Annotated in this window: 214 protein-coding genes and 2 tRNA genes (2 of these 216 cut by a window edge); 106 read left to right on the top strand and 110 right to left on the bottom strand. The window is 65.4% G+C overall.

Translation table 11 applies throughout. From position 1 onward, the window contains the following. Positions 1-19: the start of a lytic transglycosylase domain-containing protein gene (locus L1080_RS03075; RefSeq protein WP_374435469.1), read on the bottom strand. It extends 752 nt beyond the left edge of the window; 19 of the gene's 771 nt are visible here — the first part of the coding sequence; it begins with the start codon at positions 17-19; the stop codon falls past the left edge of the window. Positions 20-215: 196 nt separating this feature from the next. On the opposite strand from L1080_RS03075, the gene L1080_RS03070 reads away from it, so the two are divergent. After that, positions 216-1,190, top strand: coding sequence for a hypothetical protein (locus L1080_RS03070; RefSeq protein ID WP_250776415.1), 975 nt, complete (start codon positions 216-218; stop codon positions 1,188-1,190). A gap of 17 nt (positions 1,191-1,207) precedes the next feature. On the opposite strand, the gene L1080_RS03065 is transcribed toward L1080_RS03070, so the two are convergent. From L1080_RS03065 to L1080_RS03025, 9 genes are all read right to left on the bottom strand, one after another. Then, positions 1,208-2,074, bottom strand: a complete 867-nt coding sequence (locus tag L1080_RS03065; protein ID WP_250776416.1) for a nucleoside triphosphate pyrophosphohydrolase — start codon at positions 2,072-2,074, stop codon at positions 1,208-1,210. A gap of 4 nt (positions 2,075-2,078) precedes the next feature. Beyond that, positions 2,079-5,729 carry a transcription-repair coupling factor gene (mfd, locus tag L1080_RS03060; protein WP_250776417.1) on the bottom strand — a complete coding sequence of 1,217 codons (3,651 nt, stop codon included), beginning with the start codon at positions 5,727-5,729 and terminating at the stop codon, positions 2,079-2,081. 145 nt (positions 5,730-5,874) lie between these two features. After that, positions 5,875-7,719, bottom strand: a complete 1,845-nt coding sequence (locus L1080_RS03055) for a putative bifunctional diguanylate cyclase/phosphodiesterase (RefSeq protein ID WP_250776418.1) — start codon at positions 7,717-7,719, stop codon at positions 5,875-5,877. A gap of 11 nt (positions 7,720-7,730) precedes the next feature. Further along, entirely contained in the window at positions 7,731-9,884 is a 2,154-nt protein-coding gene (locus L1080_RS03050; protein ID WP_250776419.1) for an Rv1355c family protein, read from the bottom strand. Then, the gene (locus L1080_RS03045; RefSeq protein WP_250776420.1) at positions 9,881-10,651 is read right to left on the bottom strand and encodes a hypothetical protein; all 771 of its coding nucleotides are present in this window, start codon (positions 10,649-10,651) and stop codon (positions 9,881-9,883) included. The genes L1080_RS03050 and L1080_RS03045 overlap by 4 nt, the downstream gene beginning before the upstream one ends. 206 nt (positions 10,652-10,857) lie before the next feature. Next, a complete protein-coding gene (locus tag L1080_RS03040; protein ID WP_159925172.1) occupies positions 10,858-11,283 on the bottom strand; it encodes a hypothetical protein in 426 nt (141 codons plus the stop codon). A gap of 7 nt (positions 11,284-11,290) precedes the next feature. Further along, positions 11,291-11,743: a GyrI-like domain-containing protein gene (locus L1080_RS03035; protein ID WP_109332285.1), complete on the bottom strand. Its 453-nt coding sequence runs from the start codon at positions 11,741-11,743 to the stop codon at positions 11,291-11,293. Between the two features lie 276 nt (positions 11,744-12,019). Next, complete coding sequence (locus L1080_RS03030) at positions 12,020-12,661, bottom strand: ScbR family autoregulator-binding transcription factor (protein WP_159925170.1); 642 nt, start codon at positions 12,659-12,661, stop codon at positions 12,020-12,022. A 114-nt stretch (positions 12,662-12,775) separates the two neighbouring features. Beyond that, positions 12,776-13,390 (bottom strand): TetR/AcrR family transcriptional regulator, encoded by a 615-nt coding sequence (locus L1080_RS03025; protein ID WP_230990262.1) that lies wholly within the window; start codon positions 13,388-13,390, stop codon positions 12,776-12,778. A gap of 238 nt (positions 13,391-13,628) precedes the next feature. On the opposite strand from L1080_RS03025, the gene L1080_RS03020 reads away from it, so the two are divergent. From L1080_RS03020 to L1080_RS03000, 5 genes are all read left to right on the top strand, one after another. Then, positions 13,629-13,699, top strand: a tRNA-Gln gene (locus L1080_RS03020). Positions 13,700-13,776: 77 nt separating this feature from the next. Continuing rightward, entirely contained in the window at positions 13,777-15,276 is a 1,500-nt protein-coding gene (gene glmU, locus L1080_RS03015) for a bifunctional UDP-N-acetylglucosamine diphosphorylase/glucosamine-1-phosphate N-acetyltransferase GlmU (protein ID WP_250776421.1), read from the top strand. Between the two features lie 32 nt (positions 15,277-15,308). Next, positions 15,309-16,253 carry a ribose-phosphate diphosphokinase gene (locus L1080_RS03010; protein WP_374435471.1) on the top strand — a complete coding sequence of 315 codons (945 nt, stop codon included), beginning with the start codon at positions 15,309-15,311 and terminating at the stop codon, positions 16,251-16,253. A gap of 70 nt (positions 16,254-16,323) precedes the next feature. Continuing rightward, positions 16,324-16,959, top strand: a complete 636-nt coding sequence (locus tag L1080_RS03005) for a DUF2461 domain-containing protein (protein WP_250776422.1) — start codon at positions 16,324-16,326, stop codon at positions 16,957-16,959. A gap of 153 nt (positions 16,960-17,112) precedes the next feature. After that, positions 17,113-17,787, top strand: a complete 675-nt coding sequence (locus tag L1080_RS03000) for a hypothetical protein (RefSeq protein ID WP_204164797.1) — start codon at positions 17,113-17,115, stop codon at positions 17,785-17,787. A gap of 133 nt (positions 17,788-17,920) precedes the next feature. On the opposite strand, the gene L1080_RS02995 is transcribed toward L1080_RS03000, so the two are convergent. Continuing rightward, positions 17,921-19,408, bottom strand: a complete 1,488-nt coding sequence (locus L1080_RS02995) for an MFS transporter (RefSeq protein ID WP_250776423.1) — start codon at positions 19,406-19,408, stop codon at positions 17,921-17,923. A gap of 110 nt (positions 19,409-19,518) precedes the next feature. Between L1080_RS02995 and L1080_RS02990 the strand changes: the two genes are divergently transcribed. Then, positions 19,519-20,127: a TetR/AcrR family transcriptional regulator gene (locus tag L1080_RS02990; protein WP_250776424.1), complete on the top strand. Its 609-nt coding sequence runs from the start codon at positions 19,519-19,521 to the stop codon at positions 20,125-20,127. A gap of 580 nt (positions 20,128-20,707) precedes the next feature. Here the strand turns inward: L1080_RS02990 and L1080_RS02985 are convergent. Genes L1080_RS02985 through L1080_RS02975 form a run of 3 tightly spaced genes read right to left on the bottom strand, consistent with a single transcriptional unit; the run spans position 20,708 to position 24,132 of the window. Beyond that, positions 20,708-21,568 (bottom strand): MBL fold metallo-hydrolase, encoded by an 861-nt coding sequence (locus L1080_RS02985; protein WP_250776425.1) that lies wholly within the window; start codon positions 21,566-21,568, stop codon positions 20,708-20,710. Between the two features lie 46 nt (positions 21,569-21,614). Then, complete coding sequence (locus tag L1080_RS02980) at positions 21,615-23,336, bottom strand: acyl-CoA dehydrogenase (protein ID WP_250776426.1); 1,722 nt, start codon at positions 23,334-23,336, stop codon at positions 21,615-21,617. A 13-nt stretch (positions 23,337-23,349) separates the two neighbouring features. Further along, positions 23,350-24,132, bottom strand: a complete 783-nt coding sequence (locus L1080_RS02975; RefSeq protein WP_250776431.1) for an SDR family oxidoreductase — start codon at positions 24,130-24,132, stop codon at positions 23,350-23,352. Positions 24,133-24,298: 166 nt separating this feature from the next. Here L1080_RS02975 and L1080_RS02970 point away from each other — a divergent pair, with 166 nt between their 5' ends. Next, positions 24,299-24,907, top strand: coding sequence for an enoyl-CoA hydratase/isomerase family protein (locus L1080_RS02970; RefSeq protein ID WP_459030288.1), 609 nt, complete (start codon positions 24,299-24,301; stop codon positions 24,905-24,907). Then, entirely contained in the window at positions 24,823-25,224 is a 402-nt protein-coding gene (locus L1080_RS02965) for an enoyl-CoA hydratase/isomerase family protein (protein ID WP_250776427.1), read from the top strand. Before L1080_RS02970 ends, L1080_RS02965 begins: the two co-directional genes overlap by 85 nt. Positions 25,225-25,287: 63 nt before the next feature. Here the strand turns inward: L1080_RS02965 and L1080_RS02960 are convergent, their stop codons facing one another. Beyond that, positions 25,288-26,271, bottom strand: coding sequence for a zinc-dependent alcohol dehydrogenase family protein (locus tag L1080_RS02960; RefSeq protein WP_250776428.1), 984 nt, complete (start codon positions 26,269-26,271; stop codon positions 25,288-25,290). A 401-nt stretch (positions 26,272-26,672) separates the two neighbouring features. On the opposite strand from L1080_RS02960, the gene L1080_RS02955 reads away from it, so the two are divergent. The 5 genes from L1080_RS02955 (at position 26,673) to L1080_RS02935 (ending at position 32,058) form a co-directional block, all read left to right on the top strand. Next, entirely contained in the window at positions 26,673-27,458 is a 786-nt protein-coding gene (locus L1080_RS02955; protein WP_250776429.1) for a crotonase/enoyl-CoA hydratase family protein, read from the top strand. A gap of 297 nt (positions 27,459-27,755) precedes the next feature. Continuing rightward, positions 27,756-28,547: an alpha/beta hydrolase gene (locus tag L1080_RS02950; protein ID WP_459030285.1), complete on the top strand. Its 792-nt coding sequence runs from the start codon at positions 27,756-27,758 to the stop codon at positions 28,545-28,547. 46 nt (positions 28,548-28,593) lie between these two features. Further along, entirely contained in the window at positions 28,594-29,493 is a 900-nt protein-coding gene (locus L1080_RS02945; RefSeq protein WP_459030283.1) for an MBL fold metallo-hydrolase, read from the top strand. 65 nt (positions 29,494-29,558) lie between these two features. Beyond that, on the top strand, positions 29,559-31,031 hold the full coding sequence (locus tag L1080_RS02940; protein WP_250778045.1) for a class I adenylate-forming enzyme family protein: 1,473 nt from the start codon (positions 29,559-29,561) through the stop codon (positions 31,029-31,031). A gap of 37 nt (positions 31,032-31,068) precedes the next feature. Next, positions 31,069-32,058 (top strand): LLM class flavin-dependent oxidoreductase, encoded by a 990-nt coding sequence (locus tag L1080_RS02935; protein WP_250778047.1) that lies wholly within the window; start codon positions 31,069-31,071, stop codon positions 32,056-32,058. Between the two features lie 118 nt (positions 32,059-32,176). On the opposite strand, the gene L1080_RS02930 is transcribed toward L1080_RS02935, so the two are convergent. Then, a complete protein-coding gene (locus tag L1080_RS02930; protein WP_250778049.1) occupies positions 32,177-34,198 on the bottom strand; it encodes an NADPH-dependent 2,4-dienoyl-CoA reductase in 2,022 nt (673 codons plus the stop codon). A 144-nt stretch (positions 34,199-34,342) separates the two neighbouring features. Here L1080_RS02930 and L1080_RS02925 point away from each other — a divergent pair, with 144 nt between their 5' ends. The 10 genes from L1080_RS02925 to L1080_RS02880 all read left to right on the top strand — a co-directional run bounded on the left by L1080_RS02925 (position 34,343) and on the right by L1080_RS02880 (position 44,728). Next, complete coding sequence (locus L1080_RS02925) at positions 34,343-34,888, top strand: PadR family transcriptional regulator (protein ID WP_159925145.1); 546 nt, start codon at positions 34,343-34,345, stop codon at positions 34,886-34,888. 161 nt (positions 34,889-35,049) lie between these two features. Then, entirely contained in the window at positions 35,050-35,955 is a 906-nt protein-coding gene (locus L1080_RS02920; RefSeq protein WP_159925144.1) for an alpha/beta hydrolase, read from the top strand. 192 nt (positions 35,956-36,147) lie between these two features. After that, the gene (locus L1080_RS02915) at positions 36,148-37,047 is read left to right on the top strand and encodes an MBL fold metallo-hydrolase (RefSeq protein ID WP_459030279.1); all 900 of its coding nucleotides are present in this window, start codon (positions 36,148-36,150) and stop codon (positions 37,045-37,047) included. 155 nt (positions 37,048-37,202) lie between these two features. After that, complete coding sequence (locus L1080_RS02910) at positions 37,203-37,844, top strand: hypothetical protein (protein WP_250771584.1); 642 nt, start codon at positions 37,203-37,205, stop codon at positions 37,842-37,844. 7 nt (positions 37,845-37,851) lie between these two features. Continuing rightward, positions 37,852-38,385 (top strand): hypothetical protein, encoded by a 534-nt coding sequence (locus L1080_RS02905; RefSeq protein ID WP_250771587.1) that lies wholly within the window; start codon positions 37,852-37,854, stop codon positions 38,383-38,385. Positions 38,386-38,594: 209 nt separating this feature from the next. Then, positions 38,595-39,101, top strand: coding sequence for a hypothetical protein (locus L1080_RS02900; RefSeq protein ID WP_250771590.1), 507 nt, complete (start codon positions 38,595-38,597; stop codon positions 39,099-39,101). Continuing rightward, positions 39,101-39,763, top strand: a complete 663-nt coding sequence (locus L1080_RS02895; RefSeq protein ID WP_250771592.1) for a hypothetical protein — start codon at positions 39,101-39,103, stop codon at positions 39,761-39,763. The genes L1080_RS02900 and L1080_RS02895 overlap by 1 nt, the downstream gene beginning before the upstream one ends. Positions 39,764-39,800: 37 nt before the next feature. Next, complete coding sequence (locus tag L1080_RS02890) at positions 39,801-40,346, top strand: hypothetical protein (RefSeq protein ID WP_250771595.1); 546 nt, start codon at positions 39,801-39,803, stop codon at positions 40,344-40,346. A gap of 230 nt (positions 40,347-40,576) precedes the next feature. Continuing rightward, positions 40,577-43,891, top strand: a complete 3,315-nt coding sequence (locus L1080_RS02885) for a protein kinase domain-containing protein (protein ID WP_250771598.1) — start codon at positions 40,577-40,579, stop codon at positions 43,889-43,891. A 105-nt stretch (positions 43,892-43,996) separates the two neighbouring features. Further along, the gene (locus L1080_RS02880) at positions 43,997-44,728 is read left to right on the top strand and encodes a TetR/AcrR family transcriptional regulator (protein WP_250771601.1); all 732 of its coding nucleotides are present in this window, start codon (positions 43,997-43,999) and stop codon (positions 44,726-44,728) included. Between the two features lie 59 nt (positions 44,729-44,787). On the opposite strand, the gene L1080_RS02875 is transcribed toward L1080_RS02880, so the two are convergent. Continuing rightward, positions 44,788-45,822, bottom strand: a complete 1,035-nt coding sequence (locus L1080_RS02875; RefSeq protein WP_250771604.1) for an AraC family transcriptional regulator — start codon at positions 45,820-45,822, stop codon at positions 44,788-44,790. A gap of 60 nt (positions 45,823-45,882) precedes the next feature. Between L1080_RS02875 and L1080_RS02870 the strand changes: the two genes are divergently transcribed. Further along, complete coding sequence (locus L1080_RS02870) at positions 45,883-46,653, top strand: Sir2 family NAD-dependent protein deacetylase (RefSeq protein ID WP_459030274.1); 771 nt, start codon at positions 45,883-45,885, stop codon at positions 46,651-46,653. Here L1080_RS02870 and ppnP read toward each other — a convergent pair. The 8 genes from ppnP to L1080_RS02830 all read right to left on the bottom strand — a co-directional run bounded on the left by ppnP (position 46,580) and on the right by L1080_RS02830 (position 52,430). Continuing rightward, complete coding sequence (gene ppnP, locus L1080_RS02865; RefSeq protein ID WP_159925133.1) at positions 46,580-46,891, bottom strand: pyrimidine/purine nucleoside phosphorylase; 312 nt, start codon at positions 46,889-46,891, stop codon at positions 46,580-46,582. The genes L1080_RS02870 and ppnP overlap by 74 nt on opposite strands. 127 nt (positions 46,892-47,018) lie before the next feature. Then, complete coding sequence (locus tag L1080_RS02860) at positions 47,019-47,426, bottom strand: SCP2 sterol-binding domain-containing protein (protein WP_250771607.1); 408 nt, start codon at positions 47,424-47,426, stop codon at positions 47,019-47,021. Between the two features lie 203 nt (positions 47,427-47,629). Beyond that, positions 47,630-48,082 carry a hypothetical protein gene (locus tag L1080_RS02855; protein WP_250771610.1) on the bottom strand — a complete coding sequence of 151 codons (453 nt, stop codon included), beginning with the start codon at positions 48,080-48,082 and terminating at the stop codon, positions 47,630-47,632. Between the two features lie 23 nt (positions 48,083-48,105). Continuing rightward, a complete protein-coding gene (locus tag L1080_RS02850) occupies positions 48,106-49,140 on the bottom strand; it encodes a helix-turn-helix transcriptional regulator (RefSeq protein ID WP_250771614.1) in 1,035 nt (344 codons plus the stop codon). 31 nt (positions 49,141-49,171) lie between these two features. After that, positions 49,172-49,576 (bottom strand): SCP2 sterol-binding domain-containing protein, encoded by a 405-nt coding sequence (locus tag L1080_RS02845; protein ID WP_159925127.1) that lies wholly within the window; start codon positions 49,574-49,576, stop codon positions 49,172-49,174. A gap of 157 nt (positions 49,577-49,733) precedes the next feature. Next, positions 49,734-50,210, bottom strand: a complete 477-nt coding sequence (locus L1080_RS02840; protein WP_236603268.1) for a tautomerase family protein — start codon at positions 50,208-50,210, stop codon at positions 49,734-49,736. A gap of 330 nt (positions 50,211-50,540) precedes the next feature. Beyond that, the gene (locus L1080_RS02835) at positions 50,541-51,668 is read right to left on the bottom strand and encodes an NADH:flavin oxidoreductase (protein ID WP_250771617.1); all 1,128 of its coding nucleotides are present in this window, start codon (positions 51,666-51,668) and stop codon (positions 50,541-50,543) included. 135 nt (positions 51,669-51,803) lie between these two features. Then, positions 51,804-52,430 (bottom strand): CGNR zinc finger domain-containing protein, encoded by a 627-nt coding sequence (locus L1080_RS02830; RefSeq protein ID WP_250771620.1) that lies wholly within the window; start codon positions 52,428-52,430, stop codon positions 51,804-51,806. Between the two features lie 289 nt (positions 52,431-52,719). Between L1080_RS02830 and L1080_RS02825 the strand changes: the two genes are divergently transcribed. From L1080_RS02825 to L1080_RS02795, 7 genes are all read left to right on the top strand, one after another. Further along, positions 52,720-53,445 carry an enoyl-CoA hydratase/isomerase family protein gene (locus L1080_RS02825; RefSeq protein WP_250771623.1) on the top strand — a complete coding sequence of 242 codons (726 nt, stop codon included), beginning with the start codon at positions 52,720-52,722 and terminating at the stop codon, positions 53,443-53,445. Positions 53,446-53,537: 92 nt separating this feature from the next. Further along, positions 53,538-54,347, top strand: a complete 810-nt coding sequence (locus tag L1080_RS02820) for a crotonase/enoyl-CoA hydratase family protein (protein ID WP_159925121.1) — start codon at positions 53,538-53,540, stop codon at positions 54,345-54,347. Between the two features lie 48 nt (positions 54,348-54,395). Beyond that, a complete protein-coding gene (locus L1080_RS02815; RefSeq protein WP_250771626.1) occupies positions 54,396-55,580 on the top strand; it encodes an acetyl-CoA C-acyltransferase in 1,185 nt (394 codons plus the stop codon). A gap of 301 nt (positions 55,581-55,881) precedes the next feature. Next, on the top strand, positions 55,882-56,433 hold the full coding sequence (locus L1080_RS02810; RefSeq protein WP_374434080.1) for a TetR/AcrR family transcriptional regulator: 552 nt from the start codon (positions 55,882-55,884) through the stop codon (positions 56,431-56,433). A gap of 148 nt (positions 56,434-56,581) precedes the next feature. Next, positions 56,582-57,805: a cytochrome P450 gene (locus tag L1080_RS02805; protein WP_250771629.1), complete on the top strand. Its 1,224-nt coding sequence runs from the start codon at positions 56,582-56,584 to the stop codon at positions 57,803-57,805. After that, on the top strand, positions 57,802-58,389 hold the full coding sequence (locus L1080_RS02800; protein WP_250771633.1) for a TetR/AcrR family transcriptional regulator: 588 nt from the start codon (positions 57,802-57,804) through the stop codon (positions 58,387-58,389). The genes L1080_RS02805 and L1080_RS02800 overlap by 4 nt, the downstream gene beginning before the upstream one ends. Positions 58,390-58,550: 161 nt before the next feature. Next, positions 58,551-59,438, top strand: coding sequence for a cyclase family protein (locus L1080_RS02795; protein WP_250771636.1), 888 nt, complete (start codon positions 58,551-58,553; stop codon positions 59,436-59,438). A gap of 9 nt (positions 59,439-59,447) precedes the next feature. Here L1080_RS02795 and L1080_RS02790 read toward each other — a convergent pair whose 3' ends face one another. The 5 genes from L1080_RS02790 to egtA all read right to left on the bottom strand — a co-directional run bounded on the left by L1080_RS02790 (position 59,448) and on the right by egtA (position 64,954). Further along, entirely contained in the window at positions 59,448-60,641 is a 1,194-nt protein-coding gene (locus L1080_RS02790) for a PQQ-dependent sugar dehydrogenase (protein WP_250771639.1), read from the bottom strand. A 72-nt stretch (positions 60,642-60,713) separates the two neighbouring features. Then, positions 60,714-61,688, bottom strand: coding sequence for an L-histidine N(alpha)-methyltransferase (gene egtD / locus L1080_RS02785; protein ID WP_250771642.1), 975 nt, complete (start codon positions 61,686-61,688; stop codon positions 60,714-60,716). Further along, positions 61,688-62,431 carry an ergothioneine biosynthesis protein EgtC gene (gene egtC, locus L1080_RS02780; RefSeq protein ID WP_250771647.1) on the bottom strand — a complete coding sequence of 248 codons (744 nt, stop codon included), beginning with the start codon at positions 62,429-62,431 and terminating at the stop codon, positions 61,688-61,690. Before egtC ends, egtD begins: the two co-directional genes overlap by 1 nt. Before the next feature lies 1 nt (position 62,432). After that, positions 62,433-63,737: an ergothioneine biosynthesis protein EgtB gene (gene egtB, locus L1080_RS02775; protein ID WP_250771650.1), complete on the bottom strand. Its 1,305-nt coding sequence runs from the start codon at positions 63,735-63,737 to the stop codon at positions 62,433-62,435. Continuing rightward, complete coding sequence (gene egtA, locus L1080_RS02770; RefSeq protein ID WP_250771654.1) at positions 63,737-64,954, bottom strand: ergothioneine biosynthesis glutamate--cysteine ligase EgtA; 1,218 nt, start codon at positions 64,952-64,954, stop codon at positions 63,737-63,739. The genes egtB and egtA overlap by 1 nt, the downstream gene beginning before the upstream one ends. 145 nt (positions 64,955-65,099) lie before the next feature. On the opposite strand from egtA, the gene L1080_RS02765 reads away from it, so the two are divergent. The 3 genes from L1080_RS02765 to L1080_RS02755 all read left to right on the top strand — a co-directional run bounded on the left by L1080_RS02765 (position 65,100) and on the right by L1080_RS02755 (position 68,329). Beyond that, entirely contained in the window at positions 65,100-66,275 is a 1,176-nt protein-coding gene (locus L1080_RS02765; RefSeq protein ID WP_250771658.1) for an aminotransferase class V-fold PLP-dependent enzyme, read from the top strand. 60 nt (positions 66,276-66,335) lie between these two features. Next, positions 66,336-66,740 (top strand): PPOX class F420-dependent oxidoreductase, encoded by a 405-nt coding sequence (locus L1080_RS02760; RefSeq protein ID WP_250771661.1) that lies wholly within the window; start codon positions 66,336-66,338, stop codon positions 66,738-66,740. A 116-nt stretch (positions 66,741-66,856) separates the two neighbouring features. Beyond that, entirely contained in the window at positions 66,857-68,329 is a 1,473-nt protein-coding gene (locus L1080_RS02755; protein ID WP_250771664.1) for an FAD-dependent oxidoreductase, read from the top strand. Here the strand turns inward: L1080_RS02755 and L1080_RS02750 are convergent. Further along, entirely contained in the window at positions 68,326-69,552 is a 1,227-nt protein-coding gene (locus L1080_RS02750; protein WP_159925093.1) for a GAF domain-containing protein, read from the bottom strand. The two genes, L1080_RS02755 and L1080_RS02750, sit on opposite strands and share 4 nt — an antisense overlap. A 289-nt stretch (positions 69,553-69,841) precedes the next feature. Here L1080_RS02750 and L1080_RS02745 point away from each other — a divergent pair, with 289 nt between their 5' ends. Further along, a complete protein-coding gene (locus tag L1080_RS02745; protein ID WP_109332428.1) occupies positions 69,842-70,456 on the top strand; it encodes a 50S ribosomal protein L25/general stress protein Ctc in 615 nt (204 codons plus the stop codon). A gap of 105 nt (positions 70,457-70,561) precedes the next feature. Beyond that, positions 70,562-71,134: an aminoacyl-tRNA hydrolase gene (pth, locus tag L1080_RS02740; protein WP_250771667.1), complete on the top strand. Its 573-nt coding sequence runs from the start codon at positions 70,562-70,564 to the stop codon at positions 71,132-71,134. Between the two features lie 69 nt (positions 71,135-71,203). On the opposite strand, the gene L1080_RS02735 is transcribed toward pth, so the two are convergent. Next, entirely contained in the window at positions 71,204-72,838 is a 1,635-nt protein-coding gene (locus tag L1080_RS02735; protein ID WP_250771670.1) for a fatty acyl-AMP ligase, read from the bottom strand. 219 nt (positions 72,839-73,057) lie between these two features. Between L1080_RS02735 and L1080_RS02730 the strand changes: the two genes are divergently transcribed. Together L1080_RS02730 and L1080_RS02725 are read left to right on the top strand one after the other, a co-directional pair. Further along, entirely contained in the window at positions 73,058-74,761 is a 1,704-nt protein-coding gene (locus L1080_RS02730; RefSeq protein ID WP_250771673.1) for a peptide chain release factor 3, read from the top strand. 119 nt (positions 74,762-74,880) lie between these two features. Beyond that, positions 74,881-75,393 carry a hypothetical protein gene (locus tag L1080_RS02725; RefSeq protein ID WP_250771676.1) on the top strand — a complete coding sequence of 171 codons (513 nt, stop codon included), beginning with the start codon at positions 74,881-74,883 and terminating at the stop codon, positions 75,391-75,393. A 22-nt stretch (positions 75,394-75,415) separates the two neighbouring features. Here the strand turns inward: L1080_RS02725 and L1080_RS02720 are convergent, their stop codons facing one another. Genes L1080_RS02720 through L1080_RS02710 form a run of 3 tightly spaced genes read right to left on the bottom strand, consistent with a single transcriptional unit; the run spans position 75,416 to position 77,051 of the window. After that, positions 75,416-76,114: a pyridoxine/pyridoxamine 5'-phosphate oxidase gene (locus L1080_RS02720; RefSeq protein WP_250771679.1), complete on the bottom strand. Its 699-nt coding sequence runs from the start codon at positions 76,112-76,114 to the stop codon at positions 75,416-75,418. Positions 76,115-76,141: 27 nt separating this feature from the next. Then, complete coding sequence (locus L1080_RS02715; protein ID WP_159925083.1) at positions 76,142-76,534, bottom strand: VOC family protein; 393 nt, start codon at positions 76,532-76,534, stop codon at positions 76,142-76,144. A 40-nt stretch (positions 76,535-76,574) separates the two neighbouring features. Beyond that, a complete protein-coding gene (locus tag L1080_RS02710) occupies positions 76,575-77,051 on the bottom strand; it encodes a nuclear transport factor 2 family protein (protein ID WP_109332434.1) in 477 nt (158 codons plus the stop codon). 304 nt (positions 77,052-77,355) lie between these two features. On the opposite strand from L1080_RS02710, the gene L1080_RS02705 reads away from it, so the two are divergent. Next, a complete protein-coding gene (locus L1080_RS02705) occupies positions 77,356-78,867 on the top strand; it encodes an acetyl-CoA acetyltransferase (protein ID WP_159925081.1) in 1,512 nt (503 codons plus the stop codon). On the opposite strand, the gene L1080_RS02700 is transcribed toward L1080_RS02705, so the two are convergent. The 9 genes from L1080_RS02700 to L1080_RS02660 all read right to left on the bottom strand — a co-directional run bounded on the left by L1080_RS02700 (position 78,864) and on the right by L1080_RS02660 (position 87,038). After that, on the bottom strand, positions 78,864-80,648 hold the full coding sequence (locus L1080_RS02700) for an ABC-F family ATP-binding cassette domain-containing protein (protein ID WP_159925079.1): 1,785 nt from the start codon (positions 80,646-80,648) through the stop codon (positions 78,864-78,866). The two genes, L1080_RS02705 and L1080_RS02700, sit on opposite strands and share 4 nt — an antisense overlap. Next, positions 80,648-81,583 carry a 4-(cytidine 5'-diphospho)-2-C-methyl-D-erythritol kinase gene (locus L1080_RS02695; RefSeq protein ID WP_250771682.1) on the bottom strand — a complete coding sequence of 312 codons (936 nt, stop codon included), beginning with the start codon at positions 81,581-81,583 and terminating at the stop codon, positions 80,648-80,650. Before L1080_RS02695 ends, L1080_RS02700 begins: the two co-directional genes overlap by 1 nt. Before the next feature lie 62 nt (positions 81,584-81,645). Beyond that, positions 81,646-82,299: an urease accessory protein UreD gene (locus L1080_RS02690; RefSeq protein WP_250771686.1), complete on the bottom strand. Its 654-nt coding sequence runs from the start codon at positions 82,297-82,299 to the stop codon at positions 81,646-81,648. Beyond that, positions 82,299-82,988, bottom strand: a complete 690-nt coding sequence (gene ureG, locus L1080_RS02685) for an urease accessory protein UreG (protein WP_159925073.1) — start codon at positions 82,986-82,988, stop codon at positions 82,299-82,301. Before ureG ends, L1080_RS02690 begins: the two co-directional genes overlap by 1 nt. Before the next feature lie 39 nt (positions 82,989-83,027). Beyond that, the gene (locus L1080_RS02680; protein WP_250771689.1) at positions 83,028-83,660 is read right to left on the bottom strand and encodes an urease accessory protein UreF; all 633 of its coding nucleotides are present in this window, start codon (positions 83,658-83,660) and stop codon (positions 83,028-83,030) included. Continuing rightward, complete coding sequence (locus L1080_RS02675) at positions 83,660-85,381, bottom strand: urease subunit alpha (protein WP_159925069.1); 1,722 nt, start codon at positions 85,379-85,381, stop codon at positions 83,660-83,662. The genes L1080_RS02680 and L1080_RS02675 overlap by 1 nt, the downstream gene beginning before the upstream one ends. Next, the gene (locus L1080_RS02670; protein WP_109332442.1) at positions 85,378-85,692 is read right to left on the bottom strand and encodes an urease subunit beta; all 315 of its coding nucleotides are present in this window, start codon (positions 85,690-85,692) and stop codon (positions 85,378-85,380) included. Before L1080_RS02670 ends, L1080_RS02675 begins: the two co-directional genes overlap by 4 nt. Positions 85,693-85,700: 8 nt before the next feature. Further along, a complete protein-coding gene (locus L1080_RS02665; protein WP_159925067.1) occupies positions 85,701-86,003 on the bottom strand; it encodes an urease subunit gamma in 303 nt (100 codons plus the stop codon). Positions 86,004-86,144: 141 nt separating this feature from the next. Continuing rightward, the gene (locus tag L1080_RS02660) at positions 86,145-87,038 is read right to left on the bottom strand and encodes a YdcF family protein (protein WP_250771692.1); all 894 of its coding nucleotides are present in this window, start codon (positions 87,036-87,038) and stop codon (positions 86,145-86,147) included. 174 nt (positions 87,039-87,212) lie between these two features. Between L1080_RS02660 and L1080_RS02655 the strand changes: the two genes are divergently transcribed. Further along, entirely contained in the window at positions 87,213-88,181 is a 969-nt protein-coding gene (locus L1080_RS02655) for a helix-turn-helix transcriptional regulator (protein ID WP_250771696.1), read from the top strand. Between the two features lie 105 nt (positions 88,182-88,286). Further along, on the top strand, positions 88,287-88,715 hold the full coding sequence (locus tag L1080_RS02650) for a hypothetical protein (protein WP_250771699.1): 429 nt from the start codon (positions 88,287-88,289) through the stop codon (positions 88,713-88,715). A gap of 87 nt (positions 88,716-88,802) precedes the next feature. On the opposite strand, the gene L1080_RS02645 is transcribed toward L1080_RS02650, so the two are convergent. The 4 genes from L1080_RS02645 to L1080_RS02630 all read right to left on the bottom strand — a co-directional run bounded on the left by L1080_RS02645 (position 88,803) and on the right by L1080_RS02630 (position 92,510). Beyond that, positions 88,803-89,006 carry a cold-shock protein gene (locus tag L1080_RS02645; RefSeq protein ID WP_109332503.1) on the bottom strand — a complete coding sequence of 68 codons (204 nt, stop codon included), beginning with the start codon at positions 89,004-89,006 and terminating at the stop codon, positions 88,803-88,805. Between the two features lie 317 nt (positions 89,007-89,323). Further along, entirely contained in the window at positions 89,324-90,229 is a 906-nt protein-coding gene (gene rsmA / locus L1080_RS02640; RefSeq protein WP_159925059.1) for a 16S rRNA (adenine(1518)-N(6)/adenine(1519)-N(6))-dimethyltransferase RsmA, read from the bottom strand. Positions 90,230-90,239: 10 nt separating this feature from the next. Next, the gene (locus tag L1080_RS02635; protein WP_250771702.1) at positions 90,240-91,367 is read right to left on the bottom strand and encodes a resuscitation-promoting factor; all 1,128 of its coding nucleotides are present in this window, start codon (positions 91,365-91,367) and stop codon (positions 90,240-90,242) included. A 27-nt stretch (positions 91,368-91,394) separates the two neighbouring features. After that, positions 91,395-92,510: a resuscitation-promoting factor gene (locus L1080_RS02630; RefSeq protein WP_159925055.1), complete on the bottom strand. Its 1,116-nt coding sequence runs from the start codon at positions 92,508-92,510 to the stop codon at positions 91,395-91,397. A gap of 238 nt (positions 92,511-92,748) precedes the next feature. Here L1080_RS02630 and L1080_RS02625 point away from each other — a divergent pair, with 238 nt between their 5' ends. Further along, positions 92,749-94,242 (top strand): amino acid ABC transporter substrate-binding protein/permease, encoded by a 1,494-nt coding sequence (locus L1080_RS02625; protein WP_374433965.1) that lies wholly within the window; start codon positions 92,749-92,751, stop codon positions 94,240-94,242. After that, complete coding sequence (locus L1080_RS02620; RefSeq protein ID WP_250771709.1) at positions 94,239-95,003, top strand: amino acid ABC transporter ATP-binding protein; 765 nt, start codon at positions 94,239-94,241, stop codon at positions 95,001-95,003. The genes L1080_RS02625 and L1080_RS02620 overlap by 4 nt, the downstream gene beginning before the upstream one ends. A 51-nt stretch (positions 95,004-95,054) precedes the next feature. On the opposite strand, the gene L1080_RS02615 is transcribed toward L1080_RS02620, so the two are convergent. Further along, positions 95,055-95,495 (bottom strand): DoxX family protein, encoded by a 441-nt coding sequence (locus tag L1080_RS02615; RefSeq protein ID WP_159925049.1) that lies wholly within the window; start codon positions 95,493-95,495, stop codon positions 95,055-95,057. 135 nt (positions 95,496-95,630) lie between these two features. Then, positions 95,631-96,473 (bottom strand): TatD family hydrolase, encoded by an 843-nt coding sequence (locus L1080_RS02610; RefSeq protein WP_250771712.1) that lies wholly within the window; start codon positions 96,471-96,473, stop codon positions 95,631-95,633. A gap of 123 nt (positions 96,474-96,596) precedes the next feature. Between L1080_RS02610 and metG the strand changes: the two genes are divergently transcribed. Further along, positions 96,597-98,156, top strand: coding sequence for a methionine--tRNA ligase (metG, locus tag L1080_RS02605; protein ID WP_159925044.1), 1,560 nt, complete (start codon positions 96,597-96,599; stop codon positions 98,154-98,156). Positions 98,157-98,278: 122 nt separating this feature from the next. Further along, the gene (locus L1080_RS02600) at positions 98,279-99,484 is read left to right on the top strand and encodes a DUF2786 domain-containing protein (protein WP_250771716.1); all 1,206 of its coding nucleotides are present in this window, start codon (positions 98,279-98,281) and stop codon (positions 99,482-99,484) included. A 19-nt stretch (positions 99,485-99,503) separates the two neighbouring features. On the opposite strand, the gene rsmI is transcribed toward L1080_RS02600, so the two are convergent. After that, positions 99,504-100,334, bottom strand: a complete 831-nt coding sequence (rsmI, locus tag L1080_RS02595) for a 16S rRNA (cytidine(1402)-2'-O)-methyltransferase (protein ID WP_250771719.1) — start codon at positions 100,332-100,334, stop codon at positions 99,504-99,506. Between the two features lie 29 nt (positions 100,335-100,363). Between rsmI and L1080_RS02590 the strand changes: the two genes are divergently transcribed. Then, positions 100,364-101,917, top strand: a complete 1,554-nt coding sequence (locus L1080_RS02590) for a dolichyl-phosphate-mannose--protein mannosyltransferase (RefSeq protein ID WP_250772060.1) — start codon at positions 100,364-100,366, stop codon at positions 101,915-101,917. Here the strand turns inward: L1080_RS02590 and L1080_RS02585 are convergent. The 4 genes from L1080_RS02585 to L1080_RS02570 form a co-directional block, all read right to left on the bottom strand. Continuing rightward, entirely contained in the window at positions 101,900-103,573 is a 1,674-nt protein-coding gene (locus L1080_RS02585; RefSeq protein WP_250771722.1) for a BCCT family transporter, read from the bottom strand. The genes L1080_RS02590 and L1080_RS02585 overlap by 18 nt on opposite strands. An 85-nt stretch (positions 103,574-103,658) precedes the next feature. After that, positions 103,659-104,090 (bottom strand): DoxX family protein, encoded by a 432-nt coding sequence (locus tag L1080_RS02580; RefSeq protein ID WP_159925036.1) that lies wholly within the window; start codon positions 104,088-104,090, stop codon positions 103,659-103,661. A gap of 47 nt (positions 104,091-104,137) precedes the next feature. Then, a complete protein-coding gene (locus tag L1080_RS02575) occupies positions 104,138-104,512 on the bottom strand; it encodes a GntR family transcriptional regulator (RefSeq protein ID WP_159925034.1) in 375 nt (124 codons plus the stop codon). 78 nt (positions 104,513-104,590) lie between these two features. Next, on the bottom strand, positions 104,591-105,274 hold the full coding sequence (locus L1080_RS02570) for an NAD(P)H-binding protein (protein ID WP_213576866.1): 684 nt from the start codon (positions 105,272-105,274) through the stop codon (positions 104,591-104,593). A 142-nt stretch (positions 105,275-105,416) separates the two neighbouring features. On the opposite strand from L1080_RS02570, the gene arsC reads away from it, so the two are divergent. Further along, entirely contained in the window at positions 105,417-105,764 is a 348-nt protein-coding gene (gene arsC, locus L1080_RS02565; RefSeq protein WP_374433972.1) for an arsenate reductase (glutaredoxin), read from the top strand. 66 nt (positions 105,765-105,830) lie between these two features. Here the strand turns inward: arsC and arcA are convergent, their stop codons facing one another. After that, positions 105,831-107,048, bottom strand: coding sequence for an arginine deiminase (gene arcA, locus L1080_RS02560; RefSeq protein WP_159925031.1), 1,218 nt, complete (start codon positions 107,046-107,048; stop codon positions 105,831-105,833). Positions 107,049-107,152: 104 nt separating this feature from the next. Here arcA and L1080_RS02555 point away from each other — a divergent pair, with 104 nt between their 5' ends. Beyond that, a complete protein-coding gene (locus L1080_RS02555; protein ID WP_159925030.1) occupies positions 107,153-107,674 on the top strand; it encodes a heme-binding beta-barrel domain-containing protein in 522 nt (173 codons plus the stop codon). 42 nt (positions 107,675-107,716) lie between these two features. Next, positions 107,717-108,187, top strand: coding sequence for a redox-sensitive transcriptional activator SoxR (soxR, locus tag L1080_RS02550; RefSeq protein WP_109332532.1), 471 nt, complete (start codon positions 107,717-107,719; stop codon positions 108,185-108,187). Positions 108,188-108,195: 8 nt separating this feature from the next. On the opposite strand, the gene L1080_RS02545 is transcribed toward soxR, so the two are convergent. Beyond that, the gene (locus L1080_RS02545) at positions 108,196-108,690 is read right to left on the bottom strand and encodes a DUF2505 domain-containing protein (protein ID WP_250771724.1); all 495 of its coding nucleotides are present in this window, start codon (positions 108,688-108,690) and stop codon (positions 108,196-108,198) included. 159 nt (positions 108,691-108,849) lie between these two features. On the opposite strand from L1080_RS02545, the gene L1080_RS02540 reads away from it, so the two are divergent. The 6 genes from L1080_RS02540 (at position 108,850) to L1080_RS02515 (ending at position 117,870) form a co-directional block, all read left to right on the top strand. Next, on the top strand, positions 108,850-110,304 hold the full coding sequence (locus L1080_RS02540) for a wax ester/triacylglycerol synthase domain-containing protein (protein WP_250771728.1): 1,455 nt from the start codon (positions 108,850-108,852) through the stop codon (positions 110,302-110,304). 17 nt (positions 110,305-110,321) lie between these two features. Then, positions 110,322-112,577, top strand: coding sequence for a glycerol-3-phosphate 1-O-acyltransferase (locus tag L1080_RS02535; RefSeq protein WP_250771732.1), 2,256 nt, complete (start codon positions 110,322-110,324; stop codon positions 112,575-112,577). Continuing rightward, positions 112,578-114,011: an HAD-IB family hydrolase gene (locus L1080_RS02530; RefSeq protein WP_250771736.1), complete on the top strand. Its 1,434-nt coding sequence runs from the start codon at positions 112,578-112,580 to the stop codon at positions 114,009-114,011. Positions 114,012-114,116: 105 nt separating this feature from the next. After that, the gene (locus L1080_RS02525; RefSeq protein WP_159925025.1) at positions 114,117-114,521 is read left to right on the top strand and encodes a YciI family protein; all 405 of its coding nucleotides are present in this window, start codon (positions 114,117-114,119) and stop codon (positions 114,519-114,521) included. A gap of 12 nt (positions 114,522-114,533) precedes the next feature. Further along, positions 114,534-115,757 (top strand): RNA polymerase sigma factor, encoded by a 1,224-nt coding sequence (locus L1080_RS02520; RefSeq protein ID WP_250771741.1) that lies wholly within the window; start codon positions 114,534-114,536, stop codon positions 115,755-115,757. A 79-nt stretch (positions 115,758-115,836) separates the two neighbouring features. Next, positions 115,837-117,870, top strand: coding sequence for an ABC transporter ATP-binding protein (locus tag L1080_RS02515; RefSeq protein WP_250771745.1), 2,034 nt, complete (start codon positions 115,837-115,839; stop codon positions 117,868-117,870). Positions 117,871-117,873: 3 nt separating this feature from the next. Here the strand turns inward: L1080_RS02515 and L1080_RS02510 are convergent, their stop codons facing one another. Further along, positions 117,874-118,713 (bottom strand): SDR family oxidoreductase, encoded by an 840-nt coding sequence (locus L1080_RS02510; protein ID WP_250771749.1) that lies wholly within the window; start codon positions 118,711-118,713, stop codon positions 117,874-117,876. Between the two features lie 149 nt (positions 118,714-118,862). Then, positions 118,863-119,006 (bottom strand): hypothetical protein, encoded by a 144-nt coding sequence (locus tag L1080_RS02505; RefSeq protein ID WP_201453670.1) that lies wholly within the window; start codon positions 119,004-119,006, stop codon positions 118,863-118,865. A 647-nt stretch (positions 119,007-119,653) separates the two neighbouring features. Here L1080_RS02505 and L1080_RS02500 point away from each other — a divergent pair. The 3 genes from L1080_RS02500 (at position 119,654) to L1080_RS02490 (ending at position 121,956) form a co-directional block, all read left to right on the top strand. Beyond that, positions 119,654-120,070 (top strand): helix-turn-helix domain-containing protein, encoded by a 417-nt coding sequence (locus L1080_RS02500; protein WP_109332570.1) that lies wholly within the window; start codon positions 119,654-119,656, stop codon positions 120,068-120,070. Between the two features lie 177 nt (positions 120,071-120,247). Then, positions 120,248-121,666 (top strand): glucose-6-phosphate dehydrogenase, encoded by a 1,419-nt coding sequence (locus L1080_RS02495; protein ID WP_250771752.1) that lies wholly within the window; start codon positions 120,248-120,250, stop codon positions 121,664-121,666. A 44-nt stretch (positions 121,667-121,710) separates the two neighbouring features. Beyond that, a complete protein-coding gene (locus L1080_RS02490) occupies positions 121,711-121,956 on the top strand; it encodes a DUF2630 family protein (protein WP_250771755.1) in 246 nt (81 codons plus the stop codon). Between the two features lie 7 nt (positions 121,957-121,963). Here L1080_RS02490 and L1080_RS02485 read toward each other — a convergent pair whose 3' ends face one another. The 9 genes from L1080_RS02485 to L1080_RS02445 all read right to left on the bottom strand — a co-directional run bounded on the left by L1080_RS02485 (position 121,964) and on the right by L1080_RS02445 (position 129,117). Then, positions 121,964-122,980, bottom strand: a complete 1,017-nt coding sequence (locus L1080_RS02485; RefSeq protein ID WP_250771759.1) for a hypothetical protein — start codon at positions 122,978-122,980, stop codon at positions 121,964-121,966. After that, the gene (locus L1080_RS02480; RefSeq protein WP_250771761.1) at positions 122,980-123,480 is read right to left on the bottom strand and encodes an ImmA/IrrE family metallo-endopeptidase; all 501 of its coding nucleotides are present in this window, start codon (positions 123,478-123,480) and stop codon (positions 122,980-122,982) included. Before L1080_RS02480 ends, L1080_RS02485 begins: the two co-directional genes overlap by 1 nt. Before the next feature lie 2 nt (positions 123,481-123,482). Continuing rightward, entirely contained in the window at positions 123,483-124,289 is an 807-nt protein-coding gene (locus tag L1080_RS02475; protein WP_250771764.1) for a cell surface protein, read from the bottom strand. Positions 124,290-124,534: 245 nt separating this feature from the next. Beyond that, positions 124,535-124,759, bottom strand: a complete 225-nt coding sequence (locus tag L1080_RS02470) for a hypothetical protein (RefSeq protein WP_250771767.1) — start codon at positions 124,757-124,759, stop codon at positions 124,535-124,537. Between the two features lie 332 nt (positions 124,760-125,091). Continuing rightward, positions 125,092-125,167, bottom strand: a tRNA-Ala gene (locus L1080_RS02465). A 99-nt stretch (positions 125,168-125,266) separates the two neighbouring features. After that, positions 125,267-126,007, bottom strand: coding sequence for a divisome protein SepX/GlpR (sepX, locus tag L1080_RS02460; protein WP_109332583.1), 741 nt, complete (start codon positions 126,005-126,007; stop codon positions 125,267-125,269). Positions 126,008-126,282: 275 nt separating this feature from the next. Continuing rightward, positions 126,283-126,918 (bottom strand): GNAT family N-acetyltransferase, encoded by a 636-nt coding sequence (locus L1080_RS02455; protein WP_109332585.1) that lies wholly within the window; start codon positions 126,916-126,918, stop codon positions 126,283-126,285. Then, positions 126,915-128,174: a molybdotransferase-like divisome protein Glp gene (glp, locus tag L1080_RS02450; RefSeq protein ID WP_109332586.1), complete on the bottom strand. Its 1,260-nt coding sequence runs from the start codon at positions 128,172-128,174 to the stop codon at positions 126,915-126,917. Before glp ends, L1080_RS02455 begins: the two co-directional genes overlap by 4 nt. A gap of 22 nt (positions 128,175-128,196) precedes the next feature. Then, positions 128,197-129,117, bottom strand: coding sequence for a UTP--glucose-1-phosphate uridylyltransferase (locus L1080_RS02445; protein WP_250771769.1), 921 nt, complete (start codon positions 129,115-129,117; stop codon positions 128,197-128,199). Positions 129,118-129,224: 107 nt separating this feature from the next. Here L1080_RS02445 and L1080_RS02440 point away from each other — a divergent pair, with 107 nt between their 5' ends. The 4 genes from L1080_RS02440 to mscL all read left to right on the top strand — a co-directional run bounded on the left by L1080_RS02440 (position 129,225) and on the right by mscL (position 131,579). Next, entirely contained in the window at positions 129,225-129,836 is a 612-nt protein-coding gene (locus tag L1080_RS02440) for a 5-formyltetrahydrofolate cyclo-ligase (RefSeq protein WP_250771772.1), read from the top strand. Between the two features lie 81 nt (positions 129,837-129,917). Continuing rightward, complete coding sequence (locus L1080_RS02435) at positions 129,918-130,226, top strand: FmdB family zinc ribbon protein (protein WP_109332591.1); 309 nt, start codon at positions 129,918-129,920, stop codon at positions 130,224-130,226. A gap of 98 nt (positions 130,227-130,324) precedes the next feature. After that, complete coding sequence (locus tag L1080_RS02430) at positions 130,325-131,029, top strand: SAF domain-containing protein (protein ID WP_250771775.1); 705 nt, start codon at positions 130,325-130,327, stop codon at positions 131,027-131,029. An 82-nt stretch (positions 131,030-131,111) separates the two neighbouring features. Next, the gene (gene mscL / locus L1080_RS02425; protein ID WP_159925006.1) at positions 131,112-131,579 is read left to right on the top strand and encodes a large conductance mechanosensitive channel protein MscL; all 468 of its coding nucleotides are present in this window, start codon (positions 131,112-131,114) and stop codon (positions 131,577-131,579) included. A gap of 75 nt (positions 131,580-131,654) precedes the next feature. Here the strand turns inward: mscL and L1080_RS02420 are convergent, their stop codons facing one another. From L1080_RS02420 to mrf, 12 genes are all read right to left on the bottom strand, one after another. Further along, complete coding sequence (locus L1080_RS02420) at positions 131,655-132,356, bottom strand: MspA family porin (RefSeq protein WP_250771780.1); 702 nt, start codon at positions 132,354-132,356, stop codon at positions 131,655-131,657. Positions 132,357-132,422: 66 nt separating this feature from the next. Beyond that, positions 132,423-133,043, bottom strand: coding sequence for an MspA family porin (locus L1080_RS02415; protein WP_459030242.1), 621 nt, complete (start codon positions 133,041-133,043; stop codon positions 132,423-132,425). Between the two features lie 251 nt (positions 133,044-133,294). Next, positions 133,295-133,996, bottom strand: a complete 702-nt coding sequence (locus tag L1080_RS02410) for an MspA family porin (RefSeq protein ID WP_250771780.1) — start codon at positions 133,994-133,996, stop codon at positions 133,295-133,297. Between the two features lie 66 nt (positions 133,997-134,062). Beyond that, entirely contained in the window at positions 134,063-134,683 is a 621-nt protein-coding gene (locus tag L1080_RS02405) for an MspA family porin (RefSeq protein WP_459030240.1), read from the bottom strand. An 804-nt stretch (positions 134,684-135,487) separates the two neighbouring features. Then, the gene (locus L1080_RS02400) at positions 135,488-136,048 is read right to left on the bottom strand and encodes a MogA/MoaB family molybdenum cofactor biosynthesis protein (protein ID WP_109335291.1); all 561 of its coding nucleotides are present in this window, start codon (positions 136,046-136,048) and stop codon (positions 135,488-135,490) included. Further along, complete coding sequence (locus L1080_RS02395; protein ID WP_250771791.1) at positions 136,048-137,478, bottom strand: trypsin-like peptidase domain-containing protein; 1,431 nt, start codon at positions 137,476-137,478, stop codon at positions 136,048-136,050. Before L1080_RS02395 ends, L1080_RS02400 begins: the two co-directional genes overlap by 1 nt. 125 nt (positions 137,479-137,603) lie before the next feature. Beyond that, the gene (locus tag L1080_RS02390; protein WP_250771795.1) at positions 137,604-139,082 is read right to left on the bottom strand and encodes a sensor histidine kinase; all 1,479 of its coding nucleotides are present in this window, start codon (positions 139,080-139,082) and stop codon (positions 137,604-137,606) included. After that, positions 139,082-139,768, bottom strand: coding sequence for a response regulator transcription factor (locus L1080_RS02385; RefSeq protein ID WP_109335292.1), 687 nt, complete (start codon positions 139,766-139,768; stop codon positions 139,082-139,084). Before L1080_RS02385 ends, L1080_RS02390 begins: the two co-directional genes overlap by 1 nt. A 65-nt stretch (positions 139,769-139,833) precedes the next feature. Then, the gene (locus L1080_RS02380; protein WP_159924993.1) at positions 139,834-140,442 is read right to left on the bottom strand and encodes a trimeric intracellular cation channel family protein; all 609 of its coding nucleotides are present in this window, start codon (positions 140,440-140,442) and stop codon (positions 139,834-139,836) included. Positions 140,443-140,495: 53 nt separating this feature from the next. Next, on the bottom strand, positions 140,496-140,669 hold the full coding sequence (gene rpmF / locus L1080_RS02375) for a 50S ribosomal protein L32 (RefSeq protein ID WP_159924991.1): 174 nt from the start codon (positions 140,667-140,669) through the stop codon (positions 140,496-140,498). A gap of 61 nt (positions 140,670-140,730) precedes the next feature. Beyond that, on the bottom strand, positions 140,731-140,985 hold the full coding sequence (locus L1080_RS02370; protein ID WP_109332605.1) for a type B 50S ribosomal protein L31: 255 nt from the start codon (positions 140,983-140,985) through the stop codon (positions 140,731-140,733). Beyond that, entirely contained in the window at positions 140,982-142,244 is a 1,263-nt protein-coding gene (mrf, locus tag L1080_RS02365; protein WP_250771799.1) for a ribosome hibernation factor-recruiting GTPase MRF, read from the bottom strand. Before mrf ends, L1080_RS02370 begins: the two co-directional genes overlap by 4 nt. Positions 142,245-142,353: 109 nt before the next feature. On the opposite strand from mrf, the gene rpmB reads away from it, so the two are divergent. Genes rpmB through rpsR form a run of 4 tightly spaced genes read left to right on the top strand, consistent with a single transcriptional unit; the run spans position 142,354 to position 143,335 of the window. Continuing rightward, entirely contained in the window at positions 142,354-142,590 is a 237-nt protein-coding gene (gene rpmB, locus L1080_RS02360; RefSeq protein ID WP_109332618.1) for a 50S ribosomal protein L28, read from the top strand. Next, a complete protein-coding gene (gene rpmG, locus L1080_RS02355) occupies positions 142,590-142,754 on the top strand; it encodes a 50S ribosomal protein L33 (protein WP_109332619.1) in 165 nt (54 codons plus the stop codon). The genes rpmB and rpmG overlap by 1 nt, the downstream gene beginning before the upstream one ends. An 11-nt stretch (positions 142,755-142,765) precedes the next feature. Next, positions 142,766-143,071: a 30S ribosomal protein S14 gene (gene rpsN / locus L1080_RS02350; RefSeq protein ID WP_250771802.1), complete on the top strand. Its 306-nt coding sequence runs from the start codon at positions 142,766-142,768 to the stop codon at positions 143,069-143,071. Between the two features lie 9 nt (positions 143,072-143,080). Further along, positions 143,081-143,335, top strand: coding sequence for a 30S ribosomal protein S18 (gene rpsR, locus L1080_RS02345; protein ID WP_005238639.1), 255 nt, complete (start codon positions 143,081-143,083; stop codon positions 143,333-143,335). Between the two features lie 72 nt (positions 143,336-143,407). Here rpsR and L1080_RS02340 read toward each other — a convergent pair whose 3' ends face one another. The 3 genes from L1080_RS02340 to L1080_RS02330 all read right to left on the bottom strand — a co-directional run bounded on the left by L1080_RS02340 (position 143,408) and on the right by L1080_RS02330 (position 145,623). Continuing rightward, complete coding sequence (locus L1080_RS02340) at positions 143,408-144,028, bottom strand: DUF305 domain-containing protein (RefSeq protein ID WP_250771805.1); 621 nt, start codon at positions 144,026-144,028, stop codon at positions 143,408-143,410. Between the two features lie 74 nt (positions 144,029-144,102). Next, positions 144,103-144,501 (bottom strand): DUF6153 family protein, encoded by a 399-nt coding sequence (locus tag L1080_RS02335; protein ID WP_250771808.1) that lies wholly within the window; start codon positions 144,499-144,501, stop codon positions 144,103-144,105. Positions 144,502-144,576: 75 nt separating this feature from the next. After that, positions 144,577-145,623 carry a serine hydrolase domain-containing protein gene (locus L1080_RS02330; protein WP_250771812.1) on the bottom strand — a complete coding sequence of 349 codons (1,047 nt, stop codon included), beginning with the start codon at positions 145,621-145,623 and terminating at the stop codon, positions 144,577-144,579. A gap of 141 nt (positions 145,624-145,764) precedes the next feature. Here L1080_RS02330 and L1080_RS02325 point away from each other — a divergent pair, with 141 nt between their 5' ends. The 5 genes from L1080_RS02325 (at position 145,765) to L1080_RS02305 (ending at position 153,079) form a co-directional block, all read left to right on the top strand. After that, positions 145,765-146,691, top strand: a complete 927-nt coding sequence (locus L1080_RS02325) for an AEC family transporter (protein ID WP_159924979.1) — start codon at positions 145,765-145,767, stop codon at positions 146,689-146,691. A 17-nt stretch (positions 146,692-146,708) separates the two neighbouring features. Next, on the top strand, positions 146,709-147,173 hold the full coding sequence (locus L1080_RS02320; protein ID WP_109332631.1) for a hypothetical protein: 465 nt from the start codon (positions 146,709-146,711) through the stop codon (positions 147,171-147,173). A 4-nt stretch (positions 147,174-147,177) separates the two neighbouring features. Next, positions 147,178-148,338: an MFS transporter gene (locus tag L1080_RS02315; RefSeq protein ID WP_250771815.1), complete on the top strand. Its 1,161-nt coding sequence runs from the start codon at positions 147,178-147,180 to the stop codon at positions 148,336-148,338. A 149-nt stretch (positions 148,339-148,487) separates the two neighbouring features. Beyond that, the gene (locus tag L1080_RS02310) at positions 148,488-151,667 is read left to right on the top strand and encodes an NAD-glutamate dehydrogenase domain-containing protein (RefSeq protein WP_250771821.1); all 3,180 of its coding nucleotides are present in this window, start codon (positions 148,488-148,490) and stop codon (positions 151,665-151,667) included. A gap of 50 nt (positions 151,668-151,717) precedes the next feature. Then, positions 151,718-153,079 carry a flavin monoamine oxidase family protein gene (locus L1080_RS02305; RefSeq protein ID WP_250771824.1) on the top strand — a complete coding sequence of 454 codons (1,362 nt, stop codon included), beginning with the start codon at positions 151,718-151,720 and terminating at the stop codon, positions 153,077-153,079. 24 nt (positions 153,080-153,103) lie between these two features. On the opposite strand, the gene L1080_RS02300 is transcribed toward L1080_RS02305, so the two are convergent. Further along, positions 153,104-154,630: a PucR family transcriptional regulator gene (locus L1080_RS02300; protein WP_250771828.1), complete on the bottom strand. Its 1,527-nt coding sequence runs from the start codon at positions 154,628-154,630 to the stop codon at positions 153,104-153,106. Positions 154,631-154,931: 301 nt separating this feature from the next. Between L1080_RS02300 and L1080_RS02295 the strand changes: the two genes are divergently transcribed. From L1080_RS02295 to L1080_RS02265, 7 genes are all read left to right on the top strand, one after another. Further along, the gene (locus L1080_RS02295; RefSeq protein ID WP_308202154.1) at positions 154,932-156,182 is read left to right on the top strand and encodes an MFS transporter; all 1,251 of its coding nucleotides are present in this window, start codon (positions 154,932-154,934) and stop codon (positions 156,180-156,182) included. A gap of 26 nt (positions 156,183-156,208) precedes the next feature. Beyond that, a complete protein-coding gene (locus L1080_RS02290; RefSeq protein WP_250771836.1) occupies positions 156,209-157,846 on the top strand; it encodes an amidohydrolase in 1,638 nt (545 codons plus the stop codon). A gap of 156 nt (positions 157,847-158,002) precedes the next feature. Continuing rightward, positions 158,003-159,433, top strand: a complete 1,431-nt coding sequence (locus tag L1080_RS02285; protein ID WP_250771840.1) for a gamma-aminobutyraldehyde dehydrogenase — start codon at positions 158,003-158,005, stop codon at positions 159,431-159,433. A gap of 52 nt (positions 159,434-159,485) precedes the next feature. Beyond that, complete coding sequence (gene gabT, locus L1080_RS02280; protein ID WP_250771843.1) at positions 159,486-160,826, top strand: 4-aminobutyrate--2-oxoglutarate transaminase; 1,341 nt, start codon at positions 159,486-159,488, stop codon at positions 160,824-160,826. Positions 160,827-160,908: 82 nt separating this feature from the next. Continuing rightward, entirely contained in the window at positions 160,909-162,363 is a 1,455-nt protein-coding gene (locus L1080_RS02275) for an NAD-dependent succinate-semialdehyde dehydrogenase (protein ID WP_250771846.1), read from the top strand. A gap of 35 nt (positions 162,364-162,398) precedes the next feature. After that, positions 162,399-163,289 carry a universal stress protein gene (locus L1080_RS02270; RefSeq protein ID WP_250772066.1) on the top strand — a complete coding sequence of 297 codons (891 nt, stop codon included), beginning with the start codon at positions 162,399-162,401 and terminating at the stop codon, positions 163,287-163,289. A 55-nt stretch (positions 163,290-163,344) separates the two neighbouring features. After that, positions 163,345-164,919, top strand: coding sequence for an APC family permease (locus tag L1080_RS02265; protein ID WP_159924959.1), 1,575 nt, complete (start codon positions 163,345-163,347; stop codon positions 164,917-164,919). On the opposite strand, the gene L1080_RS02260 is transcribed toward L1080_RS02265, so the two are convergent. Then, entirely contained in the window at positions 164,846-165,490 is a 645-nt protein-coding gene (locus tag L1080_RS02260) for a TetR/AcrR family transcriptional regulator (protein ID WP_159924958.1), read from the bottom strand. The two genes, L1080_RS02265 and L1080_RS02260, sit on opposite strands and share 74 nt — an antisense overlap. Before the next feature lie 163 nt (positions 165,491-165,653). Here L1080_RS02260 and L1080_RS02255 point away from each other — a divergent pair, with 163 nt between their 5' ends. Then, positions 165,654-166,643: a nitrilase-related carbon-nitrogen hydrolase gene (locus L1080_RS02255; RefSeq protein WP_250771848.1), complete on the top strand. Its 990-nt coding sequence runs from the start codon at positions 165,654-165,656 to the stop codon at positions 166,641-166,643. Continuing rightward, positions 166,643-167,665, top strand: coding sequence for an agmatine deiminase family protein (locus L1080_RS02250; RefSeq protein WP_250771852.1), 1,023 nt, complete (start codon positions 166,643-166,645; stop codon positions 167,663-167,665). The genes L1080_RS02255 and L1080_RS02250 overlap by 1 nt, the downstream gene beginning before the upstream one ends. A gap of 66 nt (positions 167,666-167,731) precedes the next feature. Here L1080_RS02250 and katG read toward each other — a convergent pair whose 3' ends face one another. The 5 genes from katG to L1080_RS02225 form a co-directional block, all read right to left on the bottom strand. Next, positions 167,732-169,990, bottom strand: coding sequence for a catalase/peroxidase HPI (katG, locus tag L1080_RS02245; protein ID WP_250771856.1), 2,259 nt, complete (start codon positions 169,988-169,990; stop codon positions 167,732-167,734). Between the two features lie 47 nt (positions 169,991-170,037). Beyond that, positions 170,038-170,457: a Fur family transcriptional regulator gene (locus L1080_RS02240; RefSeq protein ID WP_250772068.1), complete on the bottom strand. Its 420-nt coding sequence runs from the start codon at positions 170,455-170,457 to the stop codon at positions 170,038-170,040. Positions 170,458-170,711: 254 nt separating this feature from the next. Then, positions 170,712-171,833 (bottom strand): aromatic ring-hydroxylating oxygenase subunit alpha, encoded by a 1,122-nt coding sequence (locus L1080_RS02235; RefSeq protein ID WP_159924954.1) that lies wholly within the window; start codon positions 171,831-171,833, stop codon positions 170,712-170,714. 65 nt (positions 171,834-171,898) lie between these two features. Beyond that, positions 171,899-173,062 (bottom strand): NAD(P)/FAD-dependent oxidoreductase, encoded by a 1,164-nt coding sequence (locus L1080_RS02230; protein ID WP_159924953.1) that lies wholly within the window; start codon positions 173,060-173,062, stop codon positions 171,899-171,901. After that, positions 173,059-173,421, bottom strand: coding sequence for a bifunctional 3-phenylpropionate/cinnamic acid dioxygenase ferredoxin subunit (locus L1080_RS02225; protein WP_109332655.1), 363 nt, complete (start codon positions 173,419-173,421; stop codon positions 173,059-173,061). The genes L1080_RS02230 and L1080_RS02225 overlap by 4 nt, the downstream gene beginning before the upstream one ends. 561 nt (positions 173,422-173,982) lie before the next feature. On the opposite strand from L1080_RS02225, the gene L1080_RS02220 reads away from it, so the two are divergent. Next, positions 173,983-174,840, top strand: coding sequence for a bifunctional methylenetetrahydrofolate dehydrogenase/methenyltetrahydrofolate cyclohydrolase (locus tag L1080_RS02220; protein WP_109335297.1), 858 nt, complete (start codon positions 173,983-173,985; stop codon positions 174,838-174,840). A 45-nt stretch (positions 174,841-174,885) separates the two neighbouring features. Here L1080_RS02220 and L1080_RS02215 read toward each other — a convergent pair whose 3' ends face one another. Continuing rightward, positions 174,886-175,689: an IclR family transcriptional regulator gene (locus L1080_RS02215; RefSeq protein ID WP_159924950.1), complete on the bottom strand. Its 804-nt coding sequence runs from the start codon at positions 175,687-175,689 to the stop codon at positions 174,886-174,888. Positions 175,690-176,481: 792 nt separating this feature from the next. On the opposite strand from L1080_RS02215, the gene L1080_RS02210 reads away from it, so the two are divergent. The 4 genes from L1080_RS02210 (at position 176,482) to L1080_RS02195 (ending at position 182,068) form a co-directional block, all read left to right on the top strand. Next, a complete protein-coding gene (locus tag L1080_RS02210; RefSeq protein WP_159927480.1) occupies positions 176,482-177,990 on the top strand; it encodes a BCCT family transporter in 1,509 nt (502 codons plus the stop codon). A 128-nt stretch (positions 177,991-178,118) separates the two neighbouring features. Further along, complete coding sequence (locus L1080_RS02205) at positions 178,119-178,607, top strand: WhiB family transcriptional regulator (RefSeq protein ID WP_397516960.1); 489 nt, start codon at positions 178,119-178,121, stop codon at positions 178,605-178,607. A 253-nt stretch (positions 178,608-178,860) separates the two neighbouring features. Beyond that, the gene (locus L1080_RS02200) at positions 178,861-181,323 is read left to right on the top strand and encodes a GcvT family protein (RefSeq protein WP_250771859.1); all 2,463 of its coding nucleotides are present in this window, start codon (positions 178,861-178,863) and stop codon (positions 181,321-181,323) included. Between the two features lie 103 nt (positions 181,324-181,426). Next, positions 181,427-182,068: a cyclodeaminase/cyclohydrolase family protein gene (locus L1080_RS02195; RefSeq protein WP_250771862.1), complete on the top strand. Its 642-nt coding sequence runs from the start codon at positions 181,427-181,429 to the stop codon at positions 182,066-182,068. A 62-nt stretch (positions 182,069-182,130) separates the two neighbouring features. Here L1080_RS02195 and L1080_RS02190 read toward each other — a convergent pair whose 3' ends face one another. Continuing rightward, positions 182,131-182,796: a GntR family transcriptional regulator gene (locus L1080_RS02190; RefSeq protein ID WP_374434013.1), complete on the bottom strand. Its 666-nt coding sequence runs from the start codon at positions 182,794-182,796 to the stop codon at positions 182,131-182,133. A 212-nt stretch (positions 182,797-183,008) separates the two neighbouring features. Here L1080_RS02190 and purU point away from each other — a divergent pair, with 212 nt between their 5' ends. Together purU and L1080_RS02180 are read left to right on the top strand one after the other, a co-directional pair. Beyond that, positions 183,009-183,857: a formyltetrahydrofolate deformylase gene (gene purU, locus L1080_RS02185; protein ID WP_109332680.1), complete on the top strand. Its 849-nt coding sequence runs from the start codon at positions 183,009-183,011 to the stop codon at positions 183,855-183,857. Between the two features lie 102 nt (positions 183,858-183,959). Next, complete coding sequence (locus tag L1080_RS02180) at positions 183,960-184,133, top strand: hypothetical protein (protein WP_159924940.1); 174 nt, start codon at positions 183,960-183,962, stop codon at positions 184,131-184,133. A 193-nt stretch (positions 184,134-184,326) separates the two neighbouring features. Here L1080_RS02180 and L1080_RS02175 read toward each other — a convergent pair whose 3' ends face one another. Next, positions 184,327-184,998, bottom strand: coding sequence for a GntR family transcriptional regulator (locus L1080_RS02175; RefSeq protein ID WP_159924939.1), 672 nt, complete (start codon positions 184,996-184,998; stop codon positions 184,327-184,329). A 128-nt stretch (positions 184,999-185,126) separates the two neighbouring features. Between L1080_RS02175 and glyA the strand changes: the two genes are divergently transcribed. The 6 genes from glyA (at position 185,127) to folP (ending at position 192,376) form a co-directional block, all read left to right on the top strand. Beyond that, positions 185,127-186,443, top strand: coding sequence for a serine hydroxymethyltransferase (gene glyA, locus L1080_RS02170; RefSeq protein WP_374434084.1), 1,317 nt, complete (start codon positions 185,127-185,129; stop codon positions 186,441-186,443). Then, a complete protein-coding gene (locus tag L1080_RS02165) occupies positions 186,443-187,678 on the top strand; it encodes a sarcosine oxidase subunit beta family protein (RefSeq protein ID WP_159924938.1) in 1,236 nt (411 codons plus the stop codon). The genes glyA and L1080_RS02165 overlap by 1 nt, the downstream gene beginning before the upstream one ends. A 32-nt stretch (positions 187,679-187,710) precedes the next feature. Further along, positions 187,711-187,989, top strand: a complete 279-nt coding sequence (locus L1080_RS02160) for a sarcosine oxidase subunit delta (RefSeq protein WP_109332682.1) — start codon at positions 187,711-187,713, stop codon at positions 187,987-187,989. Then, positions 187,986-190,850 carry a 2Fe-2S iron-sulfur cluster-binding protein gene (locus L1080_RS02155; protein WP_159924937.1) on the top strand — a complete coding sequence of 955 codons (2,865 nt, stop codon included), beginning with the start codon at positions 187,986-187,988 and terminating at the stop codon, positions 190,848-190,850. The genes L1080_RS02160 and L1080_RS02155 overlap by 4 nt, the downstream gene beginning before the upstream one ends. Beyond that, entirely contained in the window at positions 190,843-191,436 is a 594-nt protein-coding gene (locus tag L1080_RS02150) for a sarcosine oxidase subunit gamma (protein ID WP_159924936.1), read from the top strand. The genes L1080_RS02155 and L1080_RS02150 overlap by 8 nt, the downstream gene beginning before the upstream one ends. A 73-nt stretch (positions 191,437-191,509) precedes the next feature. Next, positions 191,510-192,376 (top strand): dihydropteroate synthase, encoded by an 867-nt coding sequence (gene folP, locus L1080_RS02145; protein ID WP_159924935.1) that lies wholly within the window; start codon positions 191,510-191,512, stop codon positions 192,374-192,376. Positions 192,377-192,466: 90 nt separating this feature from the next. On the opposite strand, the gene pabB is transcribed toward folP, so the two are convergent. Further along, positions 192,467-194,557 carry an aminodeoxychorismate synthase component I gene (gene pabB, locus L1080_RS02140; protein ID WP_250771865.1) on the bottom strand — a complete coding sequence of 697 codons (2,091 nt, stop codon included), beginning with the start codon at positions 194,555-194,557 and terminating at the stop codon, positions 192,467-192,469. A gap of 419 nt (positions 194,558-194,976) precedes the next feature. Here pabB and L1080_RS02135 point away from each other — a divergent pair, with 419 nt between their 5' ends. The 4 genes from L1080_RS02135 (at position 194,977) to L1080_RS02120 (ending at position 201,363) form a co-directional block, all read left to right on the top strand. Next, on the top strand, positions 194,977-195,390 hold the full coding sequence (locus L1080_RS02135; protein ID WP_159924932.1) for a glycine cleavage system protein H: 414 nt from the start codon (positions 194,977-194,979) through the stop codon (positions 195,388-195,390). A gap of 72 nt (positions 195,391-195,462) precedes the next feature. Next, positions 195,463-196,845, top strand: a complete 1,383-nt coding sequence (locus tag L1080_RS02130; RefSeq protein ID WP_250771868.1) for an L-serine ammonia-lyase — start codon at positions 195,463-195,465, stop codon at positions 196,843-196,845. A gap of 110 nt (positions 196,846-196,955) precedes the next feature. Next, complete coding sequence (locus L1080_RS02125) at positions 196,956-197,741, top strand: hypothetical protein (RefSeq protein WP_250771871.1); 786 nt, start codon at positions 196,956-196,958, stop codon at positions 197,739-197,741. Between the two features lie 142 nt (positions 197,742-197,883). Continuing rightward, entirely contained in the window at positions 197,884-201,363 is a 3,480-nt protein-coding gene (locus L1080_RS02120; RefSeq protein WP_374434086.1) for a protein kinase domain-containing protein, read from the top strand. Positions 201,364-201,416: 53 nt separating this feature from the next. Here the strand turns inward: L1080_RS02120 and L1080_RS02115 are convergent, their stop codons facing one another. From L1080_RS02115 to L1080_RS02105, 3 genes are all read right to left on the bottom strand, one after another. Beyond that, positions 201,417-203,390: a vWA domain-containing protein gene (locus L1080_RS02115; RefSeq protein ID WP_109332690.1), complete on the bottom strand. Its 1,974-nt coding sequence runs from the start codon at positions 203,388-203,390 to the stop codon at positions 201,417-201,419. Beyond that, positions 203,390-204,775, bottom strand: coding sequence for an ATP-binding protein (locus L1080_RS02110; protein ID WP_109335301.1), 1,386 nt, complete (start codon positions 204,773-204,775; stop codon positions 203,390-203,392). The genes L1080_RS02115 and L1080_RS02110 overlap by 1 nt, the downstream gene beginning before the upstream one ends. Before the next feature lie 77 nt (positions 204,776-204,852). Next, positions 204,853-205,170, bottom strand: coding sequence for a hypothetical protein (locus L1080_RS02105; RefSeq protein ID WP_159924927.1), 318 nt, complete (start codon positions 205,168-205,170; stop codon positions 204,853-204,855). Positions 205,171-205,434: 264 nt separating this feature from the next. On the opposite strand from L1080_RS02105, the gene L1080_RS02100 reads away from it, so the two are divergent. Further along, positions 205,435-206,403: an alpha/beta hydrolase family protein gene (locus L1080_RS02100; protein WP_250771876.1), complete on the top strand. Its 969-nt coding sequence runs from the start codon at positions 205,435-205,437 to the stop codon at positions 206,401-206,403. Here L1080_RS02100 and L1080_RS02095 read toward each other — a convergent pair whose 3' ends face one another. After that, on the bottom strand, positions 206,404-207,627 hold the full coding sequence (locus L1080_RS02095; RefSeq protein WP_250771879.1) for an N-acetylmuramoyl-L-alanine amidase: 1,224 nt from the start codon (positions 207,625-207,627) through the stop codon (positions 206,404-206,406). A gap of 485 nt (positions 207,628-208,112) precedes the next feature. On the opposite strand from L1080_RS02095, the gene L1080_RS02090 reads away from it, so the two are divergent. Then, complete coding sequence (locus L1080_RS02090) at positions 208,113-208,346, top strand: hypothetical protein (protein WP_159924921.1); 234 nt, start codon at positions 208,113-208,115, stop codon at positions 208,344-208,346. 55 nt (positions 208,347-208,401) lie between these two features. On the opposite strand, the gene purH is transcribed toward L1080_RS02090, so the two are convergent. From purH to L1080_RS02070, 4 genes are all read right to left on the bottom strand, one after another. Next, a complete protein-coding gene (gene purH / locus L1080_RS02085; protein WP_159924919.1) occupies positions 208,402-209,958 on the bottom strand; it encodes a bifunctional phosphoribosylaminoimidazolecarboxamide formyltransferase/IMP cyclohydrolase in 1,557 nt (518 codons plus the stop codon). Next, the gene (purN, locus tag L1080_RS02080; RefSeq protein WP_250771881.1) at positions 209,951-210,634 is read right to left on the bottom strand and encodes a phosphoribosylglycinamide formyltransferase; all 684 of its coding nucleotides are present in this window, start codon (positions 210,632-210,634) and stop codon (positions 209,951-209,953) included. The genes purH and purN overlap by 8 nt, the downstream gene beginning before the upstream one ends. A gap of 53 nt (positions 210,635-210,687) precedes the next feature. Further along, on the bottom strand, positions 210,688-212,208 hold the full coding sequence (locus tag L1080_RS02075) for a cell division protein PerM (protein WP_250772070.1): 1,521 nt from the start codon (positions 212,206-212,208) through the stop codon (positions 210,688-210,690). A 114-nt stretch (positions 212,209-212,322) separates the two neighbouring features. Further along, positions 212,323-213,414 carry a DUF5336 domain-containing protein gene (locus L1080_RS02070; protein WP_250771883.1) on the bottom strand — a complete coding sequence of 364 codons (1,092 nt, stop codon included), beginning with the start codon at positions 213,412-213,414 and terminating at the stop codon, positions 212,323-212,325. Positions 213,415-213,540: 126 nt separating this feature from the next. On the opposite strand from L1080_RS02070, the gene L1080_RS02065 reads away from it, so the two are divergent. Beyond that, on the top strand, positions 213,541-214,167 hold the full coding sequence (locus L1080_RS02065; RefSeq protein ID WP_109332699.1) for an IMPACT family protein: 627 nt from the start codon (positions 213,541-213,543) through the stop codon (positions 214,165-214,167). 59 nt (positions 214,168-214,226) lie between these two features. Here the strand turns inward: L1080_RS02065 and sucD are convergent, their stop codons facing one another. From sucD to L1080_RS02050, 3 genes are all read right to left on the bottom strand, one after another. Beyond that, positions 214,227-215,129 carry a succinate--CoA ligase subunit alpha gene (sucD, locus tag L1080_RS02060; protein ID WP_015889388.1) on the bottom strand — a complete coding sequence of 301 codons (903 nt, stop codon included), beginning with the start codon at positions 215,127-215,129 and terminating at the stop codon, positions 214,227-214,229. A 16-nt stretch (positions 215,130-215,145) separates the two neighbouring features. Then, a complete protein-coding gene (sucC, locus tag L1080_RS02055) occupies positions 215,146-216,315 on the bottom strand; it encodes an ADP-forming succinate--CoA ligase subunit beta (protein ID WP_109332700.1) in 1,170 nt (389 codons plus the stop codon). Between the two features lie 168 nt (positions 216,316-216,483). Next, positions 216,484-218,463, bottom strand: coding sequence for a hypothetical protein (locus tag L1080_RS02050; protein ID WP_250771886.1), 1,980 nt, complete (start codon positions 218,461-218,463; stop codon positions 216,484-216,486). Between the two features lie 232 nt (positions 218,464-218,695). On the opposite strand from L1080_RS02050, the gene L1080_RS02045 reads away from it, so the two are divergent. Further along, on the top strand, positions 218,696-219,814 hold the full coding sequence (locus L1080_RS02045; RefSeq protein WP_159924909.1) for a M23 family metallopeptidase: 1,119 nt from the start codon (positions 218,696-218,698) through the stop codon (positions 219,812-219,814). Between the two features lie 80 nt (positions 219,815-219,894). Here L1080_RS02045 and pcrA read toward each other — a convergent pair whose 3' ends face one another. Next, positions 219,895-222,378 (bottom strand): DNA helicase PcrA, encoded by a 2,484-nt coding sequence (pcrA, locus tag L1080_RS02040; RefSeq protein WP_250771891.1) that lies wholly within the window; start codon positions 222,376-222,378, stop codon positions 219,895-219,897. 273 nt (positions 222,379-222,651) lie between these two features. Between pcrA and L1080_RS02035 the strand changes: the two genes are divergently transcribed. Further along, positions 222,652-222,948: a chorismate mutase gene (locus L1080_RS02035; protein WP_109332711.1), complete on the top strand. Its 297-nt coding sequence runs from the start codon at positions 222,652-222,654 to the stop codon at positions 222,946-222,948. Between the two features lie 94 nt (positions 222,949-223,042). Here the strand turns inward: L1080_RS02035 and L1080_RS02030 are convergent, their stop codons facing one another. Next, positions 223,043-224,497 (bottom strand): NAD-dependent succinate-semialdehyde dehydrogenase, encoded by a 1,455-nt coding sequence (locus L1080_RS02030; protein WP_250771894.1) that lies wholly within the window; start codon positions 224,495-224,497, stop codon positions 223,043-223,045. Between the two features lie 69 nt (positions 224,498-224,566). Between L1080_RS02030 and pgi the strand changes: the two genes are divergently transcribed. Beyond that, positions 224,567-226,219, top strand: a complete 1,653-nt coding sequence (gene pgi, locus L1080_RS02025; RefSeq protein WP_250771897.1) for a glucose-6-phosphate isomerase — start codon at positions 224,567-224,569, stop codon at positions 226,217-226,219. 20 nt (positions 226,220-226,239) lie between these two features. On the opposite strand, the gene L1080_RS02020 is transcribed toward pgi, so the two are convergent. Continuing rightward, a complete protein-coding gene (locus L1080_RS02020) occupies positions 226,240-227,019 on the bottom strand; it encodes an FAD:protein FMN transferase (protein ID WP_159924901.1) in 780 nt (259 codons plus the stop codon). A gap of 104 nt (positions 227,020-227,123) precedes the next feature. Here L1080_RS02020 and L1080_RS02015 point away from each other — a divergent pair, with 104 nt between their 5' ends. After that, positions 227,124-228,383 carry a hypothetical protein gene (locus L1080_RS02015; RefSeq protein ID WP_250771901.1) on the top strand — a complete coding sequence of 420 codons (1,260 nt, stop codon included), beginning with the start codon at positions 227,124-227,126 and terminating at the stop codon, positions 228,381-228,383. A 19-nt stretch (positions 228,384-228,402) separates the two neighbouring features. Here L1080_RS02015 and L1080_RS02010 read toward each other — a convergent pair whose 3' ends face one another. Both L1080_RS02010 and L1080_RS02005 read right to left on the bottom strand, forming a co-directional pair. Beyond that, positions 228,403-229,752 (bottom strand): NAD(P)/FAD-dependent oxidoreductase, encoded by a 1,350-nt coding sequence (locus L1080_RS02010; RefSeq protein WP_250771904.1) that lies wholly within the window; start codon positions 229,750-229,752, stop codon positions 228,403-228,405. A gap of 45 nt (positions 229,753-229,797) precedes the next feature. Continuing rightward, positions 229,798-230,550, bottom strand: coding sequence for an SDR family oxidoreductase (locus L1080_RS02005; RefSeq protein WP_250771907.1), 753 nt, complete (start codon positions 230,548-230,550; stop codon positions 229,798-229,800). A gap of 85 nt (positions 230,551-230,635) precedes the next feature. Here L1080_RS02005 and L1080_RS02000 point away from each other — a divergent pair, with 85 nt between their 5' ends. Then, positions 230,636-230,686 carry the 5' portion of a dihydrolipoyl dehydrogenase family protein gene (locus tag L1080_RS02000; protein ID WP_250771910.1) on the top strand. 1,383 nt of this gene lie beyond the right edge of the window, so 51 of the gene's 1,434 nt are visible here — the first part of the coding sequence; its start codon is at positions 230,636-230,638; the stop codon falls past the right edge of the window.

The raw sequence follows: 230,686 nt of genomic DNA, 5'->3' as shown, positions 1-230,686 counted from the left end.
CAGCGGGATAACGGGTCACCATTCCATCATCCATATGGCGAAGCGGTAGTCCGAGAAGTCCGCGCGTGCCGGGAGCACAATCCGCGCCGCTTGTGTACGCGTCGCACCACGCCGCGCGGGCGCGACGCGCACACCGGGTCCGCGGATGTCGGGAGTTATCCACAACCCGCGACCCGCACCTTCCGCCCTCCCCTGAATACGAGCACGCTGACTGCATGGATTCGGAACCGGCGGGACTCGTCCGACGCTGCACGGCACTCGATCACGGCTATACCGACGGTGAGCTCCACCGATCCCGCAGGCGCGGTGACCTACTCACCGTGCGCCGAGGCGCGTACCTGCGCCGCGACGACGACGCCCGACTCGACACCGTCGGTCGACATCGCGTTCTCGCGCACGCCACAGCGTTGGCATCGCATTCCGACGCCGCGGTGAGTCATGTGTCTGCCCTCGCACTCCACGGAATCGACTTGTGGAACGTTCCCCTCGCGCTGGTTCACATGACCGCCAACCGCACACAGGGTGGCAAGAAGAGTCGCCGACGCCACCTGCACGCCACGCCGTTCTTGCCCGACGAGGTCATCATGATCGACGGCATACTCGTCACGACGGTGCCGCGTTCCCTCGTCGATTTCGCTCGCACCGTTCCGTTCGAGCAAGCAGTCGTGGCAGGTGATCATGCACTGCGTCTCGGCCTGACGGACCACGACGAACTCGCCGACGCCGTCGCCCGCGCACACCATCGCACCGGCGCGAAGCGTGCCGAGCGGGCAGTCGCGTTCATGAATGGCCTCAGCGACAGTGTCGGTGAATCACGCAGCCGCGTGCTCTTTCATCGCGAAGAGTTGCCGGCACCCGAACTGCAACAGGTGGTGCCGGGCCTCGACGGCCGTCCGGTCGGCCGGGTGGACTTCTTGTGGCGGGAGTACGGAGTCGTCGGTGAATTCGACGGAATGGAGAAGTACTCGCTGCACCCGACACGCTCGGAGTCGGAGTCGGTGCGGCTGGAGAAGCTTCGCGAGGACGACCTCCGGGCGACCGGGGTCGCCGTCGCGCGCTGGACGTGGAAACACCTGGACGACCCGGCGACCGTGGTGGCCCGGATCCGCCGGGCGTGCGAACTCGGCTGCCGATCCGCGCCGCTGTCGTTCGCATCGCAGACCGGCTCGCCGGTGCGGCGCAGGCACTAGGTCCGCGGATCCGGGAATCAGGCCGGCCAGTGGGCGGACCAGTCCCCCGGCTGGAGTACCTGGGTGCCTTCGGCGCGGGCAGCTTTTTCGGCGGCGCGGATACGCGCGATGAACTCGTCCGTCACCGCGCGCAGCGTCGTCTCCGCTTCCGCCTGGGCGTGGAGTGCGGCCTCGAGTTCGGTGGGTATCAACTTCGTCGGCAACCCCGCCTTCGCTGCTTTGGCTATCACTTTTGCCGCAAGGGACGCGGCGGGCTGGCTGAGCGCGATGCCGTCGAGGCACGATTCGCGGGCTTTTTCTGCCGCCTTCCGGATCTCCCATGCACGTTCCTGCTCTGCGATGTCGACGGGGCCGACGACGTCTTCGCTGAGATGGGGACTGCGGTGCACGAGTTTGGCGACGAGAGTGGCTGCCACGTCGTCGACGTCGAAGTTCCCCGACGCCGACGCGATCCGCGCATGGAACAGCACCTGCAGCAGTAGGTCGCCCAGTTCTTCGCGCAGCTCACCGGTATCGGAAGACTCGATCGCGTCGAGCACCTCGTAGGTCTCCTCCACGAGATAGTGCGCGAGGCTGCGGTGGGTTTGCGTCACTTCCCAGCCCCCGTAACTCCAGAGCCGGTCCATCACCTCGGCGGCCTCGACCAGGTTGTCTCCCAATAGTTTCGGCGCCGAGATGACGCGGTCTCCCCCTGTCACGCGGGCGCGGACGGCGGGGTGCTCGCGATCGGTGGTGACCAGGACATCCGATTTCGGCACGACAGTGAGGAACTGCCGGACGCCGTCGGGGACCTCGTCGGTGACCTGCACGCCGTCGCCGATCACCCCGAGGGCTTCCATCGGGATCGTTGACGGCCGAAGGGGGTCGAGCAGGATCACCGTCATAGGGTCAGGCCTCCATCACCACGGAACCGGCAGCCTTGCCGTCGAGCGCGACGATGAAGTCGGCGATGTACTGCAGCAGCTCCACGTCGCGTACGCGGTCGGCGCCGATACCTCCCGAGCCGGCCCGCGGCAGCGGCAGCTGGACCATTCCGGTGGTGGCCCGGTACTGGGCGCTCGGGTAAATGCGCTTGAGGCGCAACTGCTTCGAGTCGGGCAGCGGCATCGGTGCGATCTTCAGCTGACTGCCGGCCACCGCGACCTCCTCGAGACCGTATTCGCGGCACAGCAGGCGCAGCTTGGCCACGGAGACCAGCCGGCGAACCTCTTCGGGCATGGGACCGTACCGGTCGACGAGCTCGTCCACGACAGCGGCAATGCCGGCATGATCCGTCGCCGCGGCGAGTTTGCGATACCCCTCGAGCCGCAGACGGTCGCTGGTGACGTAGTCGGGAGGGATGTGCGCGTCGACGGGGAGGTCGATCCGGACCTCCTTGGGCGCGTCCTCCGTGGTGACGGGTCTTCCGTCCGCAGCTGCACGGAAGGCCTCGACAGCTTCACCGACCAAGCGCACGTACAGGTCGAAACCGACACCCGCGACGTGGCCCGATTGTTCGGCGCCCAGCACATTTCCGGCGCCACGGATCTCGAGGTCCTTCATCGCCACTGCCATGCCGGCGCCGAGGTCCGAGTTCTGCGAGATGGTGGCGAGCCGGTCGTACGCCGTTTCGGTGAGCGGTTTCTCGGGCGGATACAGGAAGTACGCGTACCCACGTTCGCGGCTACGCCCGACCCGCCCGCGCAGCTGGTGCAGCTGGGAAAGACCCAGGGAGTCGGCGCGTTCCACGATGAGCGTGTTGGCATTGGAGATGTCGAGGCCCGTCTCGATGATCGTGGTACACACCAGGACGTCGAAGTCACGTTCCCAGAAGCCCTGCACCGTCCGCTCGAGCGTGTCCTCGTTCATCTGACCGTGCGCCACCGCGACCCGTGCTTCCGGCACCAGCTCGCGGATGCGTTGCGCTGCCTTGTCGATGGAGCTCACCCGGTTGTGGACGTAGAAGACCTGACCGTCGCGCAGCAGTTCCCGTCGGATTGCCGCGGCGACCTGCTTGTCGGCGTACGCACCGACGTAGGTGAGGATCGGGTGCCGTTCCTCCGGTGGCGTCAGAATCGTCGACATCTCGCGGATGCCGGCCATACTCATTTCGAGGGTTCGCGGAATCGGTGTGGCAGACATGGTGAGCACGTCGACGTGCGTACGCAGCGCCTTGATGTGCTCCTTGTGTTCGACACCGAAGCGCTGCTCCTCGTCGACGATCACGAGGCCGAGGTCCTTCCACCGGACTCCGGTCTGCAGCAGCCGGTGTGTTCCGACCACCACGTCGATTTCGCCGTCCGCCATCCCAGCGATGATCTCCTTGGAGTCGCCGGCGTCGGTGAATCGGGACAGTCCGCGCACCTTCACCGGGAATGCTGCCATCCGCTCGGTGAACGTCTGCAAATGTTGTTGCGCGAGAAGCGTGGTGGGCACCAGTACTGCCACCTGCTTGCCGTCCTGCACCGCCTTGAAGGCCGCACGTACCGCGATCTCGGTCTTGCCGTATCCGACGTCACCGATGACGACGCGGTCCATCGGGACCGCCTTCTCCATGTCGGCCTTGACCTCGCTGATCACCGTCAGCTGATCGACCGTCTCGGTGAACGCGAACGCGTCCTCCATCTCCTTCTGCCACGGTGTGTCCGGCCCGAAAGCGTGGCCGGGCGCCGCCTGGCGCGCCGCATAGAGCTGGACGAGTTCGCCGGCGATCTCGCGAACTGCCTTGCGCGCCTTGCGTTTGGTGTTTGCCCAGTCGGAGCCGCCGAGCTTGCTCAGGGCGGGAAGCTCACCGCCGACGTAACGGGAGAGCTGATCGAGGGATTCCATGGGGACGAACAGGCGGTCACCGGGATGACCACGCTTGCTCGCGGCGTACTCGATCACGAGGTACTCACGTCGCGCGCCGCCGATGGTGCGCTCGACCATCTCGACGAATCGTCCGATGCCGTGCTGGTCGTGCACCACCATGTCGCCCGCTGTCAGTGCGAGCGGATCCACCTGATTGCGACGCTTGGCGGGCAGTCGCTTGCCGTCGCCGACGGCGGCAACCCGGTTACCGGTGAGATCGGACTCCGTGACGATGACCAGTCCGGGTGTCGAGTCGTCACCCGGCAGCACCAGCCCCTCGTGCAGCGCCCCACGGAGCACCGCCACCTGCCCGCGCGGCGGCTCCCCACCCGCCGTGAGTTCGGCAGCCGGGACTTCCGCCTCGTGCAGCCGCTCGAGAACCCTGTGTGCGGTGCCTGCACCGGGTACGACGACGACAGCGCGACCGCCAGTGCTCACGTGGGCACGCAGGGACACGAACAACTCGGCCAGCAGATCGTCGGATCCGCGCACCTGGGGCGCCGCGGTGACCGCCAGTTCGAGTTCTTCACCGTTTCCCGACGCGAGGGGGCTCAGACTCCACCACGGGCGGCCACTGGCCTCCGTCGAGTCCCGGACCTGGCGCAGCGAACGATAGGCGGAGGCACCGAGGTCGATACCGCCCCCTTTCAACGCCGACGCGTCGAGCGGTGCGTCAGCGCCGATCGAGGCAGCCGTCCACGAGGCCTCCAGGAACTCCTGACCGGTGCGCACGAGATCGGTGGCACGGGTCCTCACCTTCTCGGGGTCGCACAGCAGGATGTGGGCGTCGTCCGGCAGCACATCCGTGAGGAGCTGTAGTTGGCCCGGCCGCAGCACCGGCAGCAGCGCCTCCATGCCTTCCACCGGAATGCCCGCCGACATCTTGTCGAGCATCTCCACCAGAGCGGCGTCGGCTTGATTGTCGGCCGCGAGTTGCGCCGCGCGATCGCGCACGTCCTGGGTGAGGATGAGCTCCCGACACGGCGGGGCGATCACCGCGTCGAGTTCGACTTCGGGTAGTGACCGCTGGTCCGCCACCGAGAAGGCCCGGAGTTCGGTGACCTCGTCGCCCCAGAACTCGATGCGGACGGGGTGGTCCGCGGTGGGCGAAAACAGGTCGAGGATGCCGCCGCGGACGGCGAACTCCCCGCGCTTGCCGACCATGTCGACGCGGGTGTACGCCATTTCGACGAGCCGCTGGACGAGTCCGTCGAAGTCGTGCTCGACGCCCACCCGCAGGGTGATCGGTTCGATCTCGCCGAGGCCGGGTGCCATGGGCTGCACGAGGGAGCGCACCGTGGTGACGATCACCCGCAACGGCGCACCGTACGAGACGTCGTCCGGGCGGGCCAGCCGGCGGAGAACCTCGATGCGCTTGCCGACGGTGTCGGCACTCGGTGACAGCCGCTCGTGCGGCAGGGTCTCCCACGACGGGAACTGGGCGACGGCGTCGCCGATCATCTCCTGAAGCTCGGCAGTGAGGTCGTCGGCCTCGCGGCCGGTGGCGGTGACCAGCAACAAGTGGGTGCGCTCGGCGAGCGCCGCGGCCACGAACGGGCGGACGGGCCCGGGAGCGACGATGTCGAGATGACTGCGTCCGAGTACCTCGGCCACTTGCGCGATGACGCCGTCGGCCAGAGCGATCCGTGCCAGGCCGGCGAGCGGAGTTCTAGAGGACGAGGGCTCGGCGGCGATGAGCGGGGAAGACAACGACAACTCCTGAGCAGTGATGACGAACTGCCGGCGAACAGCTCGGGCCGAGGCGCTCGGCCAGTTGCGGACTGAGCCAGCCTAGTCGATCCGGGCGACATGCGGATTCTTGTCTGCCCGCTGGCCGGGCAAACAGGAACGGCCGTCAGATCGCGACGTCGATACTGCCCTTGACCAGCAGTGCACCGATCGCCGCCCCGGACACCGGGCGGCTGAACAAGAACCCCTGACCTCGGTGGCAGCCCAGGTCGATGAGCGCTCGGGCCGCCTCGGCGTTCTCGACCCCCTCCGCCACCAGCTCGAGACCGAACGACTCGGCAAGCCCGACGATCGACTTCACAATTGCCCTGTCTTCCGGGTTCTTGTCCAGATTCATGACGAAACCCCGGTCTATTTTGAGCGTCCCGACGGGGAGCGCCTTGAGGTGACTCAGCGAACTGAAGCCCGTACCGAAGTCGTCGATCGCCACCTCGACGTGCAGCTCGTGCAGACCGTCGAGGGCCTCCCGAGTTCGGGTGAGGTCACTCAGCACCGCATTCTCGGTAATCTCCAGACACAAGGCACCCTGTCGCAGATCGAACTCCTTCAGCGCACTCGCGACCACGTCGAGAAAGTCCAGCCCGGCCAGCTGCCCGGGCGAGACATTGACGCGAAGGGTGAGATCCAGGCCTGGTGCCTGGCTACTCCACCGTGACCACTGCGCACACGCGGTTCTGATGACCCAGCGACCGAGTTCCCCGGCCAGGTTGGTCGCCTCGGCGACGTCGATGAATGACACCGGCTGCAGCAAGCCCAGGAACGGATGATGCCAGCGCACCAACGCCTCGACCCCGATGATGCGACCGGTGCGCAGGTCGACCTCCGGCTGATACTCGAGGAACAGCGACCCGTCGGCGATGGCGCCGCGCAGGCTCAACTCGATCATGTTGCGCTTTTCGCTCTCCGCCTGCATCTCCTCGGTGAACACGCTGATAGCGTTGCCGCCCTTGGTTTTCGCGGCCATGACGGCCTGGTCGCCCCGGCTGAGCAATGCGCCCGTCGTCACCTTGCCCGGATGCCCCACCGCGACACCGATACTGACGCTGCGACTGACCACCTCGCGCCCGAGTCGCACCCGCTCGGTCACCACGTCGCGGATGTGCTGTGCCTGCAGTTCCGCTTCCGCGAGATCGACGGACCCGCCGAGGACGAGGACGAATTCATCACCTCCGAGGCGTGCGACGAGGTCGTCGGGTGCGCAGCTCGCCCGAAGCCGATCCGCGATCGTGGAGATGAATCCGTCACCGGCCCCGTGGCCGAAGAAGTCGTTGAGCGGCTTCAACCGGTCGAGGTCGAGGAACAGGATGGCCACCGGGCCCGGATCCGCAGAACTCAACCGCGCGTCGAGATGGCTGTAGAGGGCGCGCCTGTTACTGAGCCCGGTGAGGGAGTCGTGATCGGCCGAGTACCGCAGCTGTTCCTCGACGGCGACACGCGCCTGCACCTGTGCGAGCAGAGCGGCGATCGCCTTGAGGACATCGACCTCCGCGGGCGTCCAGTCGCGATCGCCGAACTTGATGAACCCGAGGGTGCCCGTCGTCGTCTCCCCCGACAGCAACGGAACGGCCGCGAGCGACACCTCGGGTACTCCGGACGCCTCCCGAACACGGTCGTTGTAGTCGGGCCCGGACACCTCCGGACGGGTGATGACCACTTCCTTCTGATGCTCGGTCAGCGCGAACATCGGATCCGCATCGTTGAAATACACCACCCCGATCGGGTCCGGTTCGGGGATGTGCGGGCGCGGGGGATATTCGGCCACCAGTACGGTCGCCCCGAGTTCGTGGTCGTTGAAGCGAAGGAAACAGGTATCCACCTCGAAGTGCTCGACCAGGTCCTGGAGGACCAGCTTGGCGACGGGCACGAAGGACGCCGCATCCACGGGTGTGAGCCGTGACGCGACGGTCGTCACGAGGGTGTCGAGCTTCTCGGCGTGCTTCTCGGTAGGCACTGCGCCTCCTGTCACGACGTCGTCCGCCGTCCTGTCCGGTCCCGTCGACGCGCACTGCGCACCGAAGGCGCTGGGGCATGACTCAATCTCAGCACCATGATCAGCGACTCCTTTTCTCCCACTCCGACCAGGTCGACTAGTTCGCGTCGAAGACCCTCCAGCGACCCGGCATAGCGCGGCGACAATTGCTCGAACTCCGCCCGCTCCACACCATAGAGAAACACCGGTGAGATGGGTTGCACCGCGAGCCCCTGCTGCTGCGCCGTGATCCACACACTCTCAGTGGCCTGTCCCCCGCGCACGTAGTCCGCCGCGTCTCGGCCGCACACCGAGAGCACCGCGATCGCCGAACTGGAGGACACCCGGTCGCGAGTGGAATTGCCGAGCGCCCGGCCCCCGTCCTGCCCGCCCACGTGTTCCATCACGTCGGGTCGACGGAGCAACTCCAGCGTCGACAGTTCCGCGGAGTCGAGCTCGAGAGCGCGGACATCGATTCCCACGTCGACCGGATCGGCGGGTGGCCAGCGCAATTCGTCGATCATTTCCCGGTGCAAGGTCGGAGTCAGGAACCGGATGCGGTCGGACTCCGCCAGGATTTCACCGATCGACGCCACGGTTGCTCGCTCGGTGACCAGGCGCAGCCGTCCCTCTTCCTTCTCGGCGTCCTCCACCAGGCGAGCGGCGAGTGCACTGTCGAGGCCGGCGGGCACGCCCATATTCCGGTTGGTCGTGCGCTCACGCATGTGCACGTATCGACGGGCAAGGTCGGGGTCGTGGCCGCCGGCGAACGTCATCGTGGCAACCGGTCGACCCGGGTCGGTACCGCTGTGGAGCCGCACGTCGCCGAGGATCCCGGACGCCGCCGCAGCGATTCGGGCGTTGTGCAGTGCTGCTCCGATAGCCACCAGACTCCCGCGGTAGCCGACGTCCATCTCGGTAGTGTGCTCTCGGGCCAGGAAGAAGCTGAGCGCTTCGTCGTCCGCGACGATCTTCCACGGTTGAACGTTGCCCCCGGACGGCGCGAGGGCCGCGGACTCGAGCACTGCGTCTACTGCATCCACTGCGTCTACCGCGTCGAGGGGCGCGGTACCCCCGGCTTCCGCAGATGCCGCCGCCGCGAACACCGGCTCGGAGGTCGCCGGCTCGGACAGGGTGTCGAGGTGCTCGTCGAGGTCCATGCGGCACCGCCCCGACGCGAGGGGCTGTCCGAGCCCGATCCGCCGTACCGCCGCGGCCACCTGGGCGCCACCGAGCAGCACGTCACCGCCCAGCTGAGGCCAGGTGGAGATGGTTTCGTCCACCTCCACCAACGAGGCCGCCATCCCCGTCGACAGCTGACCGGCATCGAGAATGCGCAATACCAGGGGGATCTTCTCCCGGGCCCCCAGACCGGACAGCGAATCGACGTCGACGTCCCCGAGCACCCCGTGGAAGAGCGGACGCTCCGGTTCGAGGTCGAAACGTTCGACATCGACCAGCCCTCTGTCACTGGTGGCCATCAGAACGGGGAGCTGCCTGCGACGCGCCTCCTGCCGCAGCGACAGCTTGACGTCGAGGGAATCGCACTCGTCGATCACGACGTCGGTGCCGTCCAGGAACGCCGCCACCGTGTCGGTGCTCACGCCGTCTTCCCACAGCGACACATCCATGTACGGGTCGATCTCGGCGAGCCGACGGGCGGCCACCACCGCCTTGTTCACGCCGAGGTCGAGCACCGTTCCGGGCACCCTGTTCAAGTTCGACAGTTCCATGGTGTCGAAGTCCGCGAGCCGCAGAGCGCCACATGCGCCTTCCAGGGTGAGAGCGAGCGCCACCGCGTGCCCGACACTGAGGCCGACGATCCCCACGGTCACGCCCCGTAACCGGTCCTGCTGCTCCGCCGTGATCTTGTTCCGATTCCTGTCCAGTCGCAGCAACCGAAACGACGCCGGACCGAGGACACGTACCACCGTTCTGCGCCACGAGTAGTAGGCCCAGACGGGACGCTCCTCCGTGACTTCCGGCCCGGGGGCCGGTACGAGGCTGCGAAGATTCGCCCGCTGAAGTTCCAGCCGATCGACGAACAGCACGGCCGGATCCTGCCGGAGAAGTTCCAGCAGTTCCGCATCGTCGGGAACCGCCTCGTCGAGGACCAGTGCGGCATAGTCACCGCGAAAATCGTTCACGACACGCTCCGCATCGGCCGGACGACGCTTCCGATGGTCTCCGGCGCCATCGAAGGCGCCGGTCGGGACGTCGTGAGGAGTAGTTGGGCCAATTGCAAGGATTCGGCGTGGCCCCGGCGCCTCCTCCGATCCCACCACATCAGCCGCGTCTCGTAGCGGTCATCCGGATACGGCACCGGCGCAATATGGTCGGCCACCACACCGCCGGACGAAGCCCACGTCGCCAGCACGTGGGTGCCAGCCGTGGCGAGCATGAACTGCACGTCGAGAAGGTCCATCGAATAAGTCGCGAAACGGCCGAGCGCCGCTCCCAGTTCTCCCCGGTGAGACGCATTCTCCGACACCCAGGCGCCCTTCGCCTCGACGACCCCGAACGGTAACCGATCCTCGATCATCCGGCGAACCTCCGGGGCACCGGGATGGCCCGCCCATTCCGTTATTGCGTGCGCCTCACCTGCGGCGACGTAGGGTCCTTGTGCCCGCACCCCCGCGGCCACCGAACCGTCCGCATCCAGCGCGACGAAGAACACCGCGGTGGTGTCACCGTGTCGAATCCGGCTGTACTCGAGTGCTTTCTCGGCACCGTACCTCCGATAGCCATCCTTCGCTCCCTCGAGATATGCTTCCCAGAGTTGCGGCTCCGCCGACGGCCGGGCTGCAACGAAACGGCACTGAGATCGTGCATCCCAGACGCTCAGAGTTCGGTTTAGCGGTGTGTCGGTCGAGCGAAGTTCGTAGGGCGATTTCGACAATTGCTTCACAGGCATTGGTGTGTCCCATCGTGAGTCGGTGCAGCAGTTCCGAGGGACTCACGGGTTACGAGAGACCCCAAGAACTGGACACACGATCACCGGTCACAGTCCCGCAGTGAGCTATTTTCCGCGCTCACCAGCCATTTGTCACCTGCGATGCCACAAAGCGGACCTGAAACAAACTGCAGGTCCGTCTTTTCCGGCAATAACCGACTCTGGGATTACGCCAGCGAAATGAACAGCTCCACGCTGCTCGGAGAACGGAGAGACTCAACCTCTTCCGTGAAGGCGCGTTCGATGCGCCCTTCCTTCTCGGCTATTTCAGCCTGAAGCCACACATCCTCGATCGGATCGGACGACCGGCCGTCCGGTAGGAACTTGGCAAAGTATCCGGCCGGCACACGGACCAGCACGTCACCGATCGCGAGGTCATCCAGTCCGCCACACCGGTATCCGACGACCGCGCTCCACCCGAGGTCGGGAACGGCCACATAGACGGTGGTCAGATCGTCGATTCCGCGCTGATGGATGCGCTCGCGGGTGAACTTCATCAGGTCGGTGGCATGCACCGTCGAGCCCAATTCCATACGCGGAAGCACCAACCCACCGAAGTCGGCTGCCTCACGCTTGACGATCTCGAAAGTCATTGCGGCCCTACCTCGTAGCGGGTGGCACTATGGCCACATACAGATCGATTCCGAAGGCGTGCGGGTAGAACTCGAAATCGCCCGTGAAGGACCGTTCGATCTGTTTCAACTCTTCCGCTTCACGAATCTGCCCCCACAGCGCGTCGAACAAGTCGGGAAAGGTTCCCACCGACGAGAACTTGGCATACGTGCCCGCGGGCAGCCGGGACACGATGTGTCCCCGCTTCACCTCGTCGAGCGAGGAGCATTGGTACCCGACGATCTGGGTGTAATACGAATTGATGTCGGCTGCGTGGTCGACGTAGGCGGAGGCAAGCGGGCGGTCCACATTCTGCGCGAGCAGCGTGGACCACGTCTTCTCGAGAGCTGGATCACGCGCCTCACCGAGTGCACGTTTCGGACTACGCACGGCCAATCCGGCAACTAGCGTTTCTTCACGTTCGACGATGACGAACGGCATCGGGCACCCTCCGGCATCATCGGCGCACTGGGCTTACAACGACACTATCGCTTTTCGCTCCACCTGCACTCAGGCGAACGGACTTCAACCATACATTGCCGGGCCGGGAGCGGTGATTCATTGGTTCCGAAATCACCCGAGCCCCCGACCGCGGGTCCACTGCACTGTAGTGGTGCCTTTTCCTACCAGTGGAGGATGTGACACACATAACACTCTTGGGATACTTCGGCATTGGCGGAACCACTCCCCTGTCCCGGTCAACTCCCCCTGCCCCTGTCAACGAAGTAGTCGACGCGACGCGAACTGGCGGAAGTACACGAGCTTGGACGGCTCTACGAGACCGGGAAGAATGAAGTACCAGACGCGCTCCATGCGACGCGGGAGTTCGTCGAACGCGTTGGTCGCAGTGGCAACCACATGGGTGCCCAACAGCGAGCCGAGCAAAAACGTCGCGAGCGTCTCGGGAGCGACGTCCTCTTCCGTGCGAATGTCGCCTTCGTCGACGGCCCTCCCGACGAGCCGCTCGAAAGCCTGCTGCCACGCGGTCACCACATTGCCGTCGGTGCCCTGGTAGTCGCCGATTTCGTGCTGAAGTCGCAGCATCGCCGCCACGATCGGATCAGAACTGGCTGCCTCGATCGCGACGTAGGAGAGTGCGACGAGCGCCTCCAGCGCGGGCGTGGGCCCGTCGCTCACGGAAGTGACTCCTGCAGTGAGCCGGACCTGACCTTCGTCGATCACGCCCCGAGCGAGGTCTTCCTTGGAACTGAAGTGAAAATACAGGGCACCTTTGGTGACACCGGACTGCTCGATGATCTCGTTGAGACCCGCATTCGCATACCCGAGGCGCACGAACACGTCGGCCGCGGCCATCAGGACTGATGCCCGAGTGACCTCTGCACGAACCTGTCTCGCCATCGATTGCCTCCCCGACCAACCCCTCCGAGGGGGCACACAACTGCTGCGAACCCTAACACCCGCCACGCTCGAGGCTGACGGTGTTGGACCGCGCGTCGGGAAATGAGAACCCGTTCATCCGACTGGAGGCTGTGGCCTGTCCGATCCGAGCTGCGGGTCTGCTTCCAGGTTGGTCAACCCGTTCCAGCAGAGGTTGACCAGATGTGCGGCCACCACCTCCTTGGACGGCGTGCGCTCGTCGAGCCACCAGGTCGCCGTGGTCGACACCATGCCGACCAACGCCTGTGCGTAGAGCAGGGCGAGGTCCGGATCGAATCCCCGCCGCGAGAAGTCACCGGCGAGAATGTGCCCCACCTGACCGATGGCCTCGTTCAGAAGACTCGAGTATGTGCCGTCCGGCGCAGCCATCGGCGAGTCACGAACCAGAATCCGGAAGCCGTCGGTGTGCTCCTCGACGTAGGTGAGCAGGGCGAGCGCCACCCGCTCGACCCGCACGCGGGAGCGGTTCTGCTTCAGCGAGGACGTGATCATGTCGAGCAACCGCGACATCTCCCGGTCCACAACCACCGCATAGAGGCCTTCCTTGCCACCGAAATGTTCGTACACGACCGGCTTGGAGACGTGCGCGCGCTGCGCGATCTCCTCGATCGAGGTGGCCTCGTAACCCCGCTCGGCAAAGAGGGCGCGCGCAATCTCGATCAGTTGCTCGCGGCGCTGAGTGCCGGTCATCCGGGTGCGCGCCACCCGCGCCGGGGTCGCATCCACTTCGGTGGGTCGGGGCACCGAGGCACCATCCTTTCCTCACACGCGCGACGGAACAAGTGCCGCGGGCAGCGCAGAACGCTGCAGGTAGCACCCACTCTATCGGGACGCCCGAAACAAATTTCCGGAGCGGTTCGACCTACGGCGGGTCGGCATGCGAGGATTCTCTCGCGCAAACGGGCGTGACACCCCGCGAGTGCGGCAATCCGCCGTAGTGTAATGGCAGCACCTCTGATTTTGGTTCAGATAGTTCAGGTTCGAGTCCTGGCGGCGGAGCGAAGCCTGAAGCGCAATGCGCTGTCCGGGCCGGCCGCCCAGAGAGCAGCAAGAGTAGAACGACCAGAGGGAGCTTCATGCCAGTGCAGACCGCCGTGGTCGTCCTCGCCGCCGGTGCAGGAACCCGGATGCGGTCGAAGATCCCCAAGGTGCTGCACACCCTGGGGGGACGCACGATGCTGGCGCACTCCCTCCACGCGGCCGCCGAAGTCGATCCCACGCATCTCGTCACCGTGGTCGGTCACGATCGCGAGCGTGTCGGCGCCGCAGTCACCACCCTGGAAGCCTCGCTCGGCCGCGCGATCGCCATCGCCGTCCAGGAAGAGCAAAACGGGACCGGGCACGCCGTCGACTGCGGCCTGTCTGCGCTACCCGCCGACTTCCAGGGGACCGTGCTGGTCACCGCCGCCGACGTACCACTGCTGGACGGCGACACCTTGCGGGCCCTTCTCGAGCGCCATCGCGGCGGGACGGCACCTACGGCCGTCACCGTGCTGACCTTCACCGCTCCCGAACCCACCGGATACGGGCGAATCGTCCGGCGGTCCGACGGCGAGATCACCCACATCGTCGAGCAGGCGGACGCTACCGCGGAACAGGCAGCGATCACCGAGGTCAACTCCGGCGTGTACGCCTTCGACGCCGAATTCCTACGCACAGCCCTCGGTCGGCTGAACGCGGACAACGCGCAGGGCGAGCTGTACCTGACCGATGTCGTGAAGATTGCCCGCGAGGCCGGTAAGCCAGTGGTCGCCGCCCATCTGACGGATGCCGCGAAAGTAGGCGGCGCCAACGACCGCGTGCAACTGTCGCGGCTCGCCGCCGAACTGAATCGGCGCACCGTGGAGAGGTGGATGCGCGACGGAGTCAGCGTCATCGATCCGGCCAGCACCTGGATCGACGTAGACGTCACACTCGGGCGCGATGTCACACTTCACCCCGGAGTCCAGCTGCACGGCACCACCACGGTGGGCGAAGATGCGGTGATCGGCCCCGACACCACGCTCACCGACGTGTCCGTCGGCGAGGGAGCGAGCGTCATTCGCACCCATGGCACCGAGGCACACATCGGTGCCCGCGCCACCGTCGGCCCTTTCTCCTACCTGCGCCCGGGCACCGTACTCGGCGAGTCCGGCAAACTCGGCGCCTTCGTCGAGACGAAGAACGCCGAGATCGGAGCGCATTCCAAAGTTCCTCACCTGACGTACGTCGGGGATGCCACGATCGGCGAGCACAGCAACATCGGAGCGTCCAGTGTGTTCGTCAATTACGACGGCGTCGCCAAGAGCCGTACCGTGGTGGGGTCGCATGTCCGGACGGGATCGGACACCATGTTCGTCGCTCCGGTACAGGTCGGTGACGGTGCCTACACCGGAGCCGGCACCGTGCTGCGGTACGACGTACCCCCGGGGGCGCTCGCCGTCTCCGGTGGGAAGCAGCGCAATATTGACGGCTGGGTGCAACGCAACCGGCCAGGTACCGCCGCCGCCGAGGCGGCGTCTGCCGCGGAACATCCTCACAGTTCCGACCTGCACGAAACCGACAAGCAAGATTTAAAGGATGGCATAGAGCAGTGACCGCGAATTGGATCGACAACCAGAAGAACCTCATGCTTTTTTCTGGTCGCGCGCATCCGGAGCTGGCCGAGCAGGTGGCGAAGGAGCTCGATGTGCGGGTCACTCCGCAGACTGCTCGTGACTTCGCGAACGGTGAGATCTTCGTCCGCTTCGAAGAGTCGGTGCGCGGCTCCGACGCCTTCGTGCTGCAGAGCCACCCGGCCCCGCTGAACACCTGGGTGATGGAACAACTGATCATGATCGATGCGCTCAAGCGTGGATCGGCCAAGCGCATCACCGCGGTGCTGCCCTTCTACCCGTACGCCCGCCAGGACAAGAAGCACCGCGGACGTGAGCCCATCTCCGCTCGCCTCGTCGCAGACCTGCTCAAGACGGCCGGCGCCGACCGCATCATCACGGTCGACCTCCACACCGATCAGATCCAGGGCTTCTTCGACGGACCTGTCGATCACATGCACGCCCAGGGACAGCTGGCCGAGTACATCCGCGGCAACTACGGCACCGAGAACATCGCCGTCGTCTCCCCCGACTCCGGTCGCGTCCGTGTCGCCGAGAAGTGGGCCGACACCCTCGGCGGTGCCCCGCTGGCGTTCATCCACAAGACCCGCGACCCGCTGGTGCCCAACCAGGTGAAGTCGAACCGTGTGGTCGGTGAGGTCGAAGGCCACACCTGCATCCTCATCGACGACATGATCGACACCGGTGGAACCATCGCCGGCGCCGTGAAGATCCTGAAGGAGGCCGGTGCCGGAGATGTGATCATCGCCGCCACCCACGGTGTGCTCTCCGACCCCGCCGCCGAGCGTCTCGCAGCGTGTGGTGCCAAGGAAGTCATCGTCACCAACACCCTCCCGATCGACGAGTCGAAGAAGTTCGCGCAGCTGACGGTGCTGTCGATCGCTCCGCTCCTCGCGCGCACCATCAAGGAAGTATTCGAGAACGGCTCGGTGACCTCGCTGTTCAACGGCAACGCCTAGGCGCTCCGCGCCTGTGCGCCTTTTTGGTAGTGGGAACGACCAAAAAGGCGCACAGGCGTAGCCTTCTGTCGTGTTCACCGGGATACCTATCGCTGCACTCGACTTCTACGAGGATCTCGAGGCAGACAACAGCAAGAGCTTCTGGACCGCGCACAAAGCGGTGTACGACGACGTAGTGCGGGCACCCATGACGGCGTTGCTGGCCGAACTCGAGGACGAGTTCGGCGCGGGCAAGGTGTTCCGCCCCTACCGCGACGTCCGCTTCTCGAAGGACAAGACCCCGTACAAGACCCATCAGGGCGGCTTCGTCGAAACGCGCCCGGGAGTCGGCTTCTACGTGCAGATCGATGCATCGGGCTTGTTCGTCGCGGGAGGCTTCTACTCGCACACGCCGGTTCAAGTCACCCGGTTCCGCGACGCCGTCGACGACGACCGCCGGGGACGCCAGTTGGTGCGGCTCGTGAAGAAGCTGCAGTCGTCGGGATTCGAGATCGGCGGCGACACACTGAAAACGCGGCCTCGTGGCGTTGCCGAGGATCACCCGCGCCTCGAACTGATGCGTCACAAATCGCTGACCGCGAGCAAGAAATACCTCTCCCCCGACTGGATCGACAGTCCGCGTTCCGCGCAGGAAGTGCGGGCAGCGTGGCGCGAGATGCGGCCACTTGTCGAGTGGCTGACCACGGTGATCGGCGCGGGCGAATGAAACTTACTGGTCGGGAAAAGTAGTGCAGCACACAGCGATTGCACCCCCTCACCCGAGGGTGAACATGATCTTCGTCACGCCCGCTCGCAGAAGCGCAGGTCGCCCGAGGGGCAGTGTGTCGCCCGGGCTCGCAGTGCCCTACTGTGGCTCGTCGTGATCGACGCGCAAACTCTCTCGGGCCCTATCGATATCGGTGCAATTCGAAACGTCCGGCGTTGGTCGCCGGGGGCTTGCGTCTGGTGCGGAGATGACCATGCTGTCGAGATGTTCCGCAACGAACCTCGCTGTGGCGCTTGCCGCGAGAAGGAGACCGTGATCGACGAAGCCCGGCGCTTCCTCGGCATGTACGGTCTGCGCCCCCTCGGTGGCACGCTGCAGTCGGACGACGACGAAGAGCGCGAACACCGTGTCAAGGCCCGCGATGCACGTCGTGAACTGAACGAGGTGAAGCTGTCCGAGCTTCCCGACCCCGCGGCCGTGCGTAAGGCGCTGCGCCCCCGGGCCGCCAGCGTCGTCTCGGAGACTCGCACTTCGGCCCACTCCGGAACGTCCTCGCCGTCCACGTCGAGTCGCCCGAGCTCGCCCCGCAGCTCGACCACCCCGCCCGTGGCACCCGTGCGCACCGACTCCGTGGACGTCGCCGCGCTCGAAACCCGGGTGACCGGACTTCTCGAGCAGCTCACGTCGATCGACGCCCAGATGAGCCAGATCGGCGAACCCGTCGGGTTGGCGGCACGCGCCCGCCTCAGCGACCTCGAGAAGCAGCGCGCCACCGTGCTCCGTACTCTCGCCGCGCTCGAGAAGGCCCGGATCGCCGCCGGACGGTAGAACTCACGCCAAGTCGGTAAGCCCACTACCGACGCCTAGCGCGTGGCCCGAACTTCCCTCGCGCGGCCGAACACAGACAGCACCACGTCCGCGTCATCGCGACGCGGACGTGGTGCTGTTCGAGCGGAACAGCTCAGTGCGCCATCACCAATTCGCCCTGTGAAGGTGCCAGAGCTGCATTCGGCACCAGGAATGCCGCGATCACCGCACCGGCCACGAATATTCCGGCACCCCATGTGAACGTGGCCGTATAGCTGGCAACGTGGGCCTGCGCCACGGTCAGCGGGCCGGGCTGGTGCGAGGTCAGGTAGTCGGTCATCGCCGATGCGGCGACGGTAGTCAGTAGCGCCGTACTGATCGAGCCACCCACCTGTTGGCTGGTGTTGATCAGCGCCGAGGCGACACCGGCATCGTCGTGGTGCACACCTGCGGTCGCGCCCTGGAACGCGGTGGTCATCGCACCACCGAGGCCGATACCCAGCAAGACGAGGCCAGGCAGGACTTCGGCAACGAAGCTGCTGCCCAATTCGAGCTGCGTCAGCCACACCATGCCGACTGCGGAAACCAGGAAGCTACTGCTGATCACAATTTTCGGACCGACCCTGGGCAACAGCAGCGACGGCACCGTGGTCGACGAGAGAACGATGCCCGCGACCATCGGCAGGAACGCCAGACCTCCCTCGATCGGCGAGTAGCCCAAACTGACAATCAGATAGAAGGTCAGGAACAGGAAAATCGAAAACATTCCCATGCCCATGACGAACACCGCCAAGAACGAACCACCGCGCGTGCGGTCCAGCACCAGTCGCAGGGGCAGCAGCGGATGTGCGACCCTCGCCTCCAGCCAGACGAACACCGCGAGCAGTACGACTCCGCCGATCAGGCACCCGAGCGTGACCGGGTCGGTCCAGCCGGATGATTCGGCGTGCGCGAATCCGTAGACGATGGCGAACAATGCGGCGCTCACCACGAGGGTGCCCGGAATGTCGAGCTTGGGCCGCTCGGTGGTGACATGCTTGGCCAGCAGCAGCACCGCACCAACCAGAGCGACGGCGGCGAATCCGACGTTCACGAACATCACCCAGCGCCAGGACGCCCATTCGGTCAGCATCCCACCGAGCAGCAGACCGATCGCGGCGCCTGCACCGGACAACGCACTGAAAATGCCGAAGGCCTTCGCTCTTTCGGACTTTTCAGTGAAAGTCACAGTGAGCAGGGAGAGCGCGGCGGGGGCCAGCAGAGCACCGAAGACACCCTGGCCGACACGTGCCGCGACGAGGATCTCGAAGTTGCCCGCCGCGCCACCCACGACAGACGCGGCCGCAAATCCGATCAGACCGACTACGAAGGTGTTTCGCCGGCCGAACAGGTCACCCAGTCGACCGCCGAGCAACAGCAGGCTGCCGAATGCCAGCGCGTAACCGGTGATGACCCACTGCCGGTCACCGTCGCTGAAGCCGAGGTCCTGTTGGGCCGCGGGCAGCGCGATGTTCACGACAGTCGCATCGAGCGTCACCATGAGCTGAGCCACGCCCAGCACGACAAGCACCCACCAACGCAAGGCGTGCGAGCCGCGACGGCCTGCTCTATCTGAGGCAGGTGCCCCAATCGTGGTAGTCATGTGTCCCCTTTGTTGCTAGTCATGTGCCAGTCAGTTCGAAAACCGATCTGTTTCCAATGAGGAAAACAGATCGGTTTTCAAAGCGCAACTCGAGGGGTAGCCTGTTGCCTATGACCAACACAGCAACGTCCTCGTCTGCAGCGGGTGCCGGTGCCGTCTCTTCGCGCGACCGGTTGCTCGACGCCGCAGCGAAGCTGTTCTACGAGCAGGGCGTCCACATCGGCGTCGACGCTGTGTGCCGAGCGGCCGGTGTATCCAAGCGGTCGATGTACCAGCTGTTCGACAGCAAAGATGACCTGGTCGCCGCCAGCCTGCTCGAGCGCACGGCACCGGACTATCAAGGCTCGCTGTTGCCGGCAGACGACGACCGTGCGCCCCGGGCACGGATACTGCACGTTTTCGAACGATTCGAAGACCTGGAGCGGACACACGAATTTCGTGGATGCCCGTTCGTTGCGGCGGCCGTCCAAGTCAAGGCGCCCGAGCATCCGGCGAGTGTGGTGGCCCGTCGGCAGAAGGACAAGCTGACCTCGTTCTTCCAGCGGGAAGCCGAGCGCGGCGGTGCGAACGACCCCGCCCGGCTGGCCCGACAGCTCACTCTCGTACTGGACGGAGCCAGCGCCCGCTCCGTCGTTCAGGCAGAGCGCCTCGACTGCCTCGCTGTCGAGACGGCCGGCACACTGCTCGACGCCGCCGGCATCGTCGATTCCTCGGTCTGATCAACGCTTTCGGCAGAACTCTCGGGCACCTCCCGGTAACCCCAACGGGGGTACCCGAAGGAGGATTATCGTGAGCCTGGGACGCCCGGTCCGCGGCGCGCGTGTAGTCGAGCCCCTACCGCAGCTTCAGACTGGGCAATCAGCGGAATCGTCCGCGCCAACCGATGTACACCGTTCACGAACATACACACTTGGGAAATCGCGTAGTGGAGCGCACCAACCACCTCGGTCAATTTGTCTCTGGTCGGCGCAGTTTCGCTTGGTCGCGGGCCGTCACCTCGCCTGCGACCTTCCTCGAACTGCCAATCGACCAGCGCGTCGATCTCGTCGATGCCCCATTGTTCGCGGTTGCGGGCGGGAGTGTGTTCGGTCATGCGGGAGATGGCCTTTGATAGAGAGCGAATCAGATCCGCCGGTGTCGATGAATGTCCCGACGAGCGGGTCCGATCCGCAGGTGGTGCAGCAGCATTCGGCGGACGCGAGGGTGGTTACGCGTCCGCCGAGGCGATCTCAGCGCGCTAGGCGTAAGAGGCACCGAGTCGGTCGAGTCTTCAGCTGGCATGCACAGGTGATGACGGCGTCACGCGTCTTTCTTCTTCTGTTTGAATGCCGTCACCGCCGACACCACCAGCGTCGAGGGATTGGCATGGTCCGGGAAACGCGACTGCATGTGGGCGACGAGTTCGCGTGCGTTCTCGAGGTCATCGACGTTGGCCACGAATTCCTGCAGGTATTCACGCGTTTCGTCGATGCACGCGGCCGGGTCGTCGAGTTCGGGGCGCTTGTGTCCGGCGACCACCGTGGTGGGGTTCAGCGACGCGAGGTAATCGACGCTGGCGATCCAGCTGGGCCAGTCGTTCCGGTTGGTCATTGCCAGCATAGGATTGACACCGTTGTAGACGACGTCTCCGGCGATCACCGTCTGCAGGGTAGGGATATGGACGATCGCGGTGGGCGAGGTGTCGGCTTGCTCGATCTCGATGGCCAGCATTTCCGTGCCATCGACGGTGAGGACCAAGTTGTCGAGCGGTTCGGGTACCGCGGCGTTGTCGAGGGCCTGCCCGCCGAAGAAATCGCGGACGTAGGCGCGATCACTCTCGAGGTTGGTGGCGATGGATTTCGCCACGGCCGGTACTGCGACCGCGCGGGCTTCCGGAAATCGGTTCAGCAGCCGCTCGAGACCGAAGTAGTGGTCGAAGTGGCCGTGGGTGATGAAGACCGTGGTCAGCCGCTTGCCGGAATCCTCGATCTGATCGATCACCTCGTCGACGTCGGTGGCCAGGAACTGGGTGTCGACGAGGATCGCTTCGGTCGGCCCGGTGATCAGCGTGGAGGTGGTGGGCGAGAACGAACCGCCACCGGGCAGTTCGAACGCTTGGCAGGTATAGACATCGATCGCGAGGTCGCTCATAAATATTCGTGCTTTCTGTGAGTTCTTCATTCTGAGGCTTTTCCGTGCTGCCGGGGATCTGTTCAAGTGCGGCCGCTCATCCGATTTCCCCTGCGCGTATCGCCTCGGCCAGCGAATGAACGCGGCTCAGATGATGGGCGCCGTAGAAGTCGGCCTCGGTCAGGCGCTGCTGGTCGGCGGTGGACAATTCGGGGTGCGCGAGCGCAGCCGCGACGATGCGGCCGTGCATCCACGCCCCGACGAGAAGGCTCAGCATCGTCAGATAATCAACCGAGGCGGCGTAGGCGTCACGAGGATTCCTCGCCGCGTGAGACAGAAGTGTTTCGGTCGCGTCACGCACGGTCTGCAGGGCGCGACCGAGCCGTTCCGCCGTACGCGCCGCCACCGGGTGCTCGATCACCCGAAGCGATCCGACGCTGGAGTCGATCTGATCGAACAAGCGTCGCGCAGTCACTCCCCCATCGCGAATCAGCTTGCGGCCGAGCAGATCATTGGACTGGATTGCGGTAGTGCCCTCGTAGATCGGCATGATCCGAGCATCGCGATAGTGCTGCGCCGCACCCGCTTCTTCGATGAAACCCAAGCCGCCGTATACCTGGACCCCGTCGGAGGCGATGCGGACGGCTTCCTCGGTGAACCAGGCCTTGAGGATCGGCACACAGAATTCGGCGAGCTCCGCGGCGTCGGGCGAGTCGGTGCGCTGCCAGCGGTCGAACCACTCGGCGACCTGCATCGAGAAGGCGCGCATCGCCGAGATAGAACTCGACATCGATGTCAGCAGGCGAGCAACGTCGGGATGCTCGGCGATAGGGGTACCCGACGGTCGTCCGACCACCGTGCCCTGCACTCGCTGCTGGGCATAGTCGCGAGCCTGCTGGTAGGCGAGGTCCGCCAGCCCCAGGCCCTGCAGTCCGATGCCGATGCGGGCGGTGTTCATCATGACGAACATCGCCGAGAGGCCACGGTGCAGGTCTCCGACGAGATAGCCTGTCGCGTCGGCATAATCCAGCACACAGGTAGGACTGGAATGAAGACCGAGCTTGTGTTCCAGGGAAAGAGTGGTGACGCGGTTGGGTTCACCAATACCGCCTCGGCCATCGGGGAGGAACTTCGGAACCACGAACAGCGACAACCCGGCCAGTCCCACGGGAGCATCCGGAGTACGGGCGAGCACGAGATGCACGATGTTCTCGGTGAGGTCGTGATCTCCCCACGTGATGAAGATCTTCTGCCCGGTGACCGCCCACGTACCGTCCACATTGGGGCGGGCGATGGTGCGGATCGCAGATAAATCCGTACCGGCATCCGACTCGGTGAGGTTCATCGTGCCGGTCCACTGCCCGGACACCACCTTTGACAGGTACACGTCCTTCAGTTCAGGGCTAGCGGCCGAGTGCAACGCCGCGGCTGCACCGGTCGACAACAGCCAGCACACCGAGAACGCCGGATTGGCTGCGGACCACAACTCCGAGACCGCGTTATAGAGCAGGAACGGCGCACCTCCGCCGTCAATTGCGGGATCGAGGCCGAACCCCACCCAACCAGCCTCGGCAAAGGAACGGTAGGCCTGCTTGTACCCGACCGGGGTCGTGACAGCACCATCGGAGAGCACGCTGCCAGCACGATCACCGACAGTATTGAGCGGACGCAGCTTTTCGGCGGCGAAATCCGCTGCCGAAGTCAGGACTGCAGCAGCGTCAGCGGCCTTGATCTCACCGTTCGTCACGGTCTCGAGAATGTCTGTGCCGAGGACCTCGGTGTAGAGGAAGTCGTATTGGGCAAGTGGTGCTGTGTACACGGTAATGGTCCTTCTAGAATGTGAGGCCGATGGTGGTGCTCAAACCGCCGTCCAGCGGGATGACCGCACCGACCACGTAGTTCGAGGCACGAGAACTCAGGAAGATTGCCGTCGCAGCAATGTCGGAGGGCTCGCCGATCCGGCCTACCGGGGAGGCGTCTCTCAGCTGATCGCCGACCTCCGTCAACATCGCAGCCGTCATCTTCGACGGGAACGGCCCGGGTGCAATGGCATTGACCAGAATCGATGGCGCGAGCTCCGCGGCCATGTGGCGAGTGAGGTGGTGGATGGCGGCCTTGGACGCCGAGTAGGAGAAATTGCTGACGCCCGGCACTGCCAGCCCGTCGATCGAGCCGATGTTGATCACGCGGGCAGGGTCGTCTTGGTTGGACGCCTTCTCCAGAAGCGGGCGCGCCAACTTGGTCAATGTGAAAGGAGCTTTGACGTTGGCGGCGAGCACCCTGTCCCACGCGGAGTCGGGGAACTCGTCGAACGGTGCACCCCAGGTTGCACCGGCGTTGTTGACCAGCACGTCAAGGCTCGGCTCCCGTGCACCGAGGGCGTCGATCAGCGCCGCACACTGCTCCTCGCTGGTGACGTCGCACGGGATGGCATGTACCTCACCGAATTCCGAGAGGCGCTCCGCTGCCTCGACACACGCGGCTTCTTTACGGGAAGAGATGTACACGCGGGCGCCGGCCCGGAGATAACCCTCGGCGATCATGTAGCCGATGCCACGAGTACCGCCGGTGACCAGAACCGTCTTACCTGAGACCGCGAACAGTTCGGGGAACATGACGTCCTTTCCGAGACGTGAGGTGGGGCGACGCACACACCCATCCGGCAGAAGAAGAGACCGCTCGCGATCGGGGGCCAAGTGTGAGCCTGATAGCGGATCGAGCAGAAAGTACCACCACCGACAACTTTAATGCAACTTGTTGCATAATGGGAATCCGAGGTCGATGATCGTTGGGTCCGCTCACTCCGCCCGGACTGCAAGCCGAGCACCCACAGTGCGTACCGAACAGGGAGAAGCGAAGATGACTGGAGTGAAACATCTTTCGATGGCAGGCCCGACCGAGGCCGAGTTGCAGTCGGCAGGCCTCCGATTCACACAGAGCGGACCGATAGCCGAAATCACGCTGTGCAGACCTGAACGACGCAATACACAGAGCCCGGCAATGTGGCGAGCACTCGCCGCATTGGGGCAGACAATGCCGACTGACATCCGCGTTGTCATCGTTCGCGCTGAAGGGCGTAGTTTTTCGGCCGGTTTGGATCGATCGATGCTGAAAGACCCTGCCTCGCCGCACGAGGCTGCCGACGGCGAGACCATTTCCGGCCTACTCGACGGTACCGACATGACCGTCGCGCGCACCATACGTGAATATCAAGACGGCTTCCTGTTCCTGCGTAACTCGAACTTCATCTCGATCGCCGCCGTCCAGGGACACGCAGTCGGTGCCGGCTTCCAACTCGCACTCGCGTGCGATCTCCGGGTGGTGGCCGACGACGCAACATTCTGCATGAAGGAGGTCGCACTCGGCCTGGTGCCCGACCTGACGGGCTGACACCCCTGGTCCGGCAAGTTGGATACGGCCGCGCGCTCGAAATTTGTGTCACTGCACGCAATATTGTTGCCGCGGAGGCGCTCTCACTAGGCCTCGCACACAGCGTGGTGCCTGTCAACGATCTCGAAAGCGAAACTCGGGCCATGGCTCACACTCTCCTGCAGGCAGACACCGCCGCCGCGCGAGAGGTCAAGCAGCTGGTGCAGTCGGCCGAGGTCGTCCATGTCGAGCATCAGCGGCAGCTCGAAGCTGCGGCCCAGACGCGTTTGCTGCGCGCGCGCAGCGCTACGGCGGACGGCTCCGACCGAGGGTTCTGAACCGATATCCCGACACATCTGTCGTGTTCGAACAGTGGATCACCATAATTCGCCGCATTACCGTCACCACGCGAAGAGCACCTTGCCGACGCGGTCGGCCTGGGTGGCATGGATCAGGGCGTCCTGATACTTCTCGAGCGGGTAGGTGGCCGCGATGGGGACCCGCAAGGTGCCGTCGGTGACGAGGGCGGCGAGCCTGGCATAGGCGGCGGTGAACTCCTCGAGAGGCGCTGTGTCGAGCCAGCCCTTCTGCCAGAAGCCCCGGACGTGAAGATCGCGGAAGATGAGGTCGCCCGGTCGGACGACGACCGGGGCGCCGCTCATTCCTCCGTAGCTGACGAGGGTGCCCCCATGGACGAGCCAAGGAGCGAGTTCCGCGACCACGTCCCCGGCTGTCGCGTCCAGCAGAAGTGAGATCCGCTCGTCCCCGAGCGCCTTCTTCAATTGCACACCGAGATCCGGTCCACTGACGACGATTGCGTCGGCACCCAACTCCAGCAGCTCCGCGGCGACTTCGGGGCGGCGCACTACATTGAGAGTGCGGTAACCGGCGTGCTTGGCCAGGGTGATGACGTAGCGGCCCACAGCAGAATTACCGCCGGTCTGTCCGACCCATCCACCCGACGGGACATCGACGAAGCGACGGAGCAGGAGGTCGGCCGTCACAGGGTTGACGCCGAGCATCGCCAGCTGCAGGACATCGGCCGCCGGATCGACCACGATGGCGTCATCCTCGTCGATCGCGATCTGGTCCTGCCACGTGGCGTGCTTCAGGGTAGGAATGATCAGGACCCGCTCGCCGATGCGGGCAGGATCGACGGCAGGGCCAACGGCGACGATTCGACCGACGCCTTCGGTTCCCAGGGCTGCGGGCAGGGTCGGGCGATGCCCATAGAGTCCCCTGATGAGAAGCACGTCGGATGGGTTGATCGGGGCGGCTTCCATCGCGACGAGCACCTGTCCTGCTCCGGGTTCGGGAGTCTTCGACTCGATCAGCTCCGAAGCCGTGCTCGGCTTCCCGAATGCCCGCATGTGCAACTTCTTCATCGTGACCTCCGGTTGATGGTCAGCTCGATTCGAGAGATCCTGTCTCCCATTCCCTCCCCTGAAAGCAGGAGACGGAACGGGTCCCGGCACAGTTCGGGCGTCGCCGGTTTCATGACCGATTTCCCGATCTTTGGATGTCCGGCGCGGGTCGCGAGGTGTGGGACGAGCACAAACCTACGAATGCGCGACCGGCGGCTCATAGGACGAGTGCGCCGCGCCCTGGTATGGATGCGCCACCGCCAGTATGCAATGACGAACGGTCACGCCGGGAAGCCCGCGAAGCGGGCGCCATCGCGTCGACGTGTGCGCTGTTGACATTTGACGCCAACGACTAGACGATCCAGTCTAGTCGCCGCCTCCACGTGGCCGGCGCGAACTCACCATGGACAAGGAGCCATTTCATGAGCCAAGAGCACACGCCCGGCGAGGTCACCCTCGAGAGGGACGGCAACATCGCGATCATCACGGTCGAGAACGAGTCCAAGTTGAACTCCTACACGCCGGACATGATGCGCCAGCTCGCCGACCATCTGACCACATTCGACGAGGACGAATCCTTGTGGGTTGCGGTGTTCCGCTCCGCCGGTAAGAACACCACCGCAGGCTTGGACATGCCCAAGTTCTTCGGCCCGGAAGCAGACGCGGACATCGACCCGACTCTGGTCGATCCGTTCGCTCTGGGGCGGCGCGCAACCAAGCCGATCGTGGCCGTGGTTCAGGGCCTCACCTTGACTGTCGGCATCGAGATGATGCTCGCCGCCGACATTGTCGTTGCCGCCGATACCGCGCAGTTCCAGCAGCTCGAGGTCGCCCGCGGCCTCGCACCCCTTGGCGGTGCCCATTTCCGTTACCTGACCCGGACCGGCTGGGGTAATGCGATGTACCACCTGCTCCGGGCTGACAAGTTCGACGCCCAGCGCGCCCTCGAGCTCGGCTTCGTCCAAGAAGTCGTGCCTTTCGGCCAGCATATCGAGCGCGGAATCGAACTGGCGCGTGAGATCTGCGCCAATGCCCCGCTCGGCGTTCGAGCCACCAAGGCGTCCGCCCTGAAATACATCGAACAGGGCGAGACCGCCGCCATCGCCGCGATCGACGACGTGAAGGGCGCCGTCTTCGACAGTCACGACTTCCAAGAGGGAATCCAGTCGTTCATCGAGCGCCGCCAGGCCAACTTTCAGGGCAAGTAGTCGCAGCGCGAATTAACCGAAATCCATTGGACCTCGACATAAGGAAATCGGCGCACTGTTCGCCGGCGCCTGCGGGTTGGCGCACCGGTACCAGTGAAGGGCGCGCTCGTTCTATCGGTGCCCGCTCGCCGGTTCCTAGGTTGGCAGTGTCCGACACACAACCCGGCGTGAAGAGGAAAAGCACATGAATCGCGAAGACATCGAATCAAGGGTGAAGGCGACGTCACCCTCCGCGGCTGGTTCTACCCGGCACAGAACACCACCACCCCGGCACCGGTCATCATCCTCGTGCACGGCATGTCCGGCGTGAAAGAAATGCACCTCGACGACTACGCCAACGTCTTCGCCGAAGCCGGCCTCAACGCAATCGCCTACGACCACCAGAACTTCGGCGACAGCGACGGAACCCCTCGCCAAGAACTCGACCCCGTCCTGCAGTACCGCGACATCCGCAACGCGATCAGCTACGCCATCGCCCGCCCCGAGGTCGACGGAAACCGGGTCGGAGTCTGGGGCACCAGCTTCGCCGGCGGACACGCGCTGATGGTCGCCGCGATCGACAAACGAGTCAAGGCAGTCGTCGCCCAGGTACCCTTCGTCTCGGGACCGGAAACCCTGGTCCGACTGCTACGCGGAGACTTCCTCCTCCACGTCCGCGACAACCTCGCCGCCGACCGCGCCAACCGATTCCACGACGGCGCACCCGCGATGCTCCCCGCCGTCTCCCCCGACCCGATGGGGCAGGCCGCGATGCCCCAAACCGACGCCTACGAATGGTTCACCAAAACGGCGGCGCTCCGCGCCCCGAACTGGAAAAACGAAATGACCGCCCGCAGCCTGGAACTGGCCTCCGAATACGACCCCGACAGCTTCATCACCCAGATCTCCCCCACCCCACTGCTGATGATCGTCGCCAACGAAGACACCTCCACCCCCTACGCACTCGCACTCGACGCCTACGAACGCGCCCGCGAACCCAAACAACTCCTCGTCACACAGGGCGGACACTTCGACTTCTACACCGGCCCCGGCTTCGACCAGGTCTCCACCGCCGCACGCGACCACTTCGTCACCCACCTACGCGCCTGAACGACCCGCAGCTTCCAACCGCCCACCGCAACCGGAGGTACCCCTCATGACTACCGACACCACCACTTCCACGGCCCCCACCCACGCCCCCACGGTCCCCATCCGCGCCACCGTCTTCGTCAGCCGCTGGCCCAACGTCCCCGCCGCGGAATTCCCCGGCATCCCGGACGGCACCTTCTCCCCCACCACCGCCATCCTGATCAGCGGCGCAACCGAAATCGTCCTCATCGACGCCCTCTACCTCAAAGACGACGTCCAGGACCTCGGCGACCTGATCGAGCGGACCGGCAAGAAACTCACCACCATCTACATCACCCACGACCACCAAGACCACTACCTCGGCATCGGACCCCTCAAGGAACGATTCCCCGACGTCAAATGCGTGGCATTGCCCCACGTGATCGAGTCCATGAAAGAAACCATGGACATTCAGACCATGCAGTGGAATTTACTGTTCGGCGACGCCTGCATCCCAGCCGGACCGCTTCCGGAACCCCTCGAAGGTCACACCCTGTATGTCGACGGCTCCCCACTGAACATCATCGAGGTGAAGCAGGCCGACGTCCACCCCACGACCATCGTGCACATCCCCGAGATCGACACCGTCATCGCCGGTGACTCCATCTACAACGAGATCTACCCGATGCTCGGCCTGTCCACCCCCGCCGAATGGCAGGACTGGCTCGACACCGTCGATGTCGTGGAAAAGCTTCAGCCGAAGATGATCGTCTGCGGACACCGCAGGCCCGACGGCGACGACTACGCCGTCGACACCATGATCGCCCAAACCCGTTCCTACATCCAAGACTTCATCACCGCCTTCCCCACCGCGAAAGACGCCGACGACCTCGTCGCCACCATGTCCGCGAAATACCCCAACCACGCCAACCTCTGGACCCTGCAATTCTCCGCCATCAACGCGATCGCCGCCCGCGACGGCGCGTAATAACACAAACACCACACCCCCACGCCCATCGACTTCCCACCGCGCCCCGACCCGATAGGTACGCCATGCATTTCGCTTCCCTGCCCGACCACCGCGCCGATCTGGACCCGCACGGGCCGGCGATCTCCGACGGGCGGCAGTCGCTCACCAACGCCGAGCTGCTCATTCGCGTACGGGCGGCTGCACATCACCTGCACGACCTCGGGATCGGTGCCGGCGATGTCGTCGCCGTGAAACTGACCAACCGCCTCGAGTTCGTAGTGCTCCTCTTCGCGGCCTGGCGGATCGGCGCCACCGTCACACCGGTCAATCCCAGCATGACCGACATCGAAGTCGAACGCCAACTACGCGATTCCCACGCGCGCCTGCTGGTCATCGAGGACGGCTCGACCACACCGGACACCCCGACTCTCTCCGCCGAAGCCCTCTACACCGACCCTGCGGGGTTCGATCCAGCACCGATCCTGGACCCGACCGCCCTGTCGCTACTCGTCTACACCAGCGGCACGACCGGCACACCCAAGGGCGTCATGCTCGACCACAGCAACATCGAGGCCATGGCCGAAATGATGGGCGTGGCACTGGCGCTGGAGCCAACGGACCGTTCCCTGCTGATCCTGCCGCTCTTTCACGTCAACGGCATCATTGTCAGCATCCTCTCCCCATTGCTCGCTGGCGGCAGCGCCGTCATCGTCGGCCGGTTCGACCCCAAAACCTTCTTCGACCTCGTCGAACGTGAACGCCCCACCTACTTCAGCGCGGTACCCACGATCTACAACATGCTCGCCGCGCTCCCCCCGGAACTCGTCCCCGACACCTCGTCGTTGCGATTCGGGGCCTGCGGAGCCGCACCCGCCTCAGACGTATTGCTGACCCGGTTCGAAACCCGCTACGGATTCCCGCTCATCGAGGGCTACGGACTCTCCGAAGGTACCTGTGTCTCCACCTGCAATCCTGTCCACGGTCCCCGCCGCGCCGGCAGCGTAGGACTCCCCCTCATAGGCCAGGAAATTCGCATCGTCGACGACAACGGCACCGAACTCGCCACCGGCCAGGACGGTGAGGTCATCGTCCGCGGCCCCAACATCATGCGCGGCTACCTCGGCCGCCCCGAAGAAACAGCACGCACCCTCGTCGACGGCTGGCTCCACACCGGCGACGTCGGCCACTTCGACCCCGACGGCTACCTCGTTCTCGTCGGCCGGTCGAAGGACATGATCATCCGCGGCGGAGAGAACATCTACCCCAAAGAAATCGAAGATGTCCTGACCACAGATCCCTCGGTCCTCGAAGCCGCCGTTATCGGTGTCCCCGACGAGAAATGGGGCGAGATCGTCGTCGCCTACGTCCAACCGCGACCAGGTGCCACCATCGACACCACAGCACTGACCACACTCTGCGAACAACATCTCACCGGCTACAAACGACCCACTGCCTACATCATCAAAGCCATCCCCAAAAACGCCGTCGGCAAAATCGACAAACCCACCCTACGAAACACGCACGCCGAAGTCAGCACAGCCCACAGTGGTAGTTGACGGAGCGTCGCCACCAACATTGTGAGGAGCCCGATCGATGAAGCTAGCTCTCTACCTTCCGAACTTCCGCGACCACGTGACGCTGCAAGAGCTCGAAGACCTCACCGCCCTCGCCGAGGACCTCGACTTCGATTCGGTGTGGACGCTCGACCGAATTGTCGTCCCCGAAACCTCCGACCGGGCGGAGCTTCAATACCCGTTCGGCATGATGACCGACCTGCCCAATAGCGTGCCGGTCATCTCGCGAGGCAAGTGGTTTCAAGGAATGACTCTGATCCCATGGCTGGCCGCGAAGACCCGGAAGGTGCGGATCGGCATGAGCATCATCGACACCCCGTACCGTTCCCCCGGTGTCCTCGCCGCAGAACTCGCCACCCAGGACCACCTGTCGAATGGCAGGCTCAACGTCGGGGTCGGGGCGGGCTGGATGCCCGAGGAGTTCGCGGCCGCCAGCGTCCCGCACCTGTTTCCCCGCCGACACGGGCACGTGCGCGAGACGATCGAAATCATGCAGGGCATCTGGTCCAACGAGTTGTTCGAGTACCACGGCGAATTCGCCGACTTCCCGCTATCAGGATTCGGTCACAAGCCGATCCAGAAACCTGGCCCGCCGATCTACTTCTCAGGTCTCAAGGATCCGAAGCGCTCGGCAAAGCGGATCGCGAAGTACGGTCTACAGGGATGGATCGGTATCCAGGACTCACCCGAAGACATCAAGCGTTGGAAGGGTGAGATGAAGCGCGAGTTGGACTTACTCGGCCGGGACTTCCCTGACGGCTTCGACATGTGCAGCATGATCTGGTTCGTCATCACCGATGAGCCGGTCGATCAAAGCCCGGCGGGCAAGGCCACGAACTTGCTTGCGGGTACGGCTCAACAAATCGAGGATCGGCTCAAGAGCTACAAGGAGGCCGGCCTCACAATGCCGCTTCTGTGGCCACCGTTCAGGGACGTGCCGACCTCGAAGACCATGGACGACCTCAAACGTCTGACCGAGGAGATCATGCCCAAGGTGAAAGCGAGCTGAGCTGTGGATCGTTGAGTGGTGCACCGCTGAACCGGAGACCCTGCAACGACCAACCGGAGGAGCGGTTCGCCGACCAGACGGACCGCTCCTCCCTCATTCGGTGAGGAGCCGCCGGCGATCAGATGCTGGCGGCCAATTCCGCGCCCTCCCGAATGGCGCGTTTGGCGTCCAGTTCCGCAGCGACCGACGCTCCCCCGATGAGGTGTGTCGGTATCCCGCGGATCAGCAACTCGTCGTAGATGTCACGCTCGGGCAATTGTCCGGCACACACGATGACCGTGTCCACCTCCAGCGTGGTGGCGCGACCATTCACGGTGATGTGCAGACCGGCGTCGTCGACGGCCTCGTAAGTAACCCCCGACATCATCTCGACTCCGCGAGACGCAACGTGTGCCCGGTGGATCCAGCCAGTGGTCAACCCGAGGCCCGCACCCACCTTGTCGGTCTTCCGCTGAAGCAAATAGACCCTGCGTGCGGCTCCCCGTTTCACCGGTGCCCGCACTCCGCCCGGAACATCCGGATCGACGTCCACTCCCCAGTGCTGGAAGAAGTCGTCGCGTGCGTCGGTATCGGACGATTCCTCGTTGGTAACGAACGCGGCGATATCGAAACCGATGCCGCCGGCACCGACGATGGCGACTCGGTCACCGACCGGTGCCCTTCCGCGAAGAACATCGACATAGCTGACCACCGACGGATGCGACGATCCGGCGATCGAGATGTCGCGTGGCTTTACTCCCGTCGCGAGGACGATTTCGTCGAAATTCTCGGACACTAACAGTTCGGCATCAGCCTGTGTCTTCAGCCGGACCGAGACACCCGCTTCCTCGAGTTCACCCTCGTAATATCTGATCGTCTCCCGGTACTCCGACTTACCCGGGATACGCCAGGCCAGATCGAACTGCCCGCCGAGCGTGGGACGACTTTCGAACAGGGTCACCTCGTGGCCCCGCCGGGCAGCGAAAGCGCTGAATGCCATCCCCGCAGGCCCGGCCCCCACCACGCCGACGCGTTTGCCAACCTTCGGCGGGGTGACCAGCAGCGTGAGCTCGTGACCTGCACGGGGATTTACCAGGCAGGTCGTCGTCTTTTCGGCCAACGTATGATCGATGCACGCCTGATTGCAGGCGATGCAGGTGTTGATGCGGTGTGCCCTCCCGGTGCGCGCCTTGTTCACGAAGTCCGGGTCAGCCAGCAGCGGACGCGCCATCGATACCAGGTCCGCAGAACCGCTGGCCAAGATGGCCTCCGCGAGTTCGGGAGTGTTGATCCGGTTGCTCGCGACGACCGGAACAGTCACAGCCGCGCGAATCTTCGCCGAGTAGTCTCGGAACGCTCCCGCAGGCACCGGTGACGCGATCGTCGGGATACTCGATTCGTGCCAACCGACGCCGGTGCTCAGAATCGACACCCCGGCCTGCTCGAGTCGCCGCGCCAGTTCGATCGTTTCGGTGAAGGTGGAACCGTCCGGAACCAAATCGGTGACGGAAATCCGGAATGAGATCAGAAAGTCTTCGCCGACCGATCGGCGGGTGCGGCGCACGATCTCGAGGGCGAACCTTGCCCTGTTGTCGAAGTCCCCGCCCCATTCGTCGAGGCGGTGATTGGTACGGGGCGCGAGGAATTCGTTGATCAGATAGCCCTCGGATCCCATGATCTCGACACCGTCGTAACCCGCGTTCTGCGCCAGCACAGCCGCCGCTGCGAAGTCGTCGATGGTCTCTTCGATCTCGACCGGGTCCATCTCGCGCGGAACGAAACGATTGATCGGCGCTCGCACGGAACTCGGCGCCACGAGATCGGGATGCTTGGCATAGCGACCGAAATGCAGTAGCTGCAATATGATTCGACTGCCCGCGTCGTGCACCGACCGTGTCACCAGCTGGTGCCGCCGTACGTCGTCGGTGGTGGACATGGTCGCGCCCACCTCGAACGGCCTGCCGGCATGGTTCGGAGACACGCCGCCGGTGACGATGAGCCCGACACCGCCCCGTGCACGCTCGGCGTAGAACTCCGCCATCGTCTCGAATCCGCCTTCGACTTCTTCCAAGCCCAGGTGCATCGAACCCATCACTACCCGATTCGGCAGGGTCGACGGCCCCACCTGCAGCGGTTCGAACAGTCTGCGGAAGGCGGTCATCTATCTCGTCCTTTGCTAGCGGCTATGTGCTGTCTCGCTGCGAAGACTAGCTTTTGTGCAACTTGTTGCACAAGTGGTGTGAGGCCGCATGAGTAAAGTTGGCAGCGCCATACGTCACACGAAAATCAACGGAGGTCGCAATCGATGTCGCTGAGGTGCGCGATCCTGACGGCGCTCGTGGAGCGCCCTGCCACGGGCAAGGAGCTGACGCGACGCTTCGACTCGTCCATCGGCTACTTCTGGCATGCGACCCACCAGCAGATTTATCGTGAACTCGGCAACATGACCGGTGACGGTCTCATCCAGCCGCATGCGAGCCAGGTCAAAGGCAGGGGCGCACCTCGCACATACGAGATCACCGAAACAGGCGTGCGATATCTACGAGAATGGGTGGACACCAGGCAAGAGCCGGTGCCCCTCAGAGATCCGCTCCTCGTGCGCATGCGCGCCGCCGCCGTTCTGGGCGACGTCGACCTGACGGACGACATCCACCAGCATTTGGACTATCACCGGTCCCTTCTCCAGACGTACCGCGATATAGAGGATCGGGACTTCAAAGGTCCCTTGACGTCTCGCCGACAACGACTCCAGCACCTGATCCTGCAGGCAGGCATCGACAGTGAACTGTCCTGGACCGAATGGTGCACGAAGGCGGCGAAGCAATGTGCGGCCGATCGGGCCGAGGGGTAGCAGCGTACGTCCTGATCGACGCCGCGGATCGGTTGCCCGCTTCTGCACTGATGTTGGCGCACCGGTACCACTAGAGGGCGCGCTCGTTCTATCGGTGCCCGCTCGCCGGTTCCTAGGTTGGCAGTGTCCGACACACAACCCGGCGTGAAGAGGAAAAGCACATGAATCGCGAAGACATCGAATTCAAGGGTGAAGGCGACGTCACCCTCCGCGGCTGGTTCTACCCGGCACAGAACACCACCACCCCGGCACCGGTCATCATCCTCGTGCACGGCATGTCCGGCGTGAAAGAAATGCACCTCGACGACTACGCCAACGTCTTCGCCGAAGCCGGCCTCAACGCAATCGCCTACGACCACCAGAACTTCGGCGACAGCGACGGAACCCCCCGCCAAGAACTCGACCCCGTCCTGCAGTACCGCGACATCCGCAACGCGATCAGCTACGCCATCGCCCGCCCCGAGGTCGACGGAAACCGGGTCGGAGTCTGGGGCACCAGCTTCGCCGGCGGACACGCGCTGATGGTCGCCGCGATCGACAAACGAGTCAAGGCAGTCGTCGCCCAGGTACCCTTCGTCTCGGGACCGGAAACCCTGGTCCGACTGCTACGCGGAGACTTCCTCCTCCACGTCCGCGACAACCTCGCCGCCGACCGCGCCAACCGATTCCACGACGGCGCACCCGCGATGCTCCCCGCCGTCTCCCCCGACCCGATGGGGCAGGCCGCGATGCCCCAAACCGACGCCTACGAATGGTTCACCAAAACGGCGGCGCTCCGCGCCCCGAACTGGAAAAACGAAATGACCGCCCGCAGCCTGGAACTGGCCTCCGAATACGACCCCGGCAGCTTCATCACCCAGATCTCCCCCACCCCACTGCTGATGATCGTCGCCAACGAAGACACCTCCACCCCCTACGCACTCGCACTCGACGCCTACGAACGCGCCCGCGAACCCAAACAACTCCTCGTCACACAGGGCGGACACTTCGACTTCTACACCGGCCCCGGCTTCGACCAGGTCTCCACCGCCGCACGCGACCACTTCGTCACCCACCTACGCGCCTGAACGACCCGTGGCTTCCAGGCGCCAGTCTGGAAGCTACGGCTGCGTCCGGGGATCGGTAACGACGTGTCGCTTCGGTACCACCACCGGGCGCGTTGGTTCTATCCACCGGCAACCGCACCTTTCTACCGTGAAGTGTCGACGCTGCCCACCACCGTGGCCACTGATCGCCCATTGCAACCGGAGGTACCCCTCATGACCACCGACACCACCACTTCCACGGCCCCCACCCACGCCCCCACGGTCCCCATCCGCGCCACCGTCTTCGTCAGCCGCTGGCCCAACGTCCCCGCCGCGGAATTCCCCGGCATCCCGGACGGCACCTTCTCCCCCACCACCGCCATCCTGATCAGCGGCGCAACCGAAATCGTCCTCATCGACGCCCTCTACCTCAAAGACGACGTCCAGGACCTCGGCGACCTGATCGAGCGGACCGGCAAGAAACTCACCACCATCTACATCACCCACGACCACCAAGACCACTACCTCGGCATCGGACCCCTCAAGGAACGATTCCCCGACGTCAAATGCGTGGCATTGCCCCACGTGATCGAGTCCATGAAAGAAACCATGGACATTCAGACCATGCAGTGGAATTTACTGTTCGGCGACGCCTGCATCCCAGCCGGACCGCTTCCGGAACCCCTCGAAGGTCACACCCTGTATGTCGACGGCTCCCCACTGAACATCATCGAGGTGAAGCAGGCCGACGTCCACCCCACGACCATCGTGCACATCCCCGAGATCGACACCGTCATCGCCGGTGACTCCATCTACAACGAGATCTACCCGATGCTCGGCCTGTCCACCCCCGCCGAATGGCAGGACTGGCTCGACACCGTCGATGTCGTGGAAAAGCTTCAGCCGAAGATGATCGTCTGCGGACACCGCAGGCCCGACGGCGACGACTACGCCGTCGAGACCATGATCGCCCAAACCCGTTCCTACATCCAAGACTTCATCACCGCCTTCCCCACCGCGAAAGACGCCGACGACCTCGTCGCCACCATGTCCGCGAAATACCCCAACCACGCCAACCTCTGGACCCTGCAATTCTCCGCCATCAACGCGATCGCCGCCCGCGACGGCGCGTAATAACACAAACACCACACCCCGACCCGGGGTCAGAGTGCCCTTCTTCAGGATCCACACGACCCAGGAGGACCAATGTCACCCGCCATCACCCCCAACCATTCCGTCACGCTCAACGACAGCGACAACCTGGCCGCGCCTGTGCCGGTGGTGTCATGATGGCGGCCCTCTCGCACAGGCTCGGCGCCCTCGTGCACCATGGCGCGGAGCCCGAAGTGGGGGTCGACACCTCCGTGCTTCGATCGGTGTCGTCCGGACCTGAAGTTTCCCGCAGTACCCGGATCGGGCGTGCTGTAGCGGTATTGGTATTGATCCCACTCGGCGTTTTCTATCTCGGTCCGAGAATCTACGATCTCACCGCAACGCCTGGGCGCCTGCAACAATCTGTCGAAGCGGCAGACCGCTACAACCCGTCCCTGACTCGGCTCGTCGAGCACGAGCGCGTGACAGTGAGTGCCTTCGCGGCACTGGACAGGGTGCGTGAGTGCCTGACCGATGTTCTCGGCATGGGCGAAGCGGTGTCGGTTGAGCTCAGCACCCTCGTCGGAACAATTTCGGTAGATCTACAGGAAATTCTCGACCATACCGGCGTCGACGTCGCCGATCTGGTCGGTTCACTCGAATCCCTCAGCACTCGCGTCGGCGCATTGCAGGCACCGGCGAACGGTGCAGCCACGGCCTTGTCGGATAATCGCGCGACGATGTCGGCCATCCTGGACGACGTGCGTGTGACGGCCGACCAGGTGCACGACACCCGTCTTTCCGTGGAGTCCGCAGCCGCCGATCTGTCCGGAAGGTAAGTAACTGATGGTGTTCTTCGGACGACCTGGTGGACCGGCCAGAACGGTTCTCGCACTGGTAGCAGTCGCCGTACTCGGCCTGTTTTCCATCGTGATCTTCAACCTGAACAGGAGCCTGGAGAGCCAGCAACGAGTCAACGCGACCAGTGTCGGCATTTCCGAGAGCTTCCTCGATGTCAACGATCAGCTCACCACGGAGCTCGGAGAACTGACTCAGCTGACCGGGACTGCGGAGTCGGCGCTCGAATCCATCAGGGCGTTAGGGCCACTCCTGGCGGAACTGCATCACGCCATCACGCCGGTTGCCGGCTCTCTGTCGAGCACCGCTCGAGGCGCCCAGATTACCAATGAGCAACTTGCCGTGATCGCGCACATTCTCGGTGAGGTCCACAACGTCATCCTTCCCCTGGTGGACTCCGCTCAGGCGTTCGGTCAGCAGGGCAAAGATTTGTTGGCGGTGATCGAGGGATTGATCGCCGACTTACAGAGTGCGGTTCAATCCGCGGCGACGATCAATCAGATGCTTCCATTGCCGGGCTGAATACCGACCGGCCCGCCACCCCTGCCTCTCGACCGACTGGACGTGACATGCGACGTAAAGACCGAAGCCCGAATGGTCCTCCCAACCTGACCGCACCTCGAAGTGCCGTGTTGCCCTCGGCTGGTCCGCAATCAGAGGGGTTCGCGGTCACTCGCCCTGTCACCAGGTACTCGATTGCCACCGAATGGCTGGGCCGACTAGCGGCGGTCATGTCTGCCGTGCTGCTCGTGCTCGTGCTGAACGCAATTTCCGAGGGGCTGGCGGTTCGGCAAAGCACCCGCGCCATCGTGGACAACTTCGGGCAAGCCAATCAGTACTTCGACGAGCGGGCCGATCTGGCCGCTCCGGCCCGTGTGCGGAGCGAGCTTGCAGACCTCAGAACAGTTCTTGCCGAACTCAATTCGGCGACGGCCGTGGACGTTGATCTGCTGGCCGCAATGCTGCCCGACATGCATACGTTGGTTGCTGCCGGTCACAACGACGTCACTATCGCCCACCAGCTCCATGGCATTTCCTCGTCGCTTCAAGGCGCGGCCGGATCGCTACACGCCATCTCCGCCGACGCGGACGTGGCGGTGGTCAAGGTGAACGATCGGCTTCTGGCTGCACTGCAACTGGCCGATCAGCTCAACGCCGAACTCGAGCGTACGACGGTCAAACTCGCGCCGCTTCCGGCGCAGGGAAATCTGATTCCCGCCCCGACGGGAGGAAAGTAATGGTGGGCAGTCGAACTTTCGCCGCGGTTGTGCTGGTACTCGGTGTGGCGCCCGCCATCGGCTTGTGCGCAATCAACGGCTTCTTTCCCACGTTCCGTGATATCAGCGACCCTCTCGGTCGGCCGTCGGCCTTGAGCGTGCAGATTATCGATTCGGCCCAACGACTCGACGAACTGACCGTCGAACTGGAACCGAAGCACGCGCGGCTGGCAGCGGACATCCAGGTTCTCGGACCCATGTCTAACGACCTGGCCGTGTTGGTCGGCCGGAGTGTCGAACTGTCGCCGTTGTCAGCGACTTTGAGGGGCAATGCATCGAAGGTCGCGGACATCTCGGCGCCATTGCCGAACGTGGTGACGAACGTTACCGCGCGTTCCGACGAGGCCGGCGCCACCGTCGACGGACTGTCGACGGCGGTCGGTTCCGTCGCGACCGAGCTGCAGGGAATCCACGACGGTTTGACCACAATGCAACTCACTCTTCTCGCACTCGGCCCGAAGATGTCGGGGATCGCCTCGACGCTGGCGACGATCCAGGAAGAAGCTGCGCATGTTCGGGAGTTCGGTCCGCTCCTCGCAGTGGTAGGCCCTCCGTTCAACAGTCTCGGTATCCCGTCCTTGGGTTTCGAGGCACCACCGTTACCGCCGCTGCCTCTTCCCTGAGCATCCGGATACCCTTTTTTCGTTCGACGGAGTGAACATGCAGATGCACATGCAGAAAAGATTTCGGTTGTCCTGGGCGATCACCTTGGCATTCACCATTGCGGTGTTGAGCGGCTTGTTGATCCTCACGAGAGACCTGGGCATCACGAACGACACGTTCAAAAACGGTGTCGTGCAGGCGCAGGAGCTCGACGCGACGACCGATGCCGCGCTCGACGGGGCGCATCAATTGCCACCCGCAGCCGAGGCGGCGCGGCAAGGGCTGCCGGAGGTGGTCGGCGTCATCGATTCCCTCACCCGGGCGAATCAGGTGCTGGGCACTCTCGGTGACCAACTCGGCACCCTCGGTACCACGCTGACCGAGGCTGATGCCCCTTTGGCGGGCACAATTTCTGCCGGTCGGGGGGCAGGCGGAGAGGCCGGTGCGGCCGTTGTGCCGCTCGGCGGGATAGCGGCATCCCTGGATGATGCGAACGTCAATGCGCAGGCTCTCGGCCAGAAACTGGATGAGACGCTCACGCTGTCGCAGACGATCGACCAGAAATTACGCGTCGCGTTGCTACTGCCGAAAGTCGGCAACTGACAGAAATGAGATCACCGTGGGGTCACCCTGTGGGCTGCGGTGACCTCGACGACGACCTGGCATCGTGGATGCCCGTTCGTTGCCCCCGATGCTCGATCACAATCCATTTGCCTGCCAAGCGGCGATATCCTGAAGTCACGTTCTCCTCGAGATGAGGCAAGTTGCCTCATCGAGGATGGGATCGTCCAGGTCCTGTTCTCGCTCTGCGGGGAGACGGTGAGGACACTCCGATGGCCGCAGGTGATCCGCTCGAGACCCAGCGCGGCGTGGCCCACACGGTCACGGCGGAGTTGAGCGCTGAGGGATTCGAGGACGCCCACGAAATCGGCCGGGGCGGATTTGGTGTCGTCTACCGCTGCGTGCAACCGGCGCTGGACCGCACTGTGGCGGTGAAGGTCCTTGCTGCGGACCTCGACGAGGAGAACAGGGTTCGGTTCTTCCGCGAACAGCGGGCGATGGGCCGCCTCACCGGACATCCTCACATTGTGAGCGCACTCCACGTCGGTGCCACCGACAGCGGTCGCCCCTACATCGTGATGCCCTACCACTCGCAGGATTCGCTCGACGTCCGGATACGCCGCGACGGCCCACTGCCGTTGGAGGAAGCACTCACGCTCGGGGTGAAGATGGCCGGTGCGCTCGAGACTGCACACCGCCTCGGGGTCCTGCACAGGGACCTCAAACCCGGGAACATCCTGCTCACCGACTACGGGGAGCCGGCGCTCACCGATTTCGGCATCGCCCATATCGCCGGCGGATTCGAGACCGCCACCGGCACCGTGACCGGGTCACCGGCCTTCACCGCGCCCGAGGTGCTGAGCGGCGAACCGCCGACTGAAGCCTCCGATATCTACGGTCTCGGTGCGACGGTGTTCTGCGCCGTCACCGGTCACGCCGCGTTCGAGCGCCACAGCGGTGAGCATGTGGTCGCTCACTTCCTCCGAATCACGACCCAACCGGTTCCGGACCTGCGCGAGCACGGCGTTCCCGAAGACGTATCGGAGATAGTCGACCGCGCCATGGCCGCCGATCCGCGGCAGCGTCCTGCCACCGCCGCCGACTTCGGCGACGAACTGCGGCGGGTCCAGCTCCACCATGGCTTCCCCGTCGACGAGATGGCCCTGTCCGGCGAACCGGACGCCCGCCGACGCGATCCGGATCCGGCGCGCGCCCGCCCGAGGTCCACGGCGACTCCACCACCTACTCCATCGATGGCACCCGCCGTGAGGACTCCGGTGAGTAATCTGCCGCTCGAGCTCACCAGCTTCGTGGGCCGCCGCCATGAGTCGACCGAGGCGAAACAGCTGCTGTCGTCCGCTCGTCTGGTGACGTTGACCGGGATCGGTGGTGTCGGGAAAACGCGTCTGGCGCTTCGGCTGGCTGCCGATGTCCGGCGGAGGTTCGGTGACGGAGTCTGGTTGGTCGAACTGGGCGAGTTGCGGGATGGGTCACTCCTGACGGACACGGTTGCCGCGGCCCTGGGGCTGCGGGATCAGCCCGCGCGACAGCTCGACGACGTCGTGGCGGAGTTCCTCGCCTCCAGGCACCTTTTGCTTGTACTGGACAACTGCGAACAGGTGGTGGAGGCCGTCGCGGCATCCGCCGAGATGCTGTTGCGCACCTGTCCGCAGCTGCGGATCTTGGCCACGAGCCGCGAACCCTTGGGTATCGGCGGGGAGGCGGTGCTGCGAGTTCCCCCGCTGAGGGTCCCGGCCCCAGACCACGAGCCCTCGCTGCGGGCGCTGACCGGGTACGACGCGGTGGCGTTATTCGTACAGCGCGCCGCGGCCGCCGTGCCCGGATTCGAACTCACCGACGACAACCGGATGGCGGTGGTCCGAATCTGCCACCAACTCGACGGCCTACCGTTGCCGATCGAGCTGGCGGCGGCACGGTTGCGCGCGATGTCGCCCGAGCAAATCCTGCAGCGGCTGACCGACCGGTACACGCTGCTGACTCTCGGCAATCGCGGTGCACCGACACGCCAGCAGACCCTGCGGCTGTCCATCGACTGGAGTCATGAGCTCTGTACGCCTCGGGAACAGCAGCTGTGGGCCGAGCTGTCGGTCTTCGCGGGAAGTTTCGAACTGGATGCTGCCGAGGCGATCTGCGGGGAGGACCTGACCCCCGAGGAGTTGCTCGACACAGTGACGGCATTGGTCGACAAGTCGATCCTGATCCGGGAAGACGCCGGCTCGGCGGTGCGGTTCCGGATGCTCGAGACCCTGCGCGACTACGGCAAGGAAAAGGCCGAGCAGACCGGTATCCATTCGATATTGCGACGACGGCACCGCGTTTGGTATCAGCGTTTGGTGTTGCAGGTGGAGGCCGAGTGGATCAGTCCGCAGCAGCTGGAGTGGATAGCGCGGCTCGAGAGGGAACAGTCGAATTTGCGTGAGGCGATGGAATTCTGCCTGGCGGAGGAACCCGGTACCGGCGCTGAGGACGGTCTCCGGATAGCGGCGGCCCTGTTCCCGTTCTGGCTCTCCCGCGGACTGTTCCGGGAGGGACGGCACTGGCTCGACCGCGCCCTGGCGCATTACTCCGAGCAACCGACCGCTTCACGAGTAGGGGCGCTGTACGCCGCCAGCGTGTTCGCGGGCGTTCAGGGTGACCTTCCGGCCTCGAGGGCCCTGGTGGACGAAGCGCAGGCTCTGATCCCCCAGGTAACCGACCCGCTGTTGCGCGCTCGCATCACCCATGCAGACGGTCTTCTTGGACTCGTCAGCGGCGACCTTCCCCACGCCTGCACGCGTATGGAGGAAGCGCTGGAGGTGTTCGGCGCCCGCGGCGACCTGTCGTCGCGAGTATGGGGCCTGATGATGCTCGGGCTGGTGTACGAATTGCAGGGAGATGTGCCCCGGGCGGTCGGCTGCCATCAACAGGTTCTCGGCATCACAGAATCACACGGTGAATCGGTGTACCGGTCGTACTCCCTGTGGGCGCTGGGAGTGGCGGCCTTGCAGCAGGGCGATCGCGGTCAGGCGGCGGAACTGCTAGAACAGTGCTTGCGGCTGAGCCGGTTGGTGGACGATCCATTCACTGCCTCGATGACCCTGGAGGCTCTGGCGTGGATCGCCGGCACCGAGGACCACGCACGACGCGCCGCCATCCTGATGGGGGCAGCAGAGGCGCTGGGCCGTGCTCTGGGAAGCACCTCGGTGCTGTTCCCCACCTTGCTCGTACGCCACGAGGATTGCGAACGGCTCACTCGCACCTCACTGGGTGAGCGCGCATTCGAGGCGGCCAGAAGGGAGGGTGCGGTCATGGGATTCGAGGGAGCGGTCGCCTACGCCCTCGGCGAGCGCACCGAGGCCACGACACAGCCCGCCGGTAGCAGTGCGACGGGCCTGACCAAGCGGGAGCGAGAGGTCGCGGAGCTGGTAGCGCAGGGCCTCACCAACAAGGCCATCGCCGCCAAGCTGGTGATATCGCCGCGCACCGCGCAGGGCCATGTGGAACACATTCTGACCAAGCTCGGGTTCACCTCACGAACACAGATCGCGGGTTGGGTCCTGGAGCACGCGCAGGACAAGCGCGGCTGACCGGTACGGCGACGCCGTCTGGCCAGCACGCCGCGCGCAGCTTCTTGTAACCTCGTTCCCAGGCCCCTCATACGGGGCGATGCGAACTGGGGAAGGTGGACGCGGATGCCGAGCCCCGACAAGGAGGCCACTGTTCGGTTGACGTCCGAACAGATCATCGAGCGGCTGGTCGACGCGGCGACGACTCTGCTCGCAGAGGCGGGCCCATCCGAGATCAAAGCGCGGTCGGTCGCTGAAGCGGCGCAGGTGTCGACGATGTCCGTCTATTACCATCTCGGGGGCCTGCCTGAGCTGCTTCAGGCCGTAGTCGACAGAGGCTTCCGCGATCTCGCCCTTGCCTTCGAGTCGGTACCCGACAGCGACGATCCCGCCGCGGATCTCTTCGGTATTGCGTTGGCCTGCCGACAGCTGGCCCAGGCCAATCCGCATCTCTATGACCTGATGTTCGGCCTCGCGACGCGCCGTGGATACCGTCAGCTCAGACCAGCCCGCTCGGGTGCCGCTGCCCAGTCCGAGGCGTTTGGGACGGCGTATTCGCTTCTGGTCGGCCGATGTGCCCGATTCGTAGGAAGCGGTCGCATCCGCGGCGGCGAGAATCCGGAAGTGATCGCCACGCAGCTTTGGAGCTGCGTGCACGGATTCGTCACCCTGGAGTTGGGCGGTCACTTCGCCCAGTTCCCCGATCCGGTCGACCAGGTCCTGCAACCGACCATGGTGAACTTGCTGGTGGGACTGGGCGATACCGCGGAGTCGGCACAGTCATCGCTGGTGAATGCACTCCGCGCGCATTCGCGCGAGTCGGACCGCAGCGCCGCGGATCCACAGGCGAGAGGGTAATTAACCGCAGAACCGTGATCAAGTGCGTGAGCGTACAGTGCTTGCCGCTCCGGTCCGATTCAGCTGGCCAAGTCATCAATTGTCGACGCAGAGTACGGGTTCAGGGTGTCCGTTTCCGCCTGCATCTCGACACTGGCAATGCCGTAGCACTCCCGATAGTCGCTGGGCGACATCGACAGGAACTTTCGGAACTCGCGACCGAAATGGCTTGCGTCGTAAAACCCCCAGCGGTGGGCAATGGACCCGATCGGAATGTCAGTGGCGACCACGTCGCGGCGTGCGCTGGCGAGTCTCTGCATGCGTACAACCGACCCGACGGTGTCGCCCGTGAGGGAGAAGGCGCGATGCACCGTGCGGCTCGAGACGTTGAACGCTCTGGCCATGTCAGCGACGCGGATCGGGCCGGTCCGAAGGTGCTGCTTGATCCACTGATCGAGCTGTGATCGGAGGGCCGGCAGGAGCGTAGGACCGTCGCAGGCCGCACGGGTGCTGCTCCGGATCACCCCGGCCACCAGCGTGAGCAGCGCCTCTCGGGCCGCCTCTGCGTCTGCGGCGTCCATGGACGACACGTGCGAACCCATGCTTTCTACGAAACTGATCAGGACCCGCGCCAGCGGGCGGGATTGATCGAGCATCACACAATCGGGGATCGAACCGCCGGTGTCGTATGACGCCAGTGCGGACAGGGGGATGATCACACTGCGTTTCCGGAGGCCGGGCGATACGGTGGAGTTGTACGCCACTCGACCCGTCGAGATGAGGCCGGTTCCAGGTTCGATGCGAGCGGAACCCGATTGCAGTTCGAAGTGTTGAGTACCGGAGGATGCTGTGAGCAGCATCAGCACCTCGGTGTCCGACGTTTCGATCAATCGCTTCGTGCGACTCACTTTCAGTGCGGGGCAATCCCACTCAGTGACTTTGATGTCGCTGAGATCGAGGGATCGCAGTAATCCGTGGCCTTCACCCTCTGCGTCGGCCGAAATATCGATTCCCATCGGCACGAGCCGCCCCGCCATCGCGTTCTCCCAAGCCGACCGGCGATCCCGACGCTCGACCTGGCGGAGGTCGAGCATGGGGACCGAGCCGTCTTTCATGACGCTGTGCTTCAGCGGCCTCGAACGAGGAGGTCGGTCCGTCCAGCGTTCTTCGGCAGCATGACGCACTTCCGAAACAGCTGTATGACCGCCGGAAAGGCTCTGGGCAAGCTCGGCATACCCCGGACGATCATTGCGCCTGCGGTCACACGACCGAGAAGTTCCGGCGCTGCGTGGAGTAGACATGTGATCGATTCCAATCCTGATGGCCGTGGCGCGACCGGACGGCAACGAGGTTGCTCGCAGTCCATAATGAAAGTTGTAACGAAGTTAGAACCACGCTACGCGGTCGACTTTCGTGTGGCAAGGGTCACATCGAGGTGCGTGTTAACTGAGTCTTCCGGCACGGGTTCGAGTTGCGATCAGATTGCGCTGACGGTCGCGGTCTCGCAAATTCCAATCGCCGTGACGTCGTGTCGAAAAGAATTCCGGGGAAGCGCGGCGAGCATGTTGTGGATCGCGAGCACGGCGGCTGAAGGATGTGGGGCGTTCACGCTCGATGAGGTCGATAAGACCATCGGCCGAACCGGTCGACGAGGTCGGACCCGACGAAGATGCGATAGTCGCCGTACCGCGAACTTTCAAAAGGTGAACTGCGCACGCTGCGGCGGCATGCTCGGGCCGGACATCGTGTACTTCGGAGAGAACGCGCTCGAGGATTGCGCCGCCGCATCGTTCGAACTGGTCGACGCCACGGACACGCTCTTGATGGCGGGTTCTTCGCTGATGTTGAGGCCGGCCCGCGTTTCGCGCCGGTTCAGCCGAAGTGGCAGACGTAGTGCAGCGTTGTCAGGACCTCGATCTCAAATGAGCTGTTGCCGGGGACGTTGAACGATTCGCCGCCGCGGTAGGTGAGGGTCTCGGTCTGACCCGCGAGCGTGACCTTGCATTCGCCGTCGATCAGTTCCATGATTTCCGGCGCGGCAGTGTTGAACGTCAGGGTCGAGGGCTGGATGACACCGACCGACTTGGAGGTGCCGTCGGCGAGCTCAATGTTGTAGCTCACGCATTTGCCGTCGAAGTACACATTGGCCTTCTTGGCCACGCTGACGTTCTCGAACCGCGCCATGATCTCTTTCCCGAGGTGATGAAGGTGGAGCCGTCAGCGTACGTGACCCTCGACGCTCGACCTGACGGAGGTCGAGCGTCGCGACCAGTCGTCTTTCACGATGTTGCGTTCCATCGTTCAGGCGGCGTCACTTGACGAGCAGGTCCGTCCGTCCATCTTTCTTCAGCAGCTCGATGTAAGTCGGGAAAAGCTTCGTTTGCGCGTTAATGGCTTTGGCCACGATTTTCATGTTCCCTTCCATGCCGATGTCGCCCCTCATCACAGCCATGGTCAGATTGAGGTCGCCCTGCCAGAAGCGGTTCGCATATTCGCCAGTCATCCGGAAGGTGCAATCTGCCTTGCCGTCCGCTGCGCCGGGAACGGCGGTCAGGTTCGGCATGTCGATGATCATGGAGCCGTCGGGTTCGGTGGTGAGGATCTCGAAGACACCCGGGATGTTCGAGAGCTTCTCGAACAGGTCCGGGTCACTCTTCGCGTTTTCGAAAGCCATGCCGATATACTTGTACAGTTCCTCGGCGGTCGGTGTTGCGGACATCTGTTGGTTGTTCCTCTCGTGACGGCCGTGACACGACCGGGGCGGCAGCAAAGTTGCCCCTCCATTGGAGCGGGCACTGCGACAAACCAGATATGTGGCCTGGGTCGCAACTTAGATTAGGAGTGGGCCGTGGCGCTCACTAGGACCACGACGACCGGTGGCGGTATTGTCACGCCACTCGGAGCTCTCGGGCAGGAACGCGCTTACGCGGTCGACATCAACGCAATGAACCGAAGAACCGTAATCGGGTGTGCGATCAGCCCCTTGACGATGAGCTCCCTGCGGAGGATTGCGCGGATCACAGCCATACCCTGCCTGCTGAAGAAGCCTGTCGGAATCAGCCCGCCCGCCCGCATCCTCAGCTGTGACACGGCCATCAGCTGATCGCCCGTCGTGTCGATCACGGTGACACTGGGTAGCCCGGCTATATCGTTCAGAACCAAGGCCTTGTCGGATCCGAAGAGAATTGTGCATTCTGTCCCGGATCCGCCTTCGCGCACTGCAATCGGCCGTGTCATTCGAGCGGCTATCTTGCGTCGTCCCGGGAAATTGTCAAAATTCTCTTGAAGTAGAAGTGCGGTCAACGATGCCATGCCGTTGGGATCACCATCAGCGTAAAATGTGCACTTGTACAGGTATTCCGTTGTTTGTGTCATGCGGGGAGCCTTTGCAGAGTTGATTAGCTGGCCAAGTCGTCCATGGTCGATGCAAATCGCGGGTTCGGCGTTTCGATATCGGAACGCTTGCCGACATGGGAAGTTCCGAAACTATCCCGATAGTCGCTCGGCGACATGGACAGAGAAGCTTTGAACTCGCGACCGAAATGGCTGGCGTCGTAATATCCCCAACGGTGGGCGATAGACCCGATCGGGAGACTGGTGGCGACGACATCGCGGCGGGCACCGGCGAGTCTCTGCATACGAACGACCGATCCGACTGTGTCTCCCGTCAGGGAGAAGGCTCGATGCACCGTACGGCTCGAGACATTGAATGCCTTGGCCATGTCGACCACGCGGATCGGGCCACCGCGTAGGTGTTCCTTGATCCACCCCTCGAGCTGTGACCGCAGGGCCGGAAGCAGGGCCGGTCCGTCGAACGCCGCGCAGGTGTTGCTGCGGATCACCCCGGCCACGAGCGTGAGCAGCGCGTCGCGCGCGGCGTCGACCTCGGCGGGGTCCATGGACGTGATGTGGGTGCCCATGCTGTCCACGAAGCTGATCAGCAGGCGCGTCAGCGGACGAGATTGGTCGAGTATCAGGCAGTCGGGAATCGCACCGCCGGTGTCATAAGGGGCGAGGGCCGCGAACGGGATGACCACGCTTCGCTTCCGGAGCCCGCTCGACACAGTGGAGGAGTACGCCACTCGAGTCGTCGAAATGAGGGCGGTCCCGGCTTCCATGCGCGCGGTTCCCGAATCCAATTCGAAGACTTGACTGCCCGCCGACGCGGTGAGGAGCATCAGCGCCTCAGTTTCCGTCGTCTCGACCAGTCGCTTCGTGCGGACGAGTTTCAGCTCGGGGCACTCCCATTGGGTCACCTTGATATCGCTGACGTCGAGGGATCGGAACATCCCGTGGTCGTCCTCGTCCGAGTCGGCCGAGAGGTGGACGCCCATCGGCACCAGCCGGCTCGCCATCGCCCGCTCCCACGCTGCCCGGCGGTCCCGGCGCTCGACCTGGCGAAGGTCGAGCGTCGAGACCGAATTGTCCGTCACGAGGCGGTGTTCCATCGTTCGAACAGCGCGATCACACGAGTAGGTCTGCCCGGCCGGCGTCCGTCAGCAGCTTGATGTACGTCGGGAAAAGTTCCTTGGCTGCCGGAATGGCTCTGGCCAAGGTGGCCATCTTCCCTTCGATGCCGATCGCACCCGACGTCACCGACAAGAGGAGATTCAGGTCGCCCTGCCAGAAGCGGTTCGCGTATTCACCCGTCATGCGGAGGGTGCAGTCCGACTCTGCGTCAGCGCTGCCCTGGACGGCGGTCATGCCCGGGATGTCAATGATCACGACGCCGTTGGGCTCGGTGGTGACTACCTTGAGTACCCCCTCGGTGCCCGATAGCTTCTCGACGAGCTTCGGGTCGCTTTTGGCTTGTTCAAACGTCAGTCCGATGAACTTGTACAGGTCCTCGGCACTGGGAGATGGGGACATTCTTGTGATTCCTCTCGTGACGGCCGTGACACGACCGGGCGGCAACGACGTTGCCTGTGAACTCATAGTGAAAGGTTCGGATGTGTTGACGCTGTTGGGTAGTCGAATTGTCCGGCGGCATCTGCGCAGACGGCCACCCTCGACGCGGCTCTAGCCGCTAGACCAATTCCCACTCGACGGCGGCGTTCAGGCGCGCCCATTCCCGCTCCGCATCCGAATCTCCGGGCGGAGGCTTGATCCCATTGGTCCGCCACAGTTGGATCGGGGTTTCATCGATATGGATCTCCCAGCGGAAACCGCGGTCCTTGACGTGGGGTGCGATTGCGTCCTCGAAAGCGGCCATGGTCATATCCCGGAAGTCGTCCGACTCCGGCATACGGCGGGCAATGTGATCGATCGTGATGCGGACGAAATCGTTCGCCGGTTCCCCGCCGATCCAGATGGAGTCGGCCGGCTGGTCGTGAAACACGACCACGACGTAGAACCGCGGCAGCCCCGCGAAGTCCACGTAGGTGTCGGTGATCGCGTCCGTGAACGCCTTCTTCTGTTCCTTGCTGTACGCACCTTCGGGCACGTAAATCTTCCACATCGGCATGTCGTTCTCCCTGTCCTTCAAAGCTGGCAACCTGGCCATCGGTGTGGTCTAAGCCACAACCAAAGATTACGAACGCCACGTCCCCGTCAATAGGACCAGGGCGACGGGCAACGGTATTTCTACGCCCGAGAACCGCGCCGACGAGGTATGCCGATAACGCGCACAACGGCCGGTCCAGGCGAACTTGCCCGGATCCGGCCGTTGAAGAACTGTTAATTATTTCGATGTAAGTACGTCGGCAATGTGGCCGGCGTCTCGTTGATTCATGCTGCGCGAGAGGATGATACCGCCAACTCGATCACGCAAACCTTGTCGTGTCGAGAAGGCTTGCGGTGCAGGCGTGGATCGAGAGTCACCTCGACGCGGAAGTCAGTAGAGAGACTCGAGGAGCGCGGCGTCGTAGGGATCGGCATCGTTCAGGCGACCCGCGAGCGCTTTGCGAGCCCACTCGGGGTCGGCGATCAGCGCACGGCCGACTGCAACGAGGTCGAATTCATCGCGTTCAGCACGGTCGAGTAGTTCAGCGATGTCCGCGACCGCAGACTGTGTTGGCCTGCCATCAGGCCCGGCGAATTCCTTGTCCAGACCGACGGAGCCGACCGTAACCGATGCTTTACCAGTGACTTTCTTGGCCCAGCCAGCGAGATTCAGGTCGCTACCTTCGAACTCCGGAAGCCAGTAGCGGCGAGTAGAAGCGTGGAAAACATCGACACCGGCGTCGGCCAGCGGCGCCAAGATTGCCTCCAGTTCCGTGGGCGTATGGGCGATACGCGCGTCGAACTGTCCCGACTTCCACTGCGACAGCCGGAAGAAGATAGGGAAACCGGGTGTGACTGCCGCCCGGACGGCCTCGACGACCTCGGCGGCGAAGCGAACCCTGGATGCGAGGTCACCGCCATAGGCATCGGTACGCCGATTGGTCCGTTCCCAGAGGAATTGGTCGACGAGGTAGCCGTGGGCACCGTGCAGTTCCAGACCGTCGAATCCTAGGTCCTGGGCGGCCGCAGCCGCGGTGGCGAAGCTTCCGATGACGTCATCGATATCAGCGGCACTGAGTGCAATTCCGTGGGGCACACCATCGAGGGCCAAACCGGAAGGACCCACGGGCGGCGCTGTGCTGATGGGTCCAGCTCCTTCGGTGCGAGTAGAGCCCACGTGCCAAAGTTGGGGAATTATCTTTCCTCCGGCCTGGTGCACAGCCGACACCACATTCCGCCAACCGGCGAGGGCTTCGCCGCCCCAGAAGCGTGGGACCCGCTCGCTGGTGCCTGATGAGGCGTGCTGCACCAACGTCCCCTCGGTGATGATCAGGCCGACGTCCGCGGCAGCGCGACGCGCGTAATACTGGGCCACGTCATCGCCGGGGACTCCGCCCGGCGAAAAGTACCGCGTCAGCGGCGCCATGACGATGCGGTTGGGTACTACCAGGTCACCAACACTGAAGGGGCGCCCGAGAACCTGCGCTGTCCGCACGACACCACCTGGGGTTGTGGTCACGTCTTTCCTCCTGAGAATCCGAAGATGCCGGCTAGGCATGCAAGAAATGACCGTATCAGTTTTGGTCATTTCACACCATGCACCATTTCATCGCCCACCTCACGAGCGACTATGCACACTCGCTGTCTCGGCGCACTACGATTCGGAGGTTCGGGCCCGCTGACGGGCCCTGTGCGCACGCAGGTTTTCCGGGTTTCCGCACAGCTTGGCGGAATGCCACACCGCACTGTTATTGCGCGAGGAATCGTAGAAAGTCGCCCCGCAGCGCGCATTTCGGCAGATCTTGAGTCGGCGCCACGCGCCCGCCTGTTGGGCCTGGAAGACCTCGAGCAAGACCACAGCGGCGAAGTACCGCCACCCTTGGCCACGGGGCTCGAGAACCGCGTGTCCACCGCGATCGAGCCGTATGGCCGCCGCCGCGACATGAACTGCCGGTGCATCGTAGCCACCGCCGCCAACGCGCGGCTCGAGTAGCTGCAGCAATTCGGAGCGCAGCCCGACGAGTTCCTCCAGGTCATGGGCAGCGAGACGGACCGGCGCAGGCGACTGCCCCGATCGCGCCGCCCAGGTCGCCAGCGCTCGATCGAGCCAGGCCTGTGCGTCAGAAAGGCTGCCGAGTAGGTCGATCTCTCGCGGGCGTCCGGTCGAGATCGTGTTGACGAAGTCGTGCACCAGCGCAAACCCGGCCGGCGCCGGCGCAATCTCGTACCGCGCGCAGGCAGACCACGTCAGAGCTGAGCCTTCTCCGGGCTTGTGTTCCATTGACATGACTGTAATCGGTTAGGTCACTCGTTCGATACCCCATCGAGACGACGCTTTTTCACCCTGCGCTCTTGACGGTCTGGTCTAGACGCCCTAGTCTAAAGCGCATTCGGTCGGGCGGGGATTGCAGTGCATCGTCGCCCGCGCGGCGGCGCACTTCGAATGCCGAACGCGTGGCCATCGACACCGGCTCAGTGCACTCCATCGGCCGCGCGGCCGCATTTTCGGCGAATGTGTAGGTCCACCGCCAGCCGCACCATATTTGCGCACCAAACCTCGAAGGAACAAGATGTCCCTCATTACCGATACGGTGGAGCCTGGCATTCGCCTGTTGACAATCGACAGACCAGCCAAACGCAACGCCTTCGATATCGAAACCTATGTTGCACTGGCCGAGGGCATTGTGGAGGCCGACCGCGACCACGAAGTACGCGTCATCGTCATTACGGGTAGTGGTGGCGTTTTCACCGCCGGCAATGATCTTGTCGATTTTCGGGATCAGCCCGATTCGATGGCTGCATTCGATCTTCTGCGTACCTTGGTCGTGACAGAGAAACCGATTGTCGCGGCAGTCGAGGGATTTGCGGTCGGCATCGGGGCGAGCATGCTCCTGCACTGCGACTTAGCTTTCGCGGGCAGTTCGACCGTCTTCTCGCTGCCGTTTGTCACTCTAGGCCTGACCCCTGAAGGCGCCACAACGCTTGTGTTGCCCCGTATCGCCGGTGTCAAACTGGCCACCGAGTTGCTGATGCTCGGGAAGAAATTTACCTCGAAGCGGGCAGAAGAGACCGGTCTCATCAACCGCGCAGTCGCCGACGGGACCGCACTTGCTGTTGCCCTCGAGACCGCAACTTCTCTTCAGGAACTGCCCACCGAATCGGTGCGCATCACCAAACGCCTTCTCCATCGCGACCGACTCGAGGTCCTCCAGGTAATCGACGAGGAAGCAGAGTTTTTCCGAAAACGGTGCCATTCAACAGAAGCCAAGGCTGCAATTGCGCATTTTCTCAATTGATTCGTGGCCGGCTCCCCCGGCGGCGATAAATAGCCGACAAGAGCTCGCCCTTGGGTGGGCAGCATTTCAGTCCAACAGAAGGAGCGAAGAGAATGCCTGAATCGACGATCGAAGCCGGCGTGAAGTCCAGCACTGTCACCACCGAGGTACGCGGAAACGTGCTGCTGATCGGCCTGAATCGGCCCGACAAGAAGAACGCGTTGACTGGGGAGATGTTCTCGGCCCTGGCCGACGCATACAAGCGTTACGACAGCGATGACGATTTGCGCTGTGCCGTGCTGTACGGCGAGGGCGGGGTGTTCTGCGCCGGCGCGGATATGACGCAGCTGAAGGAACTCGTCGAAAGCGGCGCGCTGGTCTACAACGAAGGAGAGTACGACCCCTTCGGAATGGAGGGTTCTCGGTTGTCGAAGCCGTTGATCACTGCTGTTCATGGGATGTGCTTCGCTGGCGGACTCGAGCTCGCTCTCGCTGGTGAGTTCATCGTCGCCGCCGAGGGCACGCTGTTCGGCCAGCCAGAGGTTCTGCGCGGTGTCTTTGCGTTCGGCGGTGGTGCGGCGCGATGGGCCGAGCGTGTCGGCTATGCCAATGCGCAACGGTACCTGCTCACCGGCAATCACTTGAATGCGACGGAAGCGCACCGGATCGGCCTGGTGCAAGAGGTCGTTCCGGCGGCCGAACTCTTCGATCGCGCCCTCGGGTTGGCCAATGAGATCGCAGCAGCAGCGCCGATGGGAGTGCATCACTCGCTTGCCGTGTCCCGCATTGCAGCCGCTGAGGGAACTACGGCCGCATTCAAGGCAGTTCCTCAGCTGCGGTCCGAGGTCGTCGGAAGCAGCGATGCCGCCGAAGGCGTCGCGTCGTTCCTGGAGCGCCGGGCCGGCGTCTACACCGGCAACTGAGTCGGAACGCACCGGCCGACAACATCAACATCTAAGGACAGAAGAATCATGAGAGAAGCAGCAATCGTCTCGACGGCCCGCACACCCATCGGAAAGGCGTATCGCGGCGCGTTCAACAATACTCATAGTGCGACGTTGGGCGGCCACGCCGTCGAGCACGCGCTGAAGAAGGCCGGACTCGAGCCCTCTCGCGTCCAGGACGTCGTGATGGGAGCCGCCCTCACGACCGGAGTGCAGAGCGGTGATATCGCGCGTCAGGTCGCGATCCGCGCCGGAATTCCCGTCACTACACCGGCAATCACCGTCAGCAAGTTCTGCACGTCGGGGTTGGAAGCGATTGTCGCGGGTTCCTACCGGGTGCTCCAGGAGGGGCTCGATGTAGTCGCCGCCGGTGGCGTCGAATCGATCAGCCAGATTCAGGTCCCGGGCTACGAGTTCATGATCGAAGAGCCGTGGATCAGGCAGAACAGGCCTGACTACTACATGCACATGATCGAAACGGCCGAGGTGGTTTACGACCGATACGGCGTGAGCCGGGAGTCTCAGGACGAGTTTTCGTTCCAGAGCCAGCAACGCACAGCCGCCGCTCAGGCCGCAGGTCTGCTGGACGACGAGATCGTTCCGATGGAATCGGTCAAGCGAGTCGTCGACAAGGAAACTGGCGAGGAATCGTTCAGTACCGTCACCCTCGCACACGATGAAGGCAACCGGCCCAGCACCACATTGGAGGGCCTGCAGACCCTGAAGCCGGTGATGCGTGCCGATGGATGTGTCACGGCGGGTAACGCCAGCCAGCTCTCCGATGGTGCGTCGGCGGTCATCGTGATGAATCGCGACACCGCGGAGAAGGAAGGTATCGAGCCGCTCGGATACTTCCGTGGCTACACCAGTGTCGGCGTCGAACCCGACGAGATGGGCATCGCACCCGTGTACGCGGTACCGGCATTGCTGGATCGGTTCGGCCTGAGCGTCAACGATATCGGTCTGTGGGAGCTCAACGAGGCCTTCGCGGTTCAGGCGGTCTACTGCCGTGACAAGCTGGGCATCCCCGACGAACTCCTCAACGTGAACGGTGGCGCCATTTCGATCGGCCACCCCTACGGCATGAGCGGAGCCCGCATGGCGGGACACGCCCTGATCGAAGGCAAGCGGCGCGGCGCGAAGTACGTCGTCGTGACGATGTGCGCCGCGACCGGCCTGGGTGGTGCCGGTCTGTTCGAGGTTGCCCTGTAATCGGCACAGCTTGATTTCGAAGTCGGCTCACTGGCCGCACCGAGTCTTGCGGCGATCCGGCTGTCGACCCGCCGGATCGCCGCGAACCCAAGTCCCGTGCTCTCCTCAGTACGGGAAGGTCGGGAAGGTGATTTTCACACCGACCGCGGAGACCTGAACCATCCTTGTCTAGACTGGATGGTCTAGGTCTTTTCGATCGGGACAGGTGGGTGCCACTATGCGGGAGTCGACGACAAAGCACGACAGCCGGAAACCAGAAGGCGAGCGGCGCAACCGCAAAGACCTCCCACACAAAGAGCGACTGCTCCGACAGGGCATGAGCGAGTTCTATGCCCACGGTTTCAGCGGCACGACCGTCGATGCCCTACTCCATTCGACCGGCGTTCCGAAGGGATCGTTCTACCACCACTTCGGATCCAAAGAGGCGTTCGGCCAAGCTGTTCTGGAGCGATACTGTTCCTTCCAGATGGACTTGCTCGCCTCCTGGGCAGTGCGCCCCGGACTCGGCACGGTGGAGAAACTGACCGGCTATTTCGACGCAATGGCCGACGGTTTCATCGACTCCGGGTTTCAACGGGCGTGCTTGGTCGGCAAATTCTCCACCGAAGTAGCCGCCACTTCCGAGTCCTTTCGGCACCACCTCGACGAGGACCTTCGAATCTGGCACTCCAGCCTCTGCGACATCCTCACTCGAGGCCAAGCCGACGGAGATGTCCGGGCCGATCGGAGTCCCCAGGAACTGGCCGACGCACTCCTCGCCCTGATTCAGGGCGCGTTCGTGGTGGCGCTGTCGACCCGCAATGCCGAGTCACTCCGGTCCGTCTGCGCGACCATCCCGGTCATCCTCACTTAACCCATCGCGATCGGCGTGTGGACGCGGCCGGTGACATCTGGCGCCGGGTGCGTCACCCGGCACCGGAAGGGCCCGCACGCGCGACCGAGCCATTTCTCGACACATCACTGTGGTTGACACATTGCCGCATGTGTCTCAGTATCGATACATGACCGCTAATGTGTCGAACAGCGTGTCCTTCGTGCCGAGGTCGGGTGACTCGTGGCGCCACCCGTGGCAGATGTATGCGCAGTTACGGGATCACGATCCTGTGCACAACGTCGTTCCTGAGGACCACTCGGGGCACGACTACTGGGTGCTGTCCCGGTACGCGGATGTCTACGCTGCCGCGAGGGACGCGGGCACGTTCTCCTCCGCTTCCGGACTCACCACCACCTACGGCGAGCTGGAGAAAATCGGGCTGCAGGACAACCCTCCCTTGGTGATGCTCGACCCGCCCGATCACACCGCGTTCCGGCGGCTGGTGTCGAAAGGTTTCACACCACGCCAGGTCACCGCAGTGGAGCCCGCCGTCCGGGAATTCGTGGTGCAGCGGATCGAGCGGCTCCGCGAGATCGGCGAGGGCGACGTGGTGAAGGAGCTGTTCAAACCCTTGCCCAGCATGGTCGTCGCCCACTACCTCGGGGTTCCCGAAGAAGACCGGAACCGGTTCGACGGCTGGACCGAGGCGATCGTCGCGGCCAACGCCCAGGGCGACACCCTGAACGCGACCGATGCGATCACCGAGTTGATGACGTACTTCTCCACGCTGATCGAGCGTCGTCGCACCGAACCCGAAGACGATACGATCTCCCACCTCGTCGCCGGCGGGATGGGCGCCGACGGCGACGTGGAAGGTTTGCTCTCGATCCTCGGATTCGCCTTCACGATGGTGACGGGCGGCAACGACACCACCACGGGAATGCTGGGCGGGGCAGTGCAATTGCTGACGGAGCGCCGCGACCAACGGCAACTCCTCATCGACCGCCCCGAACTCATCGGCGATGCCGTCGAAGAACTTCTGCGTCTGACGTCGCCGGTGCAAGGCCTCGCCCGCACCACCACGAGGGACGTCGAGATCGAGGGCACCGTCATCCCGGAGGGGCGAAAGACGTTGCTGCTGTATGGTGCAGCGAACCGCGACCCGCGCCAGTTCGGGTCCGACGCCGAAGAGGTCGACGTGCAACGACGACCGAAGCAGATTTTGACGTTCAGTCACGGGGCCCACCACTGCCTCGGAGCGGCCGCTGCCCGAATGCAGGCACGCATCGCCCTGGAGGAGCTGCTCGCCCGCTGCCCCGACTTCACCGTCGACATCGATGCCGTCGTCTACGCGGAAGGCAACTACGTGCGCCGCCCGACGAGTATCCCGTTCACGGTGCGCGGATCGTGACCGGGGACTGGATGCGCGACGAGCGCCCCCGCGTCGCCGCCGAACGCATCCTCGATGTCGCGGCACAGTTGTACGTCGAGAACGGCATCAACGCCGTCGGGATGGCCGAGGTTGCCCGGGCCGCAGGGTGTTCGCGCGCCACCCTCTACCGTTACTTCGACAGCCGTCAGGCTTTGCAACTCGCCTTCGTCCATCGCGAGGCCCGCCGCATCGGTGCGCTGATCGCACAAGACGTCTCGGGCACCGCCGACCCGCAGAACGTGATCGTCGAGGCGATGCTCACGGCGATCCGGCTCGTCCGCCGCGACCCCACCTTGGCCGCCTGGTTCCAGTTGGGCGACTCGGGACTTGCCGCACAGATTGCGCACTCCTCGGAGGTCATCGAGTCGCTGGGCGCCGCCTTCCTCGGGCAGACGGGACTGGGTGGCGAGGAGACGTCACGCCGAGCACGGTGGCTCGTGCGCGTCATCGTCTCGCTGCTCACCGTTCCCGGAGTCGACGACGACGACGAGCGCGCCATGATCGAGCAGTTCGTCGCGCCCGTCATCGCCGGCCCGCACGAACGGGACGCTCGCTCGATCTGACGCAACGAACGTCCCGTTCGTGTGGTGGGATGGACGGACAGGGTAGGCGCGGCAGGGACAGGACATGACAGGTCCCGGGCGGACTGGAACGGAATCCGAGGGGATGTGCGCACCAACGCTTATGATGCGTCGGAACCGCTTCCCCCACCGAAGGAGCCGTGATGTGCTCACCACGGATCATGAACCACGTGTACGGAGCGATCGAGGGCCGCGGCCCGCAGATGACTCGTCGTGCCATGTTCGGGGCGTTGGGTGCAGCGGCGCTCGTAGCGCCCACGGCAGGTTCGGTGTCCGCTGCGCCCGTGCCTCAGGTGGCGCCGCCTGAGGGGCCGATCGTCGATCTCACGCACGTACTCCGGGCCGGCTTCCCGGTCTGGCCTGGCTCGCAGGGCTTCGAGATGCGAAATTTGGCGCAGATCGGCGGCGGCACGGGATCACTGGGGTCGCTCGCCCCCGGCGCGACAAGCGTGTTCTACAAGAACGAATTACGCCTCGACGAGCACACCGGCACCCACATCGACGCTCCGGCCCATGCGAGCGCGGACGGCATCACGGTCGAACAGATTCCGCCCCGCGACCTGGTGGCACCGATCGCTGTCATCGACATCGCTGCGCGTGCACACACCGACAACGACGCCCTGCTGACCCGGCAGGACATTGTGGACTGGGAGTCCGACCACGGCATGCTGCCCGAGCGCTGCCTCGTGGCGATGCACTCGGGGTGGGCGGATCGCGTGGGACAACCAGGAGCATTCGTCAATGTGGACGCCGCAGGCGTCCAGCGCACACCCGGATTCGACCCGGACGCCGTCGACTTCCTGCTCCGCGAGCGCGACATCGTCGGGCTCGGCTCCGACACCCTGAGCATCGACGCCGGGCGCAGCACCACGTTCGGCGCTCACCTCGGCGCGTTGGGCGCCGGCAAGTACGCGGTGGAAGTGCTCGCTAATCTGTCACAGATACCGCCGGCGGGTGCCACCGTCATGGTCGGCGCACCTACCCATGCCGGTGGGTCGGGTGGACCGTGCCGAGTCCTCGCCTGGATCTGAACCCCGCCGTCACCCTTGCGGTGTCACCCGGAGTACCTGGTCGGTGTCACCGTTGTCGGTGGTGACGAGCAGCGAGCCGTCCGGAGTGGGGGTGACGGAGCGGAGCCGACCGTACTGATCCTTCAGTCCGAACGTCTGAGCCGTCACCGACTGGCCGTCGGCGGCCAGGCGAAGGAAAATCAGCTGTTTCGTCTTGAGCCCGCCCATGACGAATGCGCCGTTCCACGGCCCCCAACCCGAACCGGAGACGAATGCGCCACTCCCCGTAGCCAGCGTCGTGCTGCCCGAACTCCACACCGCGGCAATCGCACCCGGTACCCGGACCGGGTCGGTCATCGGCACGGATTCGTCGTAGATGCCGGGGATACGATCCGGCTTGTATCCGTAATTGCCACCGGCGACGAGCAAGTTGACCTCGTCGTCCCGAGTTGTGCCCTGGTCGACGGCGTAGACGCGGCCCGTGCCGGGTTGCTGCGCGAGACCTTGGGCATTGCGATGGCCGAGTGTGTAGACGGGACTGTCGGCATTTGGATTTCCCGCGGCCGGTGTCCCGTCCGGGTTGATGTGAAGAGTTTTACCGCCTAACGAGTTCGGGTCCTGAGGCACCCCCGGTGCTGCGGTATCTCCCGTGCCCACGAAAAGGGTGCCGTCGGCGGCAGTCAGAATTCGGCATCCCCCATGGCGCCCGTCCTGGACTGGTATTCCGGTGAGCACCGCGGCGCCGCGGGTCAACTCCGTCCAGGCCGAGTCGACGGTCCACGATTGGATCCGGATGTCGGTGACGCCGCCACCCTGGAATCCCTGGCAGGTGTATAGCCTTCGGGACTGCGCGAAATCCGCAGCCAGCGCGATCCCCATCAATCCCGTTTCACTCTGCACATACAGGTCGGCGAGGTCCGCGGCGACCGGACCGGTCGATCCGTCGGCGCGACGGACGAAGAAACCACCCGACCGCTGGCCTGTAAGCACGGCACCGTCCGGGGCCTGCACCGCATCCCAGGGATGATCGAGTCCCTCGAGGAGCGGGGTGACGGTCAGGTCCGGGAGGGTGTCCTCCGTCGGAATTTCAGGGTCGCCGCTGCCGGACCCGAGGCTGCCCGTGTCGAACGGGAACGGCGACGGTTGCGCCGTAGCCTGCGCTGTCGGAAGACCGAGAACGGCTGTGGTAGCGAGAGCGAGGGCGGCGAGCTTGGACTGACGCACGGATACTCCTCGGGTCGACTGCGGTATGCCGGTCACTATAGGCGGGCAGAGACCCGAAGTTGATCTTGTCGGTCAGGACCGTGTTGCGCACACCAGGGCGAAGCGATCGTCCGGGTCGCTCCATGTGCGTTCGACCTCGAAACCGGCCGCGGCCAGTTCCCCCGCGATTCCGGGGAGCGTGAACTTCGCGGAAATCTCCGTGCGCATCTGCTCGCCGCGAGCGAACTCGACGTCCAGGTCGAGTGCCGCAACCCGGACGGACAGGGCGCGCTGAGCTTCGAGCCTCATCTCGATCCACTCGTTACCGACGTCCCACAGCGCTATGTGCCGAAACGCGTCCAATGGGAAGTCTGCGTCGAGCTGACCGTTCAGGACCCGCAGCACATTGAGGTTGAACTGCGCTGTCACACCGGCCGCGTCGTCGTACGCCGGGACCAGGACTGCAGGGTCGGTGACCAGTCCGACTCCGAGGAGCAGATGTTCCCCTGGCTCGAGCACGTCGGCGATTCCGGCGAGAAACTCGGCCCGCTCGCCCGGGACCATGTTGCCGAGTGTGCCCCCGAGGAATGCGATCATGCGGCGACCGCCCCGCGGAAGGTGATGCAGCGAATCGGTGAAGTCGCTGACCACGCCGTGGACGGTAAGGTGGGGGAATTCGGTCCCGATCTGCTCGGCGGCGCCCTGCAGCGCCGACACCGATACATCCTGCGGCACATACGTATGGAGGGTTCCGTGTCGGGTTCCCGCTTCGAGTAGCAACCGCGTCTTCTCGGAGGAGCCGGAACCGAGCTCCACCAGAATTTCCGGTGCCGCCACCTCGGCGATCTCCCCCGACCATTGCCGGAGCAGTTCTCGCTCGGTGCGCGTCGGGAAATATTCCGGCAACGCGGTGATCTGTTCGAACAGCTCACTTCCGCGCGCGTCGTAGAACCACTTGGGCGGCAGCCACTTCGGATTCGACGTCAACCCAACGGTCGCATCCTTGCGGAGTGCGTCCTTCAGCTGGTCCGGTTCCAGATACACCTCGAGGGTCGGTGCGGTGGTCATCAGGCTCCCATCTCGAGCGGCGTGATTATCAGATGTCCTGGGCGGGCGTACACGATGTGCCGATCCGGTACCGGCTGCCACCCGGGATCGTCGTCGAAAGGTTCGGACATGACGATTGCCCTGTCGTCGTCGACGAGCACCGACAATGAGTGATCCCAGGTGGTGGCCCACAACTCGCGGCCGTCACCGAGTAGAAAATTCAGGCGCGACTTCGGTGCGGCCGCGTCGACGGCACGAACCAGCGTGGTGAGCGCCTTCTCCGGCCCCTGCTCCGCGAGCGCTCGTTGCAGCAGTAACCACAGCGCAGCCGAATCGGTCGGCGCCTCGAGTTGCAGGAGGTCAGTCACCGGAAGCTGCTCGGCGAGCGGTCCGAGTGTCTCGGGCCAACCCTTCACCAGACCGTTGTGGCTGAACGCCCACGTCCGATCGGTGAACGGCGCGCAGGCCGTGGCCTGCACGGGCATACCCACCGTTGCCGACCTGGTCGCGGCCACCACTGCGCCGGAACGTATCTGGGGCAGCGTCTCCCGCAGTGCCGGATCGGACCACAGCGGCTGCTGGCTGCGGTAGCGGGAGAAGGCGTCCTGTCCCCACCACCCGACACCGAATCCGTCCGCGTTGATCGTTCCGCCGTGGCGCATGTCCCGCGGCGCCCACGACTGCCGCAGCAGCGAGTTCTCACCCCAGCCGATGAGCTCGCCGACGGATACATCCGGTCCCAGATATCCCAGGTGGCGGCACATATCAGCGTTCGTCCCCCGAAATATCGCGTGCACACCGGAAACCCGAGAAGATCTGCCGTCGGATCGGGTGGTCCCAGTTCCGGAACGTGCCGCGGCATGCCACAGGATCGGTACCGAACGAACCACCTCGCAATACCCGGTAATCCCCGCCGTAGAACACCTCCGAGTATTCGCGGTACGGAAACGCCGTGAATCCGGGATACGGCTCGAAGGGTGAGGACGTCCATTCCCAAACGTCACCGACCAGTTGGTGGACACCGAGGGGCGAGGCCCCCGACGGGTACGCTCCCACCACAGCCGGTCCGAGGAACCGCTGTCCGAGATTGGCCGACGAGTCGTCCGGATCGCTGTCACCCCACGGAAACCGGCGGGAGCGTCCCGTGGTGGGATCCCATCGAGCAGCTTTTTCCCACTCGGCCTCGGTGGGCAGTCGCTTGCCGTCCCACCGTGCGAACGCCTCGGCCTCGAAGAAGCAGACATGTACCACCGGTTCCTGCGGGTGAAGTGGTGCGGGCACCCCGAACACCCGGCGCCACCAAGCGCCCCGCCCGTCGCTCTCCCAGAACTGCGGCGCTTCGAGTGCCGCCTCACAGCGGTGCGCCCACCCCCGCTCACTCCACAGTTCGGGGCGACGATATCCGCCGTCATCCATGAACTCGAGGTAACGACCGTTGGTGACGGGAACGGCGTCGATTTCGAAGGCCGGCACGTACACCGAGTGTGCCGGGCGCTCGTTGTCCAACGCCCAGGGGTCGTCCGACGCGCCCATCGTGAATGTTCCAGCCGGGATGATGATTTCCTTCTCGGTCACCGGCACCCCGACACGCGGCGCGGCGTCCGCACTCAGAACCGGCGCTCCGGAACGCAGTTGATGGGTCGCGAGCATCGTCTCGGCGTGCTGCTGCTCGTGCTGGGCGATCATGCCGAAGGCGAATCCGTGTTCCTCGAGCGGCCTGCCGCGAAAGGTGCTGTTGTCGAGGACGTCCCACGCCTTGTCCCGGACTGTACGGACGTAGTGCCGCGCTTCGGCCGGATTCAGCAGTGGCAACGACGGACGGGAACGCCGAGAATGCTTGAACGCGTCGTACAACTCGTCGATGTCACTACGGACCGGTTCACGGCCTCCGACATCGCGCACGAGCCACAATTCCTCTTGATTACCGATGTGGGCGAGGTCCCAGACCAGTGGGCTCATCAGCGGTGAATGCTGCGCGACGAGGTCGGAGTCGTCCAGGCAGTCCGTCAGTCCGGCGGTTCGCCGGCGTGCACGGGTGAGTACGGCCTCAACCTTCTCGCGGGTTCCCATCAGCTCTCCTCGCCCGGAGCGTGGCCCCGGCAACATCGTTCGGCGGCGGCATCGAGAAGTCGGACGAACTCCGGGTCCGGCGAATACGACGCCGCCAGCGACAACAGAGCCGTTGCCGCTGCGCGCAATTCGAGGTCGGCCAGGCCGAACTCGGCGGCATCGTGCCAACGCTCCGACGTCGGAAGAGCGGCGGCAAGCGCCTCGGCCATGACACCCGGACCCGAGAGCAACGCGTCGATTGCCGCCACCGGCACCCGCCACAAATTCCCTGGCTGCGCGTCGAGGTAGCGCACCTCGAGGTAACCGGCGGCCCGGACGGGAGGGAACAAGGTCGTGAGGTGGTAGTCGAGATCCGCGGAAGTCGGGGAGCGTCCGATCACGTCGTCCAGTGCCCCGTCCACCCAGTCGCCGAATGTCGCCTCCGGCGGCGCAGTCCAGTCGGTGCCGTCGCCCCGGACGCACAGCAGTGGTACATCCAGTACCCAGCGAGCGTAGTCGCCGCTGTTCCGCGTTCCGGCGGTTCGAGGCGAATCGAGTTCGAGCCACGTTCGCATCCGCTGTGACGCCCACTGCCCGTCCGGCACCCCGTACAACCGAGGCGAGCACGCGAAGGCCGCGATCAGTGCAGGCCCGATTGCGTGCAGCAGCTGCCAACGCTGCTCCACGGCCGCTGGGTCCGCGCCTGCGTCGACGCTGACCTGCGTGGCCGCGGTATTGCACATCATGAGTTTCCCGTAAGGGCCGATCTCCCGGAAGCGCGACTCCATCGCGCAGTAACGCGGCGATTGAAGGAGCCGGTGGGCAGGACGGCGCGTGTCCGCCGCCTCGGAGGACATGAGAATTGCCCGGGTAGAGAGCAGATCGGTGAGAACGGCGTAGTCCGCGGAAAGGTAGTCACACAGTTCGCGAGCGGAGCGGCAGGGAGCGCTGGACAGTTCGATCTGTCCGCCCGGTTCGACAGTGACGGCGCTGCCGCCGGGGAGGGGCTCGGCTGGTGACGAAGGGTCGATGGTTCGTGGAGTGTGCGGCCCGAGGGCGTCCGCAAGAGCTGCCAGATCGGGACGCACGTATTCGGGCACCTGCGCGGTGAGCCACTCCAACTCCGCGCCGATCAGCTGCGGGGGACCCAATTTGAAGCAGACGCCGCCTATGTAGGCCTCCGCGGCAGGTCGCGACGTGACACCGACTCCCTCGACGGACTGGATCGCAGTACCCATTCCACCCTCCCTTTCGGGCGCCGCCTGAACGTCGTTATCGACGATAGAGCGCCGGGCCCACCTATGCACGTGCGAACGGCAATACTTTTCGTCAGTCCGCCGCGGTACGTTCGACACCATTCGCATTGAACAGGAGGTATCCGACATGCTCGACCTCGAGCGCGCGCGAAGGGACACCCCCGGCTGCCTCGACAAGGTGTTTCTGGACAGCGCCGGGTCTTCGCTTCCACCCACCTCGGTACTCGACGCGGTCTTCGCTCATCTGCGCCGCGAGGCCGACGTCGGCGGATACGTCGCGGCCGCGGAACGCGCTGGTGACCTCGCCTCACTGAAGACCTCCATCGGCCGGTTGATCGGCGCGAGCGCAGATACCATCGCACTCGTCGACAGCGCCACCACCGCATGGAACGACTTCTTCCAGGCGGTCCCGTTGAAGCCGGGTGACCGGGTCCTTCTCTCCGAAGTCGAGTACGCCAGCAACGCGATCGCCGTTCTTCAACGGGCACGGTCCACGGGCGCGACCGTCGACGTGATTCCGAGTGACCCGTCCGGCCAGATCGACCTCGTCGCCCTCGGAAAGCTCCTCGACGACCGGGTCCGTCTCGTGTCCTTGGTGCACGTGCCCACCAACGGCGGGTTGGTCAACCCGGTCCGCGAGGTGGTCGACTTGGCACACGCCCAGGGAGCTCTCGTGCTTCTCGACGCGTGCCAGTCCGTCGGACAGATCGCATTGGACGTGGCCGAGCTCGGCGTCGACGCGTTGTCCGCGACCGGCCGCAAGTGGTTGCGCGGCCCTCGAGGCACCGGGTTCCTCTACATCGCCGATGAACTGACCACGACCCTCGAGCCGGCGGCACTCGACCTGCACAGTGCCGAATGGACCGGGGCCGAGGACTACCGGATGGCCGCGGACGCGAGCCGGTTCGAGTTCTGGGAATGCGACGTCGCGGCCCGGCTGGGCCTGGGCGCGGCAGTGGACTATCTTCTCGACCTCGGTGTCGACCAGGTCGAGGCGGCCGTGTCCGACGGCGCCGAGTACCTGCGTTCGGGGCTGTCCGACATCGACGGCGTCACGGTGCGCGACCTCGGGACCCGCCGCTGCGGGATCGTGTCGTTCACCGTCGACGGTCTCGATCCGCGGGATGTGCGTGCGCAATTGGCGACCCGTCAGGTAACCGTCACCGCCAGCCTGCGCGGATCGACCTTGCTCGACATGAGCGCCCGCGATCTGGACGCCGTCGTGCGCGCCTCCCCACACTATTTCTGTTCCCCGGACGATCTCGATCGGGCACTCGCGGAAGTGGCAGCGCTGGCGAAGTAGTGGTTCCGGCTGGGGCTGCGACGTAATCTGGGAGCACCGACAAGCCAGGACGCGAGAAAAATGACGAATCCGGCATCGACGGCGTTGCCCCGCTTCGCCGCAGAGAAGGTCGTGCAACTGCAGACCCGCAAGCGGGATGGGACCTGGGTAGACACTCCGGTCAATCTGGTGGTGGACGGCGAAGGTGCCGTTTTCCGCACTCCGGGCAAGGCGTCGAAGAACAAACGGCTCCGCAACTTCCCCGAAGTCCGGATCCGCCCCTGTACCTGGGCAGGCAAACCGACCGGGCCGCCGGCCCAGGCAACGGCTCGTCTGCTCAGCGGCGAGGAGTCCCGCGCTGCCGGCGTGCTCATCGACAAGCGGTACCCGGTTCTGCAACGAGTTTTCGTCCACCTCGCCCACCGGCTGATGCGGACGGAAACGCTTCATTACGAGCTGACCGATGTGCGTGATCTGGAGTTATAGGCACAGCGTGAAAATCGCCTCCCACTCAGCGAGACGGCAGGTCGACTCCCGGCTATAACAGGTTACAGTTCGGATAGCCGTGCATCGTCACATCCGAGCGCCAGAGAGGACCACCCATGGCCGAACCGACTCCGATCCGCCCGCGACCCGTTTCCGAGATCGCCACGTGGGACTACGAGGCCGACGTCGTCGTCGCGGGGTACGGGATCGCTGGTGCGTCCGCGTCGATCGAGGCGGCACGGGCCGGCGCCGAGGTACTGGTCCTCGAGCGCACCAGCGGCTGGGGTGGCGCAGCCTCACTGGCGGGGGGCTTCATCTACCTCGGCGGCGGTACACCCCTTCAGAAAGCCTGTGGCTTCGAGGACTCGCCCGAGAACATGAAGAAGTTCATGATGGCAGCCCTCGGCCCCGGCGCCGACGAGGAGAAGATCGCCGACTACTGCGACGGCAGCGTCGAGCACTACAACTGGCTCGTCGAGTGCGGCGTGCCGTTCAAGGCGAGCTTCTGGGGAGAGCCGGGCTGGGAACCGCCGTTCGACGACGGCCTCATGTACTCGGGTGGTGAGAACGCGGCACCGTTCAACGAAATCGCCACACCTGCACCCCGCGGACACGTTCCGCAGATGGACGGCAAGCGCACCGGCGAGAAGGGTGGTGGCTACATGCTGATGAAGCCACTGGTGGAGGCCGCCGAAAAGCTGGGTGTGCGAGCCGAATACGACATGCGCGTGCAGACTCTGATCACGGACGACACCGGTCGGGTCGTCGGGATCATCGCCAAGCAGTACGGCAAAGAGGTCGCCGTCCGGGCCCGACGCGGCGTGGTCCTCGCCACCGGGAGCTTCGCGTACAACGACAAGATGATTCAGGCCTACGCTCCCCGCCTCATCGGCCGGCCTGGTGCCGCCATCGAGGAACACGACGGCCGGTCGATCCTGATGGCCCAGGCTCTCGGCGCCGACCTGGCCCACATGGATGCCACCGAAGTGGCGTTCGTGTGCGATCCCCAGTTGATAGTGCGTGGCATTCTGGTGAACGGTCGCGGACAGCGGTACGTCCCGGAAGACACCTATTCGGGGCGCATCGGTCAGATGACGTTGTTCCACCAGGACAATCAGGCGTTCCTCGTCATCGACGAAGCGGCCTACGACGAAGGTGTTGCCGCCACCACCGCCACCCCCTTCCTGCGCGTACAACCCAAGTGGGTCGCCGAGACCGTCGAGGAACTCGAGTCGGACATGGGGCTGCCCGAGGGTGCACTCCGATCGACCGTCGAGGTCTACAACAAGCACGCCGCCGACGGCATCGATCCCCTGCTGCACAAGAAGTCCGAATGGGTGAAGCCGATCGGCTCCCCCGTCGCCGCACTCGACCTGCGCGGGTTCACGCTGGGCTTCACTCTGGGCGGGCTACGGACCACCCTCGACTCCGAGGTACTACACGTCTCCGGGGAGCCCATTCCCGGACTCTTCGCAGCGGGCCGCTGCACGTCGGGTGTGTGCGCGGGCGGATACGCCAGCGGAACGTCGCTCGGCGACGGCAGCTTCTACGGTCGCCGGGCGGGCGTGGCCGCCGCGAAGCAGAGCTAGTCGAGCACCCGCACGCTCACGCCGTCCGCGAAACGGTAGGGCTGCGTGCTCAGCACCGCGCCGAGAGTCTTGCGCAGACGCGAGACTTCGGCGCGGACGGCCACCACGTGCTCTCGATCGCCGAACAGTGCCTCGCTGAGGGAAGCAGCATCGACACCCCCCGTCCCCGCCACCGCCAACACCCGGAGTATCTGCGCATGCCGCGGCGAGAGGGCCTGCGTCCAGTTCGCGTCTCCGCACACCGTCACCCGCGGTGACGCGCCGAGGTCGAGTTCCACCTGCAGTCCCGCGCCGTCGACCCGGCGACGCACCAGCCACCCGTCGCCCAGCGGTTCGGGCACGCAAATCCCGAGCCCGGGGACGAGGAGCGGTTTGCCCTGACTCGGCGTAGCCAGCCGCTCGGGTGCAGCGATCCCGGTCGCGCCCGCCACCCAGCCGTGCTGATCGACGACCAGAGCCGGACCACCCGCCGAAGCCAGCAACGGGGCGGCCCGTCCGCGTAACTTCTCGAGTTGCGCGGTGTGCTCGCGCCACAGGGTGGCCTCGGCGAGGCGAACCGCGGTGCGCACGAGCGCGACCGTGGTCGGATGAACCGACATTGCTGAACCGCTGATATCCACCACGCCGAGAATGTCCCCCGTGCGCGGATCGTGGACCGGCGATCCCGTGCACGACCACCCGTGATGCGACGGCGCATAGTGCTCCGCCGAAAAGAGTTGTACCGCAGCATCTTCGACGAGAGCCGTACCGATCGCGTTGGTGCCCACCGCCTGCTCCGCCCAGCGCGCGCCCTCCGTGAACCCGAGCGCATCAGCGGCTTTGCGCACTCCGCGTGACCCCTCGCGCCACAGCAGCACGCCGTCGGCATCGGCGATGACCACGATGAAGTTGGCGTCGTCGGCCACCTGCGTCAGCGTGTTACGCAGCTCGGGTAGAACGGACCTCAGCGCGGTGCGCGTCCGGCGCTCCTCGATCTCCGCGAAGTCGGCCGGTTCCACGTCGGCACAATGATCGGGGGTCACCCCACCTGCCTGCAGTCGCGACCACGAACGTGCCACCACGTCCCGCGGCATCACCGGCGGCTGTTGCCCGGACAGCACCGCGTCGTGCACCCTGCTCAGCAATCGGGCATGCCGTGACAGATCCACGCCGCTGGCCACCGCGGTCAACCGGTCGGCGCTCCGGGGTTCTGTGCTCACACCGCCGAGGCTACCCCCGGCCATGTGAGCCACACCACTAGTCCGTTAGTGGGCCGGTGGCAGGACTGGGCCCGACATGGTGAGGGCGTCATCGAAACGACGACCCGATTAGCAGGCCCGGCAGCCATCCGGTAGAGTTCCGTAAGTTGTCTCGGCGAGGGTGAACCGGCTTGTTCGATACGCTGGATTACCGTGATCGACGCGGCTACGGCTCAGCTCGAGCGTTTCGCTCCTGGCCCGTGCGCCCGTTCGTCCCTCACCGGCGACAAGACGCCAGCCAGTAACCACCGTGAGTTGTAGGAGCCGTTTCACCATGTCTGACGAAAACACCCTCGTAGCCGCCGTACGCACCGAGTTCGGCAAGGGCGCCGCCCGCCGCGCCCGCCGCGATGGTCAGGTTCCCGCTGTTCTGTACGGCCACGGTGAGGATCCCCGCCACCTGAACCTGCCGTCGCGCGACTTCGCCGCGATCCTGCGTGCGCACGGCACCAACGCCATCCTGAACCTCGACATCGACGGCACCCCCCAGGTCGCCCTCACCAAGTCGGTCGTGATCCACCCGATCCGCAACTACATCGAGCACGCCGACCTCCTCGTCATCAAGAAGGGCGAGAAGGTCACGGTCGAGGTCCCCGTCGTCGTCACCGGTGAGGCAGCGTCCGGCACCCTGGTCGCCCAGGACGCCGCCACCATCGCTCTGGAGGCCGACGCGCTGCACATCCCCGAGCAGATCGAGGTTTCGGTCGAGGGCCTCGAGGCCGGCACGCAGATCCTGGCCAACCAGCTCGAGCTGCCCAAGGGTTCGACCCTGCAGGCCGACCCCGAGCTGCTCATCGTCAACGTCGTCCCTGCCCCCACCGCAGCCGACCTCGAGGAAGAGACCGGCGAAGCAGCCGGCACCCCTGCCGAAGAGGGCGCCGAGAGCTGATCCTCTCGCAACCGCACTGAACTCGGCGGCGCGTCGTCCCGGACAATTCCGGGGTGACGCGCCGCTCTCGTGTGACGAGAACCTGCCATAGGGAAGGACCTGCCGGTGAGTGAAGACACGGCTCTGGTGGTCGGCCTGGGAAATCCGGGACCGCAGTACGAGAAGACCCGGCACAACATCGGCTTCATGGTGGCCGGTGTGCTGGCCGGTCGCATGGGAGCAAAGTTCAGCGCACACAAGAAAAGTGGCGCCGACATCATTCAAGGGCGGCTCGAAGGGCGCCCGACGATCCTGGCGAAACCGCGCTCGTACATGAACCTGTCGGGAGGCGCCGTAGCCGGGTTGGCGCGATTCTTCTCCGTCGACCCCGACAACATCGTGGTGATCCACGACGAGCTCGACCTCGACTTCGGAACCGTCCGTTTCAAGCAGGGCGGCGGCGAAGGCGGCCACAACGGTTTGCGGTCCATCTCCAGTTCACTGGGCACCAAGGATTACCTCCGCGCCCGCATCGGGATCGGACGACCGCCTGGACGGATGGACCCCGCGTCGTATGTGCTCAAGCCCTTCTCCTCGGTGGAACGCAAGGAACTCGACATCCTCTGCGAGGAAGCGGCGGACGCCGTCGAACTCCTGCTGAAGGTCGGCCTCGAGGCTGCGCAGAATCGCCTGCACTAGGCGCTCCGCGCCCGTGCGCCTTTTTGGTTGTTCCAGCTACCAGAAAGGCGCACGGGCGCCGAAGGCGCCTCAGTCGCGGACCAGCGACGCCGAGGTGGTCCGGCGCAACTTGCCGGACGACGTCTTGGGAATGCTGCCGGGTCCGAGGACCGCGACGGTACGCGGACGCACCCCCACCTCGGAGACCACTGCGTGCACGACCTCGTGTTCGATCCGCTTGACCTCCTCCGGGTCCTGATAGTTGTTGGTTTCGACCGCGACCGCGAAGCTTTCCCGCTTCTGGCCGGCGTCGAGTCGCACCGCGACCGCGTTGCCCGGGCGGACACCGGACACGGTGCCGGCTGCCCGCTCGATGTCGGTGGGATAAATGTTGCGGCCACCCATGATGATCACGTCCTTGATGCGACCGCACACCACGACGAGACCCTCCTCGGTGAAGTAGCCGATATCACCGGTGTTGAGCCAGCCGTCCGGATCCTGCGCCGGCTTGTGGCCCTCGAGAGTGACGTATCCGGGGGTCACAGCCTTGCCGCGCACCTCGATGATCCCGACTCCACGGGTGGGGAGCAGTTCCCCGTCGCCGTCGACGACCCGGCCTTCGAGGTTCGGAACCATCTTCCCGAGGGTGGCGAGGGGACGCGCATTCGGCTTGCTCGACGGAACAGCCCGGGACATCGCCTCGAGAATGTCCGGGTCGACGAAGTCGAGTACCTGACCCTGATCCGGGTCGGGAATCGACACCGCGAGGGTGGTTTCCGCCATCCCGTAGACGGGGGCGAGTGCGGACGGATTCAGTCCGAACCGGGCGCCGGCCTCGGCGAGCGCCGTCATCGTGTCGGGGTCGACCGGTTCGGCCCCGTTCCACATGTACCGCACGCTGGACAGATCGACCACACCGTCCTCGGCTTGCCGCAGCCGACGGGCCAGCAGCGAGTACGCGAAGTTGGGCGCCGCCGTGACCGTGCCCTTGTACTTGCCCATCAGCTGCGCCCACAACAGCGGGGTGCGAAGGAAGTCCATCGGGGTGATGCTGACGACCTCGGCACCGACCTGCATGGGCACACTGAGGAAGCCCACCATCCCCATGTCGTGGAACAGCGGCAACCAGCTGACCATCACGTCGTCGTCGAGGGAGAACTTGATGCGATCGATCATCGCGTAGGCGTTGGTGTAGAAGTTCTCGTGGGTGATCTGCACGGCTTTCGGCGACCCGGTGGAGCCGGAGGTGAGCTGCTGCAAGGCAATGTCGTCCTCGAAGGTCTCGACCGGTTCGACCTCCGGACCTTCGTTCAGTTCGGCCACCGTCACCACTGTGATGCCACGTTCCTCGAGTAGCGGCTTGGCCGCGTCGAATGGCGCACCGAGGATCACTGCCTTCGCATCGATCATCCTGATCACGGTTTCGGTGTCTTGGGCCCACACCGCCAGATCGGTGCGCGGGGTGGGCTGATGCAGCATCGTGACGGACGCACCACGCATCCAGATTCCCTGACAGGACGGCGCGATGTCGACGGGCTGACCGGCCAGGATGCCGATGGCGTCGCCGTGGCCGATACCCGCCGCCGCGAGCGCACCCGCCATCCGCCGCGCCACCCGATGAATTTCGCCCCATGGCTGTCGCAACGGCGCATCCGGCTCACCGGTGACCAACCCGCGGTTGCTGGTGACAGCGGTGGCATACATCTCGTCGGTGAACTTGCTCAAGATTTCTCCTCGTGCAGATACGGGTGTCCGAACGCAGTAGACGTAACTCCGGAGCGCCCCGACGGCTCACGCTGATTAAATATCCGAATCCGAGCTGAGTGTTACGTCAGGTCAGTGTTACCTCTCGCCGGATGTGCTGTAAATCCCTTCTCGGCCCCCGGGTAACCTGGTATGCGGCCACCTGGCTTTTCCGCATCCAGTCCCCCGAGAGGTTCTTCGTTGACTACCCCGTCCGACTCGGCCGACATCATCCCAGCCGAGGCGGAGTCTGTCGCCACCACTGCCTCGTCGCAGGACAAGCTCGACAAGGGCGTCCGCGCGGAGGCTCAGCGTCGCCGGACCTTCGCTGTGATCTCCCACCCCGATGCCGGTAAGTCGACGTTGACCGAAGCTCTCGCCTTGCATGCGAAGGTGATCTCCGAGGCGGGCGCCGTGCACGGTAAGGCGGGGCGCAAGTCGACGGTGTCCGACTGGATGGAGATGGAGAAGGCCCGCGGTATCTCGGTCAGCTCTACGGCTCTCCAGTTCAACTACCGTTCCACCGAGGCTTCGCCGGACGACCTCACGGACAACGTCATCAACCTGGTCGACACTCCCGGTCACTCGGACTTCTCGGAGGACACCTACCGAGTCCTGACCGCTGTCGACGCCGCCGTCATGCTCATCGACGCAGCGAAGGGTCTCGAACCGCAGACGCTCAAGCTGTTCCAGGTATGTCGTCACCGTGGGATCCCCGTGATCACGGTCATCAACAAGTGGGACCGCCCGGGTCAGACGCCGCTGGAACTGCTCGACGAGATCCATGAGCGGATCGGCCTCACCCCGACTCCCCTGTACTGGCCCGTGGGCATCGCGGGCGACTTCCGAGGACTGTTACGCCGCGGCGAGGACGGCGCCCCCCGCGAGTACATCCGGTTCACCCGGACCGCGGGCGGCGCGAAGATCGCCCCGGAAGAGGTGATGGACGCGGACGCCGCTCTCGCGAAGGAGGGCAGCGAGTGGGTCACCGCCGCGGAGGAGAGCGAGCTGCTCTCGGCCACCGGCCAGGACCACGATCAGGAATTGTTCCTCGGCGGTCAGACCTCACCGGTGATCTTCGCGTCGGCGATGCTCAACTTCGGCGTGCGGCAGATCCTCGACACTCTGGTGGAGCTGGCGCCGCCGCCCCGCGCCCGTGAGGACATCACCGGCACTCCCCGCGAGGTCACGGACCCGTTCAGTGCCGTCGTGTTCAAGGTGCAGGCCGGGATGGATACAGCCCACCGCGACCGCCTCGCGTTCATGCGGATCGTCTCCGGCGTCTTCGAGCGCGGCATGGTGGTCACCCACGCCCAGACGGGTAAGCCCTTCACCACCAAGTACGCGCAGACGGTGTTCGGTCGTGAACGGTCCACCGTCGAATCCGCCTACCCGGGCGACGTGGTGGGACTGGTCAACGCCACGGCCCTCGCCCCCGGGCACACTCTCTATTTCGAGAAGAAGGTGGAGTTCCCGCCGATCCCGTCGTTCGCTCCCGAGCACTTCTCCATCCTGCGGGCCGAGAGCGCTGGCAAGTACAAGCAGTTCCGCCGCGCGGTGGATCAGCTCGACTCCGAAGGTGTCGTGCAAATTCTGCGCAACGACCTTCGCGGCGACGCGTCACCCGTCATGGCGGCGGTCGGTCCCATGCAGTTCGAGGTGGTTGCGGCCCGGATGAAGGCCGAGTTCAACGTCGAGGCCAGGATGGAACCGCTTGCCTACGCGTTGGCCCGACGGACCGATCCGCAGTCCGTCGACGAGCTGAACCGTCAGCGCGGCGTCGAGGTGTTCACCCGATCCGACGGCGTTCTACTGGCGCTCGTGAGTGACAAGTGGCGACTGCAGTACATCCAGAAGGAGTTGCCCGACCTCACGCTCGAGCCGCTGGTGGCCGCCGCCGACTGAAGTCGGCCGCCCGCCGGATCCGCGGCGGAACCTCGGGTGCTGGTAGCTTTCACGTTCGTATCGAGCAAACTGGCGGGCTGGTGCGAGAACCCGTTTGTCTACGAGCAGGAAGCGACACGATGGAGAACGGCATTTCTACCAACGGCATTTCTACGAATGGATCGGGCAGCAACGGCTCCAGGGGCAACGGCTCGACCGCCGAATCAGCCTTCGCGGAACCGAGCAGCGGAGCACTGACCGGCAACGGCGCGTCGACGCCCAGCTCCGCCGAGACGTTCACCTTCCCGCTGCCGACGCGCAGCTCGGGCTCCCACAGCACCGAGGAGGCAGCCGAGCCGGTTGACACCACCTCGTCCCTCGAGTCCCGTGGACGCACCGTGAAGCGACGCAACGCGATGGGAGTGGCAGCCGTGCGGGTCGCGGGCCGTCTTGCACACACCGAACTCCTCGAGGACCACCTCGCGTCCGCGAGCAGCCACTCCGCCGACCCCACCGTGGACGCCGACGAACTGCTCGAGCTGCTCGGTGAGTACCTCGTGGCGGCCGGATTCGAACGGCCGGAGATTCACGCAAAGCTGAACGGCCAGTCGATCGTCGTGGACCTGCGCTCCCCCTCCACGACCCTTCGCTGACCGTCCCGCATCCGGCAGGCGCCTACGGCCACAGAATCGCGCGCGTCCACCCCTCGCCCGAGGGCTCTCTGCGGTAGTTCCAGCGCTGATGCCGGCGCCCGGGATCGGCCTGCCAGAATTCGACGCTGTCGGGCACTAGGCACCAGGCTCGCCACGTGCTCGACACGAAGTCGGGGTCGGCCTCGATGCTCGCGGCCGCCGCCGTGACCACCCGTTCGTATTCCGCGGGATCGGTGAGCACCTCGCTCTGGCGACTCGCAGTCGCGACCGCGCGGGCGGTCACCGACCGCTCCCGGAAATCGCGGGCCGACACGTCCGGACCGCCGTCGACCACGGTTCCGCGCACCCGGATCTGACGCCCTCGTTCCCGCCAGTAGAACGTCAGCGCAGCAACAGCGTTCGACGTCAGATCACGCCCCTTCGGCGAACGCGTGTCGCCGGAAAACCAGAAACCTCGCTCCGTGACGTCCTTGAGTAGAAGGAACCGAGCGTCGGGTCGACCGCCCGGGTCCACCGTCGACAACGCGGCGGCGTGCGGTTCTGGAACACCGGCGGCCGCCGCCTCGGCGAGCCAGTCGAGAAAGAGGATCTGCGGCGCGTCCGGCAACGCATCGACGGGCAGTGGTTCGGGAAGCGCTGGGTCGACGACGGTGAGCGCGGGCAAAGCCCGTATCCACGCCCGGGTGTCCGGGAACGACGAAGGGTCCGGTGCGATCGGCATGTGCCGACAGTAGCGGGCCGGTGTGGCCTACGGCCCGACGAGCATCCAGCGGTGCCCGAACGGATCGATGAGGGTGGCGTTGCGATGTCCATGCCCCTCGGAGATCCACCGCTCCACGGTCCCCCCGGCATCGCGGGCACTCAACAGGACGGCGTCGGGATCGTCGACGGCCAGCATCAAGCTGACCGATGTCGAACCTGACTCCGGCGCAGTCAAACCCATTTCCGGGAACTCCTCGGCGAGGTAGATCATCCCGGTGGGGAGCTGCAACTCCACGTGGCCGATCCTGCCGTCGTCCAGAACGATCGGCTCCCCGACCACTCGCGCGCCGAATACCGCCGAATACCACTCGACAGCTTCGGTGCCTCTTCGCACCGTAAGGTACGGCACCGCACCGGGAACGGGCACTGCAGACGACATCGTCACCTCCCGCCTCGTCGTGGCAACCTCCGGTGCTCGGTCAGGCCGAGGCGGGGGGTTGCAACATCGCCCATTTGTTGGAAGTCAGCCGGAAACTCGGGAAGTCCGACAGCGCAGCCACCGATTCCCATGTGCGCTCGTACCCGGTGGACGTGATCCGCCACGCACCATCGGGGCACCGGATGTAACTGTCGTGATAGTAGGCCGACCCCCGGAGCAACATGCCGTCCTCGGGGATGAGCGTGGTGTCTGCAAGAAACCACACTCCGACAGCCGTGTCACCGGTGACGGTGATCTCGGGCTGCCCGCACTGGTGCTCGGTGATCACGTGAGTGCCCAACGTGTTCTCCAGAAAGGACACGAAGGAGTCACGGGAATCGAACGTCAGGTATTCGCTGTACGTGGCCTTGACTTCGGGAACCATGGTGTCGGCGAATTCTTCCCACGACTTGGTATCGAGTGCACGAGAGTAACGGTGCTTGAGCTGCTCGATCTGTTTGATTGCTTCGAGATCCATGACCCCCGCCTCCTGTGCAGCGACATGCATGCCCTGGACTGCAGATTAGTCCGAACATCTGCGGGCTCGCCTTGGATTCCCCCCTTTTGCCCGGATCATGCATATTTGCGCCGTGATTCGGGACACGAAAAGGTCACGAATCGACTTCCCGCCCGCACCCGTCGAAAACGCGCCGATCGGACTTCGGCCACACTCGATCTCCGATCCCCCAGGGTGAATGTGACCCGACATCTACATATAACGCGTTCCACACTAGGGTGTCGCTGACGAGGTTCTCGACCGTCCGGACACCGAAGGGGTTTCCATGCTCGATCCAGCGCGCGTACCCGTCATCGTCGGTGTCGGCGACGTACGGTCCGGACGAAGTGGGGTTCCTGCGGGCCCGCGGGAGCCACTCGATCTCATCTCGGAGGCCGCGCAGTCAGCGATCGCCGACTGCGGTGTCGCAGCGCTGCGGTCCCGGATCGACGCGATACACGCGGTCAAGTCCGTCAGCTGGTCCTACGACGATCTTCCGGGATTGCTCGCGGCCCGGCTGAACCTGCAGGCGCCTACCATCGCAAGCACCTCGCCGATCGGCGGCCATTGGCCTGCTGCTCTTCTCGACCGCATCGGTGACGACATCGCCGGCGGTCGATCGTCGGTGGCACTGCTGGTGGGCGGTGAGGCGCAGGCGACCATGACGGCGTTACAGAAGTCGGGCACCGATCCGGTGTCGCTCGGCTGGGTAACGGCGCCGGGAGGGCCACCGGCCTTCGATGCCTCCGATCTCGGGAGCCCCGGCATGCAGCGGGCCGGGCTGATCGTGCCGACCCGCGTCTATCCCTTGTTCGAGAATCGCTTCACCTACGATTCGGGCGGCACACCCGAGCAATCCTCGGCGTGGTCGGCCCGCATGTACTCGGCCTTCTCAGAGCTGGCGGCGAAGAATCCGGCGTCGTGGACGTCGACGGTGTATTCCCCCGAAGACATCGCGACCACCGGACCGGGCAATCGCATGGTCTGTGAACCGTATCCTTTGACGCTCAACGCCATGCCGTTCGTCGATCAGGCGGCCGCGGTCGTGGTGTGCTCCCTGGCGCTCGCCCGCGAACACGGCATCGCCGACGACCGTGTGGTCTATCTGTGGGGTGGCGCCGGAGCGACCGACCCGGTGGATGTGCTTGCCCGCAACAGCTTCGGAGCCTCCGCGGCGATGAACCAGGCCGTCGGCCGCGCGCTGGCCCAGGCCTCCCTCGAGGCGTCCGCCCTCGATGTCGTCGACGCCTACAGTTGCTTCCCGGTGGTCCCGAAGTTGTTGATTCGCGCACTCGGCCTACCCGAGGACACCGTCCCCAGCGTGACCGGTGGGCACTCGTTCTTCGGCGGCCCGCTCAACAGCTACACCCTGCACGCCATCGCCGAAGTGACCCGCCGCGTTCGTGAGGGCGCCGGCCCGGCCCTCGTCCACGGCAACGGCGGATATCTGACGTACCAGCACGTCGTCCTGCTCTCGGGCACGCCGCACCGGAACGGCTACATCGGCACCCCCGAGCCGGAACAGCTCGGTTCGGACGCTCCCGAACTCGTCACCGGATACGACGGCGAAGCCGAGATTCTCACGACCACCGTGGAGTACGGCCGCGACGGTGTCCCCGCCACCGGATTCGTCGTCGCACACACGTCCGACGGGCGGCGCCTCGCCGGACGCACCGGGCCCGAGGACGCAGCCGTCCTGTCGGCGTACACCCGCACTCCCCCGCGGTCGGTGATCGGCCGGACGGTCCACGTCACCGACCGGGATGGTGTGCTGACCGTTCGGTTTCCGACCGGCTAGTCCAGATCGGCGGCCAGTTCCATCCACTGCTCCTCAGCCGCTTCCTTCTCGGCCACCACTTGCTTGAGCTCGACGTCGAGCTTCTGCAACTTGTCTGGATCCGTCGCTGCCTCGGCCAGCTTTTCGTGCAGCTTCCGCTCGCGCTCGTCCAGCTTGGCGACCGTACGCTCGAGGCGAGAAAGTTCCTTGCGCGCAGCACGTTCCGCCGCACCGTCACGCGCCTGCTTGGGTGCCGACGCACCCGTCGCTGTCGACGCGACGGACGGTGCGCCGACGTCACCCATCACCGCACGGCGTCGCAGGTAGTCCTCGATGCCACCGGGGAGGTTGGTCAGCTTCCCGTCACCGAACAGTGCCCAGGTCGTGTCACAGATGCGCTCGATCAGATAGCGGTCGTGGCTGATGACGACCATCGTGCCCGCCCAGCCGTCGAGGATGTCCTCGAGCTGCTGCAGGGTGTCGATGTCGAGGTCGTTGGTCGGCTCGTCGAGAAGTAGGACGTTGGGCTCGGCCATCAGCACTCGCGTGAGCTGGAGGCGGCGCCGCTCACCGCCCGACAGGTCACCCACCGGTGTTCGCTGACGAGCCGGCGTGAAGCCCAGCCGCTCGGCCAGCTGTCCGGCCGAGACCTCCTTGTCGCCCAGAGTGATTCGCTCCGCGACGTCCTTGACGGCCTCGAGGACCCGCATGCCGATGGGGAGGTCGTCGAGTTCCTGGCGCAACCATCCGATGTGGACCGTCTGTCCCTGGATGCGTTTGCCCGACGCAGGTTCGATCTCCCCGGCGAGCGTGCGGAGCAACGTCGTCTTGCCGGAACCGTTGACCCCGACCAGACCGACACGTTCACCGGGCGCGAGCCGCCACGTGAGGTCGTCGACGAGCACCCGGCCGTCGGGCGTCTCGAGACGGGCATCCTCGAGTTCGATGACCACCTTGCCGAGCCGGCGCTGCGCGAACGACGCCAACGCCACGTTGTCGCGGGGCGGCGGCACGTCGGCGATCAACGCCTCCGCGGCCTCGATCCGGTACTTGGGCTTCGACGTGCGGGCCGGAGCACCGCGCCGCAGCCACGCCAACTCCTTGCGGGCCAGGTTACGCCGGCGCTCCTCGGAGGCGTCCGCCTGCCGGGACCGCTCCGCCCGTGCGAAAACCCAGTCGTTGTAACCACCCTCGTAGCTTTCGACCCTGCCGCCCACCACTTCCCACGTGCGGTTGGCGACGGTGTCGAGGAACCAGCGGTCGTGGGTGACGACCACGAGGGCGCTACGGCGGGACACCAGGTGCTCGGCCAGCCATTGCACCCCCTCGACGTCGAGGTGGTTGGTGGGTTCGTCGAGTACCAGGAGGTCGAGGTCCTGCACCAGCGCCGCCGCCAGCGCGACACGCCGTCGCTCGCCACCGGACAGTCCGTCGACGGTGACTTCCAAGCCGAGGTTGTCGATTCCGATGCCCGCGAGGACGGAGCGGATGCGGGCGTCACCGGCCCATTCGTGGGCGGCGACGCCGAGCGGTCCGAGAACCACGTCGCCGACACTGGAGCCGGGCGGCAGGACGCCGCGTTGCGTCACCACCGCCATCCGCAGGCCGCCGACCCGGCTGACGCGTCCCGAGTCGGGCGCCTCCACACCGGCGAGCACCTCGAGCATCGTGGTCTTGCCGCCACCGTTGAGGCCAACGACGCCGATGCGTTCGCCTTCCTGTACGCCGAGCGACACCGAGTCGAGCAACGGCTTGATGCCGAACGACTTCGATACCTGTTCGAGATTGATCAGATTCGCCATCAGTGCGATCCCTCCGCCGCGTCATTGATTATTCGGGCGCCCGGCACCGGTCCGCTCGCGACCCGCACGGTGCGACACACGCCCGCACCTGCGAGTTCTGCGCTGACACGGACCGCGGCATCCGCGTCAGCACACAGAAAGGCACAGGTCGGCCCCGACCCGGAGACGATGCCGGCGAGCGCGCCCGCGGCGACTCCGGCGCGCAACGTCCGCCGCAGTCGTGGCTCGAGGGACAGGGCAGCGGCCTGCAGATCGTTGCCCAGCAGCGGCGCGAGCGTTGCAGCGTCGCCCGTCGTGAGCGCATGCATGAGGTCGTCCGCACCGCCGAGCTTCGGTGGTGTGCCGGCGGCGCGCAGGCGGTCGAGTTCCCGGAACACCGTGGGGGTGCTCAACCCACCTTTTGCGAGCGCGAGTACCCAATGGAAGGTGCTGCGCGAGAGAACCGGCAGGAGTCTCTCGCCACGTCCGGTTCCGAAGGCGGTACCACCGTGCAGCGCAAACGGCACGTCACTACCCAGTTTCGCTGCGAAAGAATGGAGGTCCTCACGAGAGAGGTCGAGATGCCACAGCGCGTTGAGGGCCACCAGCGTCGCGGCGGCGTCGGCGCTGCCGCCCGCCATGCCACCGGCAACCGGGATGCCCTTGTCGATCGAGATCTCGACGTCGGGACGCCGGTCGGCCTCGATCGCAAGCATCTCGGCGGCTTTCCAGACGAGGTTGCGGCTGTCGGTGGGAACCACGCGGGCATCCTCACCGCGAACCTTCACCGTCAGCGCATCCGCAGGCGCGACCGACACGGTGTCGCCGAGCGAGAGCGCCTGGAAGACCGTGTTCAGCTCGTGGTAGCCGTCGGCGCGTTGGTCCCCGACGGCCAGGTGGAGATTGACCTTGGACGGGGCCCGGACGACGACGGGGCGAGGAACGACGGAAAGCACAAGGATAGAGCTTAGGCGCTCGCAGTACGGGGGTCGAAATGCGTGGCACCCCCGACCTCAGCTCACAGTCGCGGGCCGAGCTGCGTCGTGAGGCTGCCTCCTCGTGCGAGCGGAAGACGTGTTCGGGCTGTGCGGGCGTCGCCCGACACCTCGGCGGGACGATCGTCGGGATAGCGGAGCTCGCTGGTGAGGGCGGCGGGCGCGTCGAGAAGGTCGTGGGAGACGGTGCCGGCGCCCAACTCCAGCCGGTGCCGGAGCAGCGGAACATTCCCCAGATCGGCGTCGGTCGTCCCGATCCAGATTCCGGCACGTTCCCCGCTGCGGCCGATCTGTACCCGCTCTCGCAAGACCAGCGTCGACGTCGGTGCGAGGAGCACCGTCGATTCGACCCGGTGCTCGGCGGCACCGGCCACGACGGTCGGCTCCAGGGCGCAGTCGAGGGCGGCGTCGTCTTCCACATCGACCGACCAGTGTGCCGTCGACACCGTGCATCCCCGGCCGGGCAGCGCCAGGGACGCAGCGACGCTGCGGAGCGACAGCCGCGCCCCCGACAGCACCCGGACGGTGATGTCCCAGTGGTCACCGCCGAGCGGGGTGGCGGCCGTGCCGATCACGTGGACCGTGTCGCGCCCGGTGATCCGGGCAGCGAGCCCGCCGACGGCGGAGATCCGGGGGCTCCGGCCGGGAGTCGCCACGATGGTCAGCTCGGTGCGCACTACCCGTGCACGTCGGCGAGCGTGCGGACCTGCTCGCGCACCCACTGCAGAGCCGGCCCGGACGACGGGTCCTCGGTCAGCGAGATCAGCACGGTAGGCCTGCCCTCACGAACCTGCTCGGCGTCCCGCTGCATGACCGACAGATCGGCACCGACCATCGGCGCCAGATCGGTCTTGTTGATCACGAGCAGGTCCGAGAACGTCACCCCGGGACCGCCCTTGCGCGGAACCTTGTCACCACCGGCGACATCGACGACGAAAATCTGCACGTCGATGAGGCCGGAGGAGAACGTGGCCGTCAGGTTGTCGCCGCCCGACTCGACGAGAATCAAGTCGAGCGGTGGGTTGGTGTCGATCAAGTCGTCGATGGCGTCGAGATTGGCGGTGATGTCGTCGCGGATGGCTGTGTGCGGGCAGCCACCGGTCTGCACGGCGGCAATCCGCTCGTCCGGAAGCACGGCGTGACGACGCAGGAAGTCCGCGTCCTCGGTGGTGTAGATGTCGTTGGTCAGAACGGCGAGGGACAGCTCGTCGCGCAGTTGCCTGCACAGTGCTGCCACCAGAGCCGTTTTGCCCGACCCCACCGGCCCGCCGATGCCGATCCGGACCGGCTCACCCGCTACTCGTGTCCGCTTCGGCCGATCGTGCAGATGGTCGTGCGGCTCACCGTCGATGACATGCGGTGGCATGGTTACTCTCCTCACTCCGGGCTGATTCAGTTTTACTCGTCAGGACACGAACAGTGGTCGGTCTCGTTCCACGTGGCGCTGGGCGACGACGTCGAGAAGCGGATCGGACACGCTCGCCAGCCCGGTCGCGCAGTCATCGGCGACGTCATCGCACAGATCCGCCAAGGTGAAGGTGCAGGCGGCGACCTGCGCGGGATCGAGCGCGAGCAGCCGTTGCGCGGCGATCGCGGAACCGGTCATGGTGGTGTAGACGACGACCAGCGCCGCCTCACGGGCCGAGACACCGGTGAGACGCCCGACCACTCCGGTCACCACCGGGAGGTGCGGACGCGTTCCCAGCAGCGACCAGTTCTGTTCGGGCCAGGTGGTGCGGGACAACCGCAGCAGGCCCCTTCCCTGTGCGCGAGACGAGGTACGCGCCGCCGGAGACGGGGTGCGTGCATCCATCTCGAGGTCGCCCTGGTCGATGGAGAGCCGGCCGTCGCACACTGCCGCGGCGATCGACCCGGCGACCAGCCCGGACGCCCGGATTCGCCTGCGGAGGAACGCGTCCATCGTGGGGATGTCGCGGACCAGACCACTGGTGACGGCCTCTTCCATCCCGCCCGAGTGCACATGCCCGCCGGTCGGCAACCTGGAGTCGGCCAGCGTGAACAGATGAGCGAGGCGCATCAGAACAGGAAATAACGTTGTGCCATCGGCAATTCCGATGCCGGCTGTTCCTCCCACACCTCACCGTCGATACGGACGGTGAACGTATCCGGATCTACCTCGATGCGGGGTTGCGCGTCGTTACGGGGCATGTCGGCCTTACCTCTGGACCGCACGTTCGCGACCGGAACCAGCCGCCGGCCGAGTGCGAGCCGATCGGCCAGACCGTCCTCGAGTGCCTGGGGGGCGACGAAGTGCACCGAGGTCGCCGCGGCGGCCCTGGGCGCCGCCCCGAACATGGGCCGCGGCAGCACCGGTTGCGGCGTCGGAATAGAGGCGTTGGCATCACCCATCGCCGCCCACGCGATCATGCCGCCCTTGATCACCGCGTGCGGCCGCACTCCGAAGAACGCCGGCTCCCACAGCACCAGGTCGGCCAGTTTGCCCACCTCGACGGAGCCGATCTCCCCTTCCAGCCCGTGCGCGACCGCCGGACAGATGGTGTACTTCGCGACGTAACGCTGGACGCGCTGGTTGTCTGCCCCGTTGTCGCCGGGAAGAAAGCCCCGGCGCCGTTTCATCACGTGGGCCGTCTGCCAGGTACGCATCACTACCTCACCGATGCGCCCCATCGCCTGCGAGTCGCTGCCGATCATCGAGATCGCGCCCAGATCGTGGAGCAGATCCTCCGCTGCAATGGTCGACGGCCGGATGCGGCTCTCCGCGAATGCGAGGTCTTCGGGGATCTTGGGATTGAGGTGGTGGCACACCATCAGCATGTCGAGGTGCTCGTCGAGTGTGTTGACGGTATGTGGCCGAGTCGGATTGGTGGAACTCGGCAGGACGTTCGGGTGTGCGGCCACCGTGATGATGTCCGGCGCGTGCCCGCCGCCCGCACCCTCGGTGTGATAGGCGTGGATCGCTCGGCCCGCGATGGCGGCGAGGGTGTCCTCCACGAAACCCGCTTCGTTGAGCGTGTCCGAATGCAGGGCCACCTGTACTCCGGCGGCGTCGGCCACCGTGAGGCACGCGTCGATCGCGGCGGGCGTCGAACCCCAGTCCTCGTGCAGCTTGAAACCGGACACTCCGCCGCGCAGCTGTTCCCACATCGACTCGGAGCTGACGGTGTTTCCCTTACCCAGCAGGGCAATGTTCATCGGCCAGCCGTCGAGCGCCTCGAGCATCCGTGCGGTATGCCACGACCCCGGTGTCACGGTGGTGGCCTTGCTGCCCTCGGCCGGTCCGGTGCCGCCGCCGACGAGCGTGGTGATGCCGCCGCCGAGCGCCTCTTCCAGGATCTGCGGTGCGATGAAGTGCACGTGGCAGTCGATCCCGCCGGCAGTGAGGATCTTGCCGTTCCCGGCAATGATCTCCGTGGAGGGACCCACTACCAGGTCGGGGTGCACCCCGGACATCGTGTCGGGGTTGCCGGCTTTCCCGAGAGCCACGATGCGACCGTCGCGAATACCGATGTCTGCTTTGATGATTCCCCAGTGATCGACGATCACCACTCCGGTGATCACGGTGTCAGGGGCGCCGTCGGCCCGCGTCGCACGGCCCTGCCCCATCGACTCCCGCAACACTTTTCCGCCACCGAACACAGCTTCCTCACCGGCGAGGCCTGGTCCCCCGCTGCGGTCCTCGGTGATCTCGATCAGCAGGTCGGTATCGGCGAGCCGGATACGATCGCCGGTGGTGGGGCCGAACAGCTCGGCGTACCGCGCACGGGTGAGTTCGGTCAAGACGGGTCCAGCTTTCCGGGAGGCGTCAGGTTCAGCCCGTGCACTTCGCGCCTGCCACCGAGGGGCACCAACGAAACAGTCTGCGCGATGCCCGGTTCGAACCGTACTGCCGTGCCGGCGGGGATGTCGAGCCGCAAGCCGTGCGCGGCCACGCGGTCGAAGTGCAGAGCGGAGTTTGCTTGCGGGAAATGGACATGGCTCCCGACCTGTACGGGTCGGTCGCCGGCGTTCACGACCTCGAGCCGCGTGCGGGGCGCGCCCTCGTTGAGCGCTATCACGCCGTCGGCGCAGAACACCTCACCTGGAATCACGGTGCCTCCTATGCAATCGGATCGTGGACGGTGACGAGCTTGGTGCCATCCGGAAAGGTCGCCTCGACCTGCACATCGTGCAGCATCTCGGGGACGCCTTCCATCACGTCCGACCGGGTGAGCACTTCACGCCCGGATACCATCAGCTCTGCCACCGAACGTCCGTCCCGCGCCCCCTCGAGGATGTGGTCGGTGATGATCGCGACGGCCTCCGGATGATTAAGAGTCAGGCCCCGCTGTTGCCGCCGGCGCGCGAGTTCGGCGGCGTAGCTCAGAAGCAGACGCTCCTGCTCATGGGGCGACAAGCGCATGTGTCCTCCTGCGGTCGGTGCGTCGCAATACTGCCACGATCTGCAGTGTGGCACCTCCCACGCCTGCGCCGACTATCGTTCTCGTGGCAGAAACACCGATGACACGAAATCGTCACAGCACTGCCCTATCGTGCCGCACACCTAGTAACCGGCGGGGATGCCGAACACCCGGATCGCATCTCGGTACATGCCGAGTTGCTGGTCCTTGGTCAAGGGCGCGACTTCGGCGATCAGCTGCCCCGCACTGGTAACGGCGCTCATCGCGCCGACCACCGGAAGCCCGGCAACGTTGAAATCGACCGTTGCCCTGCGGATGTGGTTGGCCGACGTCACGATGATCGCGCCACCCGCACCGAGCGAGCGCGCCAGCGGAACCGAGTTCAGCGCGTTGGCTACCGTCGATCCGGCACGGTGCTCTGCGTGAATCCGCTGGGGTGCAACACCGTTGGCTTGCAGCCATCCCTGCATGGCGGCTGCCTCGGTGATGCCGTTCTGTGGGTTGCCGCCGGTGACGATGATGGGCGAGAACGGCGACACGAACGACTGGATCACCGTGGCCTGTAGCCGGTTGATCAACTCCGAGCGCATGCTGCCGTCGGGCAGCAGTCCGTAACCGAGAACGATGATGGCGGTGGACGGGCCTTGGATTGCCGGAAGCGGGTTCGGTGGCGTGAACGACGCAGTCCTGACGGCGTCGAGCAGGCCGTGCACGCCGGCCCGCATGCCTGCATCCATCGCGCCCAGTCGTGCGAGCGCGGCCTCGCGGGTGATCAGGTCGGAGGCGGCATCGGCATAGATCGCTTGCAAAGCCACCGCATTCGGGTCCCCCGGGTCCTGGGCGACGGCTCCGCCGATGTCGGCGAGCGCACCTCGGGCGTCCCCGTCAGCAAATTTTCCCTGGGCACTGTTGAAGAGATCCGCCGCCGAGGCCGAAGCCGTCGCGGTGGGTGAGACGAGGAGGACGAACGTGAAGAGGGTGGACAGAAGAGCGGCCAACACCGCTCTGGCCGGATACGGCCGGACATGCGTGTGCATTCTCAACGAGGACCTTTCCGTCGGATTTTTCACTACAAGACTCGTGCGATGGTCCGTGGAGCGTCGGCGGCCAGTGTAGTGGCCCGCCCGGTGGCCCTGCCCGGTTTCGTACCCGGCGGTTTGCTTCACAAATCAGGACAGAACCCGTCCGCAATCGGTGGCATTCTTGTCGTCATGCGAGAAACTTCGGCGCGACTCCTCCGGATGCTCTCACTCCTGCAGACCCGCAAGGAGTGGTCGGGAGCCGAACTGGCCGATCGACTCGGGATCACACCGCGCACCGTTCGCCGGGACGTCGACAAGCTTCGCGACCTCGGTTATCCGGTCGACGCGACCGTCGGCGTCGGCGGCGGATATCAGCTCGGTGCCGGCGCCGAGATGCCGCCTCTGCTACTCGACGACGAGGAGGTTCTGGCGGTGGCACTGGGACTCCAGTCCGGCTCCACCGGTTCGGTGGTGGGCATCGGCGAGGCGTCGATGCGCGCCCTCGCCAAGCTCCGGCAGGTGATGCCGTCGCGGCTTCGGCACCGCCTCGAGACGTTGCAGGTCGACGTGGTGCACCGAGAACCCGCACGGAGCGCCGTCGACGCCCAGGTGCTTTCCGACGTCGCATCTGTGTGCCACAACCACGAGCGGCTCCGCTTCGACTACAACACCCACGACGGCACCGCGAGTCGCCGCGAGGTGGAGCCCTATCGACTCGTTCGGTCCGGGGTCCGCTGGTATCTGGTGGCATGGGATCTCACGCGCGCCGACTGGCGTTCGTTCCGGGTGGATCGGATGACGCCGAAGATTCCGACAGGACCCCGCTTCACGCCGCGTGAGCTCCCACCGGGCGGCGCCGCCGACTTCGTCGCCCGCGGGATCACCCGCGCCGTCACCCGGGTACGCGCGCGAGTGCTGTTGCACGCTCCGATCGGTGAGATCGCACCCATGGTGCACGAAGACTGGGGCACTCTCGAGGAACTGCCGGACGGCCGCTGCGCGGTGGCGCTCGGCGGCGACTCCCTGGCGTCGATAGCTCAGTGGCTCAGCGCTTTCGGTACCGATTTCACCGTCCTCGATCCCCCTGAGCTGCGGGAAGAGTGCCGACGGGTGGGCGAGCGCCATCGCCTCTTCGCCGACCGCTACGGTAACGCCTGACCAAGACGCCGTGCGGTGGTCACCGTGTCCCGGATAACGACGGAGCGACACGGTCGTTGTTCGGCGTCCGAGCAGCGACGAGACGAAAGGTCGGGGTTGTCGGGGATGCAGCACACGATTGTCGAGGAGGGGCGCGCTCGCGCGCCGTCAGGGCCCGAAAACAGCGCGAAAGTGCTTGTGGGGGCCCATGTGGCGCTCGGCGCCGCAACTGTCGTCACCATGCTGTTCTCGCTCGCGTTCCTCTGCACACTCGACAACGGAAACGATCCGTGGACCTGGCCGGCACGGTACTCGTCGGCGTGGTATGTCTGCGCGGCGATTCTCGCCTCGACGGTGTGGGCACTTCTCGTCACCGGTGTGCTGATCTTTCGGCCGGCACGCCGACGCGCACTGGGCACCGCAACCTTCCTCGTCGCTTTGACCCTCGGTATCTGCGCCGTCGTCGGTCTCTTCGGCCCGAACTCTGCGCTTCAGCTCTGGCTGGTGTGCGCGATCAATCTCGCGTATCAGGCTGCGCATCTACGTTCGGCGTGAGATGAAAACGAGGCAAGGCCCCACTCCTGCGGAGTGGGGCCTTGCTCGAACGTCATGTCCCGGCGAACCGGGAAGTCATAGCCGTTCTCAGACCAGGGTGACGCCGGTGGCCTGCGGGCCCTTGTTGCCCTGGCCGATCTCGAACGAAACACGCTGGTTCTCCTCGAGCGTGCGGAAGCCGCCGCTCTGGATCTCCGAGTAATGGACGAACACGTCAGCGCTGCCATCCTCGGGGGCGATGAAGCCGAACCCCTTCTCGGAGTTGAACCACTTCACGATGCCCTCTGCCATGTAAATCTCCTCTAACACAGTTTCTTCTTCAGGTAACCGGCTCGGTTACCAGGGTCATCTGACACGACCGCTTATGACAATTCCTGTGGAGGACGTCCAAACGCTCGCAACCATCGATTTGCGAGCGTGGGAAACACAAACACAAAACTTACGACCTCCAATAGTGAACCACACCCGCGCCCGCTTGTCTCCCCCAACCCCGGAATTTGGGTCGATCAGCGCCCACCTGATGGGATTCGGCACCTCGTGCCGGCGCTCGCCTCGGCCCGAGATACTCACTTCGCTGCCGGCATCCTCCGCAGGATGCGGAACCGCGGCTACGGACGGGTGGCAGCAAGACGCACGAATGCCGCAGCGTCGAGCCTCTCCCCGCGCGTGGACGGCTCGATTCCTGCCTCGACGAGCCTGCGCTCCGCTTCGGCCGGCGATCCGGCCCAACCACTGAGCGCCGCTCGTAAAGTCTTGCGACGCTGCGCAAATGCCGCATCGATCACGGCAAACACTCGTCGCCGGTGCTCGTCGTCGATCGGCCACGGAGGTTCTGCGTAACGATCGATCCGCACCAATCCCGACTCCACCTTGGGAACAGGCCAGAAGACCGCTTTGCCCACGGACCCCGCACGGCGGACCGAACCGAAGAAGTTGGCCTTCACGCTCGGCACTCCGTAGGTCTTGCTGCCGGGCGGTGCCGCCAGGCGGTCCGCCACCTCGGCCTGCACCATCACCAGAGCCGTTCGCAGACTGGGCAATTCCGCAAACAGGTGCAGCAGCACCGGCACGGCCACGTTGTACGGCAGGTTGGCGACGAGCGCGGTGGGTTCACCGGGGATCTCGGACGGCTGGACGCGCATCGCATCCGCCCCGACCACGGTCAACCGGTCCGCGAGCCCCGGAGCGCGGGCGGCGACCGTGACCGGCAGCCGGGCGGCGAGGTTGGGATCGATCTCGACCGCAATCACCTTGTCCACCACGTCGAGTAGCGCCAGGGTGAGCGACCCGAGACCGGGCCCGACCTCGAGAACGATGTCGCTGCTCCCCACGCCGGCGGTGGCCACGATACGACGAACGGTGTTGGCGTCGTGAACGAAGTTCTGCCCCAGCTGCTTCGTGGGGCGCACACCGAATTCCTCGGCTAGCGAACGCACTTCGGCGGGGCCGAGCAGAGCAGCCTGCCCTCGGGGAGACTGGCCTCGTTCGACATGGGGTGATTCGGCGTCGGACACCAGGGGAACTTTAACGGACTCCGAGCCTGCCCGAACACGTCGGCCATGCTCCCCAGCCCTGGGTCTGCTGCGTTCGGGACGCGATGGCGATCTGCTCCTCGCGGGTGGCGAGATCGGCCCGCGGTGCGTACCTGAGACCGCCCTGACGCTCCCAGGTGTTCTGGTCGAACTGAACGCCGCCGAAGAAGCCGTTGCCCGTGTTGATGGCCCAGTTCCCGGTGGCTTCACACTGTGCGAGCGCATCCCAGACGGCGCCGTTCTCGACGGGAGGCACCTCCGTGCCCGGTTTCGCGCCGACTCTGATCACCTTGGGCTGCGCGGGCGTGGTGACCGTGGCCGCCACCTGGTTGCGGCCTACTTCCTTGCCGTTGACCGTGTTGACCGCAAAGGTGACGTCCTGCACACCCGGCACGCCGGGGTTCTCCACCACGGTGCGGCTCATGTTCATCGTGGGGTCTTCGATCCGCTGCTCCGGCGGCGCCAACGGCAGGGTCTCGACCTTCGTCTCGACTCGGTCGCGGGTGACCGTGACGCCCATACCCTCCGCCAACGGCGTGTCCGCGGGAGGCACGACCCTATCGGACTGTTCGAGAGGCGCACCGTGCGCGGTGAGGAAATCCCCGACCGTCGGTGCCGCCAACCGCACATCCGTCACTGGCAGAGCGCCGTCGGTCAGCCTGACCACCATCGGGTTGAGCACCTCCAGCGCAGCGCCGTCGAGGGGCAGACGCTGCGAACGCGACGCGGACACGTGCACGTCCTCGGCGAGTTCCAACTGCTTCAACGCGTCCTCGACGGTGAGCGCCGTGGTCCACACGGTCTTGGGCTGGCCGTCCACGGTCAGGGACACCTCACGTGCGCGGCGCAGAACCACCGTGTCACCGTCCGACAGGGTCGCGTCCCGTTCGGGTGCCACCACGTCGCGCTCGTCGAGCGAGTACCCGGCGTCGGACAGCGCGGCATCGACACTCGTGCTCATGGTGCTCAGCGAGACCTTCTCACCGTCCACGTCGAGTGTGACGGTCTTGTGCCGGACCACGGCCATCACTCCGCCGGCGATCAGTGTGGCGAGAAGCAGCGCGACCACGGTGTACAGCAGCGGCGAGCGGGCCGAGTTGATCTTGGCGAAGGGCGACATCGTGTTCCTTTACTCGAGCCGAGCGGGTCAGCGGAGTCCGAGCTTGCTGGTGCAGGCGGGCCATGCACCCCAGCCCTGCGTCGCCTGGACCTTTTCGGCGACGGAGATCTGCTGCTCGCGCGACGCGAGGTCGGCGCGTGGGGCGTAGGCGGTGCCACCGAACGCTTCCCAGGTGCTCTGCGTGAACTGGAGTCCGCCGTAGAAGCCGTTCCCGGTGTTGATGGCCCAGTTGCCGGTGGCCTCGCAGTGCGCAATGGAGTCCCAGGTCGACGCGTTGGAGATGGCGATCTCCTTCACTCCGACGCGGACGACGGCGGGCGCCGGTTCGCGCAGGATCTCCGACTTCAGTTCCTGGCGGCCTGCCTCGACCCCGTTGACGGTCTTCACTGCGGCCGTCACGGTGCGCTCACCGGGAACGCCCGGGTTCTCGACGACGGTCTTGCCCTTGTCGAGCGCGGGATCGTCCACGCGGTTCTCGGGGGGCGCGATCGGCAGGGTCTCGGTGCGGGTCTCGGTGCGGTCGCGGGTCACGCGGATCTCGGCGCCGTCGACGAGGGGGCTGTCGGCGGGAGGCACGACGGTGTCGGCCTGCTCGAGTGGCGCACCTTTTGCCGCCAGTAGTGCGCCCACGGTGGGGGCGGCGAGGCGGACCTCGGCGATCGGCGCCCCGCCGTCGGCAACCTTGACGAGCTTGGGCTCGACGACGTCCAGCTCGGCACCTTCGAGCGGAAGGCGCTGCGAACGCGACGCCGAGACGTGCACGTCGTCGGCCAGTTCGAACTGCTTCAGGGCGTCGTCCACGGTGAGCGCCGTGGTCCACACCTTCTTCGGCTCTCCGTCGACGGTGAGCGTGACCTCACGGGCGCGCCGCAACACGACGGTGTCACCTTCGGAGATCGAGGCGCCGGCAGCAGGCGCGACAGCGTCACGCTCGTTGAGGGTGTACCCGGCGTCGTCGAGGGCCCCGCTCACATCGGTAGCCATGGTGCCGAGCGACATGCTCTCGCCGTCGACGTCGATCGTGACGGTCTTGTGCCGGGCTACGGCCAGGGCGCCACCGACGACGAGGGTCGCAAGCAGTGCGGCGACCACCACGTAGAGAAAGGGCGATTTGGCGTTGTTAAGTCTGGCGAGTACTGACACATCAAGTCCCAAAGGCTGGCGAAAGTTTGATCACGGTACGGTAACGAATCGGCCTTGCTATGGCAACTTTGCAGCCTGTACCTGCTACCTAGATCACAAAAAGATTGAGATCGGACATGGTTTTCGACTGGAACGCGAAAACTCGTCGAATTCGGGCCACCCGCGGTGACGCAGTATCTTGCGTCTGCACCAATAGCCCGGAAGCGACCGGGCACCTGTCATAGAAAGCTGGGGTTCCGTGCACAGCAGATCCGATCGACTTCTGAGACACGTCAGACGTCCGAGAGTGCCCGCGGTGATCGCCGCGCTGACGCTGCTCGTCACACTCGTCGCGCCAGGCCTCGCGGGCGCGCAACAGCCCGATCCGAACGGCGGGCAACAGCCCGCCCCGGGCAACAACTACATCATCGCCACCGATATCACGTTCGCGCCGTTCGAGTTCCAGGACGAGTCCGGCAAGCTCGTCGGCATCGACATGGATCTGCTCGCGGCTATCGCCGAAGACCAGGGATTCGACTACACCGTCAACGCGGTCGGATTCGACGCCGCACTACAGGCGGTCACGGGCGGGCAGGCCAACGGAATGATCGCCGGGATGTCGATCACCGACGCCCGCAAGGCCACATTCGACTTCTCCGACCCGTACTTCGAGTCGGGCGTCCAGATGGGCGTGCTCGAGGACGACGACTCGATCACCTCGTATGAGGATCTGCGCGGCAAGTCGGTCGCAGTCAAGAACGGCACCGAGGGTGCCACCTACGCGGAGTCCATCAAGAATCAGTTCGGCTTCACCACCAAGTACTTCGCCGACTCGTCGAGCATGTTCGACGAGGTGCGCACCGGTAACTCGGCCGCCGTGTTCGAGGACTACCCCGTACTGGCCTACGGCATCAAGCAGGGCAATGGATTCAAGACCGTCACCGACAAGGTTCCGGGCGCAAGTTACGGCTTCGCCGTGGCCAAGGGCCAGAACGCGCAGCTGCTGCAGCAGTTCAACGCCGGGCTCGCCAACCTGAAGGCCAGCGGCCAGTACGACGAGATCCTCGCCCGGTACCTCGACACCGACGCGAGCACAGACGACAATTCCATTCTCGGATTGATCAAGAGCACCTACCCGCTGTTGCTCGAGGGACTGTGGCTCACGATCGTCCTCACCGTGGTCTCGATCGCGATCGCTCTCATGCTGGGCGCGATCTTCGGCCTGTTCCGGGTGTCGACCAACATCGTGCTGCGCGGAATCGGCACCACCTACGTCGACGTCTTCCGCGGAACGCCGTTGCTGGTGCAGGCCTTCTTCATCTACTTCGGCATTCCGGCGGCACTCGACTTCCAGATGTCGGCGTTCACCGCCGGCATCATCACCCTGAGTCTCAACGCGGGCGCCTACATGGCGGAGATCGTGCGCGGCGGCATCCTGTCGGTCGACAAGGGCCAGATGGAAGCGTCGCGAAGCCTCGGAATCAGTTATCTGAAGTCGATGCAGAAGGTGGTGATGCCGCAGGCCGTGCGCACCATGATCCCGTCGTACATCAATCAGTTCGTGATCACCCTGAAAGATACGTCGATCCTGTCCGTGATCGGGCTGGCCGAGCTCACGCAGACCGGGCGCATCATCATCGCCCGCAACTACCAGTCCTTCAACATGTGGCTGATCATCGGCGTCATGTACTTCATCATCATCATGGCGTTGACCAAGCTGTCGAATCGCCTCGAGAAGAGGATCAATCGATGACCGAATCGAACCCGACCCCGACGGCCACCACCGAGCCGAAGATTCGCGTGCGCGGTCTGAAGAAGTCGTTCGGTGACAACGAGGTACTCAAAGGCATCGACGTCGAGGTTCAGAGCGGCGAAGTGGTCTGCGTGATCGGCCCGTCCGGCTCCGGCAAGAGCACCTTCCTGCGCTGCCTCAATCGGCTCGAGGACATCACCGGCGGCAGCGTTGTCGTCGACAACTTCGACGTGAGCGACAAGAAGATCGACATCGACCGGGTGCGTCAGCACATCGGCATGGTGTTCCAGCACTTCAATCTGTTTCCGCACATGACGGCAATAGAGAACGTGATGCTGGGACCCGTCCAGACAAAGCGGGCAACCAAGGAGGAAGCACGGGCAACGGCGGTCCGCCTGCTCGATCAGGTCGGGCTCGCCGAGAAGGCGGACGCCAAGCCCGCGAGCCTGTCCGGCGGGCAGAAGCAGCGGGTCGCGATTGCGCGCGCTCTCGCCATGAACCCGGACATCATGCTGTTCGACGAGGCCACCAGCGCCCTCGACCCGGAGATGGTCGGGGAGGTGCTGCAGGTGCTGCGCGACCTCGCGAAGGGTGGCATGACCATGGTGGTGGTGACGCACGAGATGGGCTTCGCCCGGGAGGTCGCGGATCGGGTGATCTTCATGGCGGACGGTTACGTGGTGGAGGAGGGCACACCCGAGCAGATCTTCGGGAGTCCCCGTGAGGCCCGTACCCAGGACTTCTTGAACAAGGTCCTCTGACACGAAAGTGGCAGAGGACGCCCGAGGCGTCCTCTGCCACTTCCAGCGAGGTCAGACGCGCGCGGTGTCCTTCGCCGCCCAGGGCAGCTTGGCACCGAGGAGCCCGTCGACGCCGTACGCGCCGGACCCGACCACTGCAAGAAGCAGAGAGCTGACGCCGAGGGCGAGGACCAGTTCGTATCCGCCCTCACTGGCGAAAATGCCCTTGTCGATGTGCGCGATGAAGAACGCGCCCACCATGTCGAGGAACAGCAGGATGCCGAAGATCGGCACCGCCGCGCCGACGATCAGTGCGAGACCGCCGATGATCTCGAGCCAGGTGACCACGAACGCCGAGATACCGGGGAGTGGGACACCCATGCTTTCGAATCCGGCCGTCTGCTTGTCCAGCCCATTGGTGAAGGCCTTCTGCCAGCCGTGAGCGAGGAAGATGATTCCGATGCCCACCCGAGCGATGAGAATTCCGAGATTGCGAACTGCGGGGTTGTTCATGACCGTGCCTTTCATCGAGGCGTCCCCGCGGATCGGGACGACCGTTACGTGACGGCCATCAGCCTAGAATGTCTTAGTTGAAACTTCAACCTAGGGCCTGCGGCCCTGTGAGCGGTTAACGAGTCCAGGGACTCGTCAACCACTCACGGGCCGGAGGCCGTAGACCCGCTCGGCGGTGACCGTCGACGCCCGTGCCAGCGCTTCCGGCTCCTCACCGCGAACCTCTGCCAAAGCACGCACCGTGTAGGGCAGGCAATACGGCTCGTTGGGCGCGCCGCGGAACGGGTGCGGGGTGAGGAACGGGGCGTCCGTCTCCACGATGAGCTGGTCGGCGGGCACGAGGAGAGCCGCCTCTCGCAACGCCTTCGCGTTCTTGAAGCTGACGGTGCCCGAGAAACTGAGCACGTACCCCGCGTCGATGCACTCACGCGCCATGGCTGCATCCGACGAGAAGCAATGGAACACCACGGTGTCGGGCGCCCCCTCCGCGCGCAGCACGTCCAGTAGCGCCTGATCTGCGTCCCTGTTGTGGATCATCAGCGTTTTTCCGAGCCGTTTCGCCAGGTCGATGTGCCATCGGAAACCCTCTTCCTGCTCCGGCACGGTGGCGCAGCCGTCGAGCTTCCCGGGCCAGTAGAAGTCGAAGCCCGTCTCCCCGACCGCCACCACCCGCGGATCGCCGGCCAATCGCTCGATCTCGGCCTTCGTGCCATCGTCGAGGACGTTTGCCCTCGTCGGATGAATGGCGACGGCCGCATACACCCGCGCATCCCAGTTGGCCGCATCGACGGCGAACCGTGCGGCATCCAGGTCGTCGGCCACGGTGACCACTCGCTCCACACCGACAGCGGCGGCCCGGTCCACGATCTTCCGGACACTCGCCGCATCCGAGGCTCCGCACGCGTCGAGATGAGTGTGAGCGTCGACGAGCGGAAACAGTGGCTGGGGCGCTTCGGGTGCAGGACGGTCTTTGCTCATGCGCACATTGTCGACGGCGACACCGCTCGAACGCCAACGCCCTCGTCTCACGGCCGGTCGAAGCGGCGTTTACACCAATCTGCGCGTCGCGGAACCGCGGGGCGCAGATAGAGTGGTCGCACCATGAATGCTGCTGACTCCACCGCTTCGCGGCCACCTTTCTATCTGACGACGGCGATCGCGTACCCCAACGGCGTCCCGCACATCGGTCACGCGTACGAGTACATCTCCTCGGACGCGCTGGCACGGTTCAAGCGCCTCGACGGGTTCGACGTCTTCTTCCTGACCGGAACCGACGAGCACGGCCTGAAGATGCAGCAGACGGCGATCAAGGAAGGTATCGACGTCCGCGAGCTCGCCGCCAGGAACTCCGACGTGTTCGAGGCTCTCGACAAGACCTTGAACATCTCGTACGACCGGTTCATCCGGACAACGGACACCGATCACGAAGAAGCCAGCAAGGCGATCTGGCAGAAGATGCTCGAGCGAGGTGACATCTACCTCGACACCTACTCGGGCTGGTACTCGGTGCGCGACGAGGCCTTCTACACCGAGGCCGAGACGACACTTCAGGAGGACGGCTCGCGGTTGTCCACCGAGACCGGGACGCCGGTCGAATGGACGGAGGAGTCGACCTACTTCTTCAAGCTGTCCGAGTACCAGGACAAGCTGCTGCGGTTGTACGAGGAGAACCCGGACTTCATCGCGCCGGCGACACGTCGCAACGAGATCGTGAGCTTCGTCAAGGGCGGCCTGAAGGACCTGTCGATCTCACGCACCACCTTCGACTGGGGTGTCCCGGTTCCCGGCCACCCCGAGCACGTCATGTACGTGTGGGTGGACGCCCTCACCAACTACCTCACCGGTGCGGGCTACCCCGACACGGAGTCGGAGCAGTTCGGCAAGTTCTGGCCCGCGAATCTCCACATCATCGGCAAGGACATCACCCGGTTCCACACCGTGTACTGGCCGGCATTCCTCATGTCGGCGGGAATCGAGTTGCCGAAGCGGGTCTTCGTGCACGGGTTCCTCTACAACAAGGGCGAGAAGATGTCGAAGTCGGTCGGCAACGTCGTCGACCCGGTCGCCATGGTCGAGCAGTACGGACTCGACGCCGTCCGTTTCTTCCTGCTGCGGGAGATCTCGTACGGGCAGGACGGCAGCTACAGCCACGAGGCCATCGTCACGCGCATCAACGCCGACCTGGCCAACGAGCTGGGCAACCTGGCGCAGCGCTCGCTGTCGATGGTGGCCAAGAACTGTGACGCCCAGGTTCCGGTGCCGGGTGAGCTGACCGACGAGGATTCGGCCATGCTCGCCTCGGCGGACGCCCTGCTGGCCAAGTGCCGTGCCGAATACGACGTTCAGGCGTTGCATCTCGCGCTGGAGGCGATCTGGTCGGTTCTCGGTGAGACCAACCGGTACTTCTCGAAGCAGGAACCGTGGGTGCTGCGCAAGACGGACCCCGAGCGGATGGCCACCGTGCTGTACGTGACGCTCGAGGTGGTGCGCATCGTCGGAATTCTGGTGCAACCGGTGATGCCGAATGCGGCGGAAAAGATTTTGGACCTGCTGGGCCAGAAAGCGGAGGCCCGCCAGTTCACCGACCTCGCCACCCGCATCGTTGCGGGCACGCCACTGCCCGCACCGTCGGGCGTTTTCCCTCGTTACGTGGACGAGTGAGCCGTGCAGGGCCCGAGTTGTCGGACCCTGCATGCACACTCTCCCCCATGACGGCGAATAGAACATACATTCGATCTCTACATGGCGGATTCGGCAGTAGTGGATCCGGAACGGGAGCGCGCGTGTTCGACGACGAAGTGAGCCCGCCGGCGGCGGCCGCCGTCCACACCCTTCTGGGAGAGTTGTCGGCCGCGTACGAGCGCGGCTGGCAACCTGCCGACGTCCTCCATCTGGCGCGGAGATCGAAGGAGCCGGCCGACGCGCCGCTCGCGGCAGCACTCGTCCTGCACGAGGCGGAGCGGACCCGCGCCCAGGATCGGGCGCCCCACGACTGGCTCGATCAACTCCGTACCATCGCCGAGCAGTACCCCGCGGCTTCGGATCTGGCGCAGCGCATTTCGGATCGAGTCGGTGATGCGATGGACGACATGTCCGACGACGCGGGCGTGCGCGCCCTGGCTGCGGGGTTGCTCTTCGAGGACCCTTACCACTCGGTCTACCAGTTGACCGACCTCTCCTTGGCCTGGACCGATCTGCCCGGGTGGACCGTCCTTACTCCCCCGCCGTCCACCTGGCCCCGCGTTCGGGTCGAGGTCACCGGGTCGGTCGCGAGCGGGAACACCGAGGCCGACGCCAAGGTACTCAACAGGATTCGGGGACTGCTCGCCAAGGCAGAGGCCACCGACTTCGCCGAGGAAGCCGAAATTTTCACCGCGAAGGCCCAGGAGTTGATGACCCGCTATGCCATCAATGCCGCCCTCCTCCACACCCAGAACGGCTCGGGAAACACCGCTGTCCACAGTCGCCGGATCCATCTCGAAAATCCGTACGTCAAGGAGAAGGTGCACCTGCTCACCGAGATCGGTGACTCCAACCGGGTGCGGACGGTGTGGTTCAGTTCGCTGGCCATCGCCACAGTGGTGGGAACACCACTCGACCTGCAACAGGTCGACATGCTCTTCACTTCACTGCTGGTGCAGGCCACGCGGGCAATGCAATTCGCTGATGCGCAGAGTCGCAGCGGGTCCCGCACCACGTCGTTTCGTAAAGGTTTCCTCGCAGGGTTCGCGAGTCGGATCGGTCAGCGGTTACGCGACGCCGACAGTAGGGCGACAGTCGAGGCCGCGGACGAGGCGTCGATCCCGGTCGACGACCTCCTGCCGATTCTCGCCACGAAATCCGAAGCTGTCGACGCGGAGTTCGACCGCCTGTTTCCGCGTACTCGCAAAGCCCGCGGAAGGGCGGTGGACGCGCACGGTTGGTACGCCGGGCAGGCGGCCGCCGACGATGCCACCCTCGCACCCGGCGAGCGGGCACTTCGGCGGTAGTGCCACCGTCGGGGTGGCCCTACTCCTTGCGCGAAGCCAGGACGGTTTCGTACAACTCGCGTTTCGACACGCCCGGGGTCGCAACCAACGCGCAGGCGTCCTTCAGCCGGGTGCCGTCGGCAACGAGTCGTTCCACCTCGTCGACGAGGTCTGCGGGATCGGAGGCCACGATGGCGGCCCCTTCCACGACCACGGTGATCTCGCCGCGCACCCCCTCGGCCGACCATTCGGCGAGTTCCGAGAGGGTGCCGCGGCGTACCTCCTCGTAAGTCTTGGTCAGTTCGCGGCAGACGGCGGCTCGCCGGGTGCCGCCGAGAACCTCGACGGCGTCGGTGAGACAGTCGGCAAGTCGGTGCGGTGCCTCGAAGAACACGCACGCCCGCGGCTCGTTCACCAACTCCCGCAACCACGTCTTGCGCTGGCCCTGTTTGCGGGGCGGGAAGCCGTCGAAACAGAAGCGCTCCACCGGGAGCCCGGAGAGGGCCAGTGCCGTCGTCACCGCCGACGGTCCCGGCAGGCAGGTCACCGCCAGGTCCTCGGCGACACACGCCGACACCAGCCGGTATCCGGGGTCACTCACCGAGGGCATCCCCGCGTCGGTCACGAGGAGCACCGTCTTACCCGCCGCAACATCGGCGACGAGCGCAGGCAGTCGTGCCACCTCCACCTGGTCGTAGAAACTGACCACCTTTCCCGTGATGGTCACGTCGAGCGCCGAAGCCAGAGCCTTGGTGCGACGGGTGTCCTCGGCGGCGACGACGTCGGCGGTTTCCAGCGCCGTACGCAGCCGGGGCGAGGCGTCACCCACGTCCCCCATCGGCGTTGCGGCGAGCACGAGGCGACCAGTCATGACCCACAGCCTACGATTGCCGCGTGACGATGTTGACGGACGAGCGACCGACGCCCTCCGCACGACACTCGGCGGTGGTCAGCCCGGCACCCCTCACCCCTCCCCGCAGCTTCGGTCCCGTGGACCGTGCCCGCGGCTGGGTGGTGACCCTGTTCGTCACGGCGATCGCGGCGATCACCCGGTTCACCATGCTGGGATACCCCACGGACGCGGGCACACCCGTGTTCGACGAGAAGCATTACGCGCCACAGGGCTGGCAGGTTCTCACCGGCGGCTGGATAGAAGACAACCCCGGGTATGGCCTGGTGGTGCATCCGCCAATCGGGAAACAACTGATCGCGATGGGCGAGGCGATCTTCGGCTACAACGGCTGGGGGTGGCGGTTTGCGTCGGCGGTGGCGGGCACGATCCTGGTGCTGCTCGTCATTCGCATCGTCAGGCGACTGAGCCGGTCCACACTCCTCGGCGGTCTCGCGGGCATCCTGCTCGTCGCGGACGGTGTCACCTTCGTGTCCTCCCGCCTCGGCATGCTCGACATCTTCCTGGCCCTGTTTGCCGTTGCCGCCCTCGGTTGCCTCGTCGTGGACCGCGACCAGGTCCGCGAGCGAATGGCCCGCGTGTACGACGAAGGGCGGATCGGCGACAGCGAGTGGGGGCCGCGTCTGGGTGTCCGGTGGTGGCGTTTCGGTGCCGGAATCATGTTGGGCCTGGCGTGCGGAACCAAGTGGTCGGGCGTCTACTTCATCGTCTTCTTCGGGTTGCTCAGCGTGTTGTTCGATGTGGCGGCCCGACGGACCTACGGAGTGCAGCGGCCCTGGTTCGGCGCCGCTCTCCGCGACGTCGGCCCTGCACTGTATGCGCTCGTCGTCGTCCCGCTGTTCGTCTATCTCGGCAGTTATTGGGCATGGTTCGCGAGCGAGACCGGGGTCGATCGGCACGCAGTGGGCAACGAGATCGGAACCGGTGGAACCTGGTCGTTCCTCCCGTCCGCGCTGCGGTCGCTGTGGTATTACAGCGGCAACGTCCTCCAATTCCACGAAGGTCTCACCAACTCCGCGGGCAACCATCACCCGTGGGAGTCGAAACCGTGGACGTGGCCGATGGGTCTTCGCCCGATGCTCTACTACTTCGCCGAGGGCGGCCACGTGTCCGGATGCAGCGCGTCCAGCTGCGTCAAGGCGGTCATGCTCGTCGGCACGCCCGCGATGTGGTGGCTCGCGGGGCCGATGCTCGCCTGGGCGCTGTGGCAAGCAGTGGTGCGCAAGGACTGGCGATATGCCACCGTGCTCACCGGCTACGGCGCCGCATTCCTCCCGTGGCTCACCACCCTCGACCGCCAGATGTACTACTTCTACGCAGTCGCCCTTGCGCCGTTCATGGTGATGGGTATCGCCCTCGTCCTCGGCGACATCCTCGGCAGGGCCACGTCGTCCTACGAACGACGCGGCACCGGTCTCCTCGCCGTCTGCCTCTACGTGGGACTGGTGGTGGCCAACTTCATCTGGCTGTGGCCCATCCTCACCGGTTTGCCGATCACACCCGAGATGTGGCAAAACCAGCTCTGGCTACCCAGCTGGCGCTGAACCGGAACCCCCGCGTCGGTTCTTCACGGAACTGGGCGAGCGGCGTCGCTTCGCCACCGCTTTCCGGAGTTCCCGCCGCATCTCCCTGGCGTCGACCACGATCGGGTCGCGCGAGAGATCCTTGTACAGCGACACGCACAGACCGATCATCACGATCACGAACGGTGCGGCCGCGATGATCGTCATCGTCTGCAGTCCGTCGAGGGCGGTATCACCACCGGTCCACAGGATCAGGGCAGCCACCCCACCGGTCAGCGAACCCCAGAAAACGACCACCCAGCGCTGCGGATCGAGCGAACCGCGCTGCGAGAGGGTACCCATCACCATCGATGCGGCATCCGCGCCGGACACGAAGAAGATGGCGACGAGCACCATCACCAGAACGGTGGTGATGCCGGTGAGCGGCAGGTGGTCGAGCATCCCGAACAGCTGCCCTTCCTGGGTGTCCTGCCCGGCGAGGTCGATACCGTCGCGCTGCTCACCGATACCCGCGCCGCCGAAGATGGCGAACCAGACGAGGCTGACCACACTCGGAACCAGAATGACTCCGAAAACGAACTGGCGAATGGTCCGGCCGCGGCTGATGCGTGCCAGGAACATGCCGACGAACGGGGTCCACGAAATCCACCACGCCCAGTAGAAGATGGTCCACGACGACAACCACTCACCGGTCGAGGGATCGGAGGACGCCCCGGTTCGCGCCGACATCTGCGCCAGTTCGGCAGCGTAGGCACCGATCGTCGTCGGCAGCAGGTTCAGGATCAGGACCGTCGGACCCACCACGAACACGAACAGCGCCAGCACGACGGCAAGCACCATGTTGGTGTTGGACAGCCACTGGATACCCTTCGCGACACCCGACACTGCGGAGGCGACGAACGCCAAAGTCAGCAGTGCGACAATCGCGACGAGCAGGAAGGTGCTCACCTCCGACATCCACCCGACGACCTGAAAACCGGAGCCGATCTGAAGGGCCCCCAGACCCAGCGAGGCAGCGGTACCGAACAGTGTCGCGAAGATCGCGAGCACATCGATGAACTTGCCGATCGGACCTTCCGCGCGCCGACCGAGCAGAGGTATGAACGCCGAGCTGAACAGCTGCTTGCGACCCTTGCGGTACGAACCGTACGCGATCGACAGGCCGACCACGGCGTACATCGCCCAGGGGTGCAGGCTCCAATGAAACATGGTGGTAGCCATCGCGGTTCCGATTCCACCGTCGCTGCCGGGGGGCGGCGTGACATAGTGCGCGAGCGGCTCGGCGACACCGAAGAACATCAGCCCGATACCCATGCCCGCGCTGAACATCATCGCGATCCAGCTGACCGTCCGAAACTCCGGCTTCTCGCCGTCCTTGCCGAGCGGAATGTGACCGAACCGGCTGAATGCGAGCCACAACGAGAAGAGCACGAAACCGGACGCCGACAGAACGAACAGCCATCCGAGATCGGTGACCAACCACGAAAGGGCCTTACCGGTGGTCGAATCGAGATTGTCGGGGGCCGCGAGACCCCACACGACGATCAGCGCCACCGCCGCGGCAGCGACGGAAAACACGACGTAGTCGGTGCGAACACCGATCCGCTTCAGCCCACCGGATGCAAGCACATTCGGAGACTCGGATGGGTGATCCGGCAGATCAGTATTCATTGCCATGAACAACTACGTTGGTCACTGACGGAAGTAAATGCAAGCTGGGGTGCGCGCCGACCCCTGAACGAGAGCCGGCGTGCGCGTGCAGTCACACCGCGGCTTTGCCCCATCCCGAACCCCGTCCGATCAGGCCGTCGATACCGAGGCGCCCGGCGCCGATGACGGCGAGAAGCAGCGAGCCCACACCTAATGCCACCACGAGTTCGTAACCGCCCTCCGAAACGAAGACACCCTTGTCGGCGTGCACGAGGATCAGCGCACCGAGCATGTCGAGGAACAGAAGAAATCCGGCCACCGGTGTGGCCAATCCCACGATGAGCGCGAATCCGCCCGCAAGTTCGATCGTCGCTGCCGCTATCGCCGAGATGTCGGGAAGTGGTACTCCCATGTCGGCGAACGACTCCTGCGTCGCGTTCACCCCGTATTCGAAGAACTTCTGCCAGCCGTGCGCGACGAAAACGACGCCCAGACCGATGCGTGCGATCAGGATCGCGAGGTCACGGAACAGTGCGGAGGCCATACCGAGTGTTCCCCTTTCTGGAATCGCTTCTTCTGGATGAAGCCAGCTCAACCGGCGCCGCGGAGAGCCGACTGCACGAAGTCGAGGATTTCGTCGTCGGAGACGCCCAGCTTGCGCAGTTCCTGCACATATCGGGTGGCCGCCTTCTCGGCACCGACACGGATCGGGTCGCCACCGCCTGCGATGAAGGTGCCCTGCTTGCCCCGGCTTTCGATCACACCCTGCTCACCGAGTTCGCGGTACGCCTTCGCAACGGTATTCGGGGCCAGCCCTACCTCGACGGCCAGAGCGCGGACTGTCGGGATCTTCGTGCCGGCGATCAGCCGACCGGTGCGCACCTGCTCGATGATCTGTAGCCGCAACTGGTCGAACGGGGCGGTCGACGAATCCGGATCGATGTCGATGTGCACGGCCGCCGCCACCTCCGTTGTTCCAGGCGTTGTATCAGACCGTAGTAGGGAGGGCACGGCGCCGCAATGGCTGGCGGCGAACGCCACCGGTCACAGCGCCGCGACAGCGTCCTCGACCGGGGTCGGCCCGGACGTCAGCATGAGGGTCTTCCTCGCAGTACTCGGATCGTCGAGAAGCGCCACAACCACGGCCGCGACATCGGCACGCGGCACGGTGCCACGTTCGAGCGGTGGGGCGGCGAGGGTGACGTGCCCCGTCGGTTCGTCGTCGGTCAACCCACCGGGCCGCAGGATCGTCCAGTCCAGGTAGGTGCGCGCCCGTAGATCTTCTTCGGCCGAGGTCTTGGCGACGAGGTAGGCGGCGAACACGTCGTCGGTGCCCTCCGGGATCGGCTCACCGGCACCGAACGAGCTGACCTGAACGAACCGGCGTACCCCGGCCTTCTCGGCGGCTTCGGCGAGCAGCACCGCGGCGCCGCGGTCGACGGTGTCCTTGCGCTCCGCTCCGCTGCCCGGGCCGGCGCCGGCCGCGAACACGGCAGCGTCCGCGCCGAGCAGAACCTTCGCGACGTCGTCGACCGTCGAGTTTTCGAGGTCGATGACCACCGGCTCGGCGCCCAGCGCTGCCACGGCGTGTTCGTGATCCGGATTGCGGATCAGGGCCACCGCGCGGTCTCCTCTCGCGGTCAGCAGCTTGGTCAGGTGGCGGGCGATCTTCCCGTGCCCACCCGCGATGACGATGCGGCGTGGTGTGCTGTTCGAGTGCTCGGCCATGGTCGATCTCCCTCTGTCGTCGACTGATCCACGTATGCGACTGTTCCACTGACGCACAGTGTTTATTGACGCACTGTATTTATTGATGCACAGTGCAGCGCACGGTACCGGCTCATTTGTTCCCGGGTGCAGAATGTTCTGCATGGCGAACACCGCGACGATCTACCACAACCAACGCTGCAACACCTCCCGCACCGTCCTGGGACTGATCCGGGACGCCGGCATTGAACCCACCGTCGTGAAGTACCTCGAGACGCCGCCCACACGGGACGGTTTGCGCAAGCTGCTCGACGACGCCGGGCTGAAGCCGAGCGAGGCGATCAGGAAGAAGGAAGCGATCTACAAGGAGTTGTCGCTGGCTCAGGCGTCGGAGGACGAACTGCTCGATGCCATGACAGAGCATCCCATCCTCATCGAGCGTCCGATCGTCGTGACGGACAAGGGCACTGTCCTGGCTCGCCCGGCCACGAAGGTCACCGAGATCCTGTAGGCGCTGCGCGCCCGTGAGCCTTTCTGGTTGCTGGGACTACCAAAAAGGCGCACGGGCCCGGAGGGCCTACAGCGGGTCGCGGGACACGGGACAGGACATGCAGCGCGGCCCACCGCGGCCCGACCCCAGTTCGGAGCCGGCGATCCGCAGCACCTCGATGCCCGACGCTTCGAGGCGGGCGTTGGTCTCGGCGTTGCGCTCGTAGGCGACGACGACGCCGGGGGCGAGCGCGAGGGTGTTGTTTCCGTCGTCCCACTGTTCGCGTTCTGCGGTGACGTTGTCGAGTCCGGTATCGATGACCCGCAACTTCCCGATGCCCATGGCGTCGGCGGCAGCAAACAGGAAGGGGTCGGCCCCCCGGATGGACACGCCCTTGTCCTCGCGGTGAATGGTGAACGCCGACAACGTGTCCTGGATGACGGGGTACATCACGACCGCGTCGTGGTCCACCATGGTGCAGACGGTGTCGAGATGCATCGACGCCCTCGACTGCGCGATCGGCACCACCAGTACCGTATGGGCGAGCTCGTCCTCGAATACGCTGCGCGCGAGTGCCTCCGCACCGGCCGGGGTGGTGCGCTCCCCGACCCCCACGGCGACGACACCGGGCGCGAGCAGCAGGACGTCGCCGCCTTCGACGGGGGCGGTGTGTGATTCGTAGGCGCGCCGGGCGCCACGGAACCGCGGGTGGTGCGCGTAGATGATGTCAGTGAGCGACGTTTCCCGCACACGCGCCGGTAACGCCAGCGAGGTGATGGCCACCCGCGGACCGATCCAGACCGACGAGTCCCGGGTGAACAGCAGATTGGGCAGCGGGTCGATGACGAAGTCGCCGCCGTGATGCATGCGCCGGACCAGCGACGCACTGCTCGCCGCGACCGGTAGTTCGTCGAAGGTCATGCCCGCGGTGAGAATGGTGGACAGGTCCTGGGCCGGCACACCGCGCAGGTGGGCGGCCAGTTCCTGGGCGAGTGTATGCCCGAGCTTGCGGGGATCCACCGCAGCACCGATCCCTTGCATGCGCGCCGCACCACTGGCGGCGAGGGTTTCGGTGAGCAGTTCGGACAACAGCAGTACCTCGACACCGCGGCTGCGCAGCACGTCGGCGAACGCATCGTGTTCTTCCTGCGCGCGGTCGACCCAGGGCAGCCCGTCGAAGAGCAGTTGGTCGTTGTTGCGGGGTGTGAGCCGCTTCAGTTCGTCGCCGGGCCGGTGTAGAAGGACGGCACGAAGCTGCCCCACTTCGGAGTTCGCTCCCAACGGCGCAGAACCGGACGCGTTCATGCCTAGACGGTAATGCGGCCGGGCCCCGTAGGCACGTCAAACACTCCGCCGCCGAACACGTCACAGCGTGCCGGAGCGAGTAGCGTGAGACGGCGGAGGTACTCATGGAGGAAGAGTCGAGGCGATCAACTGCGACGGCCGGTCCACCGGTTTCGGCGACCGCTGCCGGACCGGCTGTGCCACCTGCCTTGGCCCCGTTCGCGGGACGGTGGGTGGGAGCCGGCGAAGGTGCCTATCCCACGATCGACGACTTCGGCTACACCGAGGAGATCGAGTTCACGGCGAGCGGTAAGCCGTTCCTTGCGTATCGGTCCCGGACGTGGGCGGCCGACGACGGGCGTCCGTTGCATTCCGAGTCCGGTTTCCTGCGGCTCGTCGCCGAGGACGAGGCAGAACTTCTCCTTGCCCAGCCCACCGGTTTCGTCGAGATTCATCGGGGCCAGGTTCGAGAGGGCACCATCGAGTTGTCGATGTTGTCGCTGTGCGCGTCTCCGGATGCGAAGCCGGTGCACAGTGTGCGGAGGAAACTGTCGGTGCGCGGTGGCGACCTCACGTACGACCTGTGGATGGCGCACGGTCCCACTCCACTCACCCACCACCTGCACGGTCACCTCCACCTCGACTGACCTCGAGTATTGTTCGGGTATTCCTGGTGAAAGGTGCCCGATGTGGAGATGCCCGAATGGAAGGCCAAGGAGCTCACACCCGGCCAGCTGTCGGAGCGCAGCGGTGTGGCCGTGTCCGCTCTGCACTTCTACGAGCGTGAAGGCCTCATCAGTAGTCGCCGCACCAGCGGCAACCAGCGGCGGTACCGTCGGGACACGCTCCGGCGGGTCGCGTTCATTCGCATCGCCCAGCGGGTGGGAATACCCCTCGCCGAGATCCGGGACGCCCTTGCCACTCTGCCGGAGGGCCGGACGCCGACCCGCAAGGACTGGGAGAGGTTATCGACGCGGTGGCATGCAGACCTGGATCAGCGAATCGAGCAACTGGTCCGCCTACGCGACAACCTGACGGGGTGCATCGGGTGCGGATGCCTCTCGCTGGGCAGTTGCGCGATCGTCAATAGTCACGATCGACTCGGTACTGCAGGGCCCGGGGCGCGGACGCTCGACGTCGAGCTGAACACCTGCCCCTAGGGACGTGGTCAGCTGTCGCCGAGCCACTTCTCGACGGCATCGCGGTCCTGACCCACCATGTCGCGGACGAGCTTTTTGATGAGTGATTCGATCTGACCACCAACCAGGGGGATCTTCACCTCGACCGACCCGATGAGCTCCAACACCGAGCCTTCCCCCGACGCACGGAGCACCGAGGCACACTCGATGCGGACCGGAATGCCGGTGGAACTGCCGCGAATCCGTCCGTCGGCCCGGTTGCCGTCGAGAGGTCCCCATTCGTCGGCGCGTTCGACCTTCAGCTCGCCCGAGACCACTTTGCGGACCAGCCCGGGAAGCGAAGAGGCACTGATGCTGTCGCGCATCGTCGCCGTCAGGGTTCCGGGCCCGCCACTCTCGTCCAGGGTCAGCTTCTCGGGTGCCTCTTCGAACCGGTGCCGCCAGAACACCGGGTCGGTCAGCGTCGCGTGGACGCGGTCCACGGGGTACCCGATGTCTTCCGAATATTCGAAGCGTTTCGCCATGACGGCAGCCTACGACAAGCGCACTCGTCGAGCAGGGGTGTGAAGGCGTCGCCCGCCGAGTCCGGGGCAATCCGTCGAATCAGGGGTGTGAACTACGCGTCGGGTCCACACTGGAAAAGCACCAGTTGAGGCAACTCGATCAACCGAATGAGGGTGGGCATGGCCGATGGCGAACCGCTGATACCACCGAGTGCCGTCGACGTCGATTTCTCCGACATCGCCTGGGGAGCGGACCGTACGATGTCCGACTTCGAGACCGGGATGTGGCGGATGGAGGAGGTACAACCGAAGCTGCGTTCGCCGATCGTCGCGGTCGATGTACTCGACGGACCGCCGGACTGGGACCGGTTGGTGCGCGCGCACGAGTGGGCCTCGCACATGGTGCCCCGGATCCGGATGCGCGTGGTCGAGCCCACGCTGCGGCTGGGTAACCCGATGTGGTCGGTCGACCCGGAATTCGACCTCGACTATCACCTCACCCGGGTGCGGTTACCCGAACCCGCGACGTTCGACCACGCCCTGCGGATGTGCCGTCGGATGGCCACCGAACCCTTCGATCGCGCCCGGCCGCCGTGGAGCGCCATGCTGATCGAGGGGCTCGACGACGGTCGCGCCATTTACGTGGTGAAGACGCATCACAGCATCACGGACGGTCTCGGCGGCATCCAGTTGATGACGCTGCTGCACAGCAGACGTCCCGAGCCGTCGCCGGACAAACCGGACCGCCCACCACCCCTGCCGGAGCGGATGTCGGGCGGCGGTGCGTTCTTCGAGCAGACGCTCGGGAACGTTCGCCGGGCGCCGGGTCGACTCGGTGGCCTGGTACGCGGCGCCACCCGCACGGCGATCACCGCCGTCACGAACCCGATCGGGACGGTCACCGACGTCGTCGGTTACGCCAATTCGATCCGCCGGGTGGTCACTCCTCCCCCGGCCACCGGCTCACCATTGTTGCGAGACCGGGGCCTCGGCCGCTGGTTCGGCGTGCTCGAGGTAGGCGTCGACGAGCTGAGGTCGGCTGCGCACCGAGCGGAAGGATCACTCAACGACGCCTATATCGCTGCCCTGCTGGGTGGATTCCGGCGTTACCACGAGTCCTTCGGCCACGACATCGACACCATCCCGGTCGGCATGCCGGTCAGCCTGCGGGTGGCGTCGGATCCGACCGGGGGAAATCGATTCGCCGCAGCACGCTTTGCGGGACCCGTCGGTGAGGTCGACCCGATCGAGCGGATCAAGAAGGTACGCGCGATCGTCCTCGGCTTACGGCAGGAGCCGGCGCTCGGCCTCCTCGACTCTGCGGCGCCGATTCTGGTTCGGATGCCGACGGTGGTGCTCGCAAATTGGTATCTCTCCCAGTCGAGCGGTCTCGACCTGCAGGCCAGCAACGTCGCCGGTGTACCGGTGCCGGTCTACCTCGCAGGAGCCCGGATCGAGAGGATGTTCCCCTTCGGTCCCGCACCGGGTTGTGCCGTCATGGCCACACTGGTCTCGCACGTCGGCACGTGCTGCATCGGCGTCAATCTCGACACCGCCGCGGTGACCGAACCGGGCCGTTTCATGATGTGCCTACAGGAGAGCCTCGACGACATCGTCGAACTCGGCCGTGGATGAACGAAAGGACCACACGAATGGACGAACAGACGACACGGCCACGCGTCTACCTCATCGAATCGATGAGCGACATCGAGGAGACGACCCTGCGCGCGTGGCTGGAACGCCAGGACGGAAGCGACGGGCGTCCGCCGCAGGCCGTCCGCGTCTCGGGTGCCGAATTCGCCGACGTGTGCCGACGCGAGGACGATCCCCTTCTGGTCCCGCTCCGGGTGGTGTGGCGGCCGAGGACCGATCAGCCCGAGGGTCTGCAGCGGGTGCGGGAGTCGCTTCTGCGTGATCCCCTTCATCCCGGTCCGAGCATGCAGCGCAAGATCCTGCGCCGGGAACCCGGCCGCTGCGAGGTGATCGAAGGTGCCCCGGCCCCCTTGAGCGATCTCCGCCGCCGGCTCGCCGAGAAGGGTGGCGGATCGCTGCCAGATTTCGTACGCCGCCAGGCCGCACTGACCCTCGAGCGTGCCGAACGATCCTTGCTGGGAACGCAATACAAGGTGTCGCGGTTCGTGGTCGACGAGATGACCGACACCAGCCGGTTCCACACCGGCATCCACGAACTGGCTGCGCGCCTGGACCTCCCCGCCGCGGAAGTCGATCGTCGCGCTCGGGGCGCCCTCGACGAGATGGTTGCCGCCCAGAGCCGACGCGCGATCGCGTTGTGGGATCAACTGGGCCGCTACTTCTCGCGTGCGTACCGCCTCGACGTCGACACCTCGCGCCTCGACGAACTCCGCGAGCTGAACAAGGAATACTCTCTGGTGTTCCTGCCCAGCCATCGCTCCTATCTCGATCCTCTGGTGCTGCGTCCCGCTCTCCTCGCGAACGACCTCCCCCTCAATCACGTGATGGGAGGATTGAACGTCAGCTTCTGGCCGATCGGACCGATCAGCAAGCGCAGTGGCACCGTCTTCATTCGACGCAAGTTCGACGACGACGAAATCTACAAGTGGTCGCTGCGCGAGTACATGCGCTACCTGCTCACCAAGCGGTTCAACCTCGAGTGGTACATCGAGGGCGGGCGCAGCCGTACCGGAAAGTTGCGGCCGCCCCGCTTCGGGCTCCTCACCTACTTGGCGAAGGCATTCCAGTCCAGTGGGATGTCCGATGTCTACCTCATTCCGGTCTCCCTCACCTATGACCAGCTGTACGAGGTCGGTGCGATGGCGGCCGAGGCCCACGGTGAGGCCAAGACGAAGGAAGGACTCCGCTGGCTCGTCGGATATGTGCGCGCCCAGGGGCAGCGGCACGGGGTGGCCCATGTCAATTTCGGCAGACCGATGTCGCTGGCGGAGTATCTCGGCCACGAGGACGACCTGCGGCTGGCCGTGCAGAAGACCGCGTTCGAGGTGTCGCACCGCATCAACGAAGTGACGCCGGTGACGGCCACGTCGCTGGTGATGCTCGCCTTCCTGGGTATCGAGGACCGTGCGCTCACCGTTCCTGAACTACGCGCCATCCTCGGACCGCTCGTCGACTACATCACCGTCCGGCGACTACCGACGGCGGGCGATGTCGACCTCACCAACCCCGAGGTCATTCGCACGGCGCTGCGCACCCACCTCGACTCCGGTGTGCTGCGCAGTTTCGACCGGGGCAGCGAGCGCGTGTTCTACCTCGGGCGGGACCAGCACCTCGTCGCAGCGTTCTACCGCAACAACACCATTCACTTCCTGGTGATGAGAGCCATCGCGGAAATGGTCCTGCGCGCCGCGGCGGACCAGCCGTTCGGAAACCCGCTCGAGGACGGGTGGGAGGAGGCGCTGCGCATCCGTGACCTGCTGAAGTTCGAGTTCTTCTTCAGCGACAAGGACGCCTTCCGCGACCAACTCCGGACCGAACTCGAGATCATCGACCCCCTGTGGCGGGAGAACATGCGTGACCCCGCGCATGCCGAGAAGCTGCTGTCGACAGCGCAGATCCACTTGGCCCACCGGGTACTGCAGCCCTTCCTCGAGGCCTATGCGGTGGTCTCCGATCAGCTGTTACGCACGCCTACCGACGAAAAGTTCGACGAAAAAGCATTCATCACCGAGTGCCTTTCGCTGGCCGAGCAGCGCCGGTTACGCCAGCAGATCGGAAGCCGGGAGTCGATCTCTGCCGAACTCTTCACGACCGCACTGAAATTGGCGCGCAACCGGGGCCTCGTCGAACCGGGTGCGGAGAATCTCGAGGCCCGGCGAATCGAGTTCGACGCCGAGATCCGCACCCAGGTCGACCGGGTCCTGCGCATCCGGACCCTCGCTCACGACACCCTCGACCAGGTGGTGGGTGAGTAGATGACTGATCTGCGCAGCCTCCACGATGCCATCGCCGCCGCCCCGCCAGGACCCGGAACGCTTGCCGCCTTCGACCTGGATGGGACACTCATCAGTGGGTATTCGGCCAGTGTGGTCTACCGGGATCGTCTGCGGCGCTTCGACATCAGTGTTGCAGAACTGTTGCGCACCACCGGGGCCGCCATGGAGACCCGATTTCGGGGCGCCGATGTGAGCGGCCTGATGCGTATCGGCGTGCAGAGTCTGGCCGGGCGCATGGAGGACGAAATGCAGGAATGGGGGCAGCGTCTCTTCCGGCAGGAGATTGCCCGCATGATCTACTCCGAGGTCCGCGGGCTACTCGCCGCGCACCGGCACGCGGGACACCAGGTGGTGATGGCCACATCGGCTACTCCGTACCAAGCGCAGTCGGTGGCCGAGGACCTCGCCATCGAAGACGTCCTGTGTACTCGGCCCGAAGTCCTCGACGGCATGCTCACCGGTCAGCTGGCGTCCCCTCCGCTGTGGGGTCCGGCGAAAGCTGAGGCCGTGCGCACGTACGCGCAGCAGCACGGCGCAGACCTGAAAAGCAGCTTCGCGTATTCCAACGGTGCCGAGGACCTTCCGATGCTGACGTCGGTGGGTCATCCGGTGGCCCTGAATCCGGATCGGAAGCTGGCGGCCACCGCCCGGCAGAACGGGTGGCCTTCGGTGAATCTGCGGCCACCACAGAGCGGCAACGACCCGGTGTCGATTGCGCGCACCACCACGGCAATCGGCGCGCTGATGGGCGCCGCCGCGTTCGGTGTCTCGGCCGGTCTGGTCACGAGGAACCGCCAGACCGCCGCCAACCTGGTCGGTAGCTTCGGCCCCGATATCGCCCTGGCGATCTGCGGTATCGGGCTGCGGGTGAGTGGCAAGGAGAACGCCGAAGCCGCACGACCGGCGGTGTTCATGTTCAATCACCAGAGTTCACTCGACATGCTGGTGGTCGGCAGCGTCATCCGTCACGACGTGACCGGTGTCGCCAAGAAGGAAGCCGCACGCGACCCCCGATTTCTTCCCGTCGGTGCACTGCTCGACGTCGCGTACATCGATCGGTCGGACAGCGCCAAGGCCAGGGCCGCGCTGCAACCGGCGGTGGAGAAGCTGCACTCGGGCATCTCCATCGCCATCGCCCCCGAAGGCACGCGCACCCCCACTCCTCGTCTCGGCAAGTTCAAGAAGGGTGGGTTCCATCTCGCGATCTCGGCAGGGGTGCCGATCGTGCCGATCGTCATCCACAACGCCGGAGAGCTGATGTGGCGCAACTCGCTGGTCGCACACTCCGGGACCGTCTACGTCGACGTGCTCGAACCCGTCCCCACAGACGGGTGGGATACCTCCGATCTGGACAAGCACGTCGAGGAAGTCCGCTCCCTCTTCGACGAGTGCCTGCACGGCGGGCACCGCTGAAAAGATTCTTCAGAAATACTTCGGCTGGATGTAGAGAAACCGGAATGTGCTCCGTCCTCTTCGCGAAAGGCGTCAGAATGGGCGCCACGAGATGAGGAGAAAACAATGCCGAAGTTCATGCTGCTGCAGAACTACGAGGGCGGACCCGGGTGCACGGTGCCGATGAGCGATTGGGATCCGGCCGACATCAAGGCCCATATCCAATTCCAGCACGACCTCAATGCCGAACTCGCCGCCAACGGTGAATTGGTCGACGCGCAGGGCCTCGCCGGGCCTGACGTCGCGAAGCGTGTCACATTCGACGGCAGAAGCGTTCCTGTGGTGACGGACGGCCCGTTCCCCGAAACCAAGGAACTGCTTGCGGGATATCGCTTGATCGATGTGGAGTCCGAAACCCGCGCACTCGAGATCGCCGCGAAGGCCTCGGCCTCACCCGGACCGAACGGCGTCCCTATCCAGCAGCCGATCGAGGTTCGTCAGGTGATGGGCGCGCCGGACACCGACTTCTGAGACCACCCGACGATGGAGATCGGAGCCGCACTCGAGGACCTGCTGCGCGAACTCGCGCCGCAGGTCCTCGGTGTGCTCGTCCGGCGTACCGGCGACTTCGACGCTGCTGAGGATGCCGTACAGGAGGCGCTACTCGCTGCAGCGCAGCATTGGCCGCGCGACGGCGTGCCCGAAAACCCCCGCGGCTGGCTGATCCAGACCGCCACGCGCAAGATGACCGATTCCATCCGCAGCGAGATCGCCCGACGTACAAGGGAGCACACGGTCGCCCGGCAGGCGCCGACCGATGCAGAAACCGTCGACAGCGACGACACGCTGATATTGCTCTTCATGTGCTGCCACCCGGCGCTGACGCCGGCGTCGGCCATCGCGCTGACCCTGCGTGCCGTCGGGGGACTCACCACCGCCGAAATCGCGAACGCCTTTCTGGTCCCGGAAGCGACCATGGCACAACGCATCAGCCGCGGGAAGCAACGCATCACCGCGTCGGGCATCCCCTTCCGGCGTCCGACGGAAGAAGAATGGACGGAGCGGCTGCGCTCGGTCCTCCACGTGCTCTACCTCGTTTTCAACGAGGGCTACGCCAGCAGCAGCGGCAACGATGTGCACCGCACCGAGCTGTCTTCGGAGGCGATCCGGCTCACCCGCGCCGTCCACGCGATACTGCCCGGCGACGGCGAGGTGGGTGGTCTGCTGGCGCTCATGCTGCTCACCGATGCCCGCCGCCCGGCACGCACCGGTCCGGACGGTGAGCTGATCCCGCTCACCGAGCAGGATCGCACCCTGTGGAACAGCGACTTGATCGCCGAAGGCCAGCGGGTGGTGATGGACGCGGTGGCCGGAGGGGCAGTGGGCCAGTATCAGCTGCAGGCGGGAATCGCGGCCGTCCACGACGACGCGGAACGCGTCGAGGACACCGACTGGGCCCAGATCGTCGCACTGTACGGACTGCTCGTGCGCATGTCCGACAATCCGATGGTGCGATTGAACCGCGCCGTCGCTGCGGCCATGGTGCACGGTCCGGCCACCGGACTGGCGATGCTCGAAGAGCTCGACGGCCCACTCCGTGGGCACTACCGGCTCGATGCCGTCCGCGCGCATCTCCTCGACATGGCCGGGGACACTCGATCGGCGGCGGCGCACTACCGTGCGGCGGCGCGGCGCACCACCAACGTCCCCGAGCAGCAGTACCTTGCCGCGCAGGTGGCCCGGCTCGGTGTCACTGAATCGGGCTGAGACAGCAGTCCATACAGCCCTCGCGCGCAGCCCACCCGTATGCCTCGCCAGAATCGCGACAGGTGGGCACGATGGACGAATGCGCTCCGCCCCGCCGACGTCCTCCCCGGAGATCTCCGACTCCGAGTCCTCGCTGCTGCCCCGGATCTGGGCGCTGCTGCGGCCCTATCGGGGTTGGCTGGTCCTGGTCGGCGCGGCGATCGTCGTGTCGTCACTCCTCGGCGTCGTCCCACCGTTCCTCACCAGGGCAGTCTTCGACCGCGCACTGTTTCCCACCGACGGCAGCGGCGTCCATCTCACGCTGCTGATGTGGCTTGTTCTCGCGATGATCGGGGTGACATTGGTGAGCTCGCTCATCAGCGTCGGCCAGAGCTACCTCACCACCAAGGTCGGCAACCTGTCGATGGCCGATCTGCGCGAGCGGCTCTTCGCGCACCTCGAGAAGATGGAATTGGCCTTCTTCACCTCCACCAAGACCGGGTCGATCCAATCGCGACTGGCCAACGACGTCGGCGGGGTCCGCTCCGTGCTCACCTCCACGGCATCGAGCATCCTGTCCAACGCCGTCACCGTCGCCGCATCCCTCATCGCGATGGTGTTGTTGTCCTGGCAGTTGACGCTTCTCGCCGTGGCACTGCTACCCGGATTCGTCTACCTCCAGCGCCGCGTCGGCGCACGGCGGCGGGCGCTGGCCCGAAAAACCCAGGAGTCGCTGTCGGACATGACCGCCATCACCGAAGAAGCACTGAGCGTCTCCGGTGTTCTCCTGACCAAGGTCTTCAACCAGTCGCAGGCCGAACTCGCGCGCTACCGCGCGGAGAACGCCCGGCAGACCGAGCTCCAAGTACGTCAGGCCATGGCAGGCCAGGGATTCTTCGCCGTGGTGGGTGCCTTCATGGCCATCACCCCGGCCCTCGTGTATCTGCTCGCCGGCTATCTGATCAGCGGTGGGTACGGCCCGGCCATTTCGGCAGGGACCCTCGTCGCGTTCTCGACCCTGCAGGCCAGACTGCTGCAGCCGCTGGTGTCACTGATGCGGGTCACGCTGGACGTCCAGACCTCGATGGCATTGTTCCGCCGCATCTTCGAGTATCTCGACCTGCAGCCGGCGATCGTCGATCGTCCCGACGCCGTCGCGCTACCCGCCGACTCCCCGGGCAAGGTGGAACTCGACGACGTCTACTTCGCCTACCCCACTCCGGTGCGCCTGGCCACCGCCGACCCGGACCCCGTGGCTCTGCGAAGCCTCGGACGCGGCGGAGTCGGCGGCGGGATGCGCGGCTTCTCGGCACCGACCACCCGCACCCCCGTAGTGGCCGACGAGGAGGTCATCGAGCCGCGCCGCCCTCGACGCTGGGCGGTGGCGGGCACCTCTCTCGAGATCGAGCCGGGTCAACTCGCCGCCTTCGTCGGACCGTCGGGCGCGGGCAAAACGACCCTCTGCTACCTGGTACCGCGGTTGTACGAAGTGGACCGCGGCGCCGTCCTCGTCGACGGATACGACGTACGCGACCTGACCATGAGTTCGCTTGCAGACGCGGTCGGGATGGTCACCCAGGACCCGTATCTGTTCCACGCCTCCATCGCGGACAACCTGCGGTATGCCAAGCCGGATGCCACCGACGCCGAACTGCACGATGCGGCCACCGCGGCCAACATCCACCACCGCATTCTCGCTTTCGACAACGGTTACGACACGCTCGTCGGCGAACGTGGCTTCCGGCTCTCCGGCGGCGAGAAGCAGCGTCTGGCCATCGCACGAGTGCTGCTGAAGAACCCGCGCGTTCTCATTCTCGACGAAGCGACCTCGGCACTCGACACCGTGTCCGAGCGGCTCGTCCAGCGAGCACTCGCCGAGGTGATGCGCGGGCGGACCACCCTGGCGATCGCGCACCGGCTCTCCACGATTCAGCATGCCGACGTCATTTTCGTGATCGACGAGGGTCGCCTGGTGGAACGCGGCAACCACGCCGAACTCCTTGCCCGTCAAGGCCTCTACGCGAGACTGCATGCCGAACAGTTCGGCGGCGGCCAGGTGGAGTGTCGCTGCACCGACGGTATTCGATTCACGGACGGCACAGTGCTGGCACCGAGCAGCAGCCGCGAGAACTAGTCGCTACAAGAACTTGCTGAACTGGTCGTTGGCCTTCTGCATCACGAAGTCGTACGGCGGCGAGAACTTCCGGGCCCACCAGTATCCGAACCGGATGTCGGGCGAGGTGTACACCAGATAGCGGTTTCTCTTGATTCCTGTGAGGATGCAGGACGCCACCTTCTCCGGGCTGACCGCTCGCTTCTCGAATCGGTGGATCGCCTTCTCGATCCGCGGGTCGTTCCGATCCACCCCGGCGATCTCGACGGTGCCCACCAGCGGAGTCTTCACGGCACCCGGAACCACGAGACTGACGCCGATACCGTGCCGCTTCAGGTCGAATCGCAGAACCTCGGACACCCCGCGGAGCCCGAATTTGCTTGCGCTGTAAGCGGCATGCCAGGGCAGCGCCAGCAGTCCCGCAGCAGAGGACACGTTGACAAGGTGACCACCGCGCCCCGCCCGCACCATCGGAGGGACGAAGCTTTCGATGATGTGGATCGGCCCCATCAGGTTGACGTCGATCATCGACTTCCAGTGGCGGTGCTCGAGGTTCTCGACCGTGCCCCACGCGGAGATACCGGCGACGTTCATCACGACGTCGAGGCTGCCGAATTGATCGTGAATATCTGCTGCGAACGCCGTCACCGCGTCGTAATCGGACACGTCGAGCGCTCGTGAGAAGCTCACGGTTCCGCCCTGATTGCCGACCTGCTCCACCGTGTGAGCCAAGCCGACTTCATTGATGTCGGTGAGAAAGAGTTCGGCGCCTTCCCCGGCGGCCGCCAACGCCGTGGCGTGCCCGATCCCGCTACCTGCACCTGTGATCAGGCACTTCTTGCCGTCCAGCGTCGTGATCGCCATTGTCGTGCGAGCCCCCGTCCTCACCGATCCGTGTCGGCTGGAAGTCTACGCACGCACAACGTTTGCGCGCACGCCCGAGAGGCGGGAGCACCCGGGTCCTCGACAGCGTGGCGACAGAGCTGAGCCGGCTCTCCCCGAGCCGGCCCACTTCACAACCGCTGCGCCATTTCTTCCTGATATGTCCGGATCGTCCGTTCGATTCCGTTGGCGTCTTCTTCCCGTCCTCTGTGCCGGGCATCGTCGGCGCGCTCGCGCAGAACTCGAATCGCCTTCCGAAGCTCGGCGTCACTCATTCTGTGTTCCATATCACAATCATTCCCGACGACTTCCGGTTTGGCCAGGCATCGCCGGCGGTCGCCGAAGACACCGAGGTAGAGCCGCTGCCGGCGAGCGAACCAGTCAGACCCCATGATCGGCCGTCCTGCGGAGGCCTCGCCGGAAGGCTTCTGGCGCCGCTGCACGGCGGTCGGGCGGTGCAGACACTCCCCGTTCGCAGTAGTGTTCACGGCGCCGTCGCGGCCGAGCGACCTGTCGTAGTTGCAATGCACAACGCAACACAATGGCCCTGAACTGCGAGTACAGGCCCCGCACACTGCCGCATGCCGGCAACTCGAGGCCGTCAGCAAACTCCCAGTGATTGAAAGAGCAATCAGCATTTGCGGCCGGGCGGCCGATCCGGCACATCGGCGGGAACGACCAACTGGACGCTCGGCCATTGAACCGTCAAGAGACGCGCCGGTATGACTTGCACGGAGTCCGAACGGCTGAGCAGCGAGAAGTGCGCGATGCGCCGACCGTCGTTGAAACCTGGATGACGCCGTCAGCGAGCGAAAGCGCACCGTTTCGCCCCTCCGGCTGTGAGTTATCAATCGGTTATCATCATGGTACTGTGTCGTTCACACGACTGACGCGCGCACGAGAGAGGACCCGGCGGCTCACAATGGCAGATTTTGCTGCGCGGTTGAACAAGCTCTTCGACACGGTCCACCCTCCGGGACGTAAACCGCACACCAACGCAGAGGTGGCTTCGGCGCTCATCGCCGACGGGCATCAAATCTCGAAGCCCTACATTTCGCAGCTCCGCTCCGGGCAGCGCACCAATCCTTCGGACGAGACCGTCGCGGCATTCGCCCGCTTCTTCAAGGTGAAGCCCGAATATTTCTTCAACGACATCTACGCAGCCAAGATCGACCACGACCTTGAACTCTTGTCGCAGCTCCAGGGCTACGGACTACGCAAACTGTCGAGCCGCGCCTTCGACTTGTCCGAGGAGTCGCAGAATCTGCTTACCACGATGGCCGAGAAGCTTCGCGCCAGCGAGGGTCTGCCCGAAGTACCGCCGGACGCGTCCCGGTAGCACCGATTTTTCGCGCAGGGCACGAAACCTCCTCCGGCACTGAGCTATACACGAACACGCTGCTCGTATGCCCGGCGTACCGGATGAGCCGAGCCCGACGACCGTCCTTCCTGTCTGAGCGCTGAGCCGACCCGGGAATCGCACGCGCGGCGACTCCCGTTGGCGCATGATGGAGCAATGCCTTACAGACCGCAGCTCGGTCCCACGATTTTCGTGCTCTTTGGCGCCACCGGGGACCTGTCCAAACGGATGGTGCTCCCGGCCTTCTTCCAGCTCGCACGTGCAGGTCTTCTCGGTTCTCGGTGGATGTTGATCGGCACCGTGCGGGGCACCGTCACCGATGATCACTTCCGGGCCCACGTGCGGGACTCCCTCACCCAATTCGGCGGCGGGCACACCGACGACGGCTGGGACGACTTCGCGCAGCGCCTGCGATTCGCCGGTGGCGGTTTCACGCCCGAAGACCCCGGGACGCTACCGAGCATCGTGCAGGACGCGCGGGATTCGCTCGGCGTTCCCGACGCTCAACTCGTCCACTATCTGGCACTTCCCCCGAGCACCTTCGCCGACACCACACGAGCTCTCGGCGCGCACGACCTGGCGCGCGGTTCCCGGGTCGTCTACGAAAAGCCGTTCGGTACCTCACAATCCGCTTTCCGTGAACTCGACGCCGCAGTACACGAGGTTCTCGACGAGAAGCAGATCTATCGCATCGACCATTTCCTCGGCAAGGAAAGCACCCAGAATCTGCACATTCTGCGATTTGCCAACGGGCTGATCGAGGGAGTCTGGAACCGCGAACACGTCGAACAGGTCCAGATCGACGTCCCCGAAACCTTGGACATCGACGACCGCGCCCGCTTCTACGACGCCACCGGTGCGGTCCTCGACATGCTCGTGACTCATCTGTTCCAGGTCGCTGCGGAGATCGCGATGGAGCCGCCCCTGAGCCTGGGCGCCGACGACCTCCAGTCTGCACGCGAATCGGTGATCGGAGCGTTCCGCCCGCTCGACCCCGCCGAAGTGGTCCTCGGCCAGTACGAGGGATACCGAGACGTCGACGGTGTCGCCGACGATTCGGAGACGGAAACTTTCGTCGCCGCACGGTTGTGGGTCGACACCGACCGCTGGCGGGGTGTGCCGTTCCTGCTTCGGACGGGCAAGATGCTGGGGGTCGCGAAGCAACGCGTGAGCCTGGTGTTCCGGAGCCCGGAAGGCCCTCTTTCCGACATCCCGCCGGACGGCGCCGTGCTGACCTTCGATCTGTCCGGGGACGGCGAGATCGACATGTCGATGGTGGTCAAGGAGCCCGGTCCCGACGACGAACTGTCGGTGGGCCACCTGAGTCTGCCTCTCGACACGGTGCCACTCGGCCATGCTCTCGCACCGTATTCGCGCCTCATCCTGGACGTGCTGCACGGCGACCGGTCACTCTTCACCCGTCCGGACGGGCTTGCCCACGTCTGGGACGTCGCCGACCCGTTGCTGAACAGGCCGCCCGCCGTCAAGCTGTATCCGGGGGGATCCATGGGACCGCCGGAGGCCGACAAGCTCGCCTCGCCGTGTGGATGGCTGGTCACGCAGTCGACCGGATGAGCCGCCCTCCGCGACAAGTGGACTCAGACCGAAGAGGAGACGACATGGACAACGAAGAGATCGAGAAGCGTATTCAGGCTCTCGTCGAGCAGGAGCACGAACTGCGGGCGCAGTTGCAGGACAGCGAGCTGGCCCCCGACAAGGAACGCGCACAGCTGGCCGCGTTGGAAACCTCACTCGATCAGTGCTGGGACCTTCTGCGCCGACGCCGGGCTCGTCTCGACGCAGGACAGAACCCGGACGACGCCTCGGTCCGTCCGGCGTCGGACGTCGAGGACTACCTCCAGTAGAAAGCGGTCAGGGCACCGACTCTTCCGATGCCGCCTCCGTGGCCGCGACCGGCACGGGCGAGTGACGGATATCGGCGTACGCCTCCGCGAGTTGCAGCACCCATCGGCGCGGTGACATCCCCTGCGGTGGAGCTATCCACTCGGTGTCGAGCACCTCGGAACCGGCTGGGTCGTCGATCCAACGGGCCAGAATTCTGCTGCGCTCGGTAGTCGACTCCGGCAGATTCTGCGCCCGCGTCTCGAACATGCCCGCGCCCGCCTGCAGATACAGCGCGTCCATGACGTGAGCGATCGAATCAGACGCCCGCAGAACGGTGGTGCTGCCCTTGCCGTCGCCCTCCACGACTTCGGGGAATCGGGAGACGAGCACAGAATGCAACGCACTCATCCGGCGTAGATCGCGACGTGCGCGCAGCCAGGTCTCCATCAGCACCCACACCGTGCCGGCCGAAACCACCACAGCGGCGGTCGTGTACGCACCGGAGGATCCGATGATCCACATCTCCCCCGCCGCCTCCCGGACGAGTCCCACGGCCGCGGCGACGAGAACCATCGCCGATCCCACCACGACGAGGGCGATGCCGCGGCCGAGAGGGGTCCATGCGACGTGCCAGATACCGGTGATCACCACCGATGCCAGCGCGAGCACGATGAACACCAGGGCCGGGACGGGGTAACCACCAGCGAGGGCCGTTCCGACCAGGACCGCGGCCGCATAGATCACGGTGGCCACAGCGCGTAGGGCGCGGCGCGGCAAAATCGGCCAGACCGACACCGCACCTACGGCGCTCGCGGCAGCGAAGAGGGTCCACGCCAACTCGAGGAGGATCTCCGACAGCCCGGCCGTCGGCGCCAGCGCGTCGAGACGCAAGGCGACATCCGGGACGGCCAACGTAGACGCGCACGCGGCGCTGGACACCGCGATCACCATCGCGATCCGCAGTGGTGTCGGTTGGCGTGCCGCGACCCTGCCTGTGCGGGCGCCGGCTGCGATCCAGACGACGAGCGCGACAACCCAGCCCATCAGCCGATCGCCTCGTCGTAGCGGAGCACCGACACCGGCGTACCCCTGCCCTTCATCGTCCTGAGCTGCAGGAGCAACATCGACGCGAAGGTCTCCGCCTCCCACTCCGCCACGTCACCGGAAGTCTGCTCGCCGCCACGCATTCGCGAGCGCTGACTGAGCATGTACGCGATCAAGTCGTCGCCAACCTCGAGCGTTGCCGCGACGATCTCGGCACCCTCATGCCGAAACACGATGTGCCCCAGTTCATGTGCGAGAGTGCGGTCGACGTCGGGAAGTCCCGGGGCCAGCACGATGACGTCCCTCTCCGGATAGGCGCGTCGCTGACCACAAACTCCCGGTGCCATCGGCGTCGTGAAGTCGAGTTCGATGGGACGCTGCCGTTCGCGGGCAACTGCGTCTACGACATCCCCGAGTGAGACCGCTTCTGCCCGGGCGGCAGCGTCACAGACCGCATCCACGGCTGCCGCCACCCGTCGATGAGAACGGCTTCCTGCCACGACTAGATTCCTCCCGTAGGTGCCGGCGGGAAGAACTCCGCCCGGGCGGCCGCGATGCGCGCCTGCTGTGCGCGCGCACCCTTGAAGGTCAGCGCACCGGCCCCACCCGCGCAGCCGAGAAGGAGTCCCACACCGCCGAGCACTGCAAACGCAGGTAGTGGCTCACTATGGACGACCGGCGCGACTGCCGGCGGTGCGGAGTCCGGAACTGCGGCGGGTGCCGGTCGCACGTCGGGCGGCACTGGGTCCTGCGCTGGTACGTTCCCCTCCGCAGCATCGCCGGGAAGGCTCGTTCCATCGGAGTATGGTGGCGCGTCCGCCGCCGGCGGGCCCTGGGGACCTCCCGGCGAGGTGACAGGCCCGGGACCTTCCGGTCCACTTCCCGAGGCAGGGGGTACCCCTACTGCCCAACCTCCGTCGCCGGATTCGGGATCGCTCGACGTGTCGGGACGGGTGATGTTCGGTACCGGGCCCGACGGTAGGTGCCCGTACGGGGGAACGACCACCTGTGGAGCGGGAGGGGTCGACGGCTCACTGGTCTCGGACGGCTCCGTCGTCTCCGAAGGATCGATGGTTTCGGATGGCTCGGTAGTTTCGGAAGGCTCGGTGGTGTGGGGGTTATGGCCGCAGTCGTGATATCCCTCGCACGGGTGTGACCCCATACCTGGATGCGTCGAGCCGCCGCCGACGTCGGGATCTGCAGATGCGGTCGACGGGAACACCGAGAAAGTGCCCCATCCGAGAACGGAGAGAAAGGCCAGCGCGAGCCCCAGCATGATCAGGTTCCGGATCACACGACGTGCCGCCACTGCGCACCCCCCTCTGGTATCGATCCAACACCTCAGGCGGCGTCGACGCTGCCATGGTAACGAGCGGACGGTCCGGAGGTGCTGGTGGTGCCGGAGTCGGGGGCCGGCACCACCAGCGATGCCCGAGCCAGGTGGGACTCGGGCGGCTTTGTCGGTGAACCACCGAAGGCACGCGTGCGTCGGATGGTTCATCGCAGGGACAGCGTCGGTGGGCCGCCGGAACTATGGGGGTGGCGTGTCCGACGTCAGAACGTCCCGGCGACCGTCACCTCGGACGGTCGCACGGCAGCGTTCGGTGCCGGCTGGACATCGGTCGCGAACGAAGTGGCGTGGCCCATCATCGCCGCCCTCGCACCCATTGCGACGGCCGCCGCCGTGCCTATTACGACGGCTTTCGCCGCTGTGCTCATCGTGACGGCTGCCGCCGCTCCGGCGAGCGGAGCGCGGGCGGCACCGGATGAGCGCCTCACGTTCACAGCACGTTCACCAGCAACATCGTCGCAGCAATCGTCGCCACCACGGTCGCTGACGCGAGAGCATCCGAGATTCTCTGCCTTGCCTGCATGTTCTCTACCCCGATCGATTGACCCCTCGATGACCTGTGATCAGTAGACCTTGCCCAGTTACCGTTTAGCAACTTCTCTGTCCCAAACGTGACGCGGCACACTGCCACACGGCGCGCTGGCGCACACCGGCTCCCCCAATACGGAAGAGCACGGCGACACGAAGAAGCACTGCGATGCACAAAGAGCACTGAAACACAGAAGAGCACCTCCTCCGAAGGGAGGAAGTGCTCTTGTGATGGTGGAGCTGAGGGGAATCGAACCCCTGACCTCTTCGATGCGAACGAAGCGCGCTACCAACTGCGCCACAGCCCCTGATGCAGACCCTGCGATCTGCTCGGCAAACTCTAGCAGGCCACCCACACAGGGGGCGAATCGCCTATCCGGTTGCGGCTTTCGGCTCCCGGCGACGGACTATTCACCGGCGGCCCGACGCATCGTGGCGTGCTGCATGCGCTCGTCGTCGAAGCGCTCGAGATGATCGAACTCGGGGTCCTCGTCGTCTACTTCGAGCACAACGGCGCCGGGACGCCGCAGCCGGGCGGGGATGAGTCGCAGTTCCTCGTCGCTACGAGACTCGACACCCAGCCGGGAGCGATTGAGCCGCGCGGTTCTGCGCCTCCGGATCTCCTGCTCGATCTGGACCTGACGGCGGAGGTAGGCGAGATAACCGACGAGGCCGACGACGCCGGCCACGAAAATCCACCACATCACCGGGGCAATGATCAGCGCGAGCGCCGCGGACATGATCGTGCCGAATACGAGGCCGAGTACCGAGCGCTGGCGGAAGGCGTATCGGGCCTCCCGCGCGATCGCATCGGCCTCCGGGTCGAAGCCACCACGCCCACGTCGCACCGGCACGTAGTCACCGACCGGGGCCCGGCCGGTGTCGAGATCGTCTTCGTCTGCGTGAGTATCCACAAGGTCCTCCGCGTCGTAGCCGTAGTGGTCCGGTTCCGGTTGCCAGTACGGGTCGCTGCGGTGTCCTGCCGCGGGACCGCGCTGCACGGGGCGCTCGTCACCGCGGTGCAGCACGCGCGTCGCGAGAGCAGCGTCACTGGTTTGCCGGATCCGGGGGCGGTTGTTGACCAGCATCGGGACCAGGACGAAGAGCCACACGACGACGAGCCCGATCCAGAGAAACGAGTTCGGCATACGGCAGCCTCCTCCCAATCGTCTACCAGCACGGATACCGCTGTTGACACTCCCAGGCTAACCGCATGGACACGCACATCTTCGCAGACGCGCCGATCTCACCATACTCAGGTGTCACATGCGTAACGCGAAAATGTGGCGCTCGACATGCTCGAAAGCGACGTGAATTCTTCTTCCGCCGGGAGTGCCCGAAACGGCGACCTCGACCGGCAACGTTTGATACCGTCAGATAACTGCTGTGTAGCTGGACGATTGTCCAGACGCTTTTGCGGCTGTTACGCCCATGTCGCTTTGCCGCTCCGGACGAGGGAATCGGCGACAGTTCCCATCACGTCCTCGACCGTCATGCCGACCAGGATGTGGTCACGCCACTGGCCGTCGACGTCGAGGTACCTCTTCAAAAGACCCTCTTCACGGAATCCGACATTGCGGAGCACCGCCTGGCTCGCCAGGTTCTCCGGGCGCACGGTGGCCTCGATGCGATGCAGTCCCACTGGACCGAACGCGTGATCCAGCCCCAGCGCGAGGGCTCCCGTTGCCACGCCGAGTCCGTTGACGTCGCTGGCCACCCAGTACCCGATCCACGCCGAACGCAACGCACCGCGAACCACATTGCCGATCGTGATCTGCCCGCAGAAGTTTCCGTCGAGCTCGATCGCCATCGGCAACATGCGACCCTTTCGCGCCTCGGAGCGCAGGCTGCTGCACAGTCCCGGCCACCCCGAAATATGGTGCCGCGCATCCCATGGCGCTTCTCCGGTCGGTTCCCACGGCTCGAGATGGGCACGGTCACGGATGCGCAGCCGACTCCACGCCGCGGCGTCGCGCAGTCTGATGGCACGCACGGTTACCACCCCGCCGTTGACGCGGAGTGGGCCGAGGTGCGGCGGCCAGCCCGGATGCTGGGTCATCCCCGTTGCGCCAGGAACGCCACGTCCACCTGGTCACCGGTACGCACCTCGGTGACTTCAGGGTCGATCAGCACGAGACAGTTGGCTTCGGCGAGCGTGGCGAGAAGATGCGAGGACGCTCCGGGCGCACCGCCGAGCGCCTGGACCAGGTATTCACCGGTGGCCTCGTCGCGCATGAGCTGGCCCCGCAAGAATCCCTTGCGGTCTTCGATCGACGTGATGGGTGCGACAGTGCGTGCGGTGACGACGCGGCGCATCGGCTGCCGGCGTCCCAGCGCGATCCGAATGAGGGGACGGACCATCACTTCGAAGACCACCAGCGCACTCACCGGGTTCGACGGGAGAAGAAAGGTCGGGACCTCGTCACGGCCGAGCTGGCCGAATCCCTGCACCGACCCGGGATGCATCGCGACCCGGTCGACCTCGAGATTGCCGAGGTCGGCGAGTGCGTCGCGGACATCCTCGGAGGCCCCTCCCCCGACCGCACCCGCGATCACCACGATCTCGGAGCGAATCAGTTGCCCCTCGACCACCTCGCGTAGGCGCCGCGCGTCGGCGCTCGCGATGCCCACGCGATTGACGTCGGCGCCCGCGTCACGCGCGGCGGCGGCAAGCGCATAAGAGTTGACGTCGTATACCTGACCGGGCCCAGGGGTCCGGTCGACGTCGACGAGTTCACCGCCCACGGAAATGACGGACAACCGCGGCCGTGGGTGCACCAAGACCTTGTCGCGACCGACTGCCGCCAGCAATCCGACCTGAGCCGCTCCGATGATCGTGCCCGCCCGCACTGCGACATCTCCGGGCTGGACGTCGTCGCCCGCACGACGCACGTAGTCGCCGGAGCGGACCGGTTTGTAGATTTTGACGCGTGCGCGTCCGCTGTCGGTGCGGTCGAGCGGCAGCACTGCGTCGGCGAGCGTCGGGAGCGGGGCCCCCGTGTCTACCTTGACCGCCTGTCGCGGCTGGAGACGGATGGGCTGCCGGGAGCCGGCCGACACTTCCCCCACGACGGGAAGTGTCAGCTCGACGGGAGCGCCGTCGTCGTCACGAAGGTCGGTGCCGGCGGCCTGGACATCGACGCTGCGAACGGCGTACCCGTCGATGGCCGCCTGGTCGAAACCTGGAAGCGGCCGCTCGGTGACCACTTCCTCGGCACACAGCAGTCCCTGCGCTTCGGAGATCGCGACCCGGACCGGCCGCGGCGCCACGGCAGCCGCGGTCACAATGGTCTGTTGCTCCTCGACCGACCGCATGTAGTTCGTGCCTCCCGAGCTTCTAGGAATCCGCCCGCTTCAATCGGTCGGTCAGCCATTCACGCAGCGACGGGCCGTACTCGTCGCTGTTCAAGGCAAAGTCAACAGCAGCGCGGATGTACCCGCCGGGATTTCCGAGGTCGTGTCTCGTTCCGCGGTGCACGACCACGTGCACGGGATGGCCGTCCTTGATGAGGAGGGCGATGGCGTCGGTGAGTTGCAGTTCACCACCCGCTCCCGGTTCGATACGGCGCAGGGCGTCGAAGATGTCCCGGTCGAGGATGTAGCGGCCGGCTGCCGCGAAGGTCGAGGGAGCGTCCTCGATGGCAGGCTTCTCCACCATTCCGGTGACCTTGAGGACGTCCGGGTTGACGGCATCAGGCACCGTTTCGACCTCGAAGACGCCGTAGGAGCTGACCTGATCCTTGGGTACATCGATCGCGCACAGGACGGTGCCGCCGCGTTTGTGGCGCACCCGGGACATGGTCTCCAGTACGCCCCGGGGCATCACCAGGTCGTCGGGCAGGAGTACGGCGATGGCGTCCTCGTCGTCGTCGAGAACCGATTCTGCGCAGCTGACGGCGTGACCGAGCCCGAGAGGCTGATCCTGGACGACGGATTCGACTTCGAGGAGGCCCGGAGCCTTCCGAACCTTCTCGAGAAGGTGATACTTGCCGCTCTCCTTCAGCTTGCTCTCGAGGACGAGATCCTCGACGAAGTGGGCAACCACACCGTCCTTGCCCGGCGACGTCACGATCACGAGGCGTCCGGCCCCGGAATCAGCAGCTTCACCGGCGACGAGCTCGATACCCGGGGTGTCGACCACCGGGAGCAGCTCTTTCGGCACCGTCTTGGTCGCCGGCAGGAATCGGGTACCCATTCCTGCTGCGGGCACGACCGCCGTGCGAAAGGCGCTGTTGGTGTGCGGAACGGCATCTGTCATGCCCCACACCATAACTGTGTAGAGCTACTCAGCAGTCACCAAGCGGCCGTGAACGGCCACGGAGAACCCGCCGAGAATGCCTGCTCGGGTGCTCCTACAGTGGTCGCATGCAGGCGCGAAGCAAAGCCGAGTGGCGGGAACAGGTACTTTCCGGCCGACGTGCACTGGACTCGGGCGTGCGAGCGGCCGAGGATCGGGCACTCGCCGAACTGGTCACAGTCGGTGTCGCGGCTGATTCGGTGGTCTGTGCGTACGTTCCCACGGCACTCGAGCCGGGGTCGGTGGATCTCCTCGACGCCCTCGCCGGCATCGTTCGACGCGTCCTCGTCCCCGTCACTCGCGGTCCCGGGCCGCTGTTCTGGTCCGAATACACCGGTGCCCGGCAGCTGGTCGATGCACCATACGGCCTGCTCGAGCCGACGGGAGCCGTCCTCGATCCAAAAGAAATCCGGACGGCCGAGATCGTTTTCGTGCCCGCTCTGGCAGTCGACCTACGAGGCGTCCGCCTCGGGCGAGGAGCCGGCTTCTACGACCGCACGCTCGGACTCGCGACACCGCAGACCCGTCTGATCACGGTGGTCCGCGACGAAGAACTGGTGGCAGAACTCCCTGAAGATCCTCATGACGTGCGGATGGGCTGGGCACTGACACCAGGTTCCGGACTCGTCCGCCTGGGCGAGGACGTCGAGTCCGGCCCGGGAAGAAATGCCGCGGAATAAGGTGCTGATTAGCGTTGTTGGCACTGTCGACTGTAGAGTGCTAACACCTGCGGTTTGACTACACAGTGCGGAGGAGCCCCAGTGCCCACTTATTCATACGCGTGCACGGAATGCGATAACCGCTTCGACATCGTTCAGTCGTTCAGCGACAATTCGCTGACCGTCTGCCCTGCATGCTCGGGCAAGCTTCGCAAGCTGTTCAACTCCGTCGGAATCGTCTTCAAGGGCAGCGGTTTCTACCGCACCGACAGCCGCGGGTCCTCGGGAGCCGCCAGCGAACCCGCCAAGACCGAGTCCGCGCCCGCTGCGAAGGCGGAAAGTTCGTCAACGGCGTCTTCTAGCTCGACGAGCACCGCGACCGCTGCGCCGGCCAAGGCTGCAGCCAGCTAACTTCACTCGCGGAACCTCTTTATCCACAACTTCTCGCCTATCCACAGGCAGGCCGGTCGCTGCCCCTCGCGGGCCGGGTGGGGTCCTAGCGTCGAATCATGTCACGCAACCCCGCCCGGAATCGGGTCACCCGGGCGCACCGAAGCCTCGGTCCTTCCTGGTTCGATCGCCTGTCCGTCCTCACCCACCCGAGCTGGGCACGTACCCTCGTCGCACGACGCGTAGCAGCAGCCGGTCTGGCGTGCCTTGCCGTCGCGCTCGGACTTCGCGGCGACCCCGACTCTGCTCACTCTCCCGTCGTGGTCGCTGTGCGCGACCTTCAACCGGGACGAATCCTCGTCGATACCGATCTCGAGGTACGGCAACTCGAAGTGCGGAGCCTTCCCGACGGAGCCGTCACGGCACTGTCGGATGTCAGTGGTCGCACACTCGCCAGCCCAGCTCGCGCAGGCGAAACACTCACGGACGTGCGAGTGCTGGGACCACGCCTGGCAGCGACCGCCGCGGGTATCGAGGATGCGCGCATAGTCCCGGTTCGCCTCGCTGATCCGGCAGTGGCGGAACTTCTCAGGGAAGGTGATCGCGTCGATGTCCTGACCGTCGACTCGGACACACCAGCACACTCGGGGCGGCCGCAGAATGCCACCGTGTTGGCCTCCGACGCCGTCGTCGTACTGGTCACTCCGTCGGGGAACGGCCGTGACCAGCGCGATCGCGTGGTGATGCTGGCTTTGCCGGCAACCGAGGCCACCACGGTGGCCGCTGCATCGCTCACCAATGCGATCACCGTGACATTCCAGTGATCCGCCACCTGCGCCGCCTCTGATCTAGGCTTTTGCCCGGACAGTGCCGACTGACGTGCCACCCACTGGAGGAGACATCGACATGCTCAAGGGATTCAAGGACTTCCTGCTTCGGGGGAACGTCCTCGACCTCGCCGTCGCCGTAGTCGTCGGGGCCGCGTTCACCGCCATCGTGACCTCGTTCACCAACAACGTGATCAACCCGCTCATCGCAGTCGCGGGTGGAGCCAACGATCTCGGGTGGGGCTACCAGGTCCTCTCCGACAACCCCGCAACCTTCATCAATGTCGGGGCCGTGATCACTGCCGTCATCAACTTCGTGATCATCGCGGCGGTGGTCTACTTCATCCTCATCGTTCCTGCCAACGCCGCGAAGAAACGGTTCATCACCGAACCCGCCGACAAGAAGGCGAGCGAGGCCGACCTGTTGATCCAGATTCGCGACATCCTCGAGGCGAGCCTCGAAACCGACTCCTCGGGAACCACTGCCGGCGGCGCGCACTCCATGCCCGCAGACAAGGCCGCGAACCTGGAGAAGACACGACAATAAGTTCCGTCACCACACGGACGCGGGCCCGCGCACAGTCCAGTGCACGGGCCCGACGTCTGAGCGCTACAGAAGAAGTCAGCCGAGGCTGAAGGGCTGTCCCCACAGGGTGACGGTGCCGTCGACCGACTCGGTCGAGACACTCACCTTGGCGTAGGAACGAGCCTGGGCGTAACCGGCGCAACCGGACACACCGAAGGTCTCGTCCGCGTAGGAGAAGCCGCCACTGTTGCCCTTGAAGCTGAAGCTGCTCTTGTGAGCCTCGGCGCCGTACTCATCGGTGTACTCGATGTCGAGGATCGGCACGTTGGTGGCCTTACCGGGGCCGATCGAGACGCCGCTACCGGCACCACCCTCGACCGGGATGCTGGCGGGATCGCCACCGGCAGCCGCACCGACGACCTCGGACGGAACGAGCGACGCACCGACCTCACCGCCGACCTCGCCACCGAAGTTCAACTGGCACGCCACGATGTAACCGGCATCGATGCTGCCGCCCTTGGCGGTGCCACCGTTGATCGACACATCGATCGTGCCCGACGTCCACACGTTGCGGTGCAACGGAGTCGAACCCATCGACGGGCTGATGTTCGCCGTGTTACCGGTCTGACGCACGGTCACCACGGTGCCGTCGAGCAGCGTCTGCGTGATCTCGCCGTCCTGCAACGGAACGAAGGTATCGGCATTGGCCGCACCGGTGGAAAGGAGGCCGATCGCGACGGTGGCCGCGGCGACCACGCCGGCAGCCTTGGCGCCGTGGCGCAGGGTCTTGCTGTTCATGGTTCCCCTCTAGGGTTACTGATCGCTTACGCGAGAGTCGTGAATGGAATCGATTGGGAGCGGCAATCAGCCGATGCTGAACGGCTGCCCGTAGAGGGTGGCCTTGACGTAGTGGTTACCCGGAACCTCCACCACCGTGTACGCCCGAGCCTGCGCGTAACCACCGCAACCCTGCACCTCGATCTGCTGATCGCGGTACTGAATCGCCGACACACCCGGCTTCAGGTCTTCCTTGGTCTTGATCTTCGCGAACTTGACCTCGCCGGCCTCGATCGGCACCGACAACGAGCCACCCATACCCAGCGCATCGAAACCGAGATCCGCGCTGAGCGTGCCCTTCAGACCGGTGATGTCGACCTGGCAACCCACGATGTACCCGGTGGTCAGCGTCGCACCCTCCTCGGGGATCTCCCCACCGAGCTCGGCGAACACATCGCCCGACACCCACGCCGTGCGGCCAGCACCATTAGCGGCCAGCGACGGAGAAACCAGAGCACTCTCAGCATTACGGGCGATCTTCGCGCTCACACCACCGGCGTTCACGACCTTCTCACCACCCGGCAGCGGCACAAAAGTATCTGCATTCGCAGCACCCGTCGACATCAAGCCGAGCACAACAGCCGCAGCGGCACCCAGGCCGGCAACGCGGACTCCACGGCGCAGACCGGTCTTTCGGTTCTCGCTCATTCGTTCCCCTCATCAGGTACCGCCCAACCGGCTTTCGGTTAGGCAGTCATTACCTCGTGACGGAATAAAGTTAGCGGAAACAACATAAAAATGTGATGTCTACGTGTCCTGTTCCATGTCCACATTGGTCGTCGTGACCGAACTGTGACATGCAACAGGACGCATAGAGCGAGGTTGGGGGCGTGCGGAAGTCACCGCACGCCCCCAACTCCGAGGTTCTACACCGTGTGAAATTTTTTGGACTTCACAGGTCAGCCGAGGCTGAAGGGCTGTCCCCACAGGGTGACGGTGCCGTCGACCGACTCGGTCGAGACACTCACCTTGGCGTAGGAACGAGCCTGGGCGTAACCGGCGCAACCGGACACACCGAAGGTCTCGTCCGCGTAGGAGAAGCCGCCACTGTTGCCCTTGAAGCTGAAGCTGCTCTTGTGAGCCTCGGCGCCGTACTCATCGGTGTACTCGATGTCGAGGATCGGCACGTTGGTGGCCTTACCGGGGCCGATCGAGACGCCGCTACCGGCACCACCCTCGACCGGGATGCTGGCGGGATCGCCACCGGCAGCCGCACCGACGACCTCGGACGGAACGAGCGACGCACCGACCTCACCGCCGACCTCGCCACCGAAGTTCAACTGGCACGCCACGATGTAACCGGCATCGATGCTGCCGCCCTTGGCGGTGCCACCGTTGATCGACACATCGATCGTGCCCGACGTCCACACGTTGCGGTGCAACGGAGTCGAACCCATCGACGGGCTGATGTTCGCCGTGTTACCGGTCTGACGCACGGTCACCACGGTGCCGTCGAGCAGCGTCTGCGTGATCTCGCCGTCCTGCAACGGAACGAAGGTATCGGCATTGGCCGCACCGGTGGAAAGGAGGCCGATCGCGACGGTGGCCGCGGCGACCACGCCGGCAGCCTTGGCGCCGTGGCGCAGGGTCTTGCTGTTCATGGTTCCCCTCTAGGGTTACTGATCGCTTACGCGAGAGTCGTGAATGGAATCGATTGGGAGCGGCAATCAGCCGATGCTGAACGGCTGCCCGTAGAGGGTGGCCTTGACGTAGTGGTTACCCGGAACCTCCACCACCGTGTACGCCCGAGCCTGCGCGTAACCACCGCAACCCTGCACCTCGATCTGCTGATCGCGGTACTGAATCGCCGACACACCCGGCTTCAGGTCTTCCTTGGTCTTGATCTTCGCGAACTTGACCTCGCCGGACTTGATCGGCACCGACAACGAGCCACCCATACCCAGCGCATCGAAACCGAGATCCGCGCTGAGCGTGCCCTTCAGACCGGTGATGTCGACCTGGCAACCCACGATGTACCCGGTGGTCAGCGTCGCACCCTCCTCGGGGATCTCCCCACCGAGCTCGGCGAACACATCGCCCGACACCCACGCCGTGCGGCCAGCACCATTAGCGGCCAGCGACGGAGAAACCAGAGCACTCTCAGCATTACGGGCGATCTTCGCGCTCACACCACCGGCGTTCACGACCTTCTCACCACCCGGCAGCGGCACAAAAGTATCTGCATTCGCAGCACCCGTCGACATCAAGCCGAGCACAACAGCCGCAGCGGCACCCAGGCCGGCAACGCGGACTCCACGGCGCAGACCGGTCTTTCGGTTCTCGCTCATTCGTTCCCCTCATCAGGATTCTTGCTGGTTCCCAGTCACGACCTTCGAGACTGAGGAGTGGTCCATGTCGGGCCCAGAGCAGCATTCACGGCCGTCATGACCGCGGAGTGAATTCCGGGTTATCACAACCTGATTACCGCACTGAAGTCGAAATCACTGACAAAGCATCAGAGTTTCGACTGGGCAACGGCACACGACCCTGCCCTCCATCTCCAGTACTGACTCGCCGAGGACAGTAACCGGGAGTTGGTTGCTTAAGCAATTAATTCCTGAGGAAACGGAATCGTGATGTATGCCACACCCCAAAACATGTCCACCGTGTGGGATTTCGGCGAGAATTCGGACCTTGCGCCGCTTCCCTGACCAGCGCATTCATGCGGCGTTCACGTGAAGTTCGGTAACGTTAACACCTGATTCACACGCTAGAACGATGTCTGTTCTGGGCGAAGAAAACCGTCGATGTCGCAGCAAAGTGTGGCCTGGGCCACCGGTGCCCCGGTCACCCGCCGGACACAAAAACTTTGGCTGATTCCAGGGGCAGACCGCAGATCACGATTGCCTTACGGTAGTTCTTTCCGACGGTAACTATCCGTGATGGGGAGGTTTCTGGCGGCGCAGCCACTCGTCGGATTCACTGCCCCGTTCATCCCGACTCGAGGCGTCGTCGGGCCCGCGTTCGTCGGCGGTGGTGTCGGGGAAGACGTCCCCGAAGATGCGCGCGAGCCGGGCCCTGTCGATCGGGGCCCGGCTCGGTGCTGCGTTCTCGGTCGGCTCGCCGTCCGACGGAGGGGAAGTGGAGATGGCTCAGCCTTCCAGACCGGACAGCTCGGTGATGACGTGCGACGCGAGAGGCGTCAGCGTCGCCATGCCGTCTCGCACGGCAGCGCGCGAAGACGCCAGGTTGACCACCAGCGTGCTCCCCGACACACCCGCGAGACCGCGCGACAAACCGGCGTCGAGGGAACCTGCTGCAAGGCCGGACGTGCGCAGCGCTTCGGAGATTCCGGGGATCTCCCGGTCGAGTACCTCCGCGGTGACGTCGGGCGTGACGTCACGCGGCGAGACACCCGTACCGCCGACGGAGACGACGAGGTCGACCCCGCCGATGACGGCGGTGTTGAGGGCGTTGCGAATCTCGACCTCGTCGGCTGCCACCGCGACGATGGCGTCGACGATGAAGCCGGCCTCGTTGAGCAACTCAGTGACCAGCGGACCGATGGAGTCCTTACCGTCACCGTGGGCGGTGCGGTCGTCGACGATAACTACCAGCGCGCGGCCGGCCAGCGAGGCTTCGATATCCATGGTCCCTACCGTAGTGGCCCCGTTCAACACGGACTCGACCTGCCCGAGGATCCCTGCGTTCATCATCGGCCGCCCTGTTCTGCGGTTCCCAGCGTGACATCGACGGTCTTGGTGTTCGACCCGTTTCCGTCCGAGTACGTAATGGACACTGTGTCTCCTGGTGCGTGGGAACGGATGGCAGCGATGAGGGCGTCACCGCTGGTGATGACACGGTCGTCAACCTTGGTGATCACCGACCCCTTCGGAATTCCGGCCTTCTCGGCCGGGCCGCCCGGCGTCACCTCGACGACGGTGGCACCGTTGGCGGCATCCTGCGACGGGACCTGGATGCCGACGATCGCCTGCGTGGCCTTGCCGGTGTCGACCAACTCGTCGGCGATGCGGCGGGCCTGATCGACCGGGATCGCGAATCCGAGGCCGATGGAGCCGCTCTGCTCCCCCGCTCCGGTTCCGCCGATACTCGCGATCGCCGTGTTGATCCCGATCAGTTGCCCGTCCATGTTCACGAGAGCGCCACCCGAGTTGCCCGGGTTGATCGCCGCGTCGGTTTGCAGGGCATCGATGACGGTGTTCTGGTTGCCCGACTCACCGGAGGTCGACACCGGACGGTTGAGGGCGGAGATGATTCCCTCGGTGACCGTGCCTGCCAGCCCGAGCGGCGAACCGATCGCCACCACCTGCTGGCCCACCTGGACGTTGGCGGACGTTCCCAGTTCGATGGGTGTCAGATCCGTTTTGCCCGACGCCTTGATGACAGCCAGGTCGGAGACCGGGTCGGCGCCGACCAGGGTTGCGTCCGCGGTGCTGCCGTCCGAGAAGGCCACCGTCAGCTTGCCCCCTCTCGCCGCCGCGCCGGCGACGTGATTGTTGGTGAGGATGAGACCGTCGGAGGACAACACGACCCCCGACCCTTCCCCACCGGATCCGCCGGCGGTTGCGACCTCGATCTGGACGACACTCGGGACCACCTTGTTCGCGACGGCCTGCACCGAGCCCGCCGGGGCGTTGACCGCGGGAGTTGCGGTGTTGTTCTTCGGAGCGTCGAGTGAGTTGGTCACCGCCGCGCCGTTGCCGTCCCGTTGGGTAGCGAGCGAACCGACGGCACCGCCGATGCCGCCGCTCACCAACGCCAGTGCGACGGCCCCGACGACGATGGCCGTCCGCGCGGGACGCTTGGCCGTCGCTGCCGACGCCGGCTGTCCCGGCCCGTAGTGACCGGAGAACGACCCCGTGGGCGCTCCCTGCTGCGGGGCGGCCTGCTGGGGTCCCGAGCCGTGCTGCGGCTGCCCGAACTGCTGTGTGGACTGATGTGGAACGCCGTACGGGGCCCCCTGCTGGTAGCCCGCCGATCCGTAGGCCTGCGGGCCCGGCCCGGTAGGGCGGTGCGGCGTGGTCGGGAACTGCTCGGTCGGCTGGTAGCCCGGAGTGGGCCGGGCAGCCTGGTCACCGGTGTCGCGACTGTTGCTGTCGGAACTGTTTCGATCTTCGGTCATCGCATCACTTCCATCTCCCGCGGCCACCCGCAGGGGCAGCCGCACCGTCTCTGTGTACGAGAGTGCCCGGTGGGACTGAGAAGGTCCTGAGACCGGCCTTTGAGTTTGCCCAACCCTTCCCCAGGTTATTCCGACTCCGGTTCCCCGGGAAGAACGATGCGGATGAGTGCACCGCCCCGCTCGGAGACGTCCACGGCAATGGTGCCTCCGTGCTTGACGACTACCTGCCGCACGATGGCGAGCCCTAATCCCGAGCCGGGCATCGAGCGCGACGCCATGGAACGGTAGAAGCGGTCGAACACCAGCTCGCGGTCTTCCTCGGGGATGCCGGGGCCGGCGTCGTCCACCGTCAGCTCGAGCAATCCCTCGCCGGCAGGCTTCATCATCACACGCACCTGCTCACCGGTGGGACTCCACTTGGCCGCGTTGTCGAGCACGTTCAATACCGCCCGGGACAACCCGGCGTGATCGCCGTAGACGAACCATGGAACGGTGACGGCGGTGAAGTCGATTTCGTTGCGGCGGCGGCGCGCCCGCTCGAGGCAGCGCTCCACCACCTCGCTGAGGTCGACGCGCTCGAACACCGTCTCGGGCGCATCCTCGCGGGCGAGATCGACGAGATCGCCCACCAGGGTGGACAGCTCCTCGATCTGCGCTACCACGTCGGTGCGCAGTTCGGCCATGTCCTCGTCCGGAATGTGCGGGGCGCCAGGGCGACTCGACGCGATCAGCAATTCCATGTTGGTCCGCAACGAGGTGAGCGGTGTCCGCAGTTCGTGACCGGCGTCCGCCACCAACCGGCTCTGGCGCTCACGTGATTCGGCCAGCGCCCGGAGCATCGTGTTGAAACTCTCGGTCAGCCGCGCGAGTTCGTCGTTACCCGTCACCGGCATGGGGGTCAGGTCATCGGTGCGCGCCACCCTCTCGGTGGCCGCGGTGAGCCGCGCGATCGGCCGGAGCCCTGTGCGTCCCACCGTCGTTCCGGCGACCGCCGCGAGAACGACACCGCACCCACCGACCACGAACAGCACCCACGCCAGTCTGTCCAGCACCGCACCGGTCGGTGCGAGGCGCTGGGCAATCACCAGGGTGCTGCCGTCCTGGGTGCGCTCGGCCAGCACCCGCTGGTTCTCGGCAGTACGCAGCGACGTGCCCTCCTCACCACGGGCGACCGCCAACTCGGGCTCGCCGATGGGAACACTCGAACCGGGCGGCGTGTACGTGTCGAGGTCCGGGAAGATCAGCGCCACACTGATGTCCGTCGTGTACAGCGTCGCACCCGCGATGTAGCGCGGGTCGAACGTCACCAGATTGCTGTCGATCAACGCCGATGCGCGCGTGCGCAACTGATTGTCGACGTCCGCGTAGAGCGCCCGGGACACCACCGCGTAGGCGGCGATCGCCATCACGGCCACCGCGATTGCCACTACCGACGCCGCGAGGAGCGTGACACGCCAGCGCAGCGACACCGACCGCGTCAACGGCATCGGTGGACGCATCTCCGGCGGCAGCGGAATCGGTCCGGTGTGGTATCGGCCGGTGGCAAGCGGTTCGTGCCCCGGCAACCCCGGCTTGTCGGCGGTTCGGTGGAACGGCACAGCCATCACGGCGGAGTCTCCCGCAGCACGTAGCCGACGCCCCGCACGGTATGCAGCAGGCGCGGCTCCCCATCAGCCTCCGTCTTGCGACGCAGATACCCCACATAGACCTCGAGGGCGTTGCCCGACGTCGGGAAGTCGTAACCCCACACTTCTTCGAGGATGCGGCCACGGGTGAGCACCCGGCGCGGGTTCGCCATCAACATTTCCAACAGCGAGAACTCGGTACGGGTGAGGCTGATGGACCGTTCGCCGCGCGTCACCTCCCTGGTGACCGGGTCGAGGGTCAGGTCCTCGAAGGTCATCTTCTCCGAGTCGATTCCCGGTTCGGGCGCCGCCCGGCGTAGCAGAGCGCGCAGCCGGGCGAGCAGTTCCTCGAGGGCAAACGGTTTGGGAAGATAGTCGTCGGCTCCCGCATCGAGTCCCGAGACCCGCTCCGACACGGAGTCGCGAGCGGTAAGAACTAGGATCGGCAGGTCGTCACCGGTGCTCCGCAGCCGCCGGCACACTTCGAGGCCGTCGAGGCGCGGCATCATCACGTCGAGCACCAGCGCATCCGGTCGTGCGGCCGCCACCTTCTCGAGCGCATCGATACCGTCGACGGCCAGTTCCACCGAGTACCCGTTGAAGCTCAGGGACCGCCGCAAGGACTCCCTCACGGCCCGATCGTCGTCGACCACCAGAATGCGCATACCCGACAGTTTGACCCGGCCGACTGAGTAATGGCTGAGAAGGGTCGGTACGGAGCCGGATGTGATCACTCCACGATGCGCGGTCCCGGCAGGCTCCACTTTCGCCAGAGCGCGAGCAGACGGAGAATCGAGGCCAGCGCCGTGCCCGCGATCAGAGCGGCGTTCGGACCGGACCCGAGTTCACTCGACACGACCACCAGCGCCGACCCCAGGAGCGCGGGGATTGCGTAGAGATCCCTGTGGAGCAGCAGCGGAACTTCGTTCACCAACACGTCGCGCAATATCCCCCCGCCGATAGCCGCCGTGCCCCCGATCAGGCACGAGGCCAGTGGGCTCGCGCCGTGCTCGAGTGAAATCACCGCACCCGTACTCGCGAACAGGCCCATACCCACCGCGTCGAGCACGAGGATCTCGCGACGCAGTCGGCTGAGCGCCGAGTGCAGGAAGAACACCAGCAACGACGTGCCGAGAGCAGTGCCGAAGTTGGGCCAGCTCCCCAGCGACGTGGGCGGATGGATGTCCAGCAGGAGGTCGCGGACGATGCCGCCACCGATACCGGTGAAGACACCGACCACGCACACCCCGAAGATGTCGAGCCGCTTCGTCACGCCCACCAGCGCACCCGACGCCGCAAACGCCGCGATGCCCACCAGTTCGAGGATGTAGAGCAGCACCCGCCAAGGTTCGCACGCGGGCCTGCCGTCGTTTCGTCCCGGCCGGGTCGGGCCTACCTGCCAGCCGGGTCCAGCAATCCCAGCTTCACGGCCTTCACCAACCGGCGGGGTACACGGTGGGTGGTTCCCCCGACAGTCACCTCCACCAGGTCGGGAACCTGAGCCTTCCACTGCGACCTGCGACTACGCGTGTTGGACCGCGACATCTTGCGCTTGGGTACTGCCATCTTTCTCTCTCCTCCTTCGTCGCCTGTGAGTACTTCTTAACCACGGAGTGTTAAGAAGTACTCACAGGCGCTTGCGCACTCCATACCGGCGTTCGAACTTCTCGACGCGGCCTGCGGTGTCCATGACGCGTTGCGCCCCGGTCCAGAACGGGTGCGACTCACTGGTCACATCGACCACCACCAGCGGATAGGTGTTGCCGTCCGCCCACTCCACGGTGCGGTCGCTGGTGACCGTCGACCGCGTGAGGAACGTGGTTCCGGTGCTGGCGTCCTGGAAGACCACGGGGTGATAGTCGGGGTGGATGTTCGGTTTCATTCGTGTCCCTCTCTCGAGCTGTCGGGTTCTGCGTACGGTGATTCGCTGCTGTCGCAGGGGTCTTCGTGGAACTGGCCGAACGGGTCGGGCCACGACTCCCACGCGGCCTCGTCGGCGAGTTCTTCGTCGGTGACCAGCGCCCACTGGAGCGTCCGGTCGATGTCGCTCGGGTCGGCCGCATGCACCAGAACCACCATCGAGCTGTGCCGGTCGCCGAACCGTTCGTCCCAGCACAGGGCCGCCATTGCTCGCCGCGCCGTGGGGAGTTGGTCCTGTTCGGCCGGGGTCATCGCGGCCAGCCATCGATCCGCACTCGCCACCCGCAGTCCCCCACCGGCGGATTCGAGCCACAGCGCCTCGTCGGGCTGCGTGGCCACCCACACCCGGCCGCGCGCCGTGACCACACCCTCCAGAAGAACGTCGATGGCCTCGTGCAGTCGCTCGGGGTGGAAGGGCCGGTTCGCCGAGAACTCGACGATCATGACCCCGCAGTCGTGCGACAGCGGCGGCTGCCCCCGCAGCAGAGGTGAGTGGGCGTTCGTCAGCTCGCCGCGCCGGGCACCGGAGGGGATTTCCAGGAGCAGCCGCTCGACGTCGAGTCCGTCGACATCCCAGGCGATCGGTGCGCCGGGAGCGAGTCGCGCGAGGACGGCGTGGAGCCTGGCCTGCTGCCACCCGTCACCGGCGCTGCCCGACACCACCAGGGCGTCGGCGAAGTCGACCTGCCCGACGGCGACCTGCGCGACGGTCCGGTCGTCGTCCAGAGCCTCGTCGCCGGTCGCGTCGTCGAGCCACGACTGGGCGTCGATGCACGTGATCACGGCCTCGACACGGACATCGCGTGAGGCGGTTCCGTCGAGCTGGCCGACTACCCCGGACACCACCACGTGCTCGATTGCCCAGCACACGGCCTCGGATTCGAGCCGGCGGTCGAGGTGCAACACGATGCGCTGCACGGAGCTGCGTGCATGAAGGCGGCGGAGCAACGGGAGCAGGTCTTCCCGGAGTGTGCAGGAGATACAGCCGTGCGCGAGCTCGAGGATTCCGACGCGGGTGCGCTCTCTCCCCGACTCCATCGTGGTGACGGTGCGCCGCACGACGCCTTCGTGCACGAGGTCGAGGTCGTGATGCACGACCACGGTGTCGTCACGGAGCAGCGACCGCGCGACGGTGTCGGTGGGGCCGCTCCATCCGGATACCAGGACGAGCGGCGTCCGGTGAATCTCACTCACGAGCACCCTTTCGATAACGATTGTCATTGCTTACCGAGAAACGCTACATTGGATTTTCGTCGTTGTCGAAAATGATTGTCATCACCTTGCTGACCGGTAGTCGCCTGGATGCGGGAGGAGACAGAAAGGAATGCCCATGTCGGCACATTGCCAAGTGACCGGACGCCGGCCAGGATTCGGCAAATCCGTATCGCACTCCCACAAGCGCACCAATCGGCGCTGGGATCCGAACATTCAGAAGAAGACATACCTTCTGCCCAGCGAGGGGCGGCGGATCACTCTCACCGTCTCCGCCAAGGGGATCAAAACCATCGACCGGGACGGAATCGAGGCCGTGGTTGCCAAAATCCGGGCTCGCGGAGAGAAGGTCTGATGGCCCGGAACGAAATCCGTCCGATCGTGAAGCTGAAGTCGACGGCGGGTACGGGATACACCTACGTCACCAGGAAGAACCGCCGCAACGACCCCGACCGACTGGTGATGAAGAAGTATGACCCCGTCGTCCGGCGCCACGTCGATTTCCGAGAAGAAAAGTAGAAGACACCCCGATGGCGAAGAAGTCGAAGATCGCAAAGAACGAACAGCGCAAAGTCATCGTTGCGCGCTACGCAGAGCGGCGGGCCGAGCTGAAAGAGGTCATCCGCCGCCCGTCGAGCAGCGATGACGAGCGCGCGCAGGCGCAGACGGCACTGCAGCGTCTACCCCGGGACTCGAGTCCGGTACGATTGCGCAATCGAGACGCTGCGGATGGACGTCCGCGCGGCCACCTGAGGAAGTTCGGGCTCTCTCGCGTGCGTGTTCGCGAGATGGCACACCGCGGGGAGCTGCCAGGCGTCCACAAGTCGAGCTGGTAAAGGAAGAAGATGGCAGTCAAGAGAGCACCGTCGAAGAAGCCGCGTCCCGTCGAGGGACGCAAGCCGAAGAAGAACCCGTTGTTCGCGGCGAAGATCGAGTACGTCGATTACAAGGACATCAACCTTCTCCGCACGTTCATCTCCGATCGCGGCAAGATCCGTAGCCGCCGCGTGACGGGCCTGACCCCGCAGCAGCAGCGCCAGGTTGCCGTCGCCGTCAAGAACGCTCGCGAGATGGCCCTGCTGCCTTTCACCAGCCGGTAGCAGCTTCTTCACAGACAACCGAAGGCCGCGTAGTCCACGGACTACGCGGCCTTCGGCGTATTCCGAGCGGAGCTAGCCGAGCATCGCCTGCATCTCGGCAATTTCCCGCTGCTGAGCGCTCACGATGCCGGTGGCGAGTTGCTTGGCATCGGGATTCTCGCCCTCCGCCAGTTCGGTGTCGGCCATCTCGACGGCGCCCTCATGGTGCTCGATCATCATCGTCAGCCACATCCGGTCGAACTCGGGTCCCGACATGCCCATCAAGGTGGACATGTCGTCTTCGGACATCATTCCGGCGCCCGACCCGTGGTCCATCCCTTCGTGACCGGTGGACGTCGGAGCGGTGTCACCCGCCTGACCGAGCAACCCGGTGATCTGATCCATCTCCGGTGCCTGAGCGGCCTCGATCCGCTGGGCGAGCGCCAGCAGTTCGGCGTTGTCGGTGCGGCCGTCGACCATCTCGGCCATCTGCACCGCCTGCGCATGATGCGGATACATGCCGCGCAGGAACGTGATGTCGGCGTCGTTGAACTGAGCTTCGGTCCCGCTACCGGCCTCGGCCGAGGTCGACATGGAGTGGGACGTCGACGAGGCGCCCGAGCTGCTCGGGTCGGACGAGTCGGTGCCGCAGCCGGCGAGGACGAGCGCGGCGCCGGCCGCCGCGGCAATGAAAGCTGCATAGGTGGTACGCATGGGAAATCTCCTCATGGACATGCTTAGGGAAGTGGCAGCAAGATCCGCCGGAGCCCTGAGCTCCGGACTCCCCGTCACACCCGCAGTATCGACAGCTGCGCCAATGACAATACGGTCCACGCCGGTGGTCCACGTCCGGACTGCACCCGGTCGACGCTCACCCGCGACGTCGGCGACGGCGCCTCGGCACCGGCCACGCAGGGCACCGTCGCACGCGTGAGCACCGGTGCCACGACGACCACGCCGGCGCAGTGATGTCCGTTGGGGTGCGACTGTTCGCACTCGTTTCCCGTGCAGTCGTGGCCGTGGTTCGTACCGGGGTCGTGCGAGACGGCCGCGGCATGCAACGAACCGTCATGAGCCGGAGCGGAAGCGGCGGTGAAACTATGCATCACAAGGACCGCAGCCGCCACCGTGACCAGCAACGCAATGCGTGCGGTGGGCGTACGCATACGTCTCGCCGCCGGGGTCATGACTTCCACTGTAGCGGCACATACCCGCCAGGGGTACGACGGTAACGCCGAGCCTTTGGTCGCACTCGCTCGAGCTCAGAGCGACGACAGGATGTCGAGTCCCTGCTGCTCGAGGCCACCGATGGTGTTGGTGAGAATGACCAATCCGCGCTCGCCGCGCCGATCGAGAACCACGGTGCACTGGAACCCGCCCGTCGCCCCGCCGTGGAGCGTGTACTCGCCACCCTCGAACGGCACCACCGACCACGTCAATGCCCGGTAGGTGTTGCCGATCCACCGCTGATCCATCGCGGCGCTGCCCGGCACCGTGCCGTCGATAAGCTGCCGTACGTAGCCCGCCATATCCGCCGCCGTGGACCGCAGCCCACCGGCGGGAGCGTAGGCGTCGAGTGGCCACGGGGCCTGCGATCGATGCAGTACGTCGAATCCGCGGGTGGCGTCGGCGGGCAGGTCTGCCGCAGTCAGCGGTAACCAGGTATCCGACAACCCGAGCGGTACCAGCATCCGTTCGCGCAGAAGCGACGGATAGTCGGTGCCGACGGCTGCGGCCAACGCCTGTCCGAGCAACGCGAAACCAACCGTCGAATACGCGTACGTTCCGCGACTGCCGAGCTGCGCCGACTGCACCTGCTGCAGCAGCGCCTCCCGGCCGTATGTGAAGGGATTGGTCGCGGACATCCAGTGGCCCACCGCCACAACGGTATCGGTGGTCATCGGAAACTGTGCCAGTCCCGACGTGTGCGAGGCCAATTCGAGCAGGGTCACGTCGGCGACCGGCGCACCCCGCAACGGCAACAATTCTCCGACGGTGGTGTCCTCCCGCACCTCACCGCGCGCCACCGCGTCGACGAACAGATGCGCGGTGAACGTCTTGGTGAGAGAACCTATCTCGTACTCGGTGTCGTCGGCCGCGCCGAAGTGGGCGAACCGGGTTCCGGAGGCGTCCACGTATGCGACACTGGCGTTCTCGCGATAGCTGCGGCTCAGAACCTGTCCGGCGAGCGACACCAATTGCGGGTCACCGCTCGACGGGGGCGCCAGCGCAGACGTAGCGGGAGCCGTGACCGCCGTGAGAACGCAGGCGCAGAACAGCGCGCACAGAATGGTCGTCCGACGCAGCATCGCAACTCCTCGCGCACGTCCGAACGCACGTGCCTCTCCCGGTTCCCGCTCGAGCCTATTGTCACCCACCGGAAAGGTGCCCACTAGACTTCGGACGGTTTGCCGACAAGAGGCTCACCGGTCGAGGAGGTGCCCCGCAGCGTGTCGGGAATAGTTGCGGGATTCACCGTCATCTTCGTGATCATCGCGATCGGCTACATTCTCGGCCGGCGTGGAACGCTCGGAGCGGAGGGCGAATCCGTCCTGGGCAGGCTGGTGTTCTTCGTCGCGACACCGGCGCTGCTCTTCGATTCGCTTGCATCGTCCGACCTTTCCGTGATCTTTTCGCCGACGCTGGCCGTCGCTGCTGCGACCGCTTTGACAGTCGGCGCACTGTACATGGTGGTGGCGCGGGTATGGCTGCGCAGGTCACTTCCGGAGCTGACGATCGGGGCGTTGTCGGCGTCGTACGTCAATTCCGCGAACCTGGGCATTCCCATTGCGGTGTTCGTGCTCGGTGACGCGTCGTTCGTGGCCCCACTGCTCCTGTTCCAGATAATCGTGTACTCGCCGATCGCGTTGACCATCCTGGACATCACCACGTTGCGCAGGAGCGCATCACGACTCGAGACCGTGACCGCGCCGTTCAAGAATCCGATCGTCGTGGCCGGCGCCGCGGGACTGGTGCTCGCCCTCGTCGACTGGACTCCGCCCGAAGCGGTGATGCAACCGTTCCGGCTCATCGGCGGCGCCTCCGTGCCGGGTGCCCTGCTCGCCTTCGGTATCTCGCTGTACGGGGTGCGCGTCCTCGAGAAGGGAACGAGTCCACGCCGGGAAGTCGCACTGGCTTCGGTGCTCAAGATCGGCGTGCAACCCGTCCTGGCGTACCTGATGGCGCGATACCTACTCGGCCTCGAGGGGCATGAATTGTTCGCGATCGTGGTTGTGTCGACCCTGCCGACGGCGCAGAACGTCTTCGTCTACGCCAGCCGGTACCGGTGCGGAACGGTGCTGGCGCGGGACACGGCCTTCGTCACTACTTTGGCGGCAATTCCGGCAATTGCGCTGGTCTCGGGACTGCTCGCGTGACGGGGTTACGGTGGCTTATGCGCGTAATCGCCCTCGCAGTGCTGGCCTGCCTCGCCGTCGCCGGATGCGGGTCCACCTCGAGCACCGACGAACCGACGATTCCCCCCGAGATCGCATCCGCCGTCGACCCGAGCCCCACCCATCCGTCGTCGGGGATGCCCGTGCCCAGCGAGGTACCCGGCGAGGAATTCGGTACGGTGTTCACCGCCCGGCCCGACATCGTCCGTGCCCATCCGACCCCGTTCGAGTCGTGGTCCCGCGCCGACGGCAACAAGGTCGCGATCCATTTCGTCACCGGAACCCCGGAGTGTTACGGCGCCGATGCGACCGTCACCGAGACGGACACCACCGTCACCATCTCCCTACGCACCGGAAGCCTGCCGGAGTCGGCCGACAAGATGTGCATCCTGGTCGCAGTGTTCGGCACGCTCGAGGTGCCTTTGCAGGCGCCGCTCGGCGATCGTCGGGTGATCAACGGGTGAGCCGTTGAAGCACTGGTTCCTCAACGTCTGTATCGCCACCGCACTACTCCAGGCCGTCTATCACGCCGTCCGCGTTCTCGTCTCGTACCGTGTCCTTGCTCTCGGCGGTGACGCGGTCACTATCGGAATCGTGACGGCCCTGTTCTCGCTGGCACCCCTGCTCGTCGCGGTCCGCATCGGGCGGGCGGTCGACCAGCGGCACGCGGCAGCTGTCCTGCGTACGGGCGTGGCGCTCACGACACTCGGTGTCGTGGTGATCGCGCTCAGCAACGACCTGATCGTGCTCGGCGTGGGCAACGTGGTCCTCGGGTTCGGCCAGATCCTCGTCACCGTGGCCGGGCAGGGATTCATCACCTTGCTGTCGAAACCGGGCGAGCTGGACAAGGGGTTCGCGGGCCTGACCCTCGGCGTGTCGGTCGGTCAGGCCGTCGGCGTGCCGGTCGTGGGGCTGATCGCGGCCCGCAGCTCGGACGGCGGACCGGTGCAGACCACTCTCGCGCTGGCGGTCATGGCCGCGGTGTCCCTGGCGTCGATTCCGTTCGCGTGGCCGATCCGCGAGCGTCCGCAGTCCAGGAAGCCGGCCGCGAAAGACCAGCAGCAGTCCGTCGCGAGCATGATCTCGACGTCCGGTATGCGACCCGCGGTGTTCAGCAGCCTCATCGTCCTCGCCTCCGTCGACGTCGTCGTGGCCTATCTGCCCGTCCTGGGCCACGAATTCGGTTTCAGCGTTCTCCTGGTGTCGTTGCTGCTCACCGCGCGCACCGCGGCATCGATCGTGTCCCGGGCGTTTCTGCCGTGGCTGCTCACCCGGGCACCGCGACGGCGACTGCTCGTCTCCGCGACATTGTGTTCGGCGCTGCCCACCGCGCTCCTGCCGTTCGTCCGCGATCCGTGGTGGATGGCATTGCTCCTGGTGGTGGCCGGCTTCTTCTGGGGCATCGGGCAGCCGCTGACGATGACCTGGGTGACCGGCCTCGTCACCGGCCCCAACCGGGCGGCCGCGTTGTCTCTGCGCCTGACCGGGAACCGCCTGGGCCAGGTGCTGATCCCCTTGGCCGCAGGCGCTATGGCCGGTGTCGCGGGCACGGCGTCGATCTTCGTGATCACCGGAGGTCTTCTGGGCACGGCGGCGGTGTCCACTTGGCGAGCCGTGCGTACTTCATAACCACCCGCGGTTAATAAGTACTCACGGGTGCCTAAATGTCGCACCGGCCGGTGTTCGACGCTCCACTTCGTCGGCTGTGGCGTGCGTCTCTCCTCGGCAGACTTGTCCCCAGTCACGCGTTTGCCAGATCAGGGGTCAGGAGCCACAAGATGAGCTTTACCGGTGTCATTCCGAGCACGACCGACACTCCTCGTCCACATCAGGACGAGCGCGCCGAATCGAGCGCGGTACAAGCATCGGGCGACACCACTCCGCAGCTACGTTTCCTCGACCCCGCCGACACCGGGTCCGGGCGGGCGGCCGTGATGGTCTGGCCGCAGGCTCCCCTGCTCGCGGAGCTCGTCGCGCTCTTCGCCGACCTCGGTTTGCGGGTTGCCTCCCATGAGCAGCTTCCCGCGGCCGAGTCGGGCGAGACGGTAGTGCACCGCTTCGATTTCAGCACCGACGGCTCCGCCTGGGACAGCGCGACTCCCGGCCTCGTCTCCGCCGCGTTCGGGGCCGCGGCCGCCGGACATTTGGAGGTGGACGGATTCACCCGTCTCATTCCGGCCGCAAACGTGTCGTGGTCCGACGCCGTCCTGATCCGTGCGGCCTGCCGTTATCTCCGCCAGGTGGGACTCGGCCTGTCGGAGCCGAACATCGTGGCAATCCTGTTGCGCAACAGCAGTTTCGTGCGTGGGTTCGGCGCACTGTTCGCGGCGCGCTTCGATCCTGCACGGACCGATCGGGGCACGGCCGTCGCGGATGCGGAGAAGATCCTCCTCACCGCCATCGAGAAGACCACGACGTTGGACGAGGACCGCCTGCTGCGCGGCATGTTGTCGTTCATCTCGGCCGTACTGCGCACCAACTGGTTTCAGCACGACCGCACGGGGGGAACCGGCACCGCGGCGGCGTTCAAGATCGATCCTGCGCTGCTGTCGCTGTCCGCTCCCGTCACCCCGTACCGGGAGATCTTCGTGCACTCTCGGATAGTCGAGGGCAGTCACGTGCGCAGCGGCACGGTGTCCCGCGGCGGTCTGCGCTGGTCGGACCGCAAGGACGACTTCCGCACCGAGGTACTGGGCCTGATGAAGACGCAGCACGTGAAGAACTCGCCGATCGTTCCGATGGGCGCGAAGGGCGCGTTCGTCGTGCGCACCGATCCGGCTCCCGATGCTGTGCGGCAGGCGTACACGACCTTCATCGAGGGACTGCTCGACGTCACCGACGACATCGTCGACGGCGAGGTGGTGCACCCCCGCGACACCGTGATCTACGACGGCGACGATCCGTATCTGGTGGTGGCCGCCGACAAGGGCACGGCACGGTTCTCCGACCTCGCCAACAGCATTGCGGTGCGCCGCGGTTTCTGGCTCGGCGACGCCTTCGCCTCCGGAGGTTCGGCCGGTTACGACCACAAGGCAATGGGTATCACCGCACGCGGTGGATGGGTTTCGGTACGTAGACATTTCGCCGAGATGGGTAAGAACGTCGACACCGACGCGTTCACCGTGGTGGGGATCGGCGACATGTCCGGGGACGTCTTCGGCAACGGCATGCTGCTCAGTCGCGCGATCCGCCTCGTCGGCGCCTTCGACCACCGGCACATCTTCCTCGACCCGGACCCGGATTCCGAAGCGTCCTACCGCGAGCGCGAACGATTGGCCGGGTTGCCGGGAAGCAGTTGGGACGACTACGACCGCGACGTGGTGTCCGCCGGTGGCGGGGTGTGGCCCCGGACCACCAAGAAGATTCCGCTGTCCCCTCGGGTGCGCGAACGGCTCGACGTCGAGGAAGCAGAACTGCCCCCGCACGAGGTGGTGAAGGCCCTGCTCAAGGCCGAGGTCGATCTGTTGTGGAACGGCGGAATCGGAACCTACGTCAAGGCGTCCGCGGAAAGCAACGCCGACGCTGCCGACCCGGCCAACGACTCCGTCCGCGTCGACGCCGACATGCTGCGCGCCGCAGTGGTCGGCGAGGGCGGGAACCTCGGGTTCACCCAGCGGGCCCGCATCGAGTATGCGCTGAAGGGCGGTCGCATCAACGCGGACTTCATCGACAACGCCACCGGTGTCGCCACCTCCGATCGCGAAGTGAACCTGAAGATCGCGGTGGACGCGGCGGTAGCGGCCGGAGAACTGCCTGCTGCGGAACGGAACTCGCTCCTCGCTCGCGTCCAGGACGAGATTGCCGAGTCGGTGCTGGCCGACGCGTCGGCCCAGACCCTCGCGATCAGCCTCGCCGAGGTGCATGCCCCCTTCCTTCTCGGACGTCATGAACGGCTGATCGAAAACCTCGAACGGGACGCAGGACTCAGTCGGTCCGCCGAGGTCCTCCCGACCGCAGCGGAATTGACTGCACGACACCGCGCCGGGCAGGGACTGGTCCGTCCCGAGATCGCCGTCCTGTTGGCACAGTCCAAGAATCTCGTCGTCACGGAACTACTCGCCTCCCCGGTTCTCGACGACGGGGTGTTCGACGGCGTCCTGGCGGACTACTTTCCCGCACCGATCCGGGAGCGGGTACCGCAGCAGATCAGCGGACACCGACTGGCCCGCGAGATCGTCGCCGTGCTCGTCGCAGGCGACATGATCGACCGGGTGGGACCCGGACTGATCCATCGCCTGGAGGAGCGCCTCGGTGTCGGCACCCCCGACATCACGAGCGCCTACGCGGTGGTGCGGCAGGTGTTCGACATCGATCGGCTGTGGGACCAGGTACTCGCCTTGCCGGGTGCCTCCCACCGCACGAGGTTGAATCTGCATTTCGGCATCCAGGACCTGATCGAGCGCACCACGTCGTGGCTCCTGCGGCACCGCACCGCGGACACCGACGCTCGCGCGTCGATCGAGCGATTCACCGACCCCGTCCGCGAACTGGCTTCCGCCCTGCCCCGGCTGACCGGTGCACCCGCGCAGGACTTGGGCACGCTGCGCATCCTCGCGCAGGCGTTCGCACTCGAGGACACCGCACGCACCCTCGGCTTGCCGATCACCCAGGTTGCGGAAACCTACCGAGAATTCGGCAAGGTCATCGGCCTCGACTGGCTGTCGGAACGGTTCTCCGTCGGCGAGGCCGGGACCGCCTACTGGGAGACGATGGCGGCGGCCGTCCTCGTCGACAACCTGCAGGAGCACTGGCATGCGCTGATCGGCTCGGTTCTGCGGGACGCCTCCCCCGACACCTCCGCGGCGGACGCCGTCGCCGCCTGGCTCGACCGGCATCCGACGGCCGCGGAACGGCTGTCACACATGCTCGGCGAGCTCCGCAGTCGCGATCGGGTGGACAATTCGAGTATCTGCGTGATCGATGCCGAGCTCACTCTCGCACTGACCCGCTGCCGATGACCCCTATCGCCGTAACCCCATACCTCACCACCGATCGAAGGAGTTCGAAAGTGCCCACTCTCCAGCGAGATGTCGCCATTGTCGGTGCCGGCCCGTCCGGGCTGGCCGCCGCGACCGCACTGCGCAAGGCAGGCCTGTCCGTCGCAGTCCTCGAGGCGCGCGACCGCGTCGGAGGACGCACCTGGACCGACACGATCGACGGGGCCACGCTCGAAATCGGCGGCCAATGGGTCTCGCCCGATCAGACGGCGCTGATCTCCTTGCTCGACGAACTCGGCCTCGAGACGTTCGACCGCTACCGCGAGGGCGAATCCGTCTACATCTCCGCCGCCGGGAAGCGCACCCGCTACACCGGTGAATCGTTTCCCGTCGACGAGACGACGCGGAAGGAGATGGACCGCTTGATCTCCATTCTCGACGACCTCGCCGCGCAGGTCGGCGCCGAGGAGCCCTGGGCGCATCCCCTTGCCCGCGAGCTCGACACCATCTCGTTCAAGCACTGGTTGATCGAGCAGTCCGACGACGCCGAGGCCCGCGACAACATCGGCCTGTTCATCGCCGGCGGCATGCTCACCAAGCCCGCGCACGCATTCTCCGCGCTGCAAGCCGTCCTGATGGCCGCGTCCGCCGGCTCGTTCTCGCACCTCGTGGACGAGGACTTCATCCTCGACAAGCGCGTCATCGGCGGCATGCAGCAGGTGTCGATCCGGCTGGCCGCCGCGCTCGGGGACGACGTGTTCCTGAACGCACCCGTGCGCACCGTGCAGTGGAGCGAGCAGGGTGCCGTCGTTTTGGCCGACGGCGACGTCCGCGTGGAGGCGTCGCGGGTCGTGCTCGCGGTGCCGCCCAACCTCTACTCCCGGATCTCCTACGATCCGCCGCTGCCGCGCCGCCAGCACCAGATGCATCAGCATCAATCACTCGGACTCGTCATCAAGGTGCACGCCGTGTACGAGACGCCGTTCTGGCGCGAAGACGGTCTGTCCGGCACCGGCTTCGGGGCCTCGGAGATTGTGCAGGAGGTGTACGACAACACCAATTACGAGGACACCCGGGGCACCCTCGTCGCGTTCGTGTCGGACGAGAAAGCCGACGCGATGTTCGAATTGAGCGAAGAGGAGCGTCGCGCCACCATTCTCGGCTCGCTCGCCCGCTACCTCGGGCCGAAGGCGGCCGAGCCGGTGGTGTACTACGAGTCCGACTGGGGCTCCGAGGAATGGACGCGGGGCGCGTACGCCGCCAGCTTCGACCTCGGTGGCCTGCACCGGTACGGAAAGGACACACGGACCCCGGTCGGGCCGTTCCATTTCTCCTGCTCGGACATCGCGGCCGAGGGCTACCAGCACGTGGACGGCGCCGTCCGGATGGGTCAGCGCACCGCCGCGGATATCGTCGCGCGCCTCGGACAGTAGGCCCTGGCGATCATCGCCCGGCAGTCACGACTGCCGGGCGATGATCGCGAGTAGTAGTTCGGCGCGCACCCGCGCCACGTCCAGCCTGCAGTCGATCAGGGCTTCGATCCGCGCCATCCGGCTGCGCAGGGTGTGCCGGTGGACGCCCATCGCGGCGGCCGCGGACTCCCAATGCCCGTTGGCCTCGAGGAACGCCCGTAACGACCCCAGAAGCTCTGTGCCGTTGACGCGGTCGTAGTCGTCGATGGGCGCAATCATTGTGTCCGCCAGCGAGTTGAGTACTTCACGGGTCGCGCTGAACGCGAGTAGGGCACTGCCGGTGAGCGCCGCGAATTCCAGTGGTTCGGCCCCGGCTTCGGCCGCCGACGCCGCGAGTTGCGACTGCTCGATCGCCGCCACGACACCAGACAGCTCCCGTCGCCCGCTCAACCCGGCTCGGACCGCCTTACGCGTGCCCGGGGGCAGCGCGCTCAGCATCGACCGTGCGAAGTCCACGTCGTCGGTTCCACGGAGAAGAACTGTGATCCGGGTGTCGTGGCGACGCGAGAAGAGCTGGCGCCCAACCGTGTCCATCGCCGCGGCGACCGCCGACTCCACCCGCTGCGCGAGTTCCAGAGTCTCGGCGACCACCGTCAGACCTCGCACCATCCCGTCGGCATCGGCCGCGCCCCGAATCTGCTCCCACGCAGGCGCCAGGTCGCGATCGTCGGTGAGCAGCAGACCGAGCGCGTGCGAATTGAGCTGATTCTGCGCGACGCGCAGGCGAGCGGGCTTCTCGAAGTCCAGCGCCAGCAGCGAATTGGCGTGACCCAGCAGAATCTGATCGACGTGGCTGAGCGCCGTCGGACTGATCACCGCCACATGCCCGTGCGGGGTGCTTCCGACACTGATCTGCTGGACGGTGATCGAGGCCCCCGACCGCGCCAGCGACACGCTGCTCGACGCTCCACCCGTTCCTGCCGCCAGCACATCGCGCACTTCGCCGAGGACCTCGTCGTCCGGTCGCGCGGGATGGTGTTCGAGTACCCTGCCGGACAGATCGAGAAGTAGCACCGTGGCTGAGGTGGCCATCGCGAGTTCACGGACGGTGGCGCCGGTTCCACCCGAGATGACGGCCCGCGTCATCCGTGGCTGTGCCCGGGACGCCCGCAGGACCGACTCGTATTCTTGTTCGGCCAGACGGTTCATCACGCGTTTGACGACGGCGGCGAAGGGGGTCGGTAACGGCACTTCCAGCAGCGGAAGACCGAGGTCGTCGGCCACGGCGACGAGGTCCTCCGGCACTTCCGGGTGCGACAGCCCCGTGCCGAATCCGACGGCGGCCACTCCCACGCCGTCGAGTCCACGTAGATACCGGGCCCGGTCGGCCGCTGTCAGGGGCAGTCGCAGCCCTGTGGTGAGCAGCAGTTCCCCACCGGAGAGCCACCGGAACGGATCGGACAGTTCGGTGGTGATGGCGAAGGTGATCTCGTTACCGAGGCCTGCGGCTCCGCCCCGGAGTTCGAGAGCCAGATCCGGCTGGGACAACATCCAGCGGACGGGAACGGTCATGTCGGGCTCCTGCGCGTTGCGGTCTGGTGTGTGCCACCCTGACCCGTCGATCCCCGGAACGTGGCTGGACAGATCGGCCATCGGAACCCGAGCATCGACTCCATTCTGTCAGAGGACTCGGTACCGGTGACCTGTACGGACACCGAAACACCACATTAACGAATTTCGTTCGTTTTAGGTCTTGCGCCCGAACCCGAGGCTCCGCATACTTAACGAATACGATTCGCTAAGTGATCCGATCTCACCGGGAGAACGTCCCGCGAGCGGTCCGGCACACTACTCGAGACACGGAGTTCTCCTCGTGCAACCACCGGAAACGCCAAAAAATCACGCCCTCCGCGTCCCACTGACTGCCAGGAGCGGAATCGCCACGTTCAGCGTCTTCGTGGTCGGATACATGACCGCCAACCTCGTCCCGCTCATGATCATCGCGATGGTCGACGATCTCGGCGTGTCCCAGACCGTCGCCGGTGCCGTTCTGACGGGATCGTTGCTGGCATGCGCGCTGGTATGCCTCGCGACCACCCGATGGGCGGCCGGACGGTTCCGGCGGCGGCTCGGCCGGGCGGGCCTCGTCGTCATGGCAGCCGGATTCGCGGCGGCAGCCGTCGTTCCGTCCGCACCGATCGCCTGCTTCGCGATCGTCGTCGGAGGCCTCGGGGCCGGCGGTGCCGTCGCAGTCGGCGGCGCGGCGATGGCGGCGTTTACCAACCCGAACCGTGTCTCCGGACTGAGCGGTCTCGTCAATCGCGTGGCCGTCACCGGTGTCCTCGCGCTGATCCCGATTCTCGGCACACGGATGACCAACGCCTTCGGCATCGTGGCCGTACTCGCACTGGCCACTGCACTCACCATGACCTGGTTGCCGACCGCCCCCGACCTCGGGGCAGGCACGACGAGAACCCGCGCCGAACTGCCCGAAGGGGTCACCCGGAAACGCGTCACGGTCGCCGGAGCGTCGCTGCTCGTGCTGTTCGCCGTCTGGGCAATCGGTGAGGACTCGTTGTGGGCGGTGTCCGGCATCATGGGATTCGAGCACGCGGGGCTGACCGAACAGCAGATGGGCTTGGCCCTGTCCGCATCGACTGCAGGTGGTATCGGTATCGCACTGCTCCTCACCGCTCTGGGCTCCCGTCTCGGGCGCACGGTTCCCGTGGCCGTTCTGCTGGTACTGGGCGCCGCCCTGAAACTGGGCTCGTGCCTGACCACCGAGCCCACCACCTACCTGGTGCTCATCATTACGTGGAATACCGTCTACGCGGCAGCATTCATCTACGTGGTGGCCATCGCGGCCGCACTGGATTCGTCCGGACGCTGGTCCGCCCCACTACTCGGGACCTACCTGGTCGGCTCCGCGTTCGCCCCGCTCTTCGGCACTCTCGTCACCGAGGCCGTCGGTTATCCGTCGTTCGGTGTCATCGTGGCCGGGATCAGTCTCGTTCTGCTGGTACCGATCACGGCGATCGCCGCTCTCTCTGCACGTACCGAAGCCACATCCCTCGCCGTAGGTCAGGATCCCACCCTGCGTTACACCACGTCGGTGATCGTCTGATGAATCCGATGGACAGGAAGAACACCATGACAGCGAAGGCCACCCACTACCGAGGCGGTCGAATCTTCACCGCGGCCGAGCCCGCGTGGGCGGAGTCGATGATCGTCGAGGACGGCCAGCTGACGTACGTCGGGGATACGGTCACCGCAGACGCGCTGACCCGCGACGCCGACATCGTCGAACTCGACGGCGCTTTCGTGCTGCCCGGGTTCATCGACGCTCACACCCACCTGCTCATGATGGGGCAGTCGCTGCAGAAGGTGGATCTCCAGAGCGCCGTCGATCTGGCCGACATCCAGGATCGCATCGGGCGTTTCACCGCCGACAATCCGACGGCACCCCGAATTCTTGGGCGCAGCTGGCTGTTTCCGGCCCTCGGCGGCCGGCCGCCCACCCGGCAGATGATCGACGCGGTCGAAGCGGACCGTCCCGTGTACCTCGATTCCAACGACGTCCATTCCGTGTGGATGAACTCCGCAGCACTCCACGAACTGGGGATCGACGACCACACGCCCGATCCCCTCGGCGGCCGGATCGAACGCGATCCGGCGACGGGCCACGCCACCGGGATGTTGTACGAAACGGCGGTGACCCAGATCGTGTGGCCCGCCCTCGCGAAGGTGGTCACCGACCACGAACGTGACGTCGCGCTCGCGGCGGCGTTCGAGCGGTACCTGGCCGACGGCGTCACCGGAGCCGTCGACATGGCACTCGGTGCGGACGAGGTGGCGGCGCTCGAGCGAGCCCTGGCAGCCGGGGGCGGCACGTTGCCGCTTCGAGTAGCCGGGCACTGGCTCATCACCCGAACCGATTCGACGGAGGAGAACGTCCGTCAGGTCCGCGAGGCCGCGACGTACGCCCAGCGCCTACAGGGGCCGTGGCTGCGAATGGCCGGGATCAAGATCATCATCGACGGTGTCATCGACAGCTGCACCGCCACCATGAAGGAGCCGTACTCCGACGGCACCAATGCCGAACCGATCTGGGATCTCGAGTCGCTGGCACCCGTGGTCACTGCGGCTGATGCCGCGGGACTCCAGGTGGCCATGCACGCCATCGGTGACGAGGCCTCGGAGATCGGGCTCACCGCGCTGGAGAAGGCGATCGCCGTCAACGGAATCCGGTCGCGTCGACACCGCATGGAACACCTCGAGACGATCACGAAGGACAACGTGCAGCGTCTGGCACAACTCGGTGTCGTCGCCTCGATGCAGCCGGTGCACGCCGACCCGGCGATCCAGGAGAACTGGCGCGCCGTTCTGGGTGACCACCGGATCGAGCGGGCGTACCCCTGGCCCGAGATGACCTCGGCGGGCGCGGTCCTGGCGCTGGGTTCCGACGCCCCCACCGCACCGCATCCGCCGCTGCCCAACATGTACGTCGCGACGACGCGCAAGTCCGCGATCGATCCGACTCTGCCACCCAACCTTCCCGAGTACGCCCTCCCGATGGCGGACGCACTGGCGCACGCGACCCGTGACGCTGCCTACTCGTGCTGCTGGGACGACCTCACCGGGCAACTCGTCGCCGGCAAAGCGGCCGATTTCGTCGTCCTCGACGGAAACCCGTTCACCGAGGGCGCCGGCTCGCTCCTCACCTCCCGCGTCGGGCTGACCGTCGTGGCGGGCCGGATCCGCCATCGAACCACTCCCCGGCCGCTCTGAAGGCTGGACAACTCGGCGCGCCCAGCGCTCTTGCTTTCACCATTTCGTCAGCTGCCACCACCTTGTGAGGCAGCGCACACTGACTACCAGATGCACTACGGACCCCGGCGAACGCTTGTCGGCGGGCCGTTCGACCCCACGAGAGGAACGGTACGGATGTCGATCGACGTACTCCAGAACTACATCAATGGCGAGTTCGTCGCCTCGTCGACGACGGAGACCCTCGACTTGATCAATCCGGTGGACGAGAGCGTCGTCGGCCGTGCGCCGGTGTCCACCAAGGCCGATGTGGACGCTGCCGTCGAGGCGGCGGAGCGAGCCTTCGTGTCTTGGGGCAAGACCACGCCGAGCGTGCGCCAGACGGCACTGCTGAAGCTGGCCGACGCGATCGAGGCGCACAGCGACGAACTCGTCGAGGCGGAGTGCCGCAACACAGGGCAGCCCAAACAGGTCATTGCCGACGAGGAGATCAAGGTCGGGGCAGACCAGCTCCGGTTCTTCGCCGGGGCGGCCCGCATGCTCGAGGGCAAGGCCGCCGGGGAGTACATGGAGGGATTCACGTCCTATGTGCGCCGCGAACCGGTCGGTGTCGTCGGACAGGTGACCCCGTGGAACTACCCGTTCATGATGGCGCTGTGGAAGATCGGCCCCGCCTTGGCCGCCGGCAACACCATCGTCCTCAAGCCCAGCGACACCACCCCGAACAGCACCCTCGTCCTCGCCCGGTTGACCAAGGGCATCCTGCCGGATGGCGTGTTCAACGTGGTGCTGGGCAACGGGGAGACCGGTGCGACCCTCGTGGAACACCCCGCGCTCGGGCTCGTGTCGATCACCGGGTCGGTGCGCGCCGGCATCGCGGTGGCCGTTTCCGCCGCCCGCCAGCTCAAGCGCGCGCACCTCGAATTGGGCGGCAAGGCGCCTGCCATCGTGTTCGGTGACGTCGACATCGAGAAGACCGCCGACGGAATCGCCGAAGCGGCGTTCTTCAACGCCGGCCAGGACTGCACCGCGGCCACCCGCGTCCTCGTCCACGAGTCGATCCACGACCAGCTCGTCGATGCGCTGGTCCGTAAGGCCGAGACGTTGAAACCGGGCCTCCCGGACGACCCGGACACGTTCTACGGTCCACTCAACAACATCAACCACTTCAACACCGTCAGCGCGAAGATTGCGGATCTGCCCGCCTCCGCCAAGATCGCCACCGGCGGCAGACGTTCCGGCGAGCAGGGCTTCTTCTTCGAGCCCACCGTGATCACCGGAGTCGACCAGCGCGACGACATCGTGCAGGAAGAGACGTTCGGGCCCATCCTCACCGTGCAGAGCTTCTCGGACGAGAAGGAGGCCGTGACCCTCGCCAACGACGTCCGGTACGGTCTGGCGTCGAGCGTGTGGACGCACGATCACGGTGTCACGCAACGGCTTTCGGCAGCACTCGATTTCGGCGCCGTGTGGATCAATTGCCACATCCCGCTTGTCGCCGAAATGCCGCACGGCGGATTCAAGTATTCCGGCTACGGCAAAGACCTTTCCGGCTACGGCGTCGAGGACTACACCCGCATCAAGCACGTCATGAGCTCACACGACTGACCTCGACTCCCGTTTTCCCATCTACCGTCACGACCCTGAGGACTGCACCCTGATGAACGACATCCAGTACCGGCTGCCGCAGAAGCGAGCACTGGTCACCGAGCTTCCCGGCCCGAAGTCGGCGGCCCTCACCGCTCGCCGCCGCGCCACCGTGGCCGCGGGCGTCGGCTCGAGCGTGCCCGTGTACGCCGCGGACGCGGACGGTGGCGTCATCGTGGACGTCGACGGCAACTCGCTCGTCGACCTCGGCTCCGGCATCGCCGTCACCAGCGTGGGAGCCTCGGATCCCGCTGTGGCCGAGGCAGTTCGGGAGCAGGTCGGACATTTCACCCACACCTGCTTCATGGTCACCCCGTATGAGGGTTACGTGCGGGTCGCGGAGGAACTCGCCGCCCTCACCCCCGGCGATCACGAGAAGCGGACCGTCCTGTTCAACTCGGGCGCCGAAGCGGTGGAGAACGCGATCAAGGTCGCCCGCCTCGCCACCGGACGCGACGCCGTCGTCGCATTCGACCACGCCTACCACGGCCGCACCAACCTGACGATGGCCCTGACCGCCAAGTCGATGCCCTACAAGGCCCACTTCGGCCCCTTCGCTCCCGAGGTCTACCGCCTCCCGATGTCGTACCCGTACCGCGATCAGGACGGGCTGACCGGCGAGCAGGCCGCCCAGCGGGCCATCACCCAGATGGAGAAGCAGATCGGCGCCGATTCGCTCGCGGCGATCATCATCGAGCCGATCCAGGGCGAGGGCGGATTCATCGTTCCGGCAGAGGGATTCCTCCCCACTCTGGTCGCCTGGGCGCGCGCCAACGGCGTCGTCTTCATCGCCGACGAGGTGCAAACCGGCTTCTCCCGCACCGGCGCCTGGTTCGCGTGCGAGCACGAGGACGTGGTCCCGGACATCATCACCATGGCCAAAGGCATGGCCGGCGGCATGCCCCTCTCCGCAATCACGGGACGGGCCGAACTTCTCGACAAGGTCCACCCCGGCGGACTCGGCGGCACCTACGGCGGCAATCCCGTCGCCTGTGCCGCCGCGCTCGCCGCCCTCGACACCATGCGGACATTCGACCTGCCGGGCCGGGCTCGGCACATCGCCGACCTCGTCCTGCCGCGGTTGCACGCCCTCGCCGCCGAGGTCGGTGTGATCGGTGACGTGCGCGGTCGCGGCGCCATGCTCGCCATGGAATTCGTCAAGCCCGGAACCACCGAACCGGACGCGGAGTTGACCAAGGCCATCGCCGCTCAGGCTCTCGAGCAGGGCGTCATCCTGCTGACGTGCGGTACCTACGGCAACGTGATCCGCCTGCTTCCCCCGTTGGTGATCGGCGACGACCTGCTCGAGGACGCGTTGACGGTCATCGAGCAGATAGTTCGTTCCCTCGTCTGACCCGTGCGCCTTTCTGGTTGCCACCGCTACCAGAAAGGCGCACGGGCGCGAAAGCGCCCGCACCCCGACCAGAAGGACTCCCATGACTGATTTCGAACGGCTCCGCACCACCCTGCCCACCGGCCTGTGGATCGACGGCGCCCAGACCGACCCGATCGACGGCGGCACATTCCCGGTTTACGACCCCGCCACCGGCGCCCACCTCGCCGACGTCGCCGACGCCGGCGGCAAGGACGCACTCCGCGCCCTGGACTCCGCCGCCGCCGTCCAGGACGAGTGGGCCGCCACCGCACCTCGGCAGCGGTCTATCATCCTGCGTTCGGCGTGGGAGAAGGTGATCGAACGCACCGACGACCTCGCCCTGCTGATGACGATGGAAATGGGCAAGGCACTGCCGGAGAGCCGCGGCGAGGTGAACTACGGTGCCGAGTTCCTGCGCTGGTTCAGCGAGGAAGCCGTCCGCATCCAGGGCCGCTACACCACCTCCCCCTCCGGCAACGGACGGATCATGGTCACCAAGGTCCCCGTCGGCCCCACCCTGGCCGTCACCCCCTGGAACTTCCCCCTCGCCATGGGCACCCGCAAGATCGGTCCCGCCCTCGCCGCCGGCTGCACCATCATCGTCAAACCCGCCGAGGACACCCCGCTGACCATGCTGCTGCTCGCCGAGATCTTCGCCGACGCCGGCCTGCCCGCCGGTGTGCTCTCGGTGCTCCCCACCCTCGACGCCGCCGCCGTCACCGCACCCCTCCTCGCCGACCCGCGACTGCGGAAGGTGACGTTCACCGGCTCCACCCGCGTCGGCAAGATCCTCATCGAGCAGTCCGCCCAGCAGGTGCTGCGCACCTCGATGGAGCTCGGTGGCAACGCCCCGTTCGTCGTGTTCGACGACGCCGACATCGATGCCGCAGTCGACGGTGCGATGGCCGCGAAGATGCGCAACGGCGGCGAGGCCTGCACCGCCGCGAACCGCCTGATCGTCGCCAACTCGGTGCGCGAGGAATTCACCACCAAGCTCACCGAGCGGATCGCCGCACTCACCGTCGGGCCGGGCAGCGAAGACGGCACCGACGTCGGTCCCCTCGTCAACGACAAGCAACGTCGCAACGTGGCGTCCCTCGTCGACGACGCCGTCGCCGCGGGGGCCCGGGTCCGCACCGGCGGTAAGTCCGTCGACGGGCCCGGCTACTTCTTCGAGCCGACCGTCCTCGACGAGGTACCCGCCGGCGCCCGCATCATCCGGGAGGAAATCTTCGGACCCGTCGCCGCCATCACCGGTTTCGACACCGAGGCCGAAGCTGTCGCCGCCGCGAACGACACCGAATACGGACTCGCCGCGTACATCTACACGCGAGACGTCGATCGCGCGTTCCGTGTCGCCGACAAGCTCGAGAGCGGCATGGTCGGCGTCAACCGCGGCGTGATTTCCGACGTCGCAGCACCGTTCGGCGGCGTCAAACAATCCGGGCTCGGCAGCGAAGGCGGCACCGAGGGCATCGAGGAATACCTCGAGACCAAATACATCGGCTTCGCGTAAACTCCCCGCCCCGAGCCAGATCGGAACCCTCAATGATGCGATTGGTCGTGGGATATCTCGCCACCCCCAGCGGGGAGGACGGTCTGGCCCTCGGGGCGCAGCTCGCCCGCAGTCTCGGTGCCCAGCTCGACATCTGCATGGTGCTCCCGCCGGACCGGACGGTCCCGGCGCGAGTCCCGGCCGAGACGGGCTACGACGACATCCTCGCCTCCCGTGCCCAGCGCTGGCTGGACAAGGCGAAGTCGTCGGTGCCGAGCGACATCGACGTGGACGTCCACCTCAGCTTCCACGAGTCATTCGCGCAGGGTCTCCTCGACGAGGTGACCCGGCTCGGCGCACAGGCCATCGTCGTCGGTGCCGCCGGCGACGGACTCCTGGGGCGGCACTCCGTCGGTTCGGTGTCGACGGAATTGCTGCACTCGGCACACGTTCCGCTGGCCCTGGCTCCGCGCGGTGCCCGGCATTCCACGGCCAAGAAGATCCGGGAGATCACCTGCGCACTCGGTACCCGCGCCGGCGCCGACGTGCTGCTGCGAACCGCGGTGAGAACCAGTGAACTCATGCAGGCACCCCTACGCCTGGTGTCGCTGGTGGCGCTGGACCCGCGGAACGACCTCCGCGACCACCGCGACACACCCGAGGACATCCGCGAACGCGCCGTCGCCCACGCACAGAGCACTCTCGACACGGCACGTTCCGCTCTGCCCGAGGAGTTTCCGATCTCCGTGCTGATAGCCGACGGCTCCACCGTGGAATCGGCGGTCCGCACACTCGACTGGCAGGACGGCGACCTCGTCATGGTCGGCTCCAGCCGCCTCGCCCAACCTCATCGACTGTTCCTGGGGTCCACCGCCGCCAAGATGCTCCGTGTCCTGCCGGTACCCATGGTCGTCGTACCGAAGCAGGAGTTCCCGCACAGTGAGTAGACCTTCCACCACACCCGCCCCGGATCCACGCTTGTTCCCCACCGGAGGTTCGACCATGACGAACGACGAAGTCGCACAGGGGCCCACCGCGGGCGGGGTGAGCGCCAAGGGCCTGGCGACCGGCACGGTGGGGACATTGTCCGGCGCGATTCTCGGTATCTCCTCCGTCGCACCGGGTTACACCCTCACCGCGAGCATCGGACTGATCGTCGCCGCGGTGGGACTGAAGATGCCCGCCATCTTCATCGCCGGATTCATTCCCATGTTCCTCACCGCCTACGCATACCGGGAGCTGAACTCCGAATCACCGGACTGCGGTGCCTCTTTCACCTGGTCGACCAAGGCGTTCGGTCCGTACGTCGGATGGATGTGCGGCTGGGGAATGGTAATTGCCACCATCATCGTGCTATCGAATCTGGCGGCGATCGCCGTCCAGTTCTTCTACCTTTTCATCGCCCGACTGTTCGACAGTCCGGGCATCGCCGATCTGCCCGGCAACAAAGTGGTCAACGTCGGCACCACACTCGTCTTCATCGGCGTCGCCACGTGGATCGCGAGTCGCGGCATCACCACCAGTGAGCGCCTGCAGGTCGCACTCGTCGGCTTCCAGATGGTGCTCCTCATCGCCTTCGCCGTGGTCGCCCTCGTCCACGTCGGGGCAGGCGAGGCGCCCGCGAACCTGTCGTTCGATCTCAGCTGGTTCGATCCCTTCTCCGGACTTGCCATCGGCGCCTTCGTCATCGGTGTCACGGGTTCGATCTTCGCCTTCTGGGGATGGGACACCTGCCTGACCCTCGGCGAGGAATCGAAGAACCCCAAGAAGACTCCCGGTCGCGCGGGGCTGCTGTGCGTCGCGACGATCCTGCTGACCTACCTGCTGGTGTCGGTTGCGGCAATGATGTATGCGGGAGTCGGCGAAGAGGGCCTCGGCCTCGGTAACCCGGACAACTCGGAGAACGTGTTCGGCGCCCTCGCAGATCCCGTTCTCGGCAACTGGGGTGGCATGCTGCTGTTCCTCGCCGTGTTCGTCTCCTCGATCGCGAGCCTGCAGACCACCTTCCTCCCGGCAGCGCGCACGATGCTCGCCATGGGCGCGTACGGTGCGTTTCCGAAGAAGCTCGCCGAGGTGTCTCCCCGGTTTCTGGTGCCGTCCTACGCCACCGTCGTCGCCGGTGTGGTGACGGCCGTGTTCTACACGGTGGTCACCTTCCTGTCCGAGAGCGCCCTGCTCGACACCATTGCCGCGCTGGGAATCATGATTTGCTGGTATTACGGCATCACCGCGTTCGCCTGCGTGTGGTACTTCCGGGGACGGCTGTTCACCAGTGTCCGCAACGCTGTCTTTCGCTTCGTGTTCCCGCTGCTCGGCGGACTCATGCTGCTCGCGGTCTTCGTCATCTCAGTCGACGAGAGCATGAACCCCGAGAACGGGAGTGGCGCACAGATCGGCGGTATCGGACTCGTGTTCTACCTCGGGTTCGGCATTCTTCTGCTCGGTGCCGTCCTGATGGTGATCATGCGTTTCCGCAACCCTGCGTTCTTCCAGGGCCGAACCCTCACCCGCGAGACATCGGCGCTGCGGGACGAGAGCGATCTCGCGTCGGAGCCTGCGCCACCAAGCCTGCGATAAGGGTGCGCAGTCCGAACTCGAATGCTGCATCGGCCCGTCCGGGGTTCGGTCCGGACGTGGCCAACGCTGCCCGCATCGGCTCGTTCGCCTCCGGGGCGGTCGCCCAGACCACCTCGGGGGCAGCGAGGTCGAGCGCGGAGCCCAGAACGAAGCTGTCGACCGTCGTGATGGCGTGGAGAACCTCCGCCGGTGAGAATCCGCCGTCCGAAAAGGCTTGCGCCAGCGCGTTGTACATTCCGAACGCCACACCGGATTGCACCGTGTGCGCGGTGAACAGTGGAATCAGCCGAGGATGCTCGGCGTAGTTGCGCCGATACTCGCGCGCCAGGGAGGCCACCGTCTCACTCCACTTGCCGTCTGGGTCCGCCACCACGATGCCCGCCATCACGCTGGCGCGCATCAATTCGATGATCTCCGCCCTCCCCGACACGTGGTTGTACAGCGAGGAGGGCCGCACCTTCAGCCGCTCGGCGAGGCCCGGCATCGTGAAGTCACCGGTGAGGTCCACCAGGCGAATGGCCGCTTCCGTGATGATCTCCGGTGACAGCAGCCGCTGTGATGGCCGTGGCATGAGTACGCCCCTCTGGTCGATGTTTCGCTGCCGATGGCGGGGTCGAGCGAGAAAAAGTCGAATTCGACACGTCCCACCCCTTGATCGTCGAGCACTCACCCACCATACTTAACGAATCCAATTCGTTTTAGGCAGTCGCCGAACCGGACATCCGAGGACCACAATGTTGACGATCACCGCACCGACCCCTCCCGCGCCCCTTTCCAGGACGCCGATCACGGGAGCGCGGACGACCGAACGCCCCCTGCTCCGCGTCGGGCTGGTGCAGCACCGGTGGCACGAGGACGAGCAGGACCTCCACGCCGAACTCGACGAAGGAATCACCGCGGCGGCTCGACTCGGAGCTCAGGTCGTCTTCCTGCCCGAGCTGACGCTGAGCCGCTATCCCGCATTCGTGGAAGGCGGTGACAACCCCGGCCGCCAGGCGGAAGACCTCCTCACCGGCCCGACATTCACCTTCGCGGCCAAGGCGGCGGCCGAACACGGTATCCCCGTCCATGCCTCGCTCTACGAGCGCGACGACCGCGAGAGCGGCGACCAGTACGACGACGGCCTCGGGTTCAACACGGCCATCCTCGTGTCCCCGTCCGGCCGACTGCTGGCACGCACCCGCAAACTGCACATTCCGGTGACCGCCGGCTACTACGAGGACACCTACTTCCGCGGCGGACCGGCCACCGATCCATACCCGGTGCACACTGCCCTCGACGGTGTGAAACTCGGCATGCCGACCTGCTGGGACGAGTGGTTCCCCGAGGTTGCTCGCGCGTATTCGCTCGGTGGCGCCGAAGTTCTGGTGTACCCCACCGCCATCGGCTCCGAACCCGACTTCCCCCAGTTCGACACCCAGCCGCTGTGGCAACAGGTGATCGTCGGAAACGGGATCGCGAACGGCACATTCATGGTGGTGCCCAACCGCCACGGCAACGAAGGCCTCATCACCTTCTACGGGTCGTCGTTCATCTCCGATCCCTACGGCCGCATTCTCGTTCAGGCACCGCGTGACGAATCCGCCGTCCTGGTCGCCGATCTCGACCTTCAGCAGCGAGAAGACTGGCTCGCACTGTTCCCGTTTCTCACGACGAGGCGACCCGACACCTACGGCGCCCTCACCGAACCCGTCGATCACGCCTCCCCCTTCGGGAAAGCCTGATGAGCTGGCGCATGCCCGCGGAGGGCGAACCTCACGAGCGCACCTGGATGGCCTTTCCCAGCGAGGGATACTCGCTCGGGGACACTCCCGCAGCCCACCACGAGGCCCGCAGCACCTGGGCCGCGGTGGCACACGCGATCGCCCGGTTCGAACCCGTCACCGTCGTGGTCGACCCGGACGAGATGGCCGTCGCGAGGGAATACCTCTCCCCTCACATCGACGTCGTCGAGGCCCCGCTGAACGACGCCTGGATGCGCGACATCGGTCCCACCTTCGTGGTGTCCGAGGACGGCAGGCTCGGAGGCGTCGACTGGGTGTTCAACGGGTGGGGCGGCCAGGACTGGGCACGGTGGGACCGCGATTCCACGATCGGCAAGATGGTGGTCGAGCGGTCCGGCGCCGAACTCGTCGAGTCGACGCTCGTCAACGAGGGCGGCGGAATTCAAGTGGACGGCCTCGGCACCGTGTTGGTCACCGAGACCGTGCAACTCGATCCCGGCCGCAATCCGGGACTGTCCAAGGCCGATGTCGAGGCCGAACTCGCGCGCACCCTCGGCGCCACGAACGTCATCTGGTTGCCCCGCGGACTCACCCGCGACTCCGACACGTTCGGCACGCGCGGACACGTCGACATCGTGGCCGCCATCCCGTCTCCGGGCGTCATCCTGGTGCACGATCAGCGCGACCCGGAACACCCCGACTTCGAGGTCAGCAGGACCGTCATCGACCTGCTGAAGCAGACCACGGACGCCCGCGGCCAATCCTGGCAAATCATTCCGGTGCCGGCGCCGACGGTGCTCCGCGACGACGAGGGATTCGTCGACTACAGCTACATCAACCATCTCGTCGTCAACGGTGGAGTGATCGCCTGCAGTTTCGACGATCCCGCCGACGAGGAGGCCGTCGCGCTCCTGTCGTCCGCCTACCCCGGACGTGACGTGGTGACCGTCGATGCACGACCCCTCTTCGCCCGCGGCGGCGGAATCCACTGCATCACGCAGCACCAGCCCGTGGTGCGCTGACGCACCCGTGAGTACTTGTTAACCGCGGGCGGTTAACAAGTACTCACGGGTGGTGGAGCCGCCAGGTTAGGCGAGCTCGAACCGGTCGAGGTTCATCACCTTGTCCCACGCGGACACGAAGTCCCGCACGAACTTCTGCTTCGCGTCATCGGAGGCATACACCTCCGCGAGAGCACGCAGTTCGGAGTTCGACCCGAACACGAGGTCGACGCGGGTTCCGGTCCACTTCACCTCCCCGGTGACGCGGTCGCGGCCCTCGTAGATCTCCGAGTCCGTGGACCTCGGCGCCCATGTCGTGCCGAGGTCGATCAGGTTCGCGAAGAAATCGTTGGTCAGCGTCCCCGGCTTCGACGTGAAGACGCCCGCTTCCGACCTGGTGTTGTAGTTCGCGCCGAGCACCCGCAGGCCCCCGACGAGAACTGTCATCTCGGGAGGGGTCAACGTCAGCAGGTTGGCCTTGTCGACCAACAGGAATTCCGCCGGCAGACGGTTGCCCTCGCCGAGGTAGTTGCGGAAACCATCCGCAGTCGGCTCGAGCGCAGCGAACGACTCCACATCGGTCTGTTCCTGTGTGGCATCGGTGCGACCGGCAGTGAACGGCACCTCGACATCGTGTCCGGCATCCTTCGCGGCCCGTTCGACGGCAGCAACGCCACCGAGCACGACGAGGTCGGCAAACGAGACCCGCTTGTTCCCGGTCTGGGCGGTATTGAAGGACTCCTGAATTCCCTCGAGGGTCTTCACCACCTGGGCGAGCTCGGCCGGGTTGTTGACCTCCCAGCTCGCCTGCGGCTCGAGACGGATACGGCCGCCGTTGGCGCCGCCGCGCTTATCGCTGCCCCGGAACGAGGAGGCCGACGCCCACGCGGTCGAGACCAACTCGGCAACAGTCAGTCCCGACTCGAGGATCTGACTCTTCAGCGACGCGATGTCGTCGGCATCCACGAGCTCGTGAGTGACCGCGGGGATGGGGTCCTGCCACAGCAGGGTCTCGTCCGGCACGAGCGGGCCGAGGTAACGGACGATCGGGCCCATATCACGGTGCGTCAGCTTGTACCACGCCTTGGCGAAGTCGTCGGCGAGCTGATCCGGGTTCTCCAGCCAGTTGCGGGTGATCTTCTCGTAAGCCGGGTCGATTCGCAGCGCCAGGTCCGTCGTCAGCATCACCGGCACATGAGTCTTCGACGCATCGTGCGCATCGGGCACGGTGCCCGCACCGGCGCCGTCCTTCGGGATCCACTGCCACGCACCGGCGGGACTCGTGGACAGCTCCCACTCGTACCCGTACAGGGTTTCGAGGAAACTGTTGTCCCACGTCCGCGGGGTCGGCGTCCAGGCACCCTCGAGACCACTGGTGATGGTGTCGCCACCCTTACCCGTGCCGAAGGCGCTCTTCCAGCCCAGACCCTGTTCCTCGAGCGGAGCAGCCTCGGGCTCGGGACCGACCAGATCGGCCGGTCCGGCGCCGTGGGTCTTGCCGAAGGTGTGTCCGCCGACGATCAGTGCAGCAGTTTCGACATCGTTCATCGCCATCCGCGCGAACGTCTCGCGGATGTCCCGTGATGCTGCGACGGGATCCGGGTTACCGTTCGGGCCTTCGGGATTGACGTAGATCAGACCCATCTGGACCGCACCGAGCGGCTTATCGAGGTTCCGGTCACCGGTGTAACGCTCGTCGCCGAGCCAGGTGAGTTCCGGGCCCCAGTAGACGTCTTCCTCGGGCTCCCACTGATCCACCCGGCCCGCGCCGAAGCCGAAAGTCTCGAAGCCCATCGACTCGAGGGCGCAGTTGCCGGCGAAGACGATCAGGTCGGCCCACGAGATGGTCTTGCCGTACTTCTTCTTCACCGGCCACAGCAGGTGCCGTGCCTTGTCGAGGTTGGCGTTGTCGGGCCAGCTGTTCAGCGGCGCGAAGCGCTGCATCCCGGCGCCGGCACCACCGCGGCCGTCGGTAACGCGGTAGGTCCCCGCGGCGTGCCACGCCATCCGGACGAACAGCGGACCGTAGTGGCCGTAGTCGGCGGGCCACCAGTCCTGCGAGGTCGTCATAACCTCCTCGATGTCCCGTTTCAGGGCCTCGAAGTCCAGGTTCTCGAGTTCCCGGGTGTAGTCGAAGTCCTCGTCCATGGGATTCCGCACGGCGGGGTTCTTCTGCAGGATCTTCAGGTTGAGCTGGTTCGGCCACCAGTCACGGTTACCGCCGCCCCGAGTCGGATGCTCGAGCCGACCGTGCGCGACGGGGCAGCCGCCGCTCTCCGCAGGTTCCGTTTGGGCCTCGGCGATGGGCGGGTGCTCTTCTGCGAGAGTCCGGGTGGTGTCAGACACGGCTTTCCTTCCAAAAGGGGATAATTCGGGCTGTTGATGAATGAGCGCTACGAGGTGAGCGATGTCGAGCAGTTGGCGCACAGGCCCCAGAAGATGACCTCCGCCTCGTCGACATGGAATCCGTTGTCGTGGACAGCGGACAGGCACGGTGACTCACCGACAGCGCAATCGACGTCCGCGATGGCTGCGCAGGACCGGCAGACCACGTGATGGTGGTTGTCACCGACCCGCGTCTCGTAGCGAGCGACCAAACCCGCCGGCTGGATCTTGCGCACTAAACCGGCAGCAGTCGCCGTGTGCAAAATGCCGTACACCGCCTGCTGAGACACACCGGGAAGCACTGCACGCACTTCTCCGAGGATCGTCTCCGTATCGGCGTGTGGATTTTTTTGCACTGCCTCCAGCACTGCCACTCGAGGACGCGTCACACGCAGCTCGGCCGCACGCAATTGCTCTGCGTACACTATGACCTACCAATCTGGAACGAGTCAAGACTTTGCGAAAATATCTGGCAATTCATGCAACTCGGATGCCAGGCAGGACAACGACGTGGTGCCGCATCCGTTCTGATCACGAAGAACCCTCAGCTGCATCGGATTTGGCATAGTGCCGCGTGACGGACCAGCAACGGCGGGCTGCGGTACCCGAAGGTGCAGTATCGCAGCCGCGTGCCCGCTCCACGGATCTCTCGATCCGTGGAGCGGTCAGCGTTGCGGGGCAATCAGTGAGCGATCTTTTCCTTCAGCCAGTCATGGAACTCGCCGATGTGGTGCTCGCTGGGCACGAGCACACCACCGTCGCGGTAGCGGCGCGAGGCCATCGCGGGCTGGCACCGCTCGCACGCGTCGAAGTCCTGCTGGTTGACCCGATGGAACAGTTCCACGGAGCGGTCGAGGTCCTTTCCGCTCGCGATCACGTCGGGCAGGTACAGCCAGTCGCATTCGACGATGGTGTGGTCGGCCGCCAGTGGGAACATTCGGTGGACGATGACGTGATCGGGGACGAGATTGACGAACACCGTCGGTCGCACGGTGATCGCGTAGTAGCGCCGGTCCTGCTCCGGGGCGATACCGGGGATGACGTCGTGACCGGCCGAGCCGTCGACGGTGAACCCTTCGACATCCTCACCGAACTCGGCACCGTGCCCGACGTAGTACTGCGCCGCATAGCCGTCGGCAAATTCCGGCAGCACCTCGGTCAGTTCCGGGTGGATCGTCGCGCAGTGGTAGCACTCCATGAAGTTCTCGATGATGAGCTTCCAATTGGCCTTCACGTCGTAGACGATGCGACGGCCGAGATCCAAGTCAGCGATCTTGTATCGATCGATCGATTCCACGTCGCCGAGTCGGTCTCGAATGTCCTGAATGACTGTCCGATCGAACGACTCGGGCTCGTCGGCGAGATTGAGCCAGACGTAGCCGAGCCATTCCTGCACTGCCACCTTCTTCAGTCCGTACTCGACACGGTCGATGTCGGGCATCTTGGTCAGGTTGGGCGCCGCGACAAGCTTGCCTTCGAGGTCGTACGTCCATGCGTGGTACGGGCACTGGAAAGACCTCTTGACCTCTCCGCTCTCTTCCATGCACAGTCGGGCGCCGCGGTGGGCGCAGATGTTGAGGAAGGCACGGATCTCGCCGGTCCTGGATCGTGTCACGATGACGCTTTCACGACCGACCTGAACGGTCTTGAAAGCCCCGGGCTTGTCGAGATCACCCGACCGTACAGCGCAGAACCACATCTGCTCGAAGACCTTCTCTTGTTCGAGCGTGAAGATGTCGCTGTCGGTGTAATAGGTTCCCGGGAGCGTGGAGATGAGACTCTCGGGCAGGTGCGTGGTTGTCACTGTGGGGTCTCCCTTAGTGGTTGATCTCGTGGATCTGCGGGCTGGAAGAAGGTCTACAAGAAGGTTCAGAGCGGTGCCGGCAGCGCGCAGAGTTGGCGGCGCCAGCGGGTGAACAGGCGGACCTGGTCGACGCCGAGGACTGCAACGGGTTGCCCGTCTCGGCGGTAGACGGCGAGGAAGCTTCCTGCTTCCAAGCTTCCCTCTTCGATGGTGAATTCGGTGTCGGGCCCGGCGATTCCAGCGAATTGGATACGCGAACCGTACTGATCGGACCAGAAGTACGGTGGCTTGACCTGCTGACCCTGATACTCACCCGAGAGGAGGGACGACACTGCGATCGCCGGGCGTTCCGAGGCGCCGGTCCAGTGCTCGACGCGGCGGTGGGCGCCGGATGTGTCCATCCAGGCTGCACAGTCGCCGACTGCAACAACGCCTGGGATCGAGGTGGTGCCGCCGCGGTCGCACAGCACGCCGTTACCGAGTTCGATGCCGCTCCCTGCGAGCCATTCGGTGTTCGGGATCCCGCCGATGCCCACGACGACGACGTCGGCGGGCAGGTGACGGCCGTCGACAAGATCGACGCCGGTCACACGGTGTGCACCGGTCAACCCCGCGACGCCGACTCCGCAGTGCAACCTGGTGCCGTTGTCGCCGTGGAGACGGGCGACGGCGGATCCCAGTTGCGGACCGAGTGCGCCGATGAGCGGTGAAGGGGCAGCCTCGACGACTGTGACGTCCAGTCCCAGCTTGCGCGCTGTGGAGGCGACCTCGGCGCCGATGAAGCCGGCGCCGATGACTACCAGTGTGGCGCCGGGGACGAGTTCTGCGCGCAGCCGGTCTGCGTCGTCGATTGTGCGTAGGACATGGACGCCGGCTAGATGCTCGGTGTCCGGCCACGCCCTCGCACGTGAACCGGTGGCGAGGACGAAGCCGTCGGCGGCCAGCTGTGAACCGTCACTGAGCGTGACGCTGCGGGTGCCGGCATCGAGGTTTGTTGCAGACAGTCCGAGCATCCAATTCGCCTGAAGGTCTTCCCCTTCCGGTTCCAAAGTGAGGCAGGTTTCGTCGATGTCTCCGGCCAGATACTCCTTCGACAGCGGCGGCCGGTCGTAAGGCCGGTTGCGCTCCGCTCCGACAATGTTCAGCTCACCTTCGAAACCCTGTGCGCGCAGGGCACGCGCGGCACTGAGACCGGAGAGGGATGCCCCGATGACGGCGATACTTTTCATGCGTTCCCCTCCGCGTTGAGGCGGCTACGAATATCGGGCGGCAGGTTCGGCGCTTCGGTGCTGACCTCCACGTAGATCACCTCGTCCTTGATCAGGACCTCATGAGTTCGCACGGGTAGCTTCGCGGGTGGCGCATCGACCGCCCCGCTTCGAAGGTTGAACTTCGACGCATGCAGTGGGCACTCGACCTCGCATCCCTCGAGCCAGCCGTCTGCCAACGAGGCGTCCTGGTGCGAGCAAGTGTCGTCTATTGCGAACACCTCACCATCGTCGGTGTGAAACACGGCGATCGGGGGGGAGGTGTCGACGCGGCGTGCGTCACCGCGAGGTAAGGAGGCTAGCGGACAGACCTCGAGCATAAGATGCCTCTCTGTAGCGCGATGCGAAACAAGTCCTGCGTTACGCAACAGTGTGACAATGGTCATAGCGCAGTGTCAAGAGGAGCTGCGCGTCCCGCCGAACTGATGGATGCTCGCAACTCCTCAGCAACCGCAAGGGAACAAGGACACGGGAATTTTCACTGAAACTCCTAGTCACACCATGAATAGCGGAGACTCCACGTTGTCGGCCGCCCGCAACGTCGGCACGCCTTTGCGTCCGCCGGGAGGCGATCCGCGACCGATGCAAGCTGGGCGACTCATGAGTCCCCACGAACTGCCCCGCAGGGGCGTTGACCCGCCGGTTCCGCCGGTCTAAGCTATTCTGCGTCTGATATATCAATTGTCGTCAGGGTAATCCATCTGTTATTGCGACGACCCCTCCCGGTCCGACGACGTATCTCTTGGTCTTCGCGCCCCTCGAGAGCGACCACCGCACCCCACGCGACTTCAGTCGCCAATCGGGTCAGGCGTTTCGTGTACGACCGACAACTCGCCGCACTGGTCCATTTCACCTATTCGTCACCCAGAAAGGCATATTCCGTGGCAACTGCGACACTGCTCGACGGCAAGGCCGTCAGCGCGCAGATCAAGGACAACCTGGCCGACCGGATCGCAGTGCTGCAATTGCAGGGAATCCGGCCTGGCTTGGGAACCATTCTCGTCGGCGACGACCCCGGCAGCCATGCCTACGTCGCCGCGAAGCACCGCGACTGCCGAAGCATCGGATTGAATTCCCTCGAGGTTCGCCTGCCGGCGACCGCTGCACAGGAAGATATCGAGGCGGCCGTCCTGCGGCTGAACGCGGACAATTCGTGCACCGGCTTCATCGTTCAACTGCCGTTGCCGAAGCACATCGACACCCACCGGATCCTTGCGTTGATCGATCCCGCAAAGGATGCGGACGGGTTGCACCCGACGAATCTCGGGCGTCTGGTGCTCGGGATGCCGGGACCGTTGCCGTGCACCCCCCGCGGCATCATCGAATTACTTCGTCATCACGATGTCCCGATCACCGGCGCTCGGTTCTGCGTCATCGGGTGTGGTGTAACTGTTGGTAGGCCACTCGGGCTGATGCTGACCCGCCGCAGCGAACATGCCACGGTGACCCTGTGCCATGAAGCGACGGTCGACACGGCTACTCACACGCGCGATGCCGACGTCGTGATTGCTGCGGCGGGAGTTGCCAACCTGGTGCAACCGGACTGGATCCGCGCAGGTGCCACTGTGTTGTCGGTGGGTATCACCCGCACGGTGGAGGGAATTCTGGGCGATGTGCATCCCTCGGTCGACCGCGTCGCAGGAAAGCTCAGCGGGGCAACAGGCGGTGTCGGTCCGATGACGCGGGCGATGCTGCTCACGAACGTCGTCGAGATGGCAGAGGGCATCGGACCGGGCTGACGCGTGGTGGCTCTCCGCTCCGAGGCAGTGTCAGATCGAGCGAGTTCAGGCGCTGGGCGTGACGGATTGCCGGAAGCCCATCCGTTCGCTGATCTCGGCGGCCGCCGCGATGACATCCGGCACCACGAGGCGCATCCGGGCCTCGGTGAAGCGGTACACAGGCCCGGAGACGCTCAGCGCGGCCGCGATTCTGCCGTCGTAGCCCCGGACCGGCGCCGCGATGGCATTCAGCCCTTTCTCGTACTCTTCGACGACTACGGCGTAGCCGAGACTCCTGGCCGCGTCCAGTTCCTCGTCGAGCGCCTCGACCGACGTGATGGTGTCCTCGGTAAACCGCTCGAGCACCGTTGCGCCCAGGACTTCATGCCGTTGGTGCACGTCCAAGTGGGCAAGGAGTATTTTTCCGCTTGCCGTCGCGTGCACCGGTGTCGGCTCGCCGATCCAATTCTGTGTGCCCACGGAGGCGGGCCCTCGTACCTGGTCGAGGTGGATGGCATAGCGGGAACGTAGAACGGCGACGTTCACGGTTTCGCCCAGTTTCGCGGCGAGTCGCTCGCATACGGCGTGGCCCTGCTCCGTTATCTCGAGCCGTTCGGGAACAGACGCGGCGAGGCGCAGGATGCCTAAGCTCAGGCGGTATTTTCCCCGGTCGTAGGTTTGCACAACCATTTCGTGCTCTTCCAGCGAAGCCAGCAGACGGGACACCGTGGACTTGTGCACCCCGATTTCCGCGGCGATCGCACTGACCCCGACCTCACCATTGCGGGCGAGAACCTCCAGCACTTGAAATGCCCGGTCTACCGACTGGACACCGCCGTCAGTAGCCCGCGCTCCGTTGCTGTTGGTCATGAAGCAACTATACGAAAGTTCTCTTGGTGCTGACGGACGCCCTGGTGTCGGGCATAGACCCCTCGTGGGTTCACCGATCAGTGTGGTGACCCACCCCGATCAGCGTGTCGACCGAGTCGACATTCTGGCCGACGCTCTCCACGGATGCCCGCCGCCTCCTGGGCCGATCCGGACACCTGTCGTACCAACTTGCTAAGTACTAATATATCAATCGGCGTCGACACAAGCGAGGCTCGGCATGTCCATGGCCTACGCATAGCTCGTTCGCGGTCCTACGAACCAGCGAACGAGACCGTGCCAACGACCTTCAGGGAGCGGAGTACGTGAGGAATCGACCTCGCCCATGCTCTGGCCAGCAGGTGTCAACTTCTCGCAGAGAGCGTGAATTCGCAAATTAGTGATTTATGTCATTTTGGTCGCCGGACTTGACATAGATCACAGTTGGCCGCAGTGTTGTTCCCCATAGAAAACGTCGTTGCGCTATAAGCAACACAATTCGGGACCGGGACGCCTCGCACCGGGCAGTCCGGACTCCGTTCACAAACCTACTCAGCGATGTGCTGCAGGGAGACCGATGTGACAACAAATGGCAACTCACTCGATGCGGATACGGAAGCGACCCCCCACCAATCACGCCGCTGCGAGGTAGTCGACCCCCGCCCCGTCGACGGGGCCACCACCCCCCGCGCGGACGACTTGGCCCCCGATCCTCGCGCCGTCGACGGGGCCACCGATCCTCGCGCCGTCGACGAGGCGGAGGGCGTCGCACCCGAGAAGAAGACCGACCGCGTGGTGTTCGGGATTACAACCGCCATCGTGGGGGCGATCCTGGGGTGGGGACTGCTATGGCCGGCGACCTTGACGAACACGATGTCGTCGATTCTGGACTGGGTGGTGACTAACCTTGGCTGGCTATTCGTCGTCTCCGCCACAGGATTCGTCTTGTTCGCGCTGTGGCTGGCGCTGAGCCGGTACGGGCGAATCACCCTCGGCAAGGATGGGGAGAAGCCAGAGTTCAAGACCGTCAGCTGGGTTGCGATGATGTTCAGCGCCGGCATGGGAATCGGTCTGATTTTTTGGGGCGTGACGGAACCGCTGACTCATTTCGTCCAGCCGCCACCTGGAATCACCGATTCCACGGTGGGAACCGCGATGGCGACCGCGCTGTTCCATTGGGGACTACACCCGTGGTCGATGTATGCAGTGGTTGGTCTGTCGATCGCCTACGGCACCTACCGGATGGGGCGCAAGCAGCTCATCAGCTCGTCCTTCATTCCGCTGATCGGCCGCCGCGCCGAGGGGCCGATCGGCAAGGTCATCGACATCTTGGCCATCTTCGCCACAATGTTCGGCACTGCCGCTTCACTTGGCCTCGGAGCACTCCAAATCGGCTCCGGCGTAGAGGTTCTCGGGTGGATTGGCGAGGCCGGGACTCTCCTTGTCATCGCGATCGTGGCTATACTCACCCTTGCCTTCGTGGCCTCGGCCGTTTCCGGAATTTCTCGCGGTATTCAGTGGCTTTCGAACATCAACATGGTGCTTGCACTTCTTCTAGCCGTCTTCGTATTCGTCGCCGGCCCCACCGTGTTCATCTTGAATCTGTTGCCCACCACGTTGGGCGACTACGCCTCCCAGATTGCCAGCATGTCGGCGCGCTCGGCTGCATCCGGCGATGCGGCGACCGAAACGTGGCTCTCCTCCTGGACCATCTTCTATTGGGCATGGTGGATCTCGTGGACCCCGTTCGTCGGTATGTTCCTGGCTCGGATAAGCCGAGGCCGGACCATTCGCCAGTTCGTAGTCGGAGTAATCCTGATCCCGAGTTCCGTGAGCCTTGTATGGTTCGCAGTGTTCGGTGGGGCTGCTATCGGCGAACAGCGTGACGGTACCGACCTGTTCTCTCGTGGCACTCCGGAATCGCAACTGTTCGGCATGCTGGACAACCTGCCACTTGCTGGCGCATCGTCACTTCTCGTGATGGCGCTGGTCGCAATCTTCTTCGTCTCGGGCGCGGACGCTGCTTCGGTAGTCATGGGAACACTGTCCCAACGTGGAACGCTGGAACCGACCCGCTCGACCGTCGCGTTCTGGGGTGTTGCCACTGGAGGCGTTGCCATGCTGATGTTGTGGACCGGCGGATCGGACGCACTGAACGGCCTGCAGACGATGACGATCATCGTCGCCGCTCCGTTCGCAGTGGTGATGATCGGCATGTGTGTGTCGCTGTATCGCGACATCACCCGAGATCCACTGATCACAGACCTTCGGAAGCCGCGGCGGGTGGGCACCCCGCACAGATAGGCCAGCACAACGTCAGAGGCCCGCCCTGAATCCACCGGATAAAGGCCGGGCCTTGACGATTGGCTCGGCGCTCGAATTCATACCTCGCATCCAGGTCGCCTGAGCGCCACGCCATCGACGTCGGAGGGATGCTTACCCATCGCTTCTGCCGCGCACTACATCGGAGCCGAATGTCCTTGCACAACGTCACCACAGTCGCCGCACCCCCGCAGGAAACGGATTGGCGCCTACAGGCACGGTGCCGGTCGGAAGGCATGGAGGTGTTCTTCTCGCCCTGCGGGGAAAGTAAGCCACGGCGCGCCCAACGAGAACGAGCGGCAAAGGCCATCTGCGCCGCATGCCCGGTCATTGATTGGTGTCGCGATTATGCACTCACCACGAGGGAACCGTATGGGGTGTGGGGCGGGATGTCGGAATCCGATCGCCGTAAGAGCGCCGAGATCGGCACGGAAATCAGGGTTCGAAGCCTGCATTTTCTGCAATGCGATCGGCAGGAGCAACCGCCGAAATCGACAGCTCCGCTCATTCGATCGCTTCACTCGACTTCCATGATGACCTCCACTTCTACCGGTGCATCAGTCGGTAGCGCAGCCTCCCCGACCGCGGAACGCGCATGAATCCCGGCGGGCCTCCGCGCCGGCCGGGGTTCATGCGCCCAAGCCTCGAGTCTGGCGATACCACCCAAAGGCAGGGGTTGACCGCCCCTGTGACACACACTACTGTGATTGATATATCAGTTGTCGACTTGCCCCGCGGCTGCTGGTCATCCGTTCTCACTGAGCACATCGACTGTCGGCCCACAGCGACAGCGCATGCCGAGGCGATCCGCGGGGAGCAGGCGATCGCACAACCACTCCAGGAAGGACCATCATGGGTTCACCGCGCGTAGTGATCATCGGAGCCGGCATCGTCGGCACGAACCTGGCCGACGAGCTCACAGCTCGGGGCTGGGACAAGATCACCGTCCTCGACCAGGGGCCGCTGCCACTGACCGGCGGCTCGACGTCGCACGCACCGGGCCTCGTGTTCCAGACCAACGCGTCCAAGACGATGACTGAATTGGCTCGATACACCGTCGAGAAGTTCATGAGCCTGGACGTCGACGGCGAATGGTGCTTCAACCAGCTCGGTGGACTCGAGGTCGCCACCACCGAAGAGCGACTCGCGGACCTACACCGTAAACAGGGCTGGGCCACCTCCTGGGGTATCGACGGCAGCATCCTCGACCCTGCCGAGTGCGCGAAGCTCCACCCGCTTCTCGACGAGAAGCGGGTCCTCGGCGGCTTGTACGTCGAGACCGACGGACTCGCCAAGGCCTCCCGTGTCGTCGTTGCGCTCGCCCGGCGGGCAGAAGCCCGCGGCGCGGTGTTCCAGGGGTCGACGAAGGTAATCGGTATCGAGCACTCCGGCGGCAAGGTTACCGGAGTCACCATCAATCACGGCGTAGTACCTGCCGACATCGTCGTGTCCTGCGCCGGGTTCTGGGGCCCCGACGTCGGTGAGCTGATCGGCATGGACGTGCCATTGCTCCCCCTGGCGCACCAGTACGCGAAAACCGGTCAGATTCCCGAATTGGTCGGTCGCAACACCGAACTCGCCGAGGCGGGCTTCCCGATCCTGCGGCACCAGGATCAGGACCTCTACTTTCGCGAGCACGTAGACCGCCTCGGCATCGGCACCTACGCGCACCGTCCGATGCCGGTAGACACCCGCGGGCTGACCGACAGCGACGAGATTTCCGACTCCGACATGCCGTCGATGCTGGCGTTCACGGAAGAGGACTTCGCACCGTCGTGGGAGCAGTCCAAACTGCTACTTCCCTGCCTCGAGACCGCGAAGATCGAGCACGGATTCAACGGGGTCTTCTCCTTTACCCCTGACGGCGGACCGCTCATCGGCGAGTCCCCCGACATCGCCGGATTCTGGATCGCCGAAGCAGTCTGGGTGACGCATTCCGCCGGTGTCGGCCGGGCCGTCGCGCAGCTGCTCGTCGACGGCCGCTCCGAGGTCGAGTTGCACGGCTGCGACGTGCACCGCTTCGAGGAGTTTCAGCTCGACCCCGACTACGTCAGCGAGACGTCCCAGCAGAACTTTGTCGAAATCTACGATGTTCTGCATCCCCTGCAGCCCAAAATTTCACCTCGTGACGTACGGGTCAGCCCGTTCCACGCTCGGCAGAAGGAGCTCGGCGCAGTCTTTCTGGAGGGCGCCGGCTGGGAGCGCCCGCACTGGTACGAAGCAAACGCCCACCTGGTCCAGCAGCTTCCCACCGAGTGGCAGCCGCCGGCCCGCGAGCCCTGGGCAGCGAAGTTCCACTCCCCCATCGCCGCGGCTGAGGCGTGGAAAACCCGCACCTCGGTGGCGATGTACGACATGACACCGCTCAAGCGTCTCGAGATTTCCGGCCCCGGCGCCCTTGCCCTGCTCGAACGCCTGACCACAAGCAAGATGGACAAGTCGATCGGGTCCGTCACCTACACCCTCGCCCTCGACGCCGCTGGTGGGGTGCGCAGCGATCTCACCGTTGCACGTTTGTCCGACAACGTTTTTCAGATCGGCGCAAACGGCAACCTCGACCTCGACTACTTCCGCCGCCAGGCGCCCGACGACGGTACCGTCCAGGTCCGCGACATCACCGGCGGCACCTGCTGCATCGGCCTGTGGGGACCTCGTGCCCGGGATCTGGTGCAGGCGATCAGCCGGGACGACTTCGCGAACGAGAACTTCAAATACTTTCGTTCCAAGCAGGTCCGGATCGGCGGAATCCCGGTCACCGCGATGCGGCTGTCCTATGTCGGCGAACTCGGCTGGGAGCTGTACACCTCCGCCGACTACGGGCAACGTTTGTGGGACGTGCTCTGGGCGGAGGGGCAGAAGTACGAGGTCATCGCCGCCGGCCGTGCCGCGTTCAACAGTCTGCGGATGGAGAAGGGTTACCGCTCGTGGGGCTCCGACATGACCACCGAGCACAATCCCTATGAGGCCGGTCTCGGTTTCGCGGTCCGCCCGCAGAAGGGTGACTTCGTGGGCCGCGACGCACTCGAGGGTGTCTCCGATGACACCGTGACCCGGCGGCTGGCGTGCTTGATGATCGATGACCGCACGTCGGTCGTGCTGGGCCACGAACCCGTTTTCGTCGACGGCAAGCCAGCAGGCTATGTCACCAGCGCTTCGTTCGCCCACACCGTCGGGGCGCCGATCGCGTACGCGTGGCTGCCCGCCGGCGCGACGGTCGACACCGCGGTCGAGATCGAGTACTTCGGTCGGCGTATCCCCGCCACCGTCGTGGCCGAACCGCTCGTCGACCCCGAGATGAAGAAGATCCGGTCGTAGTTCTCTGTCGGGGTGCCGGCTCGCTGCTCAGGGGCCGGCACCCTCGCTCGGTCAGGACCTTTGCTTCATCTCTGCCCTTCCCCACCGACAGGACGACCCACTCATGCGACATGACACGATCAGCGCATTTCTCGCGTCGCTCGCCGACCGCGTACCCGCACCCGGCGGTGGTGCCACCGCTGCGCTACACCTCGGTCAATCCGCTGCGCTCGTAGCGATGGTGGCTCGATACACGACCGGTGACCGGTACGCCGAACACAGCGCTCTGATCGAGCGTGTGTGCACCGGAGCGGATACGGTCCGCGAGCGGGCACTGGAGCTTGCCGAGGACGATATGGCGGCATTCGGTTCCGTAATCGACACCTACACGCTTCCCAAGAGCACTGATGCGGAGATCGCCGCACGATCGGCAGCGATCGAGAACGCTCTCGTGAGCGCGGCGCGAGTTCCGGCCGAGGTCATCAATGCAGCATGGGTGGTGGTCGCGCTTGCCGAGGAGCTCGTATCGGTCGCGAACCGCAATGTCGTCAGTGACGTCGCGGCTGCCGCAGAGGCGGCCCGAGCGGCAGCCACAACAGCTCGGGTCAATGTCGAGATCAATCTGCCCGGCATCACCGATGCGAACATCCGACAGTCCCTCGTCGACACTGCCGCCACTGTCGATGCCCTCACCGACCGCGCCGATGCCGTCACCGCCCGAGTGAGAAAGCAATTGAACCTCGTCGGAACGCCCAGCAGCGAGTGAGGTCATCGTGGGTGAACTGCTCTCTCCCGAGGGGGTGAAGCCGATCGCCCGTCCTCCGAACGCTAAACGACTGCCCGGACGGCTTTTTCGAACCCTATGACATGTTGACGCGCGATTTCTCCGGCGAGGTCACCGTCACCGTTGGCAATAGCCCGCAAAAGCTCCCCGTGTTCACCGACGTGCTGGGGCACCGACGGTAGCCGCTCGAGGTAGAGACAGAAGATTCGGGTCGCGAGATTGTCGTATCGGACGAGGACGTCCTCGAGATGCGGATTGCGCGCGACCCGATAGATCGTCCGATGCACCGTAAGGTCCCATCGCATCAATTCGTGCCGTTCCATACCGGAAACATCGAGTCCATCTGTCTTGTCCGCCATGTCGAGAAGCAGCTGGCGGAGGGTAGGGGAAGCCGCCTCCGCCGCTCGTCGCGCGGCTACGGGCTCGAGATGAGCCCGGATCTCGGAGATATGACCGAGGTCGGAGACGTCGACACCTGTGGCGAACGTTCCCTGCCTAGGGAACGAAATGACCAGACGCTCCCCCTCGAGCCTCTTGAGCGCTTCTCGGACCGGTGTTCGCCCCACACCGAGCTCCTCGGCGAGAGCACTCTCGACAATTGCCTCGTTGGGGCGGATATCGAGCATGATCAACTTGTCTTGAATCGCGGAATAGACACGATCAGCGCGAGAGATCACGCCGGCATCGACCTCTATCGCCTGCAGCCCCATGGGCGTCATCTTAGCGTTCCACTTCGCCTCTTGACCCTTTCGGCGCAGCCTGAAATACTAATACTCATCTGATATATCACTTCTCTGCTACTGACACTCTAGCCGTTGAAGCCATCGGGACACGATGGTCTCGTTCGCCGCAACAACAAGCCCGCTATCCACTCGAGACGCCGCCGTTGCCAGGGAGAGCGTCCAGCACCGAGGAGACGCACATGACCGAAACCTTCACCTTGACGCTCAGCTGCGCTCAGCGGCCCGGAATCGTCCACGCAGTCAGTTCTTTCTTGTTCGAACAGAACTGCGACATCGCCGAACACCAGCAGTTCGATGACACACAAAACGGCGCGTTCTTTCTTCGCACATCGTTTGTCGCGGCGGGCGCCCTCGACGTGGAAAGGCTCACCGCCGAGTTTCGCAGTGTCGCTGACAAATTCGGTATGTCATTCAACTTCAACGGTTGCAGCGAGCCGCGCGTCGTCGTGATGGTCTCGAAGATGGGTCACTGCCTCAACGACCTCATTTTTCGTTGGCGTGCCGGCAATCTCGGTGGAGAGCTGGTCGCCGTGGTTTCCAACCACGAAACCCTGCGCCCCATGGCCGAAGCCGCCGGTCTGCCCTTCATCCACATCCCCGTGACGGCGGCGACCAAACCGCAGGCCGAGGCACAGCTCCTCGAACTCGTGGATCAGTACAACGCCGACCTGGTCGTGCTCGCGCGGTACATGCAGGTGCTGTCCGATGACGCATGCCGGAAGTTACACGGCCGTGCGATCAACATCCACCACTCGTTCCTGCCCGGATTCAAGGGCGCCAAGCCCTACCACCAGGCATTCGATCGCGGCGTCAAGCAGGTCGGGGCTACCGCCCACTACGTCACACCGGATCTGGACGAGGGGCCCATCATCGAGCAGCAAGTGATCCGCATCGATCACAGCTACGATCCCGCCCGACTCGCCACCGTCGGCCAGGACGCAGAAGCGCTGGCATTGTCTCGGGCTGTTCGTTGGCACTGCGAGAATCGCATTCTTCTGCACGGGCACAGGACCGTCATCTTCAGCTGACGGCCTTCGGCTGCCGCAGAGTCCCTCAGCCATGACGTTCCCTGCGGCAGCACATTTCCGATCCGATCGCCTGGGCAAAGCGTCGAGCTGAAAGGTGCTGCGATGAGACGACTGTCCGTGCAGTGTGGCACGAGAACTGACGAATACTCAGCGGGTTTCACCGGTCATGTGCTCGATGGTGGGACGCTTCGCATCCTCGCTCCCGACAAGCAGATCGCTGCATCCTATCCAGCCGCCAGCTGGACCATCCTCGCCACCCAACCGCACGAGGAGTGAGAGCGTCCAGGATTGGACCATCAGCTCATCGTTGCGAATCACCCACAACAGTGGTCTGTCCGCAGCGGTAAATCGAGGCAGCACCTGAGGCCCGATATCCCTCAGCCCATTCAACATCGACCCCGGGTCGCTTTCCACGAACTCTTCGAAAAGGCTCTCAGTTTCGTCGCTTCATGCGCGCCCTGAGATGGCGCTACAGCAGGTCGCGGATGGCTTTCTCGAAGCCGGTGACGTGGGCGCGGGTGAGGGACGAGGCGGTGTCCTCGTCCCCGTCGACGATGGCGTGGAGCAGCGCTACGTGCTCGCGCACATGGCCGGCGACGTCCGGCAGCCGATCGAGGAAGAGACACCAGATGCGGGTGGCGTGTGCGTCGAGGCTGACAAGAATGTCCTCGAGGTGAGGATTTCCGGATGCTCGGTAGATCTCGCGATGGACGCGCACGTCCTTGCGCAGGACTTCGCGTGGATCCTCACTGTCGTCGATCTCGGCGATCTCGTCGGCAAGCACGGACAGCCGCGCCCGCGCATCCTGGGACGCGCTCCGTGCCGCGCGGGCGGCCGCGGTGGGTTCGAGTTGCTTACGGATTTCGGAAATGTCGGCGAGGTCGGTCATGTCGACGGCGGTGGCGAACGTGCCGCGACGCGGGTACGCGACGACGAGACGCTCCCGTTCGAGCCGCTTGAGCGCTTCCCGCACGGGTGTTCGTCCGAATCCGAGTTCCTCGGCGAGCCTGTCGTCATTGATCGGCTCGCCAGGGCGGATGTCCAGCATGACCAGGCGTTCGCGCACGATCTCGTACGCACGGTCGGCATTGGTCCCGCTTACGGATTGAGCTTCCATAACCGGCGGCTGCGCCACGCTCATGTTCATCTCCCAAACATTTCCGGTAGAGCCTTGACTGCGATCCATCGCTGACCCTACTCTACCTTCAAGTTGATATATCAGTCTACAAGTCACTGATCTCTCAGAAGGGCGAACTCTTGACTCTCGACATCGACGGCCGCACGACAGCCGCACCGGCAGGCAATCCGACGCTGACCGATCAGCTCGCCGACCTCGACCCCGCCGTCCACCAGGCGATCGCAGCCGAACTCGAGCGCCAGCAGGGCACCCTGGAGATGATCGCCAGTGAGAACTTCGCCCCGCTCGCAGTGATGCAGGCGCAGGGCTCGGTGCTCACCAACAAGTACGCCGAGGGATACCCCGGACGCCGCTACTACGGCGGTTGCGAGCACGTCGACGTCATCGAGCAGCTCGCCATCGACCGCCTCACCGACCTTTTCGGCGCGAAATATGCCAACGTGCAGCCGCATTCGGGGGCGCAGGCCAACGCCGCCGCGATGGCGGCACTGCTGAAGCCCGGTGACGGAATCCTCGGACTGGACCTCGCGCACGGTGGTCACCTCACGCACGGGATGAGGCTGAACTTTTCCGGCAAGCTCTACGACGTCGCCGCCTACCACGTCCGCGAGGACGATCACCTGGTCGATATGGACGAGGTGGAGCGTCTGGCCCGTGAGCACCGCCCGAAGCTGATCCTGGCCGGCTGGTCCGCCTACACACGCCAGCTCGACTTCGCCGCATTTCGGCGCATCGCCGACGAGGTCGGCTCGTACCTCATGGTCGACATGGCCCACTTCGCCGGACTCGTCGCCGCCGGACTGCACCCTTCCCCCGTCCCGCACGCCCACGTGGTCACGTCGACGACGCACAAGACCCTCGGCGGTCCCCGCGGCGGCGTCATCCTCACCAACGACGAGGCTCTGGCGAAGAAGTTCAACTCCTCGGTGTTCCCCGGACAGCAGGGTGGCCCGCTCGAACACGTGATCGCCGGCAAGGCCGTCTCGTTCAAGCTCGCCGCCGAGCCGGAGTTCCGCGAGCGCCAGGAACGTACCCTCGCCGGGGCGAAGATCCTTGCCGACCGATTGCTGCAGCCCGACTCCCGCGAGGCCGGGATCAACGTCGTCTCCGGCGGCACCGACGTCCACTTGGTGCTGGTGGATCTGCGCGAGTCCGAGCTCGACGGAAAGCAGGCCGAGGACCGGCTGCACCGGGTTGGAATCACGGTGAACCGCAACGCCGTTCCGTTCGACCCGCGGCCGCCGATGGTCAGCTCTGGTGTGCGCATCGGGACCCCCGCCCTCGCGACCCGCGGTTTCGACCTGGACGCGTTCACCGAGGTTGCCGACATCATCAGCTATGCGCTGCGGCCTGCCACCGACGAGGCCGATCTCGACGAACTCCGCGGCCGCGTCGACGCCCTCGCCCTGCGTTTCCCGCTCTACCCCGACCTGACGGAGGCGAACTGATGAGTGCCACCCAGCCTCCCGGCGCCCACCTGCCCGATCACCCCGACTTCCTGTGGCGTAACCCGGAACCGAAGAAGTCGTACGATGTCGTGATCGTCGGCGGCGGCGGACACGGCCTGGCAACCGCCCACTACCTCGCCAAGAATCACGGCATCACCAACGTCGCGGTCCTGGAGAAGGGCTGGCTCGCGGGCGGCAACATGGCCCGCAACACCACGCTGATCCGCTCGAACTATCTGTGGGACGAGAGTGCGAAGATTTACGAGCACGCGCTCAAGCTGTGGGAGGGCCTCGAGGACGACCTCGACTACCCGATCCTGTTCAGCCAGCGCGGCGTCCTCAATCTCGCGCACAGCCTGCAGGACGTCCGCGACAGCGTCCGCCGGGTGGAGGCGAACAAGCTCAACGGCATCGACGCAGAGTGGGTCGGACCCGACGAGGTCAAGAAGCTGTGCCCGCTGGTGAACATCTCGAGCGACATCCGCTACCCCGTCCTCGGCGCGACGTATCAGCCGCGGGCCGGCATCGCCAAACATGACTACGTGGCCTGGGGATTCGCGCGCCGCGCCGACGAGGCGGGCATCGACATCATCCAGAACTGTGAGGTCACCGGATTCGTCACGGACGGCAACAAGGTGACCGGGGTGCGCACCACCCGCGGCGACATCGCGGCCGGGCAGGTCGCGCTGTGCGCGGCCGGGCACACCTCGACGCTCACCGACATGCTCGGCATCCGCACCCCGGTGCAGAGTCACCCGTTGCAGGCACTGGTTTCCGAACTGCTCGAGCCCGTGCACCCGACCATCGTGATGTCCAACGCGATCCACGTCTACGTCTCGCAGGCGCACAAGGGTGAGTTGGTGATGGGCGCCGGTGTCGACTCCTACAACGGCTACGGCCAGCGCGGCGCATTCCACATCATCGAACGGCAGATGGCGGCCGCGGTCGAGTTGTTCCCCGTCTTCGCCCGCGCGCACCTGCTGCGCACCTGGGGCGGCATCGTCGACGTGTGCCCCGACGCCTCCCCGATTGTCGGACGCACCCCGTACGACAACGTGTACCTCAACTGTGGTTGGGGCACTGGTGGATTCAAGGCAACCCCGGGATTGGGCTGGTGCCTGGCGGACACGATCGCCAACGACGAACCGCACGAGTTCATCGCGCCGTTCAGCCTCGACCGGTTCGTCACCGGTGCCCTCGTCGACGAGCACGGCGCTGCGGCCGTCGCGCACTGATCCCCCGTCGCGCACTGAAATCAGGAGTCACCATGCAACTCATCGAATGCCCGTGGTGCGGACCCCGTGAGGAAACCGAGTTCCACTACGGCGGCGAAGCCCACGTCGTGTACCCGGAAGACCCCGAATCGTTGACCGACGAACAATGGGCACACTTCGTGTTCTTCCGTGCGAACCCGAAAGGTCTTTTCGCGGAACGGTGGAACCACAGCGCCGGCTGCCGGCGCTGGTTCAACGCCGTACGTGACACCGCCACCTACCGATTCCACAGCGTCTACCGCTTGGACGAGCAGAAGCCGACGATATCGTGAACGCACCCTTCCGCACCCGCCAGGGCGGTCGCCTCGACCGCGACACCTCCTACACCTTCACGTTCGACGGCCGGGAACTGACCGGTCACCCCGGTGACACGCTCGGTTCGGCCCTGCTCGCGAACGGCGTCCACCAGATCACCACCAGCATCAAACTCGGCCGGCCCCGCGGCATCACCGCGGCGTGGGCGGAGGACACCGGCGGCCTCGTGCAGATCGAAGAGCCGTTCCCCGAGCCGATGCTGCTCGCCACCACCATCGAGTTGTTCGACGGCCTAGTCGCCCGCGGCATCCCCGGTCAGGGACGCCTTGCCACGATCGCCGATTCGGCGAAATACGACGCCACGCACGTCCACACCGACCTCCTGGTCGCCGGCGCCGGCCCGGCGGGTCTCGCCGCGGCGCTCACCGCCGCCCGGGCCGGCGCGCGGGTGGTGCTCGTCGACGAGCAGAACGAAGCCGGCGGAGACCTGCTCGGGTCCACCGACCTCATCGACGGCGCCCCCGCCCTCGACTGGGTGGCCGCCGCGGTCGCCGAGCTCGCCACCTTCCCGGATGTGCTGCACCTGCAGCGCACCACCGCGTTCGGCAACTACGACGACGGTTTCGTCCTCGCGCTCGAGCGTCGCACCGACCATCTCGGTGCCGAAGCCCCGACCGCGCTGAGCCGGCAACGCGTGTGGCGGATCCGGGCCCGGCACATCGTCGTCGCGGCCGGCGCCCACGAGCGTCCCGTCGTCTTCACCGACAACGATCGCCCCGGCATCATGCTCGCGCACGGTGCCCGCACCTTCCTGCACCGCTACGGCGTCAAGGTCGGCGAGCAGGCCGTCGTGTTCACCACCAACGACAGCGCCTACGAAGCGGCGATCGACCTGCACGACGCCGGTGTTCGCATCAACGCGATCGTCGAGGCCCGCGAGCAGGCACCCGCCCACTGGCAGGCCGAATGCGACAAGCGGGGCATCACCATCCGCACTGCATCGGTGGTGTCCGGTACCCGCGGCAACGGCCGGATCAGTCACGCCGTCGTGTCACAACGCGCAGACAACGGCACCCCGGTTCCCCTGGCCTGCGACGTCCTGCTCGTCAGCGGCGGCTGGAACCCGGCCGTGCACCTGTTCTCCCAGGCCCGCGGCAAACTCCGCTACGACGACAACCTGGGCGCCTTCGTCCCCGGCGAGACCCTTGACGGAGTCTCCGTCGCCGGATCCGCGAACGGTGTGTTCGATCTGCAGGGGTGCTTGCGCGACGGCCAGCACGTGGGCGCCGCTGCCGTGCGCAATCTCGGGTTCACGGGCTCCGTCACCGATGTCGATACTGTCGACCGTCATGCGGCGAACGACAGTGGCTTGGCGCCGCTGGTGTTGTGGCGGGTGCCCGACACCGCCGGCGAGGACACCCAGTTCGTCGACGTGCAGCGTGACGCGACGGTCGCCGACCTCGCCCGCGCGGTCGGTGCCGGGATGACGTCGATGGAGCACATCAAGCGCTACACGACCATCGGCACCGCACACGATCAGGGCAAGACCTCCGGGGTGATCTCCTCCGGCATCACGGCCGAACTGCTCGGCAGACCGATCGAGACATTGGGCACCACCACATTCCGACCGCCGTACACCCCGGTCGCGTTCGCCGCCCTCGCCGGCCGCAGCCGCGGCGCCCTCTTCGACCCCGAACGGGTGACGGCACTGCACGATTGGCACGTCGGACGCGGCGCGGTGTTCGAGGACGTCGGCCAGTGGAAGCGTCCCCGCTACTATCCGCTGCCCGGGGAAGACATGGATGCCGCCGTGCTGCGCGAATGCGCCGCCGTGCGCCGCAGCATCGGCATCCTCGACGGCTCGACCCTCGGCAAGATCGACGTTCAGGGTCCCGACGCCGGGGTGCTGCTCGACATGGTCTACACGAACATGATGAGCACACTGAAGGTCGGCATGGTCCGTTACGGCGTCATGTGCGGCGTCGACGGCATGGTCATCGACGACGGCACCGTGATGCGCCTGGACGACGACCGGTTCCAGGTCTTCACCACCACCGGCGGCGCCGCGAAGATCCTCGACTGGATGGAGGAATGGCTGCAGACGGAATGGCCCCACCTGCGGGTGCGGCTCACCTCGGTCACCGAACAGTGGGCCACGTTCCCCGTCGTCGGACCGCGCTCCCGGGACGTGATCGGTGAGGTCTTCCCCGACCTCGACGTCACCAACGACGCGTTCCCGTTCATGGCGTGGCGCGACACGTCCCTCGGCGACGTCCACGTGCGGGTCGCGCGGATCAGCTTCTCCGGCGAACTCGCCTTCGAAGTCAACGTCAACGGCTGGCACGCACCCGCCGTCTGGGCACGGCTGATCGCCGCGGGCGAGAAGTTCGATATCACCCCGTACGGCACCGAAACCATGCACGTGCTGCGCGCCGAGAAGGGGTACCCGATCATCGGTCAGGACACCGACGGCACGGTCACTCCGCAGGACCTCGGGATGAGCTGGGCCGTGTCGAAGAAGAAGCGCGACTTCATCGGGAAGCGCTCCTTCTCCCGTGAGGAGAACCAGAACCCGCTGCGCAAGCAGTTCGTCGGGCTGCTACCCCTCGACAAGCAGACCGTGCTGCCCGAGGGCGCGCAGATCATCGAAGAGATCCCCGACGGCGTCCTGCCGCCCCCGCCGGTGCCGATGCTCGGCCACGTCACGTCGAGCTACCTCAGCGCCGAACTCGGCCGCCCGTTCGGACTTGCCCTCGTCAAGGGTGGGCGGGCCCGGCTCGGCGACACCCTGCACGTCCCGGTGAACGGAAACCTGGTCGCCGTCGAGGTCACCAGCTCCGTCCTCGTTGATCCAGAAGGAGCACGTCGCGATGGCTGACACCCTCGTCCCCCTCAGCCCCCTGCACGGCTGGGACCAGAAATTCTCCGAGCTCCCCGAATCGGTGAGCCTCACCGAGGAACCGTTCGTCACAATGGTCGACCTGTGGGTGGACCAGGCCGGGCCGGGCGGCTCTGCGGCATCGAACATACTGGGCGTGGACCTGCCCGCCGCGCCCTCCACCTGCATCGAGGGCGATGCAGCGACCGCGATCTGGCTCGGCCCCGACGAGTTCCTGATCACCACCCGATCCCAGGCGCCCGAAGAGGTCGAGGTTCAACTCCGCAGCGCGGTGACCCCACACGGTGGCGCCGCGATCGACGTCTCCGCACAGCGCACCACCCTGCGCCTGCGCGGAACCCACGCCCGAGACGTCCTCGCGAAAGGTTGCTCGATCGACCTGCACCCCAAGGTCCTCGGGCCTGGCGCCGCGGTCCAGACGATGCTCGCTCTTGCCGGCGTCATCCTGATCCCGCTCGACAGCACCGGCACCGACTACCGGATCCTCGTGCGGTCGTCGTTCGCCCGGTACCTCGCGGAATGGCTGATCGACGCCGCCGAAGAATTCGGCATCGTTCCCGTGTAAATGACAGCATCGGCCCGGTGGACGCATGACCCCGTCCACCGGACCGGTGTTCCCTTCGTGAAGGAGTGCCCGGATGGTTACGTCCCCGACGCTCACCGCCACCCGCACCGACCGACTGCTCGATGCTCTCGCACGCGATGTTCCCCTGGTCTGCGGCATCGTCAACGTGACCCCGGATTCGTTCTCCGACGGCGGCCTATACCTCGACACCGCTGCCGCGGTCGAACACGCCTTGACTCTGGTCGCCGAAGGCGCCGAACTCCTCGACGTCGGGGGCGAATCGACACGCCCCGGATCCCGCCCGCCGTCTGTCGCCGACGAGATCACGCGCGTGATCCCCGTCGTCGCGGAACTCGCCAGACGCACAACGGTTCCGATCTCCGTCGACACGTCGAGACCCGAGGTGATGCGCGACGCAGTCACCGCGGGCGCATCGATGATCAACGATGTTCGCGCCCTGCGACTTCCGGGCGCCCTGCGCGCCGCCGCCGAGCTGGACGTGCCCGTGTGCCTGATGCACATGCGCGGCGATCCCGACACGATGCAGAATTCGCCGGAGTACGGCGACGTCGTGACCGAGGTGCGCGGGTTCCTCCTCGACCGTGTCGCCGCTTGCCTCGATGCGGGAATTCCCCTCGAGCACATCATGGTCGACCCGGGCTTCGGATTCGGCAAAACCCTCACCCACAATCTCGCACTATTGTCCGAGCTCCGACAGATCACCGACCTCGGTGTTCCCGTGATGGCCGGACTGTCCCGCAAAGGCATGCTGGGCACCATCACCGGCCGCGGCGTCGACCACCGTCAGGCCGCCTCGGTTGCCGCAGCCTTGATTGCCGCGCAGAACGGAGCCGCCGTCCTGCGTGTCCACGACGTCGCGGCGACCGTCGATGCCGTTGCTGTACTCGCCTGTGTGCGCGGCGCCACGGTGCGACGTTGACATTCCACTGGGCGCCTTAGTATGCGGGAGAAATGGGTTGACTGACGCTCCTGTGGCCTGGTCCGCGAGCCGCGGCCATGGCCACACAGGTCACCTTCCCGTGCTGATAGGCGTACGATCGTCGACTTCGAGCACTTTGCACGATGAGGCCGCCTTGACCAGGGTCTCCTCGTACTCCTCCCTCTGATCGGAGAGTGCGGTAATTGCGCCGCCGACGCCGAATTGAACGTGCGCATCGGAAACCACCATCGTTCGGATCGCTACCGACAGGTCCGCGGTTCCCGACAATGAGATGTAGCCGATTGCACCGGAGTACACCCCGCGCGCACCGCTTTCGAGTTCGTCGATGATCCCCATCGTCCTGATTTTGGGGGCTCCGGTCATCGATCCGGCAGGAAACAAGGCACGTATCGCGTCGATGACATGGACATCAGTGCGAAGCACACCCCGAACGGTGGAAACCATCTGATGAACCGACGCATACGTCTCGATTCCGAACAGGATTGGTACGTGCACTGTTCCCGGCGCACACACCCTCGACAGATCGTTGCGTACCAGGTCGACGATCATCAGGTTCTCGGCCTGGTCTTTCTCGCTCAGGGCGAGGGAATGCATCAGGGCCGTGTCCTCGTCGAGGGTGGCACCGCGCGGACGGGTTCCCTTGATCGGTTTCGACTCCGCCGACCGGTCTGCCCTGACACGAAGGAACTGCTCCGGGGACGCACTGACGACCGAGAGATCACGCAAACAGAGAAGCGCGGCGTGGGGCACCGGATTGAAGCGCAGGATGTTAGAGAAGATTCGGCGCGGCCCGACGTCAGCATCGACGGTTGCCGTGTTGGTCAGGCACACTTCGTAGGTCTCACCGGCCCGGATCAGTTCCAGGCACTGGTCGATCAGAGCACGGTATGCCATCTCGCCGTGACGTAGTTCGAATTCCGCGCCCGTCGGACGTGCGAAGACAATCGGCGGGTCATCCCGGTCGTCGACCTCCTCCTGATCCTCCAGTGCGTCGCCGACCGTGGCGAACCAAGCTTCGCTGCGCCGATCATTCGGTGTCGGGCTCAATGCGAGCGTGTAGGTACATCGTTGTTCGTGATCGATCACCACAGCTCGATCGGCAAAGACCAACGCCGCATCGGGGTGCGGGGAGGTATGGGCCCGCACGCCGCCCGTTTCTCCTTTCAGCTCGTACCCGAGGTAGCCGACATAGCCAAGATGGAAATCGAAGGGAAGCGCGGGGTCCGGTTCCACGGCCCGAAGGCGAAGCTGCGCTTCGAGGTAGTCGAAGATGGATCCCGAAATCTGCTCGTCGCGAAGATTACTGCGGCTGACGTTGACAGTCGAGGTGTTCAGGTCGTAGGTGATGTACTCGCCGTACGGTCCTGAGCAGTCGCCCATGATGGTAAATCGGGAAGCGAAATCCGATTTGACACTGCCATCGAGCCAGAAGGTGCCCGATCGACCGCCGAAGAGACTGTCGAAAAGCTGCGCAGCGTCCGGATATCGGTCCAGCCGACGATGGTCGACGACGAGGCAAGGATGCCGACTACCAGGCGGTGGCCGTCGTTCGAGAGCTGGGCCGGGCCTGTGAACGTGCACCGCGGCAGGGACACTGAGGTCCCGGAAGTTTGCCAATAACTCCCGTCCGTATTCACTCGAGATCGATTCCGGATGGAATTGGACACCCCATAGTGGCCTGCTTCGGTGCCGTACGGCCATGACCAGTCCGTCATAAGTCGTTGCCAGCACCTCGAGCTCTTCCGACAGTTCCACTGCGACGAGCGAGTGATACCGAACCACATTCATCGGCGAAGGAAGCCCGCGGAAAAGGTCTTCGCCGGAATGCACGATGGAGGAGAGTCTGCCGTGCATGGGCTCGGGCGCCCGAGCAATGCGAGCCTCGTACAACGCGCACAATCCTTGATGCCCCAGGCAAACCCCGAGCACCGGTAGTCCTGATTCAGCGATGACACGAGCACTGATACCGAAGTCGGCAATGCTGGTCGGCGTGCCCGGACCGGGAGAGATCACCGCGTTGTCGAAGGCCGTGAAATCGATCGACTCCCACGTTGCATCATTCGTCACTACCGTCGGACACATACCGTTGACCGCGGTGAGCAATTCGAAGAGGTTGTAGGTGAACGAATCGTGGTTATCTATCAACAGGGTTCTGACCATCTACAGATCTCCTCGGTGCGCCTGCTATCTCAGCTACCCGCCCATTCGGCCTAGTATACCATCGAGCTTGAGACTGATATATCATCTTACCTTGCGCAAAATCGGCTCGGCGATACAAGTTCCCGGCCGTCCAGAGAAGCCATCAGACGATACTTGACCACCACCGCATTCTGATCTACCGTGATGTCCATCACTGATATATCAATCGTCTGTTTTTGTCCGGTCAGCGTGATCAACAGGTACCTACAGGAGGTGCGGTGAGCCACGTCCACGTTCGGGCCAACGCTGCAGATTGCGCGAACTGGGGAAGCCAGCGCGTCGGCACGTCGATCTCGATGGCCCCACCGGTAAAGCTTCCACCTGCGGCGAATTGCGCCGGCCAAGCATCACCCTCCACGCCGACATGCGAAGGAAAAGCCATGGGAGATATGCAGTTGCCCACAGGTCGGATGTACACCTCATCGCACAGCTGGTTGGCGCTTACACCGGGAGAAGCCTTGTCGGACTACCCATTGAGAGCGGGCATCACTGCAACCGCTCTCGATGGTCTCGATGTCGTGGGACTCGACCTTCCCGCAGTACGGAGCACAGTGAACGCAGGCGCTCCGTGTGCACTGATCTGGTCGTCCTCGCGGACGGTGGTCACGATGTACGCTCCCCTCAGTGGCCTCGTCACGCTGACCAATATCGCTGCGATCGACGATCCTCAACTCGTAGCTCGCGACCCCCACTACTCGGGATGGTTGTTCGCCATCCTGCCCTTCCACACATCGTCCACGAAGGACTTGCTCGCTCCCGCTCAATACACCGATGAGCTCAGCGAAGCGATATGAGCGCGCATTCCTGCTGCCGTCCCTGCCTCCACCGCGTGCCCTCGAAGTGCACAGACACAGGATTGTGATTCCATGACCATTAGCGTGTTCGACCTGTTCTCCGTCGGTGTCGGTCCGTCGAGTTCGCACACCGTCGGTCCCATGCGAGCCGCCGCACGATTCATCTCCGACCTGCACACCCTCGGAGCATTCGAGGACGTCGTCGACGTGAAGGTAGACCTGTACGGTTCACTCGCGGCAACCGGCGCCGGACACGGCACGATGTCCGCGGTCCTACTCGGACTCGAGGGATACCGTCCCGAAGATATCGAGACCGACGAGATGGAACGCCGGCTCGAGATCATGCGCAGCACCCGCCACATCTCACTCGGCGGATCCCGTGACATCGCGCTCGCCGAGGACGAAATCATCCTGCGTCCCTTGACCGTCCTGCCCTTCCACCCCAACGGAATGACACTCACCGCCTACGCCGACGAGAACGACGAACTGCACAAGGAGACCTACTTCTCGGTGGGCGGTGGCTTCGTCGTCACCGAGGCCGAAAGCATCGAAACCACCCCCGCGTCGGCTGGCGGCTTGAATTACGGATCTGCGAAAGAACTTCTCGAACTCTGCGACCGCTACGAGTGCAGCATCAGCGACCTCATGCTCTCGATCGAGCACGAATCACGGTCCACCCTCGAAATACACGAACAGTTGCTACACATCCGAGATGTGATGGTCGAGTGCGAGCAGCGTGGTATCTCGCGCGACGGGTATTTGCCGGGTGCACTGCGGGTTCGCCGGCGCGCCCGCGACTGGTTTCTGCGACTGGACCGGGAGGATCCATATCGGGCACCAGAATTCGCCGAAGACTGGGTCAACCTCGTCGCGCTTGCGATCAATGAGGAGAACGCCTCCGGTGGCCGCATCGTCACAGCTCCCACGAATGGGGCGGCCGGAATCATCCCCGCTGTATTGCACTACGCCGTGCACTACACCCCAGCCGGCAGGGCCGACCCCGACAAGACCGCGATTCAATTCCTGCTCACTGCCGGGGCCATCGGCTCCCTGTACAAGGAACGGGCCTCTATTTCCGGCGCCGAGGTCGGTTGTCAGGGGGAGGTGGGCTCCGCCGCATCCATGGCGGCGGCCGGTTTGGCCGAAATCCTCGGCGGCACCCCGGAGCAAGTCGAGAATGCGGCCGAGATCGCAATGGAACACAGCCTTGGGTTGACCTGTGATCCCATCGAGGGCTTGGTCCAGATTCCGTGCATCGAACGTAACGCCATTTCTGCGGGTAAGGCCATCAACGCTGCGCGGATGGCGCTGCGCGGCGACGGTACTCACCGAGTCAGCCTCGACCAGGTGATCGAGACGATGCGCTCGACCGGCGCTGACATGCTCTCGAAGTACAAAGAAACCTCTACCGGTGGGCTCGCGGTCAACGTCCCTGTCAACTACGTCGAGTGCTGACACCGTTTTCGACACTGCACACACGGCGCGGAACCAGTGATGATTGTCAGTTCGAGTAACCAGGTTCTTCGGTCGTGCCGAGGGGTTTTCTGGAAAGAAGGATGCGTGTGATGCGGGAGAATGTGGTCACCGACGAGCTCCGGCTCCTTCCAGCGCGAGCCGCGCAGTTCGTCCGCCGGTATCCGGTCCCCCCTCGGGGAACTTACGCACCGGAGCTGCGAATCTCGATCCTCGGTGTTCTCATCCATTGCGCCGCCGTTCGTGGCGAAGCATTCGTCGCGTTCCAGCTGCTGCGCCGGTGCGGGCTGCCCGGTGATTACTACCTGCATGTCGACGTTGTCGACGAGGCGCTGATGATTCTCGATCAGTTCGAGGTCACCGAAGATGCGTGCAACCACGCCTTCGGACCGAACTGGCGACAGGTCATCCGGCACGCAATTGACGTCGCCGAAATTTTGCACAGCGACTTTCACTCACTGACCCGCACCGAGAGTCTGGTCGGCAGTCACCGGCGACTCAGTGCATGGATCGCTGCCCGTGGTGCGGCCTGGGAAGCCGGACGAATCAAGAGTTGGTACCGCGCGCAGGATGCGGCATGGGAACGCGAGTACATGGACGACGCCACCGTTCGTCTCGACGACCGCCTCTGCGCTGATACGGCGGCCGCGGTGCGCGACGCGGCAGCGGCAGTCGCACTGGCCGACCTGGTCGGCACGGCCGACTTCACTCGGGTCCACTACGAGACTCTGATCGCCCCCTGGTGTCGGGCCCGTAACGACATGGAAACCACCCCGGTAGACCTCTCGGAGCGTGCGACTACGAAGGCAACAGCGACGAGCCGACCCGATCGCCTCTGCGCCATTACCGCGGGGGTCGCCGCGCCCACCACGCTGTGACTTCATTGGTCACCGACAACGGTGCGCACCCCCCGCTGGACACTCTGAAGCGTTCATTTCCCATTCGCTCTGTCCCACTACTTCGGGTCGCCGTGAAGATGCGCGGACTATTCTGGGGAGAGCGTAGAGGTGGTGGATGCCAATGGCGGACGACCGGTGGGCCACTCAGCGCGAGCCGGATATCGCGGCCGAACTGTCTGCCGCTGGTTTCGACGACGCTGTGGAGATCGGACGGGGCGGGTTCGGGGTCGTTTACCGCTGCCTCCACGAAGCGGTAGACCGCACGGTCGCCGTCAAAGTCCTGACAACAGACCTCGACCACGAGAACCTCGCCCGCTTCGTGCGCGAACAACGAGCAATGGGTCGGATGTCCGGACATCCCAACATCGTCGACCTGTATCAAGTGGGGGTTACACGGAGCAACCGCCCCTTTCTGGTCATGCCCTATCATGAGCACGGCTCTTTGGACGCGCAGATTCGGAGTACCGGCCCCATCGGATGGGAACCGACCGTTCGGCTCGGGATAAAGATCGCGGGCGCTCTCGAGACCGCCCACCGAGTCGGTACCTTGCACCGGGATGTCAAACCAGCGAATATCCTGCTGACCGAGTACGACGAGCCGCAGCTGACAGACTTCGGTATCGCACGAGTTTCCGGAGGCTTCGAAACCGCCTCTGGGTCGATCACCGGTTCCCCCGCCTTCACCGCGCCCGAGGTCCTCGAAGGCCGACCGCCGACCGCCGCGTCAGACGTATACAGTCTCGGATCGACTCTGTTTTGCGCGCTCACCGGGCACGCCGCGTTCGAGCGACTCAGTGGTGAACAGGTCGTTGCACAATTCCTCCGTATCTCCTCGCAACCGATCCCGGATCTGCGAGAGTCCGGAATACCAGAGGACGTGTGCGCGACGTTGGAACGGGCCATGGCCCGTGCCGTGGAGAATCGGTTCGACAGCGCCGCCGATTTCGGCAACGAACTTCGCGCCGTGGAGCGCAGGCATCACATCGCTGTCGATCGAATGCAGGTACCACCGCAACGTTCCCCTCTCCCGGACAGAGGGGCGGAGTCCACCGGAACGGCACAATGGCGACCTCCAGACGCCGCACCACGGTCTCGTCCGCGCCCCTACAGGGTGCAAGCGCCACGAACGCCCCCTTCCCCGCTGACCAAGTTTCGTCCACCCACGACGTCCCGAAAACTGGTGTGGCGCCACCGCTTGCTCGACACACTGCGCGCCGGCCAGGGTCGCAGACTCACCCTCGTCCATGGACCGGCAGGATTCGGCAAGAGCAGCCTGGTTGCACAGTGGCGGGAGGAACTCGTTTCCCAGGGAGTGTCAGTGGCATGGCTGACCGTCGACCGTGACGATGACAATGTGGTCTGGTTCCTGTCGCATCTAGTCGAAGCGATCCAGAGGGTTCGCGCCGAGTTGGTCGGTGATCTCGGTCAATCACTCGAAGAACAGGGGCAAGCAACTGAACGTTTCGTGCTCACTTCCCTGATCAACCGACTACACGAGAGCGGGGAACCGCTCGTCGCCGTGATCGACGACTGGCATCGGGTCTCCGCGCCCGAATCTATCGCGGTGATGGAGTTTCTTCTCGACAACGCCTGCCACCACCTTCAGATCATCGTGGCCAGCCGTACCCGGTCGGGGTTACCGCTCAGCCGTATGCGGGTTCGCGACGAACTACTGGAAATCGACTCCGCAGCACTGGGTTTCGATTCTTCTGAGTCAAGGCAGTTCTTCACCGACCGAATGCAGATCCCTCCGGCCGATTCCGATGTCGAGGAATTGCGAGCCTCGACGGATGGATGGATCGCGGCGCTACAGCTGGCATCGCTGTCGCTGCGGGAATCCGAGGGCCAGGAGACCTTGTTGGGCCAATTGCGCGCCGGGACCGACGCACTCGGCGAGTATCTCGCCGAGAACGTACTCGATGCCCTCGAACCCGACTTCCTCGACTTCGTCCTCGCGACCGCAGTACCGGACCGGGTCTGCGGAGAACTGGCTTCAGCTCTCACAGGCGTCCCCGATGGGACGGCGAAGCTCGATCAGGTCGTCGCCCGCGACCTCTTTCTCACCCGAACAGTGGAGGACCGCAGGTGGTACCGCTACCACCACCTGTTTGCGCAGATTCTGCGGCAGCGCCTCGAACGTGACCATCCGGATCGGATCGCGGCACTGCATCGCAGGGCGGCCGCGTGGTTCCGTGAGCGGCACCTACTCGGCGAGGCGCTCGATCACACCCTTGCTGCCGGTGACCGAACTGCAGCAGTCCGGCTGCTCGAGAACGACAGCTTGTACCTACTCGATCGGTCCCAGATGTCCACGCTCCTCGGCCTGATTGCCAAGCTGCCACCCGATCTGGTGTTGTCCAGTCCGCGCCTGCAGTTGACGATCGGCTGGGCGAACACTGAACTACAGCAACTCGACGTTGCAACGAAGGCCCGACACCGGACACTCGAGCTCCTGAACACACTCGACCTCCCCGACGACCAACTCGCCCAACTGAAGGTGGAAGCCGATGTGCTGCAGGCTGATACCACCATCACCGCTGACCGCGCAGCCGGTGTCAAAGATCTCGTCGCTCACTGCCTGGCCCATGCCCACGAGCACCACCCCTTCGTCGTGTCGATGGCGGCACTCATCGATACCATCGTCGACACCTACGAGTTTCGATTCAGTGATGCCTACGACCGGCAAGTGTGGGCGACCCCATACCACCAGAAGGCCACCGGACCCTACGCCGTGGCCTACGGATACTGTTTCGCCGGTATGGCCCGAGCCGAACAACTCGACATCGCTGGGGCGAGCGAGTTGTATCACCGAGCATTCAATCTCGTACGGGACGCCGGCAACACCCAATCCCAGCACGCGCGACTCACCCGCGTACTGCTCGCCGAGGATCTCTACCAGCAGAATCGAATCGACGAGGCTGAAGAATTACTGGACGAGACCAGCGACGCAGCGGCGCTAGGTGGCGCCTCGGACTTCATGATCCGGCACTACTGCGCGAGTGCCCGAATCAGGTCCATACGCGGCGACCATGACGGCGCGGTATCCCGGCTCGATGAAGGCATCCGGACCGCCAACAAATACTCTCTCCCGCGGCTGCGGGCTGCGGTGGACTGTGAACGTGCCCGACTGGGGTATCCGCCTCGCTCCGGTGTCGTATCCCTCACCCGCCGATCACGTCAGGAGCCTGCAGACGGAATCGAACGGGTCACCGCCGAGATGGAGAACGAGGCCACGATCCTGCTGATGCTTCGCAGCGGTGATCCTGAGCAGCTCAGCCTCGCGTGCGATCTGGCCGAGAATTGGGTACAGGCACTCGCCGGAACCGGACGTGAGCTTGCGCGACTCGGAGCCACTCGACTGCTGGCAGCCTGCCTCTGGGCAGCCGGCCGGAAGGAGGAGGCCCAGCAAACGCTGATTCCTGTTGTGGCCCAATGTGAGCGGCACGGGTTGATACGCTTCCTCCTCGACGGCGGACCCCATGTCGTATCGGTTCTGAAAGCCGTGCGTGAGCAGTTGCACGAGGGCGGGGCCGCCATGCATCCGGACGTGTTGCTGCCCTTCATAGACACCGTGCTCCACAGTGCGCTGACGCACCCGTGAGTACTTGTTAACCGCCCGCGGTTAACAAGTACTCACGGGCGGCGGAGCCGCACTCAGCGCCTGCGCCGCATGAAGTCGCTCACGACAGCCGCGCCGAGACCGTCCAAGCCGGGTGCGACCACCCGTCCCCCGACGCGTTCGGCCATCCGATCCACCACTCGCGCCAGGCCGGGGTCGTCGCCGAGCCGGAAGAAGGTCACACGGGCGCCGAGCCGAGCGAGGGTGTCGAGTTCGCGCACCGTGAGGCCCAGCGTGCGCGCGCTCGGCGGGTAGTCGAAGTACGCGAACCCGTCCGGCTCGAGGTGTGCCGTCGGCTCGCCGTCGGTGACGATCAGAACAACCGGCTGCGCATTCGGGTGCCGACGCAGATGTCGCGCCGCGAGCAACAGCGCATGGTGGAGGTTCGTGCCCTGATCCCAGGCGCCGTCCAAGCCCGCCAGTTCCGACGGCGTCAGCACCTGCGCGTGACGGCCGAACGAGATCAGCTGCAGCTCGTCGCTGCGGAAACGCGTGCTGATCAGATGATTCAGTGCCAGCGCGGTGCGCTTCATGGGCACCCAGCGGCCTTCCATCACCATCGAGAAGGAGGTGTCCACGAGCAGCGCGACCGCCGCCTGCGACCGCTGCTCGGTTTCCATCACCTCCACGTCGGAGACGGACAACCGGACCGGGACGCGGGGGCGATCCGACACCTCGGCCGCCGCCCTCAGCACGGCGTTGGTCATCGTGCGCGTCACGTTCCACGGCTCGGTGTCCCCGAACGCCCATTCCCGGGAGGCTCCCGTCGGCTCACCCATCGCGCCCGCACGCCGGGTTTCCCGCTGTCCCCCACGTGAGGACAGCTGCTGTGCCACATCCCGTAGCGCCGTCTGCCCGAGTTGCCGCATCGCCTTCGGGGACAGCCTCCATTGACCATCGGCACCGCGGTCGAAGAAACCCTGATCCCGCAACGCCTTCTCGAGGTCTGCCAGGGTCCGCGCGTCCGCGGCCGCCTCGTCACCGAGTTGCCGGGCCAGTGCCTCCGCATCGATGTCGTCCAGTGCCGCCCCGGCGTACTGCTGCGACAGCTGTTCGGCGAGCGATTCGAGTTCCGCGATGTCCTGCAGGGCACCGGTCCCCTCGCCGAGTCCCATGCCCTGGTCGCCGCGGAACCGTTGCGAGCCCTGCCAGTCCTCGCCCGGCCGGGCGGCCTGCAAGTGCTGATCGAGCCGATCCAATTGTCCGATCAGGGACGGGTCGCCGAATGCCTGCTGGGCCAGCGCATCCAGTTCGTCGCGTTGTTCCTGCGACAGCGAGTTCCGGAGACGCTGCGCGGCCGCTGCGCGCTGCGCCAGCGAATCGAGCAACTCCTCGACGTTGCGCGGGTTCTCGGGGAAGTACTCGCCGTGCTTGTTCATGAAATCGTCGAACTGTTCCTGCGTGTCCTCACCGCGGGCATGCTTGTCGAGTAGGTCGTTGAGATCGGTGAGCATGTCGCGAATGCGTTCGCGGTCTTCCTCCGTCGCACCTTCGAGGGCCTGTTTCATGCCCGCAAATCGCTGATCGAGCACCTCCCGGCCGAGCAGATCCCGGATCTTCTCGTAGTCTGCGCGCGCCTCGGAGCTACGCCAGTCGTAGTCGGCCAACTCCTGCACGGCCTGCGCCGTCGACGGCGGTAGTTCCGCCAACCGCATTTCCGCGAACCGGGCGTCGTCATCGAGTGCGCGGGCCAGCGCCTTGCGTTCCTCGAGAACGGCGTGGTCGAGGAGCTCCCGCACCTCTTCGAGGGTGCCGCTCAGATTGTTTCGTTTCAGTAGTTCCCGTCTACGCCGATTGGCCTCGGCTGCCAGGTCGTCGAGTCCCCGCATATCGCGATTGCCACGCCGAAGCATCTCCCGCAACGCCTGACGCGGCGAACTGCCCGACAGCACGTCGTCGCCGATCGCGGCCAGGGCTTCCCTCAGGTCGATGGGCGGCGCAAGCGGATCACCGCCTTCGTACGGCCCGTACCGCGCGTTGTGCGACCCGCGCTCCGCCTTGCGGGTCATTACGAATACACCGTCTGGCCGTTGATGTCGGGGTTCTTGGAGATCCGGCGCGCCAGGTACAGCCCCTCGAGCGCGAACTCGGCGGCCGCGGCGCGTTCCCCATCCGATTCGGCGCCGAGCCGCTCGGCCAGTTCGTCCAGGACGTCGAGTTCGGGCAGCTCGTTCAGAAGCACCTTGGCGGTGATTCGCTCACCGGTGACGACGGGCTCACCCTGTTCGACGGCGGCAACCAACGGGGCCAGATCGATGCCGCCGAGCCTCGCCCGCACGGTGTCGGCCGTTGCCCGGCGCAGCAGGTGCTCGAGAACCTCGATCTCCCGCCCTTCCTCACCGGACTCGAATTCGACCTTGCCCCTGAGCACGTCGACGACGGTCTCGAGGTCTACCGGCCGCGCGACCGGGTCCGCCTCGCCGAGAACAGCTCCCCGATGGACCGCCGCGGCACTCACCGTCTCCGCCCCGGCCACCGCGAATCGCGCGGACACACCCGATCGCTGGTCGACCGACGTCGACTCGCGCAGCAGGCGGGTGAAGCGCGCCAGGATTTCGAGCAGATACTCGGGCACCTCGGCGAGGAGATGCGCTTCCTGAAGGATCACCTCGACCTCGTCGTCGAGATGGTTCGGATAGTGGGTGCGGATTTCGGCGCCGAACCGGTCCTTGAGCGGAGTGATGATGCGACCACGGTTGGTGTAGTCCTCCGGGTTCGCACTCGCCACCAGCAGAACATCCAGGGGAAGCCGCAGGGTGTACCCGCGAACCTGGATGTCCCGCTCCTCCATCACGTTGAGCAGCGACACCTGGATGCGCTCGGCGAGGTCGGGGAGTTCGTTGATGGCGACGATGCCGCGGTGAGCACGGGGCACCAATCCGAAATGAATGGTCTCGGGGTCACCGAGGCTGCGGCCTTCCGCCACCTTGACGGGGTCGACGTCGCCGACGAGGTCCGCCACCGAGGTGTCGGGCGTGGCGAGTTTCTCCGAATACCGTTCGCTGCGATGCCGCCACAGAACGGGCAGGGCGTCACCCAGTTCGCGTGCCCGACGGATAGAGGCCGGGGTGATGGGCTCATAGGGATGCTCCCCGAGTTCGGAACCGGCAATCACCGGAGTCCATTCGTCGAGGAGCAGGTTGAGTGTGCGGAGCAGTCGTGTCTTGCCCTGTCCACGTTCGCCGAGGAGCACCACGTCGTGCCCGGCGATCAGGGCACGCTCGAGTTGCGGTGACACCGTCTCCTCGAACCCGACGATGCCGGGCCACGGATCACGTCCGTCACGCAAGGCCGCGAGCAGATTCTCGCGGATTTCTTCCTTGACGGTGCGTTGAACATGGCCCGACTCGCGGAGCTCGCCGAGTGTGGAAGGTCTCTGTTGCGATGACGTCACCACTCCAAGCTACGAGTGTTCGAGACAATCGGCACGCCTTGACGCGGCGAAGCGGCGAGATTTCGTCACACCCCGCGTCACGCGTACGCGGCCGAACCGACCGTCGCCACCCTGTCCAGCGCCTGCCAGGCGACGTCGTAACGCTTGCGTAGCACCTCGTCCGCGTCGGTGAGAAGGGCATCGAGCAGCGACCGCGGATCGTCTCGCCACGACTGGACCGCTTCGGCCACGGCACGGTTCCCGAACAACCCGGTACGGGCCAGGGCGAAGGCCCATTCGTCGACCTCCCCGCGATGAATGCGCTCGACGGCATCGCCGCGGAAGGCACCATCGACGAAATCGAGCGACAACAGGGCGGCGACATACCCACCCGTGTTCAGCTGTACGACGTTCATGGCGTGGCACCTTTCCTGGAGTCGGATCTCGATCCGGCGCAGCGCCGGCGGGATGTGCTGACCTGAACGCTATTCGCCGTTCTTGTGAGGACTGTGTCGCTTCTCTGAGAACTGGGGTCGGCTCCGCCTCACGGAACTGGGGTCGGCTCCGCCTCACGGAACTGGGGTCGGCTCCGCCTCACGGAACTGGGGTCGGCTCCGCCTCACGGAACTCGGTGCGCTTCCGCCTCGCGACCGTTCGTCCGGAACTGGTAGACAGTCCCCATGCCTGACGCCGAGATCACCTTCGAGAGCGGTGCCGTCACCTACTACGGCAGCCTGCGCACCCCCGAGCACACGACCCGGGCGTCCGCACCCGGGGCGCTCCTGCTCGCCGGTAGCGGACCCACCGATCGAAACGGTGACAGCGGCCTCCTCCCCGGCGACATCGGAACCCTCCGCTTCCTCGCCGATCTACTCGAGCAGCACGGCATCGTGAGCCTGCGCTACGACAAAATCGGCAGCGGGAGAACCGCTCTCGGCCCCTATGAGGTGGACGAGATCGGCGACCTCGGATTCACCACGTTCGTCGACGCCGCATCGGCGGGGCTGGACTTCCTCGCGGCGCAACCCGGTGTCGACCCGTCGAGGCTCATCGTCATCGGTCACAGCGACGGCGGACTCGTCGCCTTGGCGCTCGCCACCGCCATCGGCGAGAACCGGGTCCGTGCCGTGGGACTTCTGGAACCGCTCAGTGTCCGCCTCCTCGACCTGCTGACGACCCAGATCTCCGCCCAATTGGACACCGTTGTGGGCGCCGGGCAGTTGCCGGTGGAACTGGCGGACGAACTCCGGCTTGCCCTGGCCGACACCGTCGAGTCGCTCCGCACCGACGGAACGATCCCCGATAACCTGCCCGAGCCACTGCAGAACGCGGGTCTGGTCCACGCCAACGCGAAAGCCCTCGCCGAGGAGGATGCGCTCGACCCTCGCACGCTCGCCGGCCGCCTCCCTTCCGGCTTCCCTGTTCTGACGAGCTGCTCGGCGAAGGACATCCAGGTGCAGGTGGCGGATGTCGATGGACTCGATGCCGCACTGGCGCACACTGCTCTCACGTCGGTGCGCATGGTGAACGCCAGCCATGTCCTCAAGGACGTCGGGAACCGCCCGTCCACAGGCCCCGATTACGTCGAGCCCCTCCCCTATTCGTCGGAGTTCGCCGAGCCGTTCAGCGCCTGGGTGGCCACCCTGTAGTCAGTTCGGCCGGACGTCGTTCAGCATCGCCATCAGTGTCCGGGCCAGGTCGGAGACGAGCCCCAGGTTCTCGTTGTTCACCAGATCCTCGAGACCGTCCACTCCGTCGACCTCGAGAAGCGGTCGCAGCGTCTCGAGCAGCCGCGACAGTTCCGTCGATTCCCCGGCTGGCGCCGGTGCGGACGGCGTCGTGGTCGTCGGTGTCGCGGTCTCGAGTGCATTAGTGGTCGTGGTCGGTGCCGTGGTCGTGGCAGATGCCGAGGTTGTGGCAGCCGTCGTGGTCGTGTCTTGCGCTGCCGCGGCCGATGGCGCCTTCGGTGTCGTGGTGGTGGTCGGCGACCCTGACGACGGGGGCGCAGTGGTGGTGGTCGCGTCCGCTTTGGTGGTCGCGGCGGCCGACTGTACGGCGTCGATTTCGGACCCAACCGACGAACCGGTCAGCAAATACGTGACGATGCCCGTGGTGATCGCGATCGCGTGCTTCAACTGACCGTCGGCACTTTCGAGTTGGGCTGCGTCCTCCGGATGGGAACCGTTACCCATCTCGACGAACACCAGTGGAACCTTCGTGAGCGCCGGTCCCGCCACATCGGCGCGGGTCTGGATGCCGTCGACCACCCCCGCGTAATTGGCAGGGACGAACCCGTCGGCAACATAGGCGTCGCGCATCATTTTCGACGCTTCGAGGCCGCCCCCGGATTGGGCCGCGTTCGCCGCCTCGTCCGGTATCGGCAGGGTCGGGACGATCATGTGGAAGCCGTGTTTCCCGGCGTCCTCACCCGACGCCGTCGAGTCGGCATGAATACTCACGGCCACGTCGGCGTTCGACTCGCTCGCCGCGCGCGCTCGTTCGTCGACGCATCCACCCCAGCCGGTGTCGTTCTGCCTGCTCTGCACCACCGACGCGCCCAAGGTTTCGAGACTGCTCTTCACCAGCTGCGCCACATTCCAGTTGATCGTGTGCTCCGGTACCCCGCCCAATGAGGTCATCCCACTCGTCTGGCAGTCCTTGGTTCCACCTCGGCCGTCGTCGACCTGCCGGGTGAGGTCGTTCCCCTCGGCCGAACCTTGATGACCGGGGTCGAGGAAAACCGTGAGGTCGGCGAGCTCGGTGCCGGTCGCTGTCGGCGCCGGATCCGGCTGCGCCGAGACATGGGCGGGAATGAGTACGGAGGCGCCGAGGACGCAGGCACCGAGGCCGGCCTTGATTGCAGTTCTGTTCATACCGGGGATGGGCGCGCACGTCGCAGTGCGGGCGCCACTCTCCTTCCGCAGGTGCCACACGAGTCACATCAGCCCCGAGTGAAGCAGCTGCAACGAACGAATGTGATGCTCGAAACCGAATCGAGAGCAACCTGTGACCGAAGCGGCGAATCGCGAGAAGGTGAACAGTACGGCAACTCTGCACGAAAGATCGCTGCTGAGCTCGGCAGTGTGCGCGGCGGACCCGATAATGGAAGTGCACAACCCTCGATCGGTGCTGTACGGTCATCGACCAACCAGCAACGTCACGCAGAAAGGTACGGACATGATGCAGCTTCACGCGCTCTTCGCATCCGTACCCGCATGGCGTCACTGCACCGCCGACAAGCACATCTCCAAGTACGGCGCACCCCGAGAATGACGAGAATCCATCCAGTTCTTCTCGGGCACCCAGGGCAAACCCCTCGGGTGCCTTTTCTTTTACCCTTCACCTGCAGGAGCACTCCATGAAACTTCGGATCAACCAACTGTCCACCGAGCCCCCGTATCCAGGCCTGCCCGACGACCTCACCGGATACGCGGTCACGCTCGACCTGTCGCATTGCGACGCCGCACACGAAGCGACCCTCGGTGAGCTGATCAGCGAGATCCGCAGCCGAGGCGCCGCACGCGTGGTCATCACCGGTTCGCCGCGCACACTCGAAGGCACCGGCCGGGGACACGCAGCCGCAGCGGCCTGACAACCACGAACGGGCCACGGCAGGAAGCCGAGGCCCGTTCGCGAAGTGCCGAACGCTAGTGCGCGAAGTGCCGCGCGCCCGTGAGATACATGGTGATACCGGCTTCCTTGGCGGCGTCGATCACCTCGTTGTCGCGGACCGAACCGCCCGGTTGCACCACAGCCTTGACGCCCGCGTTGGCGAGAACCTGCAAGCCGTCCGGGAACGGGAAGAACGCGTCGGACGCACCCACCGACCCGACGACCCGGTCGCCTGCACGCTGCACGGCCAGATGGGCGGAGTCGACACGGTTGACCTGACCCATTCCGACGCCGACCGACGCACCGTCGCTGGCCAGCAGAATGGCATTGGACTTGACGGAACGGCAAGCCCGCCAAGCGAACTCGAGATCCTTCAAGGTCTGCTCGTCGGCAGCGTCCCCGACCGCGAGAGTCCAGTTGGCGGGGTTGTCACCTTCGGCGTCGAGGACGTCCCGTTCCTGGAGCAGCGCTCCCCCCGACACCGGACGCAGCTCGATCCCGGTGGGATTCGGCGCCTTCGCGAGAAGCACGCGAACATTCTTCTTCCGCTGCAGCACACCGAGTGCGCCGTCTGCGTACGACGGCGCGATGATCACCTCGGTGAAGATTTCGGCAACCTGCTCCGCCATCTCCACGGTGACCTCACGGTTGGCGGCAATCACACCGCCGTATGCGCTCACCGGATCACACGCGTGCGCCTTACGGTGCGCCTCGGCGATGTCGCCGCCGACCGCGATGCCACACGGATTCGCGTGCTTGATGATCGCGACCGCGGGATCGCTGAAGTCGTAAGCGGCACGCCAGGCGGCGTCTCCGTCGGTGTAGTTGTTGTACGACATTTCCTTGCCGTGCAGTTGCTCCGCCTGAGCGAGGCCTGCGGAAGCGGCGGGGTTCACGTACAGCGCGGCGGCCTGGTGCGGGTTCTCGCCGTAGCGGAGCACCGCCGAACGGTCCCACGTGGCACCGGCCCACTCGGGGAACTGCGAGTCACCACTGTCGACCAGCGTGGACGTCATCCAGCTCGCCACGGCGACGTCGTACGACGCGGTGTGCTGGAATGCCTGAGCGGCGAGAGCGGTCCGCTCACCGAGCGTGAAACCGCCGCCGTCAACCGCCGCGAGCACGTCCTCGTAACGGGCGGGATCGACGACGACCGCAACCGACGGGTGGTTCTTCGCGGCAGCGCGGACCATCGACGGACCGCCGATGTCGATCTGCTCGACGCACTCGTCGGGAGTTGCACCCGAGGCGACCGTCTGGGTGAACGGGTAGAGATTCACCACCACCAACTGGAACGCCTCGATGCCGAGTTCGTCGAGCTGGGCGAGATGCTCCGGCTTACGGGTGTCGGCGAGAACCCCGGCGTGCACCCGCGGGTGCAGGGTCTTGACCCGTCCTTCGAGGCACTCGGGGAACCCCGTGAGCGCCTCGACCGGCGTCACCGGAATACCGGCGTCGGCAATCTTCGCGGCCGTCGACCCGGTCGACACCAATTCGACACCCGCCTTGTGCAGGCCGGTAGCCAGCTCGACCAGACCGGTCTTGTCGTAGACGCTGACGAGCGCTCGGCGCACAGCCTTGCGTTCACTCACTGGGGATCACGGCCTTTCGTCCATCGGATACAACTCCACGGGTGGCGACAGCGGCGATGACATCCGCCAACAACCGTCGCTCCACAGTCTTGATTCGCTCGTGCAGGGTCGACTCGTCGTCGCCGTCGAGCACGGGCACGGGTTCCTGCGCGAGGATCGGGCCGGTGTCGACACCGGCGTCCACCAGGTGCACCGTCGACCCCGACACCTTGACGCCGTACGCCAGCGCATCGGGCACGGCGTGCGCACCGGGGAAGGCGGGCAGCAGCGCGGGGTGGGTATTGATGATGCGGCCACCGAACCGGTCGAGGAAGGCCGGGCCGAGAATCTTCATGAAGCCCGCCGACACCACCAGCGACGGCTCGTGCGCCGCGACAGCCTCGGTGAGTGCCTTGTCCCACGACGCACGGTCCGGGTGGTCGCGCAGGCTCACGCGAAAGTAAGGAATTCCGGCGGCCTCTGCGTGGCGGATCGCGTCACAGTTCCGGTCGACACCGACCGCCACGACGTCAGCGGGGTATCCGCCGGTTCGGGAGGAGTCGATCAGCGACCTCAGCAGGGTGCCGGCACCGGATGCGAGTACGACGACCCGGGCCGGTGCCGTCGATGACGTCCCGGTCGCCGCCGTCGGCCTCAGGTGGTCACGCGAGGAAGTCAGCGCTCTACTCCTGAACAATCGAAAGGCTGGTGAAATCGAACGGGCGGTCGCATCGTCGACCGAGCAAGAGCCTAGTCGCTGGGGGTTGCGGACCCTCGGGGCAGGTCGCCTTCAGCTCCGTGATCCGCTTCGCCGGACGCATCCGATCCCGTAGTCGCCGGGTCTTCCTCCACCTCGGCGTCCACCACGACCTCGGCCTGGGCCTCGTCGTCCTCGGGTGCCGCGGCGCCTGCCGGTGTCTCCGGATCCTCGACGAGCTCCGCGTCGATGACCCTGCCCGGAGCTTTACCCGCCGGAATGGGAGATGCATCGGGAACGGGAGCGGCGATGGCGGGCACCTCTTCCTCGCCCGGGAGATGGGGTTCATCCTCGTCGGTCGAGGCCTCGTCCGCGTCGTCGTCAGCGCCCCGCCCGCGGAACCACGCGATGACGACCGCGGTGATCGCTCCGACGAATCCCAGCCAGGCGAATGTCAGTCCGCCGAACACCCACCACGTGATCCGGACGGTGCCGAAGGCCCCCAGCTCACCGCCGGCGACCAGACCGAGAATGGCGGCCACCACACCCACACCCGCGGCCGCGGCCACCACCGTGAACAGAGCTTCCTGCCCGGCCACGCGCCGCCCGGAGTCGCGGCCGAGCATGACACCGATCAGCAGGGGAATTATCAGCAGAGCGGGCCAGGCACCGCCCGCGGCGCCGTCCGGAACGGCGCCGAGTACCGGCAACGGAGGCAGTGAGCCGCCCACATTCCCGAACACACTCACCGTCACGTCCCCGATGTCCGCCGTGCCGCCCATCGCGGCGGCCGCCGCACCGATCACGACGTTGGGCAGGTACAGCACCGAGAGCACGGTCAGCCCGAGGAGGCCCACCACACCGTCGCCCCGCTCGAGCAGCCCACCGACCGTCGACCACGCCACCAGCAACGACACGGTGACCAGAGCGGCACCTGCACCGATAATCGCCGTGAATGCGCGCAGTCCCGGCCGCACCGCGTTCCGCGCCCATGCCGGAAGATCCGCAGACCACGTCGGCCACATCGTGACCGCAACCCCGAGCCCGGCGGCCAGCAGGTGCACGAACAACACCCAGCCGAACGCGGCGAGAGTATTCGGTGGCCACAACGCGATGACCGCCGATGCGTCCGCGATTACCGCCAGGCTGATCGCGGTGATGACCAAGGGGCCGCCCACCGCGGCTCCCACGACTCGGAGAACCCGGCGGCGCGACGACGCCACGTCGACGGCCCCGGCGCACCCGCGGGCGACAGCCCATACCATGCCCAGGGTCGGAATCAACGGAAGGACACCGAGCTCGGTGCCGTCGATGGTGACCGGAACCTGGTGAATCGCCAGCCACGACGCAGCGATCGCGCCGAACGTCCCGGTCAGGTCGCTGTTCGCGGCGACGAGCGTGACCACGACCAACGCCGACAGCAGAACGATCGTCACCGCCGCCAGCCGGAACGCCACCGCCAGCAACGCCCACGCCTCGTCGGGGTCCGGCACCCGGGCCTGCGGACCCCGCCCAGTTTCAGCGGATCGCCGCTCATCACCTCGTGCGGCCCTGCGCTGAACACGATCAACCAAAGAACTCATCCCCTCGAGAGTGGCACCTCGGCGCCACGACCGCAGTCAGGCGCGCCGCACAGAAGTGGCCTCCGACCATGGGCGGTCGAAGGCCATCTGCTTGGTTCTGTCCCGTTACTTGTCGTCCCGGTCGGAACGGGTGTCGAAGGCCTGGGTCTGTGCACCCTGGCCCTCGGACTCGGACGACTCACCCGTGTCGGCATGCTGCGACTCGGAACGCGACTGCTCGCCGTACTCCAGGGTGCGCTCCACCGGCGACGATCCGGACTGCGCGCCGTAGGCCGGGGCGGCGTGCTGGGCCGAACCGTAACTGGTGCCCGCCGGTCCCGTCGGGTACTGCGAGGCGGGGGTTGCGCCCGGCTGCGAATACCCCTGGTACTGCGGCTGCTGATATGCGGTCGTCGGAGCGTCGTACGGCGCCGACCCTGCCCCATAGCCCTGCTGCTGCCCGTAGGACTGACCGTAACCGGACTGGCCTGGCGAAGACTGCGTCTGGCCGGGCTGTTGCTGGCCGGGCTGTTGCTGACCGGGCTGGCCCTGCGGGCCGAAGCCCTGCTGGCCGTACGGAGACTGGCCCGACTGCCCGTATCCCGGCTGCGGCTGACCGCCCTGCGGACCGAAGCCCTGCGGACCGCTGTACCCCTGTGAAGGCTGCTGACCGTAGCCCTGCGACGGCTGCCCGTAGGACTGTTGCCCGCCCTGGCCGTAGCCGCCCTGCCCGGACTGGCCGAAAGCACCAGCGGCCGAAGGACTGCGGACCGGCTGCTTCACGATGCCGATGTCGAACAGCAGCGCAGCGACCGCCAGTGCCGACTGGATGAATCCCAGCACAAGGATCAAGATGGCGCCCCAACCCGAATCGGCGTCGAAGTTGAGGAAGATGAGCAGGGCGAGAACCCAGCCGGAGATGGACGCCGCCGCCGCGGCACCCGCATAGTTCTGTTTGGGGAGAAGGGATACCGCAGCCAGCAGACCGCCGAGGAACAGCAGCCCGAGACCGTGTGACCCCGCCTCGAAGGAATTGAGCGGTTCGCTGACGACGGTGACGTACGGGGCGAACCCGAACAGCAGGTTCAGCAACCCGAGAACGGCGACACCGATCAGGAGGAAGAAGCCCAGGCCTTTGGAATTTCCCCCTGCATTCTCCTGCGCTGCATTCTGTTGCGCGGGCGGACCGTAGCTCGGTCCGCCGGGCGGGAACGTCATGACTTCTCCTCGTCGACAAGTGGTCGTCTGCGTGCGCTCTTCCGACGCTAGCCTACGTATACCCGTGGGTCACTGCCCTCGGTAGCGGCCCACACCGCCGGGAACGGCGCGGGAGACAATGGGTCGATGCCGTACACGCTCGCTCCCCGCGCTACCGATCTCACCGTCGAAACGGAGATCAAGCATTCCCGCTTCATCGCGGCCCTGCGGCGAGTGGAGGATGCAGAATCGGCACAGGATTTCGTGCAGTCGCAGCGCCGCGCGTATCCCGATGCGCGGCATCATTGTTCCGCCTACATTGTCGGGAACGGACCCAGTGAACGGCTCGAGCGTTCGAGTGACGACGGAGAACCCGGCGGAACGGCGGGGATACCCATGCTGCAGGTCCTGCGGACACGGGACCTCGTCGACGTCGCAGTGGTGGTCACGCGATATTTCGGCGGAATCAAACTGGGGGCGGGCGGACTGGTCCGCGCGTATTCGGGCGCGGTGGCCGCGGCGATCGACGCCTCACGCCTCGTGGCACGGGAGCGTCGACAACTTCACACGCTGGCAACTCGTCATGCCGACGCAGGTCGGGTGGAGTCGGAACTGCGGATGCGCGGAGTGGTGGTCGTGGAGACGACGTACGGCGAAGAGGCGGTACTCACGCTCGCGGCCCGCGATTCGGAGGACTTGGCGAATCTGGTCGCGGAAGTCACGGCAGGCGCGGGAACACTTCATCCGGCCGGGGAGATCTGGATAGACGCCTAGCCGCCCGTGCGCCTTTTTGGTAGTTGGAGCTACCAAAAAGGCGCACGGGCGCGGAGCGCCTAGGCCTGGACGGTCAGGCTCTGCAGGATCTCGCGAGCGAGCGCAGCGGTCTCGGACGGCGTCTTGCCGACCTTGACGCCGGCCGCCTCGAGGGCGTCCTTCTTGGCCTGCGCGGTTCCCGAGGAGCCGGAGACGATGGCGCCGGCGTGGCCCATGGTCTTGCCCTCGGGAGCGGTGAAGCCGGCGACGTAGCCGACGACCGGCTTGGTCACGTTCGCCTTGATGTAGTCGGCGGCACGCTCTTCGGCGTCGCCACCGATCTCACCGATCATGACGATGACCTTGGTCTCGGGGTCCTTCTCGAACGCCTCGATGGCGTCGATGTGGGTGGTTCCGATGACCGGGTCGCCGCCGATGCCGATGGCGGTGGAGAAACCGAAGTCACGCAGCTCGAACATCATCTGGTAGGTCAACGTGCCCGACTTGGAAACGAGACCGATGGGGCCGCTGCCCGCGATGTTGGCGGGGGTGATGCCGACCAGCGACTCGCCCGGGGTGATGATGCCGGGGCAGTTCGGGCCGATGATGCGGGTCTTGTTGCCCTTGGAGACGTTGTACGCCCAGGCGTACGCCGAATCCTGCACGGGGATGCCCTCGGTGATGACCACGAGGAGCGGGATCTCCGCGTCGATGGCCTCGACGATGGCGTCCTTGGCGAAGGCCGGCGGAACGAACGCGATCGAGACGTCCGCACCGGTCTTCTCGATGGCCTCGGCGACGGTGCCGAAGACGGGGAGCTCGACGCCGCCGTCATGGGTGACGGTGGTGCCGGCCTTGCGGGCGTTGACGCCGCCGACGACCTGAGTACCGGCCTTGAGCATCAGCGCGGTGTGCTTGGTGCCCTCGCCGCCGGTGATGCCCTGGACGATGACCTTGGAGTCCTTGGTCAGGAAGATAGCCATGTTGTTTTAAGTCCCTTTACTTTGCGGCGAAGGCCAGCTCGGCAGCCTTGTCGGCGGCCTCGTCCATGGTTCCGACGACCGTGACCAGCGGGTGAGCGGCCTCGGCGAGGATGCGGCGACCCTCTTCGACATTGTTGCCGTCCAAGCGGACGACCAGCGGCTTGTTGGCCTCGTCACCGAGCGTCTTCAGGGCGCCGACGATGCCGTTGGCGACCGCGTCACACGCGGTGATGCCACCGAACACGTTCACGAACACACTCTTGACCTGCTCGTCGTTCAGGATGACGTCGAGCCCGTTGGCCATGACCTCGGCGGACGCACCGCCGCCGATGTCGAGGAAGTTGGCGGGCTTCACGCCGCCGTGCTTCTCACCGGCGTAGGCGACGACGTCCAGGGTCGACATGACCAGGCCGGCGCCGTTTCCGATGATTCCGACCTGTCCGTCGAGCTTGACGTAGTTGAGGTCGTTTTCCTTGGCCTTGAGCTCGAGCGGGTCGGTGGCGTCCTTGTCCTCGAACGCCTCGTGGCCGGGCTGACGGAAGGCAGCGTTCTCGTCCAGCGTGACCTTGCCGTCGAGCGCGAGGATCTGGTCGTCCGGGGTACGGACCAGCGGGTTGACCTCGACGAGGAGAGCGTCTTCCTTGATGAAGACGTCCCACAACTTCTGGATCGTGACGGCCGCTGCGTCGAGCACCTCGGCGGGCAGCTTTCCTGCCTCGGCGATGCTGCGCGCGAACGCGAGGTCGACACCCTTCACGGCGTCGACGGGGATCTTGGCGAGGGCGTCGGGGTTCTCCTCGGCGGTGACCTCGATCTCGACTCCACCTTCCACCGAACACATGGCCAGGTAGGTGCGGTTGGTGCGGTCGAGCAGGAATGAGATGTAGTACTCCTCGGCGATGTCACTCGCCTCTGCGACCAGGAGCTTCTTGACGACATGGCCCTTGATGTCGAGGCCGAGAATGGCCTCGGCGTTCGCCTGGGCGGCGTCGACGTCGGCGGAGTACTTGACGCCACCCGCCTTGCCGCGGCCGCCGACCTTGACCTGTGCCTTGATCATCACGGGCTTGCCGATTTCTTCGGCAATCTCGCGCGCGCCGGCGACCGTGTCGGTAACACGTCCAGCCGAAGTCGGCACCTCGTGCTTGGCGAAGAGTTCCTTCGCCTGGTATTCGAAGAGATCCATCTGCTCACCGTCTCGTCTGCGTTGACACCCGCTCGAGGGGTAGGAGCGGGTCTGTTTTGGACTTTAACCAGTTGCCGGGCCAGGTCTGCGCCCGCGTGCATGGTATGTGGTCCACATCACGCGATACGCCCCCCTGAGGTGCGCCTCACCGATTTTCCGGCGGGGTGCTCACCGTTTTCCGGTGCGTGCTGTGAGGGCCGCGGCAGCCGCAACCAACACTATGCCCACCGCGGACGGGATAACACCGGCCCCCATTTCCGGGGCTTCCAGCCGCGCTCGGGTGAGTGGCCAGGACAGCAGATACACCCCCATCGCGACGCCTGCCCCCAGGAGGAGTGCGCATGCCCGGGCAGGCCTCGCACGCGCGGCCACGATCACCGCGAGGACGACCGTCGCACCCAGCAACGCCCGCCCCCACACGTCGAGCCCCCAGGGAAGTTCCCCGAAGGTGGCGGCAGCGGAATGCTCGCCCACAGCATCGGTGCCGGAGAAGAGCGGAAGTGCCAGTCCGACGAACGCGAACAGGGCGCCGAGTCCCCCGACCACGAGGACCGCGAGGTCGGTCGAGCGCTCCTCGGAGGTATCGATCTCCTCCCGTTCCGCGGAACCGGCGAACCAGGTGAGCAGCCCGGTCACGGCGGCGGCGACCGCGGCACACCACAGCAGAACCGAGCCGGCGCCCGCGCTGATACCCGGTACATCGGTGGCGAGCACCACGGATTGGGTCACCGCCGCGACGGAGAAGGGAATGGTCACCCACAGAATTCCGACCGCGGGTCGCACCGCCGAAGCGAACTCGGAGAAGAACAACCAGATCGTTCCGACGGCGAGAACGATGGCGGCGACGAGGACGACCCGGGTGGCCAGAACGTCGGGGCGCGCCAACGAGGCGGGCGTGTCCAGCACCGGAAGCAATGCCCCGGTCGCGGCGAGGACGGCGGTGAGGGCTCCGGCGGTTCCGGCGGCGAGGTGCCATCGGGCGAGCCGTGCGCGCGCTGCCTCGGCTTCCGCTCGGGCGGCGGCCTTGGCAACGCCTTTCCCGGACGGCGTCACGGCCCCCGCCTTCCCCGCTGCTTGTGTTCCTGTCCGTTCCGGTGCGGCGCCGGCCAGCGCCCGCAGGATGCGACCATCGCGGGCACGGTCGACCGCGGGGACACACAGCCCCGCGAACACCAACGCGCCGGCTCCGACGGTTCCCCACACCGAGCCCGGCCCGACCCCGATGCGTTCACCCGCGGCCAGTCCTGCCACGAGGCGCGTCCCGACTACACCCAGAGCAGCGAGCCCGGACCCGATCAGGACTCCCGCCGACACGGGCGGGGAGATCGACGCCAACGCGGAGGCGACGGCGATCAGGACGGCGACGGCCATCGCCGCGGCCCCGATCGAGGTCGCGAGATCGGATTCGACCACGGTCGGCACGAGGATGACGGGATCCGAGGACACGAGGGCGGGCGCGAACAGTGCTCCGACCAGCACCACGGCCGCTGCCACCGTCACCGCGGACAAGAGGAAGCCGACTCGCGCTCCGGTCGCGCGTCCCACCTGTTCGGAACTGCGCGCATCGCCGTAGCCGTCGAGGAGGGAGCAACGGTGGACCGCCACCATCCCGAGAAGGCCGGCGAGCACGATCAGGATGTGACCGGCCACGAGGGTGTAGGCGCCGGTGCCCGCGGTGAGTTCCGCCGCCGTCTGCGGACGGAACAGCTCCAGTCGGTTGGCATCGATTGCGTCCGTCCACAGCTGAACGTCCAGGATGGCAGCGCCGATCGAGACCGCACCCGCGCCCGCGAGGAGGCCGCCGGCGAATGCCGTCCTGCGCGCGACGAGGGTGGCGATCGCCACGATCGGCGCTGCAAGGGCGAATACTGCCGCCCACACGGCCGCGGCGCCGACTCCCGGCAACTCCGTGGCGCCTACCGCCGGCCGTGCCGCTTGCAGGACGGGTGCGGCAGCGACACCCAGTCCTCCGGCGAAAGCCAGGAGGGCAGCGGTCGTGCACCCTCGACGCGCCCTGTCGGGATCCGGCTCCTCGACCGCGGCGGATCGAGCGCCGCCTCCCGGGGAAGGAATACGTTCGGGCTCGGCTCTGGGAATACGTTCGGGCTGCGCCCGGGGGCCTTCTCCGGAACGAGTTGATGACGCCACGGACCGACGCTAACGCCTCGCACCCGGCCCGCGGCCGGTGTGACACGCGCTTCTCCGCTGGAGATCGAATCGAGACCGATTACCCGCACCCACATTCCCCCAGCTCACGTTGTGATGCCCGTCACAAGTAGCTGTTCATTCGCGTTACAGGTTGCGCGCATCGCAACCGTTTCGTTACCGTCGCCAAGGTCTAAGTCACAGGCAGGTCACGAGCAGGAGGTTGGACGGGCGTATGCACCACCGCAGCCAGTTCACGGCCAGCCGTTTTGTGAATCACCACGCTGACGAGGAACGTGAGCCTTCGTTCTCGGTTGGTCACAACGACGAGGTCACGCCCACGTATCCCCCACGATCGGTCGAGCGTTACACCGAGACCGATAGTTCTGAGATTTCCACAATGTTCTCCCGTGATTCGCATTCGCCCCGCTCCAGCAGGCACAACGCTCCGCGTTCCGGCCAACACGACGCTCCGCGTTCGGGCCATCACCGCGTCGAGGCTGTGAGCAGTTACGACTCCGAGTTCGACATCCCCGGCTTCATTCCCCGCAGCGGTATCGAGTCCCCCGAGGGCACGCCCTCCCACTCCCGCCGCGGAGCGCACCGACTTCCCACTCCCCCCTCGGCCCTCAAGGGCCGCGCAGCCGTTCTCGCAGTCGCAGCGGGCGCCGTCGTCGCAGCAGGTCAGGCCGCCGTCAGCGGCTCTTCGTCCAACTCCACCGATCACTCCGAGGTCGCCCTCGCCAGTGACGAGTCGAGCGTCATCGGCACCACCGCCGAGCCGCAGGCGGCCCAGTTCTCCACTGTCGCCGACACCGTCGCATCCGAGTCGAACGCCCCTCAGGTCCTGAACGTCGCAAATCCCACCGACCTGTCCCAGTTCAGCAACCTCCTCGCCAAGGGACAGCGCTTCAGCGAAGAGCGCGCCGCCCGCGAGGCTGCGGCCCGTCGGCCTTTGTTCGTTCTCCCCACGATCGGCACCTTCACCTCGAACTTCGGATCGCGCTGGGGCACGCTCCACGCGGGCGTCGACATCGCGGCCCCCATCGGCACCCCCATCGTGGCCGTGGCAGACGGCGAGGTCATCGACTCCGGGCCGGCTTCCGGGTTCGGCATGTGGGTCCGCCTGAAGCACGCCGATGGCACCGTCACCGTCTACGGGCACATCAACACCTCGAACGTCACCGTGGGCCAGAAGGTTATGGCGGGAGACCAGATCGCCACCGTCGGCAACCGCGGATTCTCCACCGGCCCGCACCTGCACTTCGAGGTTCACCTCGGCGGCGAGAACAAGGTCGATCCCCTGCCGTGGCTGGCCTCGCGCGGCATCAGCCTCGGCCCCGAGATGGACTGAGCGAAAAACACTCCGGAACGCAACCACAGACGACTGCGGCGCATGCACAGTGCATGCGCCGCAGTTGTCTGTGTCCAGCCCTACAGCTTGGTCATGGGGACTCCACCGATCAGCATGAGCCGGACCTTGCCGGCGCTTCCGAAGTCGATCGTGACGGTGGCAGTCGGTCCGGCACCCTTGGTCTCCAGCACCGTGCCGAGACCGTATTTGTCGTGGGTGACACGGTCGCCGACGGCGAGGACCAGGTTGTTGTTGCGTGAGCGGGCCGCACCGAAACTCGGCGTACCGGACGCACTGCCGCCGTAACTGTGGCCACCGTAACCCTGGCCGCCATAGCCGGAGCTTCGGGCGCGGCCGCCACCGATCGCGCCGCCGGAACCGATGCCGGTTCCCGGGTCCTCACGACGCCAATGCACCAGATCGGTCGGGATCTCCTGCAGGAACCGTGACTCCGGATTCTGGATGGGTTGTCCCCACGCCGACCGGATGACTGCGCGGGTGAGATACAGCCGCTTCCGGGCACGGGTGATGCCGACGTAGGCCAGCCTGCGTTCCTCCGACAGTTCGGTGGGGTCGCCGAGCGCCCGCATGTGCGGGAACTGACCGTCTTCCCATCCGGTGACGAACACGATGGGAAATTCGAGCCCCTTCGCCGTGTGCAGAGTCATCATGGTGACGACGCCCTCGTCGGAGTCGGGCAGCTGGTCCGAATCGGCCACCAGCGACACTCGCTCGAGGAAGGCGGCCAGGGAGCCGGGGTCGGGTTCACCGTCACGCGCGTCGACGTCACCGTCCTCGGGGCTGTCGATCAGCCCGGCAGCATTGCGGGCGTCGGAGCTGAACTCCCTTGCAACACTCACCAATTCGTTGAGGTTGTCGAGCCGGGCACCGTCCTGTGGGTCGCTGCTGGCGGCAAGCTCGGCGCGATACCCCGTCCGCTCGAGCACCGCCTCGACGACGTCGCCGATGTCGCCCAGCTGATCGGGGACCACTTCGTCCGAGCTGAACTCGGGCGGCAGCATCATCCGCAACCCGTCCATCAACTCGAGGAAGGACGCGATGGCCTTCTGTGAGCGGGTGTTCAGCAACGGCACCCGGCCCTCGCCGCCATCGCGCAGCGCCTCCGCGAAACTGATTCCCCGTTGCTCGGAATGCACCGCCACGCACGCCTCGGCCCGGTCCCCGATGCCACGGCGCGGGGTATTGAGGATGCGACGCAGACTGACAGTGTCGTCCTCGTTGGCGAGCACCCGCAGATACGCGACGATGTCGCGAACCTCCTTGCGCTCGTAGAACCGCACGCCGCCGACCACCTTGTACGGAACACCGAGGCGGATGAAAATCTCCTCGAGCGCACGCGAGGAGTTGTTGGTGCGGTAGAACACCGCGACATCAGCGAACTTGGCTTCTCCGGAATCGACCAGCTTGTCGATTTCCGAGGCGACGAAGGACGCCTCGTCGTGCTCGTTGTCGGCGACATAGCCGGTGATGAGCTCGCCCTCGCCCGAGTCGGTCCACAGCCGCTTCTCACGACGGCCCGTGTTCTTGGAGATCACGGAGTTCGCCGCGGAGAGAATGTTCTGCGTGGACCGGTAGTTCTGCTCGAGCAGGATGGTGCGGGCGTCGGGATAGTCGCGCTCGAACTCTTCGATATTGCGGATGGTGGCCCCACGGAACGCGTAGATCGACTGATCCGCATCGCCCACCACACACAGTTCGGCAGGAGCGATGCTGTGCTCGGCATTCGGGTCCGCCGTTGTGCTGCCCACCAGTTCGCGGACCAGCATGTACTGCGCGTGGTTGGTGTCCTGGTACTCGTCGACCAGCACATGCCGGAACCGGCGCCGATAGTACTCAGCGACCTGCGGGAACGCCTGGAGCATCGCGACGGTCTCGCCGATCAGGTCGTCGAAGTCGAGGGCGTTGGCCGAGCGCAGCCGCTGCTGGTAATGGCCGTACACCTTCGCGACGAGACGCGGCAGCTCCGCCGGATCCTTGTCGGCGTCGGCAGCGGCCTGCTCCGGGTCGACCAGCTCGTTCTTCAGATTCGAGATGTGGGTGGCGAGAAGCCGCGCGGTGTATCGCTTGGTGTCGAGGTTCAGATCTTTGGAGATCATCGTCAACAAGCGCCGCGAGTCGTCCGCGTCGTAGATGGAGAAGTTGGAGTTCAGTCCCGGGAGCAGCGCGGCCTGGGCGCGCAGGATGCGAACGCAACTCGAATGGAACGTGGACACCCACATGTTGTTGGCACGCGGACCGACCAGGTGCGCGACCCGCTCGCGCATCTCCGCCGCCGCCTTGTTGGTGAAGGTGATGGCCAGAACCTGGCCCGGCATCACACCACGTTCCGCGAGCAGGTACGCGATACGGCGGGTGAGCACTGCCGTCTTCCCTGACCCGGCGCCCGCGACGATGAGAAGCGGAGAACCGGCGTGCACGACAGCCTCGCGTTGCTGCGGATTGAGGCCCTCGAGAAGGGTGTCCGAGCCGGCGCGCGCGGGCGTGGATGCGCGCGGCGTGGCCACGGCACCGGTGTGCGAAGCAGTACGCGAAATAGTGTTCATCGTCCACTAAACCTACCGGCGTCTACCGACAGCGTCACAGCCGCTTGGCCTGCGTGGTACCCCCGTGGCAAACTGGTACACGTGTTCAGTCAGCCATCGCGCCCCCTGTGGCGATTTTTTTATGGGTACCGGCCTCCGGTGCCCGTGAACTGAACAGCTCACGAGCCCCGAGGTCCGCACCGGATCCGGGGCTTTTTTCGTCAAACGAGCCTGGATCGGTAACGACTCGAGCCGAAACAACGATCCACGTTCTGACAAGAGGGAGACGAACCAATGAGCACTCAGACCGTCGCATCAGCCGCCAAGGACACCGCTGTTCCCACCAGCGAGGCCGAGATCGAGGTTCTCCGTCAGGAGATCGACAAGCTCGACGCCGAGATTCTCGCCGCGATCAAGCGCAGGTCCGAGGTCTCGCAGATCATCGGTGCCACCCGCATGGCATCCGGCGGCCCGCGCCTGGTCCACAGCCGCGAGATGAAGGTGCTCGAGCGGTTCAACGAACTCGGCCAGGAAGGCCACACTCTCGCCATGCTCCTGCTGCGCCTCGGGCGCGGCCGCCTCGGTCACTGAGCCCCTTCGGTCACCGAGTCGCCCCGACCGAGTCGCTGGGCGCGGCCGCGGTCGGTTCACGACAGTGGCCGCCTCACCCGGTGCCCCTCGGTCTCTACGATTCGAGTGCCACGTACTTGGTCTCCAGGTACTCCTCGATACCTTCACTGCCCCCTTCGCGCCCGAAGCCTGATGCTTTGACGCCGCCGAAGGGGGCAGCGGTGTCCGATATGACGCCCCGGTTGACGCCCACCATGCCCGTTTCGAGGAGATCGGCGACGCGAAGCGCACGGTCGAGGTCCCTGGTGAAGATGTAGGCAGCGAGTCCGTATTCAGTATCGTTCGCCGCGGCGATGCCCTCGTCTTCGGTGTCGAAACCGCTGATCGCGGCAACAGGGCCGAACACTTCCTCTTTCAGAATTCGGGCCTGTGGTGGGACGTCGTCGAGGACGGTGGCCGGATAGAAGTAGCCCGACCCTTCCGGCGCCGCACCGCCCAGCCGGACGCGGGCTCCCGCACCGACGGCGTCCTGCACGAGTTCGCTGACGGTCTCGAGCTGATCCGCGTTGATCAGCGGGCCGAGTGTGGTGTCGGGGTCCTGCCCCGGTCCGAGTGTGTACGACGACATCTTGTCGACGAGCTTGGCGGTGAATTCCTCGCGGACACTGTTCGCGACGTGGAAACGGTTGGCGGCCGTGCACGCTTCGCCCCCGTTTCGCATCTTCGCGAGAACGGCGCCCTCTACCGCTGCGTCGACGTCGGCGTCGTCGAAGACCACGAAGGGCGCGTTGCCACCCAGTTCCATCGACGTGCGCAGCAGACCCTTGGCCGACTTCTCGATCAGCATGCGCCCGACCCCGGTGGAACCGGTGAACGTGAGCTTGCGCAGGCGCCGATCGTCCAGCAACGGTCCTGTCACTTCCCCGGACTTCGACGTCGGCAGTACGGACAGGACACCCTTCGGCAGTCCCGCGTCGGCCATGACCTCGGCCAGCAACAGCATGGTCAGCGGCGTCTCGGAGGCAGGCTTGACGATCATGGTGCAGCCCGCGGCCAGCGCAGGACCGATCTTTCGAGTGCCCATCGCGAGAGGGAAGTTCCACGGGGTGATCGCGAGACACGGACCGACCGGCTGCTTGGTGACGAGCACCCGTCCGTTGCCGGCGGGCGCGGGTGTGTAGCGGCCGGAGATCCGCACCGCCTCTTCACTGAACCAGCGAAAGAACTCGGCGCCGTACTTCACCTCCGCCTTGCTCTCCGGTAGGGCCTTGCCCATTTCCAGGGTCATCAACAGGGCGAAGTCGTCGGCACGCTCGATGATCCTGTCGAACACGGCTCGCAGCAGTTCACCGCGGGCGCGGGCCGGCGTGGCCGCCCACTCGCTCTGAACCGCCACTGCGGCGTCCAGAGCTTTCATCGCGTCGGCCGGACTGGCGTCCGCCACCTCGGTGAGGGCCTCACCTGTGGATGGGTCGAAGACGGTGAAGGTGGCACCGTTTTCGGCGTCGCGCTGCTCACCACCGAGGAAGAGGGTCGTCGGAACTTGTCGAATGAGTTCGCGGGAATCCATGGGGTCCATCATGCGCCGCACCAGACTTCACACGGAAGTTTCGACGCGCGGGCACTAAGCTCGAACCTCGTGAGCTCAGACATCACTGGAACCGCTGCCTGGCAGAAATTGCGCGATCATCACGCCCGAATCCAGTCCGTTCATCTGCGGGAGCTCTTCGACCAGGATCCGGCTCGGGGCCACGAACTCACCGTGTCTGCGGGCGATCTGTATATCGACTACAGCAAGCACCGCGTCGATCGCGCGACCCTCGAGTCGCTGCTCAATCTGGCGCGCAGTGCAGACCTGGAAGCGCGCCGGGACGCGATGTTCGCGGGCGAGCACATCAACACGTCGGAGGATCGCGCCGTCCTCCACACCGCTCTCAGGTTGCCTGCCGGCGCGTCGCTCACCGTTGACGGCCAGGACGTAGTGGCGGACGTGCACGAGGTTCTCGATCGTATGGGCGATTTCACCGATCGGTTGCGGTCCGGGGAATGGCGAGGCGCCACGGGCGAGCGGATTACGACCGTCGTCAACATCGGCATCGGCGGGTCCGATCTCGGGCCGGTGATGGTGTACCGGGCTCTGCGGCACTATGCCGATGCCGGGATCAGCGTGCGGTTCATCTCCAACATCGACCCGTCGGATCTGGTGCGCACGTTGCACGGTCTCGATCCGGCCACGACGCTCTTCATCGTGGCGTCCAAGACATTCTCCACACTCGAAACCCTCACCAACGCCACTGCCGCCAGGCGGTGGCTTCTCGACGGACTGGGTCTCGGGACCGATGCTGTGGCAAAGCATTTCGTTGCGGTCTCGACCAATGCCGACCGCGTGGCCGACTTCGGTATCGACACTGCCAACATGTTCGGATTCTGGGACTGGGTCGGGGGACGGTACTCGGTCGATTCGGCGATCGGTCTGTCGGTGATGGCCGCGATCGGCAGGGAGCGTTTCGCGGAGTTCCTCGCCGGGTTCCACGCGGTGGACGAGCATTTCCGGACGGCTCCATTGGAGGAGAACGCGCCGGTTCTGCTGGGGCTCCTCGGGCTCTGGTACTCCAACTTCTTCGGCGCCGAGTCCCGTGCGGTGCTGCCGTATTCCAACGATCTCGTGCGCTTTGCGGCTTACCTGCAGCAGCTGACGATGGAATCGAACGGCAAGTCGGTGCGGGCCGACGGGTCCCCCGTTCCCGCCTCCACCGGGGAGATCTTCTGGGGTGAGCCGGGCACCAACGGCCAGCACGCCTTCTACCAGCTTCTGCACCAGGGGACGCGGCTCGTTCCCGCCGACTTCATCGGCTTCGGCGAGCCCACCGACGACCTGCCCACCGCGGACGGCACGGGCAGCATGCACGACCTGCTGATGAGCAACTTCTTCGCCCAGACCAAGGTCCTGGCGTTCGGCAAGACCGCGGAGGAGATCGCGGCGGAGGGAACCCCGGAGCACCTGGTGCCGCACAAGGTGATGCCCGGAAACCGGCCGTCCACCACCATCCTCGCGCCGAAGCTCACCCCGTCCGTCATCGGGCAGCTCATCGCGCTGTACGAGCACCAGGTGTTCGTCGAGGGCGTCATCTGGGGCATCGACTCGTTCGATCAGTGGGGTGTCGAACTCGGGAAGACGCAGGCGGTCGAATTGCAGCCGGTGCTCACCGCCGCGGAGTCACCTGCCGCGCAGAGTGATACGTCGACGGACAGCCTGGTGCGCTGGTACCGCCGTCAGCGCGGTCGGGCCTGACTGACCAGTTCTCGCCTGACCTACCAGTTCTCGGTGGTGTAGACGCGGCCCGAGCGATCCGCCAGCCGGGCGCGCAGCTCCTGCTGTTCGATCCAGCGGATGGCGCCGATGCCCCGTGCGAGAGCGGCGACACTGGCGGCGTAGGCCCACAGCGCGTCGTCGGCGATCACCGTCACCGATTCCCATTCGGTTTTCGACGGCGGTTCGCTGACGGGCGGCGCGAATGCTGTCGCCATCGCCGTTCCGTTCACCAGTTCGACATCTCCGTTGCCGGGCACCGAAATCTGCCAACCGCCGGCCGGGCAGTGACCCGCCGTAGCGATCACGTCGCCGATACGCACCGCTGCACCGCACTCGAGTTCGCGCGCGACGAGCGCCGCCGCACGATCGACCGTATCGGCCTTCGCGGTGTCGGTGATGTCCAAGGATGCGCCCCACGGCGCGAACACCACGTCGTCGTCGATCTGGATGTCACGGAAACTCGGTGCCGGATGCACGGTCGGAATGAGGGTGTCGTCCGCCATCTCGGAGGCGAGCGGGTCGACCACACCATCGGTCATCCGCGCCGCCCACAACGCGGAACGAAGCAGCGCCGACATCCGCCGGCTCACCTTCACCGGTGCGCCTTGCGACAGGTTCACGGCGTGAATCTCGGCATCCCCGCGCTGAAGGTCGCACACCGCCTCGGTTTCCTCGATCACACCTGCGATCAGCGCGGTCGCCTCGGGCAGTGCAGCACCCTCGGTGACGTCGACTTCCACGACGGAACCCCAGACCTTCCACTTCTCGACACTGACCATGGTGTGCTCCGTGTGCAGTTCCTTCACTGTGCTGCAAATCCAGTATGCGCCGGTTGTCCAGGAGATCGTGCGCCTGTGTTGCCACCGGTCGTAGACTCCGGCAGGTGAGCGCCCGGTTAAGCGTTGTCGACGAGATGTTTCTCCGCACCCATCGGGGGTGGGGAACGCCGATCGTGATGCAGGGTCTGTGGCGCACCGACGGCCGGATCGACGAGGAAATCCTGGAGTCTCTCCGCGTCCTGCTGTCACGCGGTCCGCTGGGTAGGCGGGTGATCCGCTCGCGGGTCCCTGGTGCCCGGCCACGGTTCGCGCCCAGCTCGGAAACATTCCACGTCGAGTACGCCACCGTCCCTGCCGCGGCGTTGCTCGAATGGGCCGACGAGCAGGCCGCCTTGCCGGTCGACCCCGAACGGGGCCCCGGGTGGCGGCTGGCCTGCGGACGACTCGACGGCGGCGGCACAGTGCTGTCGCTGGTGTGTTCACACGTGCTCGCGGATGCGAGGGGCCTGACCGCCGCCATCGCGGACGCGTTGCAGGGCACGCCACCCTCCGCTGCGCCGCGTCACCGTGGACCGATCGATGACGTCTGGGACGCGGCCCTTCTGACCCGACGGGTCACCGAAGGAACGGTGCGCGCAGTTGCCGGCCTTCTGATCGATTCCGACCGCCGCACCGACCTGCGCGACTTCGTACGCGCCGACAGCACGGCGCCCCCCGAGGTGTTCCACCGTAGGGCCGCCTCCGCGGTGGTAGACGTGGACGCAGGCGCCTGGGATGTCGCCGCCGAGGAGTCCGGCGGGACGGCGAACAGCCTGTTCCTGTCGGTGGTCGCCGAGATCGCCCGCCGCGACGACGAGTCGGCGCCTCTGACGATCAGCGTGCCGATGGATCTGCGCGGCCGCGGCGACTCCACCGAGGCCGCGAACTCGGTCGCAATGGTCGAGGTGGCGGTGGCACCGGGCGACACCGTCGCCGATGTCCGTGCGTCGAGTCGTGCGGCGTTCACCTCGACACCGATGACGAGCCCGGCAGGCTTCCCGGAAGAAATGCTGCAACTGATCCCCGACCGGCTCGCCCACGCGCTGACGGGCAACCCCGGTGAGCGGGACGTTCTGTGCTCGAACATCGGGCCGCTTCCCGACGCACTCGGTGTCCTGGGTGGACATCACACAACAGGTATCGCCACGCGGGCCGTGCACCCCGGCATCGTCTCCAGCCGCACGAGGATGTCGGCCTACCTCAGCAGGTTCGACGGGCGCTACACCCTCGCCCTGGAATCACTCGATGTCCGAAGCCACACCGCTCTCCGTGAACGTGCCGAGAACGTGCTGAGCCGGCACGAACTCCGGGCCAACGGCTGGTGACGTCCCGCAAAGTCGACGGTCAGGCGTCGTAGGGCTGACGCGCCGACTGCGGATCGCCGTAGGTGATGGCTCGCTCCCGCCGCGCGCCCGACGCAAGCGTGGCCGCCCAATTCAGCAACGTGCCGAACCTGTTGCGGTAGCCCGCGAGGAAGGCGATATGGATGACTCCCCACGACACCCACCCGACAGCACCGGACATCTGGATAGGCCCCGCCTGAACGAGCGCGTGCCTGCGGGCGATGTACGCCGCGCTGCCGAGATCGCGGTATTTGAACGGTTTACGGTCGGGTTCTCCACGCTCGACGGTGCGGGCAATGCACCCGGCGGCGTGCCTGCCACCCTGCATCGCCACCTCGGCCACACCGGGAAGTTCTTTCAGCGCCATCATGTCGCCGACCACCCAGACGTTGGGGTGACCCGGCACGCTGAGGTCGGGATTCACCTCGATGCGACCACCCGCGGCCTGCTTCACGCCGAGCGCCTGTGCGAGTACGGAGGCGAACGGGACCGCCTCGACGCCGGCCGTCCACAGGATGGTCCGCGCGTCGAACCGGTTCTTGGTCTTCGCCCCGTCCTTGGACGTCGTCTCGACGCTCGTCGCCGACACATCCGTCACATGCACGCCCAGATGTGTTTCGACACCGATCTTGTCGAGTGTGGCCTGCGCTGCCGCCGACAGCTTGCGGTTGAACGACGGCAACACCCGGTCGCCGCCGTGCAGGAGCAGTACCCGCGCCTCACCGGGATCGATGGACTGGAATTCGTGAGCGAGGGCCCGCAGTGCGAGTTCCCTGATCTGCCCGGCCAGTTCGACCCCGGTGGGCCCACCGCCGGCGACGGCGAAGGTCAGCCACGGCTTCCGCTCTTCGGGGGTGGGAAGCGACTCGGCCATTTCGAAGGCCGAGATGAGCTTTCGCCGGATCGCGAGGGCGTCGTCGAGAGTCTTCATGCCGGGCGCCCACTGGATGTACTCGTCGTGACCGTGATACGCCTGGCGCATCCCGGCAGCGACGATCAAGTAGTCATAGGGAACATCGAAGGTGGAGCCGTCGAATCTGCTTGCCGTCAAGACCTTTTCGTCGGTGTCGATCGACTGCGCTTCCCCGAGGGCGACGTGAATGTTGCTGTAGCCGCGGAGCAGGTGCCGCAACGGAGTGGTGATTTCCCCTTCGGACAGGAGCCCCGTGGCGCACTGATACAGCAGCGGCTGGAAGACGTGGCTGGTTCCCCGATCGAGCAGAGTGACGTCGACGTCCACACCCCGGAACCGCTTGGCGGCATACACGCCACCGAATCCGCCGCCGACGATCACCACCCGCGGCCGCGAGCGCTGCAAGCCGAGAGACGAAGATTCCTGGGTTGTCGTCACTGTGGACACCTCACGCTCGTCGTCACTGGCCGGCACAGCTCAGTCCTACACGAACCGTGATGTCCATGCATGCGGAAGGAACCTCAGCGCCACGTCGATTGCTTTCCACTTGGTGCCGGGCAACGCCACCCGGCGGGATTCCTTGTCGATCGCGTCGACCATCGCGGTGACGCCCTCGTCCAGGCTTGCGGTCATCGAGTCGCTGTCACCGGCCTTGCCCGACATCTCGGTAGCGATGTATCCGGGCAACAGTGTGGTCACCGCGATCGGACTCTTCACCAGTTCCGCCGTCAACGCCTCCCCGAGCGCGGAGACGCCGGCCTTGCTGGCCGAATAGGCCGCCTTCGGACCGGGCAGACCCCGATCGGCACTGATCGACGACACGAGCACGAGATGACCGAAATTCTGTTTCCGAAATATCTGGAGGGCGGCCTCGCACTGCGACAGCGCGCCGACGAAGTTGGTGCGGGCGGTGGCGAGATTGGCGTCGGCACGGCCCGTCCCGATCCTGGACCCCTTACCGAGTCCGGCGTTGACGATCACCCGGTCGAGACCGCCCAGCTCGTCGCGTAACTCCCCGAAGACGCGTACCACCGCTTCGTGATCGGTGACGTCGAGTTCGCGGATCGCAACGGTGACTCGGGGATGCGCTGACCTCAGTTCGTCGCGTAAGGCTTCGAGGCGGGCACCGCGCCGCGCGCAGAGCGCGAGGTCTCGCCCCTGGGCGGCGAATCGGCGGGCCATTTCCTCGCCCAGGCCCGAGCTGGCTCCGGTGATCAAGATCTTGTTGCGCATCATCCGGTCACGATACTTGCGGGCACACTCACCGCAGGCGTGCTCGAAGTTCTGACAGCCGACCCTCGACCGGCCTACCGTGACAGGCATGACTGACTCGGTGGACGACGCGGAAGAGTACGACGTCATCGTGATCGGA

Source organism: Rhodococcus sp. MSC1_016 (genome assembly GCF_023667485.2).
Classification (GTDB): Bacteria; Actinomycetota; Actinomycetes; order Mycobacteriales; family Mycobacteriaceae; genus Rhodococcus_F; species Rhodococcus_F oxybenzonivorans.
The sequence above is the reverse complement of the archived record's forward strand: the minus strand, read 5'-3'. Positions and strand labels throughout refer to the sequence as shown.

Coding starts and splice junctions, on each gene's coding strand:
- L1080_RS02720 (WP_250771679.1), bottom strand. CDS start 76,114: ATGCCGATCGCACCGGACCCTTCGTCGTTCCCGGACACCCGGGCGTGG.
- L1080_RS02180 (WP_159924940.1), top strand. CDS start 183,960: ATGAGACGACTGTCCGTGCAGTGTGGCACGAGAACTGACGAATACTCA.
- L1080_RS02070 (WP_250771883.1), bottom strand. CDS start 213,414: ATGACGTTCCCGCCCGGCGGACCGAGCTACGGTCCGCCCGCGCAACAG.
- L1080_RS03065 (WP_250776416.1), bottom strand. CDS start 2,074: ATGACGGTGATCCTGCTCGACCCCCTTCGGCCGTCAACGATCCCGATG.
- L1080_RS02205 (WP_397516960.1), top strand. CDS start 178,119: ATGCTTACCCATCGCTTCTGCCGCGCACTACATCGGAGCCGAATGTCC.
- pabB (WP_250771865.1), bottom strand. CDS start 194,557: ATGGTCAGAACCCTGTTGATAGATAACCACGATTCGTTCACCTACAAC.
- L1080_RS02415 (WP_459030242.1), bottom strand. CDS start 133,043: ATGAGCGAGAACCGAAAGACCGGTCTGCGCCGTGGAGTCCGCGTTGCC.
- L1080_RS02030 (WP_250771894.1), bottom strand. CDS start 224,497: ATGGATTCCCGCGAACTCATTCGACAAGTTCCGACGACCCTCTTCCTC.
- L1080_RS02745 (WP_109332428.1), top strand. CDS start 69,842: ATGTCTGACGAAAACACCCTCGTAGCCGCCGTACGCACCGAGTTCGGC.
- L1080_RS02760 (WP_250771661.1), top strand. CDS start 66,336: ATGACGAATCCGGCATCGACGGCGTTGCCCCGCTTCGCCGCAGAGAAG.
- gabT (WP_250771843.1), top strand. CDS start 159,486: ATGAACGACATCCAGTACCGGCTGCCGCAGAAGCGAGCACTGGTCACC.
- L1080_RS02985 (WP_250776425.1), bottom strand. CDS start 21,568: ATGAAGAACTCACAGAAAGCACGAATATTTATGAGCGACCTCGCGATC.
- L1080_RS02840 (WP_236603268.1), bottom strand. CDS start 50,210: ATGGCCAGGTTGCCAGCTTTGAAGGACAGGGAGAACGACATGCCGATG.
- L1080_RS02990 (WP_250776424.1), top strand. CDS start 19,519: ATGACCAACACAGCAACGTCCTCGTCTGCAGCGGGTGCCGGTGCCGTC.
- L1080_RS02095 (WP_250771879.1), bottom strand. CDS start 207,627: ATGAACAGAACTGCAATCAAGGCCGGCCTCGGTGCCTGCGTCCTCGGC.
- L1080_RS02320 (WP_109332631.1), top strand. CDS start 146,709: ATGCGCGTAATCGCCCTCGCAGTGCTGGCCTGCCTCGCCGTCGCCGGA.
- L1080_RS02880 (WP_250771601.1), top strand. CDS start 43,997: ATGCCGAGCCCCGACAAGGAGGCCACTGTTCGGTTGACGTCCGAACAG.
- L1080_RS02090 (WP_159924921.1), top strand. CDS start 208,113: ATGAAACTTCGGATCAACCAACTGTCCACCGAGCCCCCGTATCCAGGC.
- L1080_RS02910 (WP_250771584.1), top strand. CDS start 37,203: ATGGCGGCCCTCTCGCACAGGCTCGGCGCCCTCGTGCACCATGGCGCG.
- L1080_RS02455 (WP_109332585.1), bottom strand. CDS start 126,918: ATGACCCAGCATCCGGGCTGGCCGCCGCACCTCGGCCCACTCCGCGTC.
- mrf (WP_250771799.1), bottom strand. CDS start 142,244: ATGACAATCGTTATCGAAAGGGTGCTCGTGAGTGAGATTCACCGGACG.
- L1080_RS02540 (WP_250771728.1), top strand. CDS start 108,850: ATGGCCGATGGCGAACCGCTGATACCACCGAGTGCCGTCGACGTCGAT.
- L1080_RS02545 (WP_250771724.1), bottom strand. CDS start 108,690: ATGGCGAAACGCTTCGAATATTCGGAAGACATCGGGTACCCCGTGGAC.
- L1080_RS02405 (WP_459030240.1), bottom strand. CDS start 134,683: ATGAGCGAGAACCGAAAGACCGGTCTGCGCCGTGGAGTCCGCGTTGCC.
- L1080_RS02975 (WP_250776431.1), bottom strand. CDS start 24,132: ATGTTCCCCGAACTGTTCGCGGTCTCAGGTAAGACGGTTCTGGTCACC.
- rpsN (WP_250771802.1), top strand. CDS start 142,766: ATGGCGAAGAAGTCGAAGATCGCAAAGAACGAACAGCGCAAAGTCATC.
- L1080_RS02820 (WP_159925121.1), top strand. CDS start 53,538: ATGCCTGAATCGACGATCGAAGCCGGCGTGAAGTCCAGCACTGTCACC.
- L1080_RS02970 (WP_459030288.1), top strand. CDS start 24,299: ATGATCGTTGGGTCCGCTCACTCCGCCCGGACTGCAAGCCGAGCACCC.
- rpmG (WP_109332619.1), top strand. CDS start 142,590: ATGGCCCGGAACGAAATCCGTCCGATCGTGAAGCTGAAGTCGACGGCG.
- L1080_RS02275 (WP_250771846.1), top strand. CDS start 160,909: ATGACTGATTTCGAACGGCTCCGCACCACCCTGCCCACCGGCCTGTGG.
- L1080_RS02920 (WP_159925144.1), top strand. CDS start 35,050: ATGAATCGCGAAGACATCGAATTCAAGGGTGAAGGCGACGTCACCCTC.
- egtD (WP_250771642.1), bottom strand. CDS start 61,688: ATGACCACCGCACCGACCCTCGAGGTGTATCTGGAACCGGACCAGCTG.
- L1080_RS02495 (WP_250771752.1), top strand. CDS start 120,248: ATGCCTTACAGACCGCAGCTCGGTCCCACGATTTTCGTGCTCTTTGGC.
- L1080_RS02440 (WP_250771772.1), top strand. CDS start 129,225: ATGCAGGCGCGAAGCAAAGCCGAGTGGCGGGAACAGGTACTTTCCGGC.
- L1080_RS03025 (WP_230990262.1), bottom strand. CDS start 13,390: ATGACCGGCACTCAGCGCCGCGAGCAACTGATCGAGATTGCGCGCGCC.
- L1080_RS02290 (WP_250771836.1), top strand. CDS start 156,209: ATGACAGCGAAGGCCACCCACTACCGAGGCGGTCGAATCTTCACCGCG.
- L1080_RS02175 (WP_159924939.1), bottom strand. CDS start 184,998: ATGAGCGTGGCGCAGCCGCCGGTTATGGAAGCTCAATCCGTAAGCGGG.
- L1080_RS02795 (WP_250771636.1), top strand. CDS start 58,551: ATGTGCTCACCACGGATCATGAACCACGTGTACGGAGCGATCGAGGGC.
- mscL (WP_159925006.1), top strand. CDS start 131,112: ATGCTCAAGGGATTCAAGGACTTCCTGCTTCGGGGGAACGTCCTCGAC.
- L1080_RS02445 (WP_250771769.1), bottom strand. CDS start 129,117: ATGACAGATGCCGTTCCGCACACCAACAGCGCCTTTCGCACGGCGGTC.
- L1080_RS02135 (WP_159924932.1), top strand. CDS start 194,977: ATGGGAGATATGCAGTTGCCCACAGGTCGGATGTACACCTCATCGCAC.
- egtC (WP_250771647.1), bottom strand. CDS start 62,431: ATGTGCCGCCACCTGGGATATCTGGGACCGGATGTATCCGTCGGCGAG.
- L1080_RS02860 (WP_250771607.1), bottom strand. CDS start 47,426: ATGTCCGCAACACCGACCGCCGAGGAACTGTACAAGTATATCGGCATG.
- egtB (WP_250771650.1), bottom strand. CDS start 63,737: ATGGGAACCCGCGAGAAGGTTGAGGCCGTACTCACCCGTGCACGCCGG.
- sepX (WP_109332583.1), bottom strand. CDS start 126,007: ATGCCGAACTCGTTTCTCTGGATCGGGCTCGTCGTCGTGTGGCTCTTC.
- metG (WP_159925044.1), top strand. CDS start 96,597: ATGAATGCTGCTGACTCCACCGCTTCGCGGCCACCTTTCTATCTGACG.
- L1080_RS02885 (WP_250771598.1), top strand. CDS start 40,577: ATGGCCGCAGGTGATCCGCTCGAGACCCAGCGCGGCGTGGCCCACACG.
- L1080_RS02400 (WP_109335291.1), bottom strand. CDS start 136,048: ATGAACGCAGGGATCCTCGGGCAGGTCGAGTCCGTGTTGAACGGGGCC.
- L1080_RS02935 (WP_250778047.1), top strand. CDS start 31,069: ATGAAGCTAGCTCTCTACCTTCCGAACTTCCGCGACCACGTGACGCTG.
- L1080_RS02130 (WP_250771868.1), top strand. CDS start 195,463: ATGACCATTAGCGTGTTCGACCTGTTCTCCGTCGGTGTCGGTCCGTCG.
- L1080_RS02515 (WP_250771745.1), top strand. CDS start 115,837: ATGCGCTCCGCCCCGCCGACGTCCTCCCCGGAGATCTCCGACTCCGAG.
- ppnP (WP_159925133.1), bottom strand. CDS start 46,891: ATGGCGCGGTTCGAGAACGTCAGCGTGGCCAAGAAGGCCAATGTGTAC.
- L1080_RS02340 (WP_250771805.1), bottom strand. CDS start 144,028: ATGCGTACCACCTATGCAGCTTTCATTGCCGCGGCGGCCGGCGCCGCG.
- L1080_RS02215 (WP_159924950.1), bottom strand. CDS start 175,689: ATGACCAACAGCAACGGAGCGCGGGCTACTGACGGCGGTGTCCAGTCG.
- L1080_RS02915 (WP_459030279.1), top strand. CDS start 36,148: ATGACCACCGACACCACCACTTCCACGGCCCCCACCCACGCCCCCACG.
- L1080_RS02825 (WP_250771623.1), top strand. CDS start 52,720: ATGTCCCTCATTACCGATACGGTGGAGCCTGGCATTCGCCTGTTGACA.
- L1080_RS02805 (WP_250771629.1), top strand. CDS start 56,582: ATGACCGCTAATGTGTCGAACAGCGTGTCCTTCGTGCCGAGGTCGGGT.
- L1080_RS02590 (WP_250772060.1), top strand. CDS start 100,364: ATGTTGACGGACGAGCGACCGACGCCCTCCGCACGACACTCGGCGGTG.
- L1080_RS02955 (WP_250776429.1), top strand. CDS start 26,673: ATGAGCCAAGAGCACACGCCCGGCGAGGTCACCCTCGAGAGGGACGGC.
- L1080_RS02755 (WP_250771664.1), top strand. CDS start 66,857: ATGGCCGAACCGACTCCGATCCGCCCGCGACCCGTTTCCGAGATCGCC.
- rpmB (WP_109332618.1), top strand. CDS start 142,354: ATGTCGGCACATTGCCAAGTGACCGGACGCCGGCCAGGATTCGGCAAA.
- L1080_RS02385 (WP_109335292.1), bottom strand. CDS start 139,768: ATGCGCATTCTGGTGGTCGACGACGATCGGGCCGTGAGGGAGTCCTTG.
- L1080_RS03045 (WP_250776420.1), bottom strand. CDS start 10,651: ATGCCTGTGAAGCAATTGTCGAAATCGCCCTACGAACTTCGCTCGACC.
- L1080_RS02960 (WP_250776428.1), bottom strand. CDS start 26,271: ATGAAGAAGTTGCACATGCGGGCATTCGGGAAGCCGAGCACGGCTTCG.
- L1080_RS02905 (WP_250771587.1), top strand. CDS start 37,852: ATGGTGTTCTTCGGACGACCTGGTGGACCGGCCAGAACGGTTCTCGCA.
- L1080_RS02900 (WP_250771590.1), top strand. CDS start 38,595: ATGTCTGCCGTGCTGCTCGTGCTCGTGCTGAACGCAATTTCCGAGGGG.
- L1080_RS02510 (WP_250771749.1), bottom strand. CDS start 118,713: ATGGCGATCACGACGCTGGACGGCAAGAAGTGCCTGATCACAGGTGCA.
- L1080_RS02845 (WP_159925127.1), bottom strand. CDS start 49,576: ATGTCCCCATCTCCCAGTGCCGAGGACCTGTACAAGTTCATCGGACTG.
- L1080_RS02265 (WP_159924959.1), top strand. CDS start 163,345: ATGACGAACGACGAAGTCGCACAGGGGCCCACCGCGGGCGGGGTGAGC.
- L1080_RS02100 (WP_250771876.1), top strand. CDS start 205,435: ATGCCTGACGCCGAGATCACCTTCGAGAGCGGTGCCGTCACCTACTAC.
- folP (WP_159924935.1), top strand. CDS start 191,510: ATGGTTACGTCCCCGACGCTCACCGCCACCCGCACCGACCGACTGCTC.
- L1080_RS02725 (WP_250771676.1), top strand. CDS start 74,881: ATGGAGAACGGCATTTCTACCAACGGCATTTCTACGAATGGATCGGGC.
- L1080_RS02200 (WP_250771859.1), top strand. CDS start 178,861: ATGGGTTCACCGCGCGTAGTGATCATCGGAGCCGGCATCGTCGGCACG.
- L1080_RS02230 (WP_159924953.1), bottom strand. CDS start 173,062: ATGAAAAGTATCGCCGTCATCGGGGCATCCCTCTCCGGTCTCAGTGCC.
- L1080_RS02650 (WP_250771699.1), top strand. CDS start 88,287: ATGCAGCACACGATTGTCGAGGAGGGGCGCGCTCGCGCGCCGTCAGGG.
- ureG (WP_159925073.1), bottom strand. CDS start 82,988: ATGCCACCGCATGTCATCGACGGTGAGCCGCACGACCATCTGCACGAT.
- L1080_RS02765 (WP_250771658.1), top strand. CDS start 65,100: ATGCTCGACCTCGAGCGCGCGCGAAGGGACACCCCCGGCTGCCTCGAC.
- L1080_RS02300 (WP_250771828.1), bottom strand. CDS start 154,630: ATGACCGTTCCCGTCCGCTGGATGTTGTCCCAGCCGGATCTGGCTCTC.
- L1080_RS02945 (WP_459030283.1), top strand. CDS start 28,594: ATGACTACCGACACCACCACTTCCACGGCCCCCACCCACGCCCCCACG.
- L1080_RS02610 (WP_250771712.1), bottom strand. CDS start 96,473: ATGAGCAAAGACCGTCCTGCACCCGAAGCGCCCCAGCCACTGTTTCCG.
- L1080_RS02225 (WP_109332655.1), bottom strand. CDS start 173,421: ATGCTCGAGGTCTGTCCGCTAGCCTCCTTACCTCGCGGTGACGCACGC.
- L1080_RS02490 (WP_250771755.1), top strand. CDS start 121,711: ATGGACAACGAAGAGATCGAGAAGCGTATTCAGGCTCTCGTCGAGCAG.
- L1080_RS02390 (WP_250771795.1), bottom strand. CDS start 139,082: ATGGCTGTGCCGTTCCACCGAACCGCCGACAAGCCGGGGTTGCCGGGG.
- L1080_RS02505 (WP_201453670.1), bottom strand. CDS start 119,006: ATGAGTGACGCCGAGCTTCGGAAGGCGATTCGAGTTCTGCGCGAGCGC.
- L1080_RS02665 (WP_159925067.1), bottom strand. CDS start 86,003: ATGCGCTTGTCGCCCCATGAGCAGGAGCGTCTGCTTCTGAGCTACGCC.
- L1080_RS02580 (WP_159925036.1), bottom strand. CDS start 104,090: ATGGCCTCCGCACTGTTCCGTGACCTCGCGATCCTGATCGCACGCATC.
- L1080_RS02250 (WP_250771852.1), top strand. CDS start 166,643: ATGAGCTGGCGCATGCCCGCGGAGGGCGAACCTCACGAGCGCACCTGG.
- L1080_RS02705 (WP_159925081.1), top strand. CDS start 77,356: ATGCTCGATCCAGCGCGCGTACCCGTCATCGTCGGTGTCGGCGACGTA.
- glp (WP_109332586.1), bottom strand. CDS start 128,174: ATGCGGTCGGTCGAGGAGCAACAGACCATTGTGACCGCGGCTGCCGTG.
- L1080_RS02150 (WP_159924936.1), top strand. CDS start 190,843: ATGGCTGACACCCTCGTCCCCCTCAGCCCCCTGCACGGCTGGGACCAG.
- L1080_RS02270 (WP_250772066.1), top strand. CDS start 162,399: ATGCGATTGGTCGTGGGATATCTCGCCACCCCCAGCGGGGAGGACGGT.
- purU (WP_109332680.1), top strand. CDS start 183,009: ATGACCGAAACCTTCACCTTGACGCTCAGCTGCGCTCAGCGGCCCGGA.
- egtA (WP_250771654.1), bottom strand. CDS start 64,954: ATGGGTACTGCGATCCAGTCCGTCGAGGGAGTCGGTGTCACGTCGCGA.
- rpsR (WP_005238639.1), top strand. CDS start 143,081: ATGGCAGTCAAGAGAGCACCGTCGAAGAAGCCGCGTCCCGTCGAGGGA.
- L1080_RS02660 (WP_250771692.1), bottom strand. CDS start 87,038: ATGCACACGCATGTCCGGCCGTATCCGGCCAGAGCGGTGTTGGCCGCT.
- L1080_RS02710 (WP_109332434.1), bottom strand. CDS start 77,051: ATGGATCTCGAAGCAATCAAACAGATCGAGCAGCTCAAGCACCGTTAC.
- L1080_RS02815 (WP_250771626.1), top strand. CDS start 54,396: ATGAGAGAAGCAGCAATCGTCTCGACGGCCCGCACACCCATCGGAAAG.
- L1080_RS02065 (WP_109332699.1), top strand. CDS start 213,541: ATGCCGTACACGCTCGCTCCCCGCGCTACCGATCTCACCGTCGAAACG.
- L1080_RS02620 (WP_250771709.1), top strand. CDS start 94,239: ATGACCGAATCGAACCCGACCCCGACGGCCACCACCGAGCCGAAGATT.
- L1080_RS02395 (WP_250771791.1), bottom strand. CDS start 137,478: ATGACCGAAGATCGAAACAGTTCCGACAGCAACAGTCGCGACACCGGT.
- L1080_RS02995 (WP_250776423.1), bottom strand. CDS start 19,408: ATGACTACCACGATTGGGGCACCTGCCTCAGATAGAGCAGGCCGTCGC.
- L1080_RS02525 (WP_159925025.1), top strand. CDS start 114,117: ATGCCGAAGTTCATGCTGCTGCAGAACTACGAGGGCGGACCCGGGTGC.
- L1080_RS02255 (WP_250771848.1), top strand. CDS start 165,654: ATGTTGACGATCACCGCACCGACCCCTCCCGCGCCCCTTTCCAGGACG.
- L1080_RS02940 (WP_250778045.1), top strand. CDS start 29,559: ATGCATTTCGCTTCCCTGCCCGACCACCGCGCCGATCTGGACCCGCAC.
- L1080_RS02115 (WP_109332690.1), bottom strand. CDS start 203,390: ATGACCCGCAAGGCGGAGCGCGGGTCGCACAACGCGCGGTACGGGCCG.
- L1080_RS02530 (WP_250771736.1), top strand. CDS start 112,578: ATGACTGATCTGCGCAGCCTCCACGATGCCATCGCCGCCGCCCCGCCA.
- L1080_RS02875 (WP_250771604.1), bottom strand. CDS start 45,822: ATGAAAGACGGCTCGGTCCCCATGCTCGACCTCCGCCAGGTCGAGCGT.
- L1080_RS02420 (WP_250771780.1), bottom strand. CDS start 132,356: ATGAACAGCAAGACCCTGCGCCACGGCGCCAAGGCTGCCGGCGTGGTC.
- L1080_RS02020 (WP_159924901.1), bottom strand. CDS start 227,019: ATGGTCAGTGTCGAGAAGTGGAAGGTCTGGGGTTCCGTCGTGGAAGTC.
- L1080_RS02330 (WP_250771812.1), bottom strand. CDS start 145,623: ATGCTGCGTCGGACGACCATTCTGTGCGCGCTGTTCTGCGCCTGCGTT.
- L1080_RS03040 (WP_159925172.1), bottom strand. CDS start 11,283: ATGACTTTCGAGATCGTCAAGCGTGAGGCAGCCGACTTCGGTGGGTTG.
- L1080_RS02335 (WP_250771808.1), bottom strand. CDS start 144,501: ATGACCCCGGCGGCGAGACGTATGCGTACGCCCACCGCACGCATTGCG.
- L1080_RS02105 (WP_159924927.1), bottom strand. CDS start 205,170: ATGAACGTCGTACAGCTGAACACGGGTGGGTATGTCGCCGCCCTGTTG.
- L1080_RS02370 (WP_109332605.1), bottom strand. CDS start 140,985: ATGAAACCGAACATCCACCCCGACTATCACCCCGTGGTCTTCCAGGAC.
- L1080_RS02160 (WP_109332682.1), top strand. CDS start 187,711: ATGCAACTCATCGAATGCCCGTGGTGCGGACCCCGTGAGGAAACCGAG.
- L1080_RS02680 (WP_250771689.1), bottom strand. CDS start 83,660: ATGCGCCTCGCTCATCTGTTCACGCTGGCCGACTCCAGGTTGCCGACC.
- sucD (WP_015889388.1), bottom strand. CDS start 215,129: ATGGCTATCTTCCTGACCAAGGACTCCAAGGTCATCGTCCAGGGCATC.
- L1080_RS02045 (WP_159924909.1), top strand. CDS start 218,696: ATGCACCACCGCAGCCAGTTCACGGCCAGCCGTTTTGTGAATCACCAC.
- L1080_RS02890 (WP_250771595.1), top strand. CDS start 39,801: ATGCAGATGCACATGCAGAAAAGATTTCGGTTGTCCTGGGCGATCACC.
- arsC (WP_374433972.1), top strand. CDS start 105,417: ATGGCGAACACCGCGACGATCTACCACAACCAACGCTGCAACACCTCC.
- L1080_RS03070 (WP_250776415.1), top strand. CDS start 216: ATGGATTCGGAACCGGCGGGACTCGTCCGACGCTGCACGGCACTCGAT.
- L1080_RS02260 (WP_159924958.1), bottom strand. CDS start 165,490: ATGCCACGGCCATCACAGCGGCTGCTGTCACCGGAGATCATCACGGAA.
- L1080_RS02615 (WP_159925049.1), bottom strand. CDS start 95,495: ATGAACAACCCCGCAGTTCGCAATCTCGGAATTCTCATCGCTCGGGTG.
- L1080_RS02950 (WP_459030285.1), top strand. CDS start 27,756: ATGTCCGGCGTGAAAGAAATGCACCTCGACGACTACGCCAACGTCTTC.
- L1080_RS02750 (WP_159925093.1), bottom strand. CDS start 69,552: ATGGCCGGGGGTAGCCTCGGCGGTGTGAGCACAGAACCCCGGAGCGCC.
- L1080_RS02585 (WP_250771722.1), bottom strand. CDS start 103,573: ATGGCAATGAATACTGATCTGCCGGATCACCCATCCGAGTCTCCGAAT.
- rsmI (WP_250771719.1), bottom strand. CDS start 100,334: ATGACTGGTCGCCTCGTGCTCGCCGCAACGCCGATGGGGGACGTGGGT.
- L1080_RS02485 (WP_250771759.1), bottom strand. CDS start 122,980: ATGGGCTGGGTTGTCGCGCTCGTCGTCTGGATCGCAGCCGGCGCCCGC.
- L1080_RS02895 (WP_250771592.1), top strand. CDS start 39,101: ATGGTGGGCAGTCGAACTTTCGCCGCGGTTGTGCTGGTACTCGGTGTG.
- L1080_RS02005 (WP_250771907.1), bottom strand. CDS start 230,550: ATGATGCGCAACAAGATCTTGATCACCGGAGCCAGCTCGGGCCTGGGC.
- L1080_RS02870 (WP_459030274.1), top strand. CDS start 45,883: ATGACGCACTTCCGAAACAGCTGTATGACCGCCGGAAAGGCTCTGGGC.
- L1080_RS02120 (WP_374434086.1), top strand. CDS start 197,884: ATGGCGGACGACCGGTGGGCCACTCAGCGCGAGCCGGATATCGCGGCC.
- L1080_RS02570 (WP_213576866.1), bottom strand. CDS start 105,274: ATGGCCGAGCACTCGAACAGCACACCACGCCGCATCGTCATCGCGGGT.
- L1080_RS02430 (WP_250771775.1), top strand. CDS start 130,325: ATGTCACGCAACCCCGCCCGGAATCGGGTCACCCGGGCGCACCGAAGC.
- L1080_RS03030 (WP_159925170.1), bottom strand. CDS start 12,661: ATGGCGAGACAGGTTCGTGCAGAGGTCACTCGGGCATCAGTCCTGATG.
- L1080_RS02715 (WP_159925083.1), bottom strand. CDS start 76,534: ATGTCGTCTGCAGTGCCCGTTCCCGGTGCGGTGCCGTACCTTACGGTG.
- L1080_RS02925 (WP_159925145.1), top strand. CDS start 34,343: ATGTCGCTGAGGTGCGCGATCCTGACGGCGCTCGTGGAGCGCCCTGCC.
- arcA (WP_159925031.1), bottom strand. CDS start 107,048: ATGAACGCGTCCGGTTCTGCGCCGTTGGGAGCGAACTCCGAAGTGGGG.
- L1080_RS02655 (WP_250771696.1), top strand. CDS start 87,213: ATGCGAGAAACTTCGGCGCGACTCCTCCGGATGCTCTCACTCCTGCAG.
- L1080_RS02035 (WP_109332711.1), top strand. CDS start 222,652: ATGAGCACTCAGACCGTCGCATCAGCCGCCAAGGACACCGCTGTTCCC.
- sucC (WP_109332700.1), bottom strand. CDS start 216,315: ATGGATCTCTTCGAATACCAGGCGAAGGAACTCTTCGCCAAGCACGAG.
- L1080_RS02635 (WP_250771702.1), bottom strand. CDS start 91,367: ATGTCGCCCTTCGCCAAGATCAACTCGGCCCGCTCGCCGCTGCTGTAC.
- L1080_RS02165 (WP_159924938.1), top strand. CDS start 186,443: ATGAGTGCCACCCAGCCTCCCGGCGCCCACCTGCCCGATCACCCCGAC.
- rpmF (WP_159924991.1), bottom strand. CDS start 140,669: ATGGCAGTACCCAAGCGCAAGATGTCGCGGTCCAACACGCGTAGTCGC.
- L1080_RS02930 (WP_250778049.1), bottom strand. CDS start 34,198: ATGACCGCCTTCCGCAGACTGTTCGAACCGCTGCAGGTGGGGCCGTCG.
- L1080_RS02535 (WP_250771732.1), top strand. CDS start 110,322: ATGGACGAACAGACGACACGGCCACGCGTCTACCTCATCGAATCGATG.
- L1080_RS02410 (WP_250771780.1), bottom strand. CDS start 133,996: ATGAACAGCAAGACCCTGCGCCACGGCGCCAAGGCTGCCGGCGTGGTC.
- L1080_RS02645 (WP_109332503.1), bottom strand. CDS start 89,006: ATGGCAGAGGGCATCGTGAAGTGGTTCAACTCCGAGAAGGGGTTCGGC.
- L1080_RS02500 (WP_109332570.1), top strand. CDS start 119,654: ATGGCAGATTTTGCTGCGCGGTTGAACAAGCTCTTCGACACGGTCCAC.
- L1080_RS02700 (WP_159925079.1), bottom strand. CDS start 80,648: ATGGCGAATCTGATCAATCTCGAACAGGTATCGAAGTCGTTCGGCATC.
- L1080_RS02520 (WP_250771741.1), top strand. CDS start 114,534: ATGGAGATCGGAGCCGCACTCGAGGACCTGCTGCGCGAACTCGCGCCG.
- L1080_RS03035 (WP_109332285.1), bottom strand. CDS start 11,743: ATGCCGTTCGTCATCGTCGAACGTGAAGAAACGCTAGTTGCCGGATTG.
- L1080_RS02555 (WP_159925030.1), top strand. CDS start 107,153: ATGGAGGAAGAGTCGAGGCGATCAACTGCGACGGCCGGTCCACCGGTT.
- glmU (WP_250776421.1), top strand. CDS start 13,777: ATGCCAGTGCAGACCGCCGTGGTCGTCCTCGCCGCCGGTGCAGGAACC.
- L1080_RS02195 (WP_250771862.1), top strand. CDS start 181,427: ATGCGACATGACACGATCAGCGCATTTCTCGCGTCGCTCGCCGACCGC.
- L1080_RS02855 (WP_250771610.1), bottom strand. CDS start 48,082: ATGACACAAACAACGGAATACCTGTACAAGTGCACATTTTACGCTGAT.
- L1080_RS03010 (WP_374435471.1), top strand. CDS start 15,309: ATGCTTTTTTCTGGTCGCGCGCATCCGGAGCTGGCCGAGCAGGTGGCG.
- L1080_RS02125 (WP_250771871.1), top strand. CDS start 196,956: ATGCGGGAGAATGTGGTCACCGACGAGCTCCGGCTCCTTCCAGCGCGA.
- L1080_RS02830 (WP_250771620.1), bottom strand. CDS start 52,430: ATGGAACACAAGCCCGGAGAAGGCTCAGCTCTGACGTGGTCTGCCTGC.
- L1080_RS02310 (WP_250771821.1), top strand. CDS start 148,488: ATGAGCTTTACCGGTGTCATTCCGAGCACGACCGACACTCCTCGTCCA.
- pcrA (WP_250771891.1), bottom strand. CDS start 222,378: ATGAACACTATTTCGCGTACTGCTTCGCACACCGGTGCCGTGGCCACG.
- L1080_RS02190 (WP_374434013.1), bottom strand. CDS start 182,796: ATGGGGCTGCAGGCGATAGAGGTCGATGCCGGCGTGATCTCTCGCGCT.
- L1080_RS02285 (WP_250771840.1), top strand. CDS start 158,003: ATGTCGATCGACGTACTCCAGAACTACATCAATGGCGAGTTCGTCGCC.